The sequence below is a fragment of the Actinoplanes sp. CA-142083 genome (genome assembly GCF_050942195.1).
GTDB lineage: Bacteria > Actinomycetota > Actinomycetes > Mycobacteriales > Micromonosporaceae > Actinoplanes.
This window is the reverse complement of record NZ_CP192076.1, coordinates 4904301-5130393: the sequence shown is the minus strand read 5'-3', so window position 1 is coordinate 5130393 and position 226093 is coordinate 4904301. Positions and strand designations below refer to the sequence as shown.

Below are 226093 nucleotides of genomic sequence, written 5' to 3'. Positions count from 1 at the left end.
CTCACCGAAGACGTTCTTGATGATCTCGGGCTGTCCCGTCTCGCCGATGCGTGCGACGCAGGAGTAGTCCGCGCCGAGGTGGATGCCGAAGGACGCCATGACCGCGCACTTACCCCACAGGGTCGCCGCCGACGCACCGACCGGTGGCGCGGGGCGGCTGGTTGCCGGGGCGCGGATGACCGGGAAAGACGTGCGCGGCGACGCTGGTGCGCGGGTCGGGCGGGAGCGCGCTGTCTGGACGCCGTCTTGGCGTAGGCGAGCACAATGGCGATATGCCTGCCGGGAACAGTACGGAGATCGTCAAGAAGGTGGGAGCGCAAGCCGTCGGCGCCGGGATCGGACTTGCCGTCGGCGGCCCTCCCGGCGCGATCATCGGCGCCGCCGCGGTGCCGCTGATCGAGCTGATGGTCGCGCGGAGCGAACGTCGTGGACGGAACCTTCAAGCCTTCACGGACAGCCTGACCAGCATTTCCGGGATGCCGCCGGAGCAAGTGGCGGCGTGGGCCAGGCAGGACGAACAACGACAGGATCTTGTCGCGCATGCCCTGGAAGCCGCGTTCGCCGCGCGAACCACCCGCAAGGTCGAAGCACTGGCCAAGGTCGTGTCCGAGAATCTGCGCGACGACGCCCGGCTCGACATCAGCCAGATGATCGTCGCGGCGCTGGAACAGCTGGAGAGCCCCCACATCCGAGTTCTTCACGTGTTCGTCCACGAGAGCCCGGCGGACGGCCCCGACTGCACTTGGCATTGCGCAGGCCTGAAGGAGCGACTTCCCGGCCTGGCCGACGGGATCATGCCGCTCGTCGCCACCTTGTTCCGCCTGGGCATGATCACCGAGAGCACCGAGTCCGAGAAGGACAGGCTGGCATGGGAACCCACCCGCTTCGGCGTCACATGCCTCAACTATCTCGAGGAACCGGCGGCCTCCCGGCGACCTTGAGGCGCCACCTGCGGGTGAACCTTGTCAAACAGGGGACTGCGCCGCCCCGGCGAGCGGGAATAGGGTGCGGCGATGAGCGGGGCGGCCGGCGGCGCGGTGAACTCCGATCTGCTCGCCACCTGCGCGCAGGTCGCCATCGCCGTGCTGGTCGTCATCGGGATCGAGGCGGCCGCGATGCACATGGGAGCCCGGGCCATCTCCGACGGTCACCTCGCCACCGCGATTCATCGCCGCTTCGACTCGTGCCGCCATGCGGTCCAGAAGGTGGTGACCGTCGTGATCGGCATGTCCTCGACCGGTCCGACCGGGTCCTTGGCCGACCTCAATCGGCGCGTCGAGTACAGCGGGCCGCTGCGGCTGCTGATCAACTGTGGTCTCGTCGCGGGGCTGGCCATGCCCGGCCTCCTGCCGATCCTGGCCCTGATCATGGCCATTGTCGCGCTGTGGCTGCAGGCGCGGCAGCTCGAAGCGTGGGTCGCGGCCACCACGATCACCTCGGTGGTCCTCGCCGCCGTGCTCCTCGGCATTCAGGTTCACACGCGCGCCAAGGCCATCGAGGACAAGCCGGCCCCGGCCGCGCCGGAAAGCGTCGCGGAGAAACTCCCGGTCGAGTCGCTCGACTGAATCGTGTATCCAGGTGGCATGGATATCGACGTTGCACAGACGGCGAACGCCGTGCTCCCTTACGTCACCGGCGCCATCACCGCCTACGGTGCGACGACTCTCGACAAGGTTCGCGAGGCCGTTGTCGACAAGGCCGCCGACGGCACGGTCGGTCTCGGGCACCGCATCCTCAACCGGATCCTCCGGCGGGACGAGTCGCGGCCGCTGATCGAGGACGCGGTCGGCAACGTCGCCGCCGGCGAGGAAGGCAGCGACACGGCGCTCAAGCTGCAGATCCGCAGGGCGCTGGCCGCCGATCCCGAGCTGGCGCGGGACATCGCGGGGATGCTGTCGACCGGCGGCGTCACCATCATCGCTTCCGGCGAGCGCTCGGTCGCCACCCACACCAACTACGGCGTGATCAGCACCGGGGACAACTCGACCTTCGGCCGGTGAACCGAACCGGCCGGTGCCGGCGGCACCGGGGGTGACCATGCAGCGAGGTCGCCGTGTGCTCCGGGTGCCTTTCCCGACTCGTACGATATAAGGAAAAGCCCGGACCCCCTCGGCCCGGGCTTTCCCTATGACCCCCGATTTCAGCCCAGCGAATGCATCACGTGCTTGATGCGGGTGTAGTCCTCGAACCCGTACACGGACAGGTCCTTGCCGTGCCCCGAGTGCTTGAACCCGCCGTGCGGCATCTCCGCCACCAGCGGGATGTGGCAGTTCACCCACACGCAGCCGAAGTCCAGGCGCTGCGTCATGCGCATCGCGCGGGCGTGGTCCTTGGTCCACACGCTCGACGCGAGCCCGTACTCGACGCCGTTGGCCCAGGCGACCGCCTCGTCCTCGTCGGAGAACTGCTGCACGGTGATCACCGGCCCGAAGATCTCGTCCTGGATCACCTCGTCGGTCTGCCGCAGGCCCGAGACCACCGTGGGCGAGTAGAAATAGCCCCGATCGCCGACGCGTGAACCGCCGGCGTTCAGCACCGCGTGGTCGGGCAGGCGGTCGACGAAGCCGGCCACCCGGTCGATCTGGCGGGCGTTGTTGAGCGGCCCGTACAGCACGTCCTCGTCGTCGGCCGCGCCGGTCTTCGTCGACGAGGCCTGCTCGGAGAGGGCCGCCACGAAGTCGCTGTAAACGCGCGGCGACGCCAGCACCCGGGTCGCGGCGGTGCAGTCCTGGCCGCCGTTGAAGTAGCCGCCGATCGCGATCGCCTCGGCGGCGGCCTCGATGTCGGCGTCGTCGAAGACCACCACCGGCGCCTTGCCGCCCAGCTCGAGGTGGGTGCGCTTGAGGTCGGCGGACGCGGCCGTCGCCACCTCCATGCCGGCGCGGACCGAGCCGGTGATCGAGACCATCTGCGGGGTGCGGTGGCTGACCAGCTGGCGGCCGGTGTCGCGGTCGCCGACGACCACGTTGAGCACGCCGGGCGGCAGGAACTCCGCGGCGATCTCGGCCAGCATCACCGTGGTGACCGGCGTCGTGTCGCTCGGCTTGAGCACGACCGTGTTGCCGGCCGCGATCGCGGGCGCAAGTTTCCAGACCGCCATCATCAGCGGGTAGTTCCACGGCGTGACCTGCGCGCACACGCCGATCGGCTCGCGCCGGACGTAGGACTCGAAACCGTTCAGGTACTGCCCCGCGGACCGGCCCTCGAGCAGCCGCGCCGCGCCCGCGAAGAAGCGGATCTGGTCGATCGCCGGCGGCAGCTCCTCCGACTTGGTCAGGCCCAGCGGCTTGCCCGTGTTCTGCGACTCGGCCGCGACCAGCTCGTCCGTGCGCGCCTCGATCGCGTCGGCGAACTTGAGCAGCGCCTGCTGCCGCTCGCTCGGCGTTGTGTTCCGCCATTTCGCGAAAGCTTCCGACGCCGCCTCCATCGCCTTGTCGACGTCCAGCTTGCCGGAGACGGGCGCGGAGGCGAAGACCTCGCCGGTCGCCGGGTCGATGAGGTCCTCGTAGCGGCCCTCGGCGGGCGCGGACGCGGCGCCGCCGATGAAGTTGTGCAGCACGGTCTTGGCGGTCACTCGATCTCCAGACGCAGGATCGGACACTTTCCCGGCCATCCTTCCACTGATTCCGTTGCTGACAAGACCCTTGAGCGACGTCTTCCGTCAACCGCCTCAGCTTTCGCGCCGTTGGCCGAACTATCCGGGAGTGGGGTCTCGACGACGCGACGCGCCTGCGGCGGCTGCGCGAGTGCGGCCTGTCCGACGGCGCCCGGAGCGCCTCGCTCGACCGCCTGGCGCGCGCCGCCGCACACCAGTTGCGCGCCGTCCGTGCGCAAGTTTCGCTGATCGGCGCCGACCGCCGCGTCGTCGCCGGCCAGGCCGGCCCGCCGGTCGCGCACACGTTCTGCCACATCGTCGTCGACACTGACGCCGCGCTGCTGGTCAGCGACTCGAGGACCGATGACCGCCTGTTACTTCATCCCGCGATCGCCGACGGAATTGTTGCCTACGCCGGTTTCCCGCTGCGCACCGACGACGACTATCCCCTGGGCGCCTTCTTCGTCGCGCACGATCAACCGCGCGACTGGCAGCCCCGCGAGCTCCTGCTGGTCGAGGACCTCGCGGCCGCCGCCTCCAGCGAACTGGCGTTGCGGACCGAGGTGCATCGGCTTCGGCATTAAAGCCTTATATCGTACGATTCGGCCAGAGTCCCCGATGCGCAGGCCCGGCTAGCTGCATGGTCACCCCCGGTGCCGCGGCCGCCGGGCTGTCCCGGCCGCGCCACCCGCCGATGCGGATCGTCCTGGAGCACCCGCGTGCCCGCACGCTAACGTCGAGCTCGTGCCGCTGCCTCCCGATTCCCACGTCCACAGCGAATGGTCCTGGGACGCCCCGCTCGGCGACATGGAACAGACGTGCGCCCGCGCCGTCGCCCTGGGCCTGCCCGCGATCGCCTTCACCGAGCATCTCGACCACACCGTCTGGCGCGTGCCCGCCACCGCGGAACCTCGCCTCACCGCCCTGGCCGCCCCCGACGGGATGCTCACGCCGCCGTCCTTCGACCCCGCCGGCTATTTCGACGCGATCGACCGCTGCCGCTCCCGTTTCCCCGGCCTGCGCATCCTCACCGGCGTCGAGATGGGCGAGCCGCATTGGCACGCCCCCGCCTGCGCGAAGGTCCTGGCCGCCGGCCGTTTCGAGCGTGTGCTGGGCTCGCTGCACTGCCTCCCCGACGCGGACGGCTACTCCGAGCCGTGGGCCCTCTACGACCATCGCGACGCCGACGACGTGATCCGCTCCTATCTGGCCGGCGTGGCCGACATGGTCGCGACCAGCGACATGTTCGAGGTGCTGGCCCACATCGACTACCCCGTGCGCTCCTGGCCCGGCGTTTTCGACCCCGCCGACTTCGAGGACGAGTTCCGCCACGCCCTGCGCGCCACGGCGTCATCCGGCCGCGCCCTGGAGCTCAACACCCGCATCCCCCTGCACACGACGATCCTCACCTGGTGGCACGAGGAGGGCGGCGAGGCCATCACCTTCGGCAGCGACGCTCACCTGCCGGAGCTGGTGGGCCACGGTTTCCGCGAGGCCGCCGCCATGGCCGAGGCGCATGGCTTCCGCCCCGGCCGCAACCTCCTCGACCTGTGGTCCCGCGCGAACTGACACGGACAGACCATCGCCAGGCAGGCGCGGCCGGCCGGCCGAGCACCGGAGATCCGCGTCCCGGCAACCAGGCCGCCGGCACCCGGCGTGGCCTAGACGGCGCCCTCCCGCATCTCCCACGGCGACCCGTACTCGACCAGCTTGTCGAGGAACGGCACCGGGTCGAACGCCTCCGGTCCCAGCACCCCGCTCCCCCGCCAAGCCCCCGAAGCCAGCAACTCCAGCGCGACGATCGGGTTCACCGCCGTCTGCCAGACCACCGCCTGCGACCCGTACTCCCGCATGGACCACTCGTTGTCGACCAAGTGGTACAGGTAGACCTCGCGCGGCGACCCGTCGAGGCCCAGCCCGCGCACCAGCGTCCCCGCGCACGTCTTCCCCGTCATCTTGTCGCCCAGCGTTGCCGGGTCGGGCAGCACCGCCGCCACCACGTCCCGCGGCGACACCTCCACGCCGCCGACCCGGACCGGTGACGTGCGGTCCAGCCCGAGCTTGTGCAGCGTGCGCAGCACCTCGATGAACTCCGACCCCAGGCCGTACTTGAAGGTGACCTTGCCGGCCTTCACCCAGCGCGGGATCAGCAGCACCTCCTCGTGCTCGACGTGCACGCACTCGACCGGGCCGATGCCGCCGGGGAAGTCGAAGATCTCCGGCTCGCTGAGCGGCACCGTGGTGTGCCAGTCGCCGTTCTCCCAGATCACCGGCGGGTTGAGGCATTCCTCGATGGTGGTCCACACCGAGAACGACGGCGCGAACTCGTAGCCCTCGACGACCAAGTTGCCGCCGTCGCGGATGCCGACCTCGTCGATCCGGGAGAACAGGTGGTCGGCGGCGTACCGGGCGAAGATGTCGGAGAGGCCGGGCTCGACGCCGATACCGACCAGCGCGAGCAGCCCGGCGTCCTCCCACGAGGACGCGAGCGCGAACTGCGCGTCGCCCAGCTTCTCCCCGGGAAGCTGGTACGGCGACGTGGGATGCGGATGCGACAACGACATGGCCATGTCGAGATAGGACGCACCGGCTTCCAGGGCTCCCTGGAAGATCGGCATCACGAACCGGGGGTCGACCGCGTTGAGCACGTGCGTGATCGCATGACGGCGGCACAAATCCGAGATGTCCGAAGCAGACGAGGCGTCGACCTGTTCGGCGACGAAGCGGGGATCAACCGACGCCGCGCGCGAGGCGCGGTCGAGTGAGAAGTCGGCGATGACGAACGAGGAGAAGAAAGAGCGGCGTGCGGCAATGCCGGCCGCGGCGGACCCTACTCCGCCCGCGCCGACAACCAGGACGCGCATGAGAAACACACCTTTCGCCCAGAACGGGCACCGTAGAACTGAAACCGCGTCCCAGCAGCCTCCACACGACCGAAACCCTTGTCAAGAGCGATCAACTCTGCGATAAACGCAGTGCCACAGCCGGGCGGAAGGGGAATGAGATGCGCGATGTGATTGCCGTGCACCCCCACCCGGGGAAGAATCGCGGCGTGACGGCGGACCTGGCTCTGGATCAGATCAACAAGCAGATCATCGAGCACCTTCAGCGCGACGGGCGGATGTCGTACGCGACGCTCGCCAAGGAGATCGGCCTGTCGGAGGCCGCCGTGCGCCAGCGCGTGCAGCGCCTGCTCGACGGCGGGCTCATGCAGATCGTGGCGGTGACCGACCCGCTCACGCTCGGCTTCGCCCGGCAGGCCATGGTCGGCCTGAAGGTGAACGGCGACCTGCGCGCGATCGCCGACGAGATCGCCGCGATCCCCGAGGTCGACTACGTGGTGATCTGCGCCGGCGGCTACGACCTGCTGGTCGAGCTGGTCTGCACCGACGACGAGCACCTGCTCGACCTGCTCAACGAGAAGGTCCGCACCATCAAGGGCGTCACCTCCTGCGAGACGTTCATGTACCTGAAGCTGGCGAAACAGACCTACGCGTGGGGAACCAGATGAGCGCACCGTCCTACTGGCTGCACACCCTCGGCCCGGTCACGCCGCGCCCGCCGCTCGACGGCGACCGCGACGCCGACGTGGCCATCGTCGGGGGTGGCTACACCGGCCTGTGGACGGCGTACTACCTTTCCCAGCTGGCACCCGAGAAGGAGATCGTCGTCCTCGAGGCCGAGTACTGCGGTTACGGCGCGTCGGGCCGCAACGGCGGCTGGGCCAGCGGCCTCTTCCCGGTCTCCGAGGAGAAACTGACCAAGCGGTACGGCGCCGCGCAGGCCACCGCGATGCATCATGCCTTGGCCGGCGCCGTCGACGAGGTCGGCCGCGCCGCGCGGGCCGAGGGCATCGACTGCGACTACGCCAAGGGCGGCACGATCACCCTCGCCCGCACCTCCGCCCAGCTGCGGCGCGCCCAGTCCGCCAAGGGTTTCATCGGCGCGGCCGAGGCGAGCGCGATCTGCGGCGCGACCGGCGTCGTCGGCGGCATCTACAGCCCCGATTGCGCCGCCCTGCATCCGGCCAAACTGGTGCGCGGCCTGGCGGCGGCGGTCGAAAAACGCAAGATCAAGATCTATGAGCAGACACGCGTACGGCGTATCGCACGCGGCCTCGCCGAGACCGACCGCGGCACAGTCCGGGCCGGCACGGTCGTGCGCGCGCTCGAGGGCTACACCGCCCGCCTGGCCGGGCACCGCCGCAACCTCGCGCCGGTCTACTCCCTGATGATCGCCACCGAGCCGCTGCCGCAGTCCGACTGGGACCGGATCGGCCTGCGCCGCCGCGAGACGTTCAGCGACGAGCGCCACATGATCATCTACGGCCAGCGCACCGCCGACGACCGCCTCGCGTTCGGCGGCCGCGGCGCGCCCTACCATTTCGGTTCCCGCATCGAGCCCGGCTACGACCGCGTCCCCGCCGTCTTCGACAGCCTGCGCGCCACGCTCACCGAGATGTTCGGCATCCGGCCCGAGATCGCCTACCGCTGGGGCGGCCCGCTGGGAATCCCCCGCGACTGGATGCCCAGCGTCGGCTTGTCCGACGGCATCGCCTGGGCCGGCGGATACGTGGGCGACGGCGTCGCCGCGGCCAACCTCGCCGGCCGTACCCTCGCCGATCTGATCTCCGGCACCCGGAGTGACCTGACCGCCCTGCCCTGGGTCGGTCATCGCTCCCGGCGCTGGGAGCCCGAGCCGATCCGCTGGCTCGGCATCAACGCGGCCCTGCGCGCCACCACCCTGCGCGACGCCGTGGAGCGCGCCCGAGCGTCCTGACCCGGCCCGGCGCCCGCGACATCAGCGGCGCTAGCTGCCGCCCCGGGAGATCACGCTGGCCAGCTCGGTCCGTGAGGTGACCCCGACCTTCGGGTAGATCCGGTACAGGTGGCTGCCGATCGTGCGCGGCGACAGGAACAGCCGACCGGCGATCTCCTTGTTGCTCAGCCCTTCCGCGACCAGCCGCGCCACCTGCAGTTCCTGCGGCGTGAGCTGGTCGATCGCGTCGGCGTCGCGGCGGCGGGTCTCGCCGGTCGCCCGCAGCTCGGCGTGCGCGCGATCGGCCCACGGCCTGGCCCCGAGCGCGTCGAAGGTGTCGGCCGCCGAGCGCAACAGCGGACGCGCCGCCGCCGGCTGGTCGCGCCGCAACCGGGCCCCGAACAGCAGCTGCAGCCGCGCCCGCTCGAAGGGCCACGGCGCGAGATCGCATTCCAGCGCCGCCTCCTCGTCCCCGTCGAGGATCGCCCGCGCGCAGCGGATCGTCACCCGCAGCAGCGGCGACGGGTCAAGCTTGTCGAACCTCTCCAGCTCCGCGATCCGCAACGCGGCGTCGTCGCGCCGATCGCAGTGCAGCGCGGCTTCCGCGAGGTGGGCCAGGACCGAGAAGCGCACGTGCGGGTGATAGCCGGCCTCCGCCGGATCGAAGATGCCATCAAGTTCCGCGTACGCCTCGGCGTGCCGCCCGGCGCCGAGAGCGGCTACGCCGCGGATGACGCGCACCAGGCACAGCATCGTGTGCGCGCTGTTGGAGATCAGCGCCCGCTCGCACTGGTCGGCCATCGCCTTGGCCGCCTCGGCGTCGCCGCGCAGCGCCTCCGCGTGCCCCCAGTTGAGCATGTTGGGAACCACGTAGTTGCGCTGCCGCGTCTCGCCCGCGAGCGTGTCCGCCTCGGCCGCCGCCGACCGACCCAGGGACGCGTCGCCCAGCTGCACCGCCGCCCACGCCTGATAGGCGAGCGCCCAGGTCAGCGAGATCAGGTTGCCGTCCTGCCGATTGAGCGCCACCGCGTCGGCCGCGAGCCGGGTCGCCGCTCCCAGCGCGCCCACCCCGGTTGCCGCGGCCGCGAGCTCGCACAGGTCCATGCCGGTCAGCCCCGGCCGCCCGAGCAGCGCGTCGATCCGCTCCACGACCACCGCGCCCCGCCCGACCGGATCCATCAGCCCGATGGTGGCGACCAGCCGCGGCGTCAGCGGCGGCAGGTCGAGGCTCTCGAGCAGCCCGATGAGCTGGGCTCGCAACTCCGTTGAGGGATGCGCGAAGTAGCACCGCACCGCCACCCGGTGCAGCACGTGCAGCGCCCGGTCGTCCCGGCCGGCGTGGTGCAGCCGCTCGGCCGCGAGCAGATGCCCCGGCAGCCTGGCCGCGCCCGACCAGCCGCCGACCTCGACCTCGCGCAGCCACTGCAGCACCATCTGGTCCTCGACCGGCAGATCGGCCGCCGCGATCTCCTGCGAGATCTGTCCCGCCCGCTCGTGGTCGGCGATCTCCAGCGTGACTTCGAGGGCCCGCAACAACAGGCTGGCCCGCCGCCCCGCGTCCCCGGCGAGGTGCGCCGCCCGCTCCCACACGGGCGCCGCCGCTCCCGCCGCCCCTCGTCGATAGAGCCGCCCGGCAAGCTCGTCAAGCTCCACGGCGAGCCCATCGTCCGGCCCGATCGTGGCGGCCGCCCGGTGGCTCAGCGCCCGGTCCGGGTCGGTGATCACCTCAGCGAGCGCGGCATGGGCTCGTTGCCGCTGCGCAAGGCCGGCTTCTTGCCGGATGGCCGACCGCACGAGCGGATGCCGGAACCGCACAACGAACTGGTCATCTACGTCGATAAGCCGCGCAATGACGGCCGGCTCGGCGTCGGCAACGGTCAGCGCCGCCCCGGCCCGGCCATGCGCGCCGGTCGGTCCATGCGCGGCAGTGAGGCCCTGGGCGGCAGTGAGGCCTTGGGCGGCAGTGAGGCCCTGGGCGGCGAGGATCTGGGTGGCGGCGAGGATCTCGCCCAGGCGGTCGCCGTCGTCGAGGGCGGCGACCAGTAACAGCGCACGAGTGGCGGCAGGCAGCTCGGCGATGGACAGCCCGAAGGTGCGTTCGAGGCGGGTGGTCAGCGGCAATTCCGCCGAGAAGAGGGGGCCGGCCTTGGTGACGGCCACCGCGAGCTCGCCCAGCGCGAGGGGGTTGCCGGCCGACTCGGCCAGCACGCGTGCCCGCTGCGAAGGGTCGAGGTCGGGCGCCAGCGCGTCGAGCAAGGCGGCGGAGTCATCCGAGGACAGCGGCTCGACCTGCAGCTCCGGGAACGACAGCGCGGTCAGCCGGGCCGAGGTCTCGGGGCCGTCGCGCATCGCCACGATCAGCACCACCGGGTCGGCCGCGAGCCGCCGGCCGACGAAGGCGAGCGCGTCCCAGCTGGGTGTGTCCATCCACTGGCCGTCGTCGACGAGCACGGCCAGGGGGCGTTCGGCGGCGCGGGCGGTCAGGGCGGCGAGCAGCGCGACCGCCACCTGGAACTGGTTCTCGTCGCCGCGCAGCGGCTCGGCCGACCCGAGCAGGCCCAGCAGCGTGTGCGCCGCCCCGAACGGCAAGTGGAACTCCGCCTGCACCGCGACCAGCGACAACGCCTCGACGCCCCGGGTGGCGGCGTCCGCCCCGGCGGCGGCGAGCAGGGAGGACTTGCCGATCCCCGCGCCGCCCCGCATCACGAGCACGCCGCCGCGCCCGGGCAGACCGGCGAGCACCTCGTCGAGGACCGCGAGCTCGTCGTCTCGCCCCCAAAGCCCGTTGGTCACCGCATGAGCCTACGACCGCACGCCACCGGCGCGGCCCACCGGTGATCCCGCAAACACCCTTCCCATCAGCCTGAATAGACCGGCGTCACCGCATCGCGGGCGGTCAGTCCCGCCCAGAGCCGGTCGCGGAGGGCGTTGACCCGCTGCTTCGCCAGGGCGCCGTGCAGGTCGCGCAGCACCACCCGGAGCAGCACGTTCGCCTCCCCGTCGCGCAGCCGCAGCCGGTCGCGCGAGGCGGCCGGCAGCTGATCGGCCGGCGTCACCGAGATGATCGTCACCTCCTCCACCAGGTGGGCGTCCGGCCCCAGCAGGGTCCGGACCCGATCGCCGAGATCCTCGGCGGTGACGTCGGCGGGCAGGGCCACCGAGAGGTCGCGGTAGGCGGCGGGATGCGCCGACACGGCCCGGTACGGCAGAAGGTCGGTCATCTGATGAGCCACCCGCTGGTCGTCCGAGCGCAGCAGCCGGATGTCGTCGATACCCTTGCGCAGCATCAGCAGACGGTCGAGGCCCAGCCCGAGCGCGAGACCGGTCGTGCCGGGGCGGCGCAGGACGTGGGCGGCCGCGACGCCACACTCACCCACTTCGACCCACTGCCCGCCGCGAGCACCGCCGCCCTCGTCCCCGGGAGCTCCGCCGTCCCCAGGGGTGAGCGCCTCGATCTCGCGCCCGTCGGTGGTGTAGGGGTGTGTGGCCAGCTTGGTGCGCCAGGCGACGCCGGGGAGCGCGGCCTCCAGCGCCACGCTGACCAGGTCGAGCAGGCCGGCGCCGGTGTCCAGCATCCAGAGGTCGAGCTGGTGCGGGGTGCCGGTGTGCAGGCGGTCGATGGCGTCGCGGCGGTACACCATGCCCGGACAGGCGATCAGCACCGGCCCGGCGCCCACCTCCCGCAGCGCGCCGGGAATCAGCGCGGAGGTTTGCGACCGTAACATCCGATCGGGACTGACATATCGGGTATATCGCGAGTCGCGGGCGGCGGCCGACGGCGCGTAACCGAGGCGGTCGTAGTTGTCGGCCACCTCCACGATCCGCCGGCCACGGTGGACGACCAGCGGGGCCGAGGGCCACCGCGCGGAGGCGGCGGAAAGGATCGACGAGACCAGCAATTGGATCGCGTGCGGGCCGGCAGCGGGGTCGGTCAGGTCGCGGATGGCCAGGTCGGCGTCGAGCTCGACGGGGCTGAGGTACGGCATGGTCTTCTCCTCGGGATCGAGCAGCCCACGGAGAAGCCCCAAAGAAAAGGCCGCCCCAGCGGGCGGCCGAAAGAAAGCGCGAAGTCAGGCGGCCACCAGAGGGGGCCGGCCGAACAGCGCGCCACGTGTCATGCCCCGAGGATGCCACGCGACGAGGCCGGACGGCATCCGGATTTACCGTCAGGTAGAGGTTGAGGCCCCAACCCCAACCCTCAACTAGAGGGTGAGGGTTGGGCCGCCGCGACGTTGGGGGGACACCGCGACGGCCCGGCTCACTCAGGCGGTCAGCACCGCCCGCAGCAGGGCCGACGCGCGAGCGTCATCGCCCGCCGCCTGCGCCCGGTCGGCCTCGGCCAGCCTCGCCGCCCAGTCGTGGCCGCCACGTCCGGCGGCGACCCGGGCCTGGGCCGCGTCGCGCAAGGCGTCCACATGTGATCCCCCGCCGCCGGTGCGCAGTCCCCACCCGTACGGATAAAGGGGGTGATAATCGCGGTCGCCCACATTGATCGGCAGCTGGTCCACACTCGCCGGCCACGAGAGCGGGAGCCGCCCGGTGAACGGCCGCTTGCCGAACAGCACGTCCGCCACGCCGGCCCCCTCACTGCCGGGCAGCCATGAGGCCACGAGCGCGTCCATGACGGGCAACTGGTCGGTGATCACCTGCGGGCGGCCGGAGACGAGCAGCACCACGCAGGTCGCCACCGCCGCGCACACCCGGTCGACCACGGCCCTGTCGCCGGGCTGCAGGGTCATCGACTTCGGTTCGGTCTGCGCCGGCGTGCCCCACGGCCAGGCCGGCCCGCCGACGTCGCCGAAGCCTTCCGCGTACGGGGTCTCGCCGACCACGACGACCCCGACGCGCGCGTCGCCGACTGGGGCGGTGCCGTCCTCGCTGAAGGTGACATGCGGCGCCACTTGCCGGATGCCCTCGAGGATCGTCGTGCCGGGAATCGCGTCGCCGGATCGGCCCTGCCAGTCGATGGTCCAGCCGCCGGCCTGGTTGCCGATGTTGTCGGCGTTGCGCCCCGCCACATAGACCGGCGTGCTTTTCTTGAGCGGCAGCGAGTGGCCCGAGTTCTTCAACAGCACCTGCGACTCGGCCACGGCCTCGCGCGCGACGGCCCGGTGCGCGGCGCTGCCCACGTCGGAGATATGAGAGGCCGACGCGTACGGGTGCTCGAAGAGCCCGATCTCGAACTTGGTCCGCAGGATCCGCCGCACCGCGTCGTCGATCCGCGCCATGCTCACCCGGCCGGCCCGCACCTCTGCCCGGAGCAGCTCCTCGAAGCGCGCGGCCGTGTTCGGCTCCATGAACATGTCGATGCCCGCGTTGACACCCACGCGCACCTGCAGCGCCGTCGGGGCCGGCTCGCCGGACGGGTCGGGGATCTGGTGGATGCCCTCCCAGTCGCTGATCACGAAGCCGTCGAAGTCCATCCGGCCCTTGAGCTCGCCGGTGATGAGCTCCCTGCTGGCGTGCATCTTGGTGGGGTTGCCGACGCCGTCCTCGGTCCAGTCCACGCTGGAGAACGACGGCATCACGCTGCCCACGTCGTGCCGGTCGATCGCCGCCACGTAGGGCGCCAGGTCGAGGCGGGCGAAGTCGCGGCGGTTGGTGACGGTGATGCCCTGGTCGATGGTGAAGTCGCCGTTGCCGGTGCCGTACTCGGTGTCGCCGTCGCCGGCGTAGTGCTTGGCGGTCGCGAGGACCCCGCCGCGCTGGAGGCCGTCGATCGCGGTCTCCATCTTGATGACGAGCCCCGGGTCCTCGGCGAAGCTCTCGTACGCCCGGCCCCAGCGCTCGTCGCGGGACACGCAGACGCAGGGCGCGAAGTCCCACGGGATGCCGGTGGCCCGGACCTCGGAGGCGGTTGCCTTGTAGACCCGGTAGACCAGTCCGGGGTCGCGGGTGGCGCCGAGCCCGACGTTGTGCGGGAAGACCGTGGCGCCGTAGACGTTGCCGTGCCCGTGCACCGCGTCGATTCCATAGATCATGGGAATCTTCAGCGGGGTGCTGAGCGCGGCGGCCTGGAAGGTGTTGACCATGTCGACCCAGGCGGCCGGCTCGTTGGGGGTCGGCACCGACCCGCCGCCGGAGAGCACCGAGCCGAGCCGCAGGGACGTGATCTGGCTGGGGTCGCCGGTGACCGCGCCGCGCTCGGCCTGCGTCATCTGGCCGATCTTGTCGTCGAGCGTCATCCGCCGCATCAGATCGGCGACCCGGCGGTCGGTGGAGAGCCGGGGGTCGAGATACGGCAGGCCGTGCGCGGTGGACACCGCCGTCAGGGGCAGCAGGGCGAGGGCGAGCGCCCCCGCCACGTAGGATTTGATTGGTCGCACGCCGATTCTCCTTGGGCTAGGAGGGCTGACCTCACTCGCCCGATAATCACCCCGATCAATGCGGTCAGGTAACCGTCCGGTTTCCAGGCGACGGCACCAAGGGACATTTCGGCGGGCACGTAAAGTACGAACGTGGACGCATTCCTGGAAACGATTCCGGACGAGCGGCGACGCGCCGACGCGCGGCTGCTGATCGAGCTGATGACCGAGGTGACCGGGCAGGAGCCCGAGGTGTGGCCGGCGAATATCGTCGGCTTCGGTAAATATCATTACAAGTACGATTCAGGCCGCGAGGGCGACACCATCGCGGTCGGTTTCGCGCCGCGCAAAGCGCAGACGGTCCTCTACGTGACCGGATATCTCGACAACTACGTCGATCTTCTCGACCGGCTCGGGCCGCACACCCGCGGCAAGGGCTGCCTCTATCTCAAGCGCGTCGCCGACATCGACACCGGCGTGCTCCGCGAGATCGTCGCCCGCTCCTACAGCAACGCGGCCCCGGCGTAGCGAAACGCCGGGGCCGCATCACACAGAAGACCTACAGCTGGTTGGAGGCCTCGGTCAGCACCGAGCGCAGGATCTGCTCGATCTCGGCGAACTGCTGCTCCCCCGCGATCAGCGGCGGCGCCAGCTGGATCACCGGGTCGCCGCGGTCGTCGGCCCGGCAGTAGAGGCCGGCCTCGAACAGGGCGTGCGAGAGGAAGCCGCGCAGCAGCCGCTCCGACTCCTCCTCGTTGAAGGTCTCCTTGGTGGCCTTGTCCTTCACCAGCTCGATGCCGAAGAAGTACCCGTCGCCGCGGACGTCGCCGACGATCGGCAGGTCGTAGAGCCGCTCCAGGTACGACCGGAACAGGTCGCTGTTCTGCCGGACGTGCCCGTTGAGGTCCTCCCGCTCCATGATGTCCATGTTCGCCAGGGCCACCGCCGAGCCGACCGGGTGGCCGCCGTACGTGATGCCGTGCGCGAACCAGTTGGTGCCGTGCAGGAACGGCTCGGCCAGCCGGTCCGAGGCGATCATCGCGCCCAGCGGGACGTAGCCGGAGGTCAGGCCCTTGGCGACGGTGATGATGTCGGGCGTGTAGTCGTACTTCAGGCCGCCGAAGTACTCCCCCAGCCGGCCGAATCCGCTGATCACGTCGTCGGAGACCATCAGCACGTCGTAGCGGTCGCAGATCTCGCGGACCCGCTGGAAGTACCCGGGCGGCGGCGGGAAGCAGCCGCCGGCGTTCTGCACCGGCTCGAGGAAGACGGCGGCGACCGTGTCGGGACCCTCGAACTCGATGGCCTCGGCGATGCGGTCGGCGGCCCACACACCGAACTCCTCGAGGCTCATGCTCTCGTCGGGGCGGCGGTAGTAGTTCGTGTTCGGCACCCGGAAGGTGGACGGCACGAGCGGCTCGAAGTCCTGCTTGAGCGCCGGGATCCCGGTGATCGACAGGGCGCCCATCGAGGTGCCGTGATAGGCGATCTGCCGCGACAGCACCTTGGTCTTGAGCGGCTTGCCGACCCGCTTGAAGTAGGAGCGGGCCAGCTTCCACGCCGACTCGACGGCCTCGGAGCCGCCGGTGGTGAAGAAGACCCGGTTCAGGTCGCCCGGGGTGATGTCGGCCAGCCGGTCGGCGAGCTCGACCGCCTTGGGGTGCGCGTACGACCAGATCGGGAAGTACGCCAGCTCGCCGGCCTGCTTGGCGGCGGCCTCGGCGAGCTCCTGACGCCCGTGGCCGGTCTGCACGACGAACAGCGCGGAGAGGCCGTCGAGGTAGCGGCGCCCGCGGCTGTCCCAGACGTAGCAGCCGTCGCCGCGCACGATCAGCGGCACCTCGGCCTGCTGGTACGACGACAGGCGGGTGAAGTGCAGCCAGAGATGGTCCCGGGCGGCGCCGGAGAGCTTCTCGAAGTCGGGAGACTGAAGATCGGACAAGGGGGACTCCATCTCAGAGGGTCTCGAAAGCCTGCTCGAGCAGCGTCAGGCCGCGGTCGAGCTCGTCGTCGGTGATCACGAGGGGCGGCAGCAGCCGGATCACGTTGCCGTAGGTGCCGCAGGTGAGCAGCAGCAGGCCGGACTCGTGCGCGGCCTTGGCGACGGCGGCGGTGGCGACCGGGTCGGGCGTGGGGCCGGCCGCCGTGGACGAGCCGGGGACGACGAGCTCGACGGCGAGCATCGCGCCGCGGCCGCGGACCTCGCCGATCTGCGGGTGCTTGGCGGCCAGGGCCTCGAGACGGGGCCGGGCCACCGTCTCGATGTGCCGGGCCGCCGCGGCGAGGTCGAGCTCGCGCATGGTCTCGATGCTGGCGAGCGCGGCCGCGCAGGCGATCGGGTTGCCGCCGTAGGTGCCGCCGAGGCCGCCCGGGTGCACCGCGTCCATGATCTCGGCGCGGCCGGTGACGGCGGCGAGCGGCAGGCCGCCGGCGATGCCCTTGGCCGTGGTGATCAGGTCGGGCTCGACGCCCTCGTGCTCGCTGGCGAACCAGGACCCGGTGCGGCAGAACCCGGTCTGGATCTCGTCGGCGATGAAGACCGCCCCGGCCTGCCTGCTCCACTCGGCCAGCGCCGGGAGGAAGCCGGCGGCGGGCACGACGAAACCGCCCTCGCCCTGGACGGGCTCGATCAGAACGGCCGCGACATTGGTCGCGCCGACGTTCTTCTCGATCTGGTTGATCGCGTACGCCGCCGCGTCCGCCCCGCTGCGGCCGTCGCGGAACGGGTACGACATCGGGACGCGGTAGATCTCGCCGGCGAACGGGCCGAAACCCTGCTTGTACGGCATGACCTTGGCGGTGAGCGCCATGGTGAGGTTGGTCCGGCCGTGGTAGGCGTGGTCGAACACCACTACGGCCTGCCGCCCGGTCGCGTGCCGGGCGATCTTGACGGCGTTCTCGACCGCCTCGGCCCCGGAGTTGAACAGGGCCGAGCGCTTCTCGAAGTCGCCCGGAGTGAGCGCGGCCAGCTCCTCGCAGACCGCGACGTACTGCTCGTACGGCGCGATCATGAAGCAGGTGTGCGTGAATCTCTCGACCTGGTCGCGAACCGCGGCCACGACACGCGGCGCGGCGTTGCCGACGTTGGTCACCGCGATGCCGGCCGCGAAATCGATCCACTCGCGTCCGTCCACATCGGTCATGGTGCCGCCGGTGGCGCTGCTGACGTAGGACGGGATCATGCTGGAGACCCCGCGCGCCACGGCCGAGCTCCGGCGCCGGTGCAGGTCGTCGGAGGTGGGCATGTGTCAACTCCTTCGGGCTTTGAACCCCGATCATTTCACTGATTCCGTCGTTTGCAAGAGGCGGAACAACTATTTCCGCGCCTCCCCCAACGGTACAGTCGCGCCGTGATCCCCTTCTACGTCGCCGGGCGACCGGCCACCGGCACCGAGACCTTCACGGTGCGTCATCCCTTCGACACCGGGGTTGTCGGCGAGACCAGCAACGCCACCGCTGAGCAGGTCGAGGAGGCCGTCGCGGCGGCCGCGGCGGCGGCCGGACCGGCATCCCAGCTCACGGCGGCGGCCCGGGCCACCGCGCTCGACGAGATCAGCATCCGTATCAAGCGGCGGGCCGAGGAGTTCGCCGCCCTGATCACCGCCGAGAACGGCAAGCCGCTCAAGTGGGCGCGGGCCGAGGTGGCGCGGGCGGTCAGCACGTTCCGGTGGGCCGCCGAGGAGGCCCGGCGCTTCTCCGGCGACCTGCAACGGCTCGACACCGACACGGCGGCGGCCGGCCGGATCGCGCTGGTCCGCCGGGTGGCGCGCGGCCCGGTGCTGGGCATCGCGCCGTTCAACTTCCCGCTCAACCTGGTGGCGCACAAGGTCGCCCCCGCGCTCGCGGTGGGCGCGCCGATCATCGTGAAGCCGGCGCCGGCCACCCCGCTCACCGCGCTGCTGCTCGGCGAGATCATGTCCCGGCTCGACCTGCCGGCCGGCATGTTCTCGGTGCTGCCGGTGCCGAACGAGCGGATGGCCGGCCTGGTCGCCGACCCCCGGCTGCCGGTGGTCTCGTTCACCGGCTCCGGTCCGGTCGGCGCGCAGATCCGGGCGGCGGTGCCGCAGAAGCACGTGACGCTCGAGCTGGGCGGCAACGCCGCGGTGCTGGTTTGCGAGGACTGGGACGACCTCGCGTACGCGGCGCAACGGGTGGCCACGTTCTCGAACTACCAGGCCGGCCAGAGCTGCATCGCCGTGCAGCGGGTCTTCGTGCACCGTAGCCATATGTCGGCATTTACCGAGAAATTGATCCCAGCGGTGGAAGCGCTGCGCACCGGCGACCCGCGCGACGAGCGAACCGACGTCGGCCCGGTCATCGACTCCCGCGCCGCCGGCCGGATCGAGGAGTGGATCGCCGAGGCGGTGACCAAGGGCGGCCGGATCCTGACCGGCGGCGGGCGGAACGGGACGACCATCGAGCCGACCGTGCTCACCGACGTGCCGGCCGACGCGAAGGTCTGCGCCGAGGAGGTCTTCGGCCCGGTGCTGGTGCTGACCGCGGTCGACTCGGACGAGGCCGGCCTGGCCGCGATCGACGACTCGGCCTTCGGCCTGCAGGCGGGCATCCTCACCCGCCGGATCGACCTGGCCTTCGCCGCCCACCGGCGGCTGCGGGTGGGCGGCGTGATCATCGGCGACGTGCCGAGCTTCCGCGCCGACCAGATGCCGTACGGCGGCGTGAAGGCCAGCGGCTCCGGGCGCGAGGGCGTCGCCAGCGCGATGGAGGACTACACCGAGCCGCGGGTCATGGTGCTGACCGGGCTGGACCTCTGAGGCCCTGAAGGATCAACGCCAGCAGGCGCTCACGCCGCCCTTCCAGCGTGGGCGCCTGCTCGGCGATCCACCCCACCGCGGTCACCAGCGCGAACAGCTCCTCGGCGGTGAGGTCGCCCCGGATCGCGCCGTCGGCCTGGGCGGTCGCGAGCAGGCCCGCGACCGCGTCACGCATCGCCGCGCAGGAGGCATGTAGCGGCGAGCCGTCGCCCGCGAGCGTGCCCATCACGGTTTCCGGCAGCCCGCAGTACACCGCGCGTCCTCGCGCTCCCCCGCCATTGGTGAACAGAGCAAAGTGGTCCGGCAAAGGGGGCGGGGCGTCAGGAATCGAAGCCGAGGCCCATGGCGTCCAGGGTGCGCAGCCACAGGTTGCGGCGGCCCTGGTGCCGGTCGGCGCGGGCGATCGACCAGCGGGTCAGCTGGATGACGCCGCTGCGGACCGGCTCGGGCGGGAACGGCACCGGCTTGGCGCGCACCATCTTCAGCGACGTCAGCTCAGTCGGCCGGCCGCCCAGCAGGTCGAGCATGACCTTCGCGCCGAAGCGGGTGGCGCCCACCCCGAGGCCGGTGTAGCCGGCCGCGTAGGCGAGCCGGCCGCCGTGCGCGGTGCCGAAGAAGGCGCTGAACCGGCTGCAGCAGTCGATCACCCCGCCCCACTTGTGTGTGAAGCGCAGGCCGTCGAGCTGCGGGAAGGTGGCCGCGAAATGATCGGCCAGCACCTCGAACGTCGCCTCCCGCTGGTCCTGCGCGGGGGTGATCCGGCCGCCGTTGAAGTAGACCGCGTCGTAGCCGCCCCACAGGATGCGGTTGTCGGCGGTGAGCCGGTAGTAGTGGAACTGGTTGGCGGAGTCGCCGATGCCCTGCCGGTTGCGCCAGCCGATGGCGGCCAACTGGGACGAGGAGAGCGGCTCGGTCATCAGCGCGTAGTCATAGACCGGCACGACGAACTGCTGCAGCCGCTTGAGCAGCCGGCCGTGCGCGCCGGTGGCCAGCACCACGCGACGAGCGGAGACCCCGCCGCGCCAGGTCTGCAGGAAGAGCCCTGCTCGCGCCGAGGAGATCCGCTCGACCTTGGTGTTCTCGTAGATCCGCACGCCGAGCGAGAGGCAGGCCTCCCGTAGACCCCAGGCCAGCCGGGCCGGGTCGACCATCGCGCACCCGGTGCGGTCCCAGACCGCCCCGAGATACGTGGGTGAGTCGACTTCCGCCCGTACGGAATCACGGTCCAGCAGCTCGACGTCGAGACCCAGCGCCGCCTCGGCGGCGCAACCGGCGACCAGATCGCGCCACTGCCACTCCTCGGTGGCCACGTGCAGCTCGCCGGTCCGCCGGAAGTCGCAGTCGATCTTGTAACGGTCGACCGTGGAAGCGATCTCGTCGAGGTTCTCCCGGCCCAGCCGCAGCAGCTGGGGCATCTCGTCGGGGAAGCGCGCGACGCCGTTGTCGAAGCCGTGCGTGAGGCTGGCGGCGCAGAACCCGCCGTTGCGGCCCGAGGCCGCCCAGCCCGCCGTCCCGGCCTCGACGACCACCACGTCGAGGGAGGGATCCCGCTCCTTGGCGATCAGCGCGGTCCACAGGCCGCTGTACCCGGCCCCCACCACCGCGAGATCCGCGGTGGTGGGGCCGTTCAGTGGTTCGGCGGGGGCCGGAGCCCCCGCCTGGGTGAGCCAGTACGGCTCAGGAAGAGCATCTTTCAACGACGAAGAGGGCGAACCCACGAGTTATCAAGCCCGCTTTTCTTTCCTCGAGCGGATGTTGGTGACCACCGCGATCAGCACGCCGAACGCGAAGATCAGGGTGCCCATGACGTTGACCTGCGGCGGCAGTCCGACGCGGGTGGAGCCCCAGATCCACAGCGGGAACGTGACAGTGCTGCCCGCGGTGAAGTTGGTGACGACGAAGTCGTCGATGGACAGGGCGAACGCCAGCAGCAGGCCGGAGAAGACGGCCGGCAGGATGATCGGGAAGGTGACCTTCCAGAACGTCACCCACGGGGTGGCGCCCAGGTCGGCGGCCGCCTCCTCGATCGAGCGGTCGAGCGTGACCACCCGGGCCCGGACGATCGCCGCGACGAACGAGATCGAGAACATGATGTGCGCGATCGTGATCGTCACGAAGCCCGGGCCGACGGCGAGCGACACGAACAGGCTCAGCAGCGACGCACCCATGATCAGCTCGGGCGACGAGATCGTGCTGAACATGATCACGTTCAGCGTGCCGGAGCCGCGGAACCGGTAGCGCCCGAGGGCGTAGCCGATGCCGGTGCCCAGCGCCGCCGAGACGACGCTGGAGATCACCGCGATGGCGAGGGACGTCCACAGCGCTTTGGTGAGGTCCTCGATCTCGAACAGCTTCGCCGGGTGCCACCACTTGAGCGTGAAGCCGTCCCACTTCTGGTTGTAGCGGCCCGGCGTGTCGTTGAAGCTGAACGCGATCATCACGGCGATCGGGATGATCAGCCAGATGATGACCAGCCACGTGTAGAGGTAGAGCAGCGTGCCGCCCTTGAGCCGGCGCTTCGGCTTGGCCGCGCCGGCCGGCTCGGTGGCGGGCCGTTCCAGGGTGCTCAGGCTCATCGGGCCGCCACCTTCATCACGTCCTCGGTGCCCAGCGCGCGGGCGTAGGCGAAGATGCCGACCAGCAGCACCGCCATGAGGATGAACGAGAGCGCCGCGGCGGTCGGGTAGTCGGAGGTCTGCAGGTACTTGTGCTGGATGACCTGCCCGATCATGGTGGTCGACTGGCTGCCGAGCACCTCCGAGTTGACGTAGTCCGAGGCCATCGGCACGAACGACATCAGCACGCCGGCGAAGACGCCGGGCAGCGCCAGCGGCAGGATCACCTTGCGGAAGGTGTTCGGCGGGCTCGCGTACAGGTCGCGGGCCGCCTCGACGACCCGCGGGTCGATCCGCTCGAGGGCCACGTAGATCGGCAGCACCATGAACGGCAGGAAGTTGTAGACCAGCCCGCCGATCACCGCGATCGGCGTGCCGAGCAGGTGGTACGAGTCGGGCAGCAGCCCGATCTGCTTGAGCGGGTGCAGCACCGGCCCGTCGTCGGTGAGGATCTGCCGCCACGAGATGGTCCGCAGCACGAACGACACGAAGAACGGCAGGAGCAGCAGGAACAGGTACGTCGCCTTGCGCCGGCCGCCGTAGAACGCGATCCAGTACGCCACCGGGAAGGCCAGCGCGATCAGCAGCACCGTCCCGATCGCCGCGTAGATCAGCGAACGGATCAGCTGGTCGTGGTACCCGGAGATCGCGTCGGTGTAGTTCTGCCAGTGGAACGTCTGCTGGTACCCGTACACGACGTCGCCCTGCTGCAGCGAGAGCGACAGCATGGCGATCATCGGGATCGCGAAGAACAGCAGCAGCCACAGACCGCCCGGCAGGACCAGGAAGTAGGGCGCCAGCTGTCGTTTGACTCGGTTCATCCTCAGCCCAGCGTGATCGGTTCGAAGGTCTTCTGGAACGCCTGCTGGTCGGCCACCGAGTCGAAGGACACGTAGTAGTGCAGCTTCGCGTACTCAGCCTCGGACGGGAAGACCAGCTTGGAGTTGGCGATGTCGAGCAGTTCCTGCTTGTCGTCCCCGGACTTCTTCGCGGCGTCCGCCTTCATCTGCGCCTGGGCGCCCGGCACCGGGCAGACGTAGTTGATGTACGTCGCCAGCGACGCGGCCTCGTCGACACGGTAGAAGAAGTCGATCAACGTGATCGCGTCGACCGGCGCCTTCGCGGTGATCGGGATCGTGAAGTTGTCGGTCCAGATCGTGCCGCCCTCTTCCGGGATGACGAACTTGAAGTTCCGGTTGTCGGAGAGGTTCTTCTGGAAGACGTCGCCGGACCAGGCCTGAGTGATCCAGACTTCGCCGTTGCCGAGCGCGTCGATGTAGCTCTGGTCGTAGTACTTGCGGACGATCCCGGCGTCCTTCTGCTTCTTCAGTTCGTCGGCGGCGGTCTGCCAGTCGCCGGCGTTCGACTTGTCCGGGTTGATGCCGGCCTTGAGCAGGCCGAAGTTGGCCAGCTCCTGGGTGTCGGAGAACATGCCGACCTTGCCCTTGAACGCCGGGTCCCACAGGTCGGCGAGCTTGGTGATCGGCCGCTTGGTCTTGGTCTCGTCGTACGCGATGCCGGTCATGCCGGACGCCCACGGCACGCTGTACACGTTGCCCGGGTCGAAGGCTTCCTTGGTGTACGAGGCGGCCGCGTTCTTCTTGAAGTTCGGCAGCTTGGAGTGGTCGAGCGGGGCCAGGAAGCCCGAGTCGCGGAACTGCGCGAACTGCACGCTGTTGGTGATGACCATCAGGTCGAAGCCGATCGACTGGCCGGCCGAGAGCTGCGGCTGCACCTTGGCGAACCAGGGACCCATCTCCTGGATGACCTCCTGGTAGTTCACCGAGATGCCGGTTTCCTTGGTGAACGCCTTGAGCTCGGGCTTCTGCGGGTCCATGTACAGCGGCCAGTTGGCGAAGTCGACGTGGCCGGTCTTGGCCTTGCCGGTCCAGTACTTCGCGACCGCGTCGGGCGCCGCGCTGGCGCCGGGCTTCGCCTTGCCCTGCACGCCGCAGGCGGCGAGGGCCGCGCCGAGGGCGCCGAGACCGGAGATCCGCAGAGCGTCCCGCCGGCCGAGCCGGCGCTGGGTCATGCCACGAAGAAAGGCGGTGTCGGGGGTGTTCGAGGCAGACATCAGACTCCGATCATGTATGAGTGCTGGGGGGCCCAGGTCAGATAGACACGATCGCCGCGGTCAGCGAGATCCTCGGCGTTCGAAGCGTTCTGATCGAAGACAGTAAAGTCGGCGCCCGCCGCCGTCGCTACCGTGTAGTTCGTCGAGGTTCCGTGATAAACAACCTCGTTGACAACGCCGGAGAGCACGCTCCCACCGGTCGCGGTCACCGGCGGTAGCGTGCGGTGCAGGTCGATCTTCTCGGGCCGCACCGACACCTCGATCTTGTCGCCGGGCCGCACCGCGCTGCCGCACGGCACCACGACCCGGTCCTGCGCGGTGTAGCTGAGCAGCGCCAGCCCGTTCTCGGTGCGCTCGCAGTGCCCCTCGACGATGTTCGAGGTGCCGATGAAGCCGGCCACGAAGCGGGTCGCCGGCCGCTCGTAGATCTCGCGCGGGGTGCCCAGCTGCTCGATCACGCCGGAGTTCATCACCGCGATCCGGTCCGACATGGTCAGCGCCTCGCCCTGGTCGTGGGTGACGTAGACGAAGGTGATGCCGACGTCGCGCTGGATGCGCTTGAGCTCGACCTGCATCTGCTGGCGCAGCTTGAGGTCGAGGGCGCCGAGCGGCTCGTCGAGCAGCAGCGCCCGCGGCCGGTTGACCAGGGCCCGGGCCAGGGCGACCCGCTGCTGCTGGCCGCCGGACATCTCCCTGGGCGTGCGCTTCTCCATGCCGGTCAGCGACACGATCTCGAGGATCTCGCCGACCCGGCGGGCGATCTCGTCCTTAGCGATCTTCTTGCGCTCCAGGCCGAACGCCACGTTCTGCCGCACGTTCAGGTGCGGGAAGAGCGCGTACGACTGGAAGACCATGTTGATGTCGCGCTTGTTGGGCGCGATGCCGGTGACGTCCTTGCCGTCCAGGAAGACCTTGCCGGCGGTCGGCTCCTCGAAGCCCGCGATCATGCGCATCGTGGTGGTCTTGCCGCAACCCGAGGGGCCGAGCAGCGAGAAGAACTCCCCTTGGGCGATCGCCAGGTCCGTGCGCTTGACGGCCGGGACGGTCTCGCCGTGCGACAAGTAGTTCTTGTGGACGCCGGCGAACCTGATGGCCGGGGTCCCGTTCGCCGCCGCGCCGGGAGGCTGCGTTACGGCGCTGTGCTGGGGGGTGGTCATGTTGTTCCTCTTCGCGCGGTGGGGGACGGGGCGGTCAGCCCAGGTGGCTCATCACGTGCTTGATCCGGGTGTACTCCTCGAACCCGTACATCGAAAGGTCCTTGCCGTAGCCGGAGTGACCGTAGCCGCCGTGCGGCATCTCCGAGACGAACGGCAGGTGCGTGTTGATCCAGACGGCGCCGAAGTTGAGCCGGCGGGAGACGCGCATCGCGCGGCCGTGGTTCTGCGTCCAGACGCTGGCGCTCAGGCCGTAGCGGACGTCGTTGGCCCAGCGGACCGCGTTGTCCTCGTCGTCGAACGCCTGCACGGTGATGACCGGCCCGAAGACCTCGTCCTGGATCATCTCGTCGCGCTGGGCCAGGCCGGCCACGACGGTCGGCTCGAGGAAGTAGCCGCGCTCGCCGATCCGGTTGCCGCCGGCGACGATCTCGGCGTGCTCGGGCGCCCGGTCGAGGAAGCCGCGCACCCGCGCCAGCTGGCCGGCGTTGTTGACCGGGCCGAAGTAGGCCTCGGGGTCGGACGGCGGGCCGGCCTTGGTGTTCTTGGCGGCCGCCGCGAGCGCCGCCGTGAAGTCCGCCGCGATCCGGCCGTGCACCAGCACCCGGGTCGCCGCGGTGCAGTCCTGGCCGGCGTTGAAATAGCCCGCGCCGGCGATCGCCTCGGCGGCCGACTCGAGGTCGACATCGTCGAAGACGATCACCGGCGCCTTGCCACCGAGCTCCAGATGAGCCCGTTTCAAGTCGGCCGCCGCCGCCACGGCGACCTCCATGCCGGCCCGAGTGGAGCCGGTGATCGAGACGAGCTGCGGCGCCGGGTGAGCGACAACGGCACGGCCGGTGTCGCGGTCGCCGCAGACCACGTTGAGCACGCCGGGCGGGAGGAACTCGGCGGCTATCTCGGCGAGCAGCAGCGTGCTCACCGGTGTCGTGTCGGAGGGCTTGAGCACCACGCTGTTGCCGGCCGCGATGGCCGGCGCGAACTTCCAGACGGCCATGACCATCGGGTAGTTCCACGGCGTGACCTGCGCGCACACCCCGATCGGCTCGCGCCGGACGTAGGAGGTGTGGTCGCGCAGGTACTCCCCCGCCGACTTGCCCTCGAGGATGCGCGCCGCGCCGGCGAAGAAGCGCAGCTCGTCGACCATCGGGCCGATCTCCTCGCGCCGGGTGGCCTCGACCGGCTTGCCGGTGTTGCGGCACTCGGCCTCGATCAGCTCATCGGCCCGGGCCTCGACCGCGTCGGCGATGCGCAGCAGGGCACGCTGCCGCTCGGACGGGGTGGCGTCCCGCCAGGTCTCGAAGGCGGACTCCGCGGCGGTCATGGCCCGGTCGACGTCGGCTGCGGAGGAGACGGGCGCGAGAGCGTACGCCTCCCCGGTGCTCGGGTCGACGACCTCCGAGGTCACCCCGTCCACGGTGCCGGCGTACTGGCCACCGACAAAGTTCCGCAGCTCGTTCACTGAATAAGACCCTCCCGCTGAGGCCTGTGACAGCCCCCACACGACGACGCAAGGGACCTTGTCACACGCAGGGTGTTCGAAACAAGGGAATCCGAGGAATTTTCCAAACTTGAAACGGAATCAGGCGTCGACTGCCCCTTGCAGCTACGCAATCCGGCGTCAGCCCGTGTAATACCTATCCGCAACCTCGAGCGCCTCGTCGAGGATCGACAGTCCTTCCCGGACCTCCTCGGCGCTCACCGTGCAGGGCGGCACGACATGCACCCGGTTGAAGTGGGTGAAGGGCCAGAGACCTCGCTGTTTGCAGGCCGCGGCCACCTCGCTCATCGGCCCGGCGGCCGCCCCGGCGGCGTTGAACGGCACCAGCGGCTCCCGGGTCCCGCGGTCGCGCACCAGCTCGATCGCCCAGAAGACGCCCAGGCCACGCACCTCGCCGACGCTGGGATGACGCTCCGCGAGCTCCTGCAGGCCCGGCGCGATCACGTCGTCGCCGATCATCCGGGCGTGCTCGATGATCCCCTCCTCCTTGAAGATCTCGATGGAGGCGACGGCCGAGGCGCACGCGAGCGGATGCCCGGAGTAGGTGAGGCCGCCCGGGAACGGCCGCTCTCGGAAAGTCGCGGCGATCTCGTCCGAGATGATCACGCCACCGAGCGGCAGATAGCCGGAATTGACACCTTTCGCGAAGGTGATCAGATCCGGGGTGACGCCCCAGCGGTCGACCGCGAACCACTCGCCGCACCGGCCGAAGCCCGCCATCACCTCGTCGGCGATGAAGACGATGCCGAACTCGTCGCAGATCGCCCGCACGCCGGCCAGGTAACCGGGCGGCGGCACGAGGATGCCGTTGGTGCCCACCACGGTCTCGATCAGGATCGCCGCGATCGTCGCCGGGCCCTCGAAGACGATCGTGTCGCGCAGGTGGCGCAGCGCGCGCTGCGTCTCCTCCTCGGGGCTCGAAGAATAAAAAGGCGATCGATACGGGTACGGGCCCCAGAAATGCACCACGCCCAGCGCGGCCGGCTCGTTGGCCCATCGGCGCGGGTCCCCGGTCGCGGCGATCGCCGTCGAGGTCGACCCGTGATAGCTGCGGTAGGTCGAGAGCACCTTGTGCCGGCCGGTGTGGCCGCGGGCCAGGCGTACCGCGTTCTCGGTGGCCTCGGCGCCGCCGTTGGTGAAGAACACCTTGTTGAGGCTGCCCGGGGCGAGCTCGGCGATCAGGCGGGCGGCCTCGCCGCGCTTGTCGTTGGCGAAGGCCGGCTGGATCGTGCACAGCTTGGCGGCCTGCTCCTGGATCGCCGCGACCAGCCTCGGGTGCTGGTGGCCGATGTTGACATTGACCAGCTGAGACGAGAAATCCAGATATTTCGTGTTTTCGTAGTCCCAGAAGTAGCTGCCCGATGCCCCGGCGATCGGCAGGGGGTCGATCAAGCCCTGGGCCGACCAGGAATGGAAGACGTGGGCGCGGTCGTCCGCGCGAACCGTTTCCGCGCTCATCGGGTCTGCGGGAAGCCGAGGTCCACCGACGACGTGCCCGGGTCGGGCCAGCGCGAGGTGACGACCTTGGTGCGGGTGAAGAAGTGGATGCCGTCCGGCCCGTACATGTGAGTGTCGCCGAACAGCGACGCCTTCCATCCGCCGAACGAGTAGTAGGCCACCGGCACCGGGATCGGCACGTTCACCCCGACCATGCCCGCGTTCACATCGAACTGGAACTGCCGCGCCGCGCCGCCGTCGCGCGTGAAGATCGCGGTGCCGTTCCCATATTCGTTCTCATTGACAAGAGCGACGGCTTCCGCGTACGTCTGAGCGCGCACCACGCAGAGCACCGGGCCGAAGATCTCGTCGGTGTAGACGGCCATCTCCGGCGTCACGTTGTCGAGCAGCGTGACCCCGAGGAAGTAGCCGTCCTCCGGCACCTCCGCCTCCCGGCCGTCGGCCACCACGGTCGCCCCGCCGGTCGCGCCGGCGTCGATGTAACCGGCCACCTTGTCCCGGTGCGCGGCGCTGATCAGCGGGCCCATCTGCGCTTCCGCGTCGGTGCCGGCGCCGATCCGCAGCTTCGGCAGCCGCGCCGCGATCGCCTCGACGAGCGGGTCGGCCACGTCGCCGACGGCCACCACTACCGACACGGCCATGCACCGCTCGCCGGCGCTGCCGTAGGCCGCGCTGACCGCCGCGTCCGCCGCCGCGTCGAGCTCGGCGTCCGGCAGCACCACCATGTGGTTCTTCGCCCCGCCGAGGGCCTGCACCCGCTTGCCGTTGGCCGTGCCGGTCTCGTAGATGTGCTTGGCCACCGGGGTCGAGCCGACGAAGCTGACCGCCGCGATGTCCGGATGGGTGAGCAGCGCGTCGACCGCCTCGACGTCGCCGTTGACCACCGTGAACACGCCCTCCGGCAGCCCCGCCTCCCGCCACAACCGGGCCAGGAAGAGCGCCGCCGACGGGTCCTTCTCGCTCGGCTTGAGCACGAACGCGTTGCCGGCCGCGATCGCCGTCGTGCACATCCACAGGGGCACCATGGCCGGGAAGTTGAACGGCGTGATGCCGGCGACCACCCCGAGCGGCTGGCGGATCGAGTACACGTCCACGCCGGTCGACGCCTGCTCGCTGTAGGAGCCCTTCATCAGGTGCGGGATGCCGGTCGCGAACTCGGCGTTCTCCAGCCCGCGGGCCACCTCGCCGGCCGCGTCGGACAGCACCTTGCCGTGCTCGCCGGTGATCACGCCGGCCAGGTCGCCGGCCCGCTCGGCGAGCAGCTCCCGGAACTTGAACAGCACCGCCGACCGCCGCGACAGCGACGCCTCCCGCCAGGCCGTCGCCGCCTCCTTCGCGACCGCGACGGCCGCCGCCACCTCCCCGGCGGACGCGAGGTCGACCTCGCCCGTCTGCTCGCCCGTCGCCGGGTTGAAGACGGGCCCGGTGCGGCCCGAGGTGCCGGCGCGCTCGGCGCCACCGATCCAGTGCGCGATACGAATCATGGGCCGAGATTACGTAACACCTCTGGACGGAACAATGCTCGAATCGTACTGTCACAAAGTGCCTTCAGAATTTGGGCTCGACGCCGTGCGTGACCTGCTCACTCAGCCGAGCGCCCGCGGTCTTGCCGAGGCCGTAGGCCGAGCGGTCGGCGACGGCTCCCTCCCGCCCGGCGCCAAGCTCCCGCCCGTGCGCACCGTCGCCCGCCAGCTGCAGATGTCGCCCACCACGGTCAGCGCAGCCTGGCAGCTCCTGCGCCGCGCCGGCACCATCCAGACCGACGGACGCAGGGGGACGGTCGTCGCCACGTCCCGGACGACCGGCCCCGGCCGCTACCGGGCCGCCCTGCGCGGCCGGTCCGGTTTCGCCCTCGACCTCTCCACCGGCGTCCCCGATCCCCTGCTGCTGCCCGCGCTGCCGTCCCTGGCCGGCCTCTCCCCCGCCCCCAGCAGCTACCTCGACGAGCCGGTCCTCCCCGGTCTCGCCTCCTACCTGCGCGACACCTGGCCCTTCCCGCCCGACCGCCTGGCCGTCTTCGACGGCGCCATGGACGCGATCGACCAGGTTTCCACGGCCCTGTTACGCCTGGGTGACCGCGCGATCGTGGAGAACCCCTGCTTCCCGCCGCTGCTGGATCTCCTCGAGGCCCTCGGCGTCCAGGTGGTCGGCGTCGGCACCGACGCGCTGGGCATGCTTCCCGGCCACCTCGCCGCCGCGATGACGTGCCGCCCCGCCGCGGTCTTCCTCCAGCCCCGCGCCCTCAACCCCACGGGCGCGTCGTGGTCACCCTCCCGGTCCGCCGCCCTCGCCGCGGTCCTCGCGCAACACCCGCACGTGTACGCCGTGGAGGACGATTCCGCCGGCGACGTGGCCAGCAGCCCGTTGCAGTCGCTGGGCACCCACCTGCCTCGCCAGACCGTCCACGTCCGCAGCTTCTCCAAGTCCCACGGCCCCGACCTGCGCCTGGCCGCCGTGGCCGGCCCCGCCACCGTCCTGGACCCCATCCTGGAGCGCCGCCTGCTGGGCCAGGGCTGGACCAGCCGCCTCCTGCAGCAGCTCCTGCTGGCCCTGCTGACCTCCCCTGCCTCGGTCACCGCCGTCCGCCACGCCCGCGCCGAGTACGCCCGCCGCCGCCACCAAGTCATCACGGCCTTGGCCACCCACGGCATCCCCCTCCCGCCCGGCGACGGCCTGAACATCTGGCTCCCGGTAGCCGACGAACAGGCGGCCCTTATCTCCCTGGCCAGCAGCGGCATAGCGGCCGCCGCCGGCACCGCCTTCACCACGACCCCGGGCACCCCGCACCTGCGCGTCACGGCCGGCCTGATAGCCACCGACCACGCCGCAGTAGCCACCCACCTCGCCCACGCCGCCCAGGCTCCCGCCCTTGCCGTCCCCCGCTGACCAGCGGAGTTGACACAGGACGTCCTGTCGTATGACTATCCACATACGACAGGTTGACACTCCGCCAGTAGTCGAAGGACATTCCGCATGACCGTGTGGGAAACTCTGCCCATGAGCGCGCAGCCACTTGACCTGTCCAGAACCTGGACCGAGGCCGAGTACCTCGCTCTGGGCGAACTCGACATCCGGACCGAGCTCGTGGACTGGAAGATTCAGGTGAGCCCCTCCCCCAGCCTCCCCCACCAGAACATCTCCCGCTATCTCGCCAACTTCCTCGAGCCCGCCGCGCGCGCAGCCGGCCTCGCCGTGTTCGAGGCGGTGGACACCCGCATCGGCCCCGGCACCATCGTGTGTCCAGATGTCGTGATCGGGAAACTCCGATGGGGGAAGGGCGTCAACGATGCGGCCGACGTCATCCTCGTCGCCGAGGTCACCTCTCCCAGCAACGCGGCATGGGACCGGCGGGGAAAGATGAGGCGCTACGCCGCGGCCAAGATCCCCTGGTATCTGCTGGTCGAGCCGGAGCCGCCCGAGCTGCTGTCGGTGCGGCTGCGTCTGCACCGACTCGCGGGTGCGCGCTATGTGGAGCACGCCGTCGCCCGGGCCGGCCACGTCCTCCGATCCGATGAGCCCTTCCCGATCGCCATCGAGACCGACCGGTTGATCAGGCCCTTGCCGTAGGCGCTTTGTCCCCCGTGTCTTCCCCGAGTGGCGTACCGTGCCCGTGTGCCGCTTCCCGGGCTCGATGGCCGCGACCGTCCAACATGGCGGTTGTTCCTTGCCTACGCCGCTGCCAGCCTGCTTCCGGTGCTGGTCCTGGGGCTGGTCCTCTCCTACGCGCTGCGCGCCGAGGCCCGCAGCCGCGGGCTCGTCGAGGGCCGTGCCCAGGCGTCGCTGATCGCGCGCACCGCCGTCGAGCCGCTGCTGGACGGGCGGCCGCTCGATCGGACCATGTCGGCGGGTGAGCTGGAGTCGCTGCGGCGGCTGGCCGACCGGGCGATCGGGTCCGGTGATGTGGTTCGGATGCGGGTGCGTGACCTGGCCGGGCGGGTGGTGTTCTCCGATGACGGGTCGGGGTTCGGGGCCACCGCCGACGCGATCGACGACGAGGTGCTCGACGCCGCCGGCGGGGAGACGGTGGCGCACCTGACGCATTTGAACACCGACACCAACGACGAAGGGCCGGCCGGCGAGAAGGTGGTGGAGATCTACCTTCCGCTGAGCACCGGCGGGCCTGACGTAGGCGTACTCGAAATCTATCTGCCCTATGCCCCTATCGCCCGTGAGGTGAGCTCGGGGCTGCACACGCTCTACACGGTGCTCGGGGTCGGGCTGGCGGCGCTGTGGGCGATCCTGGTGCTGGTGTCGGCGTCGACGATGCGGCGGATGGCCTGGCTGTCCGATCGCGACCCGCTGACCGGCCTGCCCAACCGCACCCTCTTCCAGCGGCGCGTCGCCTCCGCGATCGAGCACGGACGGCCCGTCGCCGTCGTGGTGGCCGATGTGGACCGGTTCAAAGAGGTCAACGACACGCTCGGGCACCACGTCGGCGACGCCCTCCTGCGCGAGCTGGGCGCACGGCTGGCCGGCGCGGTCCGCAACGGCGACACGGTGGCGCGCCTGGGCGGCGACGAGTTCGGGCTGGTCCTGGCCCGCGCCGCCGACTCGGAAGTGCCGGAGCTGCTCGGCCGGCTCCGCGACGCCCTCGAGGCCGAGGTCATGATCGGCGCGCTGCCGATCTCCGCCGAGACCAGTTTCGGGTACGCGATCGCGCCGGCCGACGGCGATGACGTCGACACTTTGCTGCGCCGGGCCGACGTCGCCATGTACCAGGCCAAGGGCAGCCGCTCCGGGATCGCCCGCTACGACGCGCGCCACGACAACTTCGACGTGGGCAAGCTCGCCCTGGTCGGCGAGCTGCGCCGGGCCATCGAGTCGAACGAGTTGGAGCTGCACTACCAGCCCAAGGCCGAGCTGCGCACCGGCCGGCTCTGCGCCGTGGAGGCCCTGGTCCGCTGGCGGCATCCGCGCCGCGGCATGGTCCCGCCGGACGCGTTCCTGCCGGCCGCCGAGCAGACCGGGCTGATCGAGCCGCTCACCCACTGGGTGCTCGCCGCCGCCCTGGCGCAGATCACGGTCTGGGCGGAGGCCTTCGACGACCTGACCATGGCCGTCAACGTGTCGGCCCGCAACCTGGCCCGCCCCGACTTCGCCGACGCGGTGCTGGCCGCCCTCTCCGACGCGGGCATCGCCCCCGACCGCCTCACCCTCGAGATCACCGAGACGGCCCTGCTCACCGACCCCGAAGTCGCGGCGGACGTGCTGGCCCGGGTCTCCGCCACCGGCGTACGGGTGAGCATCGACGACTTCGGCCAGGGTCAGACGTCGCTGGGCTACCTCTCCCGGCTCCCCCTGCACGAGCTGAAGATCGACCGCTCGTTCGTCACCGACCTGGCGGACAACCTGGCCCACGCGGCGATCGTCCGCTCGGTGGTCGACCTGGGCCACAACCTGGGCCTGCAGGTGGTTGCCGAGGGCGTCGAGACGCGGGAGACGGTGGCGCTGCTGACCGCGACCGGCTGCGACATCGCCCAGGGCTACCTGCTGGCCCGCCCGATGCCGGCCGACGACCTGGCCGACTGGGTCGCCACCCACCGCACCGACGTCCTCATCGGCGACCGTTAGGCGCCGCTTCGACCTGGCCGGGCTAAGGCCTCGGCTGGGCTCGGGCCTGACCGGGGCGTGCCTCGACCCGGCTGGGCCGGGCGTAGCGTCGGAATGGGCGCGTCACGAAGCCGGATCCGGGGCCGTCGCCGTGGCGAGCGCGGCGAGGGCGATGGCGGTGCCGTGGAGGCGGTGCGGGTCGGCGAACAGCGGGCCGGCGTCGGGGAGCTCCCAGGGCCGGTCGCAGGCGCGGTCGGTGACGCGCAGTCGCGGCGGGCACTGCCAGGAGCCGTCGTCGCGCTGGGTCTCCAGCAGCGCGTGGGTCAGCCGTTCGATCGCCGGCGCCCGACCCCAGGCCGCGGTGATGGACAGCAGCAGGGCGGCTTCGAGGTTGTCGGTGGCGGTCCACTGTGGGAGTGGCTCGTGCACGCCGAGCACGGCCAGACAGCCGAGGGCCGCCTCGGTCGCGACGAGGGGCGTGGACCACCAGAACGAGTTCCAGAGGCCGTCCTCCCGGCGGGCCCTGCGCAGCCAGGCGAGGCCGTCGGCGAGCCGGTCCGGCGGGAGGCCGCCGTGGGCCCGCAGGGCGAGCAGGGCGATCGGCGTGATCTCGGCGTGCGAGCGGCTCCAGGAGCCGGCGAGGGGGCTCGGCAGGTACGTGGCGAACCCGCCGTCCGGGCGCTGGTGGCGGGCCAGGAAGGCGCAGGCCCCCGCGGGCGCCGACCGGCCCGCGGCGGCGAGCAGGAGCAGGGCCTGGGCGGTGGAGTCGGCGTCCGGGTCGACCACCGCGTTGTAGCCCCAGCCGCCGGCGGCTGCCCGGTGGTCGAGGAGCCAGTCCGCGGCCCGGCCGAGCGGCTCGGCGACCGCGGGGCGGTGGGCGGGTCCGAGCTGGGCGAGCCGCATGCCGGTGTGCGCGGTGGCCCACTCCCGCGACGGGCCGGGCGGAAGGTCCCATTCGGTCCAGGAGCCGTCGGCCTCCTGCGCGGCGAGAACGAAGGCGAGGCCACGAGAGACCGCGGCGGCGATCCGCGCCCCGAGCCCGCCGTTCCCGGCCGCCGGGCCTGTCCCCGAGGCCGTCGCCCCCTCCTCCCGCGCGGGGCCGGTCTCCGGGGTCATCGGCGTGGGGTGAGATCGGGTCGCATGTAGACGGTGTAGGCGGAAGTGGCGGCCTTGCCGTCGGCGCCGATGAAGCAATGCCGGTGCGGCGCCAGGCCGCGGGACAGCGCCCGATACGGCGACGGGTCTACGCCGGCATCCGCGAAGAGGCGTTCCAGCGCCGCTCCGGCGGCGGCGTCGTCGGGATAGAGGCAGTGCGTGCAGTATTCGAGCTCCGCCGGAAGGCCGGGCTCCGCTCCGAAGCCGAAGGAGAGCACGGCGCTCGGGGCCGGGCAGTCGGCGTCGGCGCCCAGGAGCAGTTCGCCGAAGTGGCGGATCCGTTCGGCGCCGGCGCCCGCGACGGCCGCGTATTCGGCGAGGCGGAGGCCGAAGGCCCGCAGGTAGATCGCGCCGCGGGTGGGCCGGCCGGGTGTCAGGGTGAGGGCGAGGCCCAAGGGCGCCAGGGCCGTGGGCAGCCGCGCGGCGAGGTCGTCCCAGGCGGGCGTCCGGCCGAAGTGCTCGGCGAAGCGTCGGAGGCGGGCAGCCCTCGCCGCCGGCGAGCCCCAGCCGCCGTTCACGTAGACGCGCAGGCGGGGCGCGGCGCCGGGAGCGAAGGCGGCCCCGATCCAGAACGCTCCGGCGGGGTCGGCGCGGAGCGCGGGTGAGTCCTCCGGCGCGAGGTCGCCGATCAGGAGCGCGACTGCCGCGAGCTCGGTCTCGGCCCCGATCAGTGTGGCGGCCGACCGCAAGGCCTCGCGGCCCGCACGGATGCGGGCCACCACCCCGGCATGGAACGGCCCGGGATCGGCAACGAAGCGCAACGCGCCCGGGCCGGGCCCGACGGAGGTGGCGAACTGGATCGGGGTGCCGTCCTCGTTCAACCGCGACCGCCCGGCCGGCCCCTGGGCCAGGGGAAAGTCGAGCGCCCGGCCACAGACGACGTCGAAAACCTCGCGGACCCGCTCGGCCTCGGCCTCGAGCCCGAACGCGGCGACAAGGGCGTCGAGCCGATCCGCGACGTAGCCAACGGCATCCGGCGGCGTGGTCACCCGGGGCCGTCGTCGGGGTCTTCGAGCCTGATCACGATCCGGGCCGGGGCGTGGCAGTCGAAGATGAGGCCCTGCAGCGGCATGAGCTCGATCCGCTCGGGCTCGAACCCCTGGCGGGTCACCTCGACGTGCAACGCGTCCGGCGGCCGGTAGCCCGAGAAAGCCGCCGGCGGGTAGGCCACCTTCAGCCGGGCGCGCCCGTCGCCGAGGGAATTGCTCACCGCGTACGTGCCGGGGCGCAGGACGCGGGCCGCGAAGGCCGAGCCGCCGTCGAGCGCGGCGGTGTCGAAGACCGGCGTGCGCTCGTCGGGGTCGGTGCGCCGCAGCCGTACGGAATAGCCGCCTTTGCCGCCCGAAACCCGGAACAGCGCGTAACCACGGGGGTTGACCGAGAAGGTCTCGGAGTCGCAGCCGTCGAGGTTGGCCAGGTCGATGTCGGCGGCGGCGACCGGGCTGTCCTTGTCGACCGAGAGGTAGAAGACCTGGACCGTCCGGTCGTGCAGCCGGACCGTGGCGCGGTAGGTCCCAGGCTCCTCGAAGCGGCGGACCACGGCGCCGAGCATGCCCAGCGCCCCGCTGTCGATGTCGGTCTCGATGAGTGCGGCGTCGAAGAATGCGTTCATGGCTGACCGACGTCTCCCGTGATGATCATTTCTTTGGAGGTGACCGTGGCGGCGAGGTTGCGCAGCGGGATCTTCACCGGGATGAGCGGAGCGTCGGTGAGGATGGGATACGGATCCTCGAACTCGTAGATCGGGTACTTGCTGGCGAAGTAGTCGGCGACCACGGTCTCGATCTGCCCGAGCAGGTCGAACTTCTCGCCGATCAGGGGTCGACGCTGACGAAGTCGGGCGCGATGAAGACGCGCCATTTGTTGGGCCGGCCCGCGAACTCGGCCTGCAGGTCGCTCCAGGCCGGCAGGCGGCCCGGGTCGACGAAGTACACCGGCTTCAGGTGCGCGCGGATCTTGGAGATCTCGCTGACCAGACCGGAAAGGTCGAGCGGTACGCAGATCGGGCCGCCGATGGGAATGTCGGGAATGCCGACGAGGCACCCGTTCCACGGGTCGGGGACGATGCAGAAGCCGGGAATGGTGAAGCCCGGGAAGTTGAAACAGACCTTCAGCTTCAGCGTGTCCCACACGACGTCAAGCGCGTCGATCTCGATGGTGCCGTCGTCGTTGAGCTGAATTGTGCCCTGAGCGAGATGCAGCTTCACCGAATAGCTCGCGGTGAACGGGCCGAAGGTGCCGCTGTCGGATTTCGCGAAGCTGAAACCGTTTCGGGCGAGTTTGAACAACTGCTCGAAGGACCGTTCGGAAGCGGCCAGCGTCAGGTGGCTCATCATTAACCCCTACGGCCCGACGGTCATGGTGACGAAGGCCTTCAGCTGGTCTTCCTCGACCGCCGGGTTGTGCGGCACCGGCGGGTTCGGCGTCGGCGCGAGCGTGACGGTGCCGAGGCCGAACAGGGGGAAGTCGAGGAACAGCGTTTCCAGGGGGATGGCGAGCTTCTGCCGCAGGAACAGGACGATCGCCGTACGGATGTAGCACTCTATGTTCGCCTCGAGGCCCTCCGGGCCGACGTCGACGATCTCCACGCCGTCGACCTCGCCGACCAGCCGCTCGACGCCGTTGATGAACGCGCGGGCGACGTGGGCGGTCACGAAGACCTGCAGGCAGAAGCATTGCATCCGGCCCGGCACGGGGACCAGCGGCGGCTTCGGCGCGTCGGCGGCGTGGCCCTGCGGGCCGGAGGTGACCGGGACCCGGCGCAGCAGGCGGGGGTCCGGGCACTCGATCCCGCCGCAGATCTTCAGCTCGAGGGCGAGCTGCTGCTCCTTCAGCTTCCCGCCGAGCTCGGGCGGCAGGCCGACGACGTTGCTCGGGTGGAAGTCGGCCCGGGCGCCGACGACCTGCACGTTGAAACCGAGCCCCACCGGCGGCGAGTCGGCGCCGATGACCGGCATATAGGGCAGCACCGTGAAAATCGGATTGCCGAATGTGGTGACATCCGCCGTGAATTCCGGGATCTGGCACCAGAGCTCACGGTTCGCGGCGACGTCCGCCGTCGCGTAGTTGAACAGGGAAGGGCGCTGCCGCATGATATGGCGGCCGATGAGGTTGAGGCCGTCCTCGTGAAGCGAAACAAAGATGTCGCAGTTGTCGGTGAATGCCATGAAGGGCTCCTGTCGACACCTCGGCCGACGAGGCCGCGAGGTGCCGACAGGTTAGGCACGAATGGCCGTCTTCCGGGATCGCTGTGTCGGGTATCGGGCCGCGAATGCCACGACTGGGGGAACCGCAACGGTGGCCTCCTCGCGCGGGCGATACCCGGCCGAGTACGCCCCGATCGAGGCGTTCACCACCGACAGGGTCAGGCCCGGATCGTCATGCGGGTGACGTGGCCGCCCTCGACCTTGAAGGTGAAGTGCGAGGGCCCGTTGAAGCCGTCGCCGCCCACCTGGGCGGTCACGACGACGTTCACGTCCTCGATCGCGAGCTGGACGACCTTCAGATTGACCTTGACACCGATGAACTCGCGGTCGGACCATCCTCTGATCTCGTCATGGCCGACGAACTCGCGACCCCAGTCGTCGACGACGCCGTCCGGCGGGAAACAGCCCAGGAAGGCGTCGGTGTCGTTCGCGTTGGCGGCGTCGATCGCGGCGCGGACCGGGGCCGGCAGGTCGATCGTCATCGCAGTGTCCTCCGTGGATTCGGGGGTGGCGGCCGGAACGGTGAACATCATTCTCGTGGTCGGAAAGACTGTCTAAGGCCGGGCGTGTCGCGGATGTGCAATACTTCCGGCACCGCGGTCGAAACTTTCAGTCGGAGCCCCCGCGGGAGGCGAGGAGACGACCATGGCCGCGGCCGGACGACGTGTGACGATCGCGACCATCGCGGAAGCGGCGGGAGTGTCCGTTCCCACGGTGTCACGGGTGCTCAACGGGCGTACTGATGTGTCCCCCGAGACCCGTGACCGCATCGAGCATCTTTTGCGCGAGCACGACTACCGTCCCCGTAACTCTCGGCAGCCGCTCCGGGCGGGATTGATAGACCTCGTTTTCCAGGACCTCGACAGCCCGTGGGCGGTCGAGCTGATCCGCGGCGTCGAGGAGGTCACCCACGCGGCCGGGGTCGGCACCGTGGTGTCGGCGATCCACCGGCGTACCGCGTCGACCCGCCAGTGGCTGCAGAACCTGCGGGCTCGCCAGTCCGACGGCGTGATCCTGGTGATCTCCGACGGCGCCGGTCCGATCAGCACCGAGCTGCATCGCCTCAACGTCCCGATGGTGATAATCGACCCGGCCGGCGGCGTGGCCGCGGACGTGCCGACGATCGGCGCGACCAACTGGTCCGGCGGCCGCAGCGCCACCGAGCACCTGATCTCGCTGGGCCACACCCGCATCGGCCTCATCGAAGGACCGAAGAACCTGCTGTGCTCCCGCGCCCGCCTCGACGGATACCGCGCCGCGCTCGAGGAGGCCGGCCTTCGGGTCGACCGCACGCTGATCGAGCCGGGCGCCTTCAACCACGAGTCCGGCTTCCAGGCCGGGCTGCGGCTGCTCGACCGCGACCAGCCGCCCACCGCGATCTTCGCCTCCAGCGACCAGATGGCCCTGGGGCTGTACGAGGCGGCCCGCCTGCGCGGCGTCCGGATCCCCGACGACCTGAGCCTGGTGGGCTTCGACGACCTGCCCGAGGCCCGCTGGTCCTCGCCGCCGCTGACCACCGTGCGTCAGCCCCTCGCGGACATGGGCGGGCTCGCCGCACGGACAGTCTTGCGACTCTCGCGCGGCGAGCCCATTGAGACCCCCCGGGTGGAGCTGGCGACAGAGCTCGTGATCCGGGAGAGCACGGCCCTACTTGCCGAAGCCGGCCGTAAGACCGCTCAGTAGCTGGCGCCGCCCGATCGCGTAGAGCAGGACGATCGGGATGGTCGTGAGGGTGACCGACGCGGCGATGGCCGGGGTGTTGATGCCGAACTGGCCCTGGAAGCTGACCAGCGCATAGGGAATCGTGCGCTGGTCGGGGCTCTGGGTCAGCACCAGCGGCAGCAGGAACCCGTTCCAGATGCCCAGCGCGTTGTAGATGACCACGGTGACCAGTGCCGGGCGGGTGAGCGGGAACGCGAGCCGCCACAGCGTGCCCCACTCGCTGGCGCCGTCCATGCGCATCGACTCGAACAGCTCCTTCGGCACGTCCCGGATGAAGTTCGTCAGCACCAGGACGGACAGCGGGATGGCGAACGCGATCGAGGGCAGGACGATGGCGAGCAGCGAGTCGTACAGCTTGAGCCGGATGATGATCAGGTAGACCGGGATGATCACCGCTTGCAGCGGGATGGCCAGGCCGGCCAGGAACATCGTGTTGGTCAGCCGCAACCACCGGTTGTGACTGCCCCGGACGACCGCGTACGCCGCCATGAACGAGATCAGCACGGCCGGGACCACGGCGCCGACGGTGACGATGACGCTGTTGGTGAAGTACCGGACGATGTCGTTCTCGAACACCAGCTTGTAGTTGTCGAAGGTCGGGTCCTTCGGCGGGGCGAACGTGTTGGTGATGAAGTAGTTCGCCTGGGTCTTGAAGCTGGTGATGACGATCCAGTAGATCGGGACCATCACGATGAACAGCCACACCCAGCCGAGGCCGCCGCCGATCCAGTTGTACCTCAGCAACTTGCTGCCGCGTCGGTTGCGCCGGGGCTGCTCGTGGTGCGCCGGCGCGGTACCGCTGACATTGACAGTGGTCGTCATGTCAGACCCCTTCCGACATGCTCTCGTCGCCGCTGCCACCGAGGCGGCGCAGCAACTGAGCGAGCAGCAAACCGACCAGGACCAGGATCACGGCGATCGCCGACGCGGGGCCCATGAGGTTGGCCATGAAGCCCTTCTGGTACATCAACAGCGCCAGCGCCCGGGTGGAGTCGCCCGGACCGCCACCGGTGAGCACGTAGATCAGGTCGAAGAAGGTCAGCGAGCCCACCACCATCAGTGTCGACGACGTGATGATCGTGTACTTGATCTGCGGAAGCGTGATCGAGAAGAACTGCCGGATCTTGCCGGCGCCGTCGATCTGCGAAGCCTCGTACATCGACTGCGGGATCTGCCGGACCGCGCCTTGGTAGATCAAGGAGTGGAACGGGATGTACTGCCACGACACCACGAAGACCAGAACCCCGATGGCCAGCGTCGGGTCGCCGAGCCAGTCCTGCTTCAGCCACTCGACGCCGAAACCCGCGCCGATCCCGAAGTTCGGGTCGAGCAGCGCCTTGTACGTGATCGAGATGGCCGCCGACGACAGCAGCAGCGGGATGAAGTAGAACACCGCCAGGAACCCGCGGTACCTCTTCTTCGAGTCCGCCAGGAACACGCCGATCAGGATCGACAGCGGCGTCTGCACCAGCCACGAGAGGATCATGATCTCGAACGTGACCCACAGCGAATGGGGCAGCTGCGGGTCTTTCAGCGTCGCCTTCCAGCTGGTCAGACCGGAGACGTGGATGTCACCGATGCCGTCCCAGGTGGTGAAGCTCAGGAACAGCACACCGAGCAACGGGATGACCCCGAATGCCACGAACATCAGACCTGCAGGCAGTGCCATCCAGCCGACGGAGCCGCCCCGCCCGCGCGTCGCGGTTTTTGAGGACTCCTGCCCGCGGCGTGCCGCGGGCGGAGCGAGCGTCGTCATTTACCGATGACCCCATTCATGTTGTCCACCCACTGCTGCGGGGTGACCTGGAGCTGGAACAGCTTGGCGATGTTGTCCAGCAGGGTCTCGGCAGCGGTCGGGCTCAGCGCCTGGTCCCACGACTGCGCGAAGGTCTTGGCGCCGGACGCGATCGCCGACATGTCCTTGAGGAACTGGGCGTCGTCACCGGTGAACAGGCTATCCGCGTTCTTCAGTACGGGAACACCCCCGGACTTGACCCAGCCGGCCTTCTCGTCGTCGTCGACCAGGGTGGTGGAGAAGAACTTCTTCGCCACGTCCTGCTCGGCGGCGCTCGCCTTGGACGAGATCGAGAGGTACTGGCCGGGGTTGCCGACCGTGTTGCTCGGGTCGCCCTTGCCGCCCTCGATCGGCGGGAAGTTCATCCAGCCGAGGCCACCGGACTTGACGAAGTCGCCGCCGTCGGCCTTCTGGATACCGTACGACCAGGAGCCGTGCACCATCATCGCGGCCTTGCCCGTGTACAGCAGCGCCTGGTCGGCGTTGGAGTCGGCGGTGATCGACGAGAAGCCCTTGATGAAGGCGTTGCCCTTCACCAGGTCCTGGACCTTGGTCAGCATGTCCAGGACGGCCGGGTCGGACCAGGCGCCCTGCTTGCCGGCGAAGACGTTGTCGAACACCTCGGAGCCCGCGTTGCGGTCGAGCATGAACTCGAGCCACATCATGTTCGTCCACCGCGACTGGCCCGCGAGCGAGAACGGCGCGATGCCCTTGGCGTTGAACTTCGGGATCAAGTTCAAGATATCGCCGTACGTCTTCGGCGGCTCGACGCCGACCTTCTCGAAGACCTTCTTGTTGTAGAACAGCACGATCGGCTGCACGGTCTCGACCGGCAGCGCGTAGACCTTGCCGCCGACCGTGGCGGCGCCGAACGACGACGGCAGGATCTTGTCCTTGACCGCGGCGTTCTGGCCGAGCCAGTCGGTCAGGTCCAGGACCTGGCCGGCGTCGACGTACGACTTGAGGCCACCGCCGCCCCAGCCCCAGATCATCGTCGGGGCCTGGCCGGCGCCGATCGCCGTCTTGATCTTCTGCTTGTAGGCGTCGTTCTGGAAGAACGTCGGGGTGATCTTGGTGTCGGCGTTCGCCTTGTTGAAGCGGTCGACCGCCGCCTGGCGGATCGGCTCGCCGGGCTCACCGGACAGCGACCAGTAGCTGGCCCCGCCCTTCGAGCCGCCGCCGCTCGTGCCGCCCTTGTCGGACGGGCCGGAGCTGCCACATGCCGCGAGGGCCGCAGCACCGGCGGCCCCCGCGGCTAGTCCCAGAAAGTTCCGCCGGGAGAAGTTGCTATTGGTCACGCTGATCTCCGTACTCGAGTGCCGCGTCCTGCCGCGGCGAGTGGATCGTCGTGGGGATGGTTAGTAGCCGCTGTCACAAAGCCTGCAACTTTCGTGAAGCGACCGCAAGTTAACGCGAGGTTTCGTTAACGTAGGGTTTCGGCTTGATCATGTCAAGGGTCTTGCTCTGGTCGCGCTCCCAGCGCAAGAGTGGACCCGTGCGAGGCACCCCCGGTCAGGCCGGGTCCGACCGATAATTCATGCTGTAAAAGTACTGAAAGTTTCGGAACCTTGTTGAGGAGTTACGCCGTGACCGCAGAACAGCCCGCCCAGCCATGGCATGACCTGTCGCTACCCGTGGCGGAGCGCGTCGAGCTTCTGCTGGCCACAATGACCATCGAGGAGAAAGTAGCCCAACTGGGCAGCCGATGGGTGGGCAACGATATGCAGGATTCGGGCACAATTGAGTCAAGGCCCGAACCTGAGGAGACCCTGAACGTCGCGCCGATGCAGGACGTCTTCGCCGCATCCGGGACGATTCCCCTCGCCGAGGCGAGCCGCGACGGGCTCGGACAGCTCACCCGGGTGTACGGCAGCGTGCCCCTGACGGCCGCCCAGGGCGCGGCCGAGGTGGTCCGCCAGCAGCACGTCGTCCTCGCCGACTCACGCCTGCGCGTGCCCGCTATCGTGCACGAGGAGTGCCTGACCGGGTTCACGGCGTTCGGCGCCACCGTCTACCCGGCCGCGATCGCCTGGGGCGCCACCTTCGACCCCGAGCTGGTCGAGCGGATGGCCGCCGCGATCGGCCGCGACATGGCGGCGCTCGGCATCCACCAGGGCCTGTCCCCGGTGCTCGACGTGGTCCGCGACTACCGCTGGGGCCGGGTCGAGGAGACCATCGGCGAGGACCCGTACCTGGTCGCGCTGCTCGGCGCCGGGTACGTGCGCGGCCTGCAGAGCGCCGGCGTGATCGCCACCCTCAAGCACTTCGCGGGCTACTCGGCGTCGCGGGGCGCCCGCAACCACGGCCCGGTCTCGATGGGCCGGCGCGAGCTGATGGACGTCATCCTGCCGACCTTCGAGACCGCGGTGCGCGAGGCCGGGGCCCGCTCGGTGATGAACTCGTACTCGGACGTCGACGGCGTGCCGGCCGGCGCCGACCCGTGGCTGCTCACCGAGGTGCTGCGCGGGCAGTGGGGCTTCACCGGCACCGTGGTCAGCGACTACTGGGCCGTGCCGTTCCTGGCCACCATGCACCGCGTCGCCGCCGGCATGGACGACGCCGGGGTGCAGGCCCTGGCCGCCGGCATCGACGTCGAGCTGCCCGACACGCTGGGCTTCGGCGAGGGCCTGGTCGCCCACGCGCCGGTGGAGCTGATCGACCGGGCGGTCCGCCGCCACCTGACGCACAAGGCCGAGCTGGGCCTGCTCGACGCGGACTGGACGCCGGAGGGCTCGGTGGCCGGCGCCGGCGAGGTGGACCTGGACTCCCCCGCCAACCGGGCCCTCGCCCGCGAGATGGCCGAGAAGTCGGTGATCCTGCTGGACGCCGGGTCCACGCTGCCGCTCGACCCGGCCCTGCGAAAGGTCGCGGTGGTGGGTCCTTGCGCCGCCGATCCGCGTACGTTCATGGGCTGTTACGCCTTCCCCAACCACGTGCTCCCGCGCCACCCCGAGCACGGGCTCGGCATCGAGGTGCCGACCGCCGTCGACGCCCTGCGAGCCGAGCTCGGCGGTGCTGAAGTCGTACACGAAAGAGGTTGTGCTGTTCTCGGCGACGACCGGTCGGGCTTCGCGGCGGCGGTGGCGGCGGCGAAGGACGCGGACGTCTGCGTGGCGATGGTCGGGGACCTGGCCGGGCTGTTCGGCCACGGCACCTCCGGCGAGGGCTGCGACGCCGACGAGCTGCGCCTGCCCGGCCTGCAGGGCGAGCTGATCGAGGAGCTGCTGGCGACCGGCACCCCGGTGGTGGTCGTGGTGGTCTCCGGACGGCCGTACGCGCTCGGTGACATCGCCGGGCGGGCCGCCGCGCTGGTCCAGGCGTTCATGCCGGGCGAGGAGGGCGGCGGCGCGATCGCCGGCGTGCTCAGCGGCCGGATCCAGCCGGGCGCCAAGCTGCCGGTGCAGATCCCGCGCACCCCGGGCGGCCAGCCCGGCACCTACCTGCAGCCGGTGCTCGGCGCCGAGAACAGCGGCGTCAGCAACCTCGACCCCACCCCGCTGTTCCCGTTCGGCCACGGCCGGTCGTACACCACGTTCGAGATCGACGACCTGCGGATCAGCGACGCGGCCGTGCCGACCGACGGCGAGTTCACGGTGACCGCGCGGGTGCGCAACACCGGCGAGCGGGCCGGCGACGAGGTCGTCCAGCTCTACCTGCGCGACGTGATCGCCCAGGTGACCCGCCCGGTCAAGCAGCTCACCGGGTTCGCGCGGGTGCCGCTGGCGCCCGGCGAGGCCAAGGACGTCCGGTTCCGGGTGCACACCGACCGCACGGCCTTCACGGGCCGCGACCTGCGTCGTATCGTCGAGCCCGGCGAGTTGGAGATCATGGTCGGCTCGTCGGCCGGGGAGCTGCCGTGCCGCGGCACGGTGACGCTGACCGGCGCGGTCCGCGAGACCGGCCGCGACCGCGTGCTGATCACGCCGGTCGAGGTGGAGAAGATCTGAGACCCGGGCTTCCCGGCACCGTCCGCCGGGAAGCCCGAACCCAAGTCTGCCCCTACGGAAGCCCGATTTGCCCTTTCAGGCAGCCGGGACGGCGTCCCCGGGGTAGATCACGCCGAGCTCCTGGAAGACCGCGGAGTTCAGCGCGAAGGCGAGCTGCGCCTCGGCCACCAGCGTGTCGAGGCGCTCCGCCGGGAACGGCAGGGCGTCGAGTCGCCCACGATAGGCGGTTTTGTAGGCCTTCGGGTTGTCGATCAGCGGGAACCGGTAGAACGAGACCCCCTCGTCGCCGAGCCCGTAGGTGGCCGCCACGGATCTGCCGACCAGCAGGCCGCCGCTGAGGTCGCCCAGGTAGCGCACGTAGTGGTGGGCGATGAAGTGCTCGGGCGAGGTGTGGGCATGGGCGCGCAGCCGCTCGGCGTACCGGATGGTGGCCGCGACCGGGACCACGAACGTCTCCGAGTCGGGGCCGTAGAGGTGGGCCAGATCGGCCTCGAGGGCCGGAACCCGCGACAGGGCCGGGTCGGCGAAGTCCGCGGCGCTCGTGCCGGCACGCGACTGCGACGCGGCGGCCGCCTCCAGCTCCCGGTAGACGATCAGGTACTGGGCGGTCAGCGCGGCGAAGCCGGTGCGCGGCACCCCGCCGGTCATCAGCCGGGTGATGAAGCCGCGCGTCTCGGCCTCGCGATGCTCGGTCATCGTGGCCCGGCGTAACCGGGCGGCGAATCCGCTCATGATGTGATCGTCCCTCTTCTGGATCGGTGCCGCCGGATCAGGGCGAACGTGACGTAGATGAGCGCCGCGGCGACGAGCGCGCCCAGCGCCCACGGCCAGGCCCAGACGCCGGTGCCGCGCGAGACCGCGGGCAGCGCCTGGCCGAAGCTCGCGGGGACGACGCTGACCTGCGCGGCGAGCCGCACGGTGGGCTGGACGCCGAGGATCTGATCGCGCGGACGGTCGTCGACTATCAGAAGCTTCCGCTCCCGATCATGTGCCGCCGCGGTGGCCCGATCCGGCGTACCCGCAGCAGGCGCACCTCGACCTGCGCGCGCCCGACCTCGCCACCGGCGGCGCGAGGGGCCGTGGACCTGGGCGCCACGCCGCTGCGCCGGAAAGAGCGATGGCACACGGTCGGCGACATCGAGGCGGCCGAAGCGGCGACGCTGAAGCTCGGCGCCACCTCACTGTCGGCCGGCGGCGAGAACTGGCGGGTCCATGCCGATCCGGCCGGCAAGCCGTTCTGCCTCTGCTGGGATCAGTCCTTCCGGCCGCTGACCGCCAGCCCCACGCCGAGCCCGACCATCGTCAGCCCGGCCGCGCCGCCCACCAGGTCGAGCCGCCGCGCCGAGCGGGCGAACCAGGCCCGCACCGCCCCGGCGGCCATCCCCCACACCGAGTCCATGACCAGCGCGATCGCCGCGAACGTGGCCCCGAGGATCAGCATCTGCGCGCTCGCATGTCCGGCCTGCCGATCCACGAATTGCGGCAGGATCGCCGCGAAGAACACCACGGTCTTCGGGTTGGTCACCCCGACAAGAAAACCCTGCATTACCGTACGCCCGCTCGTGAGCACCCCGGCCTGCGCTTCGAACGCGGCTCGCAGTGAGCGCCGGTGCCGGATCGCCTGCACACCCAGGAAGATCAGGTAGGCGGCCCCCGCGAACTTGATGACCGTGTACACGACCGCGGAGGTCTGCACGATCGCCCCCACCCCGAGCGCCACGGCGGTCGCCGCGGTGAGGCTGCCGATGGCCCCGCCCACCACGGTCTTGAGCGCCACGGCCCGCCCGTAGGCGAGGGCACGGCTGACCGCGAACAGCACGCTGGGTCCGGGGATGACGATCAGCACGAACGAGGCGAGAACGAAGGCGGCGTAGTGCTCGGGCGACGGCATCCGCCCAGGTTAACCGTTCAGGTGGGCGCGCAGGCGATCCGCGTGCACCCAGCGCTCCTCCGCCGGGATGTACTCCGGGTACGGCCGGCTGTGGTAGAGCTCGTCGCCGTCGTACCGGGGGTAGACGTGCACGTGGTAGTGCCAGACTTCCTGGTTGCCGGCCGGCTCGTTGTGTTGCCGCACCGAGGTGCCGGCACAGCCGTACGTCTCCCGGATCGCGATCGCCACCTCGCGCACGAGGTCGTGCACGGCGTGCCCGTCCGCGCGCGGCAGGTCGTACAGGTTCTCGTGGTGCGTGTTGGGCACTACCAGGACGTTCCCGTGGTTGTTGGGCCACCATTTGGGCGCGACGTAGGCGGTCGCGAGCGGATCACGCTTGACGATGTCCCGCTGCGTGTTGATCCGGTGCTCGTCCTCGCCCCCGCCCACCAGCCTGCACATCGGACAGACGTAACCCGCCGGCTCATGGTTGAACATCCGGCGAGTAGATCACCCGGCGCCGCGCCCGGCGCAAGCTGAGCGCCGGGCGCGACCCCCATTTCTCAGGAAAGCGGGCACGTGTTGCGGTAGTCGGAGACGTCCAGGCCGGTCGGGCCCGGGCAGATGAACTGGTCGTAGCGGGTGTCGTTGTCGACGAAGCGCTTCAGCCACGCCACCGCCATCCGGCCGGTCAGGGTGTTGATCGTCTGCGGGAAGAAGTGGCTTGCGTTGTTCAGTTCCATGTACGCCTTTTCGGCGGATGACGGAATCGACGAGTAGAACGGGATGGAATGGGAGGCGACCGGCGCGATGGTGTCGGACTCGCCGCCGATGATGAGAGTGGGTACGCGCAGCTCGGTCCAGCTCTTGTCGGTGTTCCACGGGGCGAGCGGGACGGCGGCCTGCAGCGACGGGCGGTCGCTGGCGGCCTCGAGGGTGCCGCCGCCGCCCATGGAGTGGCCGGCCACCGCGAGGCGGGACGAGTCGACGCGGGTGCGGACGGAGCTCTGGGTGGTCAGGTAGTTCAGGGCGGCCAGGAGCTGGTCGCCGCGCTGGCCGGGCTGGTCGAGCAGGGTGTTGGTCTCGATGCCGATGACCACGAAGCCGTGCGAGGCGATCCGCGGCCCGAGCCAGGAGATGCTGGACCAGGTGGCGGTGAAGCCGGGCGAGATGGCGACCGCGCCGAAGGTGCCGTCGCTGGTGGTGGTCGGGTAGTAGATGGTGCCGCCACCGAAGCCGCTGACCAGGGACGGGACCGAGGTCGTGGAGACGGCGTAGGGGCCGCGGACGGAGTCCAGGGCGGAGAGCGTCGGGTTGGGGCCGCGCTGGTACGGGTTGTCGGCGGCGTGGGCCGCGGTGGTCGGGGCGGCGGTCAGGACCACGGCCGCGGCTACGGCGGCCAGGAATCTACGGGTTCTGGTTGTCACCTGGACACTCCCGGGGATTGGGGATCGATGGCCGTCAGTGTTTGCGGGGACACGGCGGGTACGCATCGGCGAAATCACCGGCCTTCGTTCGCGAGCCGTTAACACGGCGGAAATCGCAGGTCCTGAAAAGTCCCTTCCGTCCGGTCGGCCGGGACCGTAAAGATCGGCCCATGGTTGATGCACCGGCAGTGCAAGAACCTGAGTTGGCGGGGCGCGCGGAAGCGACCGCCGCGATCGAGCGAGCGCTGCGCGACGGCGGGACGCTGGTGGTGACCGGCGAGCCGGGTTCGGGGCGGACCAGCCTGCTGCGCTGGGCCGCCGCGCGGGCCTGCCCGGCGTTGTGGGTGCCCGGCTACGCCGACGAGATCTGCGTGCAGCGGCTGCTGGCGCGCGGCGCGGCGCTGTACCTCGTGGACGACGCCGACCTGCTCGACCCGCCATCGTGGCGTTTGATCAAACGGTTCGCGCGGCGGTTCGCCGGGTCGCCGGTGACGCTGCTTGCCGCCGGGCCGCTGGGGTTCGCCGGTGACCTGCCCCCGCTGCCGTTGGGGCCGCTCGACGACCATGCCGCGCACACACTGGTGCTTCGCGTCGCCCCCGACATCTCCGACTTCGTCGCGGCGGGCCTTCTCCGGCGGGCCGGCGGGAACCCTTCGGCGCTGACCGCGCTGGCCGGGACGCTCTCGTTGCCGCAGCGACGGGGGTTCGCGCCGCTGCCGCCGGGGCTCCCCCGGGACAGCGCGCTCGGCCAGCGGCTCCGGGCCTCGCTCTCGGCGCTGCCCCCGGCGACCCGGTCGGCGCTGCTCCTGCTGGCCATCGACGACCGCGAGCCGTTCGGAGATCTCGAGGCCGCCGAGGCCGCCGGCCTGGTCACGATCTCCGCGACCGGCGGCGTCCGCTTCGTCCCCCCGGTGCTGCGCGAAGTGATCTACGAGGAGGCGTCGTCGGCCGCCCGCCGGGAGGCTCATCTCGCGCTCGCCGGGATCACCGACGGCCTCCCCGCCCTGGTCCACCGGGCCGCGGCGACGGCCGGCCGGGATCCGCAGCTCTCCCGCGACCTGGGTGCGGCGGCGGCAGGTGCGGCGCCTTCGCAGGCGGCGATTGCTTTCCGGTACGCGGCGGCGCTGGCGGACGATCCGGCCGGGCCACTCCTGTCGGCGGCCCGGGAGTTCTGGCTGGCCGGCCGGCCCGACGAGGTCGTCCCGCTGGTCCAGCGCGTGTCGGCGTACCCGCGCGCCCGCAGCCTGATCGCCGAGATCGGCCTGCGCAGCGACCCGCTGCCCGCCCGCGACGCCCTGCTGGACGTCGCCGCCGAGCTGATCCCCGTCGACACGGAAGGCGCCCTGTCGGCGCTGCTGCTGGCCGGGGAGGCGTGCTGCCGAGCCGGCGATCCCGGCCGCTACGCCGCCCTCGTGTCCCGTCTGGAGGTTGCCGACCCGGCTCCGGCGGCGGCGCTCGCCCACCGGCAGGTCCGGGGTCTCGGCGCGCTGCTGAGGGGGCAGCACGACGAGTCGTTCGAGCATTTCCGGGCAGTGCTGGCGCTCGCGCCTCGCGTCGACGACCCGGTGCTGCTGGTGGCGGCCGCGATGGCCGGCATCATGGTCGGCCAGGACCGCCGCGGCGCGTCCTTCGCGGCCCGGGCGGCCTCACTCGCCTTCGCCGCCGGCGCGCACGCCCTGGTTCCCGCCGCGCTGGAGGCCGTCGCCTACGCCGAGCTGGCGGCCGGCCGCTACGACGCCGCCACCACCGCGGCCCTGGACGGCGCGGCCGCGGCCCGCCGATCCGGCCGGCTGGATCTGGCCGACAGCCTTCTGGGCCTGCTGGCGGTGCTGGCCGGCCTGGTCGGCGACCGGCCCACCGGCGAGCGCCGCTGCCGCGAGGCCACCGCCCGCCACGCCGAGGCCCGCGACCTCACGGACTGGGCCCGCGCCCTGCTGGACCTGGTCGAGGGCCACGGCGCATCGGCGGCCGAGCGCCTTGCCGCCATCGTCGCCGCGCCGCCCGGCCGGGGCTCATCGCTCCTCCGGGTGGCTGTCATCCCGCACCTGGTGGAGGCGGCTGTGGGTGCGGGCCCTCTTTCCGCCGAGGCGCGCATCCCCCCGGCAGGACTTTCTTCCGCGCCGGAGGACCCTGCCGCACGCCATCTCTTCGCTACGGCCTCCGGGGCAGCTCCGGTTCTCGACTCGGCCGCCACCATCTTCGACCACTGGGCGGGCCGCACCGGCGAGGCGCCCTGGCTCGCGATCCGCGCCCGATGCCGTGCCCTGCGCGCCGGCGACGAGGCGGCCGACGACCACTTCCGGGAGGCGCTGCGCCGGCACGATGCCGGGTTCGCTCGCGCGCACACCGAGCTGCTCTACGGCCGCCACCTGCGCCGGCACCGCCACCACCTCGAGGCCCGCACGCATTTGCGGCAGGCCGTGGAGACTTTCCACCGGCTGGACGCCGACCCTTGGGCCGCGCAGGCCGCCCGGGAGCTGCGGGCAGCCGGCGAGCGCGCGTCGGCCGCCGTGCCGGTGACCGCGGGGCCGCCGCTGACCGCCCAGCAGGCGCAGATCGCCGGGCTGGTCGCCGGCGGCGCGACCAACCGGGAGGTGGCACAGCAACTGCATCTGAGCACGCGCACGGTCGACCATCACCTGCGCAACGTCTTCGCGCGGCTGGGCGTGCGCTCGCGAACCGAGCTGGCGCGAATTCTCTACGAGTAACTGAAATGGCTCACGTGGTCCTTTCGTCCCGCCATGCCAGCCAGCGGCGCAGCTCGCCGAAATCGTATTCGGGCCCGTACACGATCACCGTGACCATACCGATCCCGCGCCGGAGCAATTCCGGCCCCACTTCCCACGGGTCGCCCTCCACAAAGGACGAGCGCTCGATCTCGGCCGGGTCGCGCCCGAGCTCACGGCAGAAGTCGTCGAGCTGCCGCGACTTGCGGCTGAGCGACTCGCCGTCGGCGAACGTGTGCCAGATGTCCGCGTGCCGCGCCGCCAGCCGCAGCGCCCGCGGTCCGTCCGCCGCCACCAGGATCGGGATCCGCCGGGTGGGCGGTGGGTTCAGCCGGGCGAGGCGACTTTCGATCCGTCGCAGGGCTTCGCCCATTTCCCGTACGCGCTGGGCAGGCGTCCCGAACTCGTAGCCGTACTCGGTCGCCTCCCAATCGCGGAACCCCGCCCCGATCCCGAGAATCAGCCGGCCGCCGCTGATGTGGTCGACCGTCCGGGCCATGTCGGCCAGCAGATCCGGATTGCGATAGGAGACGCAGCTGACCATCGCCCCGATCTCGGCCCGCCCGGTCGACTCGGCCCACGCCCCCAGCATCGTCCAGCACTCGAAGTGCTTGCCGGCCCGGTCCTTGCCCAGCGGAAAGAAATGGTCCCAGTTGAAAATGGCGTCCACCCCGAGCGCCTCGGCCTCGCTCGCCGCCCTCCGGACGACGTCATAGTCGGCCAGCTCCTGCGCGATCTGAACAGCGACCCGCACCACATTTCCTCCACCCCGTGCTGCCATTTCCCGGCGGGCGACTTTAGCCATTCACGGCGGTCTCGTGCAGTCGGCCGCTCATCCGATTGTGGACCCGACCGCTCTCCCGTAATGTCATTGTCACGGCGCAGTCGGATAGCGTGTGGCCGTGCAGATCCGCTCCTTCGACTGGCCCGACTACGACGCCGTGCTCGCGGTCTGGCAGGCCGCCGGCCGCGAGATCGTCCCCCGCGCCGAGCTTGCCGCGAAGCTGACCCGCGACCCCGAGCTGTTCCTGGTCGCCGCCATCGACGGCGCGGTGGTGGGCGTCGTGATGGGCACCTACGACGGCCGGCGCGGCTGGATCCTGCGCCTGGCCGTGCATCCCGCCCGGCGCCGCTCGGGTATCGCCTCGCGCCTGGTGTCCGAGCTGGAGTCCCGGCTGGCCGCGCTGGGCTGCCCCCGGATCAACCTGCTCGTGATGCCGGACAACGCCGACGGGCTGCGCTTCTGGCAGGCACGCGGGTACCTCCCGATGCCCGACGTCCTCTGCACCAAGCCACTAACCCCGTCCACCTGAGCAGGCACGCCTAACCGCATACGCCGACGGGCGGGCGCTGCGCACCGCTGATGAATTGCCGCACGCACCGAGCCCGGACTCATCAAGATCGCAGGGCGGCGGCCGGGCAGGCAGCCACGCCGGCGCGCGGCCACGCAGACGCTGGGCAGCCCTGATGAACTGCCGCACGCACCGAGCCCGAACTCATCAAGATCGCAGGGCGGCGGCCGGGCAGGCAGCCACGCCGGCGCGCGGCCACGCAGACGCTGGGCAGCCCTGATGAACTGCCGCACGCACCGAGCCCGAACTCATCAAGATCACGAGGCGGGGGCGAGGTGGCGCCGGCCGGTCGGCAGGACGACCGGGCGGGTCAGCGCGGGCGGCAGGCGGGGCAGCGTGGGCAGCGCGGGCGGCGGGGGCGGCAGCGTGGGCGGCGGGTGGCGGCAGCGTGGGCGGCGGGTGGCGGCGGCGCGGGCAGTAGGCGGGGCAGCGTGGGCGGCGGCGCGGGCGGTATGGGGCAGCGCGGGCGGCCGGTGCGGTGAGGCGTGCCGCAGGTGGGGCGCTGTGGGCGGGCATGACGGAGGGCCACCGCGGCTGCCGGGCGCCGGGTGGGGAGGCAGTGATGGCGGACGATAGGCTGCCCATTCTGAGATCGTTAACAACGGCCCGCCAACAACGATCAACAAGATCAGTTGATCTGAAACGTTGCCGATACACCGTGGACACCATCCACCACCTCCGGAAACCCTGTCAAGCGGCGGTTTCGGCTCGTCAAGGCGGCGGCGGCTCAATGTCACGAACGAGTAACGTCGCTGTAGCTGGACCTTGACAGCGCGTGCATGCGGCGTGGATGTTTGCGTTCACAATTTCGCCCGCCAACAGCGCACCAGGCGGCGGTCCCGCCCGCTCCCCCGGGTTCTTCTCTCACCCAGCGCAAAGGACGATTTCGCATGAAGGCACGTCGCAGGATCGCCGTCGCGACCTCCGTGGTCGCGACCGCGGCACTTCTCACCGCCTGCAGCACCGGCAGCAACAGCGACTCGACCAGTGACGACAGCTCGGCGGCCCCGGTCGCCACCGCACTGGGCACCGCCAACGCCGGCGGTGTCCCCGCGGCGATCACCGCGGCCGGCGGCACCGAGCTTCTCACCACCGCGAAGCCGGAGGGCGTCTCCGCCCAGTACGGGCCGCTGTGCAAGGGCGCCGACCTGGGCATCGCCAAGATCGACTTCACCAAGGACACGATCGGCTGGGCCCAGTCGGAGAAGGAGGCGAACCCGTTCCGCATCGCCTCGACCAAGTCGCAGATCGAGGCCGCCAAGGCCAAGGGCTGGAAGCTGCTCACCACGAACGCGCAGTCCAACGTTCAGCAGGAGAACAGCGACATCAAGGGCATGATCGACAAGGGCGCGAAGGCGATCATCTTCTCGCCGATCAACTCGACCGGCCTCGGTGACGCGATCGCGTACGCCAAGACCAAGAAGGTCGCGATGATCCCGGTCGACCGCAACATCACCGGCGTGCAGGGCTGCAAGGACGTCGGCCCGCAGCTGGGCTCGGACTTCGTCGAGCAGGGCCGGCGCGCGGCCGACGCGATGATCAAGGCGACCGACGGCAAGGCGAAGCTGGCGATCCTGCTCGGCGCCTCCGGCGTGAACGTCACCGACGACCGCACGGCGGGCTTCCTCGACCAGCTCAAGGCCAAGAACGCCTCCGGCATCGAGGTCGTCTTCCAGCAGACCGGCGACTTCACCCGGGAGAAGGGCAAGAGCGTCACCGAGACGATGCTGCGCGCCCACCCGGACGTCACCGCGATCTACGCCGAGAACGACGAGATGGGCCTGGGCGCCCTGGCCGCGCTCGACGACGCCGGCAAGTCCGGCATCAAGAACGTGCACATCGTCTCGATCGACGGCACCAAGGGCGCCGTGCAGGCCATCGTCGACGGCAACTTCGACGCCGTGATCGAGTCCAACCCCGCGTTCGGCCCGGCCGCGCAGGCCGCGCTCGAGGCGTACGTGAACGGCGACGGCGCCCCGGCCGTGACCATCACGACCGACAACCAGTACGACAGCTCCAACGCCGCTGAGGCCCTGAGCTCCGGCAAGGCCTACTGATGTCCACGCCGGTGACCAGCCCGATCCTCAAAGTCACGTCGGCCAGCAAACGGTTCGCGGGAGTGCGCGCTCTGGAAGACGTCTCAATCGAGTTGTTTCCCGGTGAAGTGCACGCGCTCGTCGGCGAGAACGGCGCTGGCAAGTCGACGCTGATCAAGCTGATCACCGGCGTGTATCAGCTGGACAGCGGATCCGTGCAGCTGCGGGGCGAGGACGTGGCCTTCGCTTCGCCCCGCAGCGCCCAGCACGCCGGGATCGCCACCATCTACCAGGAGGTGCATCTCGCGCCGCAGCTGAGCGTCGCCCGCAACTTCTTCCTGGGCCGCGAGCCGACCCGGTTCGGCTCGCTGGACCTCAAGAAGATGAACCGCGACTCCGCCGACGCGCTCAAGCGCTACGGCATCATCGCGGACGTCAAGCGCCCGCTCGGCGAGCTCGGCCTGGGCATCCAGCAGATGGTCGCGATCGCCCGGGCCATCGAGTCCGACGCCAAAGTCGTGATCATGGACGAGCCGACCAGCTCGCTCGAACCGCGCGAGGTCGACCTCCTCCTTGATCTTGTGGCCCAGCTCAAGGCCAAAGACGTGGCCATCGTGTACGTGAGTCACAAGCTGGACGAGGTCTTCCGCGCCTGCGACACGGTCACCGTCCTGCGCGACGGCAAGCTTGTCTCCACCGGCCCGACGAAGGACCTGACCCGGCGGCAGCTGATCGCCCGCATGCTGGGCCGGGACGCGGCCGAGCTGGACGAGAGCGGCCGCACCAAGCTGCAGAAGCGCGAGATAGCCGACGCGGAGCCGGTGCTGAAGGCCGAGCACCTGAACCGCCGGCTGATCCTCGAGGACGTCTCGGTGGTCGTGCGGCCGGGCGAGGTGGTCGGCCTGGCCGGCCTGCTCGGCTCGGGCCGCAGCGAGACCGCCAAGGCGATCTTCGGCGCGCTGCCGCTGGACTCCGGCGACATCCAGGTGGACGGCAAGGCGCTGACCCACCAGACGCCCGCCTCCCGGATCCGGGAGCGGGTGGCGATGCTCCCCGAGGACCGCAAGGCCGAGGGGATCATCCCGGACATGTCCATCCGGGACAACATCGGACTGGCCGCGCTCCCCCAGCTCACCAAGGCCGGCCTGGTCTCGCGCAAGCGGGTCGACGACATCGTCAAGACGTTCATGACCCGCCTGCGGATCAAGGCGTCGGGCCCGCAGCAGAAGGTCTCCGAGCTGTCCGGCGGCAACCAGCAGAAGGTGCTGCTGGCCCGGCTGCTCTGCCTGAACCCGCGGGTGCTGCTGCTGGACGAGCCGACCCGGGGCATCGACGTCGGCGCCAAGGCCGAGGTGCAGGCCCTGATCGCCGAGCTGGCCGAGAAGGGGATGGCCGTGGTGCTCATCTCCAGCGAGCTCGAGGAGGTGGTGGAGGGCTCGGACTCGGTCGTGGTGCTGCGCGACGGCGCCCAGCTCGGCCGCCTCGTGGGCGACGACATCACCGAGGACAAGATCATGGACCTGATCGCGGACGCCGCGTCGGAGCAGCTCGAAGAGGCCGCCAAATGACGACCTTGACCGCCACCTTGAAAGATCGCACGGCGACGGCGACCTGGGCCCGGGAACACGGCGTCTACATCGCCCTGGTCCTGCTGATCGCCTACAACGCGATCGCCACCACCAACTTCCTCACGGTGGAGACCATCCAGCTGCTGTTCTCGCAGGTGCCTCCGGTGATCATCGTGTCGCTCGGGATGGCCCTGGTGATCGGCACCGGCGGCGTGGACCTCTCGGTCGGCGCCACCATGGCGATCGCCAGCGCCGTTCTCGCCAAGCTGGTGACCGGCGGCTCGCCGATCGGCGTCGCGATGGCCGGCGCGGTCGTGGCCGGCCTGCTGGTCGGCATCTTCAACGGCCTTGTCGTCGCGTTCGCCCGGGTGCAGCCGATCGTCGCCACACTGGGCGTGCTGGTGGCCGGCCGCGGCATCGCCCTGGTGATCACCGGCGGGGCCCTGGTCGAGCTGTTCGTGCCGTTCTTCAAGGAGATCCGGCTCGGCAAGTTCCTCGGCATCCCGTACGTGATGATCGTCGCGGCCCTGGTCGCGGTCGGCGTCTCGTTCCTGGTCCGCCGCACGGCCTTCGGCTACCGGCTGCTCGCCATCGGCGGCAACCGGCGCGCCAGCGTCCTCGCCGGCCTCCCGGTGCGCCGAACCCTGATCGTGGTCTACACGATCTCGGGCACGCTCGCCGCGGTCGCCGGCGTGATCGCGACGGCCCGGCTGCGGGCCAGCGACCCGTCCTACATCGGCCTGCTGATGGAGCTGTCCGCGATCACCGCGGTGGTCGTCGGCGGCACGTCGCTCAACGGCGGCCGGGTCCGCATCCTCGGCACGGTCGCCGGCGCGATCCTGCTGCAGATGCTGGAGACCACGCTGGTCTCGCACAACGCGCCCGACTCGGTGGCCCGCATGGTCGAGGCCGTGATCATCATCGCCGCCGTCTACATCCAGCGCCCGGCAAGGAGCTCAAGGTGACCACCACCAAACACGCACCGGTGGCGGTCGCCGCCGACCACGGCGGGCGTGAGGCCGCCCGGGCCCGGGCGCGGGCCTTGACGTCACTGATCTCGCGCAACGGTGCTGTGGCCGTACTCGTCATCGTGGTCTTGTTCGGAACGCTGCTCGTGCCGAGCTTCGGCAAGCTCGACAACCTGCGCAATGTGGCCCTGGCCGCGAGCTTCATCGGGATCATCGCGGCCGGCATGACCTTCGTGATCATTAGCGGGGGCATCGACCTGTCGGTGGGCTCGACCTACGCGCTCGCCACGATCATCAGCGCCATGTACGCGCCGCGCGGCTCGTTCATCGCGGTCCTCTACGCGCTGCTCGCGGCCGGCCTGGTCGGCCTGATCCAGGGGCTGATCATCGCGCGGTGGCGGCTGCCCGCCTTCATCGTCACGCTGGCCGGGCTCACCGGCGTGCGCGGCCTGGTCTTCTACATCACCCACGAGGGCAACGACCACCCGCGGATCGAGGGGCGCCTGGCCTTCGAGGCCCTCGGCACCGGCTCGCTCGCCACCATCGGCACCCCGGTCTGGATCATGCTGGCGGTCTTCGGGATCGGCTGGTGGGCGCTCAATAGAACCCCATTTGGACAGTCCGTTCAGGCAGTGGGTGGCAATCAGAGCGCCGCCGAGCTGATGGGGTTGCCCGTCAAGCGGACGCAGACCATCGTCTACGTCGTGAGCGGCCTGTGTGCCGGCCTCTCCGGCATCCTCACCACAGCGCTCTCCGGCGGCGGCCAGGAGGCGCGCATCGGTGACGCTTACGAGCTCTCCGCGATCGCGGCCGTGGTCATCGGCGGGACGCTGCTCTCCGGCGGCGTCGGCTCGATGGTCGGCACCCTGGCCGGCGTGCTGCTGCTGTTCGTGATCCAAAACCTGATCGTGCAGGGCGCCAACCTCAACTCCTACGTGCAGCAGGTCGTCTCCGGGGCGTTCCTGCTGGTGGTGGTCATCCTCCAGGCGGTGCTGAGCCGCCGGGCCGGCACGAGTGACACATGACCGCACTCCCCCCGCCGCAGCGCGGGCCCGTGATGTCCGATGTCGCGGCCCGCGCCGGCGTCTCGCACCAGACCGTCTCGAGGGTGCTCAACGGGCACCCGCACGTGTCGGCCACCACCCGCACCCGGGTGCTGGCCGCGATCGCCGAGCTCGGCTACCGGCGCAACCTGTCGGCCCGGGTGCTGGCGACCGGAAGGTCCAACGTGATCGGCGTGGTGGCCCAGAACACCACGCTGTACGGACCGTCCAGCATGGTGCAGGCCATCGGCGAGGCGGCGCTCGGCGCCGACCTGTCCCTCACCGTCGGGCACGTGGCGGGGTACGACGCCACCGCCGCGTCCCGCCGGATCGTGGAGCGGCTCGTCCAGCAGGGCGCGGCCGGTCTCGTGTTCATCGCCCCGGTCGACGCGGCCGAGGAGGCGATGCGGCTGGTCCCGGGCGGCGTGCCGATCGTGACCGTGGACGGGCTGCCCGAGTGGCACTGCGCGAACGTGTCGGTCGACCAGTACTCGGGCGGCCTGCTCGCCACCCGCCACCTGCTGGAGGCCGGTCACAAGACGGTGTGGCACGTGGCCGGTCCCGAGCCGTGGCACGGCAGCCGCGCCCGCGAGGAGGGCTGGCGGGCGGCGCTCGCCGAGGCGGGTGCGATCGCGCCGCCGATGGCCCGGGCCGGCTGGTCGGCGGCGTCCGGCTACCAGTGCGGGCGGATGCTCGCGCGGATCCCGGACTGCACGGCGATCTTCGCGGCCAACGACCACGTGGCGCTGGGGATCATGCGGGCCATGGCCGAGCAGGGCCGCCGCATCCCGGACGACGTGAGCCTGGTCGGCTTCGACGACGTGCCCGAGGCCGGCTACTTCCATCCGGGGCTGTCCACCGTGCGGCAGGAGTTCGCCGAGGTCGGCCGGCAGGCCGTGCGGTTGCTGCTCGACCAGCTCGCGACCGGCGTCAACACGGCCGAGTCGGCGCTGGTCGAGCCGGTCCTGATCCCCCGCGCCACCGTCGCCCCGCCGGAGAACAAGGAGAAGCGCGCATGAGTTTCGTGATCGGCGTCGACTTCGGGACGCTGAGCGGCCGGGCCGTGGTCGTCCGGGTCGGTGACGGCGCCGAGATGGGTTCCGCCGTTCACGCGTACGCCAATGGCGTCGTTGACCGGATCTTGAACGACCGGCCGTTGCCGCCGGACTGGGCGTTGCAGGTGCCGGGCGACTACCTCGACGTGCTCAAGAACGCTGTCCCGGCGGCGCTGCGGGACGCGGGGGTGGATCCGGCCGAGGTGATCGGGCTGGCGACCGACTTCACCGCCTGCACGGTCCTGCCCACGCTCGAGGACGGCACCCCGCTCTGCGATCTCGATCAATTCAAGGACGATCCGCACGCGTACGTGAAGCTGTGGAAGCACCACGCGGCGCAGCCCCAGGCCGACCGCATCACCGAGCTCGCGGCGAAACGGGGCGAGTCGTGGCTCCGCCGTTTCGGGGGCCTGATCAGCTCGGAGTGGGAGCTGGCGAAGGCGCTGCAGGTCCTCGAGGAGGACCCGGCGGTGTGGGCGGCCACCCGCTACTGGGTGGAGGCGGCCGACTGGATCGTGTGGCGCATGACCGGCGTCTACCTGCGCAACGCGTGCACGGCCGGCTACAAGGGCCAGTTCGTGGACGGCGCGTATCCGTCGGCCGAGTACTTCGAAGCCCTGAATCCGGACTTCGCCGATTTTGCCGCGACGAAGCTCGACGTGCCGATCGGGCAACTCGGCGCCGCGGCCGGCACCCTGACCGCCGAAGCCGCCGCCTGGATGGGGTTGCACCCCGGCGTCGTGGTGGCGGTCGGCAACGTGGACGCGCACGTCTCGGCGCCGGCGGCCCAGGCGGTCGACCCCGGCCAGCTCGTGATGATCATGGGCACCTCGACCTGCCACGTGATGAGCGGCGACGTGCTGCGCGAGGTCCCGGGTATGTGCGGCGTGGTCGAGGGCGGGATCATCCCGGGCCTGTGGGGCTACGAGGCCGGCCAGTCCGGCGTCGGCGACATCTTCGGCTGGTTCGTCGAGAACGGCGTTCCCGATTCCTACGGCCGCGACGCCGACGAAAAACATCAGAAGCTCAGCGAGCTCGCCGCCCGGCAGCCGGTCGGCGGACACGGTCTCATCGCGCTGGACTGGCACTCCGGCAACCGCTCGCCGCTGGTCGACCACGAGCTCTCCGGCGTGATCCTCGGACAGACCCTGGCGACCCGCCCCGAGGACATCTACCGCGCGCTGGTCGAGGCCACCGCCTACGGCACCCGCCTGATCGTCGAGACGTTCCACGACTCGGGCGTCCCGGTCACCGAGCTGATCGTCACCGGCGGCCTGCAGAAGAACCCGCTGATCATGCAGATCTACGCCGACGTCGTCCGGATGCCGATCAACGTGCTCGACTCCGACCAGGGGCCGGCGCTCGGCTCGGCCCTGCACGCGGCGGTCGCGGCCGGCGCCTACCCGGACATCCGGGCGGCCGCCGCGGCGATGGGCCGGGTGACCCGCGACGCCTGGCAGCCCGACGCCGCCAACGCCGATCGATACGACGCCCTGTACCGCGAATATCGAAGTCTGGTGGATTACTTCGGGCGGCACGGCAACGACGTCATGCGGCGGCTGCGCAAGATCCGGCGGGAGGCCCTCTCATGAGGGACCTGCTGCGCGAGGTGCTGCAGGCGAACCGGCGCATTCCGGCCGCCGGGCTGGCCACCCTGACCTGGGGCAACGTCTCCGGGGTCGACCGCGGCGCCGGCGTCTACGTGATCAAGCCGTCCGGGGTGCCCTACGACCGCCTCGACGAGGAGAGCCTGGTCACCGTCGAGATCGAGACCGGGCGGGTGGTGGCCGGGACGCTCAAGCCGTCCGTCGACAGCGAGACTCACCGGCTGCTCTACCAGGCGTTCCCGGCGATCGGCGGGATCACCCACACGCACTCCACCTACGCGGTGGCGTTCGCCCAGGCCGGGCGGGAAATCCCGGTGCTCGGCACCACCCACGCCGACAACTTCGACGGGCCGATCCCCTGCACCCGCGACCTCACCCCGGCCGAGTGCGAGACCGACTACGAGCGCAACACCGGCCTGGCGATCCTCGACACGCTCGACGGCGACTGCCTCTCGGTGCCCGCCGTGCTCGCCGCCGGGCACGGGCCGTTCACGTGGGGCGCGACCGCCATGAAGTCGCTCGAGACGGCGATCGTCTGCGAGGCGGTCGCCGAGATCGCGATCCACACGCTCGCGCTCAACCCGGCCGCGACGCCGCCCGAGCACCTGATCCGCCGGCACTACCGCCGCAAGAACGGTCCCGACGCCTATTACGGCAACGCTGCCTCCCCGCGGCGGAAAACCGAAGGCAACCCCCAATGAGCGAGGCAGGCTGAGCATGAACCCCTTCGAAAGCCGCGAGATCTGGTTCCTCACCGGAAGCCAGGGCCTCTACGGCGAGGACACGCTCGCCCAGGTCGCGGCGCAGTCGCAGCAGGTGGTCGCACAGCTCGACGGCTCGCCGGACATCCCGGTCCCGATCGTGTGGCGCCCGGTGCTCACCGACGCGGCCGGCATCCGCGCCGTCATGATCGCCGCCAACGCCGACGACCGCTGCGTCGGGGTGATCGCCTGGATGCACACGTTCTCCCCCGCCAAGATGTGGATCAGCGGCCTGGAGGCGCTGCGCAAGCCGCTGCTGCACCTGCACACGCAGGCGCACCGGGAGCTGCCGTGGGCGACCATCGACATGGACTTCATGAACCTCAACCAGGCCGCGCACGGCGACCGGGAGTTCGGGTATGTGCAGACCCGGCTCGGCGTGGCTCGCACGACCGTGGCGGGGCACGCGTCCGAGCCGCGGACGGCCGCGCGGGTCGGCGAGTGGGTGCGGGCCTCAATCGCGGTGGCAACCATGAAGTCGCTGCGGCTGGCTCGCTTCGGGGACAACATGCGCGACGTGGCCGTGACCGAGGGCGACAAGGTCGAGGCGGAGCGGCATTTCGGCGTTTCGGTCAACACCTACGGCGTCAATGACCTGGTGGCGGTTGTCGACGAGGTGCCGGCGGCGGACATCGACGCCCTGGTCGCGGAGTATTCGGACGTTTACGATTTGTCGCCTGAGCTGCGCAAGGACGGCGACCGGCATGAGTCGCTGCGCTACGGAGCACAGATCGAGGCGGGGCTGCGCCGTTTCCTGAATGATGGTGGTTTCGGGGCATTTACCACGAACTTCGAGGACCTCGGTGGGCTGCGGCAGCTGCCGGGGCTCGCGGTGCAGCGGCTGATGGCCGACGGGTACGGGTTCGGCGGCGAGGGCGACTGGAAGACGTCGATGCTGCTCGCCACCCTCAAGGCCGCCGCCCATGGCCTGCCCGGCGGCACGTCGTTCATGGAGGACTACACGTACCACCTCGGGCCCGGGCCGCAGCGCATCCTCGGCGCGCACATGCTCGAGGTCTGCCCCTCGATCGCCGCCGCCCGCCCCACGCTGGAGATCCACCCGCTGTCGATCGGGGGCCGCGAGGACCCCGTACGGCTGAAGTTCAGCGCCGCGCAGGGCCCGGGTGTCGTCGTCGGGATCTGTGACATGGGCGACCGTTTCCGGCTGGTCGGCAACGTCGTCAACGTCGTGCCGCCGGACGCCGCGCTGACCGCCCTCCCGGTCGCCTCGGCGGTCTGGGAGCCGGCCCCCGATCTGCCCACGTCGGCCGAGTGCTGGCTGATGGCGGGCGGTCCGCACCACACCGTGCTGAGCACCTCGCTGGGCGTCTCGGTCGTCGAGCAGTTCGCCGAGCTGACCCGTACGGAATTGGTGCTGATCGATGCAGGCAGCTCGCCGTCGTCGATCCGCCGCGAACTCCGCTGGAACGCCGCGTATCAGCTGCTGGCGGGCGGGCTGCGGTGACGTTATATCCTGCCCGCAACAGGTGGATGCGGGGTGTCGGTGAGCGTGAAACGCGGACGGCCGCCGGGCATGATGGACGTCGCCCGGCTGGCGGGGGTGTCGCATCAGACCGTTTCGCGCGTGCTCAACGAGCACAAGAACGTGAGCGAGCAGACCCGGCTGAAGGTGCGGGCGGCCATAGCCGAGCTCGGCTACCGGCCCGACCGGGCGGCTCGCGCCCTGGTCACGGGCACTTCGCAGGTGATCGGGGTGGTCGCGCAGAACTCGTCGCTGTTCGGCCCCGCGTCGATGCTGACGGCCTTCGAGGAGGCAGCCCAGGCCAAGGGCTTCGCGGTCAACGTGGGCAGCGTGCGCAGCCTCGACGAGCGCTCGATCGCCGAGGCCGTCGAGCGCCACCTCGACCAGCGGGTCGCCGGCCTCGTCGTGATCGCGCCGGTGGCCAGCGCCGGGCCCGCCCTCGAGCACCTGCCGGCCGACGTCCCGATCGTCACCATCGACGGCGACCCCGAGCGGTCCAGCACGCTGGTGACCGTCGACCAGGTGGCGGGCGCCCGCGCGGCGACCAGGCGGCTGCTCGACGCCGGGCATCGCACGGTGTGGCACATCTCCGGGCCGTCCGACTGGTTCGATGCGGCCGGCCGCGTGCGCGGCTGGGAGGAGACGCTCACCGAGGCGGGGATCGAGATCCCGCCGCTGCTGACCGGCGACTGGAGCGCGGCGTCCGGCTACCGCAACGGCCAGCTGCTGGCGCGCCTGCCCGATGTCACCGCGGTCTTCACGGCCAACGACCACATCGCGCTGGGGCTGCTGCGGGCGCTCAACGAGCACGGCCGCCGGGTGCCCGACGACGTGAGCATCATCGGCTTCGACGACGTGCCCGAGGCGGCGTACTTCACGCCTCCGCTGACCACCGTCCGGCCCGACTTCGCCGCGGTGGCCACGGCCACCCTCGAGCTGCTGATGGCGCAGGTCGAGCAGGGCCCGGCCGGCCTGGAGGCGGGTGCGCGGCGCACCATCGCGCCCGAGCTGATCGAGCGGGACAGCGTCGCGCCCGCCCAGTCGTAGAATATAGATACTGTTCGATCTTCTAGCGTCCAATTTGTCCGTTGAGACGCGCTCGTGGACACCGTCTTGACACCCGCTCTGTGATCGTTAACATTCGTGGAAACGCCGATGTAATCGACTGGCAACGTTCTTGCTTGTGAACGTGAACATCGACATCGTGCGCGGAGACGCCCGCCGGGGCCATCAGGGGAGTGATGGTCCCGGCGGGTCACGCGTAGGCTGTTGCGGGTGCCGGTGCTCTTGGTTCTCGACGGAAACAGCCTCCTGCATCGCGCCTACCACGCGGCGGCCTTCGGCGAGCTCCTCGCTCCGGACGGTTCCCCCGTCTGGGCCCTGCAGGGCCTGGTCGGTTACCTGGCCCGGGCCGCGGCCCACCTCAATCCCGACGCCGTGATGATCGGCTTCGACTGCCCGGTCTCGTCGGCCCGCCGCGACGACTACCCGCTCTACAAGGCGCAGCGTCCCGACAAGGCCGAGTCGCTGGTGGCTCAGCTCGCTCTCGCGCCTCTCGTGCTGGCGGAGTGCGGCGTCTGCACCGTCGTCCCGCCCGCCTACGAGGCCGACGACGTGCTGGCCAGCGGCGCGGCGGCGGCCCGCGCGGCCGGCTGGCAGTCGGTCCTGATGACCAGCGACCGCGACGCGTTCTCGCTGATCGACGAGACGACCTCGGTGCTGCGGGTGCGCAACGGCGGCTACGACGAGGCCCACCTGATCGGCGCCGGCGACCTGCCGGCCCTCTACGGCGTCACCGCCGCGCAGTATCAAGATTTCGCCGCGCTGCGCGGAGACCCTTCGGACAACCTCCATGGCGTACGGCGTTTCGGCGCGAAAACCGCACGACGCCTGCTGGAGGCGTTCGGGAGCGTCGAGGCCGCGTGGGAGGCGGATCCGGCCCTGGTCACCGCGGCGGTGGGCGCGCAGGCGGCCACGTTCTTCACCGACCCGTCGTCGCGGGAGGTCGTCGCGCGCAACCGGCGGCTGATGCGCCAGCGCAGCGACCTGCCGCTGCCCGCCCTCGCGTCGGCGCGGCTGCCGCTGGTCTACACAGTGATGCGGCAGGCGCTGCGGGCCCGCGGGATCAATCTGGGGCCGTCGCTGTGGGCGCTGGTCGGCGGGGCCGCCCCGTCGCCGGCCCAGATCGAGGAGACGCCGGAGCTGCGGCCCTGGGTCTTCCGGGGCGGCCTGACGGCCCGCCGCGACCCGACACCGGGCCAGCTGTCGCTCTTCTAGGATTCGTTGATGGGCCTCTCTCACTGGACGTTCGCGGTCGCCCGGGATGACCTCGCCAAGACGACGCTCGTCTCCGGCGACCTGCCGTCGCCGGCCGAGGGCGAGGTGGTGCTGCGGGTCGACCGCGTCGGCCTGACCGCCAACAACATCACGTACGCGGTGCTCGGCGACGCCATGCGGTACTGGGAGTTCTTCCCGCCCGGGCCGCGCGGGCTGGATCCGTCGTGGGGGCTGCCGCCGCTGTGGGGCTTCGCCGACGTGGTGGCCTCCAACATCCACGGCGTGATCGAGGGCCAGCGGGTCTACGGCTACCTCCCGCCCGCGGCGTTCCTGGTCGTGCGGGCGGACCGGATCGACAAGACCGGCTTCCACGACGCGAGCGCGCACCGCGCCACCCTGCCGTCGCCGTACAACTCGTACCGCACGACGACCGGCGACCCCGCCTACCGGCACGACCGGGAGGATCTGCTGATCCTGCTGCGGCCGCTGTTCTTCACCTCGTTCATGCTCGCCGACTACCTGATCGACAACGCCTTCTTCGGCGCGTCGGTGCTGGCCGTCTCGTCGGCCTCGTCCAAGACGGCGTTCGCCGCGGCGATGGAGCTGCACGGGCGCGGCCCGCGCCTGGTGGGGCTGACCTCGCCCGCCAACGTCGAGTTCACCCGCTCGCTGGGCTGCTACGACGCGGTCCTCCCGTACTCCGAGGTCGCCTCGCTCGAGGCCGCTCCCTCGCTGTATCTCGACTTCGCCGGCACCCCGGCGTTGCGGGCGGAGGTGCGCGACCATCTCGGCTCCCGCCTGGTCCGCGATGTCGCCGTGGGCCTCACCAACCAGACTTCGAACATCGCCGCCGCCGACGAGCTGTTCTTCGCGCCCAACCAGATGCGCAAGCGCCGCCAGGACTGGGGCCGCGACGAGCTGGACCACCGCTTCGCCGACGCGTGGCACCGCTTCGCCTCGTTCGTCGCCGCCCGCCTCGAGATCCAGGTCGGCGCCGGGCCCGACGCGCTGCGCGACGCCTGGCTCGACGTCCTCGCGGGCCGCGTGCCACCGTCGGCAGGTCGCATCATCCAGCTCTGATAAGAGTCTTCACAGATCGACACCGCTTTATGTAGCGTCGGGTGATGCGCATACCTCTCGCCGCCTTGCTCGCCTGTGCGCTGCCGCTGACCGCCGCCCCGGCGCCGGCGTCGGCCGCGCCACCCGCTGTGACCCTGGACAGCGTCCTGCCCGCACCGGTCTCGGTGCGGCCCTCCGGATCGGACTTCCGCCTCACCGCCGCCACGGTCATCGAAGCTCCCGCCTCGGCCCGCAACGTGGCCGACCGCCTGGCCGCCGCGCTGCGTCCGGCCACCGGATACCGCCTGCCGATCGTCGGCCACGCGCGGGCCGGCACGCCGGCCATCACGCTTTCGACCAGCCACCCGGGCGGCAGCACGGCGACCGCCGGCGCAGGCTCCCAGGCCGGCGCCGCCTCCCAGGCCGGCCACGGCGATGCCACGCTCGGCGCCGAGGGCTATCGGTTGACCGTGCGGCGGTCCGGTGTCACGCTGCGCGCCAACGGGAACGCCGGCCTCTACGCCGGCGTGCAGACCCTGCGGCAGCTGCTCCCGGCCGCCATCGACGCGGCCACCCCACAGCACGTGCGGTGGACCGTCCCCGGCGGCGACATCGTGGACTACCCGCGGTTCGCCTACCGCGGCGCGATGCTCGATCTCGCGCGGCACTTCCACACGCCCGGCGAGGTCAAGCGCTACATCGACGACCTCAGCCGCTTCAAGATCAACTACCTGCACCTGCACCTCGCGGACGACCAGGGCTGGCGCATCCAGATCGACTCGTGGCCGCGGCTGACCACCGTCGGCGGCGCGCCGGGCACCGGAGTCGACGGCGTGGGCGGCGGCTTCCTGACCAAGGCCGACTACCGTGACCTCGTCCGCTACGCCGCCGACCGGTACGTGACGATCGTGCCGGAGATCGACATGCCGGGCCACGTGAACGCCGCGCAGGTCGCCTACCCCGAGCTCACCTGCGACGGGGTTGCCCCGCCGCCGCGCACCGACACCGAGGTCGGCTACAGCTCGCTCTGCATCGGCAAGGAGATCACGTACCGGTTCGTCGAGGACGTGATCCGCGAGCTGGCCGCCATGACACCCGGCCCGTACATCCACATCGGCGGCGACGAGGCCCACGCCACCACCACCGAGGACTACCTGACCTTCGAGCAGCGGGTGCTGCCGCTCGTCCGGAAGTACGGCAAGACCGCGTACGGATGGAATGAAATCTCCCGAGCACCCAGCGCAAGCAAGGCGGTGGCCCAGTATTGGGGTCTGGACACCTCGGACGCGACGCTGGCGGCGGCCGTGGCCCGCGGCACCAAGGTGGTCATGTCCCCCGCCAACCTCGCCTATCTCGACATGAAATACGACCCGTCAACCCCGTTGGGCTTGAGCTGGGCGGCCTACATCGAGGTCCATGACGCGTACGGGTGGGATCCCGGCACGCGCCTCGCCGACGTCCCCGCGTCGGCCGTCCTCGGCGTCGAGGCGCCGCTGTGGTCGGAGACGCTGCGCTCGATCGACGACATCGAGTTCATGGCGTTCCCCCGCCTGCCCGCGATCGCCGAGCTCGGCTGGTCGGCCACGCACGACTGGGAGTCGTTCCGCGCCCGGCTCGGGGCCTACGGACCGCGCTGGGTGTTCCAGGGCGTCAACTTCTACCGATCGCCGCAGATCGACTGGGCTCACTGACCCTCGGGCTCGCCGCGGATCATCGCGAGGTTCTGCCGCGCCGATGCGGAGCCCTCCTGGACGCCCTGCGCCCAGTTGGCCTCCGCCTCGGCGCGGTCACCCTTCTCGTAGGCGAGCACGCCGAGCAGGTTCCACGCCTCGGACATGCCCTTGCCGGCGGCGGCCCGCAGCCAGGGCTCCGCGGTATCCGGGTCACGCTCGGAGAGCAGCGACCCGTAGTTGTACATCCCTTCGGCGTAGCCGAGCTGCGCCGCCCTGTGGAAGTACGCTTCCGCCCGGCTGTCCTGGTTCTTCCAGAAGGCCGCGCCGAGCAGCACGAGCGCCGGCGCGTGGTCGGCCTTCGCCGCCCGGAACAGCCAGTCGGTCTGCTCCGGGCCCGCCACCGACCGATCCAGGGCGAGGTGGTACATCGAGGGGGCGTGCCCGGCCTCGGCCGCGACCCGCAGCCACCGCGCGGCTTCCTCGTGCTCGTCCCGGTCCCGGCACACCAGGCCGACCTCGGCCGCGCCGAGCGGATCGCCGCCCGTGGCGCCGGCCCGGAACCATCGCTCCGCCGCGTTGGCCCGGCCCTGGTCCCGGTGCAGCCGGCCGAGCCAGGTGGCGGCGCGCGCGTGCCCGGCCTCGGCCGCGCGCTCGAGGGTCCCTTCGGCCCGCGCGAACTCGCCGTGGTCGAAGAGCCACAGCCCATGCAGGGCCCGGCTGTTCAGATCACCACCGGCCGAGGCCGTGTGCAGCCACCGCCCGACTCCTTCCTCGTCGTCGTTCACGAACGCTTGCCGGCCGAGGATCGCCATGCCCTCGACGTGGCCCGAGTCGGCGGCGATGGCCGCCATCGCTTGGCTCCGTTCAGCGTCGTCCCGCCCGTCGCGGCCGAGCGCCAGACGCAGCGCCGCCGTCGCCGACCCGGCATCGACCGCCCGACGCCACCACGTCCCTGCGACCTCGAGCTCCTCGTCGGCGGCGTGCCAGTCCCCCAGGAGCAGGGCCGCCTCGGCATCTCCGGCGAGCGCCGCTTTGCGCAGCCATTCCCGCCCCGACTCGTCGCCGCGTCCCTTCAGCCGCGCTCCGATCCGGCAGGCGGCCCGAGGGTCTCCGGCCTCGGCCATGACCTTGTCGAGGAGCGCGGCATCCGCGCCGGGCGTGCTCGCCGTCGCGGGTGTGGCCGCAGTGCCGGGTGTGGGCGTCGGTGGGGGCAGGCTTGCGGTGGCGTCGATGACGGTGAGGCCGTGTGATGCGCTGATGGCGATCGTCGCGGCGTCGGCGGCGACGTGGACGGCCGCGTCGTCGAGGGGGATTCGGGCGAGGAGCTCGCCGGTTTCCAGGTTCCAGGTCCAGAGGTCGCCGTCCTGGGTGCCGGTCACCAGCAGGTGGCGGCCGTCGGGCAGGCGGGTGATGGCGGGGTCGTTCCAGCGGAGCCCGCGCTCGCCGAGGGTGTGCACCCGGGTGCCGGTGCCGACGTCCCACACCCGGATGTCGGCCGCGGTGGCGACCAGGAGGAGCCGGCCGTCGTCCAGGTGCACGAAGGCGAAATGGTGCACGCCGTAGAACGTCGTCGGCGTGTGGAGGGCCAGGTCCACGCGGCCTCGGGTGTTGTTCCAGACGCGGATCGCGCCGCCGTGGTCGCCGACGGCCAGCAAGCTGTCGCCCCAGCGGGTGGACGCCAGGGCGGTCAGCATCGAGCCGCCGGCGATCGTCGCCTCACGAATGTCGCCCGAAGCCACGTCGATCTGCCGGAGCACCGTCTCCGGGCGGTTGAAGTCGCCGCCGCCGTTGCTGACGAGCTTGTCGCGGCCGTCCGGGTCGGTCATGAGGACCGATTCCCGGCAGTAGCCGCCCGGCGCGGCCGGAAAGGCTTTCAGCAGTTCTCCGGTGTCGCAGTCCCAGAACGCCACGCCCGAAGGGCTGCCGTCCGAGCTGGACGTGAGCAGCGCCGGCGCCCCGGTGAGCCAGGTCGTGACCGCCGCCAGCTCGACCCGGCCGCCGTGGGCCGGCCGGTTCTCGAGGATCTCGCCCGTGGTCAGGTCGCGGAACACCAACGAGCCGTCCTTGCGGCCGGCCACGACGGCGGGGGTGTGCCGATGGCGCAGGACGGCGATCGGGTCGTCGATCCGTTCGGCCGGCGCCGGCTCGCCGAACACGTCCGGGTCGCTGAGGTCCCACAGGCGGACGTCCCCGCCGCCGCTGACCAGGAAGAGACGCCCGTCCGCCAGGCGGGTCGCCGCCACCGCGCCGATGCCGCCGAAGTGCCCGCCGAGCCGGCCGATCTCGGTGCCGTCGATCGTGTAGACCCCGACCGGGCCGGCGAACCCGGTGTCGTCGCCGAGGTCGGTGGCGAACACGATCCGGTCGTCGTCGAGCCGGGCCACGGCGAGCAGGCTCATGTCGTGCCGCATGTCCACGCTGGAGGTCTCGGTTCCGCTGTCCGGGTCCCAGCATCGGACGGTCCAGTCCGACGCGCCGCTGATCAGCATGGTGTGGCCGTTGCCCAGGCGGCACGTCGCCAGCGAGCGCACCGAGTCGCGGTGCCCGGTGAGCCGCGCGGACTCGGTGAAGGTGACCGGGTCCCACAGCGCGATGTCGTTGGAGCGGCCGGCGCTGACCAGGCGGGGCCCGGCCGCGGTCGGCACGATCGTGAGCGCGGTCAGGCCGGCGTGGTCGGCGGTGACGACGTGGGTGGCGGTGCCCGACGAAAGGTCCCAGCACCGCAGCGTGCCGTCCATGCTGCCGCTGACCAGCCGCGGCAACCCGGCCGACCCGGCGAGGGACGGCCCAGCGACGGACGGCCCAGCGACGGACGGCCCAGCGACGGACGGCCCAGCGAGCCACACCAACCCGGTGGCGTAGCGGTCGTGCCCGAGCAGCTCGCTCACCAGCTCCCCGGTGGCCACGTCGTGAACCCGGACCTTGTTGTCCTGTCCGGCGCTGGCGAGCAGCACCCGGTCGCCGTGCTGATGGAAGGCCAGGGCCTCGACCGCACCGTTGTAGGGCTCGGTCAGGTCGCGCACCGTAGCGCCGGTGCCGATGTCGCTGACCCGTACGGCGTTCCACCCGCCCGCCGCGACCAGGGTGCGGCCGTCGGCGAGGATCACCGTGGCGAGCACGCCGACATGGCTGGGAGTGAGCAGCGGCTGGTGCCGCGAGCGCGGGACGTCGGACCACAGCACCTTCCACGCCGGCTCGATCCGGAAGTCCAGAGCCGGGAGCAGCCCGGGGTCGTTGCGGTAGGCCGCGGTCCGCAGCAGGGCCGCGCGGACGGCCGGTGGCTCCGGCGGCAGCAGGTGCGCGATCCGGCGCAGCAGTCCGGTCATCCGCCGGGACCGCTCGGACGTCGCGTTGATGACCTGGAGGAGCCGGTCGACGTCCGCGCGGATCACGTAGTCGGGATCGTTGAACAGGTCGTCGAGACGGTCCACGGCCGCGTCGCGCAGCATCAGCGGGTACGTCCTCAGCGCGTACGCGGGAGTGTTGTCGGGCCATCGATTCTGCTGGAAGGTTCTTGTCCAAACGTGGATCGCCTCCCGGCACCCGGCGAGGGCACCGGCTCCGAGCAGGCCGACGGCCTCGGCGAGCAGCTCCTGGTGGGTGAAGGAGATGGCGGGGCCGGCCTCCGGATCGTCGGTGCGCTCGGCGAGCGTGCGGCCGGCCGTGCCGGTGACGATGCGCGACAGGGCGAACCGGCCGAGCCCGGTGATCTGCTCGAGGTCGTCGAGGGTCAGGCCACCGCCGGAGACCGCGACCGTGCCGATGACCTTGCGGATGTCGTCGTCGCCCAGCACTCCCCCGAGCTCCAGGCGGGCAAGGCGGGCGATCTCGGTGGCGTGCGGCGACACGTCGATCCGGCGGGGCTCGCAACGCCGTACGGGATGATCGAATGGCACATCGGCGGGGACGGTCCATCGAGGCCGGCCCACCACCAGCACCCGGAGCCCGGGCGGCGGCGCTTTCGGCAGCAGCGAAAGGACGCTGGGGACCGCGCCCCGGTCCTCGTCGACGCCGTCCACGAGCAGCAGGAGCCGGCGTCCCAGCTCGTCGCACCGCTGGGCCGCGCTCGCGAGCGAGGACAGCAGCCGCGACAGCCGCTCCGGCCACGACAATCCCGGCGCCGGGCCGGATTCCGCCCCCAGCAGAGCGTCGAGCTGGTCGGCGACGGCCGAGGCGTACGCGTGACTGTCCGACTGGCCCAGATCCAGCGCGTTGACGAAGAAGGCGACCACGTCGACGCCGTCCGGCGGGTCGGCGGCGAACGCGGCCATCAGCGTGCTCTTGCCCGCGAACGGCTCGCCCTGCCACCAGCCGTACGCGTCGTCGCCGGCGCAGAAGGCGGCGAGATCGTCGAGCTCTTGCTCCCGCCCGCGCACACCATCGGCCGGGACGAGCTCACGCCACAGAGCGACGTAGCCGGCCCGCACCCGCCCGCCCGGCGGCGGTGGCAGCACGTCCGGCAGGCCGGCGTCCGGCGCCACCCGCCGCCGCCAGCCCTCGACCGGCGCCGCGGCCAGCCGGTTGACGCCCTCGCGCTGGTGGTGGTCGACGATCACGCCGATGATGCGGCGGTCGGCCCACACCGCCGCGCCCGACATCGCGTCCCAGGCCGAGGCCTCCGGATCCGGATCCTCGGGCGGCGGCTGCGCGACCGTGAACTCCAGCGTCCCGGACCGGCGGTTCGAGTACACCGCGATCGAGCCCTCGGCATCGAACATGTCCCGGAATGGGCGGTCGTCCGCATCCGTACGCATCTTCCACCGCGGGAATCCGACGGCATGGACCCCGATGACGGCCCGGCGCGTGCCCAGCCGGCCGAACGGCGCCGGCCGGACCGCGGGCGCCTCCTCCGGCGGTTCGATGTCGAGCAACGCCACATCGCCGTCGGCCGGCTCGACCGGCTGGACCGTCGCCGTCGCCTGCCACTCCCCCGGCCGTCCGGCGTCGAGACGCACGGTCACCTCGGCCGCGCCGGCCACCACGTGGGCCGCCGTCAGGACGGCACGCGTGCTGATCCGATACCCCGAGCCGCGCCACTGCGATCCGTCGGCCCGGGTCACCTGGATCTGGGCGACCCGATCGGCTTCGCAGCCCTCGGCCGCTCGCGGATTCATCGACCCTCCCGGGGTGGCGTCGCTCCATCATCGCGCAAAGCCCGCCGTGCCACACTCGTGATCGTGACCGTCTCCCTGCACCACATCGTGATCGACTCGCACGATCTCCCGGCGCTGGCTCGCTTCTGGACCCGGGTGCTCGACTGGAAGATCCTGTCTGAGCGGGAGCGCGAGATCGTCATCGGTCCCGACGAGAACGCGCCGGTGGGCATCTGCTTCATGCCGGTGACCGACCGCAAGCAGGTGAAGAACCGGCTGCATCTCGACCTGACGCCCGGCCCCGACGGCCGGGAGGCCGAGGTCGAGCGGATCCTCGCGCTCGGCGCCCGCCGGGTCGACGTCGGCCAGACCGGCACGGAGTCGTGGACCGTGCTCGCCGACCCCGAGGGCAACGAGTTCTGCGTCCTGCGGCCGAAAACGACCCTCATCGCCTGATCGAGGCGATCTCCATCGTCGCCGAGGGCCCCTGGTCCCACGGCGGAACGTCCATCAGATCGCCCTCGCAGCCGGCATCCCGCAGCAGGGTCACCAGCGAGACGATTCCGTCGCGGCCGCAGCCCGAGATCCGCGCCAGCGCCGCCGCGGCGTAGGTGCCGTCCGACACCGCGGTCCACGCTGTTGCTCTGTGCAGACGTCGCATGTTCCACCTCGCCGCTCATCGTTTCCACGGCCGGCGCGAGGGGTCAACGGCCGGAAACTGTCGGATCGCCGCCAGGGTTTTCGTAGTAGTGGTGAGACACAAGGGAGAAGATCTCGGCATGCAGGCGGACGTCGGGGCAGCGGTCACCCAGGCTCATCACCGGGAATGGGCGCGCGTGGTCGCCGCCCTGGCCCGGCGCTTCGGCGACCTCGACGTCGCCGAGGAGGCCGCGGCGGAGGCATTCGCGGCCGCCGTCGAGCGGTGGCCGGCCGACGGGGTGCCGCCCAACCCGGGCGCCTGGCTGGCCACCACGGCCAACCGCAAGGCGATCGACCGGGTCCGGCGCGAGAGCCGGCGCGACGACAAGCAGAAGGAGGCTCACATGCTGGTGTACGCCGACGACCCGGCCGAGCCGGCCGGCGCCATCGACGACGAGCGGCTCCGGCTGATCTTCACCTGCTGTCATCCGGCGCTCGCGATGGAGTCGCGGGTGGCGCTGACGTTGCGCCTGATCGGCGGCCTCACCGTGGCCGAGATAGCCCGGGCCTTCCTGGTGCGGGCGACCGCCATGGAGCAGCGGATCACCCGCGCGAAGGCCAAGATCAAGGCGGCCGGGATCCCCTACCGGGTGCCGTCCGAGGAGGATCTCCCGGTCCGCGTCTCCGGCGTGCTCGCCGTCCTCTTCCTGGTCTTCAACGAGGGCTACCTGGCGACCGGCCCGGGCACCGACCCGGTGCGCCAGGACCTCACCGCCGAGGCGATCCGGCTCACCCGCCTGATCCGCACCCTCCTGCCGGACGACGGCGAGGTCGCGGGACTGCTGGCGCTGATGCTGCTGACCGAGGCCCGCCGTACCGCCCGGGTGTCGGCCGGCGGCGAGCTGGTCACGCTCGCCGAACAGGACCGCGGCCGCTGGGACGCGGCGCTGATCGCCGAGGGCCACCGGCTGGTACGCGAGCGCGTGGCGACCGGGGTGCCGCCGGGTCGCTACCAGGTCCTCGCGGCGATCAACGCCGTGCACACCTGGGCCCGCGACGCGCGCGACACCGACTGGTCGCAGATCGTCGCCCTCTACGGCCAGCTCGCCCGGCTCGATCCGTCCCCGATCGTCGCCCTCAACCGGGCCATCGCGGTCGCCGAGCTCGACGGCCCGGAGGTGGCCCTGGCGGCCGTCGACCGCCTCGGGCAGCCCCTGGCGGGCTACCACGCCTTCCACGCGACCCGCGCCGACCTGCTGCGCCGGCTGGGCCGCAGCGAGGAGTCCTGCGCGGCCTACGACCAGGCGATCGAGTTGGCGGGCAACACGGCGGAGACCGCCTACCTGAGGCGCCGCCGCGACCAGCTGGGTCAGGCCTGACGGGTCCAGGGGCCGACGCCGCCGACGCGCTCGATCGCGTAGCGCACGATGTACCCCGAGGTCCGGGGCGCCGGGAACTCCTTGTCGGGGGCCATGTAGACCTTGATCAGACGGTTCAGCAGGTCCCACGCCTCGCCGGACGGGACGATGGTGGCGCGGGCGCGCAGGACGGCGTGCTCGTTGAGGAACACCGCAGGGTCGCGCGGGGCCTCGAACGACAGCACCACCCTCGGGTCGCGGCCCATGTTGCGGAGCTTCTTGTTCCACGTCAGGTGGCCGCTGACCAGCTCGTCGCCGTCGAGGCCGATCCAGATGACGCTCACCTGGGGGCTTCCATCGGGGTTGACCGTGCTCAGATGGGCCAGCGGGCCGGACTCGACAAGGTCGCGCAGTTCTTTCGGCAGCGGCTTGCTCACCGGGTCACTGTAGCGTCGCGGCGAGATCCTTCAAGGCCGTGCCGGCCCCGGCAACCAGTGGCTGGCCGTGCCCGCAGAGGATCGCTTTCACGTCGAGCGCCGCCAATTTCCGTACGGAAGCATTGGCCTTTGTCTCGTCGGCGGTGTATTGCGGATCGGACCCGGCCAGCCCCGCGTTGGTTCGCAAGGCGTCGCCCGCGACCAGGATGCCGGTGGTCGGCTCGAACACCGAGATGTGCCCGAGCGTGTGGCCGGGGGTCTCGATGATCCGCATGCCGAAGACCTCGTCGCCCTCCTTGACCGACTTCAGCGGCTTGGACGAGATGATCGAGGCCAGGTCGCCGTCGCCCGCGTAGATGGCCGCGCCCACCTTGGGCGCGACGCCCTCGAGGCCGCCCACGTGGTCCTGGTGCATGTGGGTGAGGACGATGTGCTTCACCGATTTCCAGTCGGCGCCGGCGGCCTTGAGGCCCTCCTCGATCGCGCCGGCCGAGCCGGGAGTGCCGAGGTCGACGATCGCCACCTCGCTGCCGCGCACGAGGATGTAGGCGGAGACCGACGACATCGCGACCCGCCGCCACTCACCGGCGACGGCGCCGCTCGCGGCCGGGACCGGCGACTCCTCAGGGGCGGCCTTCCCGGACGACGAAGGCGGCGACGACGACGAACATCCATTGAGGACGACGACTCCGAGCACACCGGGCGCGGTCGTGAACAGCAACCGCCGACGGGACAGTCTCATGACGATCGATTATGCCGGGTCAGGCGACACTTCGGCGGGACAGTTCGTCCAAGACCCGGGCGAGGGTCTCCCGGGAGGCGTCGGCGTCGGGGGCGGGGCGCAGCTCCATCAGCCGATCGCGGCGCGCCTCCAGGACGCGGGGCAGCGCCTCCGCCACGTACTGCCGGGCCAGCATCACCCGCTTGCGCAACTCGCCCTCGAACGCCCGCTTGGCCTCGGCGATCGCGGCTTCCGCCCAGGTGGCCAGGCGGATGCGGCGCTGCGGGCCGGCGTCGCTGCGCAGCCGCCACCAGCCGGCGCAGGCAGCGAGGGCCAGGTCGGCGCCGACCACGGCCGAGCCGGTGAGCAGCGTCAGCACCATCGCCGAGCCGGTGAGCAGCGCGGTCAGGGTGGGCAGCAGATCCGCCCCTTCGCTCTTCCCCGCGGCGCGGCGGGGCGCGGCCGGCTCCCCGGCCCGCAGCCGCAGGTCGAGCTCGGCGGGCGGCGGCAGCAGCACGTCGTCGCGGAGGCTGTCGCGCAGCGCCTCGAGGATCCGGTCCTCCGTCTCGTCGAGGGCGGCCACGCCGGCCGTCGCCAGCCCGATGACCAGCCGCGGCGCGAGCGCGTCCAGGTCGGCGCCGGGACCGCTCTCGGCCGCCTCGCGGTGGCGTTCGCCGAGCTCGTCGGCGCGGGCCGTGAACCGCTGCGTCGCCGTCTGGCGGGCCTCCTCGAACCGGGCGCCGAGCAGCCCGCCGCCGTCCAGCAGGGTGGCGACGGTGGCGATGTCGGCGTCGATCCGCTCCTGCGGGCCGGTGGCCCGGTCGAGGTGGGCGAGCAGCTCGCGGGCCACGGCCGCGGTCGCGTGCGCCTGGTTGGTGGCGCGCAGCCGGCGCAGGCCCGCCGTGGCCTCGTAGGTGATGACGTCGATCAGCTGCCGCGTCCCGGCCAGCTCGGTCAGCCGGACCGCGACGCGCTGCGGGGTGCCGGGACGGCCGGCCTGCTCGGCGAGGCGGGCCGAGATCGCGATGACCGGCAGGCGGGCCAGGTCGGGGTGCGCGGCGAGCCGGCGGCGGGTCTCGGCGAGCGTGCGGTCGTGCCCGACGGCGTCGCTCTTGTTGACGGCCACGACGATGGTGTCGAGGCGCTGGGCGGCCACGGCCAGGAACGCCATCTCGTACTCGGTGACCGGCTCGGCGCCGTCGCTGACGAACAGCAGCCCGTCGGTGTGGCGCAGGGCGGCGTTCGGCCCGCCCACCCCCGGTGTGTCGACCAGGATCAGGTCGCGCAGGATCGGCGCGTCCAGGCGGACCTCGACCCCCAGGACCGGCAATTCAACTTCATCCAATTTCGCGTACGCCTGCAGCTCGGTCACCGGGATCGGCACCCGCCGGGGTGTGCCCGGATCGTGCGGGTCGGCGATAAAGGCGACCGCCGAGTCCTCGGGCCCGTAGCGGAACTCGACCCACCCGCCGGTCGTCGGCCGGCTGCCGACCGGGCTCAGGCCCGGCCGCCCGAGCAGGCTGTTGATCAGTCGCGACTTGCCGCGGCCCGGCCCGCCGGCCACGGCGATCCGGGGCCGGCGTGGGATCTCCCGCGCGCCGGGCGGGGCGGGCAGAAAGGCCTCCAGGTCGTCGCGGCCGAGCTTGCGGGCCTCGGCGCGGACGAGGTCGATGAGGTCGGCGAGCCCGGTGTGCGGGTCGGTCACGCGGCGCCTCCGGGGGATGCGGCGGGGGGAACCGGCGGGAGATCGCGGCGAGCCTCCGGCAGCCGGGCTCGTGGACCTGTCATGACCACCACCCGGCCTTCCACCTCGTGCCGGCCGGCGTCGTCACGCCGGGCGCGGCCCTGCCCGCCATCTCTGCTCCCGGGGGATACGGCGGCCGCCACCGCTGCGGTCGTGTCCGCCGCGACCCGCCGCGGCACGGCGGCGGATGTGACGGCGAAGAAACGGCCGAGTTACGCGTATCCCACTACAAGGAGCTTTTCCATGGTGGACCCGGCCCGCAACATCCACTCGGCCGACGATCTGGTTCCGACCGGCGGATGCCCTCGGGAGAAGGCCGGCAAACCCGCGTTACCCCAAAGGGCGTACGGGAAGGGAAAGCGCATCCCCGCGCAGACCCGGCGCCGAGGCGGTCAGGGTGAGCCGGCCCGGCCTCTTCGCGGGCCGCAGGATCGCGAGCGCCCGCCCGTGCCAGGTGTGCCGGCGCGGGCGCTGGAAGCTGTCGGCGTTGTGCGGGTTGCCGCTGCCCACGGCCGCCAGCGTGCCGGCGCCCCGCACCTCGAAGCTCACCCGGTGGACGGCGTCCGGGACCAGGTGACCGTTTTCGTCCACGACCGAGACCAGGATGTGGGCCAGGTCGTCGCGGCTGGTGGTCAGCGCCGGCACGTCGGAGCTCAGGCGCAGCGCGGCCGCCGGTCCGGTGGTGCGCAGCGTGCGGCGCCCGATCTCGCGGCCGGCCCGGAAGGCGATGGCGGTGAGCGTGCCGGGCCGGAACGGGACGCTCAGGACGGCGGCGCAGCGCTCCGGGGTGGCGGAAGCTATCGGCGTGCCGTTGAGCAGCACCTGTACCTGATCGCCGGGCGTGTAGACGCGGACGACCATGGGGTGCCCGGCCGGGACATCCCAGGTCCAGCTCTCGAGCTCGTCGTAGTAGCCCCACCAGACCGCGACCTGCTCGGTGCCGGGCTGGACCGGGCGCTCGACCAGGAGCTCGACCGGGCTGGCGCCGGTCACCGCGGCGCGCCAGTGGTTCTGCGGCTTGCGCTGCCCGATCAGGTCGAGGTCGCCACAATTGCCCTGGAAGTACGGGTACGGGTAGCCGAAGCCGCCCCACCCGTGGTGCAGCAGCCGGGCGATCGACCAGCCGGGCATGACGCTCTGGTCGCCGATCGAGGCGGCCGTCCCCTCGGGCGCCATCAGCGTCTTGCCGATGCCGGATTCGCCCAGATAGTCCATCGCTGCCCAGACCCAGGTGCCGATCGCCCACGCGTTCTGTTCGCAGAAGACGGTGTCCTGGTAGATCGTCGCCGGGAAGCCCTCGCTGTGCGTCATGGGACGTTCGGGATGCGCCGCGTGCATCGGGGCGTAGCCCTTGCCGTTCGCGTTGTAGTGCACGTCGCCGATGTCCACGTAGGACCACGAGGGGTCGTCCGCGGTGAAGGCGGAGCCGCCACCGAGGGTGATCGGCCGCGTGGTGTCGATCGCGCGCAATGCGGCGGCCATCTCGGCGCCGCGAGCGCCGCCGGTGTTGTCGGTGATCTCGTTGCCGAGCGACCACATCACGACGCTCGGGTGGTTCCGGTCACGGCGGATCATGCCGGTGAGGTCGCGCTCCCACCAGTCGGCGAAGTGCACTGAGTAGTCCTGCGGCGTCTTACCGGTGTCCCACATGTCGACGAACTCGTCCATGACCAGCATGCCGAGCCGGTCGCACGCGTCGAGCAGCTCGGTCGACGGCGGGTTGTGGGCGGTGCGGATCGAGTTGAAGCCGGCCGCCTTGAGCAGCTCGACCCGGCGCTCCTCGGAGCGGCCGAGCGCGACCGCGCCCATCGGCCCGTTGTCGTGGTGGATGCAGCCGCCGACGATCTTCACGAGCTTGCCGTTCAGCCGGAACTCGCCGTTGTCCCAGCTCAAGGACCGGATCCCGAAGAGCACGGCGAGCGCGTCGCGGGTGTGGCCAGCCTTCACCAGCTCGGCGTGCGCGGTGTAGAGCGCCGGCGTCTCGACGTCCCACAGCGCGGGATGCGGCACGGTCAGGTCCACGGGCGTGCCGGGCGCGGCCTCACGGCGCGCGACAACCGAACCCCAGGGGTCGCGCACGGTGACTCGCACCAGGTCCGGCGGTGGTCCCTCGAGGGCGACTTCGACGCGTACGGTCGCGCGGCGCGCCGCCACGGACGGTGTCGTCACCGAAAGTCCCCAGAGCGGGATGCGCATGGCGTCGGTAACGGTGAGCCACGTGTGGCGGTAGATGCCCGAGCCCGAGTACCACCGGCTGGTCTGCCCGCTGTTGTCGGCCCGCACCGCCAGCACGTTCGCGCCGTCGGCGCTCAGGTGTGGCGTGAGGTCGTAGGCGAAACCGGTGTACCCGAAGGGATGGAAGCCCAGATGCGTGCCGTTCAGCCAGACGTCCGCGTTCTGGTACACGCCGTCGAAGCGCAGCTCGACCCGCTGTCCACTTCTGATCACGTGGTGGAAGCGCTTGCGGTACCACCCGGCGCCGCCGACCGTGTAGCCGGTCGACCCGCCGCCCGCGCTCGACGCCGGGTCGAACGGCCCGATCACGGCGGGCGGCACCGGCTGCGCCGGCGGGACCTGGGTGGTGAGCATGGAGGGGTCGCTGGTGGCGGCGCCGTCGTCGGAGATCGCGTACGGGAGGTCCTCGATGCCCCAGTCGTGCGGCAGGTCGAGGCCGCGCCACCGCGAGTCGTCGAGCCCCGGGTCCTGGCCGCCCTCGACGTCGCCCCGCCGGAACAGCCAGCCCTCGTCGAAGAGCTCCTCCCGCCGCCCGCCCGGCGCCTCCCCGTGCGGAACGAGCGTCCCGGCCGCGGCCACGGCGCCGAGCTGCATGGCCCGGCGCCGGCTGATCCCCGTCATGCCGCCTCCCAAGCATTGACTGGAGTCAATATCTCGCGCCGCACTGAACCGGTCAAGCGGGACGGGTCGCCGGTGCCGTGCCGGCCGGCCGCGAGGGGCCCGCCGCACCGGCACGTGGCGTCCTATGCCGCGGCCGACCGCCCGCTCACGCAGAACCGGTTGCCCTCGGGGTCGGCGAGCACGACGTAGGGTGGGTCGTCCGGATGCCGCTCGCCCGGCGCGGGATAGAAAGGCCAGTCGACCTGCCGCGCCCCCAGCCCGACCAGCCGGGCCACCTCGGCGTCCAGCGGGACGTCGCCCGCGTCCAGGTCGAGGTGGATCCGCGGGAACTCCTCGGCCGGGCTGCCGCTGGCGTCCATCGCGATGGCCGAGCCCGGCTCGCCGGCGGGCGGCTCGACGACGAACCACTCGTCGCCCTCCCACCGGGGCGGCCGCCGCACGTAGCCGAGAGCCTCGATCCAGAAGGCGCCGGCCCGGTCGGGGTCGTCCACACCGAGGGAGATCTGCGCGATCGCTGCCATGGTCCCGATCGTAGAGAGATCGGCGAACCCGGTGCGAGACTGTCGTCGTGGCTTACGACCAGGAGCTTGCCGATCGCATCCGGGAGATCGTCCAGCGGGAGCCCGGCCTGACCGAGAAGCGCATGTTCGGCGGGCTGGCGTTCCTGCTCAACGGCAACATGGCGGTGAGCGCCAGCAGCAAGGGCGGCCTGCTGCTGCGCGTCGACCCCGCCGACACGCCGACCCTCACCCAGCGGCCCGAGGCCGGCCGGTTCGAGATGCGCGGGCGCGAGATGGACGGCTGGCTGCGCATCGATCCGAGCGGGCTGGACACCGACGAGGAGCTCGAGCGCTGGGTGTCCATCGGCGTCCGCTACGCGCGGTCCCTGCCGAGCTGAGGCGCCATCGGGCCGTCGGTCAGCTCACCACCCCGGTGATCGAATCCGGTCCCGACGACTTCTCCACCGGTCAGGGCGGAGTCGGTGAAGTCCAGTTCTCCCGCTGTCATCGAGGCGCCGGCGAAGGTCACCACTCCGCCCTCGACCACCGCACGGTGGAACGACACTCGCGCCCCGCCGAACACGACATTGTTGAAATGGAACTTCCCCTCCACGAACCGGGCCCCGTAGAACGAGACGTTCCCGCCGGTGAACCGAGCGCCGGTAAGGTCGCCGCCGTAGAAGATGGCCTCCTCGAACCGGAAGTTGTATCCCTGCCACGAGACGCTGGAGAACCCGGGCCGCAGATGGTCACGGATCACCCGGACGATCGTTCGCCGGACCACCTTCTCCCCGTGGGCGTACTCGGGCCGGGCCGGATCCGCTTCGAAGGGGACCTGCAGGTAGACGGTGAGCACGTTGATACACATCTGGCGCTGCGGCGCCCAGTCGTCCGCGAGGGAGCTCATCGCGTAGACCCCGGCCAGCCGAACCGCCGGGCTCGCGTGCCCCAGCTGCTCGGACGCCTTCCCGAAGCGACCGATCAGCTGCTCGGCGTCGGCCCGGCGCGCGTCCCCCTCGGTGAGCCGCTGCTTGCGATAGGCGTACACGCCGGCGAGGACCGCCCCGACGAAGGTTGCCAGCGCCACCGTCGTCTTGAAGACGTTCAGGGTCCGGTCGGACTCCGAGCCGCCCGGCGCCGTCGACGGAATGAGGCTGTGGTCGAGCCAGATGTAGACCGTGGCCAGGGCCGCCGTGGCAACCAGGACCGACGCCACCGCGACCAGCCAGACCGGGCGCAGCCGGGGCGTGTGCCCGGCTTCCTGACGCCCCTCATCGATACGCATCCGGCCATCATGTCAGCACTCTTGGCGTCAGATCGGTCCCCGCGATGCCGCCCCCGGCAACGAGTTGATCAAATGGTCGGATGACCGACGAGGAGATCATCGAGCGCCTCCGGCGGGCGCGAGGCCGCGACCTGACGCCGGGCCGGATCGGCCGGCACCGCGTGCTCATCGACACGATCAGCCTGCCCGCCGGCGTGGTGACCACCGTCCACCGCGTGCGGGACGGCCAGGTCACGGTCGTACGCGCGAGCGCCGGCTCCTTCCGCGACGACGTGGCCGAGGCCCTGCTCGACGTGCCACCCGTCCCGCCCGGATCGGTCCAGCCGATCCCCGTCGACCTGCCCGGCCTGCGACTGACCCACGCCCTCGTGCTCAGCCCGGAGCCCAACGACGAAACCGTCGCCGTCGTGGCCGTCCACCACAGCGAGGTCCGGCCGGGCGAGCCGGAGAAGACGTTCCGCGGCTCGATCTCCTCCCACGGCACCGGCCTGTTCCACCACCTGAACGACTGGAACCGGCGCCCGATCCCCCGCGCCGACGCCCGCCTGCTCGACGACTGGCCGGGCGGCATGATGCGCCGTTCGGCGAAGCTGCACCCGTGGCAGGCCGAACGGTTGCTGACCCGCGTCGCGCCCGACGGCCCCGCCGCCGTACGCGTCGAAATCCATGACATGCGCGGACACGTCCTCGTCCTGCGACGCCACTGGGATCGCGGCGTCGGCACGCTCACCTTCCCCAGCGGCGCCTCGGCGCCGATCGACCTGCCGAGGCGCGACCTGTGGGCAGCGCTCGGCCCGGTCTTCCGCGGTGAGGACCTTCGCGGTCTGGTCACGGATTCTCCGGGTGCGCCTGAGCGTGATGTCCTGGAGATGCGCTACCAGACCGAGGATCGGGGCTGGGCGTCGCTGCCCGTGATGGAGGCGCTCGACAGCTGCGTGGCCCGCCTCGACCGCCAGATCCTGCGGACCGCCGGCAACTGGGCGGTCTTCACGTCCCGCTCGGACGCGGTGATCCAGGTCGAGTGCACCGAGGACGGCGAGCTCTGGCTGGAGACCCCGGACCCCGGCGCCGAGAGCTCCCAGGGCCGCGTGGTGAGCGTCCCGGAGGCCGCCGCCCTCCTGGAGATCCTGGCCCGCGAGGACCGCAGCGCCGTCGCCGACCTCCCCGGCGTGCAGACCGTCGCCTGGGCCTGACCTCCTAGAAGAACCACCCCACGACCGCCTTCACGGCGCCCTTCATCAGCTTGACTCCCTTGTCGAGCACGCGGGCGATCGCCAGCACCGACTTGCTCGGCTCCCGGACGTCGGCACCGACGGCCTGATGGATGTGCTGGTTCACGGTCTTGTCGAAACGGCCGCGGTTGTCGATGTAGATCTGCTGGTGGACGGTCACGGCCGGCTGCGCCTTCACCGTGTGGACCTCGTGAAACCCTTCGCGTGGCTTGTGGGGCGCCGGCGGCGCGGAGTTGACGATCTCGCCGACGAGCACGGGCGGCTTCGGCTTCGGCCGCACTTCCAGCGCTGATGAGCGCGGCGCCGCTTGCACAGCGCGGGGGGCAGGCGGCGACCACACAGCCGGGACGGGGCGGCTCGGGGCGGGCGGCGCTTTCGACTTGGCCTTTCCGTTGTCCTTCTTCTTCCCGCTGCCCCTGCCGTTGCCCTTCGCCGCCGGGGCGGCTCCGTCGGTGAAGGAGAGCCGCTCGGCCGTGGCCATGAGCAGGCTGCCCGCACCGAGCGGAGGCATCCGCTCGAGAGTGGTCTGGAAGAGCTCGCCGAGCCAGCGCTCGCCGGAAGGCGTCCGCTCGTGCTCGTTCGTCACACCGACGAAGGGGACGCCGGCCGCGATCCGATGGGCCTCGTCCGCGGAGGCGCCGCACTCGACCAGCGTGGTCCCGATCCGTTCCCGCAGCACCCGGCTCCGCTTCTCGAGCCGGTCGATGTAGGCATCGGCCGCCTGGAACATGTCGGCATGCGTCAGGACGACCACCATCTGGTCCCAGATCTTCAAACCGAACGCCACCGTCAGGTCGTGCAGCGCTTCGATCTCGTCCACCCGGACCCGGTTCTCCACCAGTGTGCTGACGAACCAGCAGCAGTCGAGGCCCTTCTCCTCGACCGCCGCGCGGGTGTCCAGAAGGTACTCGCCGTTCTTCTTGGCGCCGTCGCACAGGCCGGGAGTGTCGGTCACCCGCACCGGGACGCCATAGATCTCGGTGTCGTACGACACCACGCTTGCTGTGACCGGCACGTGGTCGCCGACCGGGGCGATCTCGGCGCCGAGGAAGTAGTTGATCGTGCTGGACTTGCCGACGCCCGTACGCCCGACGAGCAGGAAGGACAGCCGCCGCTCCCGGCTCTTCTGCAGGAAGACCAGCACCGGGGAGAGGGAGGTGAAGAGCTCGACCCGGATACGCATGTCCGGTTCCTCGCGGATGGCGGCGGTCCACTCCGCGAGGTAGTCGTAGCCCATGTAGGTGAACCAGAGCTCGAAGTCGTCGCGGGCAAGATGATGAGCCGCGGCCGCCTTGTCCTCCCGGCAGCAGGCGATCAGCTCATCGATGGTGCGGGCCACGCGGCCGTTGTGGAACCGGAACGGATTTCGCTCGACCATTCGATTTCCCCGGGTGTCGTCTCGACCAGGCGGGACCAGCGCAAGCCATGGTATGCCCGCGGAACAAGACAATCGATCGGGTGACGCCCGAACGTGTTGAAACGGTGTCTCACTGTAGGGGCATGCAGATCGTCGAGGTGAGCGTGGTGGGGGTCCGCTCCGCCGTGCTGCAGCTGAAGCGCGCCGACACGCCGCTGCGCTTTCATTTCTTTCCGATGGTCCACATCGGTGAGCCGGACTTCTATGCCTGCGTCGCCGACCGGCTGCGCCGCTGCGACCTCATCGTGGCCGAGGGCGCGGTGCGCTGGCCGCCGGCTACCAACTGCCGGCGTGGTTCCGGCGTTCCGGGCTGGTCGAGCAGGACATCGCGTACGAGAGCCTCGGTGTTCCCGTTGTTTATCCGGACATGACCGCCCGGCAGTTCGCGGACGGCTGGCGGGGCGTTCCGTGGCGGCAGCGCGCCACCGCCGCCGTCATGTCGCCGCTGGTGGGCCTCGATCGGCTGGCGTTCGGCTCGCGGCAGGCGATGGCCCGTCACCTGGAGCTGAGCGACACCGACTGGCGCGAGGGCATCGCGGGGATCGACTCGATGGACGAGCTGATGAGCCTGCTGGGCGAGCAGCGCGATCGGCTGCTGATCGCCGAGCTGAGCAGGATCCACCGCGAGCACATGCACGAGCCGATCACCGTCGCCGTCGTGTACGGCGCGGCCCACGTCGCCCCGGCGATCCACGGCATGTGCGCCGTCAACCGCTATCAGCCGCGCGGCGTCGAGTGGCTGACCGTCTTCGGCTTCTAGTCGCCTCAAGGGCGGAAGCTGAGCCGGTACTCCGTGGGCGTGCGCCCGGTCAGCTCGCGGAACGCGGCGTTGAACGCCGACAGCGAGCTGTAGCCGACGCTGAACGCGATCGCGGTGATCGGCAACTCGTCGTCGGCCAGCTTCTCGACCGCCGCCAGGATCCGCATCCGGCGCAGGGCCGCCCGCCACGTCATGCCGGTCTCGTCCTCGAACCGCCGGGCCAGCGATCGCGGCGCCAGCCCCACCTCGCCGGCGATGTCCTCGAAGCGGGCCTCGCCGCCGAGCCGCTGTTCGGTCAGCCGCAGCGCCTTGCGAAGCTCCGGCGAGCGCCCGGCCGGCACCACGACCGGGCTCGGTCGTTCGGCCAGCCGCCAGCAGACCGCCGCCAGGGCGGCGAACATCGTTTCGCCGTACGCCGGAAGGGGCTCCTCGCCCGGGCCCCAGGCGCCGCATTCGGTGAGCAGGGCGCCGGCCAGCCGGTTCAGATCGAACACCGCCAGCGGCGCCGCCGGTGCCGGCACGAAGTCGACGGCGAACAGCACCGACGCGGTCGTGACCGGCTGCGGGATGCTCACCCGGATCGGCCGGCCCGCCTCGATGAGGGCCGCCCGGGCCGGCGGCAGCAGCCACGCCTGGCCCTGCGCCTCCAGCCGCAGGACGCCGGCCGAGGCGCAGAGCAGGTAGTGGCGGTCGACGCACAGCTCCCGCTCCGGCTCGGCCGGGAATGTCCGCACGAAGCTGTACGCCGGGCGGGTCATCGACGCTCTCGCACGAGCTGATCGTAAAGGCCGCCGTCAGCGCACGGTCTCCAGCAGCTCGGCGCGGAAACGCCGGCTCACCGGCGCACCGGCCATGAGCGGCCGGAGCACCTCGCCCGAGCGGGCGAACGAGGCCGAGCTCGCGTACCCGGCGAACGACTCCTCGTCCTCCCACTCGTGCACCAAGGTCACCTTGGTGTCGTCCTCCCGGCCGGCGTAGACCCGGAAGGCGATGTTGCCCGGCATGGCTTGCACCTCGCCGCGCTCCTTGTCGAGCTGGGCGAGGGCGGCCGGGCGGTCGGCCGCGGCGGTGTTGAAGTCCAGGATGGCGATGAACATGAATGATCTCCTCGGATCGGGCGGCGACGGCCGCTTGGTCACCGCTCGATACTCGCCCGCCGGCACGGTGGCTCACCGCCGCTGGTCGGACAGGTTCACGCTCGCATCGGACAGGTAGGCGGCGCTCTCCGCGTCGGCCGGGTAGTAGGACTCGATCGCGATCTCGTCGACCGTGATGTCCATCGGGGTGCCGAAGGTGGTGATGGTCGAGAACAGCCGCAACTCCCGGCCGTCGATGCGAATGATCATCGGGATGACGACGTCCGCGTCGACTCGCCGGCTCGATATGTCGGAAGCCAGCAACTCGTCGTAAAGAGCGGCGAGCTCAGGGTCGGGGGCGACGGCGAGCTGACGGGCGATTCGCGTACGGAACACCGCGCGCACATCGGCCAGATTGACGACCATCTGAGCGAGCCCGTCCGGGTGCAGCCCCAGCCTCACCAGGTTCACCGGTGGCCGCAGCAGGTCGGGAGCAACCCGCGCGAAGAACGGGTCGACGGCGCGGTTGGTCATCACGATGTTCCACCGGCGATCGAAGACCACCGCCGGGTACGGCTCGTGCGCCCGCAAGACCCGGCTGATCGCGTCGTGGACCGCCGACAGACGTTGATCGCCGAGCGCGCGCTCCGCGTACCGGGGTGCGAAGCCGCCGGCGAGCAACAGCTGGTTGCGGTCGCGCAGCGGCACGTGGAGCTGATCGGCGAGCCGGAGGATCATGTCGGCGCTCGGGCGGGACTTACCCGTCTCGACCAGGCTCACGTGCCGAGCCGAGACGTCCGCGGCGATGGAGAGGTCCCATTGGCTGAGTCCTCGGCGGTGTCGCCATTGCCGCAGCAGTTCCCCGACCGTGTGCACGAGAGCACAGCGTACGCATCCTGGAACCGGCCGCCATGAAATGCGAGTTCATCGACAACCCTCGCGAACGCCGTGACACTGCGTTCATGACCTTGGAGAACAAGAGCCTTGTCCAGCGCGCCCTGGCCGGGCTCATCGAAACAGGTGACGTCGATACGCTCGCGCCATTCCTGAGCGACGATTTCGTCCATCACCGGCCGGATTCCAGCACCTCGACCAAGATGGAATGGCTCGGAGCCGTGCACGCCGCGCTGACACCTCTGGCCGGCATGCAGGTCGAGATTCACCAGCTGCTGGCCGACGGTGATCACGTCGTGATGTATTCGCGGCGGCGGCTCCCCGGCGATGGGCCCGCAATCGCGGTCGTCGACATCTGGCGGATCGACGACGGGCTGATCGCCGAGGGGTGGGAAATCATCGAGCCGCTGTCCCAGGTGGCCGCCAACCTGGTGTGGTGGGAAACCGCGCGACGCTGATCAGCCGGCCGCCGCGTCGAGCTCCTGCAGCAGTTGATGAGCGGCCAGCTCGACATCCTTGTGGCGCCATTCCATCGCCCGGTAGACGCAGGCGATGAGCCCGGTCCGATGGATGCGGCGGAAATCGCCGTACACGAATGCGTAGCGGCTCTTGGTCTCGTCGCCGGCGCCTTCGGTGAGGCCGAGGTGCCATTCGCCGTACTCCGGCCAGGAATGCCGCTCCAGGAAGCTGTTCTCGGCGTCGGCGCGCGGCTGGACGCTGCCCCAGTCGCTGTCCAGCACGTACTGCCGGGCCTGGATGAGATGCTGCGCCCGCTGCACGGCCGCGGGATTGACGGAGTAGGTCGCCATGCCTGTCAGGCTTACCCCGCCGGGCGGTACCGGTAATCTGCACGACGGGACAATCCGACGAAGGGGTAGCGGATCATGAGCGGCGACACCAGCACGGACGCCAGCAACGCGGAGCCGTCGGGCGAGAACGGCGACGCCGTGCTCGCCCGCGTCACCCCCGGCATGGCCGTCATCGACGTCGACGGCGAGCAGGCCGGCACGGTCGGCGGCGTCCACTTCGCCGGCACCGACGTCCTGCCCGAGGCTCCCCTCGGGGTCGCCGAGAACCTGGTCGACACCGGCTACCTGCTCATCGACGGCGCCGGGCACCTGTCCAACGACGCCTACGCCGGCGGCGATCAGATCGACGACGTGGCCGACGTGGTCACGCTGAACGTGCGCCGCCTGGACCTGGTCCGGGTCGAGTCCACGACCGCCTGACCAGGGTATGGAAGCTTCCCGCCTGCCCGAAGGCCTGTGACCAGCGGGCGGCGTCACCCACCGCGGCTGAGCCGCCCAGACCGGTAGCGGCCAGCAGCTGCGACCACTGACGCCCGTTGAGGGTCGGCACCCGCAGCGCGGGAAACGTGGCGATCACCGCGATGTCCGACACCACCTTTCCGCGTATCACCAAGGATCGAAGCCGCGTGAAGGGCGCGAAGTCCGCGAAGCGAACCGGCTCGTCCGCGCGCAGCACAATCCCCTGAGCCGTCACCGGCACCTTCGCGAGGCTGTCCACCCTGACCTCGGGATCCGGCGGTGACGGACGCTCGTCGCCAAGCGTCGCGATCGCGCGGCGAAGCAGATCGGCGACCGACGCGGTGACGTATTCGACCGGCGCCCACACGTCCCGCCCCGAACGCCTCACCCAGCCAGTGCAGAACCTCGTCGATCTCGGTCACGCCGGGATTGTGCCGGCCACGAGTCGCCAGGATCGTGCTGGTCGGCAGCACAGCGTCGCACGGTCTCATACTTGTCCGGTGAGAGAGCTGATCGCCCGGTGGCAGCGGGGCTGGAGTGTGGCGCGGGGTCTCCCCGCAGCCGAGGACGTCGGGGGTGGCCTCCGCGTGCGCTGCCTGCAGCCGGGCCGGGACGTCGAGTACGTCGCCTTCGACGCGAGGAACATCGACGGGCTGGCCGATCGGGTGCACCGCGAGCAGGAGATCACCTGGCTGACGGTGCCCACCACCGACCCGGAAGCGACCGCCGCGCTGCTCCAGGCCAAGGGCCTGATCCTGCTCAAGCGGGCCGAACAGCTGATGACCATCGATCTGCGTCAGCACCCGGAAAGCAAGCTCACCGGCCCCTACAGCCTCGAGACAAGCGTGGACCGGGGTGCGATCACGGCGACGGTGCGCCACGAGTCGGGCGAGATGGCGGCCAAGGGCACGATGGGCCTCAGCGGCGAGGACGCGGTCGCCGACCGGATCGAGACGGCGGCGGCGCATCGGCGGCGGGGGCTCGCCAGCGTGGTCATGGGCGAGCTGGCGCGGGCGGCCGCCGGCCACGGGGCGCGGCACGGGATCCTCATCGCCAGCGAGGACGGGCAGCGGCTCTACACGGCCCTCGGCTGGCACACGGAGGCCGTCGTGCTGATCGCCACCACGCCGGGCAACGACCACCCGGACTGAGCGCGCACCGTTCGGGTGACGCGGCCGGCCCGGGCGCAGGCGTAGCGTGCGGCGCATGAGCAGGCCCTTCAGCTGTCGCCTGGGCTGGCACAAGTGGGTGGGTCGTTCCACCTCGGACGGCGGGCGCTTCCAGCAGTGCGCGCGCTGCGAGAAGGTGGACGACCGGTCCAAGCTGCCGCCCGGCGCCGCCGGCATCTAGGCGATGCGGTAGCCGACACCCGGCGTCGTCGTGATGACCGGCGGGTCCCCCAGCTTGCGCCGTAAGCGGCCGATGGTCACGGTGACGGTGTTGGTGAACGGGTCGGCGTTCTCGTCCCAGACCTGTTCCAGCAGGGCCTCGCTGCTCAGGTAGGCCGGCGTGGCCCGCATCAGCGCCTCCAGCACGGCGAACTCCTTCACCGACAGCGCCAACGGCACGCTGCCGCGGGTCGCGGTGCGGGTGATCGGGTCGAGTTCCAGGCCGGCCACGCGCAGCGTGCGGGGGCGGGCGGCGGGCTGGCGGCGGGCCAGCGCCCGGACCCGCAGCACGAGCTCGGGAAAGTGGAACGGCTTGGCCAGGTAGTCGTCGGCGCCGAGGGTGAGGCCGCGGACCCGGTCGTCGGCCGAGCCGGCGGCGGTCAGCATCAGGACCATCGAGCGGTCGTCCCGCGAGGTGATCATTTGGCAGAGCGTGTCGCCGTGCAGGCCGGGCAGGTCGCGGTCGAGGACCACGACATCGTACGAGTTGACGTCCAGTTTCGAGGCGGCGGTGAGCCCGTCGTACGCGATGTCCACCGCCATGCCCTGATCGCGCAGGCCTTCGGCGACCACGTCGGCGAGCGCGCGGGCGTCCTCGACCACCAGCACCCTCATGCCGGCACCGCCACGGCGAGCGGCAGCGCCACCGTCACGAGAAGTCCGCCGTCCGGCCGCGCCGCCAGGGAGAGCCGGCCTCCGTGGGCGGCCGCCACCGCGTCGACGATCGACAGGCCGAGGCCGGTGCCGGATCCGGTGCGCTCGCGACCCAGCCGATGGAACGGGCGGCCGAGCGCCGCGACCTGGGCGGAATCGAGCACCTCGCCGGTCGATTCGACCTCCAGGACCGCCTCGGAGCCGCGCGCGGCCACCGATACGCGCACCCAGCCACGAGGACCGGCGTTGTGCCGGAAGGCGTTGTCGATCACGTTGCCGACCAGGCGGGCGAGCAGCACCGGGTTTCCCCGCGTCGCCACCTCGGCGTGCAGATCCTCAAAAACGTCGACATCATCATCCGTACGGGATCGCAGCAGCTCCGACGCCAGGGCGGTGAGCGAGACCGCCTCCCGATCGTCGAAGGCCCCGTGCTGGGCGCGCGCCAGCAGCAGGAACCCCTCGAGCAGCCGGTCGACCTCGTCGAGCGAGCCCCGGACGCGATCGGCGAGCACGGCGGTCTCCTGGGGCACCGGCCCGGGCTTGGCCATCGCCACATCGACCGAGGCGCGCATGGTGGCCAAGGGTGTCCGCAGCTCGTGCGAGGCGTCGGCCACGAACCGCCGCTGCGCCGCGAACGACTCCTCCAGGCGCGCGAGCAGGTCGTCGATGGTGTCGGCGAGGGCTTTGACCTCGTCGGCGGGCCCGCGCACCGCCAGCCGCTGGTGCAGGTTGTCGGCCGTGATGCGCCGGGTGGCCTGAGTGAGCACGCGCAGCGGGCGCAGCACCCGCCCGGCGAGGAACCGCCCGAGCAGCAGCGACAGCAGCACCGTCACGCCCAGCCCGGTGATCAGTCCGAGCAGCAGCTGGCGCGCGTGCGCCTCGTCGGACTCGGCGAGCTGTTCCTGGAGGCGGGCGATCTGCACCTCGGCCGGCGCGTGCGCCCCGCCCGCCGGCGCCTGCATGGTGCTCTGCGTGCTGAGGGCGCCCACGATCGCGAGCAGGCCGAGACCGGAGACAAGCACCATCGCCCCGTACAGGAGCGTGTAACGCAGCCGCACACCCATCGGCCAAGCATGCCCGCCCGCACCTAACAGAAGGGTGACAACAGGCGTTCCGCCGAAGTTACCCGCACTTCCGTAGGAATTGCGGCCATGGAAGCCATCATCGAAGTCAGCGAATTGCGCAAGCGGTTCGGCGCGAGCGTCGCGCTGGACGGCATGACGTTCACGGCCGGGCCGGGCCTGGTCACCGCGTTCGTCGGCCCCAACGGATCGGGCAAGACGACCACCATGCGGGTGGTTCTGGGCCTGGACCGGCCGGACGCGGGGACCGCGCTGGTCGGCGGCCGCCCCTACGTCACCCTCGACCGGCCGCTCACCCACCTCGGCGCGCTCATCGATCCGGGCGCCCTGCAGCCGGGCCGCTCCGGCCGCAACCACCTGCTGTGGCTGGCCCAGTCGCAGGGCCTCGGCGCGCGGCGCGTCGACGAGGTGCTCGACCTGACCGGCCTGCGACCGGTGGCCCGACGCCAGGCGAACGGCTATTCGCTGGGCATGCGTCAACGGCTGGGGATCGCGGCCGCGCTGCTCGGGGATCCGCCGATGCTGATGCTGGACGAGCCGTTCAACGGGCTCGACCCGGAGGGTTTCGTGTGGATGCGCGGCCTGCTGCGGTCCCTCGCCGACGAGGGCCGGGCGGTGCTGGTGTCCAGTCACCTGATGAGCGAGTTGCAGGACATCGCCGGGCACGTCGTGGTGGTCGGCGCCGGCCGGGTGGTGGAGTCCGCGCTGACCACCGAGCTCACGTCCCGCTTCGGCTCGCTGGAGGCCGCGTACCTGGAGCTCACCCGCGGCCTGGGGGTGCTGTCATGATCGGCGCCGGGGGCCCGGGGCTGCGCGCCGTCCGGGCCGAGCTCACCAAGCTGCGCAGCGTCCGGGCATGGGTCGTCGGGATCGCGATGATCTTCGTGGTAATCGTCGGGCTCGGCGCGCTGGGCGCGGAGGGCATCCAGGTCGACTGCCCGGACGGCCCCTGCCCCAAGCCGCCGACCGGTCCGGGCGGGGAGGCGGTCCGGGACCAGTTCTCGTACGTGCACCAGCCGCTCGACGGCGACGGCCAGCTGACCGCGCACATCGCCTCGTTCGAAGGGATCATCACTTATCCCCCGCCGAACCACGACACGATCGTCAACGGCCTGGTTCCCTGGGCCAAGGCGGGTCTCATGGTGAAGGACGGCACGAACGAGGGCGCCGCCTACGCCGCCGTGATGCTGACCGGCTCCCACGGCGTTCGCATGCAGCACGCGTTCACCGAGGACAAGGCGGGTCCGGCGAACGCGTCGTGGCTCCGCCTGGCCCGCAAGGGCAACACCATCACCGGGTACGCCTCGGCGGACGGCGCGACGTGGCAGAAGGTCGGCGAGGCCGATCTCGGCGACCTTCCCCAGGCCGTACAGATCGGATTGTTCGTGGCCTCCCCCAGTGACGTGACTTCCAAGGCCAACGCCCGCGGCGGCTCGATCGTGCAGGCGCGGTGGACGCAGGCCACGGCGGCCTTCGACCAGATCGACCGCCAGGGCGAATGGACCTTCACCGACGTGGGCGACGAGGGGTTGCGCACCGACTGGGAGAAGAACAACGAGCCGGCCGGCGTCACCCGCGACGGCGGCCAGTTCCGGGTCACGGGCAGCGGCGACATCGCGCCCGCCGGCAACGAGGCCGGGCCGACGCTCACCTTCACCCTGATCGGCATGATCGGCGCGCTCATCGCGGCCATCATCGTGGGCGTCCTGTTCATCACCGGGGAGTACCGGCGCGGCCTGATCCGCACCACCTTCGCGGCGACACCCGCGCGCGGCCGTCTCCTGACCGCCAAGGCGATCGTCATCGGCGGCGTCACCTTCGTGATCGGGCTGGTCTCGGCCGCCATCGCCCTCCCCCTCGGGCGCTTCCTCGTCGAGAGCAACGACGGCTACCTCCTGCCGGCCAGCCTCGGCACGCAGCTCCGGGTCATCACGGGGGCGGGGCTGCTGCTTTCGCTGACGGCGATTCTCGCGTACGGGATGGGCGCCACCCTGCGCCGCGGCGTGCTCGCCGTGACCGCGGCGATCGTGCTGGTCGTCCTCCCCTACCTGCTGGCCACCGCGTCGATCCTCCCCGCCGGGGCCGCGGTGTGGCTGCTGCGGCTCACCCCCGCGGCGGGATTCGCGTTCCAGCAGGTGCTGCCCGCGTATCACCAGGTGAAGATCCCCTACAGCCCGTCGGACGGCTATTTCCCGCTGTCGCCGTGGGCGGGGCTGGGAGTTGTGGCGGTGTGGGCGGTGGCCTTCGTGGGCCTGGCCGTGTTCCGCGCGCGGAGGGCCGACGCGTGAGACTCGCCCTGCGCGCCGAATGGGCGAAGCTGCGCACGGTCCCCGACGCCGCCGTCGCCGTGCCGCTGATCGCCCTGCTCACGGTGGCGGTCTCGATTCCCGCCGCCACCGCCTCGAGCGCCGATGTCGTGAAGTCCAGCCTGCTCGGCGTGCAGCTGGGCCAGGCGGCAGTGGCGGTCTGGGCGGTGCACGCGCTGGCCGGCGAGTACGGCACCGGCCTGATCCGGGCCACGTTCACCGCGCTCCCCCGCCGCTTCGACGTGCTGCTGGCCAAGGCCGCGCTGCTGCTCACCGGGGTGCTCGCGGCGTGCGTGCCCGCGATCGTCGCGTCGGTGGTCTTCGCGCGCGTCTACGCCGACGGCTATCCCTCGCTGGGCTCCGCCGCGGTGCTGCGGGCGGCCACCGGCTCGGTGCTCTACCTGTGCCTGATCACGCTGCTCGCGCTGGGCGTGGCCGCCGCGGTCCGCAGCGCCGTGGCCGCCTCCGGCATCGTCCTGGGCCTGCTGTACCTGACCCCGGCCGTGCTCGGCATGTTCAACAACGAGGACTGGCAGCACTGGATCTACCGGCTGTCCCCGTCGACCGCCGGCCTCTCGATCCAGTCCAGTGTGGATCTGGCGGGCCTGCCGATCGGGCCGTGGGCGGGACTCGGGGTAGCCGCGGCCTGGGCTTTCGGCGTTTTCGGGGTCGGGGCTCTCATCCTGCGAGGCCGCGATGTGTAGCCTGTCAGGCCCATGGAGGTCACGCCGTCGTACCGGGAGGCGAATCGCGCCCGCCTGCGCGAGTCGCTGATCCGTGCCGCGCGCGATCTCACCGTCTCGCAGGGCTGGGACGGCGTCCGGATGGTCGACGTGGCCGCGGCGGTCGGGGTTAGCCGCCAGACCGTGTACAACGAGTTCCACGACCGGGCCGGGCTCGCCGAGGCGCTCGCCGTGAGCGAGGTGCGACGGTTCGCCCAGCAGGTGCGGGCGGCGCTGTTCACCCACGGCGGGGACGTGCGCGCCGCCGCGTACGCCGCCCTGCTCCTGACTCTCGACGAGGCCGCGCGTAACCCGCTGGTCAGGGCGATCCTGACCAGCGGGCGCGGCGGCGCCGAGGAGCTCCTGCCCTACCTCACGACCCGATCCGAGATCGTGCTCACCGAGGCCGGCGGCGTGCTCGTCGAGTGGGCCGGCGTGCACCTGCCCGACCTGCCGGCCGAGGCGATCGTGCTGGCGGTCGACTCGGTGATCCGGCTGACGGTCAGCCACATCATCCTGCCGCTCGCCACCACGGCGGAAACCGCGTCGTCGCTCGCCGAGGTCTTCGTGCGGCTGCTCAGCTGAAGTCGGGCACCGCCGCCTTGCCGCCCCGGCCCTCGGGCCGCTCCCACTCCTCCTGACGGCCGAGCGCGGTCATGTCGAGGACCCCGTAGGAGCCGCCCAGCTGCTCGCTGCCGCGGGCGAACGTCGAATACGTGTGGAACACCTCGTCGCCCACCCGCAGGAAGCAGCTCATGCCCGGCTGCTCCATCGGCTGGTCCTTGGCGTCGAGCAGCCACTCGAAGCCGGCCTCGCGCAGCTCTGCCGGCCCGCGGTAGTTGAACTGCACCGGCGTCACCGACTCGTCGATCGTCACGTGGAAGTCGTAGTTGAAGTCCGAGCCGTACGACGAGTACATCGGGATGGTCCAGCCGCGCTTGGCCCGGTACTTCTCCAGCTTCGCGATCGGGGCGCGGGCGACCACCGCGTACACGGTGGAACGGGCCCGCAGGTGCCGCAACAGGCCGTCGGAGAGCTCGTCGACGCCGGCAGTGCAGCTGCTGCAGCCGTCCTCCCAGTCCGGATGGAACATGAAGTGCTGGACGACCAGCTGCTGCTGACCGTCGAACAGATCGATCAGCCGCACCGGGCCGTCCGGCCCCTCGAAGCGGTAGTCCTTCTCCACCCGTACCATCGGCAGCTCCCGCCGCCGGGTGTTCAGCGCGTCCTTCGCCCGCAGCGCCTCTTTCTCGCTGCGAAGCAGCTCCCGCCGCGCGGCCTCCCACTCGTCGCGCGACACGATCGTTGGCAGATTCAGCTCAGTCATACGTCTATAGACTGCCGCCGGCCCCGAAAGTAATCGGTCACCGCCGGCCCGGCCACCGACGGAGAGCTCGGCGAGCATCGGACGAACGCCGCCACCGGCGGCCTCGATCCGGCCACCGCCCCGGAGATCTCGGCGTGGGGCCGCAAGCCGGCGCCCCGAGACGGCTGATCGCGTCCTCCCGGTTGCGGGCCGCCCGCATCCAGGGCGGCCGTCCCACCAGCGTGATGCCGCCGCTTCCGCGCAGCGCCGCACCGAGGTAGTCCTCGTGCGGCACGAGCCGGATCCTGAGGTCCCCGTACCGTTCCATGCGCCGAGACTCTCAGAAACACCCCGCCGCACACACCGCATTTATTTCCATACGCCGGTCGCCGCGGCAGCCCGGACGAAGTCGCGGAAGTCGCGCGCCTCGTGGCCGGTCACCCGCTTCACGTCGTCGGTCACGTGGGCGTTGCGGCCGTCGAGGATCCGGGCGAACAGGTCCGTCAGGCCCTCGGCCTCCTCGGCCGGCACCCCGTCGGCGACCATCCGGGAGGTGCACTCCTCGCGCGTGACCCGCTCGAACCGGACCGGCCGGCGGGACGCCGCCGAGATCAGCTCCGCCGCCTCCGCGAACGTCACCAGGCGCGGTCCGGTCAGCTCGTACGTCCGGCCCTGATGCCCGTCCTCGGTCAGCGCCGCGACGACGACGTCGGCCACGTCCTCCAGGTCGACGAACGGCTCCGGCACGTCGGTCGGCAGCGCGATCACCCCGCTGAGCACCGGCGGGAGCAGGAAGTGCTCGTTGAAATCCTGCGCGAACCACGTCGAGCGCACCACGGTCCACTCCGCGCCGGACTCGCGGACGCCCTGCTCGCTGACCTCGGCCTCCTCCTCGCCGCGGCCGGACAGCAGCACCAGCCGGCGCACGCCGGCCTCGACCGCGAGCCGCGCGAACTCGCGGATCGACTCCGCCGCGCCGGGAAACGCCAGGTCGGGGTAGTAAGTGAGGTATGCGGCCGTGACGTCGCGCAGAAGCGGCGCCCAGGTGGCCGGGTCGGCGTTCCAGTCGAAGGCCGGCTGCCCGGAACGGGAACCGATGCGCACGCCGAGGCCGCGATCGGTGAGCCGGTCGATGACGCGGCGGCCGGTCTTGCCGGTGCCGCCGATCACGAGGTACGGGTTCTCAGTCATATATCGATTACCTCGCGGCGCGGTGAGACGGAAACATGGTCGAGAAGCTTCGCCGCATACGCGATCGTCTAGGGTGGGTCGGGTGGACGCGCTCGCCGGACTTCTCGACGGCCCCCGGGCCCGGGGCGCCTTCCTGCTGCGCGTGGTGCTCGACCCGCCGTGGTCGATGCGCATCGAGGACAGGGCGCCGCTCGCCGTCGCGTCGATCGTGCGCGGCGTCTGCTGGGTGATGCGCGACGGCGCCGAGCCGATCCCGCTCGGCCCCGGCGACGTGCTCATCGCGCGCGGGCCCGACCCGTACGTGGTCGCCGACGACCCCGCCACGCCGCCGCAGGTGATCATCCACCCCGACGAGCGCTGCACGACGCTGTACGGCGAGGACCTGTCGATCGCCATGGACCGCGGGGTGCGGACCTGGGGCAACACCGACGCCGGCGAGTCGGTGATGCTGGTCGGCGCGTACCAGGGCGCCGGAGAGATCACCGACAGCCTGCTGCGGGCGCTCCCGCCGCTGCTCGTGCTGCGCGCGCACGAGTGGGACAGCCCGCTCATCCCGCTGCTCGCCGCCGAGATCACCAAGGACGACCAGGGCCAGTCCGCGGTCCTCGACCGGCTCCTCGACCTGCTGCTGATCGCCGCGCTGCGGGCCTGGTTCGACCGGTCGGAGACCGCGCCCGGCTGGTTCCGCGCCCAGGCCGACCCGGTCGTCGGCCGGGCCCTGCGGATGCTGCACAACCACCCGGCCCACCCGTGGACGGTGGCCGCGCTGGCCGGCCGGATCGGCGTGTCCCGGGCCGCGCTGGCCCGGCGCTTCACCGAGCTGGTCGGCGAGCCGCCGATGTCCTACCTGACCAATTGGCGCCTCGCGCTGGCCGCCGACCTGCTCCGCGAGCCCGACGCCACGATCGCCGCGGTGGCCCGCCAGGTCGGCTACAGCAGCGGCTTCGCATTGAGCGCGGCGTTCAAGCGGGTGCGAGGAGTCAGCCCGCGAGCAGCCCGCGCTGTCGCCTCGGCGTCAGCATCGCCGGGGTAACGAGCTCGACGCGCCCATCGTCGCCAACGCATCGATGCACGGCTTCGCCGATAGGACGATCAACTGTATATTGGCGGCCATGGCGGGCATGCGGCGACCGAGCTTTCTGATCCTGTCGGCGCTCGCTCCGGCCCCGCTGCACGGGTACGCGGTGATCAAGGAAGTGGCGCGGCTGTCGGACGGCCGGACGCGCCTCGCCGCCGGCACGTTGTATGCGGCACTCGACCGGCTCGACGACGAGGGCCTCGTCGAGGTCGACCGTGAGGAGACTGTCGACGGCAGGCTCCGCCGCTACTACCGGCTGACCGATCCGGGCATCGCCGCACTGGCCGCCGAGGCCGAGCAGATGCGCCGCGACGCACGGATGGTCACCCAACGGTTGAGCGGAGCCCGCCCCGCCGGTGCCCCCCGCCCTGCGTGAACCGACCCCTGAAGGGATCACCATGCCCGACGGCATCCGCACCATGCGTCTGGCCCGCAGGTACCGGCGGTGGCTGTTGGCCTACCCGCGAACGTATCGGCACGAGCGTGGTCCGGAGATCCTCGCGACGCTGCTCGACGCCGCTGACCCTGGCCGATCCCGGCCGGCCGCACGCGAGGCCGCGCTGCTGCTGCGGCACGGCTTCGGCCGGCGTCTCGCCCAGTTCGGGCGCCGGGCGTTCGTGATCGCGGCATTCGCGGCCGTGCTCGGTGGGCTGTGCGGGATCGCGCTCGGCTCGTGGCTGGCCTGGCGGGACGTGGACCCGATGGCGCCGGACAAGACCACAGCGATCGGCCTCGCGCCGACGGTCCTGCCGGTCCCCTTCGACGACAGGATCTACCAGTTCGGGCGGCAGACCTTCTGGAACCCGTACAGCAACAACACTTTGCACGGCGGTACCGGCGTACGTGCCGGCCGGACCAGTGTGACCGGCATGATGCCCCCGCAAGCCGGCGTGGAGCAGGTCGCCGCCGCCGTCACCCGGCAGATGCGCGCACACGGCTGGCAGGACGTGCGGACCACGGTCCATCGCAATGATCCGCAGACTGCGCCCGCCGTGTTCGCCGAGGTGACCGGCACGCGCGCCGGCTATCTCGCCGCCGTGCAAATCACCGAAGCCGAATCCAACCCGTCCGCTCTGAATCTCGACCTGATGTGGGCCGAGCCGCCCGGCCACCTGCGCGACACCATCCTCGGCGGCCTGGCCGGCGCTCTGCTCGGCGCCCTGCTCGGGCTTTACACCTCGAAGCGCATGCGCCGCTACGGGCCTGGCAGGCAGCGGGCGTACTCAAGACTCTGCGTCGCCACGCTGCTGATGCTCGCCCCGGCCTGTCTGGGCAACATCCCCACCTCGACCGGCTCCCTGCTGGCCAACACCCACCGCAACGGCCACGGTCCCTCGGTGTACTGGGGCGGTTTCGTGTTCTTCGGGGCCGAGCCGCTCGCCATCCTGTCGCTCGTCCCGATCCTCGCGATCGTCGTCTGCTGCGTCTGGCCACAGCGGGCAACCGTCCGCACGCCCACGACGGCCTGAGCCTGGCAACCCGCGATGAGACTATGCCTCGGTGTCGCCGGCTGGGAGACTGGCGGCCGTGCAGCCCTCCCGCACGGTCGCGGTGGTGGAGATCTCGGCGGAGAAGGTCACCTTCGCCGACGCCGTCCTGGCCGACCTGGCCCGCCCGGCCGCCGGCGACGAGCAGCCGTGCCGATGGCTGCACCTGTCCGATCCCGGCGATCTGGCGTCGGCGCTACGCGCCGCCGAACCGGGGCCGGACGCGTCGTGGCAGATGTTTCGCATCCCCTTCGCGCGGATCGTCCGCTCCGGCATGTGGGGACCAACGCTGTCGGAGCAGACCGTCATCGTCCATGTCACGGATAACGGCGTGGTCAGCCTCGACGATGACGCCGGTCCCTCCGCCGTTGAGAGCGCCCGGGCCCAACTGCGGGACAGCCGTGCCCTCCGCGCCGCCGGGCCGATGGGCGTGGTGGCGGCCCTGTTGCTGGAGGCCGTCGCGTCGATCGGCACGGCGCACGCCGCCGTGGCCGAAAGCGTCGACCGGGCCGCTGACGACGGCGGGCAATCGCCCCTCGCGGCCGATCTCGCCTTCCTCGCCCGCCAGGAGGCCCTCAAGCTGCACGGCCTGGCCCGGCGCCTGACCACCGAATGGTCGCGGTTGCCCGCCGGCATCACCGGCACCGAGATGGCGACCGCGATGACCGAGGTGACCATCCTCGGCGAGTGGTCCGCGGATGTGTGGAGCTTCGCCCAGGGCAAGGCCGCCATGTACCTGAACGAGACCATGGCCCGGCTCGCCGCCTGGTCGCTGTCGGCCGTCGTCCCGTCGATCCTCATCGCCCTGGTCAGCCTCATCGCGGCGGTGAGCCCGGCTGGACGCAACCCGATCTTCCTGTGGGTCGCCGCCGTCACCATCGCCGGGGTGAGCCTGGGCGTGTACGCCTTCCTCCGCCGCCGTCGTCTCCTCTGATCCGGCGGAGCGGGATCCGACGGGCCTGGGTGGCGGTCATGTCCGCCCTTTCAGACGATCACCCCCGCCACCGCACTCGATAGCTTGCACCGGGCAGATCAGACATTCGGGAGGCGGAGTGGGCCGCGCACGGTCGAAAGCTTGGCAGTCGACATTGCTCACGCTGCTCGGCCTGGTCATCAGCACCGGGCTCGGCCTCCTCGCCAACGCGATCGATCCCCACTGGACCAAGAACCACTGGTGGATCGTCGCGCTCCCCGTCGCGGCCGCGATCGTCGTCACCCTCATCAGGCAGGGCGGGAACGGCAAGCAGCTGGACACCATCGTGAACCGGGTGGCCGTGACCTCCCACGGCGACGGGGTGCTGCATCTGTTCGCCGTCACGGCGTCGGGAACGGTGATCCGGCGCCGGTATCGGGAGGGCGGCTCGTGGACCGACTGGGAGGATCACGGCTTCCCCAAGGCGACGGCGCACGATGTCGCCGCGGTCGCGCCCGCGCACGGTCGCCTCGAGACCTATGTGGCGGACCGCGACGGCGTGATCTGGGGCCGGCGATACGGGGCAAACGGCTGGTCGTCATGGAGCCAGGTCCCCGGCGACGGTCGCGTCGGGCCGGTCGCGGCGCTGGACGTCATGTCGGGATGGCCGGGTCACCGCGAGATCTACGCCGTCGGTCAGAACGGCAAGCTCGGGCACACGTGGCAGCGGGACGGGGAGGCGTGGTCCCGCTGGGCGTCGGCGCATCGGGACGGTTGCCGGGACGTCGCGCTGTCGGTGCCGAGCCCGGGCCAGATGGAGTGCTTCGTCCTGGACCGGGACGGTCAGCTCTGGCACCGCTGGTACGTGGACCAGCACTGGTCGGAATGGTGGTCTCTCGAGCAGCCACCCGACCGGACTCCGAGCATTGCCCTGTCCGCGCTGAACAGCAGGACAAACCATCAGGAGGTCTACGTGGTGGGCTCCTCGGGCGACTTCGCCCATCGATGGCATTGGCAGGGAAACGACTGGGACCGTTGGTACCCCATGCCCTCGCCGCCCGATCGTCTGATCGACGTCGCCGCCGGGACCACCAGCGCGAGCCACTACGAGGTTCTCGCGGCGGGCGCCGAGGGCGACATCTGGCGACGGACATACTCGCCTCAGACCGACTGGTCGAGCTGGCAGCGCGTCTAGGAGCGCTGCTGCTTGCCGGTCGCCGCCCAGCTGCGCAGCAGCGACATCTCGGCGGAGCGGGTGTCCAGCGAGCGGGTCTGGTGGTGGCCCTCCAGCTGGATCCACATGTCCAGGAAGTGCTGGATCAGCTGGCTCCGCGGGTCGGAGATGACCAGCTCGCACATCGTGCGGGGCTCGCGCTCGTTCTCGTCGGTCTCGCACAGCTCCTGCAACTGCAGGATCAGCACCTTGCGGTCGATGATGAGGAATTTGTACGGAAAGCTGGTCGGCGTCACCCGCAGCGACACGTCCCGGCCGGCCGAGTGCATTTCGCACATCTTCACGCAGTGGCGCGCGAAATTGTTCTCCGAATGGGCCTCGCCGGCCTCGTCGAAGGGCGCGTCGGTGTCGGGGACCTGCAGGTAGCGCCGGTAGCGGATGCCCGCCTTCTCCACCCGGTCGAGGATCGCGTCGAGGTGCCAGGCCATCACGTTCGACTGCATGGCGATGTCGGGGCGGACGCCGCTCTCGGTCACCCGATCGAGGACGAGGATTTCGCGTTGCGCGTCCTGGAAAGCCCGCACCACCAGGTCGTCGCCGGGCGTGCGGTACCGGTTGACGTCCTTGAGCATCTGGCAGCGGACGGTGATGTCCATGACCTTGAACAGGTCCTCGACGGACCGTTGCGTGCTGCGCGACATCGCCACCACGGCCGCCGACAGACCGATGACTGTGAGGCACAGCAGGCCGACCGCCATCTCGGTGAGCCGCCGCGGGCCGGTGATCTCGTTCTGCACGACGGCGCCGAGGATCGCGCCGGCGAAGGCGCTCGCCAGCGTGAGCACGACCAGCGATGTCTGTCCCGTCTTCTTTCCCGGTAGCGCCATGCTCTCCCCCTCGCGAGCCGATCTTCCGCCAGGGTAGGCGAAACTAACCGGGAGACCGTGCCAGGCGGAATCCGACATCCTCGATGCGCAGGCTCGGGTGGCTGCGCCGCCGGACGCCGGCCCGGCAGCTCCAGTGCTCGTCGAACCAGCCGCCGCCGCGCAGCACGCGATAGCTCCCGTACACCTCGGGGTCGTAGAGGTCCCAGCACCAGTCCCAGACGTTGCCGAGCATGTCGTGCAGGCCCCAGGCGTTGGCGCGCTTGCCGCCGACCGGGTGCGCCTGTTCGCCGGAATTCGCGCGGTACCAGGCGATCTCGTCGAGCTCGCCGTAGCGCGGCCCGGTCGTGCCGGCCCGGCAGGCATGCTCCCATTCCGCCTCGGTGGGCAGCCGGTAGCCGTCGGCGTCCGGGTCCCAGGTCACGGTTTCGCCGTCGATGACGTACGCCGGGGCGAAACTTTCCGCGGCCGACCGGCGGTTGCAGAACGAAACCGCGTCGATCCAGGACACTCCGGTGACCGGCAGCCGCGAGCCCGGCGACAGACCGTAAAGCTCCTCGGTCACCGGGAAAGCGCTCAGCGCGAACGCGGAAACCGGAACTTCCCAGGATCGTGACGTCCGGCGGTCGGCGAGGGTGACCCGGCCGGCCGGGACGGTGACCAGATCGCTCACGAAACGCGGTACTGCTCGACGAGGCCGGCCAGGATCTCACGCGTACGGGAAAGGTTGTCGATCTGGGTTTCCACCCGCGACAGTTCCGTTCGCAGGCGCCCGGCCAGCCACGGCGTGCGAAGCGACTCGTCGCTGATGCACGGCAGGACATCGTGGATGGTCGCGCTGTTCAGCCCGGCCGCCAGCAGCGACTGGATCAGCGAGACGCGCTCGACCGCGCCGGCCGGATAGACCCGCTGGCCGCCGGACGTGCGGGTGCTGGTGAGCAGCCCCTGCTCCTCGTAGTAGCGCAGCGACCGCGTGCTCGCCCCGGTCGCCGCGGACAGGTCGCCGATCCGCATCGATGTCTCCCGCGCCACAAATCCTTGAACTTCACATCTATGTGAAGTTCTACCTTAGCCGCATGACCGCCACCCTCGATGCCCTGCCCGCGCCCACCACTGTCGCCGGACTGCCGTTGAGCAGCCGTTTCGTCATGGCGCCGATGACCCGGAAACATTCGCCGGGCGGCGTGCCGACCGCGGAGGTCGCCGCCTACTACCGTCGCCGGGCCGAGGGCGGCGTCGGCCTGATCATCACCGAGGGCGCGCTGGTCGGCCACCACAGCGCCTCGCACGAGACGAATGTGCCGCGGATGACGCCGGGACCGGCCGAGGCCGGCTGGCGTGCGGTCACCGAGGCGGTTCACCAGGCCAACGGCCGGATCGCGGCGCAGCTCTGGCACCTGGGCAGCGAGCGCGGCGCGGGCGCGTGGACCCCATCCACGATGCGGGGCGGCGATTTCCAGGAAATTCTTGACGCGTACGGCGAAAGCGTGCGCACCGCCGTACGCGCGGGCTTCGACGCCGTCGAGATCCACGCGGCGCACGGTTACCTGCTCGACGAGTTTCTCTGGCCGCTCACGAACCGCCGTACCGATCGCTATGGCGGCGACGTCCGCCGGCGCGCAACTTTCCCGGTGGAGGTCATCAAGACGGTGAAGGCGGAGCTGCCGGCCGGCGTGCCGCTGATCGTGCGGTTCTCGCAGTTCAAGGAGCGCGACTACACCGCCCGGATCGCCGAGACGCCGGCCGAGCTGGCAACGATCCTGGAAAGTTTCGCGACGGCCGGCGCCGACGTGCTGCACGCCTCGCAGCGCCGCTTCTGGGAGCCGATCTTCGCGGGCCACCACGAGAACCTCGCCGGCTGGGCCAAGCGGATCACCGGCCTGCCCGCCATCACGGTCGGCTCGGTCGGGCTGACCCGCGCGTTCCTGACCTCACCGCAGCGGGACGATCTGCTCAAGCGGCACGCGAACGACGAGTTCGACCTGGTCGCGCTGGGTCGCATCCTGCTCGCCAACCCCCACTGGGTGCGGCTCGCCGCGGAAGGCCGGACCGAGGAGATCCGCGACTACCGGAAGGCCGACGAGGACATCCTCTACTGACCGAGCCTTTTTCACGAAAGCCCAGCGGATAGGCCCCGTCGTTGATGAAATCGGGCTATGACGCCCGAAATGCCCACCGAGGAAGTGCGGGCCGCCCTCCGCGCCTGGCGGGAAGGTCTGATCAACCTCGACGCCGGCAACCGCCTGATCGGCTTCCGGCGCTTCCAGACGGGCACGGTCGACATCGCGGGACCGCCGCCGCAGGTCATCGTGGGTGCGTTACGGGCGGGCGGCGAGCACGGATTCACCGGTGAGGGCGAGTTCTTCCGTACGAAAATGGCGGCGCAGCCGCTCGGAACCGTGCTGCGCCGACTGATGCGCAAGGCCCGCCAGGACTTTCTCGACCGCGGCGTCGACGCCCTCTACCTGGCGATCGGCATGCTGCAATGGCGCGACGAGGAGGGCGCCGCCTTCGCGAGCCCGCTGCTGCTCGTGCCGGTCGAACTGACCGCCGCCGGCCCGGCCGACCTGCCGAAACTGCGCGGGCGCGACGAGGACCCGGTGGTCAACCCGGCGCTCACGCTGCGACTGCGGCTGCTCGGCGTGGAGCTGCCGGGCGTGGAGTCCCTGGCCGACCTGGACGTCCCGGAGTTCATGACCCGGGTCCGCGCGGCGATCAGCGGCCGGGAGGGCTGGCGCGCCGAGGAGACCGTGCTGCTGTCCACGTTCAGCTTCCACAAGGAGGCGATGTACCGCGACCTGCACGACAACGAGGAACGCATCCTGGCTCACCCGCTGGTCCGGGCGCTGGCCGCGCGCGACGGCGAGCCCGCTTTCGAGCCGATGGCGCCCGCCGACGCCGACACTTTCGCGCCGCCGGAGGAAACTCCGCTGGTCCTGGACGCCGACGCCTCCCAGCGGGCGTGCGTCGCCGCGGCGGCGGCCGGGCATAGTTTCGTGCTCGACGGCCCGCCCGGCACCGGGAAGTCGCAGACGATCGCCAACATGATCGGCTGCCTGCTGCACGCCGGGAAGCGCGTCCTGTTCGTCTCGGAGAAGGCCGCGGCGCTCGAGGTGGTGCGCAACCGGCTCGCTTCGGTCGGCCTCGGCGACCACCTGCTCGAGCTGCACAGCCACAAGGCGACCCGCAAGGAGGTGGCCCGCGGTCTGGCGACGGCTCTCGACGAGCCGCCGGCATCGCCTGCGGCGGGCAACGTCGGTGGAGACGCCCGTGCTTCGCGAGAGCAACTTTCCGCGTACGCCGTGGCGATGAACGAAACTCGTGAGCCGCTCGGTGCGAGCCTGCACGACATCCTCGGCCGCTGTGCCCGGCTCGCCGACGTGCCCGCGGCGCCCGCACCGGAGCCGGTCACGCTCACCCCCGACGCGTTGCGGCAGGTGGCCGACGCGGCCGACCGGCTCGCGCGATCGTGGCGCCCGGCCGCGCTCGGCGACGACTTCGCCTGGCGGGAGGTGACCGAGCACGACCCGCTCGACAACCGCCTCGACCGGGCCGAGCACGCGCTGCGCGAGCTGTCGGTCGCGGCCGGCCGCAACGCCGCGCTGGCCGCCGAGTTCGGCCTGGCCAAGCCCTCGGGCGCGGCGTCGCTGGCCGCCCTGGCCGAGCACGCCGGGCGGCGGCCCGAGGGGGTCGCCGAACAGTGGCTGACCGCCTCCAGCCTGCGGCCGGTGCGGCGCGCGGCGGCCGAGCGGGGACGCCGGCTGGCCGGTGTGCGACAGGCCCGCGACGCGGTACGCGCCGCCGCCGGGGTGGAGTGGGACGACCTCCCCCAGGACCTCCCGGAGGTGGAGGCGCCGAGCCTGCGCCCGGCCGCCGTCGACCCCGGGCCGCTCACCGCCGAGGCCGCCGCCGGGCTGGCCCGCCGTTTCGACGACGACGCGACGCTGCTCGAGGAGCGGATGCGCGACATCGGCCGGGTCACCTCGGCGCTGACCCTGCCCGCGGCCGTCACCTTCGCCGACGTGACCCGGGTGGTGGCGATCGCCGAGCTCGGCGGGCGTGCCAACCGGCCCGAGCCGTTCTGGTTCGGCGCGGGCGCGCTGGCCAAGGCGAACGCGGCGGCGGCCGCGCTGCGCCGGGGCGTCGAGGCGCTGACCGCGGCCGAGGGCCAGGCCCGCCGCTACTTCCACGAGGCGATCCTCGACCAGCCCGTCGAGCAGCTCGCCGACCGGCTCACCCGGGTGCACCGCGGGCTGCGCAAGCTCTTCAGCGCGTACCGCCGCGACTACGAGGCCGTCGCCTCGTTCGCCCTGCCCTCGGTGTCGCCCTCGGAGGCGGTCGCGCACCTCGGCCTGGCCGTCGCGTGGCGGGCCGCCCGCCGCGACCTGGCCGCGCTCGAGCGCGAGCACGGCCCCGCGCTCGGCCGCTACTGGCGGGGCGCGACCAGCGACTTCACCGCGCTCGGCGACGCCATCCAGGCCGCGAGCGACCTGCTGCGCTGGACCCCGCCGCAGGCCGTGCCCGCGGTCATCGACCACGTCTGCGCGCCCTGCCCCGACGACGGGCTGCTGCGCGCGGCCGCCGGCGCGCAGGCGGCGGTGGCCCGGTGGCAGGCGGCGCTGCGGCCCGCGCCCGAGCCGGCCGCGCGGCCCGAGCTCGCCCAGGGCGCGGTGCGCGACGCGATCGGCTGGCTGCGCGCCAACGCCGCGCCGCTGACCGCCGCCGCCCGGTACGTGTCGGCGCACGACGAGGCGACCGGCAGGACCCTCGACCTGGCCGGGGCCCGCCGCCTCGCCGCGCTGCGGAACGCGGTCGCCGAGGCGCTGCGGGAAATGCCCGCGGCGGCCGAGGACGCCGACGAGCGGGCCGAAGCGGTGGCGATCGACTGGGCCGAGCGCGCACGGGAGCTGGCCGGGCGGGCGCTGACCTCCGCGCAGGCCGCGGCGCTGGCGGGATCCCGGCCGGCGCCGGGCCTGGCCGAGAAGGCGGCCGCGTGGACCACCGCCCGGGAGGCCATCGTCACGGCCTTCGGACCGGAGCGGCGCTCCTCCTTGGAGGCCTCGCTCGACGACTACGAGCAGGGGCCGGCGCTGCTGCGGGCGCTGCGTGAGGACTCCAGCGGGCAGGAGGAGTGGTTCAGCCACGTCGCGGCGCGGGAGATCCTGTCCGGGTTCGGCCTCGACCCGGCCGTCGCGTACTGCGCCGACACCCAGGTGTTGCCGTCGCAGCTGCGGCCGGTGCTGGAGCGGGCGTTGCTGCGGGCCTGGGCCGACGACGTCCTGCACAAGGACCGCCGGCTGCATCCGCTGCGGGCCGAGGAGCGCAACCACCTCGTCGACGAGTTCCGCCGGCAGGACGAGGAGCTGATCGCCTCCGCACCGGCGCGCATCGCCACGGCGTTGCACGCGCGGCGCGCCGAAGCCGTGCCGGCCGACGAAGCCGCGCTGCTGCGACGGGAAGGGATGAAGGAGACGCGGCATCTCGCCGTACGCGAATTGATCGGACGCTGTCGCACCGCCGTGCTGGCCATGAAACCCTGCTTTCTGATGTCGCCGCTCGCGGTGAGTCAGTACCTCCCGGCCGACATCGGCTTCGATGTCGTGATCTTCGACGAGGCCTCGCAGGTCACGCCGGCCAACGCGATCAACTGCATCTACCGGGGCGCGACGCTGATCGCGGCCGGTGACGACAAGCAGCTGCCGCCCACGTCGTTCTTCGAGACGGTCGCCGACGGCGGCACCGATGTCAGCGACTTCCAGTCGATCCTGGAGCTCGCCAAGGCCTGCGGCACGTTCCCCAGCCTCGGCCTCGCGTGGCATTACCGCAGCCGGCACGAGTCGCTGATCGCCTTCGCCAACCAGGCCTTCTACCAGGGCCGGCTGATCACCTTCCCGGCCGCCGCGGACCGGCCCGACACCGGGGTGCATCTCATCGAGGCCGGCGGGGTGTACCGGCGCGGCAGCACGCGGGACAACCCGGTCGAGGCCGGGATCGTCGCCGAGCGGGTGATCGCCAGCCTGACCACCCGGCCCGACCTGTCGCTCGGCGTGGTCACCTTCTCGGTCGCGCAGGCCGAAGCGATCGAGTACGCGCTCTCCGAGGCGGTCGCGCACCACCCGGGGCTCGACCGGCTGCTCGACGGCGACCGGCTGCACGGGTTCTTCGTCAAGAGCCTCGAAGCGGTCCAGGGCGACGAGCGCGACATCATGATCTTCTCGATCGGGTACGGGCACGACGAGCACGGGCGGATCAGCGCCAACTTCGGGGCGCTCAGCCGGCCCAACGGGTGGCGGCGGCTCAACGTGGCGATCACCCGGGCCCGGCAGCGGGTGGAGATCGTGTCGTCGATCCGCTCCCACGACATCCCCGAGAGCGGCAACGAGAGCGTCCGGCACCTGGCGGCGTACCTGTCATATTGCGAAAGCGGCGGCACCGCCGGCCTTCCCGCCCGGACCACGCTGGGCCCCCTCGAGGAATCGGTGCGGGCCACCCTGGAGTCGTGGGGTTACGAGGTCCGCACCCGGGTCGGGTCCGGCGGATACCGCATCGACCTCGGCATCTGGCAGGGCGGCGCCTACCTGCTGGGCATCGAGTGCGACGGGGCGATGTACCGCGACTGCCCGGTGGCCCGCGACCGCGACCGGCTGCGCGCCGCCGTGCTGCGTGACCTCGGCTGGAACCTCTACCGCGTGTGGGGCGCCGCCTGGTACCGCGACCGCGCGGAGGAGGAGGCCCGGCTACGCGCCGCGATCGAGCAGGCGGCGCTGCCCGGCCGCGGCCCGGCCCGCCGTCCCGACCTGCTTCAGCTGCTCCCGGTCTCCTGACGGCTATCCGACACCCTTTACACGTTGATCTTCGGTGTCGACCGTATTGACTCACGCTCCGTCGATGTCCAGCATGGTTCGGGTGACGGTCGGGAACGGGCCGGCGCATGCCGCGCCGATCAGCTGTGTCGCCTTCCGTGCCGACGGAGGGCGGCTGGCCAGCGGCTCCCACGACCGCAGCGTGATCGTCTGGGACACCAGCGACCCGTCGCGCCTGGTGATGGTGACCGAGCTCGGTCAGAACGCCGCGGTGCTGTCGGTGGCCTTCAACCCGGCCGCGGCCGACCTGCTCGCCACGGGCTCGGCCGACGGGACGGCCGCCGTGTGGCGGGTGGTCGACGACCGGCCGCCGTCGCTGATGAAGGTCCTCGCCGGCCACCCCGGGCCGGTCACGTCGGTGGCCTGGATGCCCGACGGGCAACATCTGATCTGCCAGATCGCGTCGTCGCGCGCCGCCGTGTGGAACGCCTTCGGCGAGACCTACCTGGGTGAGCTCGAGGATTGCGTACGGCTGACCGTCAGCCCGCACGGGCTGGTGGCGACCGTGGGGGCCGACGGGCTCGTCGCGGTGCGCGACCTGTGGCGCGACCCCGGCCGCATCACGTATCTGCCCGGCGCGGCCGTCGAGGACTGCGCGTGGTCGCCGGACGGGACGACCCTCGCCCTCGCCGGCGACGACGGCGCGCTCGAACTGCTCAACCCCGCGCTGCTGCCGATGCGGTCGGTGCGGCTCGGCGACGCGCCGCTGCGTGGGATCACCTTCTCGGCCGACGGCGGGGCGCTGATCGCCGGGACGTACGACCCGGCGCTGGTCGCGCTGGACATCGCCGGCCGGCCGCAGTGGCGGCGCACCGAGGCGCGGCTCTGGCCCCGGTCGCTGGCGGCGGCCGGATCCATGGTGGCGGCGGCGACCTTCGGCGGGCGGCCCCACCTGGTCGACCTGGCCACCGGCGGCGGCATCGGCGACACGCCGGCGACCGAGCCGTCGGCGCCGTTCCGGGGCGGGGCGCTGGCCGCGACCGGGCGCATCCTGACCATCGGGACGGCCGGCGACCGGCATCCGCTGTGGGAGCACGACACCCGGGTGACGGCGGTCGCCACGCTGGCCGACCGCGTGGTGGTGTCGGCGGCGCACCGCGCGGTCCGGGTGATGCTGGTGGCGGACGGCCCCGACCTGACGATCGAGCGCGGCATCACGCTGCACGCGCCGGAGCCGGTCAAGGCGGTCGCGGTGCTCGGCGCGGCCGACGCTCCGGTGGTGGTGGCGGCGTCGTACGACTTCCGGCTGTTCTCGTGGACGCTCGACTGGGCCGGGATCCCGCCCGGGCCGCGGCTCATCGGGGAGTTCGGCTACGGCATCGCGGCGCTCACCCGCCTCGACGACCACCGCCTGACCGCCACCGATCACCACGGCGAGCTGGTGATCCTGGCGCTTGGGGCGGACGGGGCGCTCTCGGCCTGACCGCTACTTCCTCCGGCTCACCCCTATTCCCGCCGGTTCACCTATTTCCGCCGGCTCATCGAGATGATCGCCGCCGAGATGCCGGCGATCACGAGGACGAGGATCAGGCAGATCAGCAGGTGCCACGGTTTGACTGCGCCCATGGCCGGACAAGGTACACCTTCTATCGGAAAGCGGCTGTCCTGGTCTCGCCGTCCGTGGAGCCGGCCAGGCAGTGCATGAGCGTGACGGTGCCGCCCCTCACCTTGATCGGCCACGCTGCCCGGCGCCAGGCGCCGGTCGACTTCGGGTTCCTGCTGCGGGACGCCATCAGGCCGGCGGTGCAGGCCTTGGCGATGTCGGCGTTCTCGATCAGCTCGTCGGCGCGCACCTCGGCCGCGGACGCCGGATTCGGGATGGCGGCGAAGCTCTCCCAGTAGTGGTCCTCGGTGCACGGGATGCGCTCGGGCGGCTTGGCCCCGCCGCTGATCGAGGTGAGGCCGCCCCAGCACATCGGCTCGGAGGGGCAGAAGCTCTCACCACACGCGGCGAAGCCGGCCGGGATCGCGTCCTTCACCGGGCCGGCCTCTACCTTGGGATCGCTCCGGTAGCCGGTGGCGTCGTCGCCGCGGTGGCTCCGAGTGAGGAACCAGCCGGTGGCGACCGCTATCAGGATGACGGCCAGCGCGGCCGCTGTGATGACCTTGCGTCGGGGGCGCGACGCCCGGCCGGGAGCATTCGGCGGGGGCGCCGCCGGGAGGCCGGAGTCAGCGGGCCACCGAGCCTGGGCGGGTCCGGAGTGGGCCGGGCCAGCGTGGGCCGGGCCCGCGTGGGCCGAGCCACCGTGCGCCGAGCCACGGTGCGCCGAGCCACCGTGGGCGGGACCGCCGGATCGATCGGCGGTGCGTGGGTCTGCCGTGGCGCGGGCGGCCGCCGCCAACTCGGCCGCCGATGGCCAGCGGCCCGCGGGGTCCGTGGCCAGGGCGCGCTCGACCACCATCAGGACCTGCGCGGGCAGCGTGATGCCGATCGTGCGCGGCGCGGACTGCAGGCGCTGCAGCGCCACGGCGTAGGGGTTGTCGCCGACGAACGGGCGCTCCCCCGCCAGGCACTCGTAGGCGGTCAGCCCCAGTGAGTAGATGTCGCTACGCGCCGTGGCCGGATGGCCCATCACCTGCTCGGGAGACAGGTAGCTCGGCGTGCCGAGGATGGCCCCCGACGCGGTCAGGCGGCTGGCGTCCTCGTGCCGGGCGATGCCGAAGTCGGTGATGACCAGCGAGCCGTCCCGGCGGATCAGCAGGTTGGCCGGCTTGATGTCGCGATGCACGATGCCCTGGTCGTGCACGGCCTGCAGCCCGTCGGCGGCCTGCGCGATCAGCCGCATCGTCTCCGGCGCGCCCATCCGGCCCACCCGCGCGAGGCGCTGCGCCAGGGACTCGCCCTCGACCAGCTCCATTACCAGGTAGGCGACGCCCTGAACGTTCCCGAAGTCGTGGATCGAGGCCACCGCCGGGTGGTTGACCCGGGCCATCGACTTGGCCTCGGCCAGGAAGCGACGCGCGAAGTCGGGATCGTCCGCCACCGACGGCAGCATCGCCTTGACGGCCACCTGCCGCCCGAGCAGCTCGTCGACCGCCCGCCACACCTCGCCCATGCCGCCGGCGCCGAGCCGGTCCTCCAGGCGATACCGGTCGCCCAGCCTCACCCCGGCGTGCAGCATGCCCCAGCTCCCGCTCTCACGCGCGACAGCTTAGGCCCACCGACCCGCGCGGTCCCGGAGCCACTGCCGGAACGGGTGTGCGGTTGCCGCCTCCGCCTGCGTTGAGGCCTCGACCGCGGCGAAGCCATAGCCGCGCATCGATTCCTCGTACGCTCCGATCTGGGCTATGGGGTTGCCGCCGCCGGTCATGGCCTCGCACAGGTTGGCCGCGTCCATGAGGGCGGTGTTCGCGCCGGATCCCCGGGCCGGACTCATCGCGTGGATGGCGTCGCCGAGCAGCGTGACCCGGCTCGGTTTCCACGCCGGGACGCGCCGGGCGATACGAACCCGGACCAGGAACGTCTCCTCCACCGATGCCGCCGCGAGCAATGCCCGCAGGGCGGGGTGCCAGGAGCGGATCGCCCGGCAGGCGACCGCGTACAGGGCCGTGGCGTCCGCCGGAGCGGGGAGCGGCAGCCGGTCTTGCCGGGCGGAAACCGCCCACATGAGATAGTCGCCGACCGGGCTCAGCCGTACCTCCGGGGCGAAGCCGGCGGGCGGGTGCCGGAACTCGACCAGCCCGGTGGCCAGGCCGACGCGGCCGCCCACGATCGCGGTGAATCCGCTGTGCAGGGCCGGTGGGATCAGCCGCCGGGTCGCGTCGTCGAGCGGCGTCTTGCCGTAGATGATCCGTACGCCCGTATCCACCTGCCGCGCCTCCGGCAGCAGGCCGCGGCGGACTGCCGAGCCGACACCGTCCGCGCCGACCAGCAAGTCGGCGCGCCCGGTCGAGCCGTCCGCGAAGCCAAGCGTCACCCCCTCCGGGTCCTGCTCGAATCCGGCGAGCTCGTGACCGTAGTGCGTCCGCTCCTCGAGCCCGGCGGCGAGGATCTCCCGCAGGATGCCCCGGTCGGCCGAGGCCGACAGCGTCGCCGGGTCGTCCGGGTCCCGCGCGGGACCGGTCGGCGTCTCGTGCAGGACGGCCAGCCGCTTGTTCAGCACGGTCACCTTCGTGCCCGGCCGGCCCGTCGTCGCGAGGAACAGGCCGAACAGCCGGGGCGGCAAGCATTTCTCCAGCGCGAGCCCCGCCCGGGCGTCGACGTGTAGCCGGTAGCCCTGCCTGCGGCCGTGCAGCGCGTCGTCCCGCTCGAAGACCTGGACGTCGACGCCGGCTCGGGTGAGGCCCTGAGCGAGGCACAAGCCGCCCAGACCGGCGCCGGCCACCGCCACCCGCATACGTTCCACGGCACGAGCGTGACAGGTGCCCGCAGCCCGTCCTTGCGCCGGGCACCCGGCCCCGACAGACTGATCACCGTGGATACATCGGTGCCACACTCCGCCCGCATCTGGAACTACTGGCTGGGCGGCACGGACAACTTCCCGGTCGACCGGGCGGCCGGCGACCAGTACCGCCAGGTCTTCCCCGGGGTCGTCGACGTGGCGCGGGCGTCGCGGCAGTTCCTCACCCGCAGCATCGAGTACCTGGCCGGCGAGGCGGGCATCCGCCAGTTCCTCGACGTCGGCACCGGGCTGCCGACCGCCGACAACACGCACCAGGTCGCGCAGCGCGTCGCTCCGGAGGCCCGGGTCGTGTACGTCGACAACGATCCGATGGTGCTGGCGCACGCCCGCGCGCTGCTGGCCGGCACGCCGGAGGGCGTCACCCGGTACGTCGACGCCGACCTGCGCGAACCGGCGGCCGTCCTGGCGGCCGCCCGCACGATCCTCGACTTCGAGCGACCGGTCGCGCTGATCCTCAGCGGCGTGCTCGGGCACGTCGACGACACCGGCCGCGCCCGTACGATCCTGCGCGAGCTGCTCGAACCGCTGCCGCCCGGCAGCTTCCTGTCGCTGAACGACGGCACGAGCGTGGTCAGCGCCGAGATCCAGGAAGCCCAGGACGACTACAACGAGTCCGGCGCGATGCCGTACAAGCTGCGCAGCCCGGAGGAGATCGCGTCCTTCTTCGACGGCCTCGAGCTGGTCGAGCCGGGCGTGGTGCCGTGCCCGCGGTGGCACCCGGACGACCGGGTCGACACGCCGCTGGACATCGACGCCTTCGGGGGCGTGGGCCGCAAGCCCTGACCGGCGGGCCGGCCGTTCTTGTCGTACCCCTCTGCCATCCTCTCTCCCATGACCGAGCAGCAGGTAGCCGTGGTGACCGGTGCGAGCCGGGGAGTGGGCAAGGGGATCGCGCTGGCGCTCGGCGCGGCCGGTTACGCGGTGTATGTGACCGGCCGTTCCACCGGCGATCGGGTGACCTTTCCGTCGGTGGGCGGCACGGTTGACGAGACCGCCCGGGCGGTGACCGCGGCCGGTGGCGCCGGCGTGGCGGTGGTCTGCGACCACACCGACGACGAGCAGACGGCCGCGCTGTTCGATCGCGTACGGGCCGAGCGGGGCGGATTGGATCTGCTGGTCAACAACGTGTGGGGCGGCTACGCGGCGTACCACGAGGATCGCCACACCGACATGCAAGGCCCGTTCTGGGAGCAGCCGTTACGGGTGTGGGACGACATGTTCACCTCGGGAGTGCGCGCACACTATGCGGCCACCGTGCTCGCCGTGCCGGTGCTCCGGCCCGGGGCGCTTGTCGTGACGGTGTCGTTCTTCCCCGGCAGCTACGTCAACGGGCGCGACCAGGTGGCGTACAGCGTGGCCAAGGCGGCCGACGACCGGATGGTCGCGGTGACCGCCGCTCAGCTGGCCGCCCGCGACGTCACCGCGGTCGCGTTGTACCCGGGACTGGTCCGCACCGAGAGCGTGATGCGGGCGGCGGCCTTCTTCGATTTGTCCAACTCGGAATCCCCCGAGTTCGTCGGCCGGGCGGTCGCGGCCCTCGCTGCCGATCCCGAGGTGCGGCGCCATACCGGCCGCTGCGTGGTCGCGGCCGAGCTGGCCGAGGAGTACGGCTTCACCGATGTGGACGGCGCCCGCCCGTCGTCGATCCGGCCGGAGTTCGCCGAGCGCGGCCAGGCCGATCCCGTTTCGTGACGGGCACACCGCGGGCGGCGGCGAACAATGTCCCCATGACCCCTCGACGAGTCGTCATGTGGATCGTCATCGCCGCGGCCCTGATCGCGGCCATAGTCGGGGCGATCCTGCTGTCCGGCAGCGGCACCGGCGACGCCGGCACCGGCTACTGACGGCGACGGGCATACCCCCCGGCGCTCGACCGGCCGAAGGCCCGGCGGCAGGCCGAACGAGTGCGCGGCGGCGGCCCAGCCGCGAGCGCGGTGGCAGACCGGCCGAAGGCCTAGCGGCAGACCGGCCGGAGGCCCCCGGCGGCGGACCGGCCGAAGGCCCCGGCGGCGGCACGGCGCGGGCACCCGCGTCAGGCGGCTTCGTGTTCCAGGGCGCGTTGCATGCGGTTGATCGCGTCGCGCACGATCTGCTGCTCTTCGTCGGTCAGCTCGGCGAGGCGGTACTCCACGATCCAGGCGATCCTCGGTAGATCGTGGATCAGCCACGGCGTGAGCCGCTCCGGTGACGAGCGCGTTTGCTGGATCGTCATACATCTGAGTGTGGTCCGCGTCGTGACGCCGGTCCAGCCGGGACCGCGAGGAGGTCAGCGCCGCAACGACGGCTCGATCGACTCGGATTCGACGCGCCGGGGCATCAGCAGCAGGGCCGCCATGGCGAGCACGCAGCACCCGACGATGTACCAGCTGATCCCGGTGCTGGAGTCGGTCTCCTGCAGGATCTTGGTGGCGATCAGCGGCGCCGGACCGCCGGCGATCACGGAGGCGAGCTGGTAACCCAGGCCCGCGCCGGAGTAGCGCAGGTTGGTGCCGAAGCCCTCCGCGATAAGAGCCGCCTGTGGACCGTATTGCATGTCGTGGAAGATCAGCGAGACGACGATGGCCAGAAGGACCAGCACCGACTCCTTGGTGTTGAGCAGGCCGAAGTACGGGAAGGCGAACAGGCCGGTCAGCACGATGCCGGTGCCATACACACGTCTACGCCCGAAGATGTCGGACAGGTGGCCGAACAACGGCACGCTGATCAGCCCGATGGTGGCGGCGATCAGGATGTAGTCGAGCAGGTTGTCGCGTTCCAGGCCCAGCTTCTTGGTGCCGTACGTCAGCACGAAGCTGGTGAACAGGTAGAACGGCGCCTGCTCGCCGAGCCGCACGAAGGCCGAGCTGAGGATCGTCCGCCACTCGGTCCGGATCACGTCGACCAGAGGCCGCTTCGCAATCCCGTCCGTCTTGCGGACGGCGACGAACTCGGGGCTTTCGAGGACCCGCAGCCGGACATACAGGCCGACCCCGATGAGCACGATGCTGAGCAGGAACGGGATCCGCCAGCCCCACGAGTCGAAGGACGGGCCGGTCCAGTCGGTCATCAACCGCACCACGCCGGTCGAGGCGACCAGGCCCAGCGGCACCCCGAGCTGCGGCCAGGAGGCCATCAGCCCGCGCCGCGACCGGTCACCCCACTCCATCGAGAGCAGGACCGAGCCGCCCCATTCGCCGCCGACGCCGATGCCCTGGCAGACCCGCAGCAGGGTGAGCAGGACCGGCGCCGCGTACCCGATCGAGGCGTAGGTGGGCAGCACCCCGATCAGCGCGGTGGCGATGCCCATCAGCAGCAGCGTGGCGATCAGCGTGGCCTTGCGGCCGATGCGGTCGCCGTAGTGGCCGAAGATCGCGGCGCCGACCGGCCGGGCGGCGAAGCCGACGAACTGGGTGCCGAAGGACAGCAGGATGCCGGTGAAGGCCGCCTGTTTGGGGAAGAACAGGGCCGGAAAGATCAGTGAGGCGGCCGTGTTGTACAGGAAGAAGTCGTACCACTCGATGGTGGTTCCGACGGTGCTCGCGATGACGGCACGGCGGCGCTGAGTTCCGCCGGGCGCGAGGTCAGTGCCCATGGTGGCCTCCAACGGATCGAAGGCGGTCTACCCATGTGCGAGGTGCGACAAACCTGAGCCCTGCAGACCGAGCTTGCGGGTGAAGCGGGCACGGTACGTCGAGGCGCTCAGCCCGTAGTGGGACTTGAAGCGCCGCGCGAAGTAGTTCTGGTCGGGCCACCCGACCGATTCCCCGATCCGGTTGATCGGCTGGTCGGTGTGCAGCAGCCGGGTGGCGGCCAGCTCGACGCGGTGCCGCGACAGGTACGCCATCGGCGGTAAGCCGGTCGCCGATTTGAACAGCCGCACCAGGTAACCGGGCGCCAGGTGCAGCTCGGCCGCGAGCGAGCTCAAAGTCCAGTGGTACGCGGGCCGCTCCTCCATCATCCGCATGGCCTCGAGCACCGCCGGATGGGTGGCGCTGGACGTGGAGCCGGCCGGGAACACCGACCGGGCCAGGCAGCTGAGGAACAGCGTCAGCCGCCCGATCACGTCGCCGCGATGCGTGGAGAGCGACACCCCGCGCAGGTCGTGCAGCCGCTCGAGGTGCTCGACGCACTCGCCGAACGCGTCCCCGGGGATCCGCGACGACAGGATCCCGCGACGCTGCTCCGCGTACGGCCCGGTCCACAGCAGATGGCCGAGCTGCGGGTCCTCCCGGGTCCACGCCAGCTCGCGGCGCAGCAGGTCGGTGGAGAAGCAGCAGTTGAACAGGTCGAGGCCGCGGCAGTCCTCGTACCCGTGCCAGACCCCGGGCCGCAGCACCAGGACGTCGCCGACCTCCAGCTCCTTGCGGCCGGCCAGGCTGCGCTGCGCGCCCACGCCGCCCATCACCACCGCGATCTCCATGAAGCTGTGCGTGTGGATGGGGTGCACGTCCTCGTGAATGTACTGCCCGGCGAACGCCAGCGTCCCGTCGATGATGTGGATCAGCGTGCGGGTCTGCTCGACCGGGAAGTCGTCAACCATGCCTGACCCTAAGCCCCGAGGTGAATTCTGTGCTACCTCCGGTTCACTTCGGGCTATGCCGGGGACGGCGGCCACCAGCAGGATCGGGTGCAGGCGAAACCTTCCCGCCATAAAGCCGAAACAATATGATCTGCTCCCTCGGTTCGGTTCTTGAATCGTTTCACCACCCTGGAGTGCCATGCCCGAGCTAGCCGCACCGACCGACCTCCGCTTCGAGCACCACCCCGCCGACCGTCCGGTGCTGGGCATCGGCACCGCGACGCCGCGCGTGTCGTGGCGGGTGCCGGCGGCGCCGGACGACTATGCGCAGACCCGATACGAGATCGAGATTTCCCGCGACGGCGTTGGCGAGGTGCATGCTGCCGCCTCCGGCGAGCAGATCCTGGTGGCCTGGCCGGGCGAGCCGCTTGCGCCCAGAGAGCAAGCTTCCGTACGGGTACGCGTCGGCGACACCGCCTCCTGGAGCGACTGGTCCGCCCCCGCCGTGGTCGAGGCCGGCCTGCTGACCGCGGACGACTGGACCGCCCGCTTCGTCAGCCCCCGCGAGATCGCCGCCATCGGCGACGCCGCCCCGATCGTCACCGGCCGGATCGACCTGCCCGGCGACGTCGTCAAGGCCCGCCTGTACGCGACCGCCCACGGCCTCTACGTCGCGAGGATCAACGGCGTGCGGGTCGGCGACGAGCAGCTCGCCCCCGGCTGGACCGCCTACCAGTTCCGGCTGCGCTACCAGACCCACGACGTCACCGACCTGGTCAAGGCGGGCGGCAACAGCCTGGAGATCCTGCTCGGCAACGGCTGGTTCCGCGGCCGGCTAGGCTTCCAGGGCCGCCGCGCGGTCTACGGCGACCGGCTCGCCGCGCTGGCCCAGCTCGAGGTCACCACCGCCGACGGCACGGTGCACGTCCTGAACACCGACGGCGCCTGGACCGCCCGCGAGAGCCAGATCGTCGACGACGACATCTACGACGGCCAGAGCACCGACCTGCGCCGCCACGAGACCGCCGAGACGCCGGTCGACGTGCTCGACGCCGACCTGTCGCTGCTGGTCGCGCCGGACGGCCCGCCCGTGCGGATCACCGAGATCCTGCCGGCCGTCGAGGTCACCACCAGCCCGAGCGGCAAGACCCTGATCGACTTCGGCCAGAACCTGGTCGGCTGGGTGCGCCTCAAGGTCCGCGGCACCACCGAGGTCACCGTGCGCCACGCCGAAGTTCTGGAGAACGGCGAGCTGGGCGTCCGGCCCTTGCGCACCGCGAAGGCGACCGACAGCTGGGTGCTGGCCGGCCCGGAAGAGACCGTCCTCGAACCGGAGCTGACCTTCCATGGCTTCCGATACGCGGAAGTCACCGGCGCCGACGTCCGGCCAGAGGACATCGAGGCCGTCGTGATCCACTCGGACCTGCGCCGGACCGGCTGGTTCGAGTCCTCGCACGACCTGCTGAACCGATTCCACGACAACGTCGTCTGGGGCATGCGCGGGAACTTCGTCGACGTGCCCACCGACTGCCCGCAGCGCGACGAGCGGCTGGGCTGGACCGGCGACATCCAGGTCTTCTCCCCCACCGCGAGCTTCCTGTTCGACACCGCGGGCTTCCTCGGCAACTGGCTCGCCGACCTCGCCGCCGAGCAGCAGAAGGACGGCTCGGTCCCGTACGTGATCCCGGACGTCATCCGCCGCCCGGGCCAGGCCACCGCGGCCTGGGGCGACGCGGCCACCATCGTGCCCTGGGTGCTCTACCAGCGCACCGGCGACCGCGACCTGCTCGAGCGGCAGCTGCCCAGCATGCGCGGCTGGGTCGACAAGATGGCTGCCCTGGCCGGTCCGAGCCTGCTCTGGGCGGGCGGCTTCCAGTTCGGCGACTGGCTCGACCCGACCGCGCCGCCCGAGGACCCGTTCCGCGCCAAGGCCGACCCGGACGTCATCGCCACCGCGCACCTCGCGCGAAGCGCCGAGATCGTCTCGCTCGCGGCCGAGATCGTCGGGGACGCCGACACCGCCGGCGAGTACGGCGAGCTGGCCGCGCGGGTCCGGGCGGCCTTCGCCCGGGAGTACGTCACGCCCGGCGGCCGGGTGCTCAGCGACGCCGCGACCACGTACGCGCTGGCGTTGCAGTGGGCGCTGTTGCCCGACGCCGAGCAGCGCCGAAACGCCGGGGAGCGGCTCGCCGACCTGGTGCGCGCGGCCGGCTTCCGGATCAGCACCGGCTTCGTCGGCACGCCGCTGATGACCGACGTGCTCGCCGACTCCGGGCACGAGGACCTCGCCTACCGGCTGCTGCTGCAGACCGGCTGCCCGTCCTGGCTCTACCCGGTGACCATGGGCGCGACCACGGTCTGGGAGCGGTGGGACAGCATGCTGCCGGACGGGAGCATCAACCCGGGCGAGATGACCTCGTTCAACCACTATGCGCTCGGGGCGGTCGCCGACTGGCTGCACCGCAAGGTCGCCGGCCTGGCGCCGGGCGCGCCCGGCTACCAGCTGATCGAGGTCCGCCCGCTGCCGAACCCGCGCCTGACCAGCGCGTCGGCCAAGCACCTGACGCCCTACGGCGAGGCGTCGGTGGCCTGGGAACGGTCCGGCGGCGAGCTTCGCCTGACCGTCGTGGTTCCGGTGGGCGCCACCGCCGCCGTCCGGGTGCCGGGTCAAGATCAGGATCAGCACGTACGGCACGGGCAGCACTCGTGGACCGCTCCCGACCCGTACGCGTCAATCGAAAGCGCAAGCACCACGGAGCGCACGATCCGGCAGCTCATGGACCACGAGCCCAGCTGGGACCGCCTTGTCTCCGCCGCCCGGGAGGCGGGAGTCGCAGCCGACGAGGCCGCGCTCGCCGACCGGCTGATGCGTTTCTTCGACGCGCCGGCGACAACGGTCGTCGACGCCGCCACCGCGGACGGCTTCATCCCGGGCGCCGACCGCTTCCGCGCCCTCTACGAAACCCCGGAGGAGTAAGAAATGAGAACACGCCACATAACCCTCTCCTTGATCGCCGCCGGATCCCTCGCGCTGACCGCCTGCAGCGCCGGCAGCCTCGGCTCCAGCGATGACGAAGGCGGCGACGGCAAGGTCACGCTCACCTACCTGGTGGACAACCAGCAGGAGACGCTGAAGGTCGCCGACCAGCTGGTCAAGGACTTCACCGCGAAGAACCCGAACATCACCGTCAAGGTGGAGAGCCGCCCGCAGGGCACCGACGGCGACAACATCGTCAAGACCCGGCTGTCGACCGGCGACATGACCGACGTGTTCGCCTACAACTCGGGCTCGCTCTTCCAGGCCCTGGCGCCCGAGAAGAACCTGACCCCGCTCACCGACGCCGAGAACATCGGCAACCTGGACAAGAACTTCGCGACCACGGTCACCGCCGGCGGCAAGGTCTACGGCGTGCCGATGGGCGGGTTCATGGCCGGCGCGATCCTCTACAACAAGGACGCGTACGCGAAGGCCGGCCTGCAGGTCCCGAAGACCTGGGACGACTTCGTCGCCAACAGCAAGAAGCTCAAGGACTCCGGCGTCGACCCGGTGATCCAGACCTACGGCGAGACCTGGACCTCGCAGCTGTTCGTGCTCGGCGACTTCGCCAACGTGCTCGCCGCCGACCCGCAGTTCGCCGAGAAGTACACGGCCAACCAGGCCAAGTACGCCACCACCCCGGCGGCGCTGGCCGGCTTCCAGCACCTGCAGCAGGTCCACGAGCTCGGCTACGCGAACAAGGACTTCGCCTCGGCCAAGCTCACCGACGGCCTGCGCTACCTGGCGCAGGGCAAGGGCGCGCAGTACCCGATCCTGTCGGCCATGCTCAGCCAGCTGATGGCCGACAACCCGGGCAGCGAGAACAAGATCGGCCTGTTCGCCATCCCCGGCTCGGACGCCGCGAAGAACAACCTGACCGTCTGGGCCCCCGGCGGCGTCTACATCCCGACCACGACGACCGGCGCCAAGCTCGACGCCGCCAAGAAGTTCGTCGCCTACATCGCGACCGTCGACGGCTGCAACTCGCAGACCAAGGCCACCCAGCCCACCGGTCCGTACGCCGTCAAGGGCTGCACGGTTGGTGACAGCGTTCCGCAGGCCGTGAAGGATATGCAGACCTACATCGACGCCGGCCAGTCGAGCCTGGCGCTCGAGTTCCTCTCCCCCGTCAAGGGCCCGGCGCTCGAGCAGATCTGCGTCGAGGTGGGCTCCGGCATCCGCAAGGCCGACGCGGGCGCCAAGCTCTACGACGAGGACGTGAAGAAGCAGGCCCAGCAGCTCGGGCTGTCGGGCTGGTAGGAGATTCGCCCGTGGCAACCACCACCGTGACCCGGCCCGCCAAGACGCGCAGCAATGGCGCCTCGGCGGGCCGGGTGCGGGCCAAGAGCCCGTACCCGAACTGGTTCTATGTTCCGGCCGCCGTGATCTACGGCGTGCTCTTCATCGTGCCGACGCTGATCGCGTTCTACTTCAGCCTCACCCGGTGGAGCATCTTCGACTCGAAGTTCATCGGGTTCGACAACTACGTCACCTTCTTCAAAGAGCCCGCCCTGGTCAGCAGCCTCTGGCACACGCTCGTGTACGCCGTGGTGACCTCCGGCCTCAAGGTGGTCCTGGGCCTGCTGCTCGCGGTCCTGCTGACCTCGCAGATCGTCGCCCGGGGCTACCTGCGCTCGGTCGTCTTCTTCCCGGTGCTGGTGTCCACGATCGGCGTGGGCCTGACCTTCACGGTCCTGATGAACCCCGAGAAGGGCCTGATCAATCAATCGTTGGCCACGATCGGTATCCAGGGACCTGGCTGGCTGACTGATCCGTCATACGCGCTTTTGTCGGTTGCCCTGGTGGATGTCTGGAAAGGCGTTGGGCTCGCCACTCTCATCTACATCGCCGGAATTGTCTCGATCCCGCAGGAGTACTTCGAGGCGGCCCGCGTCGACGGCGCGAGCGCGTGGGACAGCTTCCGCAACATCGTGCTGCCGCTGGCCCGGCCGGCCACGGTCACCGTCATCACGCTGTCGCTGATCGGCGGCCTGCGCTCGTTCGACCTGATCTGGGCGATGACCCGCGGCGGACCCGGCTTCACGTCCGACGTCATCGCCTCGGTGATCTACAAGCAGTACCAGGCCGGCTTCTACGGCCTGTCGACGGCCGGGAACGTCGTCCTGTTCATCGTGGTGACGGCGATCGTGCTGCCGCTGTCTCGCTTCCTCAACCGCAAGGAGGTCGAGCTGTGACCGTTCTGTCGTCCCGCCGCCCGCGGAAGAACCTGCTGCTCTCGATCGTCGCGATCCTGTTGTCGATCATCGTGTTCCTGGTGCCGTTCGCGTTCATCCTGCTGACCGCGGTGAAGGACCACCAGCAGGCGTCGCTGCTCGACTTCAGCTGGCCGCACCAGTTCCAGTTCGTGCAGAACTTCGTCGACGTGGTCCAGGCCCGCGACTACATGCTGATCATCGCGTTCATCAACAGCACCATCCTCACCGTCACCAGCGTGACCCTGATGGTGGTCCTCGGCGCGATGGTCGCCTTCGTGCTGCAACGGCGCAAGAGCCGGTGGAACGGCCTGGTCAACGCCCTGGTGCTGGCCGGCCTGATCATCCCGCCGGCGGTCGTGCCCACGATCTGGGTCCTGCAGAAGCTGGGCCTGTTCCGGACGATGCCCGGCCTGATCCTGATCGAGGTGGCGTTCGGCCTGTCGTTCGTGATCCTGCTGTTCCGCGCCTTCATCGGCACGATCCCGCGGGAGCTCGACGAGGCCGCGATCATCGACGGCGCCGGCCCGATGCGGCTGTTCTTCCGGGTCGTCCTGCCGCTGCTGCGCCCGGTGATCATCACTTCGATCGTGGTGCAGTCGGTCTTCGTCTTCAACGACTTCACGAACCCGCTGTACTTCCTGCCCGGCGACCAGAACGCCACGGTCCAGCTGACCCTCTACAACTTCTCCAGCCAGTACTCGACGCAGTACAACCTGCTCTTCATGAACATCCTGCTGATCACCATCCCCCCGCTGATCATGTTCCTGTTCTTCAACCGCCAGATCGTCGCCGGCATGACCGCCGGCGCCATCAAGGGCTGACTTAAATCGGAGGAGCTCCCATGGTGCGTCCGTTAGCGTCGCACCCATGGAGAGCCCGATCTTGCGCACCGACCGCCTCGAGCTCCGCCCGGTGCGCGACGAGGACATCGACCGCATCCTGGAGTACCGCAACCGGCCCGAGGTCACCCGCTGGTTGCTGCGCACCGAGGTCGACAAGGCCCACCTGCTCCAGCGGTGGCGGCTCGCGGCCGAGGACCCCGACGACCACGGCGTGGCGGTCACCCTCGACGGCGTCGTGATCGGCACCGTCTCGCTGACCGTCAGCGACGGCATGGGACAGCCCGGCATGCCGCCCGGTACCGAGGCCGAGATCGGCTACATCTTCGACACGGCCTACGGGGGCAAGGGTTACGCGACCGAGGCGGCGACGGCGATGCTCGCGTACGGCTTCGGCCGGCTGGGCCTGCGCCGCATCACGGCCGGCTGCTACGCGGACAACCACGCGTCGGTGCGCATCCTGGAGAAGTTGGGCATGCGCCGCGAGCAGCACGGCATCGGCGACTCGTGGCATGCCGAGCTGGGCTGGGTCGACGGCTACACGTACGGCTTGCTCGCCACCGAGTGGAGCTCGACGGAGATGTTGCCGCGGGTGGCCCGGGAGTAAGGGCAGACCTGGTGTGCCGCCTCGGCGAGCTGCTCGGCGGCGCCGGGCGCGACGTGGGGCAGATCGAAGATCAGTTCTACCGCCAGGCCCAGGGCGTCCTCCCCCTCGTTGCCGATGCTGACGCGGGCGGTGACGGTGGAGTCGGTGACGTCGGCGCCGGTCTGGCGGGCGACCAGCCGCAGCGCGCTGTGGAAGCAGGCGGCGTAGCCGGAAGCGAAGAGCTGCTCCGGATTGGCGCCGTCGCCGGAGCCGCCGAGCGCGGGCGGCATGGCGAGGCCGAGATCGATGCGGCCGTCGGAGGTGGCGATGTGGCCGTTGCGGCCGTCGCCCGTGGAGACGGCCTCGGCGGTGTAGAGCTTCTTGGTGAGCATGCACTCAGCGTATGAAGCTCACGAACCGCTCTGTATGGCACTGCGTCTCCCTTTCATGTCCGATCGTCTCGCCATGACCTAGTGGGCGATACGATCTGGCGATGGACGTGCTCAGCGACGCGATCGGGGTCATGCGGGCGGGCCGGCCGCATTCCGCCGAGATCCGCAAGCGCGCGCCGTGGGGCGTCCGGGCCGCGCCCTTCTCGGGATCCGGCTTCCACGTGGTGCTGGAAGGGACGTGCTGGCTGATCCCGCCGGAGGGCGAGCCGATCGGGCTGGGCGCGGGCGACGTCGTGTGCCTGCCACACGGGTGCGGGCACGCGCTGGCCGACAGCCTGTCGACACCGGTCGTGGGCGCCCCGATCGCCGCCCTGCCCGAGATCAGGCCGACCGCCGACGCCGGCGCGGGGGCTGAGACGGTCCTGCTGTGCGGCGCCTACACGCTTGACCAGACGCGGCCGCATCCGCTGTTCGAGGAACTGCCCGAGGTGATCCACCTGCCGGCCCGCCTCGGTCGCCGCTCGCCGCTGCACGCCGCCGTCAACCTGCTCGGCGACGAGGTCGCCAACCCCGACCAGGGAAGCGGAGCAGTGGTGTCGGCGCTGCTGGACATGATGCTGCTCTACATCCTGCGGGCGTGGCTCGCCCAGGAGAGCGACGGCGGGTGGGCGGCGACATTGGGCGACCCGGTGATCGCCGCGGCGCTGCGCCACATCCACCAGGAACCCGCCCGGCCGTGGACGGTCGAGGACCTGGGCGCGACGGCCGGCCTGTCGCGGGCGGCCTTCTCCCGCCGGTTCACCTCGCTGGTCGGCAAGCCGCCGCTCGGCTACCTGACCTGGTGGCGGATGACCCTGGCGGCGCAGCTGCTGCGCGACAGCGACAAACCGGTGCAGTCGATCGCGCAGCGCACCGGGTACACGTCCGAGTTCGCCTTCGGCAAGGCGTTCAAGCGCGAGCTCGGCGTGTCCCCCGGCCGGTACCGCCAGACTTCGCGTAGGTAGTTGCGGCGATTGGGTATTCCTGAGATATGCGGGCTTTGCGGGTCGTCGCCGGGGTCATGGCGCTGTCGGTTGCCGGGTGCGGGCTGGTGCCGGCACCCTCGGAGGAACCACGCCCGCAGAAGGCTTCCGACGTGGTGACCAAGTCGCTGGACGATGTCGAGCGGTACTGGCAGGGGCAGTATCCGAAGATCTCGGGCGGGAAGAAGTTCCAGCCGGTCACCGGCGGGTTCCACCCGTACACGGAGAACTCCACGCCGCTGGAGTGCGGCGGGCAGTCGGCCGGCTATCAGCCGAACGCGTTCTACTGTCCCGACGGCGATTACATCGCCTGGGACGCCCAGAACCTGATTCCGCAGCTGCAGGAGGATTACGGGCCGTTGCTGCTCGGGGTGGTGATGGCGCACGAGTACGGGCACGCGATCCAGGCCCGGCTCGGCACCACCGATCAGCAGACCGTGGTGCTCGAACAGCAGGCCGACTGCTTCGCCGGGGCGTGGCTCGCGGACGTGCAGGCCGGGCGTTCGACGGCGTTCAAGAAGCCGACCGCGGAGCAGCTGGACGACACGGTCGCGGGCATCCTGATGCTGCGCGACCAGCCGGGCACGCCGGCGGTGGCGGAGGGGGCGCACGGGAACGCGTTCGACCGGATCCGCGCCTTCCAGGAGGGCGTCCAGCAGGGGCCGGCGAAATGCGCGGGCTACGAGGCGGACAACCTGCAGGTCACCGAGGTGCCGTTCAGCACCCAGCAGGAGGCGGACAGCGGCGGCGACCTGCCGTACGCGGACGCGGTCAACCTCCTCGCCCAGGACGCGCAGGCGTACTGGACGCGGACCTTCCCCGACATCACCGACGAGCAATGGCAGCCGATCCGGGTCGTCGACTCCGGGCAGGCGCCGGACTGCGACAAACCGGACGCCGCGGTCGAGGATCAGGCGTACTACTGCCCCGAACAGAACTTCATCGCGTTCGACACCGAAGGGCTCGGGCCACAGCTGTACGACCGGATCGGCGACTACGCGGTCGGGATGGTCTTCGGCGATCTCTTCGCGCGAGCCGTGCAGGACAGGCGCGGGGAGTCCACGACCTCCAAGGCGGGCCAGCTGACCGTCGACTGCCTGGCCGGCTCGTGGACCAACGATCAGCTCACCGGCGACAACAAGGACCAGCGGATCCGGCTCTCGCCCGGGGATCTCGACGAAGCGGTGGCGGCGCTCCTCGCATACGGGAAAGCGGGAAACGGCGGCCCATCGGCGTTCGACCGGATCTTCGCGTACCGGAAAGGGGTTTTGGAAGGCACCGGCGTCTGCGTCTGAACCTAGCTCTCGCCGACACGGGGTCGGGGAATCGCAAGCGCCGCGGGCGCGCGATGACTGAGCAGGGCGGCGACCAGGCCGAGCAGGGCGGTCACGACGATCGCGTCGAGCCAGTAATGGTTGCCGGTCACGACGACGACCAGCAGGGTGATCGTGGGGTGCGCCAGCCAGAGCCACCGGTACCGGCCCTTGGTCGCGGAGATCAGCGCGATCGCGACGGCAAGGGCCCAGCCGACGTGCAGGGAAGGCATGGCGGCGTACTGGTTGGTGAGGGTGTCGGTGCTGGGTGAGCCGTAGACGGCGGGGCCGAAGAGATGGCCGGTGTCGACCATGCCGACGGCGGTGAGCATGCGCGGCGGGGCGAGCGGGAAGAGCAGGTGCACGACCAGGGCGGCGGCGGTGAGCCAGGCAAGCAGGCGCCGGGTCGGGACGTAGTGCTCCGGGCGGCGCAGGTACAGCCAGATCAGGGCGGCCGCGGTGGCGGGGAAATGGACGTACGCGTAATAGCAGTTCGCGATTTTGATCAGCCACTCGTGGGCGATGACCGTGTGCTGAAAGGTGTACTCGTCCGGGAGGTGCAGGAAGCGCTCGAGGTTCCAGACGTTCTGCGCGTTCGTGAGGGCTTCGCCGACGTGGCCGTCCGCCGCGAGACGGCCGACCTTGTAGGCGAGGAACAGAACCACTACCAGGAGCACCTCATAAAGAGCCCGTCGCAGCCTTTGTCCGGATTTATTCGGTACGGCCGGAGCGTCGTTCTCCTGAAGCAGGCTCATCGCGCGCGTCTCCCCCCGGTCTGGGCTGTGCGATCCGAACGGGACAGCGCAGGCGTCCTGGTCGTGCCCGATCACCGCTCCGCTTCTTCTCGCCGGAAGATCGAACTGGCGATCGGTCTGCGATCTTCCCAGATGCCCGCAACCTCGGGGTATGACCTCCTTCACCTGCGGGTTGTGCGTCGTTAACCTGTGACCTGGCGGGTTGCGTTCTTACTCTTTCGGGCGGACTAATCCCGATTTGTCGGTCGAATCGGACGCATGATCGGCGTGGCTAGACTCAGCCTCGTGCCGGAGATCCTCGAACTTCTCGCGTCCCCGGTTCACCGTTTCGGCGGGCGACCCAGCGACGGCCCGGCGCCCGCTCCCCCCGGTGAGCTGGTGGCCTCAGTGCGGATCCGGGCCGGCCTGGGAATCGTCGGCGACCGCTACTTCGGCCGGCCCGCCCACCGCGACGCGAGCATCACCGTGATCGACGCCGCCTCGTTGCTAGCCGCTTCCTCGCTGTCCGCCGCTTCCCCACAGCCCGCCGCTTCTCCGCTGCCCGCCGCTCCCCCACAGCCCGCCGCTCCCCCGCTGCCCGCCGCATCCCCGCTGCCCGCCGCATCCCCGCTGCCCGCCGCATCCCCGCTGCCCGCCGGCGCCGGTTTGCTGGCCGTGCGCCGCAACATCCTGCTGTCCGGCGTCCCGGTCGACGACCTGGTGGGCCAGATCCTGACCCTCGACTCCGGCGACGGCCCCGTGCGGCTCATGGTCAACCGGAAGGCACACCCCTGCGCCTGGATGGACGTCACAGTAGCCCCCGGCGCCTGGAAGGCCCTGCGCGGCAAGGGCGGGGTGCGCTGCACGCCCCTGGACGACGGCGTTCTGCGGGTCGGTCCGGTAGTGGCCTCGGTGCACCCGCCGCTCCCCGCCTGAGGCCTCGCCCCTTTCCGATCTTGATGATGTCCCGCTCGCCTTTTCTGCCCTCGGCAGATCACCCTTCTCCCGGGTCGGGGCCCCGCATACGGTCGAGCCCATGGACGTCGTAGAGCTGCTGCCCGAGCTGGTCATGTTCCGCTTCCCGGTCGGACATGCCTACCTGTGGCGCGACCCGTCCGGCCTCACCCTGATCGACACCGGCGTCCCCGGCTCCGCCCCAGCGATCGCCGCCGCCCTGGAGGGCCTGGGCCACCAGGCCACCGACGTGCGCCGCATCCTGCTGACCCATTACCACGGCGACCACACCGGCTCGGCCGCCGAGATCGCCGGCTGGTCCAACGCCGAGATAAACGCCCACCACCTCGACACCCCGATGATCCAGGGCGAGGCCGAAGGCCCTCCCCCGATCCTGGTCGCCGACTGGGAGCGCGAGTTGTACGCCCAGGTCCACGCCAACACCGACACGACCACCCCGATCGCCCCCGTCAAGGTCGACCACAAGCTGGACGACGGCGACCAGATCGACCTGGGCGGCGGCGTGACTGCCGTCTGCGTGGCGGCCCCCGGCCACACGCCCGGCAGCGTCTCTTTCCACCTGCCCGCCCCAGGCGTCCTCTTCACCGGCGACACCATCGCCCGAACCCCCGACGGCACGGTGATCCTGGGCGTCTTCAACTACGACCCGCCCACCGCGGCCGCGTCCCTCCACAAACAGGCGGCCCTAGCCCCACGCATAGCCTGCTTCGGCCACGGCGACCCCCTAACCGAAAACACAGCCGCCGCCCTGCACGCCACCGCCGAGGCGCTATAGCCCAAACCCGCAGCTCACAGCGGAGGAGCACCGCTCCACCCCAAGTTCCATAGCCCCGACGGCCCAGCAGCCGCCGTCGCCCCGGCCGCCGTCGCCCCCAGCCGCCGTCGCCCCCAGCCGCCGTCGCCCCCAGCCGCCGTCGCCCCCAGCCGCGGCCCGGCCGCCGTCGCTTTGCACCCGACCGGAAACGGAACACAGCTCCGCCTCCACCCCACCGTACCTACGTCGGGGCCGACGGCACCGATCGCTCGTCCACGCACCTGTCCCCCGTCGCGATCGTGATGACTTGGCGCACGCCCCGAACACCAGCTCATCAACCCCCGCCAGCCCGATCCCGCGCCCCAAACCGGTCGCCTGGCGCTGGCTGGCGCGCGGCTGGCGGCGAGCGGCAGGCAGCGAGGCGATCATGGCGACTTGCCGCGCGGAGCGAACGCCAGCTCATCGACGATGACTTGGCGCACGCCCCGAACAGCAGCTCATCAACGCCCGCCGGTCCGCTCGCGCGCCACGCGAACCGCGAGCCGGGCGCCGGGTGCGAACACGATCATGGCGACTCGCCGCGCGGAGCGACGGCCCATCGTTGATGACTTGCCGCACGGAGCGAACGCCGGCCCATCGACGATGACTTGCCGCACAGAGCGAACGCCAGCCCATCGACGATGACTTGCCGCACGGAGCGAACGCCGGCCCATCGATGATGACTTGCCGCGCGGCCGTAGCGAACGTCGGCTCATCGATGATGACTTGGCGCACTGAGCGAACAACAGCTCCTCAGCGCTCGTCGGCGCCACGCTCACCCACCTCGCGACGGGCAGCGGGCGGCGGGCGGCGGGCAACGGAGGCGTTGGGGGGTCGGAACGGTGGTCGGGGGCGGCGGCGGGGACGGTGGTCCGGGGGCGGCGGCGGGTAGGGGTCGATAAGATGCGGAGATGCATCTAGGGGTGGGCTGATGGCTGGGGAGACTCGGCGGCGCGGGGCTGCGCTTGAAGAGGCGCTGCTGGAAGCGGCCTGGGAAGAGCTCACCGAGGTGGGGTATGCGCGGTTCACGGTGGAAGGGGTGGCCGCGCGGGCGGGGACGAGCCGGCCGGTGATCTATCGGCGGTGGCCTCAGCGGGCCGAACTTGCCATTGCGGCTGTGCAGCACTTCAGCCGTAGCGAGGCGATTGTCGAGGCGCCCGACACCGGGTCGTTCCGGGATGATCTGGTCGCTGTGCTGAAGGACGTGTCGGGGCGGCGGTCGGCGCTGATCACGCTGTTCAGCGTGCAGATGGGCGAGTATTTCGCGGAGACGGGCAGCAGCCCGGCGGAGTTGCGGGAGCAGTTTCTGGCGGCCCGGCAGCGGCCGTTCGGGTTCGACCGGGTGCTGGATCGGGCGATCGAGCGCGGCGAAGTGGATCCCGCGAAGCTGACGCCCCGGGTGCGGGCGCTGCCGGGGGATCTGCTGCGGCACGAGCTGTTGATGACGTTGCGCCCGGCCTCCGAGCAGGCGATCGCGGAGATCGTGGACGAAATTTTCCTGCCGCTGGTCAGGAAAGCGCGTTGATCAGCTGAGTCAGGCCGGCCGCGAGGCGGTCGAGGCCGTCGTGGAAGGGGCCGCCGGGCTCGGTCATGTAGCCGTCGCGGCGGATCTCGATCATCAGGGACGAGACGCGCCGGTCGCGGCCGTAGAAATCCAGCGGGACGTAGGTGCCGGCGAACGGGGAGTTGACGCCGGTGAGAGGGAATGCCGCCTCGGCGGCGGCGACAAGCCAAGCCGGCGTGTGGTCCGGGTCCGTGCCCAGGCATACCGCCGGCCGGGGGCCAAGACCATGCATCTCGTACGGGAGACTCGCGCTCGGATAGGAGTGGACGTCCACGATGACGCAGCGGCCGGCGGTGGCGCACCGGTCGGCGGTGAGCGCGGCGAAAGCTTCCGAATACGGACCGAAATGCGTTTGTAAAAGGTTCTGATCCCGTACGGAATCGTCGTCACGAAGCTTGCGGCCCGCGAAGCCGTGCGTATAGACGGCGCCCATGCCCACCGCCCGCATTTCCTCGCGCTCGTCGGGGAAACGTTCCGGATCGACGACCAGCCGCGACCATCGGTTTTCGAAGATCCAGGGGGGCACTTTCGCGAAACTTGCCGCGCGATGAGCAAGGACATCCGTGTGGGCGTCGGTGAGGTTGTCGAGCTCCTCGGTCACGGCGGCATCGTCGACGAGCAGGCTCGAGCGTGCGGCAGCGGTGATGGCGCGGGAGGCGTGCGGCACGTGCAGGATCACCGGAGACGACGCGGCGCCGGGCGAGATTTCGAAGATCATTATTAGGGAGCCTAGCGTTTAGCTCGCTACGGATGAGGTTCGCCGCTTCGATCGCCGCTGATGATTTCGCTGGACCCCTACGAGAAAGGATCCAGCGTGAGCGCCATGGATGTGCCCGCAAGAAGGGCGCCCGCCGCGGCCGGGGCATCCGCCGCCGCGAAACCCAAAGCCATTCACTACATCTCGTGGATCGCGCTGGCTCTGATGACCACCAGCTCGGTGGCCAGCCTGCGCGCCGCGCCGACCATGGCCGTGTACGGCCTGGCCTGCGTCTTCCTGTACATCGTGCCGGCGATCGTCTTCCTGCTGCCGACCTCGCTGGTCTCGGCCGAGCTGGCCTCGGGCTGGACCGGCGGCGTCTACAACTGGGTGAGCCAGGGCCTGTCGAAGCCGATGGGCTTCCTAGCGGTCTGGTGCCAGTTCGCCATGACGATCTTCTATTACCCCAGCCTGCTGGGGTTCGTGGCCAGCACGCTGGCCTACGTGATCAACCCGGATCTCGCGTCGAGCGGCCTCTGGACCGCCATCGTGATCATGGTCTGTTACTGGGCCGGTGTCTGGGTGTCGTCGCGGGGCACGGGATCGGTGGCGGGCCTCGCCAGCGGCGGCCTGATCATCGGAACACTGATCCCGGGCGTCGTCCTCGTGGTGCTCGGCATGGTGTTCCTCGGACAGGGCAACGAGTCGGCGGCGCCGATGGGGGCCGGGAACTGGTTGCCGGCGTGGGCCGGCCTGTCCAGCCTCGTGCTGATCGTGAACAACTTCCTGTCGTACTCCGGCATGGAGATGAACGCGGTGCACGTCGGCTCGCTGAAGAACCCGGCCAAGGAGTTCCCGAAGTCGATGTTCCTGGCCATGGGACTGGTCCTGGTCATCTTCATCCTGCCGGCGCTGGCGATCAGCTGGGTGGTCCCGGCCGACCAGCTGTCGCTGACCGCGGGCGTCATGCAGGCGTTCGACGCGATGTTCGGGCAGTTCGGCTGGAACTGGCTGACCCCGATCGTCGGCATCATGCTGGTGGCGGCGTCGCTGGGCGGTATGCTGACCTGGCTGGCCGGCCCGTCCAAGGGCCTGCTGCTGATCTCCCGCAAGGAGGGCTACCTCCCGCCGTTCCTGCAGAAGCTCAACAAGCACGGCGTGCAGCAGAACATCCTGGTCACCCAGGGTCTGGTGACCACCGTGATCGCGCTGGGCTACGCGTTCATCCCGGACGTCTCCAGCGTGTACTGGATCTTCTCGGTGATCACCACGCAGGTCTACCTCATCGTCTACCTGCTGATGTTCGTGGCCGCCGTGCGGCTGCGCCGCAACCAGCCGGACCACCCGCGGGGCTACAAGGCGCCGATGCTGGTCGGGCTGTGCGGGGTCGGCTTCGCGGCCTCCCTCGCGGCGCTGCTGATCGGCTTCGTCCCGCCGTCGCAGTTCGGCGGCGGCAGTCCGGCCCTGTACGTGGTCATCGTGGCGGTGGGCGCCCTGGGCCTGGGCCTGCTCGTGCCGTTCCTGTTCTACCGGGCGCGCAAGCCCTCGTGGAAAACAGCCGACGCGGATGAGGCGGAGGTGGCGCAGTCATGATGAACACCCACACCGAGCGGCGGGTGACCTACATCGTCCTCGGCCTGTTCTTCCTCGGATTCATGGTCGTCGGCGTGGCGATCTTCAACTCCAACAAGAAGAACCAGGCGGCCATCGACAAAGCCAGTCAGCTCAGCCAGGAGCTGGCCGCGGCGGGGCTGCCGGTGCCGGAGGCACAGCAGATCTACAACGTGCTCGGTGACGACGGTGGCGCGGTCTGCGCGGCGCCGGCCAACGCGCTGGTCAAGTCCATCCTGTACGGCCAACTCAGCAACGGCGCGGCGGGACCGGGACAGCGGCCGATCATCGCGGACAACAAGGCCTTCCAGGGCATCTCGCTGATCATCAAGGTCTACTGCCCGGAGGAGGCGGAGGACTTCCAGCAGGTGATCGACGATCTGAAGACCGCGGACGTCGCGGCCTGATCCGCACCACGAATTGACGGGGAGGGCGGTCTCGCCCTCCCCGTCATTTCTGCGTCACTTCCGCCAGCGCCACGTCCCAGGAACGCATCCGCCGGCGGTCCAGCAGCCGGATGAAGAGCAGCCTCAGCAGGGCCAGCGCGGCGGCCACCAGCAGCACGGCGACCACGGCCGGCTCGGCGGCGCTGGTGGCCGGGCGGCGGCGCGGAGGCGGAGCGACCACCGCGCCCCTCTCGTCCACCCAGATGGCCTTCCAGGTCCCCGCCGCCGCGGTCGCACGGGCCGCGATCGGGCCGGTCCGCGGCGAGCCGTCGGGGGCCTTCCAGCGTGCTGTGGCGGTGCCCTGCACGGGTTTCTGTTGCAGCACCGCCCAGACCTCGAAGCGGTGCGCCCGCTCCCAGGCCGCCGCGCGCGCCTGCTCGCGGTAGGCGGAGCGACCGGCGGCCACGGACGACATGCCGCCGGCGATCAGCAGCACGACGAGAAGCACGGCGTTGAGCCATGCCTCGACACGATCGGACCGGCGGCGGAGCGGGTTGCGGTCCCACCCCAGCCGCCGCAGCAGTCGGCGCACCCGTGCCTCAGCAGGTGTCGCGCATCGCGTCGCCGAGCGCGGTGACGCTGGCCATGAGGGTGTTCAACGCGGAGCGGATGGCGCCGATGTTGGTGTCGCTCGGCGTGGCCCGGGCGGCTTCGATGCTGGCCTTGAGGATGTCCAGGTTGCCCTTGACCTCGTCGGCCTGCTCGGACCACTGGCCCTTGGCGTCGGTGACCAGCTGCTGCACGTCGGCGCGGAGCTGGTTGAGGTTGGTACGGAGCTGGGAGAGGCCGTTCTCGGCCACGTTGGTCTCGCGGACATGCTGCGCGGAGAGCTGCGCGGCGGCGAGGCTGTCGCAGAACGCGGGTGTCGACTCGCTGCCGCACCCGGCAAGCGACAGGGCGCCGAACACGGCGGCCGATGTGATGATCGCTGTCGTGCGTCGCATGTCATGAGGATCGTCGGCAGCCCCGCCGGTCACGTCACCCCGGCCGGATGAGGTATGCGGGGCGGCGCGGGCGGGACGCTGACCGGGACCCACGAAGGGAGCTCTTCCCATGGCCATCGGACCGGTCCAGCTCATCGTGCTGGGCTTCACGCACCCCAACTTCCACGGCGAGGTCATCGCCGAGCTGGAGCGGCTCCGCGCGAGCGACGCGATCCGGGTGATCGACGCGCTCGCCGTCTACAAGGACGCCAAGGGCGAGGTCGAGGTCGAGCACCTCAGCAACCTCACCACCGACGAGGCGATCGAGCTGGGCAGCAAGATCGGCGCCCTGGTCGGCCTCGGCATCGAGGGCGAGGAGGGACTCGAGGCGGGCGCCATGCTGGGCGCGGCCGCGGCCGAGGACGGCATCGAGGTCTTCGACGAGGAGGCCGCCTGGGACGTCATCGGCGAGATCCCCGACGACAGCGCCGCCGCGCTGCTGCTGATCGAGCACCACTGGGCGGTGCCGCTGCGCGACGCGATCGCCCGGGCCGGCGGGTTCCGGCTCGCCGACGCGTTCATCAGCCCGCTCGACCTGGTCGGCATCGGGCTGGTCACCGCCGCGGAGGCGGCCGAGCTCGACTCGCTGGAACGCACGAAATGAACACCTTCATCCTGGTGCAGGGCGCGAGGATGCGCGATGTGCTGGTGGGCGCCGCGTTCCAGGCTCAGGACGCCGCCGAGCTGATGGTGTCCGGGGTGCGCTACGGCGTCTCCCGGCCGCTCAACGGGATCAAGGCGCAGGAGCGGATGGAGGAGATGGCGTCGCGCGGCGCGGCCGAGCGGGAGAAGGCCCAGCGCCGGGCCGCCGCCACGCTCGACGCGGCGATCACCGCCATCGCCACCTCGGCGGTGGTGAACAAGATGGTCGACGCCCAGGTCCAGCGGATCCTGCGGCCGCTCGTGCGGGACATCCTCGACGACGTCCTCGCGCTGCTGGAGAAGGAGCCGGACCGGGTCCAGTCGCTGATGCGCGGCCAGCGGGACACCATGGTGGACGAACTGGTCGGCCGGATCCGCAGCGGCGCGGCGGCCGGCGACGACGCGGTCGACCGGATCACCACCCGGGTCCTGCGCCGCGACGCCTGACGCGGGTAAGCAGGTATTTCGAAGATCGAATCACCCCCTGCGGATGAGGCAGTCACCCGCGGTGCGATCGCACGCTGCTGGGACGTGACGCAGCGAGCGAGGGGGGACGCGATGCTCACGATGGGGGTCGAAGAGGAGTTTCTGCTGCTGGGGCCCGACGGCGCGGTGGTGCCGTCGGCGCCGTACGTGGCGCGCCTGGCGCGGGCCGGCGACCAGGTCAAGCCGGAGTTCCTCGCCTATCAACTCGAAACCACCACCGCGGTCTGCACCCGGCTCGACCAGCTCCGCCGGGAGCTGACCCTGCTGCGGCAGCGGGCGAGCGACGCCGCGCGGCGGGCCGGTGCGAGCCTCGTCGCGGTCGGCGCGCCGCCGTTCGCCGCCGGGCCGCTGGGCGCGGTGACCGACGAGACGCGGTTCCGGGAGATGGCCGGGCGCTTCCCGGGCGCGGTCGTCGCCGGCAGCTCCTGCGCGTGTCAGGTGCACATCGGGGTGCCCGACCGGGACCTCGCCGTCGAGGTGCTCGCCCGGATCCGGCCGTGGCTGCCCGCGCTGCTGGCGCTCACGGTCAACTCGCCGTTCGCCGGCGACCGGGACACCGGGTGGGCGAGCTACCGCTATCACCTGCAGCAACGCTGGCCGACGTTCCGGCCGCCCGGGGCGTGGGCCGGAGCGGCGCGCTACGACCGGGTGGTGAGCTCGCTGGTGGGCACCGGAGCGGCGTACGACGTGGGCGCCGTCTACTTCCTGGCACGGCTGTCCGAGCGCTATCCCACAGTCGAGGTCAGGGTCGCCGACGCCTGCCTGAGCGTCGAGGACGCCGTCTTTTTCGCCGCCGTGGTGCGAGCCCTGGTCGCCACCCTGATCGAGGACGCGCGGCACAACATCACCACGCTGCCGATCCCCACCGGGGTCGTCGACGCGCACCTGATGACGGCCGCGCACGGCCAGGTGCGGGTCCGCCGCGGCCGCACGCCCGACGGGACGGCGCCGGCCGCCGCGGGCGCGGTCGCCCGCCTGATGACCAAGGTGGGGCCGGCCCTCGCCGCCTGGGGAGACGCCGACGACGTGTATCGGAACCTGGACCGGCTCAGGCAGGAGGGAACGGGCGCCGACCGGCAGCGGAAGGCCTGGGTCCGGGCGGGATCGCCGGAGGGCTTCGTCGATTTCCTGGCGCACGCCACAGTAGGCTTCGCGCAAGCACACAAATAGACGCCTGTCAACTCGATCATCGAAGATCGCCTTCGCGTAGTGAGAGGGTCACTCAGCGCTTAATCCGTTTCGGACGATGCGGGACCCGTCACCGGCGGTAAACGATGATCCAGTCATTCTGGCATCCGTGCCTGCGGAGGGAGCGTTGTGACATCAGAGCTCGTCGTCCCGGCACCGATCTCCATCCCGGCGGCGGCCCCGGCCACCGGCGGCGATCCGTTGCTGCAATCGAAGTTCGCCGTGCCGGAACCGCCCAGCTTCCTGGTCGCCCGGCCCCGGCTCACCGAGCGCCTCGCCCGGGGTGTCCGCGAGCCCGTGACGCTCGTCGTCGGGCCCGCCGGCGCCGGCAAGACCCAGCTGGTCGCCTCGTGGGCGGCCGAGGGCGCGCCCGGATATCCGATCGGCTGGATCACGCTCGAGGAGGAGGACGGCCAGGGCGACTCGCTGTGGGCGTACATCCTCGAGGCCCTTCGCCGGGCGGGCGTACCGTTCCCGCCGTCCTTCACCGCCGGCGCCGACCGGTCCTTCCTCGTACGGCTGGCCGCCGCGCTGGCCGAGCTCGAGGAACCGGTCGTGCTCGTCCTCGACGGCGTGTCGTCCCTGCAGGGCCAGCAGTGGGCCACCGACCTGGAGTTCGTGCTGCGGCACGCCGGGCGGATGCTGCGGCTCGTGCTGGTCGGCCGCTGGGATCCCCCGCTCCCCCTGCACCGCTACCGGCTGGCCGGCCGGCTCGAGGAGATCCGCAGCGAGGACCTCGCGTTCACCGCCGACGAGGCCGCCGAGCTGCTCACCCTGCACCGCGTCCCGCTGAGCCGGGACGCCATGGACCAGCTGCTGCAGCACACCGAGGGCTGGGCCGCCGGGCTGCGCCTGTTCGCCATGGCGCTCGAGGACGCCGGCGACGCGGAGAGCCTGGTCGCCACGATCACCGGCAACGAGGCCACCATCGCCGAGTACTTCGTGGACGAGGTGCTGCGCATCCAGCCGGCACACGTGCGCACGTTCCTGCTGGAGACCAGCATCCTCGACATCTTCACCCCGGAACTGGCCGGGGCCGTCACCGGACGGGCCGACTCGCGGCAGCTGCTGACCGCGCTGTGCCGGCAGAACGCCTTCGTCCAGCCGGCCGGGGACAACGCGTACCGGTGTCACCGGCTGTTCGCGGAGCTGCTGGAGGCCCAGCTCAACCGGGAGGCGCCGGAGCGGATCCCGGAGCTGCACCACCGGGCCGCCGAGTGGTTCGCGGCGGCCGGGCAGCAGCTCATCGAGGCGATCACCCACGCGGCGGCGGCCGGCGACTGGGCGCTCGCGGCGTCGGCCGTGATCGAGGACCACGCGATCGGCCGGCTGCTGATCGACGGGCGGGAGAGCCGGCTCGGCGAGCTGCTCTCCGGGATGCCCGGCGACCTCGAGAGCCCCGAGGGAGCGGTCATCGCGGCGGCGCTGGCCCTCAACGTCCGCGACGCGGAGACCAGCGCGGCGCAGCTGGAGCGGGCCGAGGAGCTGATGATGAGCCGGCCCTCCGGCTACAGCCCCGCCCTGGCCCTGGCCCATCTGCTCACCGATGCGATGCTGGCCCGCCAGCGCGACGACACGGACGCCGTGCTGCACAGCGCGGCGGCGGCCGAGGAGCTGCTCGGCCAGACCCCGCCCGAACGACGGGAACGCCACGACGAGCTGCGGGTCCTGGTGCTCGCCACCCGCGGCGACGCGCAGAGCCGGATCGGGGCCGTGGACGCGGCCGCGATCACGCTCACCGAGGTCGCTACCACGGCGACGGACAACTGCGAGGGGGTACGCGTCGGTGCGCTCGCCCATCTGGCGCTGATCGAGGCGTACCGGGGACGGCTGCGGCACGCCGAGAAGCTCGCCGACCAGGCGACGGAGCTGGCCGACCGGATCGGTGTCGGCACCGCCTCGCGGCCGGTCGGCGCCGAGCTGGCCCTCGCGTGGGTGGCGATGGAGCGCTACGACATCGACACCGCCGGACGGCATCTGCGGGCCGCCGACCCGCGCCGGATCCGTCCCGCCGACGGCATGGTGCACGCCGCGTTCGCGCTGATCCGCTCCCGCCGCCTGCAGGCGCGCGGCGAGCTGCGCGGCGCGCTCACCGCGCTCGCCGACGGCGGTCACGTGCCCGGCGGCCAGGCGGCGCCGTCCTGGCTCACCCGCCAGCTCGCGCTCACCCAGGCGCGGCTGCTGGTCACCATGAGCCGGCCGGACCAGGCCCTCGAGACGCTCGGCAAGCTCTCCGAGCCGGAGGCCGACGACGCCACCGTGGTGCGCGCCTCCGCGCTGGCCGCGGCCGGCGAGGCCGAGCAAGCCTGGCAGCTGGTCGAGCCGGTGGCCGGGGCGGCAGGGGTGGCCTCCCCGGTGAGCCTGGAGGCCTGGCTGGTGCTCGCCACCGTCGCGGCCCGCCGGGGCGAGGTCGACGAGGCGCGGGGCGCGCTGCGCCAGGCGCTGCGGGCCGCCTCGCCGGAGTCCCAGCGCCGGGCGGTCCAGCAGGTCTGGGCCGACCTGCGCCGGGTGCTGCGCGACGACGACGAGCTCGCCACGCAGTACAAGCAGCTCCAGGGGGCCGCGCACGCGTCGCCGGCGGCAGCCGACACCGTGCTGGTCTTCGAGGCGCTCAGCAAGCGCGAGATGGAGGTGCTCGAGGGCATGGCGGCGATGCTGCCCACCGAGGAGATCGCCGCGACCCTCTACGTCTCGGTCAACACCGTCAAGACGCACGTGCGCAGCATCCTGCGCAAGCTGTCGGCGTCGCGGCGCAACGAGGCCGTCCGGCGGGCACGCACGCTCGGCCTGATCTGAGATCTGAGATGGACGCGGACCGCGGGCTGGCCGCCCTTCCCGGGTGGCTTCGCCCGCGGGCCGCTGTCGTTCTGGCGTCGTGGTTCGGCCATTTGCTGCTGCGGTGTGCCACCGGGCTGGTGCGGGTCCAGATCTTCGACCGGTCCATGACCCTCGCGGCCCAGGCGTTCACCTCGATCTTCCCGCTGCTGATCATCTTCGGCACGCTGCTCGGGGCGAGCCAGTCCAACGAGCTCGCCGAAGCGCTGGATCTGCCCGACACGTCGCGGCGACTGCTGACGGACGCCCTCGACGAGCAGGGATTCGGCACGTTCGGCCTCCTGAGCATCCTGATCGTGCTCGTCTCGGCCACCTCGCTGGCCCGGGCCATGGTCCGGGCGTACGCGTCGGTCTGGGACGTCGCCAAGGTCCGCTCCGGACCGGCCGCGGCCGGGCGGTGGCTGCTGGTGGTGCTGCTGCTGAGCGCGTTCGTGCTGGTCAGCCGGGCGATCGGCGCGGTTGCCGACGACCTGCCGCTGCCGTGGATCACCGACAGCTTCACGCTGTTCCTGGCCGATGTCCTGCTCACGATCCTGGTGCCGGCGATGCTGCTCGGCGGCGCCGTCCCGGTCCGCCGCCTGGTGCCCGGCGGCCTGATCTTCGGGCTGGTCATGCTGGCCGTACGGCCGGCCGGGCAGATCTACATGCCCCGCGCGCTGCGCTCCAGCAACGAGCACTACGGCACGATCGGGCTGGCCTTCACCTACATCGGGTGGCTGTACGTCATCTCGTTCTGCCTGCTCGGCGCGGCCGTGATCGGCCAGGTGCTCGCCGCGGACCAGAGCCTGCTGGGCCGGGTGATCCGCGGCGAGGCGGGATTGCGGTCGCTGTCAGTGGCGGTAGGCGCGGGTAAGTTCGGCGCCGTGCGCCACCGTCGCGTACAGGACCACGGCGGCCAGGCCGATCGAGACGACCGACCAGATCGGGTAGGCGCCGATGAAGGCGAAGTTGATCACGAGGGCGACGCAGGCCAGGACGATCGCGATGCCGCGGGCCCAGACCTGACCGAGCATCAGGCCGCCGCCGACGATCATCAGGACCACGCCGAGGACGATGTGGATCCACCCGAGGGTGGTGAGTCCGACGTCGAGGAGCAGGTCGGACCGGGAACCCTCCAGCGCCTCCGGCCGGATGAGGGCGAGCGACCCGATGGTCAGGTGCGCGCCGCCCAGGAGCACCAGCATTAGGCCACCGAACAGGATCCAGGCGATCCAGCCGGTCGGCTCCTTCTCTTGATCTGTCACCCGGCCAGCGTCGCCCGCGGGCCGGGCGGACCGCGTCACCCTCGCCGGATGAGGTACGCCGCGCCGCCCGCTCGCGATACTCGGTGGCGACTCGGGCAGTTCTCGAGGAGGACGGCAATGACCAACGTCTATCGACCGCCGACGCCCCCGCAACCCGTACTGAACTCCGGCCGCCTCTGGGCCGGCGGCGCCGCCACCGCCGTGGTGGCCGCGCTCATCGCGGTCGTCGGCATCATGTTCGGCCGCGGCGTCTTCGACGTCGAGGTCCTCGCCCCCAAGGGCGAGGGCGTCTGGGGCGACGCCTCCACCGGCTGGTACGCCCTCGGCGCGGCGGTGGCAGCCCTGCTCGCCACCGGACTGATCCAGCTGCTGATCCTCACCACGCCGAAGCCGATGCGCTTCTTCGGCTGGGTGATCGGCCTGGCCACCGTCGCCGCGATGCTGGCGCCCTTCATCACCACCGAGGACAAAGGGTCGCGCTGGTACACCGCCGGACTCAACCTCGTGCTGGGGTTGGCGATCGGCACCCTCGTGTCCGGCGTCGCCAAGAGCGCGCTGCGCCCGCCCGTGATCCAACCGGCCACGCGGCCGACGCCGCCGCCCTATCGCTAAGGAGCTCCGATGTCGCATCACGCGGGCCGGATGACCCGGTGGATCGGCTGGATCCTCTTCGTCGGCATCGTCATGATCGTCAGCGGCCTGATCAGTGTGATCCAGGGTCTGGTCGCGCTCGTTGACGACGACTTCTACCTGGTCAAGGCCGAGGCGCTGGCCATCGACGTGAACTATTCGGTCTGGGGCTGGACGCTGGTCGCGTTCGGCGCGATGCTCATCGGCGCCGGCTACGCGGTGATGTTCGGCTACCTGTGGGCCCGGTTCATCTCGCTGATCATCGTCTTCCTGCACGCGATGATCAATTTGACCTTCCTGGCGGCGTACCCGATCTGGTCGATCATCTCGATCGGCCTGGACCTGATCGCCATCTACGCGCTCGCCGTGCACGGCGAGGAGGCCAAGTTGCTGCGCCGCTCGGAACGCGACTGACATGTCGCTGAGGATCCGGCTGACACACGAGACCGCCGAGGGAACCGCAGCCGGGATCTACGGCATCATCGTCAGCTCGGCCGTGCTGGTGACGGCGCACGCCGAGACCGCCTACAAGCTCGACATCATCGTGCTCGTCACGCTGATCATCTACTGGCTGGCCGAGCGGTACGCCCGGATCGTCGCCGAGCGGATCCACGAGGGACACCGGCCACGCTGGAACTCGGTGCGCCAGCAGCTCACCACCGGCTGGGAGATCATGAGCGCGTCGCTGGTGCCGCTGCTCGTGCTCCTGCTGGCCCGGGCGGCCGGCGCGGGGATGAACCTCGCGATCCTGTGCGCCCTGATCACCAGCACGCTGCTGCTCTGCCTGGCCGGCTGGCGGATGGGCGCTCGCCTGACCCCGGCCGAGCGGGTGGTGTCGACGCTGGTGGCGGGCGCGTTCGGCGGCGTCATGATCTTCCTGAAGATCCTTCTGCACTAACCCCTCCGGGATGAGGCGATCTCGGCGGATCCGACGCGACGATCGGTCCGGAGGAGGTGCAGAACCATGTTCGGATCTCGTCGCGTGGCCCGGCGCACCGGCCGCAGAACGGCACGCCGGGTGTCCCGGCGCCGCCGCTAGCCGCCCCCCACTGGCACGGCCGGGAACGGCCACCCGGCCGTGCCTCCATCCCTAGGAGCCCTCGATGACCATCACCTATCACACTCTGTCGGTCGACGAGGCCCTCAAGGCCGAGGAGGTCGACCGGCAGTCCGGCCTGAGCACCGCCGAGGTCGAGAAGAGACGGGCGCAGTACGGGCCCAACAAGTTCGCCGAGGGGCGCAAGGAACCCTGGTGGCGCTCCTTCCTGCGGCAGTACGCCGACCCGATGCAGATCGTCCTGCTGGTCGCCGGCATCGGCAGCATGGTGCCGCTCAAGCAGTGGGGCACCGGCATCCTGCTGATCCTGCTGACGCTGCTCAACGCGGCGCTCGGCCTGCATCAGGAGGGCAAGGCCGCGGCCGCGATCGGCGCCCTGCAGAAGATGATGATCGTCAAGGCCAAGGTGCGGCGGGACGGGACCCTCGTCGAGCTGCCGGCCGAGGAGCTCGTGCCCGGCGACGTCGTGCAGATCGAGGCCGGCGACCTGGTCCCGGCGGACGGGCGGCTGCTGCGGGCGGCCACCCTGGAGATCGACGAGTCGGCCCTGACCGGCGAGAGCCTCCCGGTCAGCAAGAGCGTGGAGGCGGTCGGCAGCGCCGACACCGACCTCGGCGACCGGTCCGACATGGCGTACATGAACACCAACGTCACCCGGGGCGCGGGCGAGCTGCTGGTCACCGCGACCGGCATGGAGACCGAGGTCGGACACATCTCCGGCATGCTGCAGACCGAGAAGGAGGAGGAGACTCCGCTGACCCGGCAGCTGGCGAAGCTGACCAACCAGATCCTCTACATCTCCGGTTTCGCGCTGCTCGCCTCGGTCATCATCAACCTGGCCCGCGGCAACGAGTTCAACGTGGTCTTCACGGCCGCCATCGCGTTCGCCATCTCGGCCATCCCGACCGGCCTGCCCGCCGTGGTCACGACCATCCTGTCGCTCGGCACGACCACCCTCGCGAAGGCCAACGCGATCGTGAAGCGGCTGCGCTCGACCGAGACGCTCGGCTCGACCTCGGCGATCAACTCGGACAAGACCGGGACGCTGACGCTCAACCAGATGACCGCCATCGAGATGACCATCCCGGGCCGGCGGTACACGATCTCCGGCAGCGGCTACTCGACCGACGGCGCCATCCAGCGGGTCGCCGGGCAACCGGACGTGCCGCTCGACGACTTCCTGCTGCCGATGGCGCTCGCCTCGGACGCGGTCGTCCACGACGGCACGATGATCGGGGACCCGACCGAGGGCGCGCTCGTCGTCCTCGCCGAGAAGGGCGGGATCTCGGTCGACGCGACCCGCGAGCACTACCCGCGCGTGGCGGAGCTGCCGTTCGACGCCGCGTACAAGATGATGGCGACCTTCCACCGGATGACCGACTCGTCGGGAAAGGACGTGATCCGGGCCTTCGTCAAGGGCGCCCCCGACCAGCTGCTGTCCCGCGCCACCCACACGCTCGCGCCCGACGATCTTTCCGTCAAGGAGGCCGACGCCGGCTTCAAGAAGCGCTACCTGGACGAGAACCGGCGGCTCGGCGAGCAGGGGCTGCGGGTCATGGCGACCGGGCGCAAGGACTTCGACCCGGCCACCTTCGACGCCGGCGGCGACCTGCTCGCGGCGCTCGACGGCATGACCGTGCTGACCCTGGTCGGCATCGTCGACCCGCCCCGGCCGCAGGCGCAGGCCGCGATCGTCGAGGCGCACGCGGCCGGCATCCAGGTCCGCATGATCACCGGCGACCACGCGGTCACCGCGGCCGCCATCGCGAGCAAGCTCGGCATCCGCGGCCGCGCCATCACCGGCGCCGACTTCGCGGCGATGACCGACGCGCAGGCCGACGAGCAGATCGACGGCATCGGCGTGATCGCCCGGGTCACCCCCGAGCACAAGGTCCGCCTGGTCGAGGTGCTCAAGCGCAAGGGACACATCGTCGCGATGACCGGCGACGGCGTCAACGACGCGCCGGCGCTGAAGAAGGCCGACATCGGCATCGCCATGGGGATCACCGGCACCGAGGTGAGCAAGGAAGCCGCCGCGATGATCCTCACCGACGACGACTTCGCGACGATCGTCAAGGCCGTACGGCTGGGCCGCGAGCTCTACGACAACCTGAAGAAGTACATCTTCTTCCAGATCGGCGTGCTCATCGGCATGGTCGTCACGTTCCTGAGCGCCAGCATCTTCAACATCGCGGCCGGCGTGCCGTTCGTGCCGCTGCAGACGCTGTGGCTGAACTTCACCACCCAGGTGTTCCAGTCGGTCGGCCTCGGCTACGGCAAGGGCGACCCCGACATCATGGCGCGCAAGCCCCGCCGATCCGACGAGCCGCTGCTCAGCCGCAAGTCGATGGGCTGGCTCGGCGTCGTCGGCCTGGTCATGGGCGTCAGCACGCTGATCGTCATCTGGTGGGGCGACCAGGAGTGGAACCTCGACACCGGCCGGACCATGGGCGTCACCGCGTTCTCCATCATGAACCTGTTCTTCTCGTTCACGGTGCGCAGCGACATCCGCTCGGTGTTCAGCGTGGAGACCTTCAGCGACCGCCGCTTCGTCATCACCAGCGGCATGTCGGTGGCGGCGATCTTCCTGGCCACGTCGCTCGACCTGTTCCAGCGGCTGCTCGGCACGGTCAGCCTCAACGCCGTGCAGTGGGTCATCTGCATCGGGGCCGCGCTGACCGTCATCGTCCTCACCGAGATCCGCAAGATGGTCCTGCGGCGCCGCACCCCACCGCCGGTGGCCGCGGAGCCCGTGCCGGTCGCCGTGCCGGCATGAGCGCCACCATCTCCGCGAAGCCGGCCCTCCCCGTGGCCGGCTTCGCGGGCGTGGTGAGCAGGACCATCGCATACATCGTCGACTCGCTGATCGTCTCGATCGCCTCGGTCGGGACCGCCGCCGGGATGAGCCTGGTCGCCTCTGTCATCGGCAGTGAGGCGCGCGACGTGGCCCGCACCCTCACGGCCGCCTACCTGGTGGCGCTGCCGGCGGTGTTCGCCTTCTACTGTGCCGTCCTCTGGGGGCTGACCGGCCGCACCGTCGGCATGGCCATGGTCGGCATCCGGGTGGTCGGCACCGACCGCGGCCCGGTCCGATGGTGGTCGGCGCTGCTGCGGGGGATCCTGCTGGCGTACTTCCCGATCGGCTCGCTGTGGCTGCTGGTCGATCGGCGGCACCGCGCGATCCACGACCTGATCGCCCGCACCCTCGTCATCCGGCGGTAAGGACGATTGCCAGTCCGGCCTCGCCGGGTCTACAAGGGAGTATGCGCGTGACACGCCGACTCCTGCCGTTGCTCCTCGCCGTGCCGGCCCTGCTCGCGCCGCCGGGCGTCGCCGCGGCTCACTCGCCGGCGCCGGGCCTGCTCCCCTTCCCCAGCAACCGGTTCACGGTCCCCGACCGCACCAGCCCGACCGGCCTGCGCGTGCAATTCGCCGCCGGCGCGCTCCCGGCGAACGTGGCCGGCAAGCACATCGACCCCACCGAGTGGAACAGGCAGGACGGCTTCAGCCCCGGCACCCCGATCCTCGCCGAGGTGCCCGGCCTCGACCCGACGGCCAGCGGCATCGCGCCGGTCACCGACGTCGGGCGCTCGCTGGCCGGGGACGCGCCGATCGTGCTGCTCGACACCCGCACCTGGCAGCGCACGCCGTACTGGGCCGAGCTCGACGCCCACGGGAGCGGCCTGCTCATCATCCGGCCCGCGGTGGCGTTGCGCGAGGCGACCCGGTACATCGTCGTGCTGCGCGGCCTGCGCTCCGGATCCGGCCGGATGATCCCGGCGCCCCGGCACGCGACCACTCTGCACTTGCCACCCGGCCTGCGCCGCGATCTGTACCGGGCGTGGGACTTCACCGTCGCGAGCGAGCGCAACCTCACCGGCCGGGTCGTGCACATGCGCGATGAGGCATTCGCGAAGCTCGGCCGGAACGCGCCGGCGTTCACCGTCACCCAGGTCACCGACTACACCGCCGAGCAGGACGCCCGCATCGCCCGCCAGGTGCGCGGCACGGTCGCGGTGCCGAGCTATCTGACCGGCGACGGCGGACCCGGCTCCCGGATGACCTACGGCGCCGGCGGTCAGCCCGCCCCCTCGGGCGTCATCGCGGCCGACTTCGTCTGCAACCTCCCGCGCTCGGCGACCGCGGCCACGCCGGCCCACCTCTCGCTCTACGGGCACGGGCTCCTCGGCGCGCCCACCGAGATCAACGCGGGCAACGTCAAGGACATGTCGCAGACGTACGATTTCATGTTCTGCGCGACCAGCTGGATCGGCCTCGCGAACGGCGACATCCCGTTCGTCGCCGGGGTCTGGGGCGACCTCAGCCAGTTCCCGGCCGTGCCCGACCGGCTGCAGCAGAGCTTCCTCAACTTCCTGTTCCTGGGCCGGGCGATGACCGCGCCCGGCGGCTTCGCCTCGAGTCCCGCGTTCCGCGACGCCCAGGGGCGCAGCCTGCTCGACCGGGCGGGTGGCATGCACTACGACGGCAACAGCCAGGGCGGCATCAACGGCGGCGCGCTCACCGCGCTCGCCCAGGACTGGACCCGCTCGGTGCTGGGCGTGCCCGCGATGAACTACAGCACGCTCCTGCAGCGCAGCGTCGACTTCGCGCCGTTCCAGCAGCTGATGGACCAGGCCTACCCCGACAAGACCGACCAGCAGCTGGTCCTGGCCCTGATCCAGATGCTGTGGGACCGCGGCGAGGCGAACGGCTACGCCCAGCACCTCACCGGCGACCCGCTGCCGCGCACGCCGCGCCACCAGGTCCTGATGCACGTGGCCTTCGGCGACCACCAGGTCTCCCCCGCCGCCGCGCAGGTGGAGGCCCGCACCATCGGCGCCCGGATCCACCGGCCGGCGCTGGCCCCCGGCTGGTCCGACGAGGTGGTGCCCTATCGGGGCATCAAGCCGATCACCAGATACCCGTACGGCGGCTCCGCGATCGTCATCTGGAACAGCGGTCAGGCGTACGCGCCACCGCCCACCAACCTCGCGCCGGCAGGCCCGCAGTACGGCGCCGACCCGCACGAGTTCCCTCGCGCCCAGCCCGGGGCACAGCTGCAGAAAGCCACGTTCCTGCTCACCGGAAAGGTGGTCGACGTCTGCCACGCGGCGCCGTGCCCATAGAGGCAAGGATCCGCGGAATCCATTGACGAGCATGTGTGCCCGGTGGTTCTGATTCCTTATCCCCGAAACTCAGAACCACCACCGGAGGCTCGACATGAGAGCGCTCTCCCTCCTCACCGCCGCGATCCTCCCGGTAGCCGCGGCCGGCGCCGTCCTCGTCCCCGCCGCGCAGGCCGCGGTGCCCGCCCCACCGCCCGGCTTCACGCTGACCTGGAGCGACGACTTCAACGGCGCGTCCGGAACCGGCATCGACCAGAGCCTGTGGAAGTACGACACCGGGCCGGGCAGCAGCTTCGGCACCGGCGAGATCGAGACCATGACCAGCAGCACCTCGAACGTCTACTACGACGGGCAGAGTCACCTGGTGCTGCAGGCGCTGCACTCCGGCTCCGACCCGCGGGCCGGCTGGACCTCCGGGCGCGTGGAGACCCAGGCGGCCACCTTCGGCGCGGCCCCGGGCGGCGTGGTCCGCATGGAATCGGTCCTGCAGCAGCCCAACGTGAACACGTCCAACGGCGCCGGATACTGGCCGGCCTTCTGGATGCTCGGCGCGCCGCTGCGCTCCGGCGTCTCCTGGCCCGGTTCCGGCGAGATCGACATCATGGAGGACATCAACGGCCGCAGCTCGGTCTTCAGCACCCTGCACTGCGGCGTCAACCCCGGCGGCCCCTGCAACGAGTCGACCGGCCTCGGCTCCGGCGAGCGGGCCTGCTCCGGCTGCCAGACCGGCTTCCACGACTACGCCGTCGAGATCGACCGCTCGACCTCGCCGGAGCAGATCCGGTGGTACCTCGACGGGACCAACTTCTTCACCCTCCAGGCCACCGCGGTCGACGCCACCACCTGGGCGAACGCCGTCGACCACCCGTTCTTCATCATCTACGACCTGGCCATCGGCGGCGGCTTCCCGGACGCGTTCGGCGGCGGCCCCTTCGCCAGCACGGTCTCCGGCGGCAAGCTGATCATCGACTCGGTAGCCGTCTACAACAAGGGCCCCGGCGGCGGAGGCGGCGGCACGGTCACCGGGCAGACCATCACCGGCCCCGGCGGCAAATGCGTGGACGTCTCCGGCGACGACACCGGCAGCGACGGCACCGCGGTCCAGTTGTGGGACTGCCAGTCGTCCGCAAAGGACCAGCACTGGACCTGGAGCGGCCAGACCCTGCAGACCCTCGGCAAATGCCTGGACATCGCGGGCGGCGTCAACGCGTCCGGCACCAAGCTGCAGCTGGCCACCTGCAACGGCGGCGGCTACCAGACGTGGGTGACCCAGCCCAACGGCGCGCTGCGCAACCCCACCACCGGCCGGTGCGCCGATTCCCCCAACGCAGCCACCGCCAACGGCACCCGCCTGCAGATCTGGGACTGCAACGGTTCCGGCGCCCAGAAGTTCACCATCGGCACCCCGATCTACGGCCCGGGCGGCAAATGCGTCGACGTGGCCGGCGACGACAACGGCGGCGACGGCACCGCGGTCCAGCTCTGGGAATGCCAGCAGAGCACATCACAGGACCAGAAGTGGACCTGGAACGGCCAGACCTTGCGCTCGCTGGGCCGGTGCCTCGACATCGCCGGCGGGGTGAACGCGGCCGGCACGAAGCTCCAGCTGGCCACCTGCAACGGCGGTGGCTATCAGAACTGGGTCGCCAACGCCGACGGCTCGATGTCCAACCCGGCGACCGGGCGGTGCATGGACTCGCCTTCCGCCGCGACGGCCAACGGCACCCGCCTCCAGATCTGGGATTGCAACAGTTCCGCCGCCCAAAAGTTCGCCATGGCCTGACTCACGCCCGCGCCTGGACGGTTTGACTCTGAGCGCGACCGGCGCGGAATGTTCGCCTAGGCCACCACCCGGCTTGGCCTGCGGGAGTGGCTTTCCTCGGGTGACCACAGCGCGGTAGCCCGACCACTCGGGTTGAGGTGAACGCCAAGGTCAGCCATGCGGGTAGCGGTGAGTGACCAAGCTCCTGGCCGTCACCGGATGCCATGCAAGGTTTCGGGCGGGGGTGACCCAAGACCGGCCTAAAACGCTCCACAGCCGGTCTTGGGTCACCCCGCCCGAAACCGTCAAACCGGCGCCGATCGACGCTTCCAGGCGATGTCGATTCCCGCGCTGAGGGCGATGATGGCGAGCAGCGCGACGATCGAGGCGGGCTCGTGGATCAGGTCGGTGAAGACGAAGGTCAGCAGGACCACGCCGGCGGCGGCGATCGCGAGGGCCAGGATCGCCGTGTTGGCGCCGGTCTCGCCGCGGACGCGGAAGTGGGCGGCGGTGACCAGCATGAAGATCAGCAGAGCGACCGCGCTGCCGATGGAGGCGATCGCGGTCAGCCGGAACAGCAGCACCAGCGCGAGGCAGGCGGCCGCCTGGACCAGCAGGCCGACCGGCACGCGCCCGCGCAGCCGGCGTCCCATCACCGGTGGGAACTGTCCGGTGTCGACGAGCCGCTCGGACAGGCCGGCCGCGGGGTACAGGCCGGCGTTGGTGGCGCCGGCGGTGGCGAACAGCGCGGTGATGGCCATCAGGGTGTACCCGGCGTCGCCCAGGGTCGGCTGGGCGGCCACGGCGATGGCGGTGGCCCCCGACGAGATCACCTCGTCGACGGGCAGCGTGCCGAAGACGCCCAGTGAGATCGCGAGGTAGATCGTCGTGGCGATGCCGAGGGCCAGGAACATCGCCCGGGGCAGCTGGCGGGACGGCCTTTCGAGGTCCTTGGCGGTGAAGGTGATGATCCCGAAGCCCAGGAAGGCGAAGAAGGTCAGCGCCACGCTGGAGACGATGTCGCGCAGCGGCGGGTAACCCGACGGCGCCAGCAGCTCCGGGTCCAGGTTGACGATGGTGACGATGGAGAACACGACCAGGATGCCGAGGACGACATAGACGATCAGCGTCTGCGCCCGCGCCACCAGCGTCGAGCCGACGACGTTCACCGCGGTCATGACCACGATGATCAGTACCGCGAAGAACTTGGCCCACGCCGCGCTCTCGTCGGCGAAGACCGCGGCGGCGTAGTCGCCGAACGACACCGCGACCATCGCCGTCACCACCGCGTTGGCCAGATAGGTCAGCCACGCGGTGATTCCGGTCAGATGGCCGTCGCCGAAGCCCTTGGCGACGTACTCGAGCAGCCCGCCGGCGGACGGGTATCGCGCGCCCAGGCGGGCGAAGGAGTATCCCTGCAGGACCGCGACCACACCCGCGATGAGGAACGACAGCCACACCGCCGCTCCGGCCACCTCACCGGCCGCGCCGAGCAGCGAGAAGATGCCCGCACCGACCATCGCCCCGACACCGATGAACGCGGCCTGCCGGACCGACAGATATTTGACGTTGCTCAGCTCCTGATGAGTGGACATCTGAACCCCCAACCCCGGGCCGGGCGGACTAGACAGGCGCGCCGGAGGGTGTGACCACCGTGCCGGCCTTGCCGGAAAGGATCAGCGCGGCGTCCTCGAGGGCGCCGATCGCGGCCGTGTCGCCGGTCATCTCGACGAAGCGGCACACCGCCTCGACCTTCGGCCCCATCGACCCGGCGGCGAAGTTCTCCCGCCGCAGCGCCGCCGGGGTCGACCGCGATATCGGCTGGGGGTTCGGGCCGCCGAAGCCGCGCACCACGTGGGGCACGTCGGTCAGCAGGAGCATGGCGTCGGCGTCCAGGGCCTCGGCCAGCACCTCGGTGGCCAGGTCCTTGTCGACCACCGCCTCCACCCCGGACAGCCGCCCGTCCTCGCCGCGGACGACCGGGATCCCGCCGCCGCCGGCGCAGACCACGATCGCGCCGGAGTAGAGCAGCGAGCGGATGACCCGGGTCTCGACGATCCGGCGCGGTTTGGGCGACGGCACCACCCGCCGCCAGTACTTGCCGTCCTCGGCGATCGCCCATCCGCGGGAGGCGGCCAGCTGTTCCGCGGTCTGCTTGTCGTAGACCGGCCCGACGAACTTCGTCGGCGCCTGGAACGCCGGATCGTCCAGCGACACCAGCGTCTGGTCGAGCAGCGCCACCACCTGCTTGCCGGGCAGGGCGTTCTGCAGGGCCTGCAGCAGCCAGTAGCCGATCATGCCCTGGGTCTGCGCGCCCAGCACATCCAGCGGGTACGGCGTCGTCAGGGCCGGGTCCGCCGCGCTCTCCAGAGCGAGCATGCCGACCTGCGGGCCGTTGCCGTGGGTGATCACGACCTCGTGCTCCTGGGCCAGCGGCGCCAGGGCCTGGATCGCGCGCAGGGCGTTGGCCTGCTGCACCGCGGCGTCGGGCTTCTCGCCGCGCTGCAGCAGGGCGTTGCCGCCGATGGCGATCACGATCCGCATCGGTCAGCTCCCGAGGGTGGCGACCATGATCGCCTTGATCGTGTGCATGCGGTTCTCGGCCTGGTCGAAGACGATCGAGTACGGCGACTCGAACACCTCGTCGGTGATCTCCAGGGCGTCCAGCCCGGTGTGCTCGAAGATCTCCTCACCGACCTTGGTGCGGCGGTCGTGGAAGGCGGGCAGGCAGTGCATGACCTTGACCGCCGGGTTCTGCGCGGCCCGGACCGTCTCCATGTTGATCTGGTACGGCTTGAGCAGCGCGATCCGCGAGTCCCACTGATCCTTCGACTCGCCCATGGACAGCCAGACATCGGTGTAGAGGAAGTCGCAGCCGGCCACGCCCGCGTTCACGTCCGCCGTCTGCGTGATCCGGGCGCCGGTCTGCTCGGCGATCCGGCGGGCCTCCTTGACCACGTCGTCGTGGTTCCACCGGCCGTCGGGGGCGACCATCCGCACGTCCATGCCCATCATGGCGCCGCCGATCAGCAGCGAGTTGCCCACGTTGTTCTCGGCGTCGCCGAGGAACGCGAAGGCGACCTCGTTGTCGTGCTTGACCGTGTGCTCGCGCATGGTGAGCAGATCGCACAGCGTCTGGGTGGGGTGCCACTCGGTGGACAGCCCGTTCCACACCGGCACGCCGGAGTACTTGGCGAGCGTCTCCACGTTCTCCTGGCCGAAACCGCGGTATTCAAGGCCGTCGTAGAAGCGGCCCAGAACCCGGGCGGTGTCCGCGATGGACTCCTTGTGACCGAGCTGCGTGCTGCCGGGATCGAGGAACGTCACGTGGGCGCCCTGATCGTGGGCGGCGACCTCGAAGGCGCACCGCGTCCGCGTCGACGTCTTCTCGAAGATGAGCGCGATGTTCTTGCCGGCGAGGCGCGGGACCTCGGTGCCGGAGTACTTGGCGGTCTTCAGCTCCGCGGCCAGCCGCAGCAGGTACCGCCACTCGGCCGTGGTGAAGTCGAGCTCCTTGAGGAAGCTGCGGTTACGCAGGTTGAAAGACATGGGTCGCCCTCCTAGGCGGCGTCGCGTTCGATCGGGCAGGTCATGCAGCGGGGGCCACCCCGGCCGCGGCCGAGCTCGCTGCCGGCGATGGTGATGACCTCGATGCCGTGCTTGCGCAGGAACGTATTGGTCGTGACGTTGCGCTCGTAGCCGACGATCACGCCGGGCTCGACCGCCAGGAAGTTGTTGCCGTCGTCCCACTGCTCGCGCTGGGCGGCGCGCTCGTCCTCGTCGGTGATCAGCACCCGGTAGTTCTCCAGGCCGATGGCCTCGGCGATGGCCGGGAACAGGTCGTGGTTGGCCTCGACGTTCAGCCCGCCCTGCGGTCCGGGCTTGACGGTCCAGGAGCGCAGCTCGCCCTTGAGGTACGGGTACCGCACGAACGTGTCCTTGTCGATCATGGTCATGACCGTGTCGAGGTGCATCATGGCGTGCGAATGCGGCAGCTCGATCGCGATGACCTTCTCGGCCGCGCCCGCCGCGAACAGCCTCTGGGCGAGGTTTTCCACGCCCATGGCGGTGGACCGTTCCCCCAGGCCGATCATCACGACGCCCCGGCCGAGCACGTGGATGTCGCCGCCCTCGAGGGTGGCGAACCGGTGCGGCGGCTCGTCGGTGCCGTACCAGATCTGGAAGTCGGCGTCGGCGAACATCGGGTGGTAGCGGTAGATGGCGGTGCTGTGCACGGACTCGCGCAGCCGGGCCGGCATGGCCATCGGGTTGATGCTGACCCCGCCGTAGATCCAGGCCGAGTTGTCCCGCTGGAACAGGTGGTTGGGCAGCGGGGTCAGGACGAAGTCGTCGGCGTTCATCAGCTCCCAGCGCAGGCTGTTGACCGTGAACCCGGCCAGCTCGCTCTTGAGCACGCCGCCGATGAGCAGCTCGGAGAGGCGGGAGCTGTCGGCCTGCTCGGCGAGGCGGCGCAGTGGGTCGGCGAGGTTGGGGCCGACCGTGTCGTCGTTGATGACCCGCTCGAGGACCCAGTCGCGGGCTTTCTGGTCCTCGAGGACCTCGGCCAGCAGCTCGCCGAAGTAGTGCACGGTGATGCCGCGCTCGCGCAGCACCGAGGCGAAGGCGTCGTGCTCCTCGCGGGCCCGCTTGGCCCACAGGATGTCGTCGAAGAGCAGGGAGTCGACGTTGTCGGGGGTCAGCCGGCTGAGCTCGATGCCGGGCCGGTGGAGGATGACCTGGCGCAGGCGGCCGGTCTCGGAGTCGACGTGGAAGCTCATGTTCTCCCGCCTCAGCGGTAGGGCGGCACCGGTGGCGGGGCGGCCATCCGGCTCCGCATGGACAGGTAGACCGGCACGCCGATCAGCAGCGCTCCCCCGGCCATCAGGAACGGTCCCCACACCACGTACCAGTGCTCCTGGCCGGTGTTGCGCGAGTACCAGACGAACAGGATCGAGAAGATCAGGGCGACGATCGCGACGCCCGCGTCGCGGGCGAAGCGGGGGGTGTGCATTTCGCGTTGGTCACGCAGGCGCCACTTCAGCTGGGCGAGGGCCGAGAAGGCGTACGGGATGGCAGCCGTGATCCCGGTCATCAGCACGAGCGTGTTGAACACCGTCGCCCCGCTGGTGCCCAGGAAGCTGAGCACCATCGCCAGGCTGGCCAGCACGGTCGAGGCGACGATGCCGACGGCCGGGACCCCGCGGGAGGAGTTCCGGCCGAACGACGCCGGGAACAGCCCGTCGTGCGCGGCCGCGTACGGCATCTCGGCGCAGATCATGGTCCAGCCGTTGAGCGCGCCGAACCCGGAGACGATGACCGCCGCGGCCACCAGGTCGCCGGCCCAGTGCCCGCTGCCGGCCATCGAGTTGGCGGCCACCGAGTAGGACGCCTTGTTCTCGTCGAGGGCCAGCTGCGTGGTCGGCACGATCCCGAAGATCGCGACCATCGAGAGCAGGTAGACCGCGGCGCTGGCGAGGGTGCCGAACACCGTGGCCCGCGGGACGTTGCGCTCCGGGTTGCGGACCTTGTCGGCGGCGACCGCGGCGGTCTCCACCCCGAGGTAGCTGAACAGGCAGATCGCCATGGCGCTGCCGATCGCGCCGATGGTGCTCTGGCCGCTGACGTTCCACGGGGTGAAGTTGCCGGTGCTGATGAAGAACAGCCCGGCCGTCGACATGATCGCGAGGGGGATGAACTTGATGACCGTGGTCCACAGCTGAACCGCCGCCATGCTCTTCGTGCCGACCAGGTTGACCAGGGCCGGCAGCCACAGGCCGACCAGCGCGATCACGATCGACCAGCCGGTGACCCCGTCCTTGTTGATGAAGTACTCGACGTAGAACACCCAGCCGGTGACGATCGCGGCGTTGCCGGCCCACGCGGTGATCCAGTACGACCAGGCGTTGGTGAAACCGGTGGCGTTGCCGAAGGCCGCGCGGGCGTACGCGTAGGGGCCGCCGTCGGCGGGCAGGCGGCGCGACAGCGAGGCGAACATGACCGCCAGGGCGAGCGCGCCGACCGTGGTCAGCGCCATGGCCGCGATGCTGATCGGGCCGATCGCGGCGAGCGAGTAGGGAAGGTTGAAGATGCCGACGCCGATGATGCTGCCCAGGATCAGGGCGGTGGCCTGGGGCAGGCCCATCGTGCGCTGGGATTTGGTCTCTTCGGCGGACACCGCGACCATGGCTTCTCCCGTGACAGGTCAGCGTGGGGTGAAGGCGCCCAGCTCGTCGTCGCCCTTCTGGATGACGCCGTAGCTGGACTCGGGCACCGCGTTCCAGGCGCCCTCCAGCTCGCCGAGGGGCTCGGAGACGATGAGCCGGGTCTCCTCGGAGAGCCCGCGCAGCAGCTCCATGTCGGGGTGCAGCGCGCGTAACGCGTTCAGTTCGGTGCTGAAGAACAGGGTCCGGCTCTTGCCCTCGCTGGAGTAGCGGAAGGCCCAGACCCGGTCGCCGTCGGTGGCGCCCACGGTCATCTGCAGGGGGTTGGCGACGCCGTGGGTCTTGGCGACCTGCTCGACGAAGCCCGCCATCCGCTCGACGGCGAGCAACGGGTCGTCGCGCAGGCCGAAGGTCAGGGCCAGGTAGAACATGACCTCGGAGTCGGTGGAGCCGGCGATGCTCGGGAACAGGTCGGGGTCGATGGCCAGCATCAGGTCGCGGCGGAGCTCGCGGAAGTTGTGGATGGCGCCGTTGTGGCACCACAGCCAGCGGCCGTACCGGAAGGGGTGGCAGTTGGTCTGCTGCACGGGGGTGCCGGTGCTGGCGCGGATGTGCGCCAGGAACAGGCCGGAGCGCGTCACCCGGGCGAGCTCGCGCAGGTTGACGTCGCCCCAGGCCGGTCCGACGCCGCGGAACAGGGCGGGGATCGGCTGGTCGGACGGCTCGTACCAGCCGACGCCCACGCCGTCGCCGTTGGTGGTCTCGACGCCGAGCCGGGAGTGCATGCTCTGGTCGATGAGGGAGTGTCGCGGTTTGTAGAGAAGTTCGTCGATCAGGATGGGAGTTCCCGAGTAGGCCAGCCAGCGGCACATGCCGATCCCCCTTCGTCACCGTCAGGGTGGCGGGGGCGGCCCAAGACCTCATCACCCCCGGCGGATGAGGTCCAGCCATCCCTTCATGAGCGCGTGCACGGCGTCGGCGCTGTCCAGCGGGCGGTCGACCGGCAGGGCGACCGGATGGATCAGGACCGGGCGGTTCTGCCAGCCGCCCAGGCCGCCGTGGCAGCCGACCAGCTCCTCGAACGCGGCCACCTCACCGGTTGCCGGGTCGTGCAGGCTGTTGACGAGGATGTCGGGCGCGTTGCCGAGCCGGTCGTGGCGGCGCAGGTCGCCGGCGGCATACGGGCCGAAGCCGTCGAGCGGGTCGGCGCCGGTCACCACGTCGCCGTCGAGCAGCCGGCGGCCGCCGGAACCGAGCACCACCGGTCCCTCGGCCGAGCGCACCAGGACCCACCCGACCCCGGGGTGCGCGACCAGCCGGTCGACGAGCCCGGGCGCGTGCTTCTCGATCTCCTCCAGCTGGAGGCGGCCCGGTTGCCGGGCGAGGTAGACCAGCCCGAGATTCCCGGAGGCCACGACCACGAACTCGGACGTGTCGATCGCCGGGCGCGCAGTGGTGACCGATGAGGACGGCAGCAGGCTGGCGCGAAGCGTCGCGGCCCGGCCCTCCTGCTCGTCGTCGGTGGCCAGCGCGACGTCACCGCGCACGAGATCCTCGAGGCCGATCCCGTAGCGCTGCCGGAACGTGGCGCCCTGGCTCTGCCCGTGGTCGGACACCACGACGAAGTGGTACGGCCGGGGCGCCGCCGCCGCGACCTCCTCGAGGTTGGCGAGCACCCCGTCGATGCCCTCGAGGGCGGCGAGCGCCTCGGGCCGGGCCGGCCCCGCGTGGTGCGCGATCTCGTCGTAGTCCACGAAGTCGCAGTAGATCGAGGGCGTCCCGCGCATCATGTGCTCGGCGAGGATCGCCAGGTTGAGGTGGCGCAGCAGCACGTTGGTGACCCCGCGCAGCAGCACGTACGAGGGCTCCCGCTTGATCCGCGGCTCGACCCGCCGCAGCCGTTGCCGCCGGGCCTGGTGCAGCTCCTTCACGATCTCGCCCACCGTGAGCACCATCGAGCGGGTCAGCCCGAACGGGTCGAGCAGGTAGGCGCTCAGGTACCGGGCCGGCCCGCGACCGGCGCGCGCCGTGCTCATCGTGAGCAGGCTGACCGGCGCGTCCCCGGAGAACACGTTGCTGACGCTGACCCCGCCGTCGGCCAGCAGCCCGTTGCCGTCGCTGAGCCGGGTCTCGACCACGGCGGCGTCGGCCGGCTGGTTCGTCACGATCAGGCGGCCGCTCTCCTTCTCGTACCATCGAAATGCCGGAACCTGGTCGCTCGCGCCGTGCAGAAGGCCCGCCTGGCTCGCCGGCGTCGTCGCCGGCAGCTGCGCGTGCCACTCGGTCAGCGCGTGGCTCCCCGACCGCAGCCACCGGCCCAGGGTCGGCAGGTTGCCGGTGTCGAGCGCCCAGCCCGCGAGCGGCGCCGACAGCCCGTCGATCTGCACGAAGACCACGCCCGGCACGTCGGTTCCGGGCACCTTCCCGCGGAAGCGCCGGTTGACCCAGAGCAGGTGCCGGGTGACCGCCTCGGTACGCCCGGCGGTGACCACCCACAGCGCGATGGTGATCAGGATCGAGTAGATCCACGAGGCCCAGAACGCGGTCCGGAAGTCGCGGACGTGGATGCCCGGCGTGATCGCGAGCGCCAGCCAGACGAGGGCGGCCTGGGCGAGGAGCCAGCCGGCCAGCACGCCGATCCAGCCGATCTTCGTCATCAGCGCCGCGACCGCCGGCCGGATCACCACGCCGAACAGTCCCAGCAGGATGGCGGCGAACAGCACCGACCACCCGTCGTCGGCCGTGAGGCCGGGCAGTGCCAGGACCGTGAGTCCCAGCGCCGCCCAGCCGCCCAGCACTATCCCGGCGGCGCGCATCGGCTAGGCGGGGGCGCGCCGCACGACGAAGGCGAGCGCCACCTCGCCGGCGCCCACCACGATGCTGCTGATGCCGGTGAGCAGCACCAGCGTGGCCAGCGAGAGGCCGGGGGCGAAGACGAAGATCAGGCCGGCGATCAGCGAGAGGGAGCCCACGACGATCAGCGCGGTCCGCTCGCCGCCCTGGCGCTGGACGCCGACGAGCACCGCGGTCAGGCCGGTGAGGATCCAGGTGATCGCGAACAGCAGCGCCAGCAGCGCGACCCGGGTGACCACGTTGCGCAGGCAGATGACGCCGGCGATCAGCACCAGGATGCCGATGACGCCGGACAGGACGTTGCGGACGATGCTTCCGCTGGGCAGGAACGCCCCGATGATCCGGGCCGCGCCGGCGACGAACAGCCACACGCCGGCGAGCGCCGCCATGATGCGGATCGTGATGTCGGGCCAGACCAGCACGGCGATGCCGAACGCGACGCCGAGCAGACCGGTGATCAGGACGGTCCACCAGGGGAACGGCTGGGCGCGGACCTCGGCGACGACGCCGGGCCACTCACGAGTCTCGGACATGGTGCTCAGCCAACGCCGTACGCGATGACTGGTCTTCATCCCGCAGGGATGCTTCAGAGCAGGCCCAGCTGGCGTGCCCGGACCACCGCCTCCCGCCGGCGCGCCGCCCCGAGCTTGCGGTAGATCGAGCGCATGTGCGCCTTCACCGTGTTGATCGAGATGTTCAGGTTGCCGGCGATCTCGCCCGCCGTGAGCACCGTGGGCAGGTAGCGCAGCACGTCGCGCTCCCGCTCGCTGAGCACGTCGGACGGCGCCGCGGTCTCGTCGCCGGGCCGCTTCGGCGGCATCACCGCCGGGGTCGCCGTGTGCTCCTCCACCCACCGGCGCCGGTCGAGCAGGACGGCCAGGCGGCGCTGGTCGAACGAGCGGAACACCGCCCCGAAGCCCTCCCGCTCGGCGATGGCCACCGCGCGCGAGATCGCGTCGATCGACCGGTTGCCGTGCCCCTCGGCGTCGGCCGCGAACGCCGTGGCGATCCAGGCCGTGACCGCCGAGACGTGGTCGGTGCTCTGCCGCACCCGGGCCAGCAGCCGCTCGGCCGCGTCGTGCTCACCCACCGCCAGCAGCGCGCGGGCCAGGCAGACCAGCTCGTGCGGGTTGAGCACGCCGCGCGGCAGATCCCGGTCGTAGCGGGCCACCACCTCGCGCGCCCCGCCGAGGATCAGGTCGGCCTCCGACTCGGCGAGCCGCAACCAGCGCTCGAGCACCGGCGCCACCAGGGTCGCCGGCGCGTCCGCGCGGGTCTGCCGCAGCATCGCCCGGGCGGCGGCCGCCTCGCCCGCGAAGAGCAGCATGTGCGCGCGGACCAGCACCGCGAGCACGGCCGGGGCGGCGGCCGGCTCCTCGCCGCCGGCGTGCAGCGCCTTTCGCAGCGCCTCCTGCGCCTCGGCGGCCCGGTCGCGGCCGACCTCGATCAGCGCGTGCGTGAGGTACGCGATCGCGACCTGCGCCGCGCCGTCGAAGCCGTTGCGCCGGGCCAGGTCGAGCGCGGAGGTCACGAATTCGGTGGCCTCGCGCACCGAGCCCTGCAGCAGCACCAGCAACCCCAGGTGGGACAACGCGTTGATCTCGGTGAGCGTGGAACCGACGCTGCGGGCCGCCGTGGCGGCCGCCCACAGGTAGCGGTCGGCGTGGTCGGGCTTGTCCATCCACAGCAGCCCGGCGCCCTTCTCGTTGAGCGCGACCGCCCGGTAGTGCAGCAGCGAAGGCAGCTCGTCGAGGCGGAACCCGGTGAGCAGCTTCAGCGTCTCGGTGGACTTCTCGATCAGCCCCGGCATGTCGCCGACCCGCCAGTGCAGGACGCCCGCCTCCATCAGGCGCAGCGTCATGTCGGTCGAGGTCGCGACGCCGGTCTGCCGCTGCGCGACCGAGCGGGCCAGCCGCAGCAGCCCGGCCGTGCCGGCCCGGTCGCCGCTGATGTACCGCGCGGCCGCGCCGCAGAGGGCCAGCTCTGCGGTCGCGGCGTGTTGCTCGGGCGGAATCCGCAGCAGGACCGCGCCGAACGACCGCTGCTCGCCGGAGAGCACCCGGACCATGGCCCGCTCCACGACCAGCCGGCCCAGGTACGCCCAGTCGCCCGACTCGGCGGCGTGCCGGAGCGCCTCGCCGATCTGCTCCTCCGCGGCGAACCACTGCGCCGCGAGCAGGTGCAGCTCGCTCTCGGCGCCGGGCCGGTCGAGCTCGATCTGATGCCGCAGCGCGTCGCGCAGCATGGGGTGGTATCGGAACCAGCTGGGCCGGTCCTCGACCCGGGTGACGAAGGCATTCCCGCTCTCGAGGCGCTCGAGGAGGCGGCGGCTGTGCGATTCGCCGGTGAGCGCGTCGGCGAGCGGGCCGCAGATCTCCTCGGGCACGCTGGTGCGGACCAGGAACTGCCGCATCTTGGCCGGCAGCCCGGCGACGACCTCGCGCAGCAGGTAGTCGGAGACCGCCCGGATCTCGCCGTTGTCCAGCGCGCCGTGCTCGGCCAGCACGTCGGCCAGCAGCTGCAGGCCGACCACCCAGCCCTCGGTTCGCTCCAGCAGGTCCGCCAGCTCCTCCACCGGCAGCCGGCGTCGGTGCACGGCCGGCAGCTCGGCCGCCTCGGGCGCGAGGAACGCGAGGTGCCGGGCGCGGATCTCGGTGAGGTCTCCCCCGCCCCGGAACCGGTGCAGCGGCAGGGCCGGCTCGCTGCGGGTGACCAGCACCAGCCGCAGCGCCGGCGGCGGGTCGTGCAGCAGGCCGGTCAGGCCGCCGATCACCCGGGAGTCGTCGACCTCGTGGAAGTCGTCGAGGACCAGCACGACCGGCGTGGGCAGCGCGTCGAGACCGGCGAGCACCTGGGCGAAGGAGGACTGCACGCCGACGTCGACGTGTTCCAGCTCGTTGCCGCACGGAATGGCGCCCGCCATCCGCAGCGCCATCACGAAGTCGGACCAGAACGCTTTCGGATCGTTGTGCTGCGGCCCGAGGGTCAGCCAGGCGATCGGGCCGGACGTCACCCGCTGCTCCGCCCACGAGGCGACCAGCGTGCTCTTGCCCCAGCCCGGCCCGGCGCAGACGAGGGTCACCGGCCCGCGCACCCCCGCGTCCAGCATCTCCGCCAGGCGGCGGCGCCGGACCATGGGCTGTCGCACCGCCGGGCGCCCCAGCCGCCCGCCGGCCCACTCGGCCTGCGCTGTGATCCTTCCGGACTCCCTCACGTAACAACCACCCCCGCGGTCGAACCCCCGGCGGCCCCAGATATTGGCCCGGCGTGTGGCGCCGGGCGACGGCGATCATTTTCACGCTCCGCCGTTCGTGCCGCCGATACGCCAAGGTCCTTTGTGGAAGGGCCTTGGCTCACGAACTACAGAGAGTGACCGTCGTCGTACTTGTCATGCGTCCCCGCCCACACCCCAACACAGAACGCAGCGGAAAAGCAACACCATCGCTTCCTCATCCCGCCGGTATGAAGCGCCGGAGAAGGCGGCGGGCGATCCTCGGTCGAAGATTCCCGGTGCCGTACCCAAGGAGTAGATGTGTCGAGTCCCCCGCTTCCCGAGCGCCGGCTACGGCATCCCGTCGAGGTGCCGTTCTACCTGTTCATGGTCGCGCTCAATGTGATCATCATCGTGGCGATCGTCACCGCCGCCTCGACGCTGCCGTTCCTGCCCGACTCGGTGCGCGAGTCGGGCTGGGGCGTGACGATCCGATCCGCCTTCATCGCGTTGCTGCTGCTCATCCCCGGCCTGGTCATCATCCGCGAGACGCAGCGCGCATCGGTACGCGGCCAGGCCGTCGAGTTGTCGCAGCGCCAGTTCCCCGAGATCTACCGCACCGCCGAGGACTTCGCCGGCGCGCTCGGCCTGCGCCGCCGCCCGACCATCTATCTGGCCAACGGCAACGGCACGCTGAACGCGTTCGCGGCCCAGGCCACCGGGCACGACTACGTGGTGCTGGCCAACGAGCTGTTCGCCAACCTGTACAACAACAACCGCGAGGGGCTGCGGTTCATCCTCGGCCACGAGCTCGGCCACATCCGGCTGCACCACGTCGGGCTGTGGTACCAGCTGTCGGTGGCGTACTCGGAGCGCATCCCGCTGCTCGGCCCGGCCCTGTCGCGCCTGCGGGAGTACAGCTGCGACCGGCACGGCGCCTACCTGTGCCCGGACGGCGTGAACGGCCTGGTCGTGCTGACCGCGGGCCGGTACGTGGAGAACGACGTCAACGTCGACGAGCTGCTCGAGCAGGGGCGCAAGCTGCACGGCTTCTGGACCGGGCTGGCCCAGCTCCCGCAGTCGCACCCGTTCACCGTGCGCCGGCTCGAGCACCTCTTCCGTCTCGGCCTGCTGCACAAGCACCGGGCCGCCAAGTCGACGGTCTGAGCAGCGCGAAGACGTCGGCCGCCGGTGATCTCCCGTCACCGGCGGCCGACGCCTTTTCACCCCCGGATCAAGACCCCAGGATCCTGGCCTTCTGCTGCTGGAACTCCTGCTCGGTCAGCACGCCCTGCGCCTTGAGGTCGCCGAGCTGCTTGAGGGCGTCCAGCTTCGATTGCATGTCGTCCGCGGGCGGGGCCGCCGGCACCGGCGCCGCGACGTAGACCTGCTGCGGCGGCGCCTGCTGTTGCTGCTGCGCCTGCTCGTAGTAGGCGTCCGCCTGTTCCTGCTCGGCCTGCTGCTGCCACCGCCCGGCCTGGCGACGGGAGACCCGGTTGGACACGGCGGTGGCGGTGCCCGCGACCACGGCGGTGCGCGCCATACCCCTCAGAAGACCCATCTCAGCTCCTCACGTATTCGCTCTCGGTGGCGTCCAGCGCCGCCAGCAGGGACTGGACCGGGATCCGGCCGCCCGCGATCACGCGGCCGCCGGCCCGCCGCACGGACACCGCGAACGGGGCCGCCCAGACGTTCTCGTACACGATCAGAGCCGCCGCGCTTCCGGGCTCCAGCACCGCGGCGGCCTCCTCGAGGTCGTCGCCGCCGATCATGCCGGAGGCGGCGCCCTGGAAGATGGCGAGCCCGCTGTCCAGCTGCTCGCCGACCAGCTCGTTAACCGTGCCGTCCTCGTTCTTGCGGAGGAACCTCAGGTCGAGGACCCGGATGATGCCCCGGTCGACCAGGTTCACGATGTGCGGCAGGCCGTCGCCGGCCCGGGCGCCAGGGGGAAACTCGATGCAGAGATAGTCGACCGGGCCCATCTCCTGAAGATCGTCCATGGTGCTCCCTTTCACTTCACGGTCCGCCGACCGCCGCCAAGGCGTTCGGGATGTGCATGAGGGCGAGGACGGTGCCGTCGGTCGACGCGACCTCGCTGGCCAGGTCGTTCACCCACAGGTGCTCGACCAGTACGGCGAGGGCGTCGGTCTGATCATCGACGAGCTCGCCTACCTCGTCGATGTCGGTCTCGGTGATCAGTCCCGTGGCCAGCCGGGCGATGTCGAGCGGATCGCCGAAGAGCCCGGGCAGCTCGCTGAGCTCCACCCCGCAGGCGCCGCCGGCCGCGTCGGTGCGGACCACCAGCACGTCGACCACCCGGACTCCGGGGGCGCCGTGCAGCCGGTCGAGTGTCGTCAATACGCCGTCGTTGAGTCTCGCCGCGGGGAAGGACAGGACGATGAGTTCCAGCGGACCCAATGCCATGACCCTCAGCATGCGCCCGGTTCTCATGACGCCGCCTCACCCGTTGCGGATGAGACGGGCGGCCGCTTGATCGGGAGGAACGCGGCCGCTAGCAGGCCCAGCAGCGAGATCCCCGCGAGCAGGCCGAGCGCCACCGCGAACGGGGTGCCGAGCCGCTGGCCGCTCGCCGCCACCAGGATCGAGCCGGCGATCGCGACGCCCAGCGACGACCCGAGGTTGGACAGGCTGCGGGACAGGCCGGAGATGTCGGCCTGGTCCTCGTCGCCGAACGACGACTGCACCACGTTGACCGAGGCAGTGAGCATCACGCCCACGCCGAAGCCCATCAGGAACAGCCCGGGGACGAAGGTCCAGACCGCCGAGTCCTCGCGCACCAGCAGCGGCACCAGGACCATGCCGATCGTGGTGAGCACGAATCCGCCGCGGACGAGGATCGCCTGCGGGCGGCGGCGCGCCATCCGCCCGGCGATCGCCGAGGCCAGCAGCACGCCGACGGTGGCCGGGGTGAGCAGCAGCCCGGTGTGGATCGCGTCGTAGTGGCGCACCTGCTGGATGTACACGGAGATCACGAAGAACGAGCCCTGCATGATCAGCCATTGCACGAGCTGGGTCGACAGCCCCAGGTTCGAGGTGCGGTTGCGGAACAGCCGGGGCGCCAGCAGCGGCACCTTGCCGGAACGCTCCCGCAGCGCGAGGTAGCGCAGGAAGAACACGAGCACGGCCAGCCCCGCCAGCACGGGCACAAAGACCTGCCAGGAGATCATCCCGTACGAGTTGGAGAACAGGATCCCGGACACCACGAGGAACAGTCCGGCCGCCGAGAGCACGGCGCCCCCGATGTCGAACTTGGGCGGCGTGCCCGTCCGGGCCGGCTCGGGGATCGCGCGGGCGAGCAGCAGGATCAGCACCACCACGGCGAACTGGGCCAGGAACGACCATCGCCAGCCGAGCGAGCTGGTGATCAGGCCGCCGATCAGCGGGCCGGAGGCCGAGCCCAGCCCGGCCGCGCCGCTGACGATGCCGAAGTACTTGCCCCGCGACGCGACGTCCTCGAACGCCACGGTGATCAGGATGTAGATCGGCGGGATCATCAGCGCCGAGCCCACGCCCTCGAGCACCGAGTACCCGATGACCAGGAGCCCGAGGCCCTGCGCGAACGAGGCGATCAGCGCGCCGGCGCCGTAGATGATCATGCCGAGGTTGAAGCAGAACTTGCGGCCCCAGATGTCGGTGAGCTTGCTCCCCGGGATCATCAGGGCGGCCATGGTCAGCGTGAAGAACGTGATCGTCGCCTGGATGCCGCCCACCGACGTGCCGATGTCGTCGGCGATCGTGGTGATCGCGACGTTCATGTTGCTCGCCGCGTAGCTGGCGATGAACTGGGCCAGGGCGAGCGGCAGCACCAGGGTGCGGGCCGCGGTCCTCACGTCGTGACCGCGAAGAGGTGCTGTCCCCAGGGCGGCAGGTCCACGTACAGGCCGTCGGACACCAGCGAGTCGCCGTCGCGGTCGAACGTCCGCCCGTCCAGCAGGTCGAGCAGCCGGCAGCTCCGGCCGGCCAGCGCCGGCCAGGGCATCGCGATCCGGGCCTGCGACGGGTGGTCGGACAGGTTGATCGCGACCACGTGGTGCGGCACCTCGTCGTGCCACGCCCACGCGATCACGTCGGCGTGCGTGGGGTTGTCCGGCCAGCCGTCGCTGTCCAGCATGGTCCACTCGCCGCGCCGCATCCCGGCCACCACGGCGAGCAGCCGGTGGTAGAACGCGTGCAGGTCGGCGTCGACCGGCTCGTCCGGGAACCGGCCGAGGAAGACGGGCAGGTGCGTGCGCCGTCCCTCGAACTCGCCCTCGTGCCAGAGGGTGGCGCCGGGCAGCGTCGCGATCGCCACCGCGGCGGCCCGGTCCCGGCCGCCGGGCAGGGCCGACGCGGCCCGCGGCTCGTCGTGGTTCTCGATGAAGCGGATCAGGTGGTCCTGGTAGTCGCGGCCGGCCGCGAGGTGACCGCGCACTTCGGCCGCGCTGTCGTGGGCGAGCCGGTCGTAGAGGCGCTTGTCGTAGCAGAAGTCGAAGCCCTGCTGCTGCAGGGTCCACTCCATGTCCCAGTACGCCTCGGCGATCAGCACGACGTCGGGCCGGCTCCGCCGCAGGCGCGCGATCACCGAGGGCCAGAACTCCTCGCTCGGCGGCGGCCCGGCGTGGGCGCCCCAGGTGCGGGCGAACACGTCGTTGGTCAGCAGCATCGCCATGTCGCAGCGCAGCCCGTCGCACTGCCCGGCGATGTCGGCGAGGGCCTGGGCCGTCGCCTCGCGCAGACCGGGGCTGAACGCGTTCAGCTGGGCGACGTCCGGCCAGGGCGGGAAGTACGGGTCCCGGCCGTGGGCGAGGATCCGCCCCGCGGCCCGGAACCAGGCGACCGGCTCCTTGCTCTCGTCGGCCTCGTCGCCCTGGATGAACCAGGACGGCTCCTCCACGACGGCCGGGTGGTCGGGCGCCACGTGGTTGGGCACGTAGTCGAGCACGAGCCGCAGCCCTCGCCGTGCCAGCGCGGCCCGGGCCGTGGCCAGCGCCGCCGGGCCGCCGAGGTGCTCGTCGACCCGGTAGCGGCGCACGCAGTAGGGCGAGCCGGCCAGGTCGGCCCGCTGCATGCCGGGCAGCGCCTCGTGGAAGGAGCGCTGCAGTTCCTCGTTCGCGCGGGCCACGACCAGGCCGGCCGGGCTGCGCTCCCAGACGCCCATGAGCCACACCGCGTCGATGCCGGGCGGGAGGGTCTCGTCCCACACCTCGTCCGGCACGTCGGCGAGGGTGACCGGGTGGCCCAGGCGCTGAGCCACGCCGGCCATCCAGGGCCAGGTGTCGATCTCGTACACCACGGGCGCGGAGGGCCATCCGGTCGTCATGACTCGTCCTCCTCGATGGTGGTGAAGATGCCGGTCATGCCGTGCTCCAGCAGCTGCGGGCCGGTGACCCGGGCGAACAGGACAGGGAAGACGGCGGCCAGGCCGGTCCAGCCGGTCTGGTGCGCGGCGCCGAGGCCGGCGCCGTTGTCGCCGTGGAAGTACTCGGAGAAGGTGATCAGGTCACGCCAGTGCTCGCTCGCGAAGACGTCCTGGCCGCCGTAGCAGGGCCGGCGCCCGTCCGGGCCGGGCAGGAAGATCCCGGTGAGCCGGTTGGAGATCTCCCGGGCCACCTCGAAGAGCGTCAGGTGCACGCCGGAGCCGGTCGGGCACTCCACGGTGAAGTCGTCGCCGTAACCGGCGTAGAGGTTGAGCAGTGCCCGGATCATCAGCGCGTTCACCGGGAACCAGATCGGCCCGCGCCAGTTGGAGTTGCCGCCGAACATGCCGCTGTCCGATTCGGCGGGCGTGTAGGCGACCCGGTAGCGGGCGCCCCCCACGTCGAACTCGAACGGGTTGGCGTCGTGGAACTTCGACAAGGACCTGATCCCGTACGGGCTGAGGAACTCGTTCTCGTCGAGCAGGCGCGACAGGATCCGCCGCAGCCGTGTCTCGTCGAACAGCGCGAGCAGATGGCTGCCCGGCCGGCCGGCGTACCCGTCGGGCAGCGCGGCCGACACGCTCGGGTGCGCCGCGAGGAACTTGTTGGCCTCGTCGATGATCTCGGGGTGCCGCGCGACGACGGGCGCGTCGAACACGGTCGCGGCGGCCAGCGGCAGCAGGCCCACCATCGACCGGACCTTCAGGGGGACGGCTCCCCCGTCCGGCAGGCGCAGCAGGTCGTAGAAGAAGCCGTCCTCCTCGTCCCACATCGACGCCCGGCCGGGGTGGTTGACCGCCGCCGCGATCCAGGCGAAGTGCTCGACGTACGTCTGCGCCTGCTCGACGTAGGTCTCGTCGTCCTGTGCCAGCTCGAGCGCGATCTGCAGCATGTTCTGGCAGTAGAGGGCCATCCACGCGGTGCCGTCGGCCTGGTCGAGGTGGCCGCCGGTGGGCAGGGGCGCGCTGCGGTCGAACACGCCGATGTTGTCCAGCCCGAGGAAGCCGCCCTGGAAGACGTTGTTGCCGTCGGCGTCCTTGCGGTTGACCCACCAGGTGAAGTTCTTGGCCAGCTTGTGGAACGCGGTGGCCAGCCAGTCCCGGTCGCCGTGGCCGTGGCGGCTCTTGTCCAGTTCGTACACCAGGTAGGTGGCCCAGGCGTGCACCGGCGGGTTCACGTCGCCGAAGTTCCACTCGTACGCCGGGATCTGGCCGTTGGGGTGCAGATAGCGCCGGCTGAGCAGCAGGTCGAGCTGGCGCTTGGCGAAGGTCAGGTCGATCAGGCTGAACGCGACCGTGTGGAAGGCCAGATCCCAGGCCGCGAACCAGGGGTACTCCCAGGCGTCCGGCATCGAGATCACGTCGTCGGCGATCAGGTGGTACCACTGGCCGTTGCGGATGTCGCCGGCGCCGAGCGGGTCGCGGTGGTGCTGGGTGAGCCACGCCTCCACGTCGTACCCGAAATATTGCTTGCTCCACAGCATGCCGGCCATCGCCTGCCGGACCATGCGGCGCTCGCCGGCCGAAAGGCCGGCGGTGAGCCGCTCGTCGTAGAACTCGTCGGCCTCGCGCCGGCGCTGTTCGACGGTCTCCTCGAAGATCGGGCCGAGCCGCTCGCGGACCGCCTCGGCCGGCACCGGCTCGTCGGTGAGCCGCAGCCGCACGACGGCGCGCTCCCCCGCCGGGATCTCCAGGGTGATGTCGGCGGCGAGCTTCGTGCCGGTCAGCGCGGGGTTGACCGCTTCCTTCTCGCCGTGCACCACGTAACGGTCGATCGCGTCCTTGACGAACGGCGAGGCGTTGGGTCCGCCACCGAAGCGCTCGTCGTTGCTCTCGTTGTCGGTGAACAGCAGCTGGTGCTCGCCCTGCACCAGGAGCCAGCGCCGGCCCAGTTCCGGGTGGCGGGCCTCGGCCACGGCGGCGCCGGTGATGCCGGGCATCTGGAACAGGCCGGGCCGCTCGTCGGGCGTACCCGTCCAGGTGTTGCGGAACCACAGGGTCGGCAGCAGGCGCAGAGTCGCTGCCTCCGGACCCCGGTTGTGGACGGTGATCCGCACGAGGATGTCCTCGGGACCGGCCTTGGCGTGCTCGACCTCGACGTCGAAGTAGCGCTCCCCCTCGAAGACGCCGGTGTCGAGCAGCTCGTACTCGAACTGGTCCCGCCCCCGCGAGCGGTTCGTCGCCACCAGATCGCCGTAGGGGAACTCGCGCTGCGGATATTTATAGATCATTTTCTCGTACGAGTGGGTGGGCGTCCCGTCGACGTAGAAGTAGTACTCCTTCACGTCCTCGCCGTGGTTGCCCTCGGAGTTGGTCACCCCGAAGAAGCGCTCCTTGAGGATCGGGTCGCGGCCGTTCCACATCGCGAGGGCCAGGCAGAGCAGCTGCCGGTCGTCGCTGATGCCGGCGATGCCGTCCTCGCCCCACCGGTACGCCCGCGAGCGCGCCTGGTCGTGGGTGAGGTAGTTCCAGGCGTCGCCGCCCGGGCTGTAGTCCTCCCGGACCGAGCCCCACTGGCGTTCGCTGAGGTAGGGACCCCACCGTCGCCAAGGGACGCCGGTCTGGTCGGCGTCGGTGAGTCGCTGCTGTTCGGCGCTGGTCATGACGCTTCCCCCTCACAGCGGTCCGGCGCCGCCCGGACGGGCGGCGCCGGGATGCCGCAACCGCTCAGGCCTGGGCCTGGGGCTCGCCGGTGCCGTGCAGCGCGTCCTGCAGCTGCGCCTCGGCCTCCTTGGACAGCGAGGACTTGAGCACGGTGCCGCCGAACTGCTTGAGGGCGTCGACGGCCTTGTCGGGGGTGACCGCCTCGACGATCAGGAACAGCGCGGAGGTGCCGGGCTGCACGAGGTCGCGGACCTGCTCCTGGAACTCCTTGTTGATCGCGCCCTTGGTGAACTTGCCCATCAGCGCGCCGAGGCCCGCGCCCACCGCCATGCCGATCACCGGGATGAAGAACAGCAACCCGAACAGCAGGCCCCAGAACATGCCCCAGGTGGCGCCCCCGCCCACGGCGTGGTGATTGGTGGTCACGTGGTACTTGCCCTCGACGTCGCGCCGGATGACCGCGATGGCGTCGGGCTGGAGGATGAGATCCTTCGCGAGCCGCTCAGCCTCCAGGCCGGCGGCAGTCGCCGTGGTCTCGTCGGGATACCCGATGGCGACCAGAGTTGACATGGTTTTGGCCCTTTCTCCGTCGGTCGGTGCCTGTGCCAGTCAGCCACAGCGGAGGGGGTCGCCTCCTCATCACGGGGGAATGAAACTGGGGGTTCATTCGCCTTGGATGACGCGTGTTCCCGCCGACGAGGCGAGCGTCGAGGCATGACGCAGCAGATGGAAACGGACGAGGTCGCGCGTCTTCGCGATGAGGTCGCCTCCCTGCAGTCCCGCCTCGAGGACCGCCGGCGCCGGCAGTTCGCGCTGCTCGCCCTGCGCCGGGTCGCCGCCGCGGTGTTCATCATGATCACGGCGTTCGCCCTCGTGGCCAGCGTCGTCGGTCTGTGGGCCGCGACGACGGTGCTGAGCACCGACCGGTGGGTGTCCACGGTCGCGCCGCTCCCGAAGGATCCGAAGATCGCCGCGGCGGTCGCCGAGTACTCCACCACCCAGCTGTTCTCGGCGATCGACGTCGAGCAGCGCATCAAGGACGTCCTCCCCCAGCAGGCCGCGTTCGTGGCCGGCCCGATCACCAGTCAGCTACGCACCCAGATCCGCAACACCGTCGACAACGTGATGCAGAGCGACCAGTTCCAGAAGATCTGGGTCGAGCTCAACGAGCGCGTGCACGACCGGATGATGGCGATCATCAACAACGAGAGCAACGTCGTCACGGTCTCCGAACAGAGCGTGCAGATCGATCTGCTCCCGCTCATCAATCAGGTGCTGCGCGATCTGAGCGCCCAGTTGCCCACGCTGTTCGGCCGGACGATCACGCTGCCCGACCTGAGCAGCGGCGAGATACCCGAGAACCTGCGGGTCCGGGTGCAGGACGCGCTCGGCGTCACCCTGCCGGCCAACTTCGCGCAGTTCACCGTCTACGACAACGGCCAGCTGTACGCGGTGCAGCAGTCGGTGTCGGCGGCCAAGAGATACCTTGCCCTGTTCGTCACCGGCACGGTCGTGCTGCTCCTGCTCGCGCTGCTGATCTCGCCGTGGCGGCGGCGGACCCTCGTGCAGCTGGGGCTCTGGCTGGTGGTGGCCGCGGTCGCGGTCAGCGCGGTGTTGCGCGGGATACGCGACCAGCTTCTCGAGCAGGTGCCCGAAGGCGTCTACCGCGACGGCGTGGCCGCGGCGGTGACCAGCGTCTTCAGCCTGCTGCGTACGCGCGGCACGCAGCTGATCTGGATCGGCGCGATCCTCGCGGTGGTCTGCTATCTCTGCGGGCCGGGCCGCGGCGCTGTCTGGCTGCGCCGGCAGGTCGCGCGCGGAGCGGTGGCCGCCGGGCACGCGAGCGCGCGAGGCGGCCGGTGGCTGGGCGCCAACGCGCCGGGCTGGATCGCCGCACATCGTGACGTGCTGAGGGTTAGTGGTCTTGTGGTCGGGGGAATCCTGGCTCTCATCCTGTCCTCGTGGACGTCATTGCTGATCATCCTGATCGTGGTAGCCGCCTACGAAGTAGCGGTGACCCTGATCGGGCGCTCCGAATCATCCCCGGACTCACTCCCGGAGAGTGAGGCGCCGTCACATCCCGAACCGGCACCGTTGTGAGATCCGTCGAAACAGAGCAGGGGGCATGCTCATGAAGGAACGGTACGAGATCCGAATCCACGGTCTGATCGGTCCGCTGCTGCGCAGCAGATTCCACGGCATGGCCTGTGAGACCCTCCCCTGCCAGAGCACGATCCGCGGCAAGCTGTCGGTCGACGAGCTCCACCGGCTGCTGGACCGCCTCGAGCAGTCCGGGGTGGAGCTCGTCTACCTCGACTCGGGGGCCTAGATCCCCGTCTTCGCCTGGACCCGGCCGTCGCGCACCGCGGCGGCCAGGGTCTTGTGGTCGCGCTCGGTCTGGTCGGCGTAGAGCTCGGCGAAATCCGCGACCGCGTTGTCGAACACCGCGTCCTCCCCCAGATACGCGGCGATGGCGATCCGGTCGCCGGTGCGGGCGTGCGCCCGCGCGAGGGTCCAGCCGCAGAGCGCGGCGTAGGCGCGCATCCCCACCGGGTCCATCACCTCGACCACGGCCGCGCCCTTCCAGTCGCGCAGCTGCCGCACGTAGAAGTCGCGGGTGCGGCCGTCGAAGCCGGGCACCCGGTGCCAGCCGAGGAAGATGTCGCTGGCCGTCTGCATCAGCCGCTGGCCGGTGACCACCCGCCGGCCCTCGTGCTGGGCGTCCTCCGACGCCAGCACCGACCGGCCCGCCTCCTTGACCTGCAGCAGCAGCGGGTCGTTCTCGTCGCGGCCGGCCAGCAGCACGATCCAGCACCGGGTGCCGACGCTGCCCACACCGACGACCTTGCGGGCGAGATCGACGAATTCGTAGCGGTCGAACAGGTGCCGGCGGTCGTCGGCGAGACTGTCGCGGTAGCCGGCCAGCAGCCCGCGCAACTGCGCCTCGAGCTCCAGCCGGTCCATCTCGGGCATCAGATCGGCGATCGGGACGAGCAGCGGCGGGTCGGCGGCGATCCGCCGGCGGCCATCGACGACCGTCGTCAACTTCTTGTACGCCTGGAGGCTGTCCCGGGTCATCGCCTTGGTCCGGGCCTTGTCGACCGCCTTGCGGCGTTGCTTGTCGAGCTGGTCGCCCAGCAGGACCGCCAGGTCGTCGATGTCGGCCTTCGCGTACCAGACGTCGAGGTCGCGCATCGCCGCGAACTCGGCCATCGCCCGCCGGTAGCGCTCGGTCATCGCCAGCGTGACGGCGCGGCGCTCCTTGCGCTTGAAGCCGTTGTCCCGGCCGGCCACCGCCAGGCTCGCCGCGAGCCGCTTCACGTCCCACTCGAACGGACCCGGCCAGGTCTCGTCGAAGTCGTTGATGTCGAAGACCAGCCGCCGTTCGGGCGAGCCGAAGACGCCGAAGTTCAGCAGGTGTGCGTCGCCGCAGAGCTGGACGGTCAGCCCGGTGTCGGCGGTGGCGGCGAGGTCGGCCGCCATCACCGCCGCCGAGCCGCGCAGGAAGGTGAACGGGGACAGGCCCATCCGGCCGTGCCGGATCGGCACCAGCTCGGGCACCCGCGTGGCGTCCTGCTCCTGCAGGATCGCCACCGGATCGCGGCGGCCCTCCGCCGCGGCGAACTCCGCGTGGCTCTCGACCGGGACCCGCTTGCGCGCCTCCCGACCGGCCTCGGCACGTGATCCCGGATCTCTCATCGGGGCACCTCCCAGCTCGTTTGAGCTGAGCACACCGCAGCTTCACCGGCCACGCCTCATCTGCCCGGGGTGACGACGCGGGCCGTGCACAGGTCGAGTGTTGAAGGTCCAACCGACCGCGGGAGGACGGTTATGACCGCCACGAACTACCAGGTGCGGGTGTCCGGGACGATCCCGAGCGAGCTCCTGGACGAGCTTTCCGAAATGACGATCTCGGTCGAGCCGCCCGAGACCGTCCTCTACGGCGAGCTGCCCGACCAGTCCGCGCTGTTCGGTCTGATCTCCCGGATGCACGGCATGGGCCTGCGGCTCATCGAGATCAGGCGGCTCCCCGGGACCGAGGACCCCGGGAATCCGGACGACTAGATGATCAGGCCGCGCCGGCGTACCCCGATCTGGTCGAGCTACAGCTACGGCCCGCTGATGCTGCTGATCGCGGGCACCTATGTCATCGGGACGGTCGCGAACCACCGCTGGACCATCTCGCTGCTGCTCTTCGCCCAGATCGGCACGGTCTGGTACGCGCTGCGGATCTCGCACGCCCACACCAGCCTGCGCGTCCTGGCCGCGGTGATCTTCCTGCTCTCGCTGATCGCCGGCTGCTGGAACCTCTTCGACAACCCCAACACGCTGCTGGGTCTCATCTTCTTCGCCGGCAGCGTGCTGTACGTGGTGGCGCCGGTCTCCATCCTCGGCGACCTGGGCCGCCGCCGGCACGTGGACCGCGAGCTGATGCTGGGTGCGCTCGCCACCTACCTGATGCTGGGGATGGCTTTTGCCTTCTCCTACCGCTGCGTGGCGGCGTTCCAGAGCAGCCCGTTCTACGGCGCCCAGGGCGACGGGACCCTCGCCGACAGCCTGTTCTACAGCTTCGTCACGCTCACCACGACCGGGTACGGCGATCTCGTCCCGGCCGGGAACCCGGGCCGCACGATGGCCGTACTCGAAGCTTTGCTCGGTCAGTTGTTCCTGGTCACCGCCGTGGCCAAGGTCGTCAACGTGTGGAGCCCGAAGGGCTGGCGGGACAAGTTTCATTCGCCCGGGATGGCGTCCGAACCGCCGGAAACGACGAACGTGAGTCCGAATTTACCCTCCACCGAGGAGTGAGCATGTCCGAGACACAGCAGAGGCCGCTGGCCTCCGATTCCACCTACGCACCGCGACGTCCCCAGGCGACGGGCTGGGTCGGGTACGTCGTCTTCGCCGGCGTCATGCTGATGATGCTGGGCGGATTCCAGGCGATCGAGGGCCTCGTCGCCATCTTCAAGGACGAGTACTACCTGGTCACTCGCAACGGGCTGCTGCTCACCATGGACTTCACCACGTGGGGCTGGGTGCACCTGATCCTCGGCCTGATCGCGGTGGGCACCGGTATCGGCGTCCTGCTCGGCCAGACCTGGGCCCGGGTCACCGGCATCATCATCGCGGTGCTCAGCGCCCTGGCGAACATCGCGTTCCTGCCCGCCTACCCGATCTGGGCCACGATCATCATCGCCCTCGACGTGCTCGCGATCTACGCGCTCGCGGTGCACGGCCGTGAGGTCCAGTACTGAGCGGCCGCCGCGGGTGAGGTCGGCGCACGCCATCCCGGGCGCCGGCCTCCCGCGCGGCGTCGTCGTGCTGCTCGGCCTAGCCTGCATCGTGGTGGTGGTCGGCGGGATGCGCATCACCGCCGACCTCATCGGCCCGGTCTTCCTGGCCCTGATGCTGACCGTGACGATCAGCCCGATCGCCATCTGGATGCGTGGCAAGGGCGTGCCGCTGTGGCTCGCCATGGTCGTCAACGTGCTCGCCGTCTACCTGCTGCTGGCCGTCCTCGGCGTGGCGATGGCGCTGTCGCTGGCCCGGCTGGTCGACCTGCTGCCGCAGTACCAGCAGCAGTTCCTCGACCTGCGCGCCGACGTCGCGAGCACGCTGGCGAGCCTCGGCGTCGACCAGACCCAGGTGCTCGCCGCGCTCGACAAGGTGACCAGTCCCGCCCAGATCGTCGGGGTCATCGAGTGGATCTTCGGCGGCCTCGCCGGCGTGCTGTCCAACACCGTCTTCCTGCTGGCCGTGTTGCTGTTCATGTGCGTCGACGCGGTCGACTACCCGGCCCGGCTCGCGGCCAGCGGCGCGCAACGGCCGCAGGTGGTCGGCGCGCTGCGCGAGTTCGCCCAGGGCACCCGCCGCTATCTGTGGGTGACCACGGTCTTCGGGCTGACCGTCGCGGTGATCGACACGGTCGCGCTGTGGGCGCTGGACATCCCGCTGCCGTTCCTGTGGGGCCTGCTGTCGTTCATCACCAACTACATCCCCAACATCGGCTTCATCATCGGCGTGATCCCGCCGGCGCTGCTCGGCCTGCTCCAGGGCGGCGTCGAGAAGATGATCTGGGTGATCGTGGTGTACTGCGCGATCAACTTCGTGATCCAGTCGATCATCCAGCCGAAGGTGGTCGGCGACGCCGTCGGGCTCTCCGCCACCATGTCGTTCCTGTCGCTGATCTTCTGGGGCTGGGTGCTGGGACCGCTCGGCGCCCTGCTCGCCATCCCGCTGAGCCTGCTGGCCAAGGGCCTGCTGGTCGACATCGACCCGTCGACCCGGTGGCTCAATCCGCTGGTCTCCGGCGGGCCGCTGCCGGCGGTCGACAGCGGCCCCGACGGGCGGGTCACGGAGCCGAAAGCTCCCGCAGAGCCTGATTGATCTTTCCGGCGGCCGAGACGATCCGCGCGCTGCCGACCAGCGGCGCGAGCTCGATGAGCATGGCCTCGATCGTCTCGGCCTTCACCCCGCCGCGGTCGGCGATGCCGAGGTGGATGAGGTAGGACGCGGGGGCCGCATCCATCGCGACCAGCGCGGACATGCGCACGAGCAGCGCCGTCCGCGGGTCGATGCCGGAGTTCTGAAGGGCGCCCTCGGACTGCTTGGCGAGCGCTTCGAGCACCGGCCCACCGCCCTGCGCGAGCTCGCGCATGGCGTCGTCGAATTCCTGGGTCATAGTCATGCGGGAAGCCTCGCCCGCGCCGTTGCCGCCGGCTTCATCCCGCGCGGATGGTACGCATCGGCGCTGGTTTAAAAGGGGATTTGTCGTATTACTCCCTCGAACGCGAATCCGATTCTAAAGTGAGTCGAATTCGGCGTACTCGTGCATCGGGGGACGGCATTGCCCAGACAGATCGAGGCGGGCTCCTCGCCGATAACGGTGCAGCGCAACGTCTTCGAGGCGCTGCTCGGCGACCGCAGCCTCACGCTCAAGACGGTCATCGCGGCGGCCTGCGTCGCGGTCGTGGCCCTGTGCGTGGCCGTGCTCTCGCTCAACCGGATGGCGACCCTCAACGCCGGCCTCAAGGAGATGAAGTCCCAGCACGTCGACAGCCTCCAGGAAGTGGCCAACATCCGCGGCGAACTGGCCGCGATGTTCCGCGGCATGGTGCTCACCCAGCTCGCCAACGGCGACAAGGCCACGATCCAGAGCGGCCGCGACTCCATGGCGAAGGCCGACGACGCCATGGACGCCGCCCTCGGCCGGTACTCCACGATCACCGCCGGCTCGGCACCGCGGCAGGCCGCCCTCGCGAAGTTCACCGAGGCCGTCGAGCACTACCGTGCGCTGCGCGACACCGTCCTCTACGGTGAGCCGCTCGCCGCCGGCTACACGATGCCGGCCGCCGATCAGATCGGCCCCGAGTTCAACAAGGTCGAGACCGCCATGGCCGAGGCCGTGATCAGCATGCAGCAGCTCGAGGACCAGCTCTCCGACCAGATGGCGCGGGATGGCACTGCCGCCTACGGACGGGCCCGGACGGTCACGCTGATCGCGCTCATTGTCGGGTTCATTCTGGCGGCGTTCATATGCGTCGCGGTCATCCGGATGATCCGCCGGCAGCTCACCACCGTCGCCGCCGCCCTGGACGCGGTGGCCGAGGGCGACCTGACCGTCGCCGCCGAGGTCCGCTCCCGCGACGAGCTGGGCGCCATGGCGGCCGCGGTCAACCGGGCCCGCGAGGGCCTGCGCACCACGGTGTCCGCGCTGACCCACGGCGCACAGACCCTCGGCGAGGGCACCCAGCGGCTGACCAGCATCAGCGCCCGGCTCGCGGCCGGCGCGCAGGAGGCCGCCGAGCAGGCCGGCGTGGTCGCCTCCGGCGCGGGCGACGTGTCCACCAGCGTGCAGTCGGTCGCCGCCGGCTCCGACGAGATGGGCGTGTCGATCCGCGAGATCGCCGAGAACGCCAACAACGCCGCCCAGGTCGCGGCGAGCGCGGTCGGCGTCGCCCAGTCCACCAACGACACCGTCGCCAAGCTCGGCACCTCGTCCGAGGAGATCGGCAACGTGGTCAAGGTGATCACCCAGATCGCCGAGCAGACCAACCTGCTCGCGCTCAACGCGACCATCGAGGCGGCCCGCGCCGGCGAGGCCGGCAAGGGCTTCGCGGTGGTCGCCACCGAGGTCAAGGACCTCGCCCAGGAGACCGCCAAGGCGACCGAGGACATCTCCCGGCGGGTCGAGGCGATCCAGGCCGACACCACCAGCGCGGTCGAGGCGATCGGCGAGATCTCCCGGATCATCTCGGAGATCAACGACTACCAGGTCACCATCGCCTCCGCGGTCGAGGAGCAGACGGCCACCACCAACGAGATGAGCCGCAGCATCGGCGACGCCGCCTCCGGCAGCGCCAACATCGCCGGCAACATCAACTCGGTGGCGGAGGCCGTGCAGGCGCAGACCGGCGCCCTCAACGAGGCCGACCAGTCCGTCACCGAGCTGTCCCAGGTCGCTGACGAGCTTCGCGGGGTCGTTGCCCGCTTCCGGGTGTGACATGGGAGTGCTGAGCAACCTCAAGATCGGGGCCCGGCTGGCCATCGCGTTCACCGGCGTGTGCCTGTGCCTGATGGCCGCGGTGGCGGTCGGCCTCTGGGGGCAGCAGCGGGCCAAGGCCGCGTCGGGCGAGCTGGCCGCGGCGGCCCAGCTGCAGCACGACGCGCTCACCGCGAAGTTCCGCACCGCCGACTTCAACGGCTGGCAGAGCGGCTACGCGTTCGACATCCAGCGCGGGGTGAAGGACGCCGACTCGGACACCGTCGGGCAGCGCAAGAACTTCCTCGCGTCGGCGGCCGAGTTCAAGAACGACATCGCGGTGCTGGAGGCCGACAACCTCACCTCCGCCGAGAAGGACGCGGTGGCCACCGCGTCGGCGTCGTTCGACGAGTTCATGGCGACCGACGAGCAGGTCATCGCGGCCTTCCGCACCGGAACCGCGGCCGGCTTCGCGAAGGCCGGCGATCTGGTCTCCGGCGCCGCCCTCGACTACATGCAGAAGATCTTCACCGCCATCGACGACCTGGTCGGCCTCACCAACGCGCAGGCCGCCGCGGCCAAGGCCGACGCCGAGTCGACCGCCAACACGTCGCGCACGCTGATGCTCGTCGCCGGCGCGCTCAGCCTCTGCCTCGCCGCGGGCCTGGCCGTGCTGGTGACCCGCAGCATCACGCAACCGCTCGGGAAGACCGTGGCGACGCTGCGCGCGGTCGCCGCCAAGAACCTCACCGTCCAGGCGCCCGCGGCGGGCCGCGACGAGCTGGGCACGATGGGTCGTGCGGTCAACAGCACGCTCGAGGTGCTGCTCACCGCGTTTGGCAAGATCAGTGAGCACAGCCGTACGCTCGCCGGCGCCTCCCACGAGCTGACCGTGGCCTCCGGGCGGATCTCGGCCGCCGCCAACGACGCGTCCGGGCAGTCCGACCGGGTCGCGTCGGCGGCCGAGGAGGTGTCGCGCAGCGTGCAGACGGTGGCCTCCGGCACCGAGGAGATGAACGCGGCCATCCGCGAGATCTCCGGCAGCGCGGCGATGGCCGCCGGGGTCGCGGCCAGCGGCGTGGACAGCGCCCGCGAGGCCGGCGAGACGATCGGGCAGCTGAGCCGCTCCAGCGTCGAGATCGGCGAGGTGGTCAAGCTGATCACCTCGATCGCCGAGCAGACCAACCTGCTCGCCCTCAACGCGACGATCGAGGCGGCGCGCGCGGGCGAGGCGGGCAAGGGCTTCGCGGTGGTGGCCTCCGAGGTCAAGGACCTGGCGCAGGAGACCGCGAAGGCCACCGAGGACATCGGCGCGCGGGTGCAGGCGATCCAGCAGGACACCACGGCGGCGATCACCGCGATCGACCGGATCACCAACATCATCGGCCAGGTCAACGAGCACTCGACGACGATCGCCGCGGCTGTGGAACAGCAGACCGCGACGACCGCCGAGATGGGCCGCAACATCGTCGAGGCGGCGACCGGCTCCGAGGAGATCGCCGAGGGCGTCTCCGGGGTGGCGACGTCGGCGCAGGTGACCGCCGACGGCGTGGTCGAGGCCCAGGAGACCGCCGAGAACCTGGAGATCATGTCGCGCGAGCTCCAGGAGATCGTCGATCAGTTCCAGGTCACTCGCGCCTAGCCTCGATCACCAGAGCGAGGACGAGGAGCGCCGCCCCGGTCGTGCCCACGACGCCCAGGCGGTCGCCGAGGATCACCACGGCGAGGGCGGTGCCGACGAGCGGTTCCAGGAGCGCCATCAGAGCGGCGGTGCCGGCCTCCGATGTGCGGAGGCCACGGAAGTACGCCGCGTACGCGATGGCCGTCGGCCCGACGCCCAGCAGGACCAGAAGTCCCAGGGCCGGCCACGCCGGGGTGAAGGCCAGCCCACCGCCGGCGGTCGCCAGCGGCACCAGCACGACCGAGCCGACGGTGAAGGCGAGGCCGGTGCCGGCGAGATCGTCCAGACCCTTCACCGGGCGGGCGCCGATCACCGTCATGGTCGCGAATCCGCCTGCGGCGAGCAGGGCAAACCCGGCGCCGGCCAGCAGCGTGGTCAGGTCACGCTCCCCATTCGGTACGCCGATGAGCAGCGTCAATCCGGTCAGGGCGGTGAGGACCGTCGCCAGGGCGCGGGGTCCTACCCGGCGGCGGCCCAGCACGCCCTCGGCCACCAGCACCAGGACGGGTGAGGCGCCGATCGTGAGCAGCGTGCCGAGGCTGACCGAGACACGCTCGACGGCGGCGAAATAGCTGGCCTGGAACTCGGCGGCCAGCACGCCGAGCGTGACGATCCTGGTCCACGCCGCCCGGCCCCTCGGCATCTTCGCGCGCGTCATCAGGAAGAACAGGACGAGGAGAAGCCCGCCGAGCCCGAGGCGGTAGGTGGCGATCGCCGGCGAGGTCAGGCCGGTCTCGCGGGCGAGAAGGGTGCCGCTGAGGCCGCCCGTGCCCCAGAGAACGCCGGCCACGACGAGAAAGGCAAGCCCGCTCCGGTCGGTCCGGCCGACCACCACCGGCATTTCGGAAATTTCGATTTTAGTCATGATGATGCTGATGCTCCTGCTTCGGCGACAAAGGTCTGTGGTCGCGGAAGCGGGACAGCCGGATACGCGTCATCGCGCGCCGGGAACACCGGCGCGGAGGGAGGCCGTCCCGCTCAGGAGCGGGGCGGGGAGATGACGACGTTCCGGTGCATCAGGCGATCGTAGTAGGCCGCATGCCCCGGAACGGTGGTGCTGACCGCATGTCGGGATCGGGACCCGGGTTTTGCCGGCCCCGGACGATAACCTCCTACCAACGTCTTCCGAACGGAGTGGTGGGATGGCCGAGGACGAGGCCGGTCGCCGGCGGGCCCGGGGTGAGCTCGAGTCCGAGGTGATGGCCGCGCTGTGGGCCGCCGGCGAGCCGCTGACCCCCGCCGGGGTGCAGGCGGCGCTGGGCGGCGACTTGGCGTACAACACGGTCCAGACCATTCTCATCCGCCTGCTCGACAAAGATCTGGTCCGCCGCGGCCCCGCCGACCGCGGCCGCGGCCACTCCTACTGGCCCGCGCAGGACGCCGCCACCCTGGCCGCGACCCGCATGCGGGCCACCCTCGACGAGCGCCCCGACCGCCGGGCCGTGCTGCAGCAGTTCGCCGCCGCCCTGGGCGAGGACGACGCCGACACCCTTCGTGCCCTTCTCGCGGAGCGTGAGTCATGACCCTGGCCGTCTACCTCCCCCTGGTCCTGCCGCTGCTGGTCGCCTTCGCCGCCCGCTACGCCATCGACCGCGCCCGCCCCCGCGCCGCCGTCCCCGGCCTGGTCGCCGCCGCGGTGCTCTCGGCCGCCGCCACCATCTGGTCGCTGCTGCTGCTGTTCCTGACCCTGTTCGACGACCTCCCGTCGATGGTCGCCACGAACGTCCGGACCGGCATGGACCTCCCCGAGCCGGTGCCGGACTGGGTCGCCGTGACCGCGCTCGGCCTCCTGGTGGTCGTGCTGTTCCGCCTGGGCCGCGACCTCTACTTCCGCCAGACCGCCGCCCGCCGCCTCCGCAACGCCGGCCCCGCCGCCGGCGACGTGGTGGTGGCCGACTGGGCCGAGCCCCTGGCCGTCGCCGTCCCCGGCCGCCCCGGCGAGATCCTGCTGACCACCGGCATGCTCCGCGTCCTGGACGCCCAGGAGCGCCGGGCGGTCCTGGCCCACGAGCGCGCCCACCTGGCCCACCGCCACCACATGGCGGTCATGCTGACCAGCGCCGCCGCCGCGGTGAACCCGTTGCTGCGCCCCGCCCGCGACGCCGTGACCTACCTGGTCGAGCGGTGGGCCGACGAGGAGGCCGCCACCGGCGTGGGCGACCGCGACCTGGTCGCCCGCGCCGTCGCTCGCGCCGCCCTGGCCACCGCCAGCCACCCGACCCCGGCCCCGGCCCTGGGCATGCACGGCGGCGTCATCGTCCGCCGGGTCCGCGCCCTGCACAGCCCGCCTCCCGCCACGGCCCGCCGCCAGCTGGCCCTGCTGGGCGCCGTCGCGCTGGCCTGCCTCCTGCTGGAGGTAACCGCCACGGCCTCGTTCCTCGATATTCTCAGCGCCTGGCTGGCGGTCTAGCGGCCGGCGCCAGGGCCTCGCCGACGGTGCCGAGGAGCTCGATCGCGGTGAAGGGCTTCTGCACGATGGTGATCGCCTCGGGGATGCCGTAGCGGGTGCGCAGGTCGGTCTCGTTGTAGCCGGACATGAGCAGCACCCTCAAGGTGGGCCACTTGTGGCGCAGATGGCCGGCGACCTCGGGTCCGGATCTTCCGCGCAGCACGACGTCGACGACCAGCAGTGCGGCATCGTGCAGATCGGCGCCGGCCAGCGCTTCCTCGCTGAGCGCGCTGGTGCGGTAGCCGTTCTCCCGCAGGATGCGCACCACCAGGTCGCGGACGAAGTCGTCGTCGTCGACCACCACGACCCGCTCGCCGTGACCCTGGGCGGGACCCGCCGGCGCCGGGCAATCGGGCACCTCCCCGGGCGTGGTGGCGAGCGGCAGCAGAATGCGGAAGGTGGTTCCGGCGCCCGGCTGTGACTCCACGCCGATGTGGCCGCAGGCGTCGCCGACGATGCCGTACACGGTGGCCAGCCCCAGGCCCGTTCCCTGATCCGGCGGCTTGGTCGTGAAGAACGGCTCGAAGAGCCGATCCCGCACCTCGGCCGTCATGCCGACGCCGGTGTCGCGGACCGAGAGGACCGCGTACCGGCCCGGGGCAAGGGGCTCGGCCGGGCCGCCGGTCATCTCGGCGACGCCGGTCTCGACCAGCACGTCGCCGCCGTCGGGCATCGCGTCGCGGGCGTTGACGACGAGATTGAGCAGGATCTGGTCCAGGCGGCCGCGGTTGGCCCGCACCGGCAGCCGGCCGGACCGGGGGCGGCAGCCGAGGCGGATGTTCGCGCCGATCGTCCGGCTCAGCAGGTCGCCGGCCTCGGTCACCACGTCGTTCAGGTCGACGATCTCGACCTGGGTGGGCTCCCGCTTGGCGAACAGCAGAAGCTGACCGGTGAGCGATCGCGCCCGGTCCGCCGCGTCACGGATGCGGGCCAGGTCGGCCGCGCCCGCCTCGCTGACCTCCTCCGCGAGGAAGTCGGCGTAGTTCAGGATGATCGCCAGCAGGTTGTTGAAGTCGTGCGCGACTCCCCCGGCGAGCTGGCCGAGGCTCTCCAGCCGGGCCGCCCGCTCCGACCGTTCCTTGGCCAGCCGCTCCTCGGTCTCCCGCCGCTTCTTCCCGGTGATGTCCCGCTCGGTGGCGGCCGTCCCGACGACCAGGCCGAACTGGTCACGGATCGGGAAGACGACCACCGACACGGTCAGCGAGGTGCCGTCGCTGTGCAGGCGCTCCGACTCGTCGATCCACACCTGCTCACCGGCGGCGAGTCGCTCGAGCGCCTGCGGAAGGCGTGCCGCCCGGTCGGGTGGCAGCAGCTCGGCGAGCTGGCGGCCGATGACCTCCTCCGCCCGGTAGCCGTACATCCGCTCCGCGCCGGCGTTCCACGCGGTGATGACGCCGTCGAGCGTGCTGCCGATGATCGCGTCCGCCGACTGCTCGGCGAGGGCGGCCAGCATCTCCCGCTCCCGGGCGGCGCCGGCCGCGTCGCGCTGGAGGCGTTCCTGGTGGCGGGCGAGGCCGGTGGCGATCGCGGTGATGCACACCAGCACCAGCAGCCGCAGGATCTGGTCGGCCGAGCCCAGCAGGCCCTGCCAGGTGGAGATGGCCAGGCCGGCCACGAACGCGTACCCGCCGACGGCCAGCACCACCGCCGTCCGGGCCGAGGCGGCGGCGAGCGCGGGCCCCAGCGCCACCCAGCCGAACATGAGCATCCGCGGTGGCGCGGCGGCCGCCCCGATGCCGAGAACCGTCACCGTCGAGGCCGAAACCAGCAGGTACGGCGGTCGCGAGATCGGTTCCTTGAGCTTCACCCCGGGGTCGGCCTCCCCACGACGCTCGAGCCGGTTCGCCCCCGACCGGATACCGGTAGGTTACGGCGGCTCACGACCGTCCTGGCCGGGTTCGGGGAATGCTTGCGCCGGCCGTACGAAATCGGGGCATTTGACTGGCTTTTTGTTTTTGGTCCGCTCGGGCGGGTTCATCCGAAGCGGGTGAGGCGGGCGAGGCCGCGCGGACGGGAGGGTGGTCGACGTGGGCCGGGGACCCGCGGGACGCGCGTCGCCGCACTCGCCACGCACAATCGCACCGTGAAGGGATGAACCATGGGACGACGTGAGATCGAGCTGCGCGATGCGTTGGCCGGCGCGTGGACCGCGGCGCGGATCAGCGGCGGGCAGTTCCGGCAGCTCGTGCCGGTGTATGCCGACCGGATGGGGCTGGCCTACCAGGTGATGCGCGGCCAGCAGATCCAGCGGCGGAGGCGGGCCATCGCGGTCACCGCCATCCTCGCGACCCTCGGTGGCGCGGCCGCCGCGGTGGTGGCGGCGCGGCTGATCGGGAACCGGACGTCCGAAGAAGCGGTCGCGGCGACGGACGAGGCAGTCGCGAAGGTGGACGAGGCGGTCGCGGACGAGGCGGCGGCGGTCAAGTCGGAGGCCACGTTCACGGCCTGATCCGGAATCGTCAGGGTCGACGCCGTTGGCGCGGTCGTTGGGCCGGCGCGGTCGTCGGGGGCAGTCTGGGGGCTGTCCCTGGCGGCCGTTGCGGCCTGGGTCAGTCCGGGCGGTGTTCCATCCAGATCGTTTCGGGCCAGCCGGGGCGCTCGCCCGGCTCCCGGCGCAGCTCGGTGAAGCCGCGGCGCTCGTAGAAGCGGGCCGCGCGGTCGTTGCCGCCGACGTACTCGAGGCGGACGGGGCGGCCCGGCGCGCGCTCACGCAGGGCGTCGATCAGCGCGCTGCCGGCGCCGGTGCCCTGGGCCTCCGGGAGGACGTACAGCTTCCAGATGATCGGCGTCTCGCCGCGCAGGTCGATGTTGCCGATGCCGAGCAGGCCGTCGTCACCCGCGGCGACCAGCACGGTCGTGTCGCGCAGGCTCCGCTCGATCGCCTCGCGCGACCACCAGGTGGCGAGGCCGTCGCGGACGTACTCGTCGCCGGCGAAGCCGTAGGTCGGCGGCCAGGTGCGGTGACCGATCTCGATGATGGCGTCGATGTCGCCGTCCTCGGCGTCCCTGATTCTCACCGGACCGATTCTGCCGCCTGACGCCGCCGGGCGCCGACCGCGGGTCGCTGACCGCGGGTCGCAGGTCGCCGTCGCTCGCCGCGGGTCGCCGTCGCTGACCGCGGGTCGCAGGTCGCCGTCGCTCGCCGCGGATCGCCGTCGCTGACCGCAGGGCGCCGCCGCTGACCGCAGGGCGCAGGTCGCCGTCGGCGGTCGTCGGATGCCGGTTTCGGAACCGGCCCGGCGCTGAGGCCGGGCCGGTCCGGGAAAGAGTCAGGCTGGGTAAGGCCCAGATCCGGGACCGGAGCCGTAGTCCGGGTCTTCGTCGGGATTGGGGCCGGCACCGTGGTTCGGGTTCGGGTTGGGATTGGGGTTCGGGCCGGGGCCCGGGCCCGCGGTGGGACCGGTGCCGGGAGCGGGACCGTAGCCGGGGGTGGGACCGGTGCCGGGGATGGGACCGGTGCCGGGAGCGGGACCGTAGCCGGGGGTCGGACCGGTGCCGGGAGCGGGACCGTAGCCCGGGCCGGCGCCGTAGGCCGGGCCGGGGCCCGCGGTGGGGTCGGGGCCGGTGCTGGCGTTGGGGTCGGTCTGCGGGGTGACGAAGGCGAGCAGGGCGTTGTCCAAGGCCTGCACGATCTGGTCCACCTGGGGGCTCAGCCGGCGCCAGTCGCGGCCGGTTGCCAGGGCCTGGTTCTCGGCGTCGATGGCCGTCACCAGGTCCTGCGTCATGACGGTGATCTGGCCGGCCGCATCGCGGTGGTAGTCGTCCGCCGCGTTGCCGGCCAGGGCGGACCAGCGGGCCGCCGTCTCGGTCAGGTCGGCTCGGACCGGCGGCCAGGCGAGGGCCCGGTCGGAGGCGTCCCGGGTGCTCAGCACCGCGGGGAGACGGTTGGCGATCAGGCTGCGGCCGTTCGCGGCGAGGGCGGCCGCCTCGGTCACCCATTCGGCGGCGCGGCGGCGGCGGTTGACCAGCATGACGCCGACGAGGATCGCCAGGACCAGCACGAGGAGGATCAGCAGCCAGCCAAGCGTGCTGATCCCGCCCGTGTCCGAGGCGGCCGCGACCGCGGAAGGGCTGGCGGTCGGAGTGGCCGGGGTGGTCGCCGCGGCCGCCTCGGTGGTGGGCGGTGTCGTCTCGGGTGGGTTCGTCGTCCGGGTCGGCTCGACGGGCTTCGTCGTTTCCGCGGGCTTGGTGGTCTCGGCCGGCCGGGTGGTCGAGGCCGGCGTGGTGGTCGAGGCCGGCGTGGTGGTCGAGGCCGGCGTGGTGGTCTCAGCCGGCTTGGTGGTCTCAGCCGGCTCGGTGGTCTCAGCGGTTCGGGTCGGGCGGCCCGTCGTAGCAGTGGGCTCGGCCGCGTCGGTCCTGGTCGGCGTCGCGCCGGCCGTCTCGCGGGTGCGCTCGAGGGAAGGCAACGTCGACGGCAACGCGGTGCCACCCCCGCCGGCGTCGCAGGCCGCCAGTCCGGCGAGGGCGCCGGCCACGGCCAGAGCCGCCACGAGCGGGCGGGCATGCGCGAACAGTCTCATCCTGAGTCCCTTCGTGCTCGGCGCCGGCACGGCGCGAGGCGCGCCGGGATCCGCCCGCTTGGCCGGGCTTCGGTCGCGCTAGCCGAAGTCTCGGCGAGGCCCGCGAAGCAGACATCACTCCCGACGGATGAAGGGCAGGGCGGGTGCGGGGCGCCGTCGTCATCCGGGCCTCCCCGAATAATCCATAACGCCTGTAGGGGTCGCAGAACTGTTCACCGATCCGGCGGGCCGCAGAACCCGGGCGGCCAGGACCGAGGCCGCCGCCACCAGGACCGCCGCGGTCAGTGCCATCAGGGCGAAGGCCCCGCCGTAGGCATCGTGGGCAGGCGCGGCCGCCGCGGACTCGGCAAAGGTGCCGGGCAGCCCCGTGCCGTGCCGATAGGCGGCCACCACCAAGGAGCCCAGGATCGCGATGCCGAGGGCCCCGCCCAGCTCACACCCGGTCTCGGTCACCGCCGCCGCCATGCCCGCGCGGGCCGGCCGCACCGTGGCGACGACCAGCTCGGTGCTGAGGATGTAGGCGGGGGCCAGCCCGATCGAGAAGAGAACCATCCCGGTGACCACGGCGGGCAGGCCGCCGAGCGCCAGCACGGCGAAGCCCACCGCCATCGTGGCCAGCCCGGCCGCGATCACCTGGCCCGGCGCGGCGAAGCGGGTCAGGGCCGGCCCGCCGAACGACGCGAGCAGGTAGGCGATGACCGACGGGAGCGTCCACAATCCGGCCTGCAGCGGTGAGAGGCCGAGGAACAACTGCAGATACTGGGCGATCGCGAGCTGGCTGCCATAGAGGACGAAGTACGACAGGGCGTTGCTGCCCACGGCCACCGTCATCCGGGCGTCCCGGAACAGCGTCAGGTCCAGCAGCGGCTGCGGGATCCGGCGCTGCCGGCGAAGAAAAATCACGAACAGGCCTGCGGCCACGACAACAGCGAGCACGGGTACGGCCGAGAGGCCCGACGCGGCGACACGCTTGACGCCGTACACGAAAAGCAGCACGGAAGCGAGGCTCAGCAACGCACCGGGCGCATCGAACGAGGTGGCCGTGCGGTCGCGGGACTCCGGCAGCAGGACCGGGCCGAGCGCGAGGAGCAGCAGCACCGCGGGGACGGCGATGAGGAAGACCGAGCCCCACCAGAAATGCGCGAGCAGAACTCCACCGACGAGGGGCGACGCGACGCCGCCGAGGGAGAAACTTGCGCTCCAGACACCGAGCGCGATCGTACGGCGGCGCGCGTCGGGGAACATCACGCGGATCAGCGCGAGCGTCGACGGCATCAGCGACGCCCCGGCCAGGCCCATCAGGACCCGGGCGGCGATCAGCAGCGCGGGCGTGGTGGCGAAGGCGGCCAGCACCGAGGCGGCGCCGAACCCGGCCGCCCCGGCGAGCAGCAGGCGGCGACGTCCGATCCGGTCGCCGAGGACGCCCGCCGCGATCAACCCGCCGGCCACCACGAACACGTAGCTGTCCATGATCCAGAGCAGCTGCACGCCGGTCGGGTGCAGGTCGCGGCTGAGCTGCGGCGCGGCGAGGTTCAGCACCTCGGCGTCGAGCGAGACGAGCAGACAGGGCAGGGCCAGCACGGCGAGTCCGGTCCAGCTGCGCATGGTGAGTCCCTTCGCATAACGCGATGAATTCGTTCTTCACGTTATGCCCGCACACGGCAGGATGCAACGCGAAGAGCACCTCCAATGCGTTATGCTCGCGGGATGACGACGCGCATCGTGGTCATGCCGTTGGCGGAGCTGGTGGGCTTCGTCAACGAGTGGGGCTCGCTCCCCCGCGCGCTCGACCAGCGCCCCCCGAGCGACGATTCCGTCCGCACGACCTTGGCCGACGAGCTCCACCCGGTCTTCGCCGCTTCCGATCCGGCCGAGCGGGCCCGGCTGGTCACCGCCCTGCTCGACCGCACGAGGGTTCGCCCCGAGCTCGCCACCCACGACGGCGTCCTGACCGAGGAGTGGACGGTCGAGGACCCGGCCGAAAAGGAGCGGGCCGCCGCCGCGCTGGCCCTGCGACACCACCTCGCCGAGCATCCCGGCCGCATCGGCGTCTGCGCCGACGACCAGTGCGCCGACGTCTATGTGGACGCCTCCCCCGCCGGACGCCGCCGCTTCTGCTGCCTGACCTGCCAAAACAGGGCGAGGGCCGCAGCCTTCCGCCGCCGCAACCGAGCGGCCACGGGCTAACGCAGGTAGGAAAGCTCGGGCAACTGCCGCTGATACTCCGCGACCAGGCGCCGCGCCACCGGCACCGAGTCGATCAGCGGGTGGCAGGCCATCGCGCGCACCGCCACCGCCCGCGAGCCCGATCGCGCCGCCTCCAGGACCGCACGCTCGATCGACTTCATCCGCGTCACCAGCGGAACCCCATGCTCAGGAATCGCCGCCCCCGGATAGGGATGCGCCCCCGAACCGTCGACCCGGCACGGCACCTCAACTACGGCGTCGTCGTCGAGAATGGCGAGCGTCCCGCGATTGCGCACGTTGAGAATCAGATCCGTCGGCGTGTCCGACGCGATCGCCATCATCAGCGCGAGCGCCACCGCCTCATATCCGCCGCCTTCGGCGTCGTCCCGTTCCCCGAGGCCTTCGAGCGCCATATACGTCGCGTCGCGCTGCCGCAGCGCCGCGGTCCACGATCGCAGCGGATCGGCCGACGGCGCCGACAGCCGCGCATAGCACTCGTCCTGCTGTCGCAACAGAAACTCCCCGCGCGTCTCCGTGGCGCCCAGCGAAGCCCGTACCAGATCCTCGGTGTCGTAGTAATAGTGCAGATATTCGTTGGGCACCGCGGCCAGCGAGCGCAACCGCGCCGCCCCGAAAAGGCGCCCTTCTTCGAAGGACCCGAGGGCTTCGTCGGATTCCAGCAGCCGCGGGAGCACATTCTCGCCATCGACGCGTACGCCCGAGAGCCACCCCAGATGGTTGAGCCCCGCGTATTCGAGCTTCCCGGATTCCACTCCCAGCGCTCGCATCACCCGCCGCCCGAGGGCCGACGGCGAGTCGCAGATCCCGATCACGCGTTCCCCGAGGTGGACGGCCATCGCCTCGGTGACCAGCCCGGCCGGGTTGGTGAAGTTGATGACCCACGATTCCGGCGCGACCAGGGCGATGCGGCGCGCGATCGCATCCGCGACCGGCAATGTCCGCAATCCGTACGCTATTCCGCCGGCCCCCACCGTCTCCTGCCCGAGAACGCCCTCGCCGAGCGCCACCCGCTCGTCGATGACCCGTCCCGCGAGGCCGTGCACCCGAATCGCGCTGAACACGAAATCGGCGCCGGTCAGCGCTTCCGTCAGGTCGGTCGTGACGGAGATGGCCGGCGGGTGCCCGGCCGTCGCCGCCTGGGCGTGCAGCACCCGCGAAATGGCGTGGAGCCGGGCGGCGGAAACGTCGTAGAGGACGACCGACCCGATCGGGCTGTCGCTTCCGAGAAGCGCCCCGTAGACGAGCGGCACCCGGAATCCGCCCCCACCGAGAATGGTGAGCCGGCGCCCCTCAGCCATGGGCCTGCGCGTCCGACAGCCGGGCGATGGTCGCGCCCGCGCGGCGGACCACCCGCTGCTCCCCGTCCGGAATCACGTCGTCGAGGAAGGCGTAGCGCGGATCCTCCGAAGCCCGCCACCAGTCCGCGATGTCACCCCAGCCGGGCGCCGACAGCGATCCCCCGAAATGCTGCACGGAAAGCGACGCGATGAGATTCGCGAAGGCGAGCCGCTGCGCCAGCGGCCAATTGCCGAGCGTGCCCAGGATGAAGCCCGCCATGAAGACGTCCCCGGCCCCGGTCGGGTCGAGGGCCTCGACCGGCACCGCCGGCACGTGCACCAGCTCCCCCGTCGCCGAGTCGATCGCGATCGCCCCGTCCGAGCCGCAGGTCACCACCACGACCGGCACCAGGCCGGCGAGCCGCCGCGCCGCCTCCTCCGGCGACGAGGCCCGGGTGTAGCGCATGGCCTCCACCGAGTTCGGCAGGAAGGCGTAGCAGTCGTCGAGCATGGCGAGGGCCTCGGACGGCCATTCCTCGCTGTCGTCCCAGCCCACGTCGGCGAAGACCAGCGTTCCCATGGACCGCGCCTCCCGTACCCACGGAAGTCGATCCTTTGTCAGGCTCACCGATGCTGCGCGGGCCGCCGGCAGCGCGCCCACCAGCCCGGAGGCGTTGAGCGGCGGCGGATGCCCGTGGGTGACCATGCTGCGGTCCCGGGCGTACGCGAGCGACACGGTGACCGGAGAGTGCCCCTCGGCCCGGGTCGAGGGCGACAAGTCGATGCCTTCCTGGCCACAGAGGATCGATGCGCAAAAATCACCATAAGCGTCGGTGTTCAGGGTGGTGCCCAGCCCGGTGCGCAGGCCGAGGCGGGCCGCGGCGACCGCGAGATTGGCCACCCCGCCGGGGCAGGAGCCCATTCCGGTGGCCCAGACCTCGGTGCCGGGGCGGGGCAGATCACGGAGTCCGGTGAAGACGATGTCGAGGTAGACGACACCGGGAACGAAGAGGTCCAGCGTCGGCGCCATTGTGCGATCTTATTTCGGCCGGGCAACGCGCCGAGGGTGATCCTGCACGCAGGACCACCCCCATTGCCTATCAAATATCAGATATCAAGTGTCACCGAGGAGTCCTCGGCGGGTGCGTCCGCCGCGGCGCCGCCGACGATCTCGACCCGCCACGGCAGCGCCGCGCCGTCCCGGGTGACCCGCACGGCGTCGCCGTCGCCGACAACAGTGAACGTGGTCTCGCCCACGCGCACCTCCGTCCGCGTCGGAAGAGGCCCGTAAACCCGCAGCGTGATCCCGTCGCGATAGTCGTAGTCGGGCCGGTCGGTCCGGCTGCCGACCGGCAGCACCGCGCCCGGCCGCACCAGCAGCGGCGCGCTGTCGAACCCGTGCGTCTCGGTGACCCAGCCCGGCCCCTCGACGACCTCGCCGGTGAGGAAGTGCGTCCACTTCCCGGCGGGCACGTAGTACGTGACCTGGCCGGCCTCGGAGAACACCGGCGCGACGAGCAGGGACGAGCCGAGGAGGTACTGCCGGTCGAGGTGGGTGACGGCCGGATCCTCGGGGAACCCGACGATCATCGGCCGCATGACCGGCAGCCCGTCCTCGTGCGCCTGGCGGGCGGCCTCGAACAGGTACGGCATGAGCGAGTACTTGAGGTGCGTGAATTTGCGCAGCACCTCGACCGACTCCTCGTCGAACAGCCACGGCACCCGGTACGAGTGGTTGCCGTGCAGCCGGCTGTGCGAGGAGAGCAGCCCGAACGCGATCCACCGCTTGAAGACGGCCGGGTCGGGCCGCCCCTCGAAGCCGCCGATGTCGTGGCTCCAGAAGCCGAAGCCGGAAGACATCAGCGAGAGCCCGCCGCGCAGGCTTTCCGCCATCGATTCGTACGTGGCGGAGTTGTCCCCGCCCCAGTGCACCGGGAACTGCTGCCCGCCGACCGTCGCCGACCGCGCGAACAGCACCGCCTCCCCCTCGCCGCGGGCCTCCCGCAGCACGTCGAAGACGACCTGGTTGTAGAGCTGGGTGTAGTAGTTGTGCATCCGCTCCGGGTCGGACCCGTCGTGCCAGACGACGTCGTCGACCGGGATCCGCTCGCCGAAGTCCGACTTGAATGCGTCGACCCCCATGTCGACCAAGTTCCGCAACTTGTCCGCGAACCAGGAGACGGCCGCCGGGTTGGTGAAGTCGACCAGCGCCATCCCCGCCTGCCACCGGTCCCACTGCCAGACGTCGCCGTTGGAAAGCCGCACGAGATAACCGTTGGCCACGCCTTCGGCGAACATCGAGGAACGCTGCGCGATGTACGGGTTGATCCACAGACACGTCCGCAGTCCGCGGTCGTGCAGCCGCTTGAGCATGCCCGGCGGGTCCGGGAAGATCCGCGGGTCCCACTCGAAGTCGCACCAGTGGAACTCGCGCATCCAGAACGTGTCGAAGTGGAAGACGCTCAGCGGCAGGTCCCGCGACGCCATTCCGTCGACGAACTGGGTGACCGTTTCCTCGTCGTAAGGGGTGGTGAACGAGGTGGTCAGCCACAGCCCGAAGGACCACGACGGCGGGAGCGCGGCCCGCCCGGTCAGCGCCGTGTACTTGCGCAGGATGTCGGCCGGCGTCGGCCCGTAGATCACCACGTAGGACAGCGTCTGCCCGGCCACGCTGAACTGCGTCCGCGACACCATCTCGCTGGCAACTTCGAACGAAACTTTCCCAGGGTTGTCGACGAGCACGCCGTACCCGTGATTGGTGAAATAGAACGGGACGTTCTTGTAGGCCTGCTCGCTGCTGGTGCCGCCGTCCTCGTTCCAGATGTCGATGCTCTGCCCGTTCTTCACGAACGGCCCGAACCTCTCGCCCAGACCATAAACGGCTTCGCCAACACCAAGATCCAATTGCTCGTGTACGAAGTGAGCACCGTCGACCGTGTCGACAATGCCCATTCCCTTCCAGCCGCTTCCGGTCAGCCTTTTCCCGTCCGCGATGAAGTCCAGGCCCCAGTCATCTTGGTTGAACCGGGCGGTCAGCGAGCCCGAAGTGATCTCGTTGTCGGTCACGATGACTGAATGATCTTCGCTGTTCAGCGCGAAATTCGGGCCTTTGGCGACACCACCGAGGAAATGACCGATCGTCACGCGGATCACGTCCGGCGCCGGCGCCTCCGCGCGGATCGTGATGATCGGCGCGTCGAGGGTGTCGCTGCGGCTCTTGACCTTCTTGGCGGTCGCGTACGCGGTCAGCGTCGCGCCGTCGTTCTCGGTGTCGTGCAACTGTGCTGGATGCAGCACGGTCAGCCCGGCACGCTTGAGCCAGAAGCCGTCGGTGAACTTCATGTCGGTCCTTTACTTGATGGCGCCGGCGGCGATGCCGCGGGTGAGCGTCCGCTGGAAGATCAGGAAGAACAACATGGCGGGCAGGATGCCGATCAGGGCCGAGGCGCTGGTCGTGGTGGCGTCCATGAGGCGGTCGCCCTGCAGCACGCCGAGCGCGACCGGCACGGTCTGGTTGTCGTTCGAGATCAGGAAGACCAGCGGCAGGAAGAACTCGTTCCAGGTCCAGATGAAGAAGAACGTGAACAGCACGCCGAGGGTGGGCCGGCTGACCGGGACCACGACGCGCCAGAGGCTGCGCCACTTGCCGGCGCCGTCGATGGCGGCGGCCTCCAGCAGCTCGGTCGGGAACTCGGTGTAGACCGAAGTCAGCAGGTACGTCCCGAAGGCGCTCTGGATGACGGTGAAGATGATGATGATCGAGATCAGGTTGTCGTAGAGCCCGACCTGCTTCGACAGGTAGTACAGCGGGTAGACCAGCACCTCCTGCGGCAGCAGGTTGGCCACCAGGAAGAAGACCAGGAACCAGACCCGGCCCTTAACCTTGCCGATGCCGAGGGCGTACGCGTTGAGAATGCTCAGCAGCACGCCGAGCGTCGCCACGACGATGCTGGAGATGAAGCTGTTCCAGAGCTTCTGGCCGAAGTTGACCCGGTTCCAGAAGTTGACGATGCCGTCCCAGTACAGGTGCCCGGGCAGCGACAGCGGGCCGTTGCTGGCGTAGTCGGCGGGGCTCTTGAACGCGTTGATCGCGACCACGAGCAGCGGCGCGATGACCAGCAGGAGCAGCACCAGCAGGCCGAACAGGATGGCGAAGCGGGCCGGGTTGCGACGCTTCGCGGCCTTGATCGGCGCCTCGCTGTTGTCGAGCCGGGAGGGGGTTGCGGTCACGGTCATGTCAGGCTCCGGACTTCTCGGCCCGGTTCTGCAACCGCAGGAACACGATGGCGAGCACGATGATGATCACGGTGAGCACGGTGGAGATCGCCGAGCCGTAGCCCACCTGGGCCTTCTCGAAGAAGTTCTTGTACGCGAAGTACGACGGCACCAGCGTCGCGTTGCTCGGCCCGCCCCGGGTGAGCACGAAGATCTGCCCGAAGATCTTCAGCGCCGCGATCGTGGTGGTGATCAGGACGACGTAGAACTCCGGCCGGATCATGTACACCGTGATCTTGCGGAAGCGCTGCCACCAGGTGGCGCCGTCGAGGTCCGCGGCCTCGTACAGCGAGGGGTCGATCCGCTGCAGGCCGGACATGAACATCACGATCGGGTAGCCCAGCTGGAACCAGATCATGATCGCCATGACGCTGTAGAGCGCGTAGTCGGGGTCGCCGAGCCAGTTCTTGGCCAGTCCGTGCAGCCCGATCGAGTCGAGGATCTTGTTGAGCGCGCCGTAGTCCGGGTGCAGGATCCAGCCCCACACGATGCCGGTGACGGCAACGGGGATGACCTGGGGGATGTAGAAACCGGATCGGAAGACCGACGCCCAGCGGTTGCTGAAGTGCTTGGCGATGTAGTCGAACAGCAGCGCCGCGAGAACCAGGCCCACCAGCGTCGGCACCACCGCCATGGCCAGGATCAGCAGGATGATGTGCCCGAACGACTGCCAGAACAGCGTGTCGTGGAACAGCCTGGTGTAGTTGTCGAAGCCGATCCACTTCTGGTCGCCCACACCGTTCCACTTGGTGAAGCTGGTGTAGACCGTCATGATCAACGGAACCACGATGATCGCCAGGGACGCGACGACCCCCGGGATCAGGTAAACCGCGTAGCCGCCTTTACCGGATTTTCCGGACATTGGGAGGTCCTTCTTTCCTCGACGGCGGCGGGCCTCACGACCCGCCGCCGCCATCCGGTCACTTGCCGAGGTCGGCGAGGTTCTCGTTGTACGGCTTCGCGATCTCGTCGAGGAACGCGGCGGGGGTCTTCGAGCCGTTGATCAGGCCCTGGGTGCCGGCCACGAGCACGTCGTAGTAACCGGGCGCCGGCCAGTCGGGGTAGAAGGCCAGGCCGTCCTCCGAGGAGATCTTGTTGAAGTTGTCGATCAGTTCCTTGTTCTTGGCGTCGGTGATCGACGCGGCGTCGGCCGCCACCGGAACTCCGCCGTTGTTGCCGAGCAGGTTCTGCACCTCGGGCTGCATCGTGATGTCGATGAAGTCGTACGCGAGCGACTTGGCCTTGCTCTTCTCCGGGACCACCCAGAGGTTGCCGCTCGAGCCCGGGTGCAGCTTGTTGCCCGGGAAGAGGAACGAGCCCCACTGGAAGTTCTTGACCTCGCTGGCGAACCGGCCGTACCACCAGCTACCCGAGATCAGGATCGGGAACTTGCCCTGCTCCCACGCGACACCCATGTCCTCGGCCTTGATGCCGGCCGAGTTCTTGGCGATGTAGCCCTTGCCGACCCAGTCGGAGAACGTCTGGGCGCCGTAGGTGAGCGCGGCGTCGTGGAAGTCGACCTTGTTCTTGTAGAGCTGGTAGTCGTCCACCCACGAGCGGTCCGCCTTGGACAGCGCGAGCTCGTAGAAGATCTGCTGGGCCGGGTACTCGGCGCCGCCGACGCTCAGCGGCGTGACGCCCTTGGCCTTGAACGCGTCCATCACCTTCGTGAACTCGTCCAGAGTGGTCGGCACCTGCAGGTTGAACTTCTTGAACATGTCCTGGTTGTAATAGACCATGACGTATTCGCCGTAGTTCGGGATGCCGAACCACTTGCCCGAGCCCATGATGCCGTCTTCGTCGTACTTGGCGGTGGTCTGCAGGCTGGTGCTGAGCTTTTTGTCCCAGCCCCGCTTGGTGGCCTGGTCGCTCAGGTCGGTCAGCAGGCCCTGCTTCGACAGCAGGCCGGCGGTCGCGTTGCCCTTGTTGTACTCGAGGATGTCGGGCGCGCTGTCCGAGTTGAGGATCATCTGCGCGTTCTGCTGGATCTGCTCGAAGGACTTCTCCTCGAACTTCACCGTGACGCCGGGGTGCGACGCCTTGAAGAGCTCGATCGCCTTGTTCCAGGCGACGCCCATGGCGCTGGTCGGACCCTCGTAGTGCCAGAGGGTAAGGGTCTTGGCGTCGCTGCCGCTGTCCTCGTCGTCCGAGCCGGAACCGCTGCACGCGGTCAGCGCGAGTGACGATGCCAGCAAGAATGCACCGGCAACAGCGCCGGCTCGTTTTCTGAACATGCCGTCCTCCGGATGGGTTCGTCGAAGCGCTTCGACACGGGGTCGTCGAAGCGCTTCGACGCGGGACTTTCCGGTGACGTTAGGGTTCGCCGCGCATACATGTCAACGGTGTGACGAAGAGATTTCGCAACGATCGGGTCCCGGGGGCCACCGGCTTCTTCCGGCCCGCACCGGGCCGAAAACCTTGATCGAGTTTAGGTACGAAAGAGACTTTCTGGACGTATCAGTGCGGCGCGGCGCAGCTGTCTCGCTCCACCAGCGTCGGGGGCAGGAGCCGGATCGGCTCGGTGTGCCGGCCGTCGAGCAGCTTCATCACGGTCTCGACGGCCAGCCCGCCCACGTCGTGCGACGGTATGTCGACCGACGTCAGCGGGATCGGCATGGCGAGGGCGACGTCCCGGGGGCAGACCGCCACCACCGAGATGTCCTCCGGCACGCGGCGCCCCGCGGCCCGCAGCTGATCGAGCAGCGGGCGCAGGGCCTCCTCGTTGTGCACCACCAGCGCGGTGACGCCGTCGAGCTCGGCGTCGATGTCGGCCAGGCAGGTGCGTACCCCGTCCTGAGCCGGCTCGCACGGGTGGGTCATCGTCTGCAGGCCCAGCTCGGCCGACGCCTCGGTGAAGCCGGCCAGGAACCGGTCGGCGTAGCTGGTGCCGCGCCGGTACACCGACGGCGACGGCCCGACCAGGGCTATCCGCCGGTGACCGTGCCACGCCAGATGGCGCAGCGTCTCCTTCGCGGCGGCCGCGAAGTCGAGGTCGACGCAGACGATGCCGGCCGGGTCGTCGGGCAGCCCGATCAGCACCGACGGCTGCTTGAGCCGCCGCAGCGCCGGGATGCGCACGTCGTGCTTCTCCACGTCCATGACGATGAGCGCGTCGACCATGGTCGAGTGCGCCACCCGCTCGAGGCCGGTGGTGCCCTCGTCCTTGGTCAGCAGCAGCACGTCGTGGTTGTGCGTGCGGGCCGCGGTGACCACGGCCGTGGCGAACTGCATGATGACCGGCACGTTGACGTCCACCCGCAGCGGCACCACGAGCGCCACGACGTTGGTCTTGCTGCTCGCGAGCGCCCGGGCGCCGGCGTGCGGGTGGAAGCCGAGCTCGGCGATGGCCGCCTGGACCCGGGCCCGGGTCTGCGCCGAGATCGGACGACGGCCGCTCAGCACGTACGACACCGTGCTCGGCGACACCCCGGCTGCCCGGGCGACGTCGTTGATCGTCGGCATCGGCCCTCCCCACGTGACCCGATCGCGTTCCATGATGCGCCCTTCGCCAGGAATCCTAACTGCCTAATTGATCAAGCGGGCACGTCGTGTACCGGCACACCTCCGCGCTGTGATCCCACGACGACCAGTTGCGGGGTCGCCACGGTCGATGTCTGCTCGGCGATGACCGCCAGGGCCAGGGTGTTCCTGCCGTTCTGCCGGAGCAGGCCGGCGGGCAGGACGAAGTCGGTCTGCGGGCCGATCGCCGCGCCGTACTGACCGAGGTTCCAGCCGTTGAGATAGATGATCACGCGGTAGCCGGCCGGGATCGCCCCGCCGAAGCGCAGCGCCACCGAGGTGTCCTGATTTTTCGGCAGATCCGTCGAGAATCCGGTCCGGAGCCACGTGACGCCCGGCGCCGCGGCAAATCCAGCCGCCGGCCACCCCCGGTCGCTGTAGCCGGGCAGGCTCCACCCCGCACGCTCCCCGTACAGGCCGCCGTTGTTGAGGCCACCGCGGACAGGATCGACGCGCGCCTGGCCTTGGATACGCCAGGATATTTCGGAAATGCCGGAGATGGCGGCGCCGACCAGGCCGCGCGGCTGACGGAAGCGGCTGTCCTCGGCCGTCCAGTCGTCGTTGTTGCCCATGTTCTGCACGAGGACCGAGAGCACCGCCGTCTCGCCCGGCTTCACCAGCCCGGCCGGGATCGTGAACTCCCCCGGCCCCGGGTCCGGATTGACCGGGACGTCCGAGTCGGCCTGCACCCCGCCCTTCGCGCTGCCCAGGTACCGGCCGTTGAGCCAGACCAGGTAGTCGCCGCGCTTGCCGGTGATCGCGTTGAGCTTCACCGTCGTCTCGGCGCCGGTGCCGGCGAAGCGCCCCCGATACCAGACACTGCCGGCGTGATAGCCGTACTCGTCGCTGAACAGCACCGGCAGCGTGACCGGCGCGAAGGTGCTGAGGCTGGTGGTCTTGTCGGCCACCGTCCACCGCGAGTCGTCGAAGGCGGGTCTCGCCTCGGGCGCCTCGGCCTGCTGCTTCCAGCCGGCCAGAGCCGGCAATTCCACCCCGCGAGGGCCGGGCAAGCTGCCTTCAAGAGAGCCATTTCTTCCCGTACGGGTGGGCACAGGCTTGCCATTGACGGTCAGCGTTCGCGCGTTCGCGAACACCTCGACCGGCCCCGCTTCGCTCGTGTCGGCCCGCAGGTCGACCGTGCCGTGGTCGACACGCGCGGCGCGAACCAGCGACGTGCCCTTCACCAGCACCCCGTCGACGTTCCAGAACGACGCCGCGGTGTCGTCGGTGCCGAGCATCAGCAGCAGCGGCCGATGTCCCCCGCCGCTGATCAGCACCCGGGTCAGCCCGTGGTGGGTGTAGTCCAGGCGCAGATCGCCGTTGCGGTAGGAGGCGGTAGCCGTACCCGCGAGGACCTTGACCTTGGGTTCGGACGTGTAACGCAGAACAGTCGCGCCTGGTGTGCCCTCGGCGCCGTAGAAGATGGCGATGTCCCGGTTGGCGAAGGCCGTCGTGTAGAGCTCCGATGTGGACGCCACGAGGCGCTGACCGCCGAGATCGAGGTTGCTCACCAGCACCTTGGCGTCGTGGCCGGGCAGCGTGACCGGGAAGCTGTAGCCGTTCCAGTCCAGCGTGGACGTCACCTCGGTGGTGGAGGTGTTGCGGGCCAGCAAGAACTGGGTGCCGGTGTCCGGGTTGGTCCGGGCCGCGGTCTCCAGACCGGTGACCGCGGGCGCGGCCGAGGGATCGGTCTTGGTGAGCGGCGGGACGGCCCGCAGGAAGTAGCCCTGCCGCTTGTACTCGTCGTACTTCGCGGTCAGCTGCCGGGCCTCGGTGATGGCCGCGCCGTAGTCGTACGAGGTGTAGACGTCGTTGGGCTGCCCGAGCCAGCCCCAGTTGGTGCCGCCGAAGCCCATGTAGTAGCTGAACGCGGTGGCGCCGCTGAGCACCATGTTCCCCTTCTGGAAGAACTTGGTGTACGGCACGCCGGTCAGGTTGCGGCAGGCCTCGTACCCGGCGTTGTTCAGGTCGATCGCGCCGGCCTGGTACTCCGCCGCGAAGACCGGCGCGTCGTCGCGGACCTTCTCGGTGATGCCCGCTCCCCACGGACCCCAGGTGGTGTCCGCGTTCTGGCACTCGAAGGACTGCGGGTAGTCGTCGACGCCCGGGATCTGCACCGCGCCGAGCCCGGATCCCCAGGTGGAGGACCACGATCCGGCGTCGCAGCAGTTGTTCGTCGTGATCGGCACGTCGATGCCGTCGGCGCGGGCGGTGTCCTGCAGGTCCTGCATGTACACGGCGTCGGTGTTCACCGCGTACTCGTTCTCGACGTTGTAGAGCAGCACCGAGCCGCCGCGGGTGACCTGATGGCGGGCGAGGATCGGATTGATGTGCGCGAGCCAGTCGTGGTAGGCGGCGGTGTATCCGGCGTCGCTGCTGCGCGCCCGCCCGGGCACCGTCTTGAGCCACGCGGGGAAGCCGCCGCCGCTGGTCTCCGCGTTGATGTAGGGGCCGGGCCGGGCCACCACGTACAGGCCGACCTCCTCGGCCGTGCGCAGGAGGCGGTCGACGTCGCGGACGCCGGTGAAGTCGTATCTGCCGGGGGCCGGCGAGTGGAACGCCCACGAGAAGTAGACCGAGACGGCGTTGAAGCCGGCCGCCTTCTCCTTCTCGAGGATGTCGCGCCAGAGGTCGGGGCTGGGCAGCCGGAAGTAGTGGAACTCCGCCGACTGCAGGAGCAGGCGCTGCCCGTCGACCATCAGCGAGTACTTGTCGTAGGTGACGCTGTGCTTGGGCGCCGCCGACGACGGGCCGCCGAGGACGGCCAGGCCGGCCACCGCCAGGACCAGGGCGAGCAGGATGCGGCGAATCTTCATGCGGGTCCCCTTCGAGGACGGAAGGATCGGTGACCCGCCCGCCGGCTGACCAGGCCGGCGGGCGGGTTCCCCTCTCACCGAATGGAGAATGTGGACACGCGCAGCGCGCCGCCGAAGACGAGGTAGACGTCGTGGTGTCCGCTCGCCTTCGCCAGGGATGCCGTGGTGGTGGCGTACTGGTAGATGTCACCGGTCGCCGCCACCGGCGCGGTGCCGATCAGCTTGCCGGTGGGCGAGTCGAGGCGTACCTCGATCGTCGTAGCGGCCGGGGCGGAAGTGCTCGCCGTGAACGTCCGGCCGTTGCGCAGATCCGCGTCCTTGAAGACGATCCAGTCGCCGGCCGCGGACGATCCCACGGCCGTACCCGTCGCCTTGGACTCGTCGACGAGCTTGACCGCCGGGGCGTACGCGTCGAAATTCTCGGCGCGCGTGACGCGCGCCAGATCCCGTGCCGGAATCGTTTCGCCGCGGACGTTCCAGGTGGTGCGCTGGCGGATGTCCGAGGACGACGCGCCGATCAGGATGTCGTAGACGGAGGACTCGACGACCCACTTGCTGCGGGTGACGTCCCAGCGCTTCAGGTCGTCCGCGCTCAGCTTGAGCGAGACGGTCCTGGTCTGGCCGGCCTTGAGGTGCACCCGGTCGAAGGAGCGCAGCTGCTTGACCGCCGTCGTGTCGCGCGAGGAGCGCTGGTGCGTGTACAGCTGCACCACCTCGTCGCCGTCGCGCTTGCCGGTGTTGGTCACGGTGAAGGTGACCTTGCCGTGGCCGACGCTGGGCTTGCCGTACTTGAAGGACGTGTACGACAGGCCGTAGCCGAACGGGTAGAGCGGGGTCTGCTTGCTGTAGAGGTACGTCTGCTGCGACTTGATGATGTCGTACTCGAGCAGGTCGGCCGGAAGCTGCCTGTCGGACTGGTACCAGGTCTGGGTGAGCCGGCCGGCCGGGTTGTAGTCGCCGTAGAGCACGTCGGCGATCGCGTGGCCGGTCTCGGCGCCCGCGTGGGTGGTCCACACGATGCCCGGCACGTTCTGCTGCTCCCAGGTGATCGTGTCGGGGTAACTGGTCTGCAGCACGACGATCGTGCGCGGATTGACCGCCCGGACCGCCTTGACCAGGGCCTCCTGGCCGGCGCCGAGCGCCATCGTGGTGCGGTCGTGCGCCTCCCGGCCGTTGATGAACGGCTGCGAGCCGACGACGAGTACGGCGGTGTCGGCGGTCTTCGCGGCGGCGACGGCCTCGTCGATGCCGCTGCGCAGCACCTCCTTGCTGAACTTGGCGGCGCCCGCGGCGTCCGGCGAGCCCAGCGCGAGCTTGCCGTCCGCGGCGACGGTCAGGTACTTGTTCGGGCCGAACCAGCTCTCGGTGGTCTCGTAGCCGGCGTACCGGATCGCGACCGTGCCGTCGGCCTGCGGCTCGAGCTTGAATTGCTGCTGCACGTACCAGCCGTTGGGCTGGTCGTCCCGGGTGATGAACGGTCCCCAGTTGTAGCCGAGGTACTTGCCGTTCGCGACGTTCTTGAGGGTCAGCACGTCCTGGCCCCAGTCGTCCGCGTCGAACTGAGCTTTTTCATCCGCGCTGGCGCCGGTCACCGCTACTGCGTCGGCATCGGTCGTCCCCGTCGCGGTGATGTACTTGCCGGTCGCAACGTCCTTGAGCGCGATCCGGTCCGAGCCCGTCGAGCTCACGACTTCTTTCGCGCGCTCCTTTATGCCGTCGACCGCGGTCACCTGGTAGGGCAGCTTTCCGCCGTACCAGTCGCTGTAAAGGGTGTCGGCCAGGGGGCCGACCACCGCGACCTTGCCGCCCGGCTTGAGCGGCAGCGCGTTGTTCTCGTTCTTCAGCAGCACCATCGCGGCGTCGGCGGTCTCCCGCGACAGCTTCTGGTTGGCCGGGCTGTTGATGACCTCGGGCCCGATCTTGCCGTACTTGCCGCCGCCCGGATCGAACTCGCCGAGCCGGAACCGGACGCTCAGCGCCTGCCCCGCGGCCACGTCGATGTCGTGCTCGGTGAGCAGCCCCTGGTCGAGGGCCTGCTTGATCGCGGTGACGGTCGGAACGCCGTTCGCGTCGTCCACCGTGAACGCGTTCAGGCCGGCCTTGATGACGGCGGCGTTCGCCTCGGCCTGCGTCGCGTAGTACTTCTGCGAGCCGGTCAGGTTGTACGGGGCGTACGCGTCGGAGACGTTGAAGAGCGGGTACTTGCTCCAGCTCCGCTCGAGGCCGGCGAGATCCGGGTCCACCGTGGCCGGACGGCCGTTGACCAGGTTGTAGGAGGCCATCACGCCGGTGGCGGCGTTGGCCGAGAGGGCGGGCTTGAAGGCCGCGCGGTCATACTCGTTGAGCACCCGGTTCGGCACGTTCGAGGACGTCACGTCGCGGCCGGCCTCGTTGTTGTAGGCCAGGTAGTGCTTCAGCGTCGGTGCGGCCTTGAGGTGGTTGGGGTCGCCGCCCTGCAGCCCGTCGCCGTAGGCGGTCGAGATGGCGCCGGTGAGCAGCGGGTCCTCGGAGTAGCCCTCCTCGTTGCGGCCCCAACGGGGGTCGCGGAGCAGGTTGACGACCGGGGCCCAGAGGTTGAGGCCGAAGACGCGGGGGTTCTTGGCGTTGAAGCCGCGCGCCTCGTCGCCGACCGCGGACCCGACCCGCTCGATCAGGTCGGTGTCCCAGGTGCTGGCCATGCCGACCGGCTGGGCGAACGAGGTGCCGTCGGCCTGCACGACCGCCCCGCCGTTGTCTATGTCGTTGGACCAGGCGACACCGTGGAGGGCCTCGGTGCCGGCCTTGAAGAGGTTGATGCCGAGCCGCGGGATGGCCGGCTGGTACTGGTGCAGCAGCGAGATCTTCTCGTCCAGGGTGAGCCGGCCGATCAGATCGTCCACGCGGGTCTGCAGGCTCAGGTGTGGATCACGGAACGGATAGGTCGGGTCCGCGTGCGCGGCGCCCGGAATGGCCGGCGCGAGCAGCAGGGCGGCCGCTAGAACCGGTAAGAAACGCCTTCGCATGGGCGATTCTCCTCATCGAAGGATCTATTTGTCGACACGGCGAAATACCTGCTCAGCGCGGTGGTGGCGCTGGCAGGCCGGTGCTCTCAGCATTCGTCGAAGCGCTTCGATAACGCGGTATCGCTCACGATAGATGGCAGCCAATCCCGTGTCCACAGTCTCCGCGAAATCCCGCCGAAACATCGACCACGATCATCCGCGACAACGCACATCGGACGTTCCACCGCCCAGCGCGTCCCACCACCGGCGCCCAGCACGTTCCGCCACCCGGCGCCCAGCGCGCTCCACCACCCCGGCCCGCGTTCCGCCATCCGGCGCCCAGCGCGCTCCACCACCCCGGCCCGCGTTCCGCCATCCGGCGCCCAGCGCGCTCCACCACCCCGGCCCGCGTTCCGCCACCCGGCGCCCGGCGCGTTCCGCAGGCCCCGCGCCAGCCGCCTGGCCATCCGCCCGGCGACCGACCCGGCCGCCCGCGTGGCCACCCGCCCAACCGCGTGGCCACCCGCCGCCTACCAACGGGGCCATCCGCAGGCGGCCTGGCCGCGCGCGGGCGGGCGCTCGCGGCTCTCGCCGGCAATCGCCGCCGCCGACTCGACCGGCATCCCCGAGCGCCATCGGCTCTCGGCGCCGTCGACGGCGATGTCCGGACGACGGGTCCCGGCCGGGCGGTTTCAGACGATGGGCGGGGCCGGTGTCTCCGCCAGCCAGTCTGCTACCGCGTAGCGGAAGTCGTCGTCCACCGGGAGGGACGGGTCGCGCAGGGCCCGCTCCCAGGCGTGGGCCTTGGAGACGCGGGTGACCCGGCAGGCCAGCGAGACCGAGCGCCGCAGCGTGGCCGGGGGCGCCAGGTCGGACCAGACCTCCAGGTAGGCGTCCCGCAGCCGCCGGATCTCGGGGGCGCTCGACTCGATGCCGAGCACGTAGCAGGCGAAGCCGAGCGCGACCAGCAGCGAGCCGAAGGGATGCGCGACGCTGGAGTCGCCCCAGTCGAAGAAGCGGAAGCCCTCGGCGGTCCGGAAGACGTTGGCGTCGGTCAGATCGTCATGCTGGAGGCTTGCCGGGATGCCGTCGGAGGACAGCTCTTCGCACCACTCCCGGAAGGCGGGCGCGATCTCCTCGACGGCGGCTCGGCGGTCGGGGCCGAGGTCGCTGCGCACGTCGGGGTCGGTCAGGAGCGTCTCCAGCGCGGCCGGCAGGTTCTGCGGGCCGAGGTCGGGCACGCCCAGGCCGGTGAGATCGGTGGCGCGAGGAGCCACGGCGCGTTGCAGGGTGGCGTAGGCGCGCAGCATCTCGGCCCAGACGTCGAGAAGGTCGTCGGGCTTGATCTCCTCGCGGAGGGTGCGGCCCGCGTCCGCCGTGAGCAACCAGCCGCGGTGCGGGTCGATCGCCAGCGGCACCAGAACGTCATCGGGCCGCCAGACCGCCAGCGCCCCGGCGAGGGGCGCTTCGTAAGCGCAGGCCGGCGTGTTCGCCTTGAACCAGACCAAACCGGCGGCGGTCGGCGCGTTATGGGTGACCGACCAGGGGCGCACCCGGATCTCTTCGATCCCGCCGACTACCGGCGTGCCCCTCTCCTCGCAGCGTTCGGTGATCCACTCGCGGGCAGCCGATTTCCAGCTCGGGTCGTGCCAGGCGTTGGCTTTCATCGATCGCCACGATAGTCGGCTTACCCGGCGACCAGTCGTAAGGAGTTGGGGCGCTGCGTGGCGATGGCGTTCTCGGTGGTGGTGTCGGCGGGGAGGTGGACGACCAGGCGCTGGCCGTCGTCGGCGGGGAGGTCCAGGGTCTCGAAGGCCATGCGCAGGTCGCCGGCCTCGGGGTGAGTCCAGCGCTGGATTCCGTGCGGCGCGGGCAGGCCGGGGATCTCGCGGGTGCGCCGCTCGAAGGCGTCGCCGGCGGTGACGGTCAGCTCGTCGGCCAGGGCGGCCAGGTGGCGGTCGGCGCGGAAGGGGCCCTGTTTGAGCTCGGCCACCCGCTGGTCGGCGGCCAGCTCCCAGTCCGGGAAGGTCGTGCGGGCCCGGCGGTCGGTGAAGACGTAGCGGTTCAGGTTGGGAGGGTCGCCGTCGAGGATGCCCGCGGAGGCGGCGAGCCACTGGTAGCCGCTGGTCCACGCGAGCAGGTCGCCCAATTGGTTGGTCACGACCGCCGCGGTGGGCTCGAGCCGCACGAGGACGGCCCGAACCGAGTCGCGAACCTCCCGGGCCGGTGCGGCGTCGCCACGACAAGTGAATCCGGGTTCGAGCCCCTTGCTCAACCGGTGCAGGTGCACTCGCTCGCTGGGACTCAAGTGCAACGCCCCGGCCAGCGCGCCGAGCACGGCCGCCGACGGGTGCCGATCCTTGCCCTGCTCCAAGCGGGTCACGTACTCCACGCTCACGCCGGCCAGCGCGGCCACCTCGGCCCGCCGCAGGCCCGGCGTCCTTCGCCGATCGCCGGCGGGAAGGCCGAGCTCGGCGGGCGTGATGGTCTCCCGGCGGCTACGAAGAAACAGACCCAGCTCGTTGTCCACACCCCGACGTTAACAACCGTTCGTCCACGACTCGGCGCTCACCGGGTTTGGCCACGACGGGTCAGCCCGGCGGTCGCGGCACTTCGCGCGGCCATGCAGCTTGGTCGCGTGGTGACGCGAAGGAGCATTCAATAGGCGTACGCGTCGTGGGTTTGAATGGATGTGAGGTTTGTCGATGGAACGCGTTCGTGCGGAATTGCGGCGATCGGGAGGGTTTGCGGGTTTGACCTCGCACGTGCGGGCGGACTCCGCGACGATGGCGCCGGCCGATGCGGTGCGGTTTGTTCAGCTGGTGCAGAAGACCGATTTGTCGCGGCTGGGGACGAGAACCGGAACGCGGCCGCACGGGGCTGACCTCATGCATTACGAGTTGACGGTGGAGCGCGGCGGCCAGACGTGGCACGGGACCTTCAGCGATCCGGACATTCCGGCGGAGCTGCGGCCTCTGCTGCAATTCCTGACCCACTATTCGCCCGGCACAGGACCGTAGGTTAGGTTAGCCATACCTACGGAGCTGAGGGAGTGCTCGGGTGACGCAGACTGTGGCCCTGCCGTTTCGGATCTTTCACACGACAGTGCGCGAGGTGCGGCGGCTGAGCCCGAGTTTCATCCGGGTGACGTTCACCGGCGACGATCTCGACCGGTTCGCCGACAACGGCTTCGACCAGCGCATCAAGCTGATCCCGCCGCTGCCGGACTGCGGGCACGACCATCTGCCGACCGGGCCGGACTGGTACACGGAGTGGCGCGACCTGCCCGACGAGCGGCGCAACCCGATCCGCACCTACACGGTGCGCGCGGTCCGGCCGGAGCTGTGCGAGGTGGACGTCGACATGGTGCTGCACGGCGTGCACGGGCCGGCCTCGCGCTGGGCGGCCGACGCGGCGCCGGGCTCGACGGCGTGCCTGATGGGGCCGAACGCGGATCACGACGGCGAACACGGCGGCATCGACTTCCATCCGCCCGCGCAGACCGAGTGCATCCTGCTCGGCGGCGACGAGACCGCGGTCCCGGCGATCTCCTCGATCCTGGCCTGCCTCCCGGCCGACGCCGTGGGTGAGGCGCTGCTCGAGGTGCCCGAGGCGGGCGACGAGCTTGATCTTCAAAAGCCCGATGGCGTACGCGTCACCTGGCTCCCCCGCGACGACGCCGCCCACGGTGAGCGGCTCATCCCGGCGATGCGCGCGGCGACCCGGCGGCTGCTGGGCGACGCGTCGCCGTCGGAGCCGGCCGACCTCGAGGACATCGACGTCGACACCGAGACCCTGTGGGAAGTGCCTGAGGATGTGATCGACGTGACCCGCTTCTACGCCTGGCTGGCCGGCGAGGCCGCGGTGATCAAGACGCTGCGCCGCCACCTGGTCGCCGAATGCGGCGTCGACCGGCGCTCGGTGGCGTTCATGGGCTACTGGCGCCTCGGCAAGGCGGAAGAAAACTGATCCGCAACTTTCGCTAAGGATCGGTACTTTTCCGCCGACAGTGGGGCGTGTCAATCAGCCTCCTCGATCGCAACCTCGACGAAGAAGCCCGGCTAGCCGTCCTGCACGAATACCAGCTGCTCGATGCACCCGCTGACTACGAGCTCCAAGCCGTCGTGCGCGTCGCCGCCGCTATCGCCGAGGTGCCCACCGCCGCCATCAATCTCATCGATCTATCGCGCCAGTCCCCGCTGGCCACGGTCGGCTTCGACGGCGCCGACTCGCCGCGCGACGAGTCGATGTGCGCGATCCAGTTCCGCACCGGCCGGTTCGTCCATGTCGCGGATTGCTTTGCGGACCCGATCTACGCGAGCAATCCGTGGGTCACCGGGGAGCGCGGCGACGTGCGGTTCTACGCCTCCGCGCCATTGATAACCCCCGAGGGGTACGTGTTGGGCACGCTGTGCGTGTTCGACGCGGTCGCCAGATCGCTGCGTCCCGACCAGGCGAGCCGGCTGCTCGACCTGGCCGACGTGATCGTGGCCCTGTTCGAGCGCCGCCGGCACGCCCGCGCGACGGCCGATCTGGCGGCCGCCCAGGAACGCACCACCCGTCTCCTCGAAACGGTGATGGACACGATCGACGTGGGGCTCGCGGTCACGGATGCCGACGGTCAGATCACGTCGCTCAACCGGGCGGCCCAGTCGTGGCACGGTGTCGCGGAGATTCCTCTGTCCTCGGATCAGATCACTCTCCGCGGGCCTGACGGCGCCGCGATCAAGTTGGCCGCCCATCGCGTGGTGGATGACTGCGACGACGTGATCGGTACCGTCGTCACTGCCGCCTGAATGTGAAATGCAAAAAGCCCGCCCCGGTTTCCCGGGGCGGGCTTTCTGTTCACGTTGAGTCCGGCGGCGTCCTACTCTCCCACACCCTCCCGAGTGCAGTACCATCGGCGCTGGAGGGCTTAGCTTCCGGGTTCGGAATGAGACCGGGCGTTTCCCCTCCGCTATGACCACCGAAACAGCCGTCAGCGGCAGAACTACCAGCAACCCGTCGTGGTGACCGGGGTGGTTGTTCGTTTGCTGTGAATCACACAGTGGACGCGTTGAGCAAAAAGTTTAAGGTGGTTAAGCCCTCGGCTTATTAGTACCGGTCGACTGAACCAGTTACCTGGCTTACATCTCCGGCCTATCAACCCAGTCGTCTGGCTGGGAGCCTTACCCACTCAAATGGTGGTGGGATACCTCATCTCGAAGCGAGCTTCCCGCTTAGATGCTTTCAGCGGTTATCCCTTCCGAACGTAGCCAACCAGCCGTGCCCCTGGCGGGACAACTGGCACACCAGAGGTTCGTCCGTCCCGGTCCTCTCGTACTAGGGACAGCCCTTCTCAAGTATCCAACGCGCACGGCGGATAGGGACCGAACTGTCTCACGACGTTCTAAACCCAGCTCGCGTACCGCTTTAATGGGCGAACAGCCCAACCCTTGGGACCTGCTACAGCCCCAGGATGCGACGAGCCGACATCGAGGTGCCAAACCATCCCGTCGATATGGACTCTTGGGGAAGATCAGCCTGTTATCCCCGGGGTACCTTTTATCCGTTGAGCGACACCGCTTCCACACGCAAGTGCCGGATCACTAGTCCCGACTTTCGTCCCTGCTCGACCCGTCAGTCTCACAGTCAAGCTCCCTTGTGCACTTACACTCAACACCTGATTGCCAACCAGGCTGAGGGAACCTTTGGGCGCCTCCGTTACCCTTTAGGAGGCAACCGCCCCAGTTAAACTACCCACCAGACACTGTCCCTCGACCCGATCAGGGCCGCAAGTTAGATACCCAAACCCAACAGAGTGGTATTTCAAGATTGCCTCCACCCGAACTGGCGTCCGAGCTTCAAAGGCTCCCACCTATCCTACACAATTAAATTCGGATACCAATGTCAAGCTATAGTAAAGGTCCCGGGGTCTTTCCGTCCTGCCGCGCGTAACGAGCATCTTTACTCGTACTGCAATTTCGCCGGGCCTGTGGTTGAGACAGTGGGGAAGTCGTTACGCCATTCGTGCAGGTCGGAACTTACCCGACAAGGAATTTCGCTACCTTAGGATGGTTATAGTTACCACCGCCGTTTACTGGCGCTTAAGTTCTCCGCTTCGCCCCGAAGAGCTAACAGGTCCCCTTAACGTTCCAGCACCGGGCAGGCGTCAGTCCATATACATCGTCTTACGACTTGGCATGGACCTGTGTTTTTAGTAAACAGTCGCTTCCCCCTGCTCTCTGCGGCCATACCACGCTCCACCCGCACAGGGCTTCACGCGTCCGGCCCCCCTTCTCCCTAAGTTACGGGGGCAATTTGCCGAGTTCCTTAACCACAGTTCGCCCGTCGCCTCGGTATTCTCTACCTGACCACCTGTGTCGGTTTCGGGTACGGGCCGCTCGGAACATCGCTAGAGGCTTTTCTCGGCAGCATAGGATCACTGACTTCACCTGATACGGCTCGGCATCACGTCTCACCCTCAATACACCACGGATTTGCCTATGGTGCGGGCTACACGCTTACCCCAGGACAACCACCGCCTGGGACCAGCTACCTTCCTGCGTCACCCCATCACTAAACTACTACCAACCAGGGTCCTAGACTCACCAGCCTTGGTCCGAAGACCGCCGCCGGCTCGCGTAGTTAGCATGGAAAGGTTCGTCTTGGGCGTTCCTTTGCGGGTACGGGAATATCAACCCGTTATCCATCGACTACGCCTCTCGGCCTCGCCTTAGGCCCCGACTCACCCAGGGCGGATTAGCCTGGCCCTGGAACCCTTGGTCATCCGGCGGAAGAGGTTCTCACTCTTCATTCGCTACTCATGCCTGCATTCTCACTCGTACAGCCTCCACGACTGGATTACTCCGCCGCTTCCCTGGCTGCACGACGCTCCCCTACCCATCCACACGACTGCACCAGCACCGCAAGGGCACTGGCGGATCATTATGTGAATGCCACAGCTTCGGCGGTGTGCTTGAGCCCCGCTACATTGTCGGCGCGGAACCACTTGACCAGTGAGCTATTACGCACTCTTTAAAGGGTGGCTGCTTCTAAGCCAACCTCCTGGTTGTCTAAGCGACCCCACATCCTTTTCCACTTAGCACACGCTTAGGGGCCTTAGCTGGTGATCTGGGCTGTTTCCCTCTCGACTACGAAGCTTATCCCCCGCAGTCTCACTGCCGCGCTCTCACTTACCGGCATTCGGAGTTTGGCTGATTTCGGTAAGCTTGTAGGCCCCCTAGACCATCCAGTGCTCTACCTCCGGCAAGAAACACACGACGCTGCACCTAAATGCATTTCGGGGAGAACCAGCTATCACGGAGTTTGATTGGCCTTTCACCCCTAACCACAGGTCATCCCCCAACTTTTCAACGTTGGTGGGTTCGGTCCTCCACGCAGTCTTACCCACGCTTCAACCTGCCCATGGCTAGATCACCCCGCTTCGGGTCTAGAACACGCGACTAAAAACGCCCTCTTCAGACTCGCTTTCGCTACGGCTACCCCACACGGGTTAACCTCGCCACGTGCCACTAACTCGCAGGCTCATTCTTCAAAAGGCACGCCATCACCCCAAAAGGCTCTGACGGATTGTAGGCGAACGGTTTCAGGTACTATTTCACTCCCCTCCCGGGGTACTTTTCACCATTCCCTCACGGTACTCGTCCGCTATCGGTCACCAGGAAGTATTCAGCCTTACCAGGTGGTCCTGGCAGATTCACAGCAGATTCTAGGAGTCCGCTGCTACTCGAGAAATTTCCAAGGAGGTCATGAATTTTCGCCTACCGGGCTCTCACCGTCTACGGCCGACTTTCCCACGTCGTTCGACTAACCCATGACTTTGTAACTCCTCGACACACTGTCAGATGTGTCCTGGAACTCTCACAACCCCCCATACGCAACCCCTGACAGGTATCACACGCACAAGGTTTAGGCTCAATCCGCTTTCGCTCGCCACTACTCACGGAATCACGTTTGTTTTCTCTTCCTACCGGTACTGAGATGTTTCACTTCCCGGCGTTCCCCTCACACACCCTATGTATTCAGGTGTGGATGACACGACATGACTCGTGCCAGGTTTCCCCATTCGGACACCCTGGGATCACAGCTAGGTTGACAGCTCCCCCAGGCCTATCGCGGCCTCCCACGTCCTTCATCGGCTCCTGGTGCCAAGGCATCCACCGTTCGCCCTTGACAACTTAACCACAGAAAACAAGATGCTCGCGTCCACTGTGCAATTCTCAACCAACGACCAACCCACAACCCGAACAGTCATCCACCAGCCCGAGCTCACTCGACGGTATAGACGACCAGGTCGTGCCTGGCATTGAAGACCAACCTCACGGCACAATGCCGACTCTCGGTTGTTCTTTCAGATACCCAACAGGGTGCATGTTTGATCGCCAGGAATTTCAGCCGCACCAGACCCACGTTCCACGCTGCAAGCAGCTGTACTAGCGAGGCCGGCCGTTGCCGAAACCTGACTGGCCAGTGTCTCCGCCTTTGAGCACCCCACCACCGCATTCGGGTGGCGCGGGCTACTGGATCGGTTTCCCGATCTAGTTGCTCCTTAGAAAGGAGGTGATCCAGCCGCACCTTCCGGTACGGCTACCTTGTTACGACTTCGTCCCAATCGCCAGCCCCACCTTCGACGGCTCCCTCCCTTACGGGTTAGGCCACCGGCTTCGGGTGTTGCCGACTTTCGTGACGTGACGGGCGGTGTGTACAAGGCCCGGGAACGTATTCACCGCAGCGTTGCTGATCTGCGATTACTAGCGACTCCGACTTCACGGGGTCGAGTTGCAGACCCCGATCCGAACTGAGACCGGCTTTTTCCGATTCGCTCCCCCTCACGGGCTCGCAACGGTTTGTACCGGCCATTGTAGCATGCGTGAAGCCCTGGACATAAGGGGCATGATGACTTGACGTCATCCCCACCTTCCTCCGAGTTGACCCCGGCAGTCTCCCATGAGTCCCCAACATGACTTGCTGGCAACATGGGACGAGGGTTGCGCTCGTTGCGGGACTTAACCCAACATCTCACGACACGAGCTGACGACAGCCATGCACCACCTGTGACCGCCCCCGAAGGACCTGCCATCTCTGACAGTTTTGCGGCCATGTCAAACCCAGGTAAGGTTCTTCGCGTTGCATCGAATTAATCCGCATGCTCCGCCGCTTGTGCGGGCCCCCGTCAATTCCTTTGAGTTTTAGCCTTGCGGCCGTACTCCCCAGGCGGGGCGCTTAATGCGTTAGCTGCGGCACAGAGAACCGGAGAGGCCCCCCACACCTAGCGCCCAACGTTTACAGCGTGGACTACCAGGGTATCTAATCCTGTTCGCTCCCCACGCTTTCGCTCCTCAGCGTCAGTATCGGCCCAGAGACCCGCCTTCGCCACCGGTGTTCCTCCTGATATCTGCGCATTTCACCGCTACACCAGGAATTCCAGTCTCCCCTACCGAACTCGAGCCTGCCCGTATCGACCGCAAGCCTGGAGTTGAGCCCCAGGTTTTCACGGACGACGCGACAAGCCGCCTACGAGCTCTTTACGCCCAATAAATCCGGACAACGCTCGCGCCCTACGTCTTACCGCGGCTGCTGGCACGTAGTTGGCCGGCGCTTCTTCTGCAGGTACCGTCACTCACGCTTCGTCCCTGCTGAAAGAGGTTTACAACCCGAAGGCCGTCATCCCTCACGCGGCGTCGCTGCATCAGGCTTCCGCCCATTGTGCAATATTCCCCACTGCTGCCTCCCGTAGGAGTCTGGGCCGTGTCTCAGTCCCAGTGTGGCCGGTCGCCCTCTCAGGCCGGCTACCCGTCGTCGCCTTGGTAGGCCATCACCCCACCAACAAGCTGATAGGCCGCGAGCCCATCCCAGACCGAAAAACTTTCCACCACCCACCATGCAGTAGGAGGTCGTATCCGGTATTAGCCCCCGTTTCCGAGGGTTATCCCAAAGTCCAGGGCAGGTTACTCACGTGTTACTCACCCGTTCGCCGCTCGAGTACCCCGAAGGGCCTTTCCGCTCGACTTGCATGTGTTAAGCACGCCGCCAGCGTTCGTCCTGAGCCAGGATCAAACTCTCCAACAAAAACCTTTGGAAAAAATGTCCCGGCAACAAAAAGTTGCCAAAGGAATCCAAGACCGAAGTCTCGGGGGTAAATCTTTTTGGCACTGGCTTTACAAGCACCCTGTTGAGTTCTCAAAGAACAACCGCACCCGAGTAAAACCACCCTCAGGGCTTTCGTTCGGACCCGCGAAACAATACACGGTGTTATCCGCGATCAATCCTCGGGGTTGCCTCCAGGACGGCCGTCGCGTCGGCCCGAAGGTCTCCGCTTCGCTCGCCCGTCTCCCTGGCGGCTCGTAGAACATTACAACCTGCTTCCGCGGGCGCCAAATCGGCCCCCACCCTTCGGTGGAGACGGCCGCCACGTTCTGTCGGACCCCGGCCGTACGATGCCCGCCAAGTCCAGAGATCGGAGCGTGACATGCAAGCTGACCTCGTCTTCCACGGCGGCCCGGTGTTCACCGGCGGCGAGCGGCGCTCCGATCGGGTGGCCGTGCGCGACGGCCGCATCGTCGCTGTCGGCGACGACGTCCGCGACATGACCGGCCCCGGCACCGAGATGGTCGATCTGAAGGGTCGCCTCCTCCTCCCCGGTTTTCAGGATGCGCACATCCACGCCGTCATGGGCGGCGTCGAGCTCGGCCAGTGCGACCTGACCGGCACGACCGACCTGGGTGAGTACCTGGATCGCATCACCACCTACGCGTCCGCGCATCCCGACGAGGAGTGGATCGTCGGCGGGGGCTGGTCGATGGAGAGTTTCGAGGGCGGTGTGCCCACCAAGGAGCTGCTGGATCGTGTCGTCCCCGGCCGCCCCGTCTACCTGCTCAACCGCGACCACCACGCCGCCTGGGTGAATTCGCGCGCCCTCGAGATCGCCGGCATCACCGCCGATACTCCCGATCCCGCCAGCGGCCGCATCGACCGCCTCCCCGGCGGCGACCCGATCGGCGCTCTCCAGGAGGGCGCGATGGATCTGGTGAAGGTCCCGCCCACCACCGCCGAGGTCCGGCTGGCCGGCCTGCTCCGCGCGCAGCGCCTGCTGCACTCGCTGGGCATCACCGCTTGGCAGGACGCCATGGTGTGCGCGACCAACGGCTACGACGACATCTCCGATGCTTATCTCTCTGCTGCCGGCAGTGGAGCGCTGACCGCCACGGTCGTCGGCGCGCTCTGGTGGGACCGTGATCGCGGCGCCGAGCAGATTCCCGACCTGGTCGCCAAACGGGAGCGGTTCACGGTCGGCCGGCTCCGGTGCGACGCGGTGAAGCTGATGCTGGACGGCATCGCGGAAAACTTCACGGCCGCGATGACCGAGCCTTATCGCGACAACTGCGGCTGCGTGACGACGAATCGCGGGCTCTCGTTCATCGATCCGGCGCTGCTTCCGGCGTACGTCAGCGCGCTTGATGCCCTTGATTTTCAGCCGCATTTTCATGCCCTCGGCGATCAGGCGGTGCGCAATGCCCTCGACGCGGTCGAAGCGGCCCGCCGGGCGAACGGCGCGCGTGACACCCGTCCGCATCTAGCCCACCTTCAGGTTGTGCACCCACGGGATGTGTCACGTTTCGCCGAGCTGGGCGCGACGGCAAACATGCAGCCTTATTGGGCGGCCCACGAGCCGCAGATGGACGAGCTGACCATTCCTTTCCTGGATCCGGCGCTGGCGGGGTGGCAATACCCGTTCGGCGATCTGGTCCGGGCCGGCGCGCGGCTGGCCGGCGGCAGCGACTGGCCGGTGAGCACACCCGACCCACTGCAGGGCATTCACGTCGCGGTCAATCGGGTTCATCACGGCGACGATGCCGCCGGCTTCCTGCCAGACCAGGCATTGGATTTACGTACGGCGGTGAGCGCCTACACCGCGGGATCGGCATATGTGAATCGGCTGGACGACACCGGCGACATCCGGCCCGGTTTCCGCGCCGACCTGATCGTCCTCGACCGCGACATCTTCGACGCCCCGCCCGCGGAGATCGGCGACGCCGCTGTCGCATTGACCTTCATCGACGGCCGAGTCGTGCACGAGGGGTGAGAGACGATGTCAGGCCGTCCACTCGGCGCCGGTCTCGCGGCGGAACGCGGCGATCGCGTCCTCGATCGTCGGGAAGAAATGCTCGGGGTCGATCGTGCGAGTCAGCTGGTAACGGTCGATCTTGTCGTGCACCGGGCTCTTCATCTCGGCGAAAACCAGGCTGACGCCCTGCTCGTTCAGCTCCTGGTCGAGCTCTTCCAGCACATCCGCCGCCGTCGTGTCGACGTCGGTGATCGGCTCGGCCGCCACGATGATCCACTTGAGGCCGGGCTCGGTGCGGGCGAAATCGCGGATCCGGTCGCGGAAGACCCGGACGTTCGCGAAGATCAGCGGCGCGTCGAAGCGGAAGATCAGCAGCCCCGGGAGCCGCTCGGCGGATGGATAGACGGTGACGTCGTGATAGCCGCTCACGCCTTGGGCACGGCCGAGCACCGCCTGGTACGGCCACCAGACCTTGCGGAACACGTTGAGCACCGACAGTCCGACGGCGACCGCGATGCCGGGCAGCACGCCGAGGATCGCCACTCCGAGGAAGGCCGCGATCGCGAGGCTGAATTCGACCCGCCGCCGGCGCCACAGCAGCGACATCGCCGGGAAGTCGGCCAGCGACAGCGCGGCCGCGATCACCACGGCGGCGAGGGTCGGCTGCGGCAGGTCGCGCAGCAGGTCGGGTGCGAAGACCAGCAGCAAGCTGATCGCCACCGCGCCCACGACGCCCGTGACCTGCGTGCGCGACCCCGACTGCTGCGCCACCGCGGTGCGCGACCCGCTGGTGCTGACCGGGAAGCCCTGGAAGAACGAGGCCGCGATGTTGGCCGCGCCGATGCCGACCATCTCCTGGTTGCCGCGCACCTCCTGACCGGTGCGGGCGGCGAAGGCCGACGCCGTCGAGATGGTGTCGGTGAGCGAGACCAGCGCGATGCCGAGCGCCCCACCCGCGAGAACACCGAGGTCGGAGAGGTCGAACGAGGGCAGCTCGAACGACGGCAGCCCTTGCGGCAGCGCGCCCACGGTGTCCACGCCGTGGTCCTCGAGCCCGAAAGCCACCAAGGCGAGGATCGACAGCACCACCGCGATGAGTACGCCCGGCGCCCGCGGCACCCACCGGCGCAGCGCCACGATCACGGCCAGCCCGAAGACCCCGACCGCGAGCGCCGCCGGCACGGTCTTCCCGTCCGCCACGCCCTCGACAAACCCGCGGGTCTCCTCGATCAGCCCATCCCCGTCGACGGAAAATCCGAACAGCTTCGGCAGCTGCCCGATGAGGATCGTGAGCGCGAGCCCGTTCATGTAGCCGACCTGCGTCGGGTGCGACAGCAGGTCGGCGAGGAAGCCGAGCTTCGCCACGCCCGCGAGCACGAGCAGGACGCCCACGATCAGCCCGAGCGTGCCGGCGAGCGCGATCGCCTCCGCCGGATCCGCGCCGGCCCCGAGCGCGCCGATCAGCACCGTCGCGATCATCGGCCCGAGCGACGAGTCGGGTCCCAGCACGAGAATCCGTGACGGCCCGAAGACCGCGTAGGCGAGCAGGCAGAGGATGGAGGTGTACAGCCCGGTGATCGCGGGCAGCCCCGCGAGCTCGGCATAAGCCATGCCCTGCGGCACCAGCAGGGTGGTCAGCACGATCCCGGCCACCAGGTCGCGAGGCAGCCAGGACATCTTGTAGGTGGTCACCGTCCGGATGCCCGGCATCCACCCACGCACGTCGATCACGACCAGAACCTAACCCGGCACTCGCGCTGAGCGACCCACCCGCTCCGGGTGGCTTTTCACGCGTACGGGCACCGCACGGTCCTCCGGGAAGCGGCTAATCGGAGCGGTGCTCCGGCGGTCAGGGCGACGTCACCGTGAGCGCGGGCGACCGGAGCATGGCGACGTCAGCGCGAGTGGGGATGGCGGGACCGGGGCGCGCTCGGCCCGGGCCGGGTCGTCGTGAGTCCTCCGGGCGGCCGTGTCACAGCGTCGCCGTCGATCCGCTCGCGTGGAGAGCAGGTCGTGACTGGCACGCGCGACGAATCCACCAGCTCCGCCATCACCACCGTCCGCTGCCCCGGAACCGCGCGCGCCCGCTCGGGCGACGGCAGCTCGCTCACGGTCCGCAGCTCCGCGACAGGCCGTAGCCCCGCGACCGGTCGTCCCGCCACCGTCTCGGACGGGTCACGGCCCAGGTTCAGCGCGGCCACCGCCTCGGAGGGGCCACGCCCCGGGTTCCGCCCGGCCACCGGCCGCGGGCTGTCCGCGAGCTTCCACCCGACGATCGGATGCCCGCCCACCGAGGCCGGCCCGGCAAGGGCCCGGTCGGCAACGGCACGGTCGGCAACGGCACCGTCATAGCCGCCCCTGTCGGCGGCGGCACGGTCAGCGTCCCAACCGGTGGCGGCGCGATCAGCACCCCGGTCGGCGGCGGCCCGCAGGAGCGGGACCGCCGACGGCATGGCGATCGCGGCGAGGCCGGCCGCCACCGGGGAAAGTGGGGGCGAACCGGCATTCACATCCGCCGAGGAAATCGCCGGCTGGCGTGACAGCGGGGTCACCACGGCGAGGACAAGCGCCAGCAACATGACCGCCGCGATCGCGTCGAGCCAGTAGTGGTTGCCGGTCACCACGACCACCGTCAGGGTGGCCAGCGGGTGCGCCAGCCACAACCACCGCCACCGGGAGCGGCTCGCGGCGATCAGCGCGATCGCCACCGCCAGGGCCCACCCGACGTGCAACGAAGGCATCGCGGCGTACTGGTTGCTCAGCGTGTCGGTGCTCGGCGACCCGTACACCGACGGCCCGTACCGATGGCCGGTGTCGACCATGCCGGCCGAGGTCAGCATCCGTGGCGGCGCGAGGGGGAACAGCGCGTGGATCACCAGGGCCAGCGCGGTCAGCGAGGCGAGGCTCCGGCGGAACCAGACGTAGATCTCCGGCCGCTTGAGGTACAGCCAGATGAGTGCGGCCGCGGTGGCCGGGAAATGGACGTACGCGTAGAAGCAGTTGGCGACCCGGACCCAGAACGTATGGCTCAACAGGGCCGCCTGCAGCGACGCCTCGCTGGGGAGGTGGACGAGGCGCTCGAAGTCCCAGACGTTCTGCGCATTCGTGAGCGCCGCTCCGACGTGGCCCTCGACCAGGATGCGGCCGAGCTTGTAGGCGAGGAACAGCACCGCGACGAAGACGATCTCCCGGAGCGCCCGGCGCCACTCGGCCCGGCGTGCCGTGGGCACCGGCGCGGCCGGCAACACTGACGGCTTCATGTGGCACCTCCGTTGTGGCGTAACGGCAGGCGCCTGGCGAGCCGAGATCCGATCTCTCCAGCATTGATCGGATCTTGCTCACTGAGCAAACTTGAACCGCGAGAGCTGAGTCACCCTCTCAGCCCACCCACAGCAACCCGCCCGCCATCTCGCGTTCACGCGAGGCGACGGGCGGGCAGAAAGAGGTGGAAAACAGCTATTTGACCGCTATGGGGTTGATCGGCGACCCCACCGCCCCGGTGATCGGCAGCGGCGCCGCGGTGAGCCAGAAGTCATATACCCCGCTGGCCGCGCAGTCGACCGCCAGCGCGTCCGGGTCCCACATCTCGCCCAGGAAGAGCCCGATGTGCGGGATCGCCACCTGATGCAGCGGCTGGAAGGACACGTCGAACTCGTTGGGCCGCACCTCGAAGCCCCAGGTGTCGGTGGCGATCGCCGCGATCTCGGTGTCGTGCAGCCAGTCGGCCGTCGTGAACGACAGGCCCGGCGCAGGACCGCCGGCATATTCGCCCCAGCCGTCCCGCCGGCAGCGCGACAGTTGCCCGGTGCGAATGACGACGATGTCGCCGCGACCGACAACCGACGAGGCGCCTTGACGCTCGATCGTCTCGGCAAGATGTGAAGCGGTAATCGCAAAGCCGTCCGGCAACTCGCCGTCGGTGCCGAGGCAGCGCCCGACGTCCAGCAGCACGCCCCGCCCGGCGATCACGTCGGCCACCGTCTCGATGCCGGTCGCGTTGTCGCCGAGGCTCGTGACGGTGGTGGCCGCCGGCCGGCCGTTCCAGGCGTTGCCGTGGTCGAAGATGTGCCCGAGCCCGTCCCACTGCGTCGAGCACTGCAGCGGCATGGCGATGACGTCGTCCGCGCCGCCGATGCCGTGCGGAAAGCCCTGGATGCCCGCCGCCGCATCCGTTCCGGTATCCAGCATCGTATGCACGGGATTGGTGCGGCGGCGCCAGCCCTTCTGCGGCCCGTCCATGTCGAAGGACTGCGCCAGGGAGAACGAAACCCCGCGCCGGATCAGCGCCGCGGCCGACTTGCGCTTCTCGTCGGTCAAGAAATTCATGGTTCCGCGTACGTCGTCGGGGCCCCACCGCCCCCAGTTGGAGTTCCGCTTGGCGGCGGCCGCGATCGCGCCCTCCGGGTCTGTCCGGTCCGGGAAGATGATCATGCGAATACGCCGCCGATCCAGTCGGCGATGAAGACGCTCACGTGCGGCAGGTGATCGAGGCCGATGTGCTCGGCGCCGCCCTCGGCCGGGGTGAAGATTCGCAGCTCCCGCCGCGGCGAGGCGACCGCCTGCTCGTAGGACCGGTGCGCGTATTTCAGCGGGATCTGCCGGTCGTTCTCGCCGTGCGCGATCAGGAACGGCACGGTGATCTGTTCGACCACCCCGTCGAGGTGCACCTCCGCGGCCTTCTTGATGAAGGTGTCGATGTCCGGCGCGCCCCAGACCCACATCACGTGGTCCCAGTAGTGCGGCACCGGGTTCTCCCCTTCGCGCTCGAGCCGCCGCAACTGCACCTCACCCCAGTTGTGGTTGGCGCCCCACGCCACGCACAGCGCGAGCCGCTTCTCGAACGCGGCCGCCCGCGGCGCGTAGTAGCCGCCCAGCGACCACCCCACGAGCCCGATCCGCGCGGCGTCCACATCCCCCCGCCCGAGCAGGTAATCGACGCATGCGGCCGCCCAATCCTCGGTCTCCACCCGCGCGGTGAGCCCGCCGAACCGCAGTGCCTCCCCACTGCCCGGGCAGTCCGCCATCAGCGTCGAGATCCCGCGTTCCCGCAGCTCCTGTGGGAAGCCCGAGACGTACATGTGCTCCTTGGTCGAGTCGAGCCCGTTCCACATGATCACGCAGGGCGCGCCCGGCCCCGCCGACATGAAGTAGGCCGGCAGCGACGTGCCTTCGAACGGCACCGAGACCCGCGCGACGCCCGGATCGATCAGATCGAACGCTTTCTGCGCCAGATCCAGGCATCGCTGGTAGACCGCCGGCCGGTCCGGCGAGTGCGCGCTCTGCATCCGCTCGGCCTGGGTCAGGTAGTTGGTGGCGCGGAAGTACTTCTGCCCGGCCGACCGCAGGTTTCCCGCCGCCTCGTCGGCCGAAGCCTGATTAACCAAGTCATCCACAACCGCGGTCCACGACGCCATGAACTCGCGCGTGCCGACGTCCGACCCCTGCGCCGCGAGCTCCCGGATCGGCCGGCACGCCCGGTCGACCTCGTCGATCAGCCCACCGCTGTTCAGCGCGGCCACCACGCCCAGATTCCAGACGTAATTGCCGGGGAAGTATTCGAACATTACGGATTTACCTTTCCGAGTGAGCGGCGGACCGGCGGGATCGGCGCGGCCGGCGGCGCGGAGACGACCCGGTTGGTGAGGCTGCCGATGCCCTCGACGGTCAGCGTCACCACGTCGCCGTCGCGCAACGGCGGCGGTTCCTGCGCGCCGGAGCGGCCCCACAATTCGGCCAGGCATCCGCCGTTCCCAACCGTTCCGGAGCCGAGGATGTCGCCCGGCACGACCCGGCTGTCCCGGGCGGCGTAGGCGAGCATCGTCTCGAACGTCCAGCCCATATGCGACAGCAGATCCCGGCCGACTTCGACGCCGTTCACCGACGCCGTGCAGAGCAGTGCCAGAAAGCCGTCGTCATCCACGAAACCGGAAAGCGAGTCGGCCGTCACCAGCCACGGCCCGAGGCTGCCGGCGAAGTCCTTCCCCTTGGCCGGCCCGAGATTGACCTGCATCTCGCGGCTCTGCAGATCCCGCGCCGACCAGTCGTTGAAGATGGTGTACCCGAAGATCTCCGAGGAAGGCCCGACGACGGCCGCGACCTCCAGCTCGAAATCGCGGGCCACGGACGCCGCCGGGAACGGCACGTCGGCGTCCGGCCCGATCAGCGTGTGCGGATTGGTGAAATAGAACGTCGGCGCGTCGTACCAGGCATCCGGCACCCCACCGCGGCCGTCGATACTGCGCCGGACTCCCACGACGTGTTCCTCGAACGCGACGAAGTCGCGGAAAGAGGGCGGCTGCAGCGGCGCAAGCAACCGCACATCTTCCAGGGGTACGCCGGGAAGCACGTCCAACGCGGCCGCGCCCGCGATGCCCAGCCGGACGGCATCGAGAACGGTGACCCCGTCGGCGAACGGGTGCACGAGGTCACCGCGCACGACCCCGGCCGAGACGACACCGGCCTGGGAGAACGTAGCGAGCCGCATCAGACGGGCGGGGCGACGAAGACGCCGCGGTCGGGGTCGTTGAACGACTGCTTGGCCACGAACTCGTTCATCGGGTTCGCCGTTCCCCATTGATCGGAGACCATGGGGTCGGAAAAGTCGTAGAGGTGCGGATGCCAGTTGTCCTCGTCCAGCTGCTCGAGCTCGGTCGTATACTCGATGGTGTTCCCGTGCGGGTCGAGGAAATAGCTGAACGTGTTGTTGCCGGCCATGTGCCGGCCCGGCCCCCACACCTTTTCGACGCCGGCCCGCAGCAGCCGCCCGGTGCCGCGCATGTATTCGTCGATGCCGCGCAGCTCGAACGACGCGTGGTGCAGGGCGACATGCGGACCGCGGGCCACCGCGAGGCTGTGGTGATACGTGTTGGTGCGCAGGAACCACATCATCTCGCCCATGCGCGGATGCATGAGCGTGTCCGAGAGCGCGAACGACAGGTGCTTGTTGTAGAAGGCGACCGTCGCTTCCGGGTTCGGCGAGTTGATGACGACGTGGGACAGCTTCACCGGAACCGATTCGCCGGCCTCGACCTTGCGGTGGGCGCGCACCTCGACATCGGCGGAGACCTCGACCGTACGGCCGTCGTTGTCGAAGAACCGGAAACCGTAACCGCCGCCCGGGGTCTGCATCTTGCCCGGCTCGGCAACGAGCCGCACGCCGTCGGCCGCCAATTGAGCGGCGAGCGCGTCGACATCGGCGGGCGTGGCCGCCCCGAAAGCGATCAGGTCCAGCCGCTTCTCGGCCGCGCGACGAAGGCGTACGGAATATTGCTCCGGCGATCCCGCGGCGGCGAGAAAGGCGATGCCTTCGTCCGTGATGGTCGGTTCCAGGCCCCACATCTCGGTGTAGAACCGGAATTGCTTGTCGTAGTCCGGCACCGCCAGATCGACGTGCCGCAGGTGCGTGATCAGTCGCTCGTTCATCGAAACTTTCCTCAGGCCGGGTGCATCAGGAGGTGGGAGATCCGGCCCATCAGGCCGGGCACGTCGCCGCGCTCGTGGTCGAGCAGCCAGCGGCAGAGCTGAAGCGACCCCTCGACGACGGTCTTCGCGCGGTCGAACCGGCGGTCGGTGAACGACTGCCACAGCTCGTCGCTCAGCTCGTCATGCGCGAGGAGCAACTCGGCGAGGACGGCGGCGTCCTCGAGGGCCTGCG

General features: G+C 70.5%; 198 protein-coding genes, 3 rRNA genes and 2 pseudogenes (2 of these 203 only partly in view). 95 read left to right on the top strand and 108 right to left on the bottom strand.

All coding sequences use genetic code 11. From position 1 onward, the window contains the following. Positions 1–99, bottom strand: partial view of an Hsp70 family protein gene (locus ACQPZX_RS23445; protein ID WP_433384236.1) — the beginning only. 1416 nt of this gene lie to the left of the window's left edge; the window shows 99 of its 1515 coding nt (coding positions 1–99); it begins with the start codon at positions 97–99; the stop codon falls past the left edge of the window. 173 nt (positions 100–272) lie between these two features. Between ACQPZX_RS23445 and ACQPZX_RS23440 the strand changes: the two genes are divergently transcribed. From ACQPZX_RS23440 to ACQPZX_RS23430, 3 genes are all read left to right on the top strand, one after another. Next, positions 273–941, top strand: coding sequence for a hypothetical protein (locus tag ACQPZX_RS23440; RefSeq protein ID WP_433384233.1), 669 nt, complete (start codon positions 273–275; stop codon positions 939–941). Between the two features lie 72 nt (positions 942–1013). Beyond that, positions 1014–1565 (top strand): hypothetical protein, encoded by a 552-nt coding sequence (locus tag ACQPZX_RS23435; protein ID WP_433384230.1) that lies wholly within the window; start codon positions 1014–1016, stop codon positions 1563–1565. 18 nt (positions 1566–1583) lie between these two features. Continuing rightward, positions 1584–2000 carry a hypothetical protein gene (locus ACQPZX_RS23430; RefSeq protein ID WP_433384227.1) on the top strand — a complete coding sequence of 139 codons (417 nt, stop codon included), beginning with the start codon at positions 1584–1586 and terminating at the stop codon, positions 1998–2000. A 140-nt stretch (positions 2001–2140) separates the two neighbouring features. Here the strand turns inward: ACQPZX_RS23430 and ACQPZX_RS23425 are convergent, their stop codons facing one another. Further along, positions 2141–3613, bottom strand: a complete 1473-nt coding sequence (locus ACQPZX_RS23425; RefSeq protein WP_433384224.1) for a gamma-aminobutyraldehyde dehydrogenase — start codon at positions 3611–3613, stop codon at positions 2141–2143. Positions 3614–3813: 200 nt separating this feature from the next. On the opposite strand from ACQPZX_RS23425, the gene ACQPZX_RS23420 reads away from it, so the two are divergent. After that, positions 3814–4179 (top strand): GAF domain-containing protein, encoded by a 366-nt coding sequence (locus ACQPZX_RS23420; protein WP_433384221.1) that lies wholly within the window; start codon positions 3814–3816, stop codon positions 4177–4179. Positions 4180–4339: 160 nt separating this feature from the next. Further along, on the top strand, positions 4340–5164 hold the full coding sequence (locus ACQPZX_RS23415) for a PHP domain-containing protein (protein WP_433384218.1): 825 nt from the start codon (positions 4340–4342) through the stop codon (positions 5162–5164). A 92-nt stretch (positions 5165–5256) separates the two neighbouring features. On the opposite strand, the gene ACQPZX_RS23410 is transcribed toward ACQPZX_RS23415, so the two are convergent. Beyond that, the gene (locus ACQPZX_RS23410; RefSeq protein ID WP_433384215.1) at positions 5257–6459 is read right to left on the bottom strand and encodes a saccharopine dehydrogenase family protein; all 1203 of its coding nucleotides are present in this window, start codon (positions 6457–6459) and stop codon (positions 5257–5259) included. A 140-nt stretch (positions 6460–6599) separates the two neighbouring features. Here ACQPZX_RS23410 and ACQPZX_RS23405 point away from each other — a divergent pair, with 140 nt between their 5' ends. Both ACQPZX_RS23405 and ACQPZX_RS23400 read left to right on the top strand, forming a co-directional pair. Further along, on the top strand, positions 6600–7106 hold the full coding sequence (locus tag ACQPZX_RS23405) for an Lrp/AsnC family transcriptional regulator (protein ID WP_433384212.1): 507 nt from the start codon (positions 6600–6602) through the stop codon (positions 7104–7106). Further along, positions 7103–8374, top strand: a complete 1272-nt coding sequence (locus ACQPZX_RS23400; RefSeq protein ID WP_433384209.1) for an NAD(P)/FAD-dependent oxidoreductase — start codon at positions 7103–7105, stop codon at positions 8372–8374. Before ACQPZX_RS23405 ends, ACQPZX_RS23400 begins: the two co-directional genes overlap by 4 nt. Before the next feature lie 30 nt (positions 8375–8404). Here ACQPZX_RS23400 and ACQPZX_RS23395 read toward each other — a convergent pair whose 3' ends face one another. The 3 genes from ACQPZX_RS23395 to ACQPZX_RS23385 all read right to left on the bottom strand — a co-directional run bounded on the left by ACQPZX_RS23395 (position 8405) and on the right by ACQPZX_RS23385 (position 14679). Further along, positions 8405–11146: a LuxR C-terminal-related transcriptional regulator gene (locus ACQPZX_RS23395; RefSeq protein ID WP_433384206.1), complete on the bottom strand. Its 2742-nt coding sequence runs from the start codon at positions 11144–11146 to the stop codon at positions 8405–8407. A 65-nt stretch (positions 11147–11211) separates the two neighbouring features. Then, on the bottom strand, positions 11212–12339 hold the full coding sequence (locus ACQPZX_RS23390) for a hypothetical protein (protein ID WP_433384204.1): 1128 nt from the start codon (positions 12337–12339) through the stop codon (positions 11212–11214). Between the two features lie 276 nt (positions 12340–12615). After that, positions 12616–14679: a glycoside hydrolase family 3 protein gene (locus tag ACQPZX_RS23385; protein ID WP_433384201.1), complete on the bottom strand. Its 2064-nt coding sequence runs from the start codon at positions 14677–14679 to the stop codon at positions 12616–12618. A 132-nt stretch (positions 14680–14811) separates the two neighbouring features. On the opposite strand from ACQPZX_RS23385, the gene ACQPZX_RS23380 reads away from it, so the two are divergent. Further along, positions 14812–15186, top strand: coding sequence for a DUF1801 domain-containing protein (locus ACQPZX_RS23380; protein ID WP_433384198.1), 375 nt, complete (start codon positions 14812–14814; stop codon positions 15184–15186). A gap of 31 nt (positions 15187–15217) precedes the next feature. On the opposite strand, the gene ACQPZX_RS23375 is transcribed toward ACQPZX_RS23380, so the two are convergent. Continuing rightward, positions 15218–16612 (bottom strand): aspartate aminotransferase family protein, encoded by a 1395-nt coding sequence (locus ACQPZX_RS23375; protein WP_433384195.1) that lies wholly within the window; start codon positions 16610–16612, stop codon positions 15218–15220. Position 16613: 1 nt separating this feature from the next. Continuing rightward, positions 16614–17903, bottom strand: coding sequence for a 4-aminobutyrate--2-oxoglutarate transaminase (gabT, locus tag ACQPZX_RS23370; protein WP_433384192.1), 1290 nt, complete (start codon positions 17901–17903; stop codon positions 16614–16616). Positions 17904–18008: 105 nt separating this feature from the next. On the opposite strand from gabT, the gene ACQPZX_RS23365 reads away from it, so the two are divergent. Next, positions 18009–19433 (top strand): aldehyde dehydrogenase family protein, encoded by a 1425-nt coding sequence (locus ACQPZX_RS23365; RefSeq protein ID WP_433384189.1) that lies wholly within the window; start codon positions 18009–18011, stop codon positions 19431–19433. On the opposite strand, the gene ACQPZX_RS23360 is transcribed toward ACQPZX_RS23365, so the two are convergent. The 9 genes from ACQPZX_RS23360 to ACQPZX_RS23320 form a co-directional block, all read right to left on the bottom strand. Beyond that, positions 19405–19686, bottom strand: coding sequence for a hypothetical protein (locus ACQPZX_RS23360; protein ID WP_433384186.1), 282 nt, complete (start codon positions 19684–19686; stop codon positions 19405–19407). The two genes, ACQPZX_RS23365 and ACQPZX_RS23360, sit on opposite strands and share 29 nt — an antisense overlap. Before the next feature lie 67 nt (positions 19687–19753). After that, positions 19754–21130 carry an NAD(P)/FAD-dependent oxidoreductase gene (locus ACQPZX_RS23355; protein WP_433384183.1) on the bottom strand — a complete coding sequence of 459 codons (1377 nt, stop codon included), beginning with the start codon at positions 21128–21130 and terminating at the stop codon, positions 19754–19756. Positions 21131–21157: 27 nt separating this feature from the next. Further along, positions 21158–22009 carry an ABC transporter permease gene (locus ACQPZX_RS23350; RefSeq protein ID WP_433384180.1) on the bottom strand — a complete coding sequence of 284 codons (852 nt, stop codon included), beginning with the start codon at positions 22007–22009 and terminating at the stop codon, positions 21158–21160. Then, positions 22006–22869 (bottom strand): ABC transporter permease, encoded by an 864-nt coding sequence (locus ACQPZX_RS23345; RefSeq protein ID WP_433384177.1) that lies wholly within the window; start codon positions 22867–22869, stop codon positions 22006–22008. The genes ACQPZX_RS23350 and ACQPZX_RS23345 overlap by 4 nt, the downstream gene beginning before the upstream one ends. Positions 22870–22871: 2 nt before the next feature. Continuing rightward, the gene (locus tag ACQPZX_RS23340) at positions 22872–24122 is read right to left on the bottom strand and encodes a polyamine ABC transporter substrate-binding protein (RefSeq protein ID WP_433384174.1); all 1251 of its coding nucleotides are present in this window, start codon (positions 24120–24122) and stop codon (positions 22872–22874) included. Continuing rightward, on the bottom strand, positions 24122–25279 hold the full coding sequence (locus ACQPZX_RS23335) for an ABC transporter ATP-binding protein (RefSeq protein ID WP_433384171.1): 1158 nt from the start codon (positions 25277–25279) through the stop codon (positions 24122–24124). Before ACQPZX_RS23335 ends, ACQPZX_RS23340 begins: the two co-directional genes overlap by 1 nt. 34 nt (positions 25280–25313) lie before the next feature. After that, entirely contained in the window at positions 25314–26738 is a 1425-nt protein-coding gene (locus ACQPZX_RS23330; RefSeq protein ID WP_433384168.1) for a gamma-aminobutyraldehyde dehydrogenase, read from the bottom strand. A gap of 159 nt (positions 26739–26897) precedes the next feature. Continuing rightward, entirely contained in the window at positions 26898–28235 is a 1338-nt protein-coding gene (locus ACQPZX_RS23325) for an aspartate aminotransferase family protein (protein ID WP_433384165.1), read from the bottom strand. Next, positions 28232–29719, bottom strand: a complete 1488-nt coding sequence (locus ACQPZX_RS23320; protein WP_433384162.1) for a CoA-acylating methylmalonate-semialdehyde dehydrogenase — start codon at positions 29717–29719, stop codon at positions 28232–28234. The genes ACQPZX_RS23325 and ACQPZX_RS23320 overlap by 4 nt, the downstream gene beginning before the upstream one ends. 58 nt (positions 29720–29777) lie before the next feature. On the opposite strand from ACQPZX_RS23320, the gene ACQPZX_RS23315 reads away from it, so the two are divergent. From ACQPZX_RS23315 to ACQPZX_RS23305, 3 genes are all read left to right on the top strand, one after another. Next, positions 29778–31121, top strand: a complete 1344-nt coding sequence (locus ACQPZX_RS23315) for an aminotransferase class I/II-fold pyridoxal phosphate-dependent enzyme (protein WP_433384159.1) — start codon at positions 29778–29780, stop codon at positions 31119–31121. A gap of 87 nt (positions 31122–31208) precedes the next feature. Further along, a complete protein-coding gene (locus ACQPZX_RS23310) occupies positions 31209–31802 on the top strand; it encodes a Uma2 family endonuclease (protein ID WP_433384156.1) in 594 nt (197 codons plus the stop codon). 126 nt (positions 31803–31928) lie between these two features. After that, positions 31929–33806, top strand: a complete 1878-nt coding sequence (locus ACQPZX_RS23305; protein ID WP_433384153.1) for a putative bifunctional diguanylate cyclase/phosphodiesterase — start codon at positions 31929–31931, stop codon at positions 33804–33806. A 102-nt stretch (positions 33807–33908) separates the two neighbouring features. On the opposite strand, the gene ACQPZX_RS23300 is transcribed toward ACQPZX_RS23305, so the two are convergent. From ACQPZX_RS23300 to ACQPZX_RS23270, 7 genes are all read right to left on the bottom strand, one after another. Further along, positions 33909–34901: a prenyltransferase/squalene oxidase repeat-containing protein gene (locus ACQPZX_RS23300; RefSeq protein ID WP_433384151.1), complete on the bottom strand. Its 993-nt coding sequence runs from the start codon at positions 34899–34901 to the stop codon at positions 33909–33911. After that, positions 34898–35929 carry a hypothetical protein gene (locus tag ACQPZX_RS23295; protein ID WP_433384149.1) on the bottom strand — a complete coding sequence of 344 codons (1032 nt, stop codon included), beginning with the start codon at positions 35927–35929 and terminating at the stop codon, positions 34898–34900. Before ACQPZX_RS23295 ends, ACQPZX_RS23300 begins: the two co-directional genes overlap by 4 nt. Next, entirely contained in the window at positions 35926–36552 is a 627-nt protein-coding gene (locus ACQPZX_RS23290; protein WP_433384147.1) for a hypothetical protein, read from the bottom strand. The genes ACQPZX_RS23295 and ACQPZX_RS23290 overlap by 4 nt, the downstream gene beginning before the upstream one ends. After that, positions 36549–36800 (bottom strand): hypothetical protein, encoded by a 252-nt coding sequence (locus tag ACQPZX_RS23285; RefSeq protein ID WP_433384145.1) that lies wholly within the window; start codon positions 36798–36800, stop codon positions 36549–36551. Before ACQPZX_RS23285 ends, ACQPZX_RS23290 begins: the two co-directional genes overlap by 4 nt. Continuing rightward, a complete protein-coding gene (locus ACQPZX_RS23280; RefSeq protein WP_433384143.1) occupies positions 36755–37273 on the bottom strand; it encodes a hypothetical protein in 519 nt (172 codons plus the stop codon). Before ACQPZX_RS23280 ends, ACQPZX_RS23285 begins: the two co-directional genes overlap by 46 nt. A 9-nt stretch (positions 37274–37282) precedes the next feature. Next, positions 37283–38107: a hypothetical protein gene (locus ACQPZX_RS23275; RefSeq protein ID WP_433384141.1), complete on the bottom strand. Its 825-nt coding sequence runs from the start codon at positions 38105–38107 to the stop codon at positions 37283–37285. Positions 38108–38304: 197 nt separating this feature from the next. Beyond that, positions 38305–38628, bottom strand: a complete 324-nt coding sequence (locus ACQPZX_RS23270) for a nuclear transport factor 2 family protein (protein WP_433384139.1) — start codon at positions 38626–38628, stop codon at positions 38305–38307. Between the two features lie 163 nt (positions 38629–38791). Here ACQPZX_RS23270 and ACQPZX_RS23265 point away from each other — a divergent pair, with 163 nt between their 5' ends. Continuing rightward, positions 38792–39829: a LacI family DNA-binding transcriptional regulator gene (locus ACQPZX_RS23265; protein WP_433384137.1), complete on the top strand. Its 1038-nt coding sequence runs from the start codon at positions 38792–38794 to the stop codon at positions 39827–39829. Here the strand turns inward: ACQPZX_RS23265 and ACQPZX_RS23260 are convergent. The 3 genes from ACQPZX_RS23260 to ACQPZX_RS23250 form a co-directional block, all read right to left on the bottom strand. Beyond that, positions 39794–40690, bottom strand: coding sequence for a carbohydrate ABC transporter permease (locus ACQPZX_RS23260; protein WP_433384135.1), 897 nt, complete (start codon positions 40688–40690; stop codon positions 39794–39796). The genes ACQPZX_RS23265 and ACQPZX_RS23260 overlap by 36 nt on opposite strands. A gap of 1 nt (position 40691) precedes the next feature. Then, entirely contained in the window at positions 40692–41537 is an 846-nt protein-coding gene (locus tag ACQPZX_RS23255; protein WP_433384133.1) for a carbohydrate ABC transporter permease, read from the bottom strand. An 83-nt stretch (positions 41538–41620) separates the two neighbouring features. After that, entirely contained in the window at positions 41621–42961 is a 1341-nt protein-coding gene (locus ACQPZX_RS23250; RefSeq protein ID WP_433384131.1) for an extracellular solute-binding protein, read from the bottom strand. Positions 42962–43249: 288 nt separating this feature from the next. On the opposite strand from ACQPZX_RS23250, the gene ACQPZX_RS23245 reads away from it, so the two are divergent. After that, the gene (locus ACQPZX_RS23245) at positions 43250–45610 is read left to right on the top strand and encodes a beta-glucosidase family protein (protein WP_433384129.1); all 2361 of its coding nucleotides are present in this window, start codon (positions 43250–43252) and stop codon (positions 45608–45610) included. Positions 45611–45685: 75 nt separating this feature from the next. On the opposite strand, the gene ACQPZX_RS23240 is transcribed toward ACQPZX_RS23245, so the two are convergent. Next, positions 45686–46342, bottom strand: a complete 657-nt coding sequence (locus ACQPZX_RS23240) for a heme oxygenase (biliverdin-producing) (protein ID WP_433384127.1) — start codon at positions 46340–46342, stop codon at positions 45686–45688. A gap of 57 nt (positions 46343–46399) precedes the next feature. On the opposite strand from ACQPZX_RS23240, the gene ACQPZX_RS23235 reads away from it, so the two are divergent. Together ACQPZX_RS23235 and ACQPZX_RS23230 are read left to right on the top strand one after the other, a co-directional pair. Continuing rightward, positions 46400–46552 carry a hypothetical protein gene (locus ACQPZX_RS23235; protein ID WP_433384125.1) on the top strand — a complete coding sequence of 51 codons (153 nt, stop codon included), beginning with the start codon at positions 46400–46402 and terminating at the stop codon, positions 46550–46552. 44 nt (positions 46553–46596) lie between these two features. After that, positions 46597–46797, top strand: a pseudogene (locus ACQPZX_RS23230) (hypothetical protein); the annotation flags it as partial. Between the two features lie 65 nt (positions 46798–46862). Here the strand turns inward: ACQPZX_RS23230 and ACQPZX_RS23225 are convergent. The 3 genes from ACQPZX_RS23225 to ACQPZX_RS23215 all read right to left on the bottom strand — a co-directional run bounded on the left by ACQPZX_RS23225 (position 46863) and on the right by ACQPZX_RS23215 (position 48907). Next, the gene (locus ACQPZX_RS23225) at positions 46863–47501 is read right to left on the bottom strand and encodes a LysE family translocator (protein WP_433384123.1); all 639 of its coding nucleotides are present in this window, start codon (positions 47499–47501) and stop codon (positions 46863–46865) included. Between the two features lie 9 nt (positions 47502–47510). Beyond that, complete coding sequence (locus tag ACQPZX_RS23220; protein WP_433384121.1) at positions 47511–47942, bottom strand: HIT family protein; 432 nt, start codon at positions 47940–47942, stop codon at positions 47511–47513. A 101-nt stretch (positions 47943–48043) separates the two neighbouring features. Then, complete coding sequence (locus tag ACQPZX_RS23215; RefSeq protein WP_433384119.1) at positions 48044–48907, bottom strand: alpha/beta hydrolase family protein; 864 nt, start codon at positions 48905–48907, stop codon at positions 48044–48046. A 203-nt stretch (positions 48908–49110) separates the two neighbouring features. Here ACQPZX_RS23215 and ACQPZX_RS23210 point away from each other — a divergent pair, with 203 nt between their 5' ends. Then, the gene (locus tag ACQPZX_RS23210; RefSeq protein ID WP_433384117.1) at positions 49111–51615 is read left to right on the top strand and encodes a LuxR C-terminal-related transcriptional regulator; all 2505 of its coding nucleotides are present in this window, start codon (positions 49111–49113) and stop codon (positions 51613–51615) included. A gap of 10 nt (positions 51616–51625) precedes the next feature. On the opposite strand, the gene ACQPZX_RS23205 is transcribed toward ACQPZX_RS23210, so the two are convergent. Further along, entirely contained in the window at positions 51626–52387 is a 762-nt protein-coding gene (locus ACQPZX_RS23205; RefSeq protein ID WP_433384115.1) for an LLM class F420-dependent oxidoreductase, read from the bottom strand. Between the two features lie 148 nt (positions 52388–52535). Here ACQPZX_RS23205 and ACQPZX_RS23200 point away from each other — a divergent pair, with 148 nt between their 5' ends. The 13 genes from ACQPZX_RS23200 (at position 52536) to ACQPZX_RS23140 (ending at position 68533) form a co-directional block, all read left to right on the top strand. Next, the gene (locus ACQPZX_RS23200) at positions 52536–52946 is read left to right on the top strand and encodes a GNAT family acetyltransferase (RefSeq protein WP_433384113.1); all 411 of its coding nucleotides are present in this window, start codon (positions 52536–52538) and stop codon (positions 52944–52946) included. 929 nt (positions 52947–53875) lie between these two features. Continuing rightward, entirely contained in the window at positions 53876–55042 is a 1167-nt protein-coding gene (locus ACQPZX_RS23195) for a substrate-binding domain-containing protein (RefSeq protein WP_433384111.1), read from the top strand. Further along, entirely contained in the window at positions 55042–56589 is a 1548-nt protein-coding gene (locus ACQPZX_RS23190) for a sugar ABC transporter ATP-binding protein (protein ID WP_433384109.1), read from the top strand. Before ACQPZX_RS23195 ends, ACQPZX_RS23190 begins: the two co-directional genes overlap by 1 nt. Further along, positions 56586–57554, top strand: coding sequence for an ABC transporter permease (locus ACQPZX_RS23185; protein WP_433384107.1), 969 nt, complete (start codon positions 56586–56588; stop codon positions 57552–57554). The genes ACQPZX_RS23190 and ACQPZX_RS23185 overlap by 4 nt, the downstream gene beginning before the upstream one ends. After that, the gene (locus tag ACQPZX_RS23180) at positions 57551–58582 is read left to right on the top strand and encodes an ABC transporter permease (RefSeq protein ID WP_433384105.1); all 1032 of its coding nucleotides are present in this window, start codon (positions 57551–57553) and stop codon (positions 58580–58582) included. The genes ACQPZX_RS23185 and ACQPZX_RS23180 overlap by 4 nt, the downstream gene beginning before the upstream one ends. A gap of 32 nt (positions 58583–58614) precedes the next feature. Then, a complete protein-coding gene (locus ACQPZX_RS23175; RefSeq protein WP_433385397.1) occupies positions 58615–59619 on the top strand; it encodes a LacI family DNA-binding transcriptional regulator in 1005 nt (334 codons plus the stop codon). After that, positions 59616–61247 carry a ribulokinase gene (gene araB, locus ACQPZX_RS23170; protein WP_433384103.1) on the top strand — a complete coding sequence of 544 codons (1632 nt, stop codon included), beginning with the start codon at positions 59616–59618 and terminating at the stop codon, positions 61245–61247. The genes ACQPZX_RS23175 and araB overlap by 4 nt, the downstream gene beginning before the upstream one ends. After that, positions 61244–61963, top strand: coding sequence for an L-ribulose-5-phosphate 4-epimerase AraD (araD, locus tag ACQPZX_RS23165; RefSeq protein WP_433384101.1), 720 nt, complete (start codon positions 61244–61246; stop codon positions 61961–61963). Before araB ends, araD begins: the two co-directional genes overlap by 4 nt. Before the next feature lie 16 nt (positions 61964–61979). Further along, positions 61980–63488 carry an L-arabinose isomerase gene (gene araA, locus ACQPZX_RS23160; RefSeq protein WP_433384099.1) on the top strand — a complete coding sequence of 503 codons (1509 nt, stop codon included), beginning with the start codon at positions 61980–61982 and terminating at the stop codon, positions 63486–63488. Positions 63489–63557: 69 nt separating this feature from the next. Further along, positions 63558–64553, top strand: coding sequence for a LacI family DNA-binding transcriptional regulator (locus ACQPZX_RS23155; protein ID WP_433385394.1), 996 nt, complete (start codon positions 63558–63560; stop codon positions 64551–64553). 228 nt (positions 64554–64781) lie between these two features. After that, on the top strand, positions 64782–65783 hold the full coding sequence (locus ACQPZX_RS23150) for a 5'-3' exonuclease (protein WP_433384097.1): 1002 nt from the start codon (positions 64782–64784) through the stop codon (positions 65781–65783). Positions 65784–65792: 9 nt separating this feature from the next. Continuing rightward, on the top strand, positions 65793–66863 hold the full coding sequence (locus ACQPZX_RS23145) for a DUF2855 family protein (RefSeq protein ID WP_433384095.1): 1071 nt from the start codon (positions 65793–65795) through the stop codon (positions 66861–66863). A gap of 44 nt (positions 66864–66907) precedes the next feature. Next, complete coding sequence (locus ACQPZX_RS23140) at positions 66908–68533, top strand: beta-N-acetylhexosaminidase (protein ID WP_433384093.1); 1626 nt, start codon at positions 66908–66910, stop codon at positions 68531–68533. Here ACQPZX_RS23140 and ACQPZX_RS23135 read toward each other — a convergent pair. Continuing rightward, positions 68527–73629, bottom strand: a complete 5103-nt coding sequence (locus ACQPZX_RS23135; RefSeq protein WP_433384091.1) for a trypsin-like peptidase domain-containing protein — start codon at positions 73627–73629, stop codon at positions 68527–68529. The two genes, ACQPZX_RS23140 and ACQPZX_RS23135, sit on opposite strands and share 7 nt — an antisense overlap. Before the next feature lie 63 nt (positions 73630–73692). Here ACQPZX_RS23135 and ACQPZX_RS23130 point away from each other — a divergent pair, with 63 nt between their 5' ends. Further along, complete coding sequence (locus ACQPZX_RS23130) at positions 73693–74064, top strand: VOC family protein (protein ID WP_433384089.1); 372 nt, start codon at positions 73693–73695, stop codon at positions 74062–74064. Here the strand turns inward: ACQPZX_RS23130 and ACQPZX_RS23125 are convergent. Continuing rightward, on the bottom strand, positions 74054–74269 hold the full coding sequence (locus ACQPZX_RS23125; protein ID WP_433384087.1) for a hypothetical protein: 216 nt from the start codon (positions 74267–74269) through the stop codon (positions 74054–74056). The two genes, ACQPZX_RS23130 and ACQPZX_RS23125, sit on opposite strands and share 11 nt — an antisense overlap. Before the next feature lie 118 nt (positions 74270–74387). On the opposite strand from ACQPZX_RS23125, the gene ACQPZX_RS23120 reads away from it, so the two are divergent. Next, complete coding sequence (locus tag ACQPZX_RS23120) at positions 74388–75626, top strand: RNA polymerase sigma factor (protein WP_433384085.1); 1239 nt, start codon at positions 74388–74390, stop codon at positions 75624–75626. Here ACQPZX_RS23120 and ACQPZX_RS23115 read toward each other — a convergent pair. The 5 genes from ACQPZX_RS23115 to ACQPZX_RS23095 all read right to left on the bottom strand — a co-directional run bounded on the left by ACQPZX_RS23115 (position 75617) and on the right by ACQPZX_RS23095 (position 81884). Then, positions 75617–76042, bottom strand: a complete 426-nt coding sequence (locus tag ACQPZX_RS23115; RefSeq protein WP_433384083.1) for a PPOX class F420-dependent oxidoreductase — start codon at positions 76040–76042, stop codon at positions 75617–75619. The genes ACQPZX_RS23120 and ACQPZX_RS23115 overlap by 10 nt on opposite strands. A 4-nt stretch (positions 76043–76046) precedes the next feature. Beyond that, the gene (locus tag ACQPZX_RS23110) at positions 76047–76784 is read right to left on the bottom strand and encodes an MBL fold metallo-hydrolase (RefSeq protein WP_433384081.1); all 738 of its coding nucleotides are present in this window, start codon (positions 76782–76784) and stop codon (positions 76047–76049) included. A 19-nt stretch (positions 76785–76803) separates the two neighbouring features. Further along, on the bottom strand, positions 76804–78468 hold the full coding sequence (locus tag ACQPZX_RS23105; protein WP_433384079.1) for a dynamin family protein: 1665 nt from the start codon (positions 78466–78468) through the stop codon (positions 76804–76806). 369 nt (positions 78469–78837) lie between these two features. Beyond that, entirely contained in the window at positions 78838–81363 is a 2526-nt protein-coding gene (locus ACQPZX_RS23100; protein WP_433384077.1) for a glycoside hydrolase family 2 TIM barrel-domain containing protein, read from the bottom strand. A 122-nt stretch (positions 81364–81485) separates the two neighbouring features. After that, the gene (locus ACQPZX_RS23095; RefSeq protein ID WP_433384075.1) at positions 81486–81884 is read right to left on the bottom strand and encodes a VOC family protein; all 399 of its coding nucleotides are present in this window, start codon (positions 81882–81884) and stop codon (positions 81486–81488) included. A 47-nt stretch (positions 81885–81931) separates the two neighbouring features. Between ACQPZX_RS23095 and ACQPZX_RS23090 the strand changes: the two genes are divergently transcribed. Further along, the gene (locus ACQPZX_RS23090; protein WP_433384073.1) at positions 81932–82261 is read left to right on the top strand and encodes a TfoX/Sxy family protein; all 330 of its coding nucleotides are present in this window, start codon (positions 81932–81934) and stop codon (positions 82259–82261) included. Here the strand turns inward: ACQPZX_RS23090 and ACQPZX_RS23085 are convergent. Beyond that, the gene (locus ACQPZX_RS23085) at positions 82237–83148 is read right to left on the bottom strand and encodes a hypothetical protein (RefSeq protein ID WP_433384071.1); all 912 of its coding nucleotides are present in this window, start codon (positions 83146–83148) and stop codon (positions 82237–82239) included. The genes ACQPZX_RS23090 and ACQPZX_RS23085 overlap by 25 nt on opposite strands. Positions 83149–83228: 80 nt before the next feature. On the opposite strand from ACQPZX_RS23085, the gene ACQPZX_RS23080 reads away from it, so the two are divergent. Next, the gene (locus ACQPZX_RS23080; protein ID WP_433384069.1) at positions 83229–84341 is read left to right on the top strand and encodes a hypothetical protein; all 1113 of its coding nucleotides are present in this window, start codon (positions 83229–83231) and stop codon (positions 84339–84341) included. Positions 84342–84345: 4 nt separating this feature from the next. Here ACQPZX_RS23080 and ACQPZX_RS23075 read toward each other — a convergent pair whose 3' ends face one another. Continuing rightward, complete coding sequence (locus ACQPZX_RS23075; protein ID WP_433384067.1) at positions 84346–85758, bottom strand: GTPase; 1413 nt, start codon at positions 85756–85758, stop codon at positions 84346–84348. A gap of 122 nt (positions 85759–85880) precedes the next feature. On the opposite strand from ACQPZX_RS23075, the gene ACQPZX_RS23070 reads away from it, so the two are divergent. Both ACQPZX_RS23070 and ACQPZX_RS23065 read left to right on the top strand, forming a co-directional pair. After that, the gene (locus ACQPZX_RS23070) at positions 85881–86168 is read left to right on the top strand and encodes a hypothetical protein (protein ID WP_433384065.1); all 288 of its coding nucleotides are present in this window, start codon (positions 85881–85883) and stop codon (positions 86166–86168) included. After that, entirely contained in the window at positions 86165–86557 is a 393-nt protein-coding gene (locus ACQPZX_RS23065; RefSeq protein WP_433384063.1) for a hypothetical protein, read from the top strand. The genes ACQPZX_RS23070 and ACQPZX_RS23065 overlap by 4 nt, the downstream gene beginning before the upstream one ends. 5 nt (positions 86558–86562) lie before the next feature. On the opposite strand, the gene ACQPZX_RS23060 is transcribed toward ACQPZX_RS23065, so the two are convergent. The 3 genes from ACQPZX_RS23060 to ACQPZX_RS23050 all read right to left on the bottom strand — a co-directional run bounded on the left by ACQPZX_RS23060 (position 86563) and on the right by ACQPZX_RS23050 (position 88509). Then, positions 86563–87315, bottom strand: a complete 753-nt coding sequence (locus ACQPZX_RS23060) for an AraC family transcriptional regulator (RefSeq protein ID WP_433384061.1) — start codon at positions 87313–87315, stop codon at positions 86563–86565. Positions 87316–87351: 36 nt separating this feature from the next. Continuing rightward, entirely contained in the window at positions 87352–87654 is a 303-nt protein-coding gene (locus tag ACQPZX_RS23055) for a putative quinol monooxygenase (protein ID WP_433384059.1), read from the bottom strand. Positions 87655–87726: 72 nt separating this feature from the next. Beyond that, positions 87727–88509 carry a helix-turn-helix domain-containing protein gene (locus ACQPZX_RS23050; RefSeq protein WP_433384057.1) on the bottom strand — a complete coding sequence of 261 codons (783 nt, stop codon included), beginning with the start codon at positions 88507–88509 and terminating at the stop codon, positions 87727–87729. Between the two features lie 86 nt (positions 88510–88595). Here ACQPZX_RS23050 and ACQPZX_RS23045 point away from each other — a divergent pair, with 86 nt between their 5' ends. Continuing rightward, the gene (locus ACQPZX_RS23045; protein ID WP_433384055.1) at positions 88596–88985 is read left to right on the top strand and encodes a nuclear transport factor 2 family protein; all 390 of its coding nucleotides are present in this window, start codon (positions 88596–88598) and stop codon (positions 88983–88985) included. On the opposite strand, the gene ACQPZX_RS23040 is transcribed toward ACQPZX_RS23045, so the two are convergent. Next, entirely contained in the window at positions 88986–89336 is a 351-nt protein-coding gene (locus ACQPZX_RS23040; protein ID WP_433384053.1) for a hypothetical protein, read from the bottom strand. Between the two features lie 75 nt (positions 89337–89411). On the opposite strand from ACQPZX_RS23040, the gene ACQPZX_RS23035 reads away from it, so the two are divergent. Then, positions 89412–89756 (top strand): hypothetical protein, encoded by a 345-nt coding sequence (locus ACQPZX_RS23035; protein ID WP_433384051.1) that lies wholly within the window; start codon positions 89412–89414, stop codon positions 89754–89756. Here ACQPZX_RS23035 and ACQPZX_RS23030 read toward each other — a convergent pair. Beyond that, on the bottom strand, positions 89701–90162 hold the full coding sequence (locus ACQPZX_RS23030) for a hypothetical protein (protein ID WP_433384049.1): 462 nt from the start codon (positions 90160–90162) through the stop codon (positions 89701–89703). The genes ACQPZX_RS23035 and ACQPZX_RS23030 overlap by 56 nt on opposite strands. A gap of 133 nt (positions 90163–90295) precedes the next feature. On the opposite strand from ACQPZX_RS23030, the gene ACQPZX_RS23025 reads away from it, so the two are divergent. Together ACQPZX_RS23025 and ACQPZX_RS23020 are read left to right on the top strand one after the other, a co-directional pair. Then, a complete protein-coding gene (locus ACQPZX_RS23025; RefSeq protein WP_433384047.1) occupies positions 90296–90946 on the top strand; it encodes a GNAT family N-acetyltransferase in 651 nt (216 codons plus the stop codon). A 55-nt stretch (positions 90947–91001) separates the two neighbouring features. Beyond that, complete coding sequence (locus tag ACQPZX_RS23020) at positions 91002–91145, top strand: hypothetical protein (RefSeq protein WP_433384045.1); 144 nt, start codon at positions 91002–91004, stop codon at positions 91143–91145. On the opposite strand, the gene ACQPZX_RS23015 is transcribed toward ACQPZX_RS23020, so the two are convergent. Both ACQPZX_RS23015 and ACQPZX_RS23010 read right to left on the bottom strand, forming a co-directional pair. Then, positions 91142–91798 (bottom strand): response regulator transcription factor, encoded by a 657-nt coding sequence (locus ACQPZX_RS23015; RefSeq protein WP_433384043.1) that lies wholly within the window; start codon positions 91796–91798, stop codon positions 91142–91144. The two genes, ACQPZX_RS23020 and ACQPZX_RS23015, sit on opposite strands and share 4 nt — an antisense overlap. Continuing rightward, positions 91795–92901, bottom strand: coding sequence for a sensor histidine kinase (locus ACQPZX_RS23010; RefSeq protein ID WP_433384041.1), 1107 nt, complete (start codon positions 92899–92901; stop codon positions 91795–91797). Before ACQPZX_RS23010 ends, ACQPZX_RS23015 begins: the two co-directional genes overlap by 4 nt. Before the next feature lie 87 nt (positions 92902–92988). Between ACQPZX_RS23010 and ACQPZX_RS23005 the strand changes: the two genes are divergently transcribed. From ACQPZX_RS23005 to ACQPZX_RS22990, 4 genes are read left to right on the top strand one after another with little or no spacing between them, the layout of a single operon-like run. Next, the gene (locus ACQPZX_RS23005; RefSeq protein WP_433384039.1) at positions 92989–93708 is read left to right on the top strand and encodes an ATP-binding cassette domain-containing protein; all 720 of its coding nucleotides are present in this window, start codon (positions 92989–92991) and stop codon (positions 93706–93708) included. Continuing rightward, positions 93705–95207 (top strand): ABC transporter permease subunit, encoded by a 1503-nt coding sequence (locus ACQPZX_RS23000; RefSeq protein ID WP_433384037.1) that lies wholly within the window; start codon positions 93705–93707, stop codon positions 95205–95207. Before ACQPZX_RS23005 ends, ACQPZX_RS23000 begins: the two co-directional genes overlap by 4 nt. After that, the gene (locus ACQPZX_RS22995; RefSeq protein WP_433384035.1) at positions 95204–95929 is read left to right on the top strand and encodes an ABC transporter permease; all 726 of its coding nucleotides are present in this window, start codon (positions 95204–95206) and stop codon (positions 95927–95929) included. The genes ACQPZX_RS23000 and ACQPZX_RS22995 overlap by 4 nt, the downstream gene beginning before the upstream one ends. 12 nt (positions 95930–95941) lie before the next feature. Then, a complete protein-coding gene (locus ACQPZX_RS22990; RefSeq protein ID WP_433384033.1) occupies positions 95942–96532 on the top strand; it encodes a TetR family transcriptional regulator in 591 nt (196 codons plus the stop codon). Here the strand turns inward: ACQPZX_RS22990 and ACQPZX_RS22985 are convergent. Beyond that, positions 96525–97274 carry a DUF899 domain-containing protein gene (locus tag ACQPZX_RS22985; protein WP_433384031.1) on the bottom strand — a complete coding sequence of 250 codons (750 nt, stop codon included), beginning with the start codon at positions 97272–97274 and terminating at the stop codon, positions 96525–96527. The genes ACQPZX_RS22990 and ACQPZX_RS22985 overlap by 8 nt on opposite strands. Before the next feature lie 348 nt (positions 97275–97622). Beyond that, a complete protein-coding gene (locus tag ACQPZX_RS22980; protein ID WP_433384029.1) occupies positions 97623–98444 on the bottom strand; it encodes an NmrA family transcriptional regulator in 822 nt (273 codons plus the stop codon). An 82-nt stretch (positions 98445–98526) separates the two neighbouring features. On the opposite strand from ACQPZX_RS22980, the gene ACQPZX_RS22975 reads away from it, so the two are divergent. From ACQPZX_RS22975 to ACQPZX_RS22955, 5 genes are all read left to right on the top strand, one after another. Next, positions 98527–99477 (top strand): AraC family transcriptional regulator, encoded by a 951-nt coding sequence (locus ACQPZX_RS22975; RefSeq protein ID WP_433384027.1) that lies wholly within the window; start codon positions 98527–98529, stop codon positions 99475–99477. Between the two features lie 79 nt (positions 99478–99556). Further along, positions 99557–99898: a PadR family transcriptional regulator gene (locus tag ACQPZX_RS22970; protein WP_433384025.1), complete on the top strand. Its 342-nt coding sequence runs from the start codon at positions 99557–99559 to the stop codon at positions 99896–99898. 22 nt (positions 99899–99920) lie between these two features. Beyond that, entirely contained in the window at positions 99921–100991 is a 1071-nt protein-coding gene (locus ACQPZX_RS22965) for a hypothetical protein (RefSeq protein WP_433384023.1), read from the top strand. 58 nt (positions 100992–101049) lie between these two features. Next, a complete protein-coding gene (locus ACQPZX_RS22960; protein WP_433384021.1) occupies positions 101050–101943 on the top strand; it encodes a hypothetical protein in 894 nt (297 codons plus the stop codon). 118 nt (positions 101944–102061) lie between these two features. Then, positions 102062–103117, top strand: a complete 1056-nt coding sequence (locus ACQPZX_RS22955; protein WP_433384019.1) for a hypothetical protein — start codon at positions 102062–102064, stop codon at positions 103115–103117. On the opposite strand, the gene ACQPZX_RS22950 is transcribed toward ACQPZX_RS22955, so the two are convergent. The 3 genes from ACQPZX_RS22950 to ACQPZX_RS22940 are packed head-to-tail and all read right to left on the bottom strand — an operon-like array spanning position 103114 to position 104994. Beyond that, positions 103114–103983 (bottom strand): hypothetical protein, encoded by an 870-nt coding sequence (locus tag ACQPZX_RS22950; protein WP_433384017.1) that lies wholly within the window; start codon positions 103981–103983, stop codon positions 103114–103116. The two genes, ACQPZX_RS22955 and ACQPZX_RS22950, sit on opposite strands and share 4 nt — an antisense overlap. 43 nt (positions 103984–104026) lie before the next feature. Continuing rightward, positions 104027–104653 (bottom strand): formylglycine-generating enzyme family protein, encoded by a 627-nt coding sequence (locus tag ACQPZX_RS22945; RefSeq protein ID WP_433384015.1) that lies wholly within the window; start codon positions 104651–104653, stop codon positions 104027–104029. After that, a complete protein-coding gene (locus ACQPZX_RS22940) occupies positions 104650–104994 on the bottom strand; it encodes a MerR family transcriptional regulator (RefSeq protein WP_433384013.1) in 345 nt (114 codons plus the stop codon). The genes ACQPZX_RS22945 and ACQPZX_RS22940 overlap by 4 nt, the downstream gene beginning before the upstream one ends. A 62-nt stretch (positions 104995–105056) precedes the next feature. Between ACQPZX_RS22940 and ACQPZX_RS22935 the strand changes: the two genes are divergently transcribed. The 3 genes from ACQPZX_RS22935 to ACQPZX_RS22925 all read left to right on the top strand — a co-directional run bounded on the left by ACQPZX_RS22935 (position 105057) and on the right by ACQPZX_RS22925 (position 112266). After that, entirely contained in the window at positions 105057–106079 is a 1023-nt protein-coding gene (locus tag ACQPZX_RS22935; RefSeq protein ID WP_433384011.1) for a 12-oxophytodienoate reductase, read from the top strand. 57 nt (positions 106080–106136) lie between these two features. After that, positions 106137–110804: a DUF4011 domain-containing protein gene (locus tag ACQPZX_RS22930; protein ID WP_433384009.1), complete on the top strand. Its 4668-nt coding sequence runs from the start codon at positions 106137–106139 to the stop codon at positions 110802–110804. 64 nt (positions 110805–110868) lie between these two features. Beyond that, positions 110869–112266: a WD40 repeat domain-containing protein gene (locus ACQPZX_RS22925; protein ID WP_433384007.1), complete on the top strand. Its 1398-nt coding sequence runs from the start codon at positions 110869–110871 to the stop codon at positions 112264–112266. Positions 112267–112429: 163 nt separating this feature from the next. Here the strand turns inward: ACQPZX_RS22925 and ACQPZX_RS22920 are convergent, their stop codons facing one another. Both ACQPZX_RS22920 and ACQPZX_RS22915 read right to left on the bottom strand, forming a co-directional pair. Next, the gene (locus ACQPZX_RS22920; protein WP_433384005.1) at positions 112430–113965 is read right to left on the bottom strand and encodes a serine/threonine-protein kinase; all 1536 of its coding nucleotides are present in this window, start codon (positions 113963–113965) and stop codon (positions 112430–112432) included. 30 nt (positions 113966–113995) lie between these two features. Beyond that, positions 113996–115180, bottom strand: coding sequence for an FAD-dependent oxidoreductase (locus ACQPZX_RS22915; protein WP_433385391.1), 1185 nt, complete (start codon positions 115178–115180; stop codon positions 113996–113998). A gap of 78 nt (positions 115181–115258) precedes the next feature. On the opposite strand from ACQPZX_RS22915, the gene ACQPZX_RS22910 reads away from it, so the two are divergent. Then, positions 115259–116029, top strand: a complete 771-nt coding sequence (locus tag ACQPZX_RS22910; protein ID WP_433384003.1) for an SAM-dependent methyltransferase — start codon at positions 115259–115261, stop codon at positions 116027–116029. 48 nt (positions 116030–116077) lie between these two features. Then, complete coding sequence (locus ACQPZX_RS22905; RefSeq protein ID WP_433384001.1) at positions 116078–116938, top strand: SDR family NAD(P)-dependent oxidoreductase; 861 nt, start codon at positions 116078–116080, stop codon at positions 116936–116938. Positions 116939–117278: 340 nt separating this feature from the next. Here ACQPZX_RS22905 and ACQPZX_RS22900 read toward each other — a convergent pair whose 3' ends face one another. Genes ACQPZX_RS22900 through ACQPZX_RS22890 form a run of 3 tightly spaced genes read right to left on the bottom strand, consistent with a single transcriptional unit; the run spans position 117279 to position 119765 of the window. Continuing rightward, complete coding sequence (locus tag ACQPZX_RS22900) at positions 117279–117458, bottom strand: hypothetical protein (RefSeq protein WP_433383999.1); 180 nt, start codon at positions 117456–117458, stop codon at positions 117279–117281. A 54-nt stretch (positions 117459–117512) separates the two neighbouring features. Then, positions 117513–118817 (bottom strand): MFS transporter, encoded by a 1305-nt coding sequence (locus tag ACQPZX_RS22895; RefSeq protein ID WP_433383997.1) that lies wholly within the window; start codon positions 118815–118817, stop codon positions 117513–117515. Between the two features lie 27 nt (positions 118818–118844). Then, positions 118845–119765: an AraC family transcriptional regulator gene (locus ACQPZX_RS22890; protein WP_433383995.1), complete on the bottom strand. Its 921-nt coding sequence runs from the start codon at positions 119763–119765 to the stop codon at positions 118845–118847. Positions 119766–119943: 178 nt separating this feature from the next. Here ACQPZX_RS22890 and ACQPZX_RS22885 point away from each other — a divergent pair, with 178 nt between their 5' ends. Genes ACQPZX_RS22885 through ACQPZX_RS22865 form a run of 5 tightly spaced genes read left to right on the top strand, consistent with a single transcriptional unit; the run spans position 119944 to position 126443 of the window. Continuing rightward, positions 119944–122721, top strand: coding sequence for a family 78 glycoside hydrolase catalytic domain (locus ACQPZX_RS22885; protein ID WP_433383993.1), 2778 nt, complete (start codon positions 119944–119946; stop codon positions 122719–122721). A gap of 3 nt (positions 122722–122724) precedes the next feature. Next, on the top strand, positions 122725–124041 hold the full coding sequence (locus ACQPZX_RS22880) for an ABC transporter substrate-binding protein (protein WP_433383991.1): 1317 nt from the start codon (positions 122725–122727) through the stop codon (positions 124039–124041). Positions 124042–124052: 11 nt separating this feature from the next. Beyond that, positions 124053–124976 (top strand): carbohydrate ABC transporter permease, encoded by a 924-nt coding sequence (locus ACQPZX_RS22875; RefSeq protein WP_433383989.1) that lies wholly within the window; start codon positions 124053–124055, stop codon positions 124974–124976. Then, a complete protein-coding gene (locus tag ACQPZX_RS22870; RefSeq protein WP_433383987.1) occupies positions 124973–125818 on the top strand; it encodes a carbohydrate ABC transporter permease in 846 nt (281 codons plus the stop codon). The genes ACQPZX_RS22875 and ACQPZX_RS22870 overlap by 4 nt, the downstream gene beginning before the upstream one ends. Before the next feature lie 46 nt (positions 125819–125864). Next, a complete protein-coding gene (locus tag ACQPZX_RS22865; RefSeq protein ID WP_433383985.1) occupies positions 125865–126443 on the top strand; it encodes a GNAT family N-acetyltransferase in 579 nt (192 codons plus the stop codon). Here ACQPZX_RS22865 and ACQPZX_RS22860 read toward each other — a convergent pair. After that, on the bottom strand, positions 126374–126814 hold the full coding sequence (locus ACQPZX_RS22860; RefSeq protein ID WP_433383983.1) for an organic hydroperoxide resistance protein: 441 nt from the start codon (positions 126812–126814) through the stop codon (positions 126374–126376). The genes ACQPZX_RS22865 and ACQPZX_RS22860 overlap by 70 nt on opposite strands. 101 nt (positions 126815–126915) lie before the next feature. Here ACQPZX_RS22860 and ACQPZX_RS22855 point away from each other — a divergent pair, with 101 nt between their 5' ends. Both ACQPZX_RS22855 and ACQPZX_RS22850 read left to right on the top strand, forming a co-directional pair. Next, entirely contained in the window at positions 126916–127818 is a 903-nt protein-coding gene (locus ACQPZX_RS22855) for an AraC family transcriptional regulator (protein ID WP_433383981.1), read from the top strand. A 26-nt stretch (positions 127819–127844) separates the two neighbouring features. Next, complete coding sequence (locus tag ACQPZX_RS22850; RefSeq protein WP_433383979.1) at positions 127845–129131, top strand: neutral zinc metallopeptidase; 1287 nt, start codon at positions 127845–127847, stop codon at positions 129129–129131. 2 nt (positions 129132–129133) lie between these two features. Here ACQPZX_RS22850 and ACQPZX_RS22845 read toward each other — a convergent pair whose 3' ends face one another. Further along, entirely contained in the window at positions 129134–129904 is a 771-nt protein-coding gene (locus tag ACQPZX_RS22845) for a phosphatase PAP2 family protein (protein ID WP_433383977.1), read from the bottom strand. A gap of 285 nt (positions 129905–130189) precedes the next feature. Between ACQPZX_RS22845 and ACQPZX_RS22840 the strand changes: the two genes are divergently transcribed. From ACQPZX_RS22840 to ACQPZX_RS22830, 3 genes are all read left to right on the top strand, one after another. Further along, the gene (locus tag ACQPZX_RS22840) at positions 130190–130819 is read left to right on the top strand and encodes a molybdenum cofactor biosysynthesis protein (RefSeq protein ID WP_433383975.1); all 630 of its coding nucleotides are present in this window, start codon (positions 130190–130192) and stop codon (positions 130817–130819) included. 100 nt (positions 130820–130919) lie between these two features. Continuing rightward, on the top strand, positions 130920–131633 hold the full coding sequence (locus ACQPZX_RS22835; protein ID WP_433383973.1) for an MBL fold metallo-hydrolase: 714 nt from the start codon (positions 130920–130922) through the stop codon (positions 131631–131633). A 949-nt stretch (positions 131634–132582) separates the two neighbouring features. Continuing rightward, on the top strand, positions 132583–133176 hold the full coding sequence (locus ACQPZX_RS22830; RefSeq protein ID WP_433383971.1) for a TetR/AcrR family transcriptional regulator: 594 nt from the start codon (positions 132583–132585) through the stop codon (positions 133174–133176). Here the strand turns inward: ACQPZX_RS22830 and ACQPZX_RS22825 are convergent. Then, the gene (locus tag ACQPZX_RS22825; RefSeq protein ID WP_433383969.1) at positions 133160–133933 is read right to left on the bottom strand and encodes an N-formylglutamate amidohydrolase; all 774 of its coding nucleotides are present in this window, start codon (positions 133931–133933) and stop codon (positions 133160–133162) included. The genes ACQPZX_RS22830 and ACQPZX_RS22825 overlap by 17 nt on opposite strands. Before the next feature lie 105 nt (positions 133934–134038). Here ACQPZX_RS22825 and ACQPZX_RS22820 point away from each other — a divergent pair, with 105 nt between their 5' ends. Together ACQPZX_RS22820 and ACQPZX_RS22815 are read left to right on the top strand one after the other, a co-directional pair. After that, positions 134039–135505 (top strand): APC family permease, encoded by a 1467-nt coding sequence (locus tag ACQPZX_RS22820; protein ID WP_433385388.1) that lies wholly within the window; start codon positions 134039–134041, stop codon positions 135503–135505. Continuing rightward, a complete protein-coding gene (locus ACQPZX_RS22815) occupies positions 135502–135930 on the top strand; it encodes a hypothetical protein (protein ID WP_433383967.1) in 429 nt (142 codons plus the stop codon). Before ACQPZX_RS22820 ends, ACQPZX_RS22815 begins: the two co-directional genes overlap by 4 nt. Before the next feature lie 43 nt (positions 135931–135973). On the opposite strand, the gene ACQPZX_RS22810 is transcribed toward ACQPZX_RS22815, so the two are convergent. Continuing rightward, complete coding sequence (locus tag ACQPZX_RS22810; RefSeq protein ID WP_433383965.1) at positions 135974–136501, bottom strand: Rv1733c family protein; 528 nt, start codon at positions 136499–136501, stop codon at positions 135974–135976. 7 nt (positions 136502–136508) lie between these two features. After that, complete coding sequence (locus ACQPZX_RS22805) at positions 136509–136913, bottom strand: hypothetical protein (protein ID WP_433383963.1); 405 nt, start codon at positions 136911–136913, stop codon at positions 136509–136511. Positions 136914–137022: 109 nt separating this feature from the next. Between ACQPZX_RS22805 and ACQPZX_RS22800 the strand changes: the two genes are divergently transcribed. From ACQPZX_RS22800 to ACQPZX_RS22780, 5 genes and pseudogenes are all read left to right on the top strand, one after another. Next, positions 137023–137556 (top strand): hypothetical protein, encoded by a 534-nt coding sequence (locus ACQPZX_RS22800; RefSeq protein WP_433383961.1) that lies wholly within the window; start codon positions 137023–137025, stop codon positions 137554–137556. Then, positions 137553–138041 (top strand): hypothetical protein, encoded by a 489-nt coding sequence (locus tag ACQPZX_RS22795; protein WP_433383959.1) that lies wholly within the window; start codon positions 137553–137555, stop codon positions 138039–138041. The genes ACQPZX_RS22800 and ACQPZX_RS22795 overlap by 4 nt, the downstream gene beginning before the upstream one ends. A gap of 111 nt (positions 138042–138152) precedes the next feature. Next, positions 138153–139250 carry a carboxylate-amine ligase gene (locus ACQPZX_RS22790; RefSeq protein WP_433383957.1) on the top strand — a complete coding sequence of 366 codons (1098 nt, stop codon included), beginning with the start codon at positions 138153–138155 and terminating at the stop codon, positions 139248–139250. A gap of 147 nt (positions 139251–139397) precedes the next feature. Continuing rightward, positions 139398–142064 (top strand): LuxR C-terminal-related transcriptional regulator, encoded by a 2667-nt coding sequence (locus ACQPZX_RS22785; protein WP_433383955.1) that lies wholly within the window; start codon positions 139398–139400, stop codon positions 142062–142064. Between the two features lie 8 nt (positions 142065–142072). Beyond that, positions 142073–142816 (top strand): annotated as a pseudogene (locus tag ACQPZX_RS22780) (YhjD/YihY/BrkB family envelope integrity protein); the annotation flags it as partial. Between the two features lie 117 nt (positions 142817–142933). Here ACQPZX_RS22780 and ACQPZX_RS22775 read toward each other — a convergent pair. Continuing rightward, positions 142934–143287 (bottom strand): DUF7144 family membrane protein, encoded by a 354-nt coding sequence (locus tag ACQPZX_RS22775; RefSeq protein ID WP_433385386.1) that lies wholly within the window; start codon positions 143285–143287, stop codon positions 142934–142936. A gap of 177 nt (positions 143288–143464) precedes the next feature. On the opposite strand from ACQPZX_RS22775, the gene ACQPZX_RS22770 reads away from it, so the two are divergent. The 7 genes from ACQPZX_RS22770 to ACQPZX_RS22740 all read left to right on the top strand — a co-directional run bounded on the left by ACQPZX_RS22770 (position 143465) and on the right by ACQPZX_RS22740 (position 151943). Next, entirely contained in the window at positions 143465–143959 is a 495-nt protein-coding gene (locus tag ACQPZX_RS22770) for a DUF6069 family protein (protein WP_433383953.1), read from the top strand. Positions 143960–143968: 9 nt separating this feature from the next. Further along, on the top strand, positions 143969–144391 hold the full coding sequence (locus tag ACQPZX_RS22765; protein WP_433383951.1) for a DUF7144 family membrane protein: 423 nt from the start codon (positions 143969–143971) through the stop codon (positions 144389–144391). A gap of 1 nt (position 144392) precedes the next feature. Then, the gene (locus tag ACQPZX_RS22760) at positions 144393–144875 is read left to right on the top strand and encodes a hypothetical protein (RefSeq protein WP_433383949.1); all 483 of its coding nucleotides are present in this window, start codon (positions 144393–144395) and stop codon (positions 144873–144875) included. 205 nt (positions 144876–145080) lie between these two features. Beyond that, the gene (locus tag ACQPZX_RS22755) at positions 145081–147810 is read left to right on the top strand and encodes a cation-translocating P-type ATPase (RefSeq protein ID WP_433383947.1); all 2730 of its coding nucleotides are present in this window, start codon (positions 145081–145083) and stop codon (positions 147808–147810) included. Further along, the gene (locus tag ACQPZX_RS22750) at positions 147807–148256 is read left to right on the top strand and encodes an RDD family protein (protein WP_433383945.1); all 450 of its coding nucleotides are present in this window, start codon (positions 147807–147809) and stop codon (positions 148254–148256) included. The genes ACQPZX_RS22755 and ACQPZX_RS22750 overlap by 4 nt, the downstream gene beginning before the upstream one ends. Positions 148257–148303: 47 nt before the next feature. Further along, complete coding sequence (locus ACQPZX_RS22745) at positions 148304–150160, top strand: hypothetical protein (RefSeq protein ID WP_433383943.1); 1857 nt, start codon at positions 148304–148306, stop codon at positions 150158–150160. 94 nt (positions 150161–150254) lie between these two features. Next, positions 150255–151943: a ricin-type beta-trefoil lectin domain protein gene (locus tag ACQPZX_RS22740; RefSeq protein ID WP_433383941.1), complete on the top strand. Its 1689-nt coding sequence runs from the start codon at positions 150255–150257 to the stop codon at positions 151941–151943. Between the two features lie 284 nt (positions 151944–152227). Here ACQPZX_RS22740 and ACQPZX_RS22735 read toward each other — a convergent pair whose 3' ends face one another. From ACQPZX_RS22735 to ACQPZX_RS22695, 9 genes are read right to left on the bottom strand one after another with little or no spacing between them, the layout of a single operon-like run. Then, complete coding sequence (locus tag ACQPZX_RS22735; protein WP_433383939.1) at positions 152228–153517, bottom strand: APC family permease; 1290 nt, start codon at positions 153515–153517, stop codon at positions 152228–152230. A 28-nt stretch (positions 153518–153545) separates the two neighbouring features. After that, positions 153546–154466 carry a carbamate kinase gene (gene arcC / locus ACQPZX_RS22730; protein WP_433383937.1) on the bottom strand — a complete coding sequence of 307 codons (921 nt, stop codon included), beginning with the start codon at positions 154464–154466 and terminating at the stop codon, positions 153546–153548. A gap of 3 nt (positions 154467–154469) precedes the next feature. Continuing rightward, complete coding sequence (gene argF, locus ACQPZX_RS22725) at positions 154470–155471, bottom strand: ornithine carbamoyltransferase (RefSeq protein WP_433383935.1); 1002 nt, start codon at positions 155469–155471, stop codon at positions 154470–154472. Positions 155472–155482: 11 nt separating this feature from the next. Beyond that, positions 155483–156700, bottom strand: coding sequence for an arginine deiminase (locus tag ACQPZX_RS22720; protein ID WP_433383933.1), 1218 nt, complete (start codon positions 156698–156700; stop codon positions 155483–155485). An 11-nt stretch (positions 156701–156711) separates the two neighbouring features. Further along, positions 156712–158106, bottom strand: a complete 1395-nt coding sequence (locus ACQPZX_RS22715) for an amino acid permease (RefSeq protein WP_433383931.1) — start codon at positions 158104–158106, stop codon at positions 156712–156714. Between the two features lie 18 nt (positions 158107–158124). Next, positions 158125–158955 carry a class II glutamine amidotransferase gene (locus tag ACQPZX_RS22710; RefSeq protein ID WP_433383929.1) on the bottom strand — a complete coding sequence of 277 codons (831 nt, stop codon included), beginning with the start codon at positions 158953–158955 and terminating at the stop codon, positions 158125–158127. Between the two features lie 51 nt (positions 158956–159006). After that, positions 159007–160899 carry an alkaline phosphatase family protein gene (locus ACQPZX_RS22705; protein WP_433383927.1) on the bottom strand — a complete coding sequence of 631 codons (1893 nt, stop codon included), beginning with the start codon at positions 160897–160899 and terminating at the stop codon, positions 159007–159009. 3 nt (positions 160900–160902) lie between these two features. Beyond that, entirely contained in the window at positions 160903–161469 is a 567-nt protein-coding gene (locus ACQPZX_RS22700; RefSeq protein ID WP_433383925.1) for an HdeD family acid-resistance protein, read from the bottom strand. Between the two features lie 53 nt (positions 161470–161522). Next, complete coding sequence (locus ACQPZX_RS22695) at positions 161523–164150, bottom strand: LuxR C-terminal-related transcriptional regulator (RefSeq protein WP_433383923.1); 2628 nt, start codon at positions 164148–164150, stop codon at positions 161523–161525. Between the two features lie 318 nt (positions 164151–164468). On the opposite strand from ACQPZX_RS22695, the gene ACQPZX_RS22690 reads away from it, so the two are divergent. Further along, positions 164469–165314 (top strand): M48 family metallopeptidase, encoded by an 846-nt coding sequence (locus ACQPZX_RS22690; RefSeq protein ID WP_433383921.1) that lies wholly within the window; start codon positions 164469–164471, stop codon positions 165312–165314. 67 nt (positions 165315–165381) lie between these two features. On the opposite strand, the gene ACQPZX_RS22685 is transcribed toward ACQPZX_RS22690, so the two are convergent. The 7 genes from ACQPZX_RS22685 to ACQPZX_RS22655 form a co-directional block, all read right to left on the bottom strand. Beyond that, positions 165382–165708 (bottom strand): SHOCT domain-containing protein, encoded by a 327-nt coding sequence (locus ACQPZX_RS22685; protein ID WP_433383919.1) that lies wholly within the window; start codon positions 165706–165708, stop codon positions 165382–165384. A 1-nt stretch (position 165709) separates the two neighbouring features. Next, positions 165710–166147: a DUF6325 family protein gene (locus ACQPZX_RS22680; RefSeq protein ID WP_433383917.1), complete on the bottom strand. Its 438-nt coding sequence runs from the start codon at positions 166145–166147 to the stop codon at positions 165710–165712. A gap of 16 nt (positions 166148–166163) precedes the next feature. Continuing rightward, positions 166164–166571, bottom strand: coding sequence for a DUF6325 family protein (locus ACQPZX_RS22675; protein ID WP_433383915.1), 408 nt, complete (start codon positions 166569–166571; stop codon positions 166164–166166). A gap of 23 nt (positions 166572–166594) precedes the next feature. Continuing rightward, the gene (locus ACQPZX_RS22670; RefSeq protein WP_433383913.1) at positions 166595–167998 is read right to left on the bottom strand and encodes an MFS transporter; all 1404 of its coding nucleotides are present in this window, start codon (positions 167996–167998) and stop codon (positions 166595–166597) included. Continuing rightward, entirely contained in the window at positions 167995–169467 is a 1473-nt protein-coding gene (locus ACQPZX_RS22665) for an alpha-amylase (RefSeq protein ID WP_433383911.1), read from the bottom strand. The genes ACQPZX_RS22670 and ACQPZX_RS22665 overlap by 4 nt, the downstream gene beginning before the upstream one ends. Then, positions 169464–172166, bottom strand: a complete 2703-nt coding sequence (locus tag ACQPZX_RS22660; protein WP_433383909.1) for an MGH1-like glycoside hydrolase domain-containing protein — start codon at positions 172164–172166, stop codon at positions 169464–169466. The genes ACQPZX_RS22665 and ACQPZX_RS22660 overlap by 4 nt, the downstream gene beginning before the upstream one ends. Positions 172167–172230: 64 nt before the next feature. Further along, entirely contained in the window at positions 172231–172737 is a 507-nt protein-coding gene (locus tag ACQPZX_RS22655; protein ID WP_433383907.1) for a DUF1269 domain-containing protein, read from the bottom strand. A 144-nt stretch (positions 172738–172881) separates the two neighbouring features. On the opposite strand from ACQPZX_RS22655, the gene ACQPZX_RS22650 reads away from it, so the two are divergent. After that, positions 172882–174267: a hypothetical protein gene (locus ACQPZX_RS22650; RefSeq protein WP_433383905.1), complete on the top strand. Its 1386-nt coding sequence runs from the start codon at positions 172882–172884 to the stop codon at positions 174265–174267. 25 nt (positions 174268–174292) lie between these two features. Further along, positions 174293–174496, top strand: coding sequence for a hypothetical protein (locus ACQPZX_RS22645; RefSeq protein ID WP_433383903.1), 204 nt, complete (start codon positions 174293–174295; stop codon positions 174494–174496). Here ACQPZX_RS22645 and ACQPZX_RS22640 read toward each other — a convergent pair. Beyond that, positions 174493–175866 carry a DUF2252 domain-containing protein gene (locus tag ACQPZX_RS22640; protein WP_433383901.1) on the bottom strand — a complete coding sequence of 458 codons (1374 nt, stop codon included), beginning with the start codon at positions 175864–175866 and terminating at the stop codon, positions 174493–174495. The genes ACQPZX_RS22645 and ACQPZX_RS22640 overlap by 4 nt on opposite strands. A gap of 132 nt (positions 175867–175998) precedes the next feature. Here ACQPZX_RS22640 and ACQPZX_RS22635 point away from each other — a divergent pair, with 132 nt between their 5' ends. The 4 genes from ACQPZX_RS22635 to ACQPZX_RS22620 are packed head-to-tail and all read left to right on the top strand — an operon-like array spanning position 175999 to position 178551. Then, complete coding sequence (locus ACQPZX_RS22635; protein WP_433383899.1) at positions 175999–176232, top strand: hypothetical protein; 234 nt, start codon at positions 175999–176001, stop codon at positions 176230–176232. Continuing rightward, complete coding sequence (locus ACQPZX_RS22630; RefSeq protein WP_433383897.1) at positions 176233–176973, top strand: potassium channel family protein; 741 nt, start codon at positions 176233–176235, stop codon at positions 176971–176973. Between the two features lie 2 nt (positions 176974–176975). Further along, the gene (locus tag ACQPZX_RS22625; RefSeq protein WP_433383895.1) at positions 176976–177419 is read left to right on the top strand and encodes a DUF7144 family membrane protein; all 444 of its coding nucleotides are present in this window, start codon (positions 176976–176978) and stop codon (positions 177417–177419) included. Continuing rightward, the gene (locus ACQPZX_RS22620) at positions 177403–178551 is read left to right on the top strand and encodes an AI-2E family transporter (RefSeq protein WP_433383893.1); all 1149 of its coding nucleotides are present in this window, start codon (positions 177403–177405) and stop codon (positions 178549–178551) included. Before ACQPZX_RS22625 ends, ACQPZX_RS22620 begins: the two co-directional genes overlap by 17 nt. On the opposite strand, the gene ACQPZX_RS22615 is transcribed toward ACQPZX_RS22620, so the two are convergent. Beyond that, positions 178517–178852 carry a carboxymuconolactone decarboxylase family protein gene (locus ACQPZX_RS22615; protein WP_433383891.1) on the bottom strand — a complete coding sequence of 112 codons (336 nt, stop codon included), beginning with the start codon at positions 178850–178852 and terminating at the stop codon, positions 178517–178519. The two genes, ACQPZX_RS22620 and ACQPZX_RS22615, sit on opposite strands and share 35 nt — an antisense overlap. A gap of 159 nt (positions 178853–179011) precedes the next feature. On the opposite strand from ACQPZX_RS22615, the gene ACQPZX_RS22610 reads away from it, so the two are divergent. Together ACQPZX_RS22610 and ACQPZX_RS22605 are read left to right on the top strand one after the other, a co-directional pair. Continuing rightward, positions 179012–180667: a methyl-accepting chemotaxis protein gene (locus tag ACQPZX_RS22610; protein WP_433383889.1), complete on the top strand. Its 1656-nt coding sequence runs from the start codon at positions 179012–179014 to the stop codon at positions 180665–180667. Position 180668: 1 nt separating this feature from the next. Next, the gene (locus ACQPZX_RS22605) at positions 180669–182288 is read left to right on the top strand and encodes a methyl-accepting chemotaxis protein (RefSeq protein ID WP_433383887.1); all 1620 of its coding nucleotides are present in this window, start codon (positions 180669–180671) and stop codon (positions 182286–182288) included. Here ACQPZX_RS22605 and ACQPZX_RS22600 read toward each other — a convergent pair. After that, positions 182275–183192: a DMT family transporter gene (locus ACQPZX_RS22600; protein WP_433383885.1), complete on the bottom strand. Its 918-nt coding sequence runs from the start codon at positions 183190–183192 to the stop codon at positions 182275–182277. The genes ACQPZX_RS22605 and ACQPZX_RS22600 overlap by 14 nt on opposite strands. 277 nt (positions 183193–183469) lie before the next feature. Here ACQPZX_RS22600 and ACQPZX_RS22595 point away from each other — a divergent pair, with 277 nt between their 5' ends. After that, entirely contained in the window at positions 183470–183850 is a 381-nt protein-coding gene (locus tag ACQPZX_RS22595; RefSeq protein ID WP_433383883.1) for a BlaI/MecI/CopY family transcriptional regulator, read from the top strand. Then, positions 183847–184737, top strand: a complete 891-nt coding sequence (locus ACQPZX_RS22590; RefSeq protein ID WP_433383881.1) for a M56 family metallopeptidase — start codon at positions 183847–183849, stop codon at positions 184735–184737. Before ACQPZX_RS22595 ends, ACQPZX_RS22590 begins: the two co-directional genes overlap by 4 nt. Here the strand turns inward: ACQPZX_RS22590 and ACQPZX_RS22585 are convergent. Then, complete coding sequence (locus ACQPZX_RS22585) at positions 184715–186583, bottom strand: PAS domain S-box protein (RefSeq protein WP_433383879.1); 1869 nt, start codon at positions 186581–186583, stop codon at positions 184715–184717. The genes ACQPZX_RS22590 and ACQPZX_RS22585 overlap by 23 nt on opposite strands. 291 nt (positions 186584–186874) lie before the next feature. On the opposite strand from ACQPZX_RS22585, the gene ACQPZX_RS22580 reads away from it, so the two are divergent. Continuing rightward, positions 186875–187225: a hypothetical protein gene (locus tag ACQPZX_RS22580; protein ID WP_433383877.1), complete on the top strand. Its 351-nt coding sequence runs from the start codon at positions 186875–186877 to the stop codon at positions 187223–187225. Positions 187226–187325: 100 nt separating this feature from the next. On the opposite strand, the gene ACQPZX_RS22575 is transcribed toward ACQPZX_RS22580, so the two are convergent. The 3 genes from ACQPZX_RS22575 to ACQPZX_RS22565 form a co-directional block, all read right to left on the bottom strand. Next, positions 187326–187793, bottom strand: a complete 468-nt coding sequence (locus tag ACQPZX_RS22575; protein ID WP_433383875.1) for a GNAT family N-acetyltransferase — start codon at positions 187791–187793, stop codon at positions 187326–187328. A gap of 252 nt (positions 187794–188045) precedes the next feature. After that, positions 188046–189296 carry a hypothetical protein gene (locus ACQPZX_RS22570; RefSeq protein ID WP_433383873.1) on the bottom strand — a complete coding sequence of 417 codons (1251 nt, stop codon included), beginning with the start codon at positions 189294–189296 and terminating at the stop codon, positions 188046–188048. A 159-nt stretch (positions 189297–189455) separates the two neighbouring features. Then, positions 189456–190901: an MFS transporter gene (locus ACQPZX_RS22565; protein WP_433383871.1), complete on the bottom strand. Its 1446-nt coding sequence runs from the start codon at positions 190899–190901 to the stop codon at positions 189456–189458. Between the two features lie 102 nt (positions 190902–191003). Here ACQPZX_RS22565 and ACQPZX_RS22560 point away from each other — a divergent pair, with 102 nt between their 5' ends. After that, the gene (locus ACQPZX_RS22560) at positions 191004–191483 is read left to right on the top strand and encodes a CGNR zinc finger domain-containing protein (protein ID WP_433383869.1); all 480 of its coding nucleotides are present in this window, start codon (positions 191004–191006) and stop codon (positions 191481–191483) included. Here the strand turns inward: ACQPZX_RS22560 and ACQPZX_RS22555 are convergent. The 11 genes from ACQPZX_RS22555 to ACQPZX_RS22505 all read right to left on the bottom strand — a co-directional run bounded on the left by ACQPZX_RS22555 (position 191480) and on the right by ACQPZX_RS22505 (position 208902). Next, a complete protein-coding gene (locus tag ACQPZX_RS22555) occupies positions 191480–192802 on the bottom strand; it encodes a 6-phospho-beta-glucosidase (RefSeq protein ID WP_433383867.1) in 1323 nt (440 codons plus the stop codon). The two genes, ACQPZX_RS22560 and ACQPZX_RS22555, sit on opposite strands and share 4 nt — an antisense overlap. Continuing rightward, positions 192795–193811 carry a carbohydrate kinase family protein gene (locus tag ACQPZX_RS22550; RefSeq protein WP_433383865.1) on the bottom strand — a complete coding sequence of 339 codons (1017 nt, stop codon included), beginning with the start codon at positions 193809–193811 and terminating at the stop codon, positions 192795–192797. Before ACQPZX_RS22550 ends, ACQPZX_RS22555 begins: the two co-directional genes overlap by 8 nt. Positions 193812–193888: 77 nt before the next feature. Next, positions 193889–196123 (bottom strand): alpha-xylosidase, encoded by a 2235-nt coding sequence (yicI, locus tag ACQPZX_RS22545; RefSeq protein WP_433383863.1) that lies wholly within the window; start codon positions 196121–196123, stop codon positions 193889–193891. Positions 196124–196132: 9 nt separating this feature from the next. Next, a complete protein-coding gene (locus ACQPZX_RS22540) occupies positions 196133–197017 on the bottom strand; it encodes a carbohydrate ABC transporter permease (protein WP_433383861.1) in 885 nt (294 codons plus the stop codon). Between the two features lies 1 nt (position 197018). Further along, positions 197019–197918, bottom strand: a complete 900-nt coding sequence (locus tag ACQPZX_RS22535; RefSeq protein WP_433383859.1) for a carbohydrate ABC transporter permease — start codon at positions 197916–197918, stop codon at positions 197019–197021. Between the two features lie 58 nt (positions 197919–197976). Then, the gene (locus ACQPZX_RS22530; RefSeq protein ID WP_433383857.1) at positions 197977–199290 is read right to left on the bottom strand and encodes an ABC transporter substrate-binding protein; all 1314 of its coding nucleotides are present in this window, start codon (positions 199288–199290) and stop codon (positions 197977–197979) included. 223 nt (positions 199291–199513) lie between these two features. Beyond that, on the bottom strand, positions 199514–200518 hold the full coding sequence (locus tag ACQPZX_RS22525) for a LacI family DNA-binding transcriptional regulator (protein WP_433383855.1): 1005 nt from the start codon (positions 200516–200518) through the stop codon (positions 199514–199516). A 71-nt stretch (positions 200519–200589) separates the two neighbouring features. Beyond that, positions 200590–203391: a beta-galactosidase gene (locus ACQPZX_RS22520; protein ID WP_433383853.1), complete on the bottom strand. Its 2802-nt coding sequence runs from the start codon at positions 203389–203391 to the stop codon at positions 200590–200592. Between the two features lie 74 nt (positions 203392–203465). Beyond that, positions 203466–206393, bottom strand: a complete 2928-nt coding sequence (locus ACQPZX_RS22515) for a glycoside hydrolase family 3 C-terminal domain-containing protein (RefSeq protein WP_433383851.1) — start codon at positions 206391–206393, stop codon at positions 203466–203468. Positions 206394–207064: 671 nt separating this feature from the next. After that, positions 207065–208039, bottom strand: a complete 975-nt coding sequence (locus tag ACQPZX_RS22510; RefSeq protein WP_433383849.1) for a phosphotransferase — start codon at positions 208037–208039, stop codon at positions 207065–207067. A 20-nt stretch (positions 208040–208059) separates the two neighbouring features. Beyond that, complete coding sequence (locus ACQPZX_RS22505) at positions 208060–208902, bottom strand: helix-turn-helix domain-containing protein (RefSeq protein WP_433383847.1); 843 nt, start codon at positions 208900–208902, stop codon at positions 208060–208062. Positions 208903–209077: 175 nt separating this feature from the next. Between ACQPZX_RS22505 and ACQPZX_RS22500 the strand changes: the two genes are divergently transcribed. The 3 genes from ACQPZX_RS22500 to ACQPZX_RS22490 all read left to right on the top strand — a co-directional run bounded on the left by ACQPZX_RS22500 (position 209078) and on the right by ACQPZX_RS22490 (position 211168). Beyond that, complete coding sequence (locus ACQPZX_RS22500) at positions 209078–209392, top strand: protealysin inhibitor emfourin (protein WP_433383845.1); 315 nt, start codon at positions 209078–209080, stop codon at positions 209390–209392. A gap of 40 nt (positions 209393–209432) precedes the next feature. After that, positions 209433–210341: a siderophore-interacting protein gene (locus ACQPZX_RS22495; RefSeq protein ID WP_433383843.1), complete on the top strand. Its 909-nt coding sequence runs from the start codon at positions 209433–209435 to the stop codon at positions 210339–210341. 155 nt (positions 210342–210496) lie between these two features. Next, the gene (locus ACQPZX_RS22490) at positions 210497–211168 is read left to right on the top strand and encodes a GAF domain-containing protein (protein WP_433383841.1); all 672 of its coding nucleotides are present in this window, start codon (positions 210497–210499) and stop codon (positions 211166–211168) included. A gap of 58 nt (positions 211169–211226) precedes the next feature. Here the strand turns inward: ACQPZX_RS22490 and rrf are convergent. From rrf to ACQPZX_RS22475, 3 genes are all read right to left on the bottom strand, one after another. Next, a 5S ribosomal RNA gene (gene rrf, locus ACQPZX_RS22485) occupies positions 211227–211343 on the bottom strand. Between the two features lie 103 nt (positions 211344–211446). Further along, a 23S ribosomal RNA gene (locus ACQPZX_RS22480) occupies positions 211447–214558 on the bottom strand. 369 nt (positions 214559–214927) lie between these two features. Beyond that, a 16S ribosomal RNA gene (locus tag ACQPZX_RS22475) occupies positions 214928–216443 on the bottom strand. Together the 16S, 23S and 5S rRNA genes form the textbook arrangement of a ribosomal RNA operon. Positions 216444–216843: 400 nt before the next feature. On the opposite strand from ACQPZX_RS22475, the gene ACQPZX_RS22470 reads away from it, so the two are divergent. Continuing rightward, positions 216844–218457 carry an amidohydrolase gene (locus tag ACQPZX_RS22470; RefSeq protein ID WP_433383839.1) on the top strand — a complete coding sequence of 538 codons (1614 nt, stop codon included), beginning with the start codon at positions 216844–216846 and terminating at the stop codon, positions 218455–218457. A 9-nt stretch (positions 218458–218466) separates the two neighbouring features. Here ACQPZX_RS22470 and ACQPZX_RS22465 read toward each other — a convergent pair whose 3' ends face one another. From ACQPZX_RS22465 to ACQPZX_RS22435, 7 genes are all read right to left on the bottom strand, one after another. Continuing rightward, positions 218467–220170 (bottom strand): SulP family inorganic anion transporter, encoded by a 1704-nt coding sequence (locus ACQPZX_RS22465; protein ID WP_433383837.1) that lies wholly within the window; start codon positions 220168–220170, stop codon positions 218467–218469. 164 nt (positions 220171–220334) lie between these two features. Continuing rightward, positions 220335–221699 carry a phosphatase PAP2 family protein gene (locus tag ACQPZX_RS22460; RefSeq protein ID WP_433383835.1) on the bottom strand — a complete coding sequence of 455 codons (1365 nt, stop codon included), beginning with the start codon at positions 221697–221699 and terminating at the stop codon, positions 220335–220337. A gap of 196 nt (positions 221700–221895) precedes the next feature. Beyond that, complete coding sequence (locus ACQPZX_RS22455; protein WP_433383833.1) at positions 221896–222870, bottom strand: cyclase family protein; 975 nt, start codon at positions 222868–222870, stop codon at positions 221896–221898. Beyond that, the gene (locus tag ACQPZX_RS22450; RefSeq protein ID WP_433383831.1) at positions 222867–224003 is read right to left on the bottom strand and encodes an alpha/beta hydrolase family protein; all 1137 of its coding nucleotides are present in this window, start codon (positions 224001–224003) and stop codon (positions 222867–222869) included. Before ACQPZX_RS22450 ends, ACQPZX_RS22455 begins: the two co-directional genes overlap by 4 nt. After that, positions 224003–224923 (bottom strand): fumarylacetoacetate hydrolase family protein, encoded by a 921-nt coding sequence (locus ACQPZX_RS22445; RefSeq protein ID WP_433383829.1) that lies wholly within the window; start codon positions 224921–224923, stop codon positions 224003–224005. Before ACQPZX_RS22445 ends, ACQPZX_RS22450 begins: the two co-directional genes overlap by 1 nt. Then, a complete protein-coding gene (locus tag ACQPZX_RS22440) occupies positions 224923–225861 on the bottom strand; it encodes a VOC family protein (RefSeq protein ID WP_433383827.1) in 939 nt (312 codons plus the stop codon). The genes ACQPZX_RS22445 and ACQPZX_RS22440 overlap by 1 nt, the downstream gene beginning before the upstream one ends. Positions 225862–225872: 11 nt before the next feature. Beyond that, positions 225873–226093, bottom strand: the 3' end of a protein-coding gene (locus ACQPZX_RS22435; RefSeq protein WP_433383825.1) for an FAD-dependent monooxygenase. 910 nt of this gene lie beyond the right edge of the window; 221 of the gene's 1131 nt are visible here — the last part of the coding sequence; the start codon falls outside the window, past its right edge — the gene reads right to left on this strand; it ends in the stop codon at positions 225873–225875.

What these genes read in the sequence shown, in the direction of transcription:
- ACQPZX_RS22530 (WP_433383857.1), bottom strand. Translation starts at nt 199,290, where the DNA reads ATGTTCAGAAAACGAGCCGGCGCTGTTGCCGGTGCATTCTTGCTGGCA.
- ACQPZX_RS23350 (WP_433384180.1), bottom strand. Translation starts at nt 22,009, where the DNA reads ATGAGCCTGAGCACCCTGGAACGGCCCGCCACCGAGCCGGCCGGCGCG.
- argF (WP_433383935.1), bottom strand. Translation starts at nt 155,471, where the DNA reads ATGTCTTTCAACCTGCGTAACCGCAGCTTCCTCAAGGAGCTCGACTTC.
- ACQPZX_RS23320 (WP_433384162.1), bottom strand. Translation starts at nt 29,719, where the DNA reads ATGATTCGTATCGCGCACTGGATCGGTGGCGCCGAGCGCGCCGGCACC.
- ACQPZX_RS22940 (WP_433384013.1), bottom strand. Translation starts at nt 104,994, where the DNA reads ATGCGGATCGGCGACCTGTCCGCGGCGACCGGGGCGAGCACGCGGTCG.
- ACQPZX_RS22930 (WP_433384009.1), top strand. Translation starts at nt 106,137, where the DNA reads ATGACGCCCGAAATGCCCACCGAGGAAGTGCGGGCCGCCCTCCGCGCC.
- ACQPZX_RS23270 (WP_433384139.1), bottom strand. Translation starts at nt 38,628, where the DNA reads ATGACGATCGACCTGCCGGCCCCGGTCCGCGCCGCGATCGACGCCGCC.
- ACQPZX_RS22570 (WP_433383873.1), bottom strand. Translation starts at nt 189,296, where the DNA reads ATGAGACTGTTCGCGCATGCCCGCCCGCTCGTGGCGGCTCTGGCCGTG.
- ACQPZX_RS22815 (WP_433383967.1), top strand. Translation starts at nt 135,502, where the DNA reads ATGATGAACACCCACACCGAGCGGCGGGTGACCTACATCGTCCTCGGC.
- ACQPZX_RS22790 (WP_433383957.1), top strand. Translation starts at nt 138,153, where the DNA reads ATGCTCACGATGGGGGTCGAAGAGGAGTTTCTGCTGCTGGGGCCCGAC.
- ACQPZX_RS22650 (WP_433383905.1), top strand. Translation starts at nt 172,882, where the DNA reads ATGACGCAGCAGATGGAAACGGACGAGGTCGCGCGTCTTCGCGATGAG.
- ACQPZX_RS22865 (WP_433383985.1), top strand. Translation starts at nt 125,865, where the DNA reads ATGGAGAGCCCGATCTTGCGCACCGACCGCCTCGAGCTCCGCCCGGTG.
- ACQPZX_RS22540 (WP_433383861.1), bottom strand. Translation starts at nt 197,017, where the DNA reads ATGACCGTGACCGCAACCCCCTCCCGGCTCGACAACAGCGAGGCGCCG.
- ACQPZX_RS23035 (WP_433384051.1), top strand. Translation starts at nt 89,412, where the DNA reads ATGAGCGGCGACACCAGCACGGACGCCAGCAACGCGGAGCCGTCGGGC.
- ACQPZX_RS23335 (WP_433384171.1), bottom strand. Translation starts at nt 25,279, where the DNA reads ATGACCACCCCCCAGCACAGCGCCGTAACGCAGCCTCCCGGCGCGGCG.
- ACQPZX_RS23075 (WP_433384067.1), bottom strand. Translation starts at nt 85,758, where the DNA reads ATGGTCGAGCGAAATCCGTTCCGGTTCCACAACGGCCGCGTGGCCCGC.
- ACQPZX_RS22675 (WP_433383915.1), bottom strand. Translation starts at nt 166,571, where the DNA reads ATGGCATTGGGTCCGCTGGAACTCATCGTCCTGTCCTTCCCCGCGGCG.
- ACQPZX_RS22925 (WP_433384007.1), top strand. Translation starts at nt 110,869, where the DNA reads ATGTCCAGCATGGTTCGGGTGACGGTCGGGAACGGGCCGGCGCATGCC.
- ACQPZX_RS23340 (WP_433384174.1), bottom strand. Translation starts at nt 24,122, where the DNA reads ATGTCTGCCTCGAACACCCCCGACACCGCCTTTCTTCGTGGCATGACC.
- ACQPZX_RS22535 (WP_433383859.1), bottom strand. Translation starts at nt 197,918, where the DNA reads ATGTCCGGAAAATCCGGTAAAGGCGGCTACGCGGTTTACCTGATCCCG.
- ACQPZX_RS22895 (WP_433383997.1), bottom strand. Translation starts at nt 118,817, where the DNA reads ATGGGCACTGACCTCGCGCCCGGCGGAACTCAGCGCCGCCGTGCCGTC.
- ACQPZX_RS22510 (WP_433383849.1), bottom strand. Translation starts at nt 208,039, where the DNA reads ATGAAAGCCAACGCCTGGCACGACCCGAGCTGGAAATCGGCTGCCCGC.
- ACQPZX_RS22980 (WP_433384029.1), bottom strand. Translation starts at nt 98,444, where the DNA reads ATGACTGAGAACCCGTACCTCGTGATCGGCGGCACCGGCAAGACCGGC.
- ACQPZX_RS22765 (WP_433383951.1), top strand. Translation starts at nt 143,969, where the DNA reads ATGTCGCATCACGCGGGCCGGATGACCCGGTGGATCGGCTGGATCCTC.
- araD (WP_433384101.1), top strand. Translation starts at nt 61,244, where the DNA reads ATGAGGGACCTGCTGCGCGAGGTGCTGCAGGCGAACCGGCGCATTCCG.
- ACQPZX_RS22525 (WP_433383855.1), bottom strand. Translation starts at nt 200,518, where the DNA reads ATGCCGACGATCAACGACGTCGCCCGGGCAGCCGGGGTGTCGCCGAGC.
- ACQPZX_RS23155 (WP_433385394.1), top strand. Translation starts at nt 63,558, where the DNA reads ATGATGGACGTCGCCCGGCTGGCGGGGGTGTCGCATCAGACCGTTTCG.
- ACQPZX_RS22595 (WP_433383883.1), top strand. Translation starts at nt 183,470, where the DNA reads ATGGCCGAGGACGAGGCCGGTCGCCGGCGGGCCCGGGGTGAGCTCGAG.
- ACQPZX_RS22985 (WP_433384031.1), bottom strand. Translation starts at nt 97,274, where the DNA reads ATGACTGAGCTGAATCTGCCAACGATCGTGTCGCGCGACGAGTGGGAG.
- ACQPZX_RS22830 (WP_433383971.1), top strand. Translation starts at nt 132,583, where the DNA reads ATGGCTGGGGAGACTCGGCGGCGCGGGGCTGCGCTTGAAGAGGCGCTG.
- ACQPZX_RS23220 (WP_433384121.1), bottom strand. Translation starts at nt 47,942, where the DNA reads ATGTGCAGGCTGGTGGGCGGGGGCGAGGACGAGCACCGGATCAACACG.
- ACQPZX_RS22885 (WP_433383993.1), top strand. Translation starts at nt 119,944, where the DNA reads ATGCCCGAGCTAGCCGCACCGACCGACCTCCGCTTCGAGCACCACCCC.
- ACQPZX_RS23410 (WP_433384215.1), bottom strand. Translation starts at nt 6,459, where the DNA reads ATGCGCGTCCTGGTTGTCGGCGCGGGCGGAGTAGGGTCCGCCGCGGCC.
- ACQPZX_RS23430 (WP_433384227.1), top strand. Translation starts at nt 1,584, where the DNA reads ATGGATATCGACGTTGCACAGACGGCGAACGCCGTGCTCCCTTACGTC.
- ACQPZX_RS22720 (WP_433383933.1), bottom strand. Translation starts at nt 156,700, where the DNA reads ATGAGCTTCCACGTCGACTCCGAGACCGGCCGCCTGCGCCAGGTCATC.
- ACQPZX_RS23015 (WP_433384043.1), bottom strand. Translation starts at nt 91,798, where the DNA reads ATGAGGGTGCTGGTGGTCGAGGACGCCCGCGCGCTCGCCGACGTGGTC.
- ACQPZX_RS23255 (WP_433384133.1), bottom strand. Translation starts at nt 41,537, where the DNA reads ATGGCACTGCCTGCAGGTCTGATGTTCGTGGCATTCGGGGTCATCCCG.
- ACQPZX_RS22520 (WP_433383853.1), bottom strand. Translation starts at nt 203,391, where the DNA reads ATGAAGATTCGCCGCATCCTGCTCGCCCTGGTCCTGGCGGTGGCCGGC.
- ACQPZX_RS23235 (WP_433384125.1), top strand. Translation starts at nt 46,400, where the DNA reads ATGAGCGCCGCGGCGACGAGCGCGCCCAGCGCCCACGGCCAGGCCCAG.
- ACQPZX_RS22555 (WP_433383867.1), bottom strand. Translation starts at nt 192,802, where the DNA reads ATGGCTGAGGGGCGCCGGCTCACCATTCTCGGTGGGGGCGGATTCCGG.
- ACQPZX_RS22640 (WP_433383901.1), bottom strand. Translation starts at nt 175,866, where the DNA reads ATGAGAGATCCGGGATCACGTGCCGAGGCCGGTCGGGAGGCGCGCAAG.
- ACQPZX_RS22455 (WP_433383833.1), bottom strand. Translation starts at nt 222,870, where the DNA reads ATGATCATCTTCCCGGACCGGACAGACCCGGAGGGCGCGATCGCGGCC.
- ACQPZX_RS22935 (WP_433384011.1), top strand. Translation starts at nt 105,057, where the DNA reads ATGACCGCCACCCTCGATGCCCTGCCCGCGCCCACCACTGTCGCCGGA.
- ACQPZX_RS22820 (WP_433385388.1), top strand. Translation starts at nt 134,039, where the DNA reads ATGGATGTGCCCGCAAGAAGGGCGCCCGCCGCGGCCGGGGCATCCGCC.
- ACQPZX_RS22550 (WP_433383865.1), bottom strand. Translation starts at nt 193,811, where the DNA reads ATGGCGCCGACGCTGGACCTCTTCGTTCCCGGTGTCGTCTACCTCGAC.
- ACQPZX_RS23175 (WP_433385397.1), top strand. Translation starts at nt 58,615, where the DNA reads ATGTCCGATGTCGCGGCCCGCGCCGGCGTCTCGCACCAGACCGTCTCG.
- ACQPZX_RS22850 (WP_433383979.1), top strand. Translation starts at nt 127,845, where the DNA reads ATGCGGGCTTTGCGGGTCGTCGCCGGGGTCATGGCGCTGTCGGTTGCC.
- ACQPZX_RS22645 (WP_433383903.1), top strand. Translation starts at nt 174,293, where the DNA reads ATGCTCATGAAGGAACGGTACGAGATCCGAATCCACGGTCTGATCGGT.
- araA (WP_433384099.1), top strand. Translation starts at nt 61,980, where the DNA reads ATGAACCCCTTCGAAAGCCGCGAGATCTGGTTCCTCACCGGAAGCCAG.
- ACQPZX_RS22500 (WP_433383845.1), top strand. Translation starts at nt 209,078, where the DNA reads ATGGAACGCGTTCGTGCGGAATTGCGGCGATCGGGAGGGTTTGCGGGT.
- ACQPZX_RS23010 (WP_433384041.1), bottom strand. Translation starts at nt 92,901, where the DNA reads ATGGGTGTGCGGCTGCGTTACACGCTCCTGTACGGGGCGATGGTGCTT.
- arcC (WP_433383937.1), bottom strand. Translation starts at nt 154,466, where the DNA reads ATGCGGATCGTGATCGCCATCGGCGGCAACGCCCTGCTGCAGCGCGGC.
- ACQPZX_RS22590 (WP_433383881.1), top strand. Translation starts at nt 183,847, where the DNA reads ATGACCCTGGCCGTCTACCTCCCCCTGGTCCTGCCGCTGCTGGTCGCC.
- ACQPZX_RS23310 (WP_433384156.1), top strand. Translation starts at nt 31,209, where the DNA reads ATGACCGTGTGGGAAACTCTGCCCATGAGCGCGCAGCCACTTGACCTG.
- ACQPZX_RS23145 (WP_433384095.1), top strand. Translation starts at nt 65,793, where the DNA reads ATGGGCCTCTCTCACTGGACGTTCGCGGTCGCCCGGGATGACCTCGCC.
- ACQPZX_RS23100 (WP_433384077.1), bottom strand. Translation starts at nt 81,363, where the DNA reads ATGACGGGGATCAGCCGGCGCCGGGCCATGCAGCTCGGCGCCGTGGCC.
- ACQPZX_RS22445 (WP_433383829.1), bottom strand. Translation starts at nt 224,923, where the DNA reads ATGCGGCTCGCTACGTTCTCCCAGGCCGGTGTCGTCTCGGCCGGGGTC.
- ACQPZX_RS22665 (WP_433383911.1), bottom strand. Translation starts at nt 169,467, where the DNA reads ATGACGACCGGATGGCCCTCCGCGCCCGTGGTGTACGAGATCGACACC.
- araB (WP_433384103.1), top strand. Translation starts at nt 59,616, where the DNA reads ATGAGTTTCGTGATCGGCGTCGACTTCGGGACGCTGAGCGGCCGGGCC.
- ACQPZX_RS23325 (WP_433384165.1), bottom strand. Translation starts at nt 28,235, where the DNA reads ATGAGCGCGGAAACGGTTCGCGCGGACGACCGCGCCCACGTCTTCCAT.
- gabT (WP_433384192.1), bottom strand. Translation starts at nt 17,903, where the DNA reads ATGCCCACCTCCGACGACCTGCACCGGCGCCGGAGCTCGGCCGTGGCG.
- ACQPZX_RS22560 (WP_433383869.1), top strand. Translation starts at nt 191,004, where the DNA reads ATGACGACGCGCATCGTGGTCATGCCGTTGGCGGAGCTGGTGGGCTTC.
- ACQPZX_RS23055 (WP_433384059.1), bottom strand. Translation starts at nt 87,654, where the DNA reads ATGTTCATCGCCATCCTGGACTTCAACACCGCCGCGGCCGACCGCCCG.
- ACQPZX_RS23040 (WP_433384053.1), bottom strand. Translation starts at nt 89,336, where the DNA reads ATGGCGACCTACTCCGTCAATCCCGCGGCCGTGCAGCGGGCGCAGCAT.
- ACQPZX_RS22635 (WP_433383899.1), top strand. Translation starts at nt 175,999, where the DNA reads ATGACCGCCACGAACTACCAGGTGCGGGTGTCCGGGACGATCCCGAGC.
- ACQPZX_RS23005 (WP_433384039.1), top strand. Translation starts at nt 92,989, where the DNA reads ATGGAAGCCATCATCGAAGTCAGCGAATTGCGCAAGCGGTTCGGCGCG.
- ACQPZX_RS22770 (WP_433383953.1), top strand. Translation starts at nt 143,465, where the DNA reads ATGACCAACGTCTATCGACCGCCGACGCCCCCGCAACCCGTACTGAAC.
- ACQPZX_RS22760 (WP_433383949.1), top strand. Translation starts at nt 144,393, where the DNA reads ATGTCGCTGAGGATCCGGCTGACACACGAGACCGCCGAGGGAACCGCA.
- ACQPZX_RS22605 (WP_433383887.1), top strand. Translation starts at nt 180,669, where the DNA reads ATGGGAGTGCTGAGCAACCTCAAGATCGGGGCCCGGCTGGCCATCGCG.
- ACQPZX_RS23125 (WP_433384087.1), bottom strand. Translation starts at nt 74,269, where the DNA reads ATGCGACGTCTGCACAGAGCAACAGCGTGGACCGCGGTGTCGGACGGC.
- ACQPZX_RS23425 (WP_433384224.1), bottom strand. Translation starts at nt 3,613, where the DNA reads ATGGCCGGGAAAGTGTCCGATCCTGCGTCTGGAGATCGAGTGACCGCC.
- ACQPZX_RS22735 (WP_433383939.1), bottom strand. Translation starts at nt 153,517, where the DNA reads ATGTCCACTCATCAGGAGCTGAGCAACGTCAAATATCTGTCGGTCCGG.
- ACQPZX_RS22755 (WP_433383947.1), top strand. Translation starts at nt 145,081, where the DNA reads ATGACCATCACCTATCACACTCTGTCGGTCGACGAGGCCCTCAAGGCC.
- ACQPZX_RS23440 (WP_433384233.1), top strand. Translation starts at nt 273, where the DNA reads ATGCCTGCCGGGAACAGTACGGAGATCGTCAAGAAGGTGGGAGCGCAA.
- ACQPZX_RS22630 (WP_433383897.1), top strand. Translation starts at nt 176,233, where the DNA reads ATGATCAGGCCGCGCCGGCGTACCCCGATCTGGTCGAGCTACAGCTAC.
- ACQPZX_RS22965 (WP_433384023.1), top strand. Translation starts at nt 99,921, where the DNA reads ATGCCCGACGGCATCCGCACCATGCGTCTGGCCCGCAGGTACCGGCGG.
- ACQPZX_RS23390 (WP_433384204.1), bottom strand. Translation starts at nt 12,339, where the DNA reads ATGCCGTACCTCAGCCCCGTCGAGCTCGACGCCGACCTGGCCATCCGC.
- ACQPZX_RS22800 (WP_433383961.1), top strand. Translation starts at nt 137,023, where the DNA reads ATGGCCATCGGACCGGTCCAGCTCATCGTGCTGGGCTTCACGCACCCC.
- ACQPZX_RS22880 (WP_433383991.1), top strand. Translation starts at nt 122,725, where the DNA reads ATGAGAACACGCCACATAACCCTCTCCTTGATCGCCGCCGGATCCCTC.
- ACQPZX_RS23275 (WP_433384141.1), bottom strand. Translation starts at nt 38,107, where the DNA reads ATGGCATTCACCGACAACTGCGACATCTTTGTTTCGCTTCACGAGGAC.
- ACQPZX_RS22920 (WP_433384005.1), bottom strand. Translation starts at nt 113,965, where the DNA reads ATGCTGCACGCCGGGGTGAGGCTGGGCGACCGGTATCGCCTGGAGGAC.
- ACQPZX_RS22805 (WP_433383963.1), bottom strand. Translation starts at nt 136,913, where the DNA reads ATGCGACGCACGACAGCGATCATCACATCGGCCGCCGTGTTCGGCGCC.
- ACQPZX_RS22775 (WP_433385386.1), bottom strand. Translation starts at nt 143,287, where the DNA reads ATGCTGGTGCTCCTGGGCGGCGCGCACCTGACCATCGGGTCGCTCGCC.
- ACQPZX_RS22750 (WP_433383945.1), top strand. Translation starts at nt 147,807, where the DNA reads ATGAGCGCCACCATCTCCGCGAAGCCGGCCCTCCCCGTGGCCGGCTTC.
- ACQPZX_RS23110 (WP_433384081.1), bottom strand. Translation starts at nt 76,784, where the DNA reads ATGAGACTGTCCCGTCGGCGGTTGCTGTTCACGACCGCGCCCGGTGTG.
- ACQPZX_RS22825 (WP_433383969.1), bottom strand. Translation starts at nt 133,933, where the DNA reads ATGATCTTCGAAATCTCGCCCGGCGCCGCGTCGTCTCCGGTGATCCTG.
- ACQPZX_RS22845 (WP_433383977.1), bottom strand. Translation starts at nt 129,904, where the DNA reads ATGAGCCTGCTTCAGGAGAACGACGCTCCGGCCGTACCGAATAAATCC.
- ACQPZX_RS23300 (WP_433384151.1), bottom strand. Translation starts at nt 34,901, where the DNA reads ATGACCCCGGAGACCGGCCCCGCGCGGGAGGAGGGGGCGACGGCCTCG.
- ACQPZX_RS23020 (WP_433384045.1), top strand. Translation starts at nt 91,002, where the DNA reads ATGAGCAGGCCCTTCAGCTGTCGCCTGGGCTGGCACAAGTGGGTGGGT.
- ACQPZX_RS22615 (WP_433383891.1), bottom strand. Translation starts at nt 178,852, where the DNA reads ATGACTATGACCCAGGAATTCGACGACGCCATGCGCGAGCTCGCGCAG.
- ACQPZX_RS22835 (WP_433383973.1), top strand. Translation starts at nt 130,920, where the DNA reads ATGGACGTCGTAGAGCTGCTGCCCGAGCTGGTCATGTTCCGCTTCCCG.
- ACQPZX_RS22515 (WP_433383851.1), bottom strand. Translation starts at nt 206,393, where the DNA reads ATGCGAAGGCGTTTCTTACCGGTTCTAGCGGCCGCCCTGCTGCTCGCG.
- ACQPZX_RS22740 (WP_433383941.1), top strand. Translation starts at nt 150,255, where the DNA reads ATGAGAGCGCTCTCCCTCCTCACCGCCGCGATCCTCCCGGTAGCCGCG.
- ACQPZX_RS22950 (WP_433384017.1), bottom strand. Translation starts at nt 103,983, where the DNA reads ATGGCGCTACCGGGAAAGAAGACGGGACAGACATCGCTGGTCGTGCTC.
- ACQPZX_RS22600 (WP_433383885.1), bottom strand. Translation starts at nt 183,192, where the DNA reads ATGACTAAAATCGAAATTTCCGAAATGCCGGTGGTGGTCGGCCGGACC.
- ACQPZX_RS23280 (WP_433384143.1), bottom strand. Translation starts at nt 37,273, where the DNA reads ATGAGCCACCTGACGCTGGCCGCTTCCGAACGGTCCTTCGAGCAGTTG.
- ACQPZX_RS23285 (WP_433384145.1), bottom strand. Translation starts at nt 36,800, where the DNA reads ATGGCGCGTCTTCATCGCGCCCGACTTCGTCAGCGTCGACCCCTGATC.
- ACQPZX_RS23240 (WP_433384127.1), bottom strand. Translation starts at nt 46,342, where the DNA reads ATGAGCGGATTCGCCGCCCGGTTACGCCGGGCCACGATGACCGAGCAT.
- ACQPZX_RS23000 (WP_433384037.1), top strand. Translation starts at nt 93,705, where the DNA reads ATGATCGGCGCCGGGGGCCCGGGGCTGCGCGCCGTCCGGGCCGAGCTC.
- ACQPZX_RS23185 (WP_433384107.1), top strand. Translation starts at nt 56,586, where the DNA reads ATGACGACCTTGACCGCCACCTTGAAAGATCGCACGGCGACGGCGACC.
- ACQPZX_RS23095 (WP_433384075.1), bottom strand. Translation starts at nt 81,884, where the DNA reads ATGGCAGCGATCGCGCAGATCTCCCTCGGTGTGGACGACCCCGACCGG.
- ACQPZX_RS23065 (WP_433384063.1), top strand. Translation starts at nt 86,165, where the DNA reads ATGACCGCCCGGCAGTTCGCGGACGGCTGGCGGGGCGTTCCGTGGCGG.
- ACQPZX_RS23260 (WP_433384135.1), bottom strand. Translation starts at nt 40,690, where the DNA reads ATGACGACCACTGTCAATGTCAGCGGTACCGCGCCGGCGCACCACGAG.
- ACQPZX_RS23265 (WP_433384137.1), top strand. Translation starts at nt 38,792, where the DNA reads ATGGCCGCGGCCGGACGACGTGTGACGATCGCGACCATCGCGGAAGCG.
- ACQPZX_RS23060 (WP_433384061.1), bottom strand. Translation starts at nt 87,315, where the DNA reads ATGACCCGCCCGGCGTACAGCTTCGTGCGGACATTCCCGGCCGAGCCG.
- ACQPZX_RS23070 (WP_433384065.1), top strand. Translation starts at nt 85,881, where the DNA reads ATGCAGATCGTCGAGGTGAGCGTGGTGGGGGTCCGCTCCGCCGTGCTG.
- ACQPZX_RS22890 (WP_433383995.1), bottom strand. Translation starts at nt 119,765, where the DNA reads ATGGTTGACGACTTCCCGGTCGAGCAGACCCGCACGCTGATCCACATC.
- ACQPZX_RS22860 (WP_433383983.1), bottom strand. Translation starts at nt 126,814, where the DNA reads ATGCTCACCAAGAAGCTCTACACCGCCGAGGCCGTCTCCACGGGCGAC.
- ACQPZX_RS22680 (WP_433383917.1), bottom strand. Translation starts at nt 166,147, where the DNA reads ATGGACGATCTTCAGGAGATGGGCCCGGTCGACTATCTCTGCATCGAG.
- ACQPZX_RS22990 (WP_433384033.1), top strand. Translation starts at nt 95,942, where the DNA reads ATGGAGGTCACGCCGTCGTACCGGGAGGCGAATCGCGCCCGCCTGCGC.
- ACQPZX_RS22580 (WP_433383877.1), top strand. Translation starts at nt 186,875, where the DNA reads ATGGGACGACGTGAGATCGAGCTGCGCGATGCGTTGGCCGGCGCGTGG.
- ACQPZX_RS23435 (WP_433384230.1), top strand. Translation starts at nt 1,014, where the DNA reads ATGAGCGGGGCGGCCGGCGGCGCGGTGAACTCCGATCTGCTCGCCACC.
- ACQPZX_RS22625 (WP_433383895.1), top strand. Translation starts at nt 176,976, where the DNA reads ATGTCCGAGACACAGCAGAGGCCGCTGGCCTCCGATTCCACCTACGCA.
- ACQPZX_RS22440 (WP_433383827.1), bottom strand. Translation starts at nt 225,861, where the DNA reads ATGAACGAGCGACTGATCACGCACCTGCGGCACGTCGATCTGGCGGTG.
- ACQPZX_RS22700 (WP_433383925.1), bottom strand. Translation starts at nt 161,469, where the DNA reads ATGTCCGAGACTCGTGAGTGGCCCGGCGTCGTCGCCGAGGTCCGCGCC.
- ACQPZX_RS22460 (WP_433383835.1), bottom strand. Translation starts at nt 221,699, where the DNA reads ATGAAGCCGTCAGTGTTGCCGGCCGCGCCGGTGCCCACGGCACGCCGG.
- ACQPZX_RS23405 (WP_433384212.1), top strand. Translation starts at nt 6,600, where the DNA reads ATGCGCGATGTGATTGCCGTGCACCCCCACCCGGGGAAGAATCGCGGC.
- ACQPZX_RS22900 (WP_433383999.1), bottom strand. Translation starts at nt 117,458, where the DNA reads ATGACGATCCAGCAAACGCGCTCGTCACCGGAGCGGCTCACGCCGTGG.
- ACQPZX_RS22685 (WP_433383919.1), bottom strand. Translation starts at nt 165,708, where the DNA reads ATGGGTCTTCTGAGGGGTATGGCGCGCACCGCCGTGGTCGCGGGCACC.
- ACQPZX_RS23080 (WP_433384069.1), top strand. Translation starts at nt 83,229, where the DNA reads ATGACCGACGAGGAGATCATCGAGCGCCTCCGGCGGGCGCGAGGCCGC.
- ACQPZX_RS23195 (WP_433384111.1), top strand. Translation starts at nt 53,876, where the DNA reads ATGAAGGCACGTCGCAGGATCGCCGTCGCGACCTCCGTGGTCGCGACC.
- ACQPZX_RS23045 (WP_433384055.1), top strand. Translation starts at nt 88,596, where the DNA reads ATGACCTTGGAGAACAAGAGCCTTGTCCAGCGCGCCCTGGCCGGGCTC.
- ACQPZX_RS23400 (WP_433384209.1), top strand. Translation starts at nt 7,103, where the DNA reads ATGAGCGCACCGTCCTACTGGCTGCACACCCTCGGCCCGGTCACGCCG.
- ACQPZX_RS22660 (WP_433383909.1), bottom strand. Translation starts at nt 172,166, where the DNA reads ATGACCAGCGCCGAACAGCAGCGACTCACCGACGCCGACCAGACCGGC.
- ACQPZX_RS23120 (WP_433384085.1), top strand. Translation starts at nt 74,388, where the DNA reads ATGCAGGCGGACGTCGGGGCAGCGGTCACCCAGGCTCATCACCGGGAA.
- ACQPZX_RS22655 (WP_433383907.1), bottom strand. Translation starts at nt 172,737, where the DNA reads ATGTCAACTCTGGTCGCCATCGGGTATCCCGACGAGACCACGGCGACT.
- ACQPZX_RS22795 (WP_433383959.1), top strand. Translation starts at nt 137,553, where the DNA reads ATGAACACCTTCATCCTGGTGCAGGGCGCGAGGATGCGCGATGTGCTG.
- ACQPZX_RS22970 (WP_433384025.1), top strand. Translation starts at nt 99,557, where the DNA reads ATGGCGGGCATGCGGCGACCGAGCTTTCTGATCCTGTCGGCGCTCGCT.
- ACQPZX_RS22855 (WP_433383981.1), top strand. Translation starts at nt 126,916, where the DNA reads ATGGACGTGCTCAGCGACGCGATCGGGGTCATGCGGGCGGGCCGGCCG.
- yicI (WP_433383863.1), bottom strand. Translation starts at nt 196,123, where the DNA reads ATGAAGTTCACCGACGGCTTCTGGCTCAAGCGTGCCGGGCTGACCGTG.
- ACQPZX_RS23375 (WP_433384195.1), bottom strand. Translation starts at nt 16,612, where the DNA reads ATGGAGTCCCCCTTGTCCGATCTTCAGTCTCCCGACTTCGAGAAGCTC.
- ACQPZX_RS23140 (WP_433384093.1), top strand. Translation starts at nt 66,908, where the DNA reads ATGCGCATACCTCTCGCCGCCTTGCTCGCCTGTGCGCTGCCGCTGACC.
- ACQPZX_RS22905 (WP_433384001.1), top strand. Translation starts at nt 116,078, where the DNA reads ATGACCGAGCAGCAGGTAGCCGTGGTGACCGGTGCGAGCCGGGGAGTG.
- ACQPZX_RS22710 (WP_433383929.1), bottom strand. Translation starts at nt 158,955, where the DNA reads ATGTGCCGCTGGCTGGCCTACTCGGGAACTCCCATCCTGATCGACGAA.
- ACQPZX_RS22705 (WP_433383927.1), bottom strand. Translation starts at nt 160,899, where the DNA reads ATGCGCGCCGCCGGGATAGTGCTGGGCGGCTGGGCGGCGCTGGGACTC.
- ACQPZX_RS22565 (WP_433383871.1), bottom strand. Translation starts at nt 190,901, where the DNA reads ATGCGCAGCTGGACCGGACTCGCCGTGCTGGCCCTGCCCTGTCTGCTC.
- ACQPZX_RS22470 (WP_433383839.1), top strand. Translation starts at nt 216,844, where the DNA reads ATGCAAGCTGACCTCGTCTTCCACGGCGGCCCGGTGTTCACCGGCGGC.
- ACQPZX_RS23225 (WP_433384123.1), bottom strand. Translation starts at nt 47,501, where the DNA reads ATGCCGTCGCCCGAGCACTACGCCGCCTTCGTTCTCGCCTCGTTCGTG.
- ACQPZX_RS23345 (WP_433384177.1), bottom strand. Translation starts at nt 22,869, where the DNA reads ATGAACCGAGTCAAACGACAGCTGGCGCCCTACTTCCTGGTCCTGCCG.
- ACQPZX_RS23290 (WP_433384147.1), bottom strand. Translation starts at nt 36,552, where the DNA reads ATGAACGCATTCTTCGACGCCGCACTCATCGAGACCGACATCGACAGC.
- ACQPZX_RS23135 (WP_433384091.1), bottom strand. Translation starts at nt 73,629, where the DNA reads ATGAATCCGCGAGCGGCCGAGGGCTGCGAAGCCGATCGGGTCGCCCAG.
- ACQPZX_RS22915 (WP_433385391.1), bottom strand. Translation starts at nt 115,180, where the DNA reads ATGCGGGTGGCGGTGGCCGGCGCCGGTCTGGGCGGCTTGTGCCTCGCT.
- ACQPZX_RS22450 (WP_433383831.1), bottom strand. Translation starts at nt 224,003, where the DNA reads ATGTTCGAATACTTCCCCGGCAATTACGTCTGGAATCTGGGCGTGGTG.
- ACQPZX_RS23190 (WP_433384109.1), top strand. Translation starts at nt 55,042, where the DNA reads ATGTCCACGCCGGTGACCAGCCCGATCCTCAAAGTCACGTCGGCCAGC.
- ACQPZX_RS22715 (WP_433383931.1), bottom strand. Translation starts at nt 158,106, where the DNA reads ATGGTCGCGGTGTCCGCCGAAGAGACCAAATCCCAGCGCACGATGGGC.
- ACQPZX_RS23085 (WP_433384071.1), bottom strand. Translation starts at nt 83,148, where the DNA reads ATGCGTATCGATGAGGGGCGTCAGGAAGCCGGGCACACGCCCCGGCTG.